This window comes from Nitrospirota bacterium, from assembly GCA_016180645.1.
Lineage (GTDB): Bacteria > JACPQY01 > JACPQY01 > JACPQY01 > JACPQY01 > JACPAV01.
In genome coordinates, this window is sequence record JACPAV010000007.1 from 1 (window position 1) to 204,950 (window position 204,950).

A 204,950-nucleotide genomic window follows, 5' to 3' on the forward strand; every position below is an offset into this window, starting at 1 on the left:
ACACCTTGCGCCTCTGGTTCCCTCGGGCAATCACGTGATACAGGAGTCCCGGCGCAAGCGGACGGAGTTGGCGAGCCACGGCAGCCACCCTGCATGTTCATCCCCACATTGTCAAGATACAAATGTCTGACCCTATTTCCCATCCCTATTTCCTACCGGCGGGGACTACTTGGTGGAGGTCGAGGGAGAGGGTTTGCTGAGGACGCGGACGAGGACGTCTTTGAAGAAATTCTTCCAAGCTTCCCATGATGCCTCCGCAGGCACCTCCTCAAGCAGGAGCCCAAGCAGCGGCTTGGCGCCGAAGAAAATGACCATGAGACCGAGAGCGGAGGCGATCACTTTCTCCGGATCGGTTTTCTGAAGCATCTCGGCCTTCATCGCGCCGCGGAGGAGCTCGATGGTGCGTCGAACTTGGAAGGTGAAAATCTCCGGATGGCGTCGTTTGATCTCCTCGAAATACTCGCCGCCGTTGGCCGACTCGCGGAGGATGATGCGCATCACCTTTTCGCTCGACTTGTAGAGCTCGAAATTCCGATCGAAAATTTCGAGGGCGAGCGTCATCGGTTCGGTGATATTTGAAAGGGCCTTTTCCGTTTCGGAGGCAATCCGCAGGATGAGTGACTCCAGCACGGCGATGTAGAGTCCTTCCTTGCTGCCGAAATGATAATAGATCATCGCCTTGTTCACGTCGGCGTTCCTGGCGATGACGTCGATTCGAGAACCTTCGAGACCGACTTCCGAGAACACATCGGCCGCCGCGCTGAGAATGCGTTCCCGCGTGCCGACCGGCTCGGCGGGGTGTGGGGCGGGGGAGATCGTCACGCGGAGGAAAAAGCGAGATCAAATCTCGATGAGAACGGCATCCCCTTCCTGCTTCACGGGGTACATTTTCGCCTCGATTATCTCGTTCATCGTGCACTTCCCGGCATCGGCCAGATCGAACTCCCATCCATGCCAGGGACAGGTGACGACCGAGCCCTGGATTTCGCCCTCACCGAGGGGACCGCCCTTGTGCGGGCAGATGTTCCGAAGGGCGTAGATGCACGCCCCCACTTTGTAGAGGGCCACTTCGGTGCCGTTCACGCTGACCAGCTTTCCCTGGTTTTCTTGGATCTCAGCCAGAATTGCCACTTTGACGAAATCTGCCATGTTGCACCTCCCAGATTCCGAGTACATCCTACAGATTGCGTAGGGGAGGGTCTTTAGACCCTCCGCGCAAGAGGGAGCATCTGAAGATGCTCCCCTACTCGAACACAGTCGAAAATCGGCGGGGACGGGCGTCCGCCTGTCCCCCCAACTTCTGACTATCTCGACTTACGCCTGCTTCTCGAAAAATTCCATCGGCTTTTTCGTGTCGATCGCCTTCGCGCCCTTGTGCCAATTGGCCGGGCAGACCTCGCCGTGCTCCTTGTTGTATTGGAGAGCATCCAGCACGCGCAGAACCTCGGAGGGGTTCCGCCCGATGGCCAACTGCTGGACCACCTGGTACTGGAGCACGCCGTCCGGATCGATGAGGAAGAGGCCTCGGAAAGCCGCCCCCAGATCTTCCTTCAGGACGCCGAAGGCCCGGCTCACCTCTTTGGTGAAATCGGCGAGGATCGGGATCTCCACGCCTTTGATGCCGCCCTTTTTCGTGTCCACTTCCATCCAAGCCTTGTGGCTGAACTTGCTGTCTGTGGAGCAGGCCACGACTTCACAATTCCGCTTCTTGAACTCCGCGCTCTCGCCCGAGAACGCCAATAGTTCCGTAGGTCACACGAAGGTGAAATCGAGCGGATAGAACCAAAGGCAAAGCCACTTGCCCTTGAAATCGCTCGATGAATAGCTCTTGAACTCGCCCTTCACGACTCCATCGAGCTTGAAGTCCGGGGCTTTCTGTCCCACTTGAATCATGAACGTAACCTCCTTAACGATGGACCAACGCGTATTTTTTCAGGATGCTTGATCCCTGCCAACCAATTACCAGAGGGTGCCCCGCAGGTCAAGCTTGTGGACCCCGGCCGGAACAGTTCGGATCGGTTCGCTCAGCTCGGGGCCCTCGATCCCGACGTTGATTTCCCCAGGCACTTGGATGAAAGTGGGATCGGTGTGAGAGCTTATCGTCTGAAACGGCTCATGTTCGTGGCTCTTTTCCTTTCGCTCACTGCGGTGGGTCTCGTCTGCACCAAAGAGGAGTCTCCCAAGATCGTGACGGTATTCGGTGAGGGAGACTACTCGACCGGTAAGAAATCGGCCTCGGCCTTTGAGGATTTCATTCGATCTTTCGTGGCGGCTTTGTCGTCGGTCTGTGGCGGACCGGATTCGGTGGGCCTGTGTCTGCTGGCCGAGTTCTGCGAGACGGTGAATCGTGTGCCTCTCGACCATTTGATCACGGGTCCGGAAATCCAGTCGATTTCCGGGTCGATCCGGATCGGGCGGTCGGCCTTCCATGAGGCGAACGCGAAGCGATACGCGGATGCCTTTGACAACCTCCAAATGGCGCTGTCCTCCGGCCATGTCGAGGCGTTGGCCGATTCGACGTGGAACGATGTTTTCGCGCTTCCCCTCCTGACCGGGGTCCAGAAAGACGGCGATCCATGTTTCTCTGTCGATGAGTGCGAGCGGGGTCTGGTCTGCAATCTGGTCGGCTGTCCCGGCCGATGTCAGCGGCTACCCGGCGCCGGGGAACCCTGTCTGCCTGAATTTCTTGCCGAGGAGCAAGAGTCGATCCTTTCCTTTGCAAGCTCCGGAACCGTCGAAGTGGAGCAGTGCGATGCATCGTCCACATGCGATGAAAAGACGAGCACCTGCGTGGCGCGCAGGGTTCAAGGAGATCCATGCCTCGATTCGGGCGGGTGCGTGAAGTCACTCTACTGCCGTTCGGGCCGATGCGTTTCGTTCAAGGAAGCCGGCGGGTCCTGTGTGAATCGGGTGGATCGTTGCGCCCTGGGATTGACGTGTCGAGAAGGGGCCTGCAAGCCGCCGGCGAAAGAGGGCGAGCCGTGTTCCGGGAGTCCTTCCGCGTGCACGGCGGGTCTCATCTGTCGTGCCGGCGGTTGCCGCTTGCCGGGGGTTGAGGGCGAGCCGTGCGCCCGTCTCAACGAAGATCTCGATTTTGCCCAATGCCAAACTGGGCTGACCTGTTCTGCGGAAGGAAAGTGTTCCGCAAAACTTGGCGCCGGAACGGAATGCAACCGGATCGATGTGTGCAAGGGATATTGCGACGGTCTGTTCGCCTCCGGCAAAGGGACCTGCCGCGATGCCTTTCCTTCCGCGGGGGAAGCCTGCGGCGCCGAGGGCGAGTGCGAGTTTTGTGCCCAGTGCGATGGAAAAACGAAGATCTGCTTGGCCGTGGGGATCGGCGCCGCGTGCATGAAGGATTCCGACTGCGCCGGGGATGAACTCGCCTGCGATGCGGCGTCCTCCCGATGCGCGATCAAGCCGGTGCTCGGCGAGGCCTGTGATCCAAACGTGGGATGCTCATCCGACTTCTACTGCGGGCCGGACGGGGCCTGTCGGGCGGGAGACCGGTTCCGGTACGAATCCTGTGCCTATGATAGCCAGTGTGTGAGCGACCATTGCGAAGGGAGATCGTGCGCGGGGGGGGCGTGCCGTCCCCCGGAAATCCCGGCGGCCGCGAAGATCCCCGCCCGATAGATCCGTTGCTTGACAGCGATGAGGTCTCTTTTATAAGATAGCCGAACCAAGACGGGCAAAGCGAGGGCCGCGTCGGGGCCAAGGGGGCGACCGGGCGGAAACAAGGGGAGACGGAAAGGAAATGCGGGATCGGGAGCCTGCCCAATGCATCTCATGTGGGGAAACCACCGAACATTCATCCTTGCCCTATTTCTTGCCGCGTGTGAGTCGCGGGAGGAGGCCGGCTTGGGGGTCAAGATTTCGGGTCCCTCGCAGGCGCGCAATGGAGATCGAGTGACATTGCGGACGGAGGTGGGCCTCTCCGGAGTCGATGTCGCCGCGGATTTTTCTTCTCTCGACACCAAGTTTGATGCCTCCAACGTCTCGACCCAGGATGTGGGGAACGGGATCTACGAGATCGGCTATGTTATTTCGACGTCCAACGCCCGTCCCGACGGCACCTACCTGATTTCCATCGGGTTGAAGATCGGGGGGGGGGATGGAATCGTAGTTCGCGGGACTCACGCCATCGCCTTGTCCAATGCCATTCCCCGCGCCGGAACCGTTCAGGCCGATGCGCGGTCCGCACGCATCGCGGCTTTTGCCTCGAAGGATACTGTTTTCGGTTTCGAGGTGGACGTGACCACCGCGCTGCTCTTCGGGGGAATGGACATCGTGGCCCCGAAGGCCGATCCGACCTCGATGGCCGCCATTTCCAATGCCTACTTGTATCAAGATGCGGACCTGGACGGAAAGGTGAGCGCGGCCGACAAGCTCCTGGCGCAAGCGAGCCCCCGAACTTCGGGTGCCGAGGACTTTGTCGTTGAACTTCGCGCCGATCCCAAGCTTTCTCTTACCACGGGACGATCGGCATTCGTGGTCGCGGTCGATGCCGCATGCTCATCCACCGCTCTTTTGGGAAAGACCCTCAAACTTACGGTACCCAAGGATCGCCTCTACCTCACGGGTCCCAACAATGAGGCGGCCGACATTGGCGGCGTTTTGCCGATCGAAGTGGACGTCACCGGCTCATCGCCCTTCGAAAAACTCTGGTCCACGACGCTCGGCATCCTTCCGGCGACGATCGACTTTGGCGCGAGCACCGACATCAACGGCGATTCCACCCAGGAGTTGATGCTGCTGTCCGCAAAATCCCGCTATCTATGGATTCTTCGCAGTCCGTCCTTGACGTCCTTCGAAAGCGTTGAACGCTACGATCTGGGAGTGACCGGGCTGGTAGATGTATCGTTTGTGGATATCGACCAGGATGAGATCCTGGACGTGGCGGCGAGTTCGAACGTGACCCGGGGCCTCACGATTCTCCTCTCGAAGGAAAACTTCAAGCCGCGTTCCTTCAACCTGCGGCCGAAGAACACGGCTCTCCTGATCGCCAAAGGGTTCACGGACGCGAACGGTGATGGCGTATGGGATGCCGTGACGCTCGATCAAAAGCGCTCGACGCTCGTCATCGCCACCGGCAAGTTCGATTCTACGACCGGCTTCTCCCTATCCCCGCTCGCCGAAACGGCGACAGGCCTGACCGGAGTCACGGCGTTCGGTTCGGCGGACGTGACAGGCGACGGCGCCTCCGACGTCGTCCTCGCGACGACGGGGCTTCTGGAAGGGGCCCTCCATATCTACACGGCCCCCAAGAAGGACGGGCAGTACGAGCTTCTGAACAAGATCGGCGGCCTTCCCCGGATCGATCTCCTACGTTTAGCGGACCTCCAGGGGGACGGATTTGTGGAGGCCGTGGTGGTGAATCGCCAGGGCGCGCTCCGGATCGTGGAGATCACCCCCGAGGGACTCTCGAACACGGTCCTCTCCCGAAACGACCTCGTCGATCCCACGCGGTTGGAACTCGTCCAGCTCGATCAGGAGATCATGGACCTCGTCACCCTGGAGAAATCCGGCAGTCTTGTGCGCACGATGTTCTTGAACGCTTCCGGCAGGGTGGCGAAGGAGACGTCGGTCGACCTGTCGAGTGCATCGAGTGCGCAGATTTCATCCGCCGGGGGATTCATGTTCGCGGACTTGGATGGGAACCAGGCGCCCGATCTGGTGCTGAGTGAATCGAACCGCCTGTCGGTCTTCAAAGGCATCGGAACGGCGTGGTCTTTCCGGTTCAGGACATCCGCGGATCCCTCGCCCTCGGGCGTGGGACTCCTCTCCACCGCGGGAAAAGTGGAAAGGGTTGTGGTTCCAGACAAGACGAACAGCAAAGTTTACGTGTACGAAGTCGGAAGCTCCGGAGGCTTGGGAGCCATTCTCAAGACGCTGGACACGGCGGCAGGCGGGCTGAGTCTGAAGACGGGCGTTTTTGCGGGTGGAGTTTCGGAAGACCTCGCTTTGCTTCAGTCGGGTGGATCCATTGCCATTTTGAAAGGAGCTGATTTTTCGACGTCCGGAACGCTGACTGCCGGTTCCTCCTCAAAAGGATTGCGACTCGGCGACGTGAACAAAGACGGCCGCATGGATCTGATTTCGGCGGATCCAGATGGGTCGTCGGCTTCCTATTTTATCAGCGGCGGAGCGGGAAGTTTCGCTAAGTTCACGGTCAGTCTCCTCTCGGGACCTGAGGACGTGCTGATGAGCGTGGACATCGATGGAAACGGGATGTTGGACCTTGTGAGCGCCCATCCGACGGCGCGGTTGATTGGATTTGTGACGGGGGACCCGTCAACCGGCAGCTATGGGGCGCCTCGCTCGATTCCGGTGAAGGGAGTGCCGGTCCGGCTGGGCGCCGGGGACGTGGACGGCGATGGGAAAACGGACGTGATCGTCGGCCGGAAGGACGGCGTTTTGGACGTCTATTCTGTCGGGGGAGCCGAAGGGCTTTCCCTGGCGCGTTCGATCGATCTTGGCGGAGAGGCGACCCAACTCTACGTGGACGATTTCGATTTGGACGGGCGGGCGGACATCCTCGCGCTGCTCCAGGCGGGGTCCCGTGAGCCGCTGTCCTCGATCCTGCTCCTGAAGAGCCGTGGAGCGGGGGAGTTTTGCGCGCCCGCGGTTTTTCCAGCCCCTTCGGATCCGAGTGACTTCGCGCTGGGCGACTTGGACTTGGACGGAGCGACGGACCTCGTCATTCTCGGGAATGCGGACAAAGACGTGGAAGGCTACCGGAATACCTTCCTGGACTAGGCGGAGATGGTGCGTGAGGGCTTGATAATGGATATTACGACTGAGACATGAAACTTGAAGGGCTTTTGATCTTCTCTTCCCTCCTACTTGCGCTTTGCGCCTTGCGTCCTGCGTCCGGCCACGCGTTCACGCCGTTCAGCCCGTCCAATCTGCTGAGGGACGGTGAGGGACTGGTCGGCCTCGATGGAGGACTGGTCAACGAAACGCTCAACGTGACGGGAAGTTTCGGCACGGGGGCGGCCAGGACCCGTTACGAACTCAGGGGCGTGGCGTTGGGTGGCGTGGGGGGTTACGGTTTTACGGACCGGATGGACGGATACCTCCGGTTCGGAGCGATGGTGTCGCCTTCATGGGGCGACAAGGAAAAATCGAACGCTCTCGTGGGCGGGGTCGGATGCCGGTACATGATCGCCGGGAGCCGGGCGGCGGAACTCGGCCTGTTCGGGGATGTGGAGTTCATCTCGGCTGCTGAAAACGACACGAACCTGACGATCGGAAACGTGAACGCGCCGGGCCGTGTGGAGCTGAGGAATCTCATCAACGTGACTCTCGGGATCGGCCCTCAGTGGTGGTGGAGGGTCGGGGCGCAGAAGTACATCATGCCCTCCCTCTACGCCTTCTTCAGTCCCCGATTCGTCGGGAGCGGCCTCTATCGTCAGGCCGGGGCGTCCGCGGACACGCCGGCGAAAGAGCTGGACGACATCGAGGCGAGCGCCAAACAACTGGCGGGCTTCGGCGGCTCGGTCGGTTTGGATCTCCGAACGGTGATCTTTCGATCGAACGTCCGCTGGCTCGGCGCGCTCGGCGGCGCCCTCAGCGTGGAAGTGCCGTTCTGAAATCGTGAAGAGTGATGGGTGAACAGTGAAGTGAAGGAAGAAGGAGGAACAATGAACAGGAAAGAAATCGTTGATCGGTCGATCGCCGGGGCTTGCCGCGCCGCGCACGCGGCCGGACTACTCGTTGCTTTTCTCATCACCCTTCACTCATCACTCGTCACGCGCCTCGCCTTCGCGGGCGAGGCGGCGGCGGGCCGCAAAGCCCCCCAGATGGAGCTGAAATGCGACCAAGTGGGAGAGACCTTGCGATGTGAATCGGAAGGAATGAAATTCGAAATGGTGCCGCCCCGGGATGCCGATCTCCCCAAAGCTTCCGGCCGCGACTTGAAAGAGGCCTACGTGAAAGGATACAAGCGCGGCCTGCAAGAAGCGGCCACACTCCGCGAAGAACTGACCCAGGCGGAGCACTACGTTTGGAAACGACCGATCGTCCAAAAAGTGTGGATGCCCCCGATGATCGTGTCCGGCGTCTTCCTGCCGGGGCACCACGAATTCGTCCTGCTCAAACCTGGCGAATGGAACCTGGCTCAAGACACAGCGAAGGAGGAAAAATGATCAAGAAATTTACAGCGCTTAGCTTTTGGCAATCAGGCGCAAGGGTTTACCATCAAGCGCCTGACGTGTGGCCCGCAGCCTTCAGCCTGTTGCTGGCCGCATCCGGCCTTCTGCTCGCATGCGCCGCCTGGGCGGCGGGGCCAGAAGACGCCGGCTTGGCCGCGACCCAGCAGGTGACCGGTGTCGCCTGCGGAGTCATCGGCCTTGTACAGGGCGTCGTCGGTAAGATGCTTGCATTCATTTTCCTGGCAGCAGGAGCGGTTGCGGCTTTCGCGGGCAAGTGGGCCTACGTGGCGGGCGGAATCGGCGGCGGACTTCTCTTGATCGTTGGGCCAAAGATCCTCGCGACCGCCTTTGAGACTGCCCAAAACTGCCCCCCCTGACACGAGGTGGGGGGCAGTCCTCGTGGCCCGTTGAACCACCCGCGAACTATGAAAATGCTGCGCAAATTATCCAGCGATTGAAGCATGAGCAAGCATTCTCGAAGCAGCATGAATGGACTTGGGTCCTCCCAGCACTCTGGGTTCCTAGAGCGAAGCGTCAGGCCATACCTTGCTCTGTCCGTATTGGTATTGGCGTGCGACAGCAAAGAAACACCTACAAGTGCTGAATCACTCGCGCTGGAGCCTACTGAAGTTGCCCCCGACCAGTCCACCGTCCAAACAGGTAAGGAGACAATTGCTGAAGTAACGTTGACCGATTTCCCACAAGACCCGAGTGCTGACACTTCAGCCTCTTTCGCGTTCCAAAGTTCAGGTGGCGGAAAGTTCGAGTGCCGGTTGGACGGTGCGCAGTGGGAACCGTGCGCTTCTCCAAACAAATACGAAGAACTGGCAGAGGGGGAACACGTGTTCGAGGTAAGGGCGGCGTCAAGCGATGGAGTGACTGGTTCATCACCGGCCAAGTACGTGTGGCTGGTCGATTCTGCTTTGCCTCGGGTATTGGTCGAAACCAAACCCAACAAGATTTCTGACGCCAATTCCGCCTCATTTGTCTTTTCCTGCACCAAGGCAGAGTGTTCGTTCAAATGCTCTATTGACGGGGGTGAATTGCTGCCTTGCGCATCCCCTTGGAACGTTGCAGAGCTTTCCGAAGGTAAGCATCAGGCAACAATCGAAGTTTACGTCCAGGAAGGGCAGAGGAAAGGTGAATCTTTTTCCTACGAATGGCTCGTCGATCTGTCCGCTCCCAATTTCTTGACATTCAGCGTTGTGAGCGAAGGAGAAAGCGGCTACGGCGCTTCTCCCACACGTGGTGAGTTTGCCTCAATAGCCGTGGGATCGGACGGCGTTGCTCATCTGGCCTACTACGACTCCGATGCAGATGATCTGAGATACGCTACGAACCCTGGAGGAGTATGGAGAACTGAAATTCTCTCCGCCAAAGGTAATGTGGGCACGGCAACTTCGCTGGTCCTTGATGCCGACTCCAAAGTCCATATCTTCTTCCGAGATGAGACCAATAAGGACCTGAAGCACATTTCGAACAAGGCGGGCGCTTGGGCCGAGGAGGTGATTGACGCTATGGATGACACCGGCTATTGCCCATCTGCCAGGCTTGCCCCGGATGGGAAACCGGCCGTGGCTTTTGTGAGGCATGTTACTTCCGAGTATGAGCCTTCCTACCAGTTGAGATTCGCCAGCGGCGTTTTGGGGCCGTGGGTTTCCGAGTTGGTGGATATGACCTCCGGTGGGCTGCTGTGCGGGGCCAGCTTGGCTTTCGATACCGGGGGTCTTCCTCATGTCGTCTACGGTGGCGGTGTATCCTTTCAGTTGAAGCACGCGATGAAAAGCCTGGGCAATTGGGCGGCTACTCCCATTCCGAACTCACTGGGGGCCAGTGGAAATGCATCTGCGGCGTTCGACAAACAGGGGAACCTTCACGTGTCCCACTACGGTGCTGGAGTCTCCTACTCGATCCGGAGCGCCTTCGACGGCTCCTGGACCACCGGCCAAGTTATAGGTGGCTATTGGGGCCGGGACGGAAGCGGATTGGCTACCGCGCCCGACGGTTCGGTAGACATGGCCTACTCTGGGAATCTTCAAGAGTTCAAGGTCTACTATCGAACGAACGCGAGCGGTGCATGGCTGACCGATACGCTCGATGACAAGGATGGTGGAAGACTTTCATTGGCGGTTGACAAGAATGTGAAGGCCCACATAGCCTACTATCGGCAGAAGCAGCACCATCTGGCATACGTAACGAACCTCACGGGTCCTTGGCTCACAACGGTTGTGGACGGGGCCGGCATGGTGGGGGAGTTCGTGCGGGTAGCCCGGGACAAGGATGGGTACCTGCATTTCATTTACTACGGTCGCAGCGCAGGGCAAATCAGAGATATTTACTCTTCGGGCAGCCAAACTTACTTGTTTTGGCCCGCAGGCTCGAACGGGGTGGTGGATGTCGTTGGCTCCACGGGCGAAGGACTGTCCGTGGTAGGTGAAAAGACCGGCGTTCTCCATGCTGCCTACTTCGACTCGAAGTCCGGAGATCTCAGGTATGCGAGCAACGCCTCCGGGAAGTGGCAGCCGGTGACGGTAGACTCCGATGGCGACGTGGGTAGGAACCCCGCACTGGATGTGGAAGTGGATGGTTCCGTTTTCATCAGCTACTACGATGCCTCGAAGGGCGACCTCAAGATTGCGGAACGCCAGACAGGCTCTGAGGCGTGGAGTGTAGGCGTAATCGACGCAGACGGGGACGTTGGAAAGTACAGCTCCCTTCGAGTCGGCCAGGATGGGCGGGTTCACATTGCATATTATGATTCCTCAAAGAAGAGGCTTCGGTACGCCGTTCGAGAAAACGGCTCTTGGACTACCAGCGCGTTCGAATCCGAGGCGGGTTCGGACATTGGTATGTGGCCGTCTCTAGACTTGGGACCTGACGGCGTTGTTCATATTACGTATTGCAACGCGACAAAGAAGGACATGCTGTATGCGTATGGCCCAGGCAAAGACTGGAAAATAGAGAGCGTGGATTTTGCCGGTGATGTGGGTTCCCACGGTTTCATGCGCACGGATAACCTTGGGTTTGTTCATGTCACCTACCGCGACGAAACAAATGGGGCGCTGAAGTACGCAACGAATCGTCGGGGGAAATGGGAAATCGTTCAAGTACAATCCAAGGAAAATGCCGGGCTTCAAAGCTCCTTCGTAATCGGTGACGACGGTGTTCTCGACGCTGCATACTACGCGGCTAGTACATCTGCCGTTGTACATACGAGAATCCAGCCATGAGCCGGCCCCCTGAAAACTCCCAATTTGCATCCTACTCTTTGCGCCTCACGCCACACTCCTCACCTCTCACGATTCCATGGCCCTGAAAGTCCATCCCAATATCGACAAACCCATCACGGTGCTGGGTTTGGAGCCTGAAGAATGGGCGGTGCTGCCCGCCACCATGGGGCTGGTGAACCTGCTGACCGGGTCCGCCGTGCTGGCCATCGTCTTGAGCCTGGCCTCGGTGGTGGCCATCAAGAGAATCAAAAAGGGAAAACCGCCCGGCTACCTGGTCCACTTTCTTTATCGCCTCGGCCTGCCGGTGAAGGGTTGGCCCCGCGCCCGGCGCGGTGATTGGAGATACAACTCATGACGCAACCGCGGTTGCCGAAGTTTTGGGAGGTGTGGGGGGAGGCGGAGGCGAGATACAACGTGGTGCGGCTGTATGCGGCGTCCGTCACCGTGCTGGCCGCCTTGCTGGTGGGGGTCGTCGCCTACATGGCGGGGAAGCCGACGCCCGTTCTGATCGTACCGGGTGCGGAAGAGGCGTCCATTCTCAAACCGGGCCGGATGACGGAGACCTACGTCGAGGATACGGCCAAGTCGTTTGTTCTTTCGTTCGCGAATTGGAACTACTCCACGGTGGACCAGTCCTTCCAGTCGGTCCGGGCAATGATGGATCGCGCGATTTTGGCTGAGTTCGATCTCCGCGCCGCGGATCGCATCGAGGAGATCCGCCGGAACCAGATCTCCGAGTCGTTCCACCCGTCGGCTGTCAAGCTCTCCTCCCAAGAAGGAGATCGCTATGTTGTACATCTTGAGGGCATCAAGGAAACCTACGTGGGGACGAAGCCGGTTTGGTCGGGCGGGTACTACTACGACCTGGTGATGAAGAAGAAGGCGCCCACTCTATCCGATCCGCGTGCCCTCGCCGTGGTGAAGTTGAGCCAGGGGGAAATGAAGCCGATGGCTCAGGCGGGAACCGGGTCTTCCACTCCGTAAGGTCATTGCCCCGAAGGATATTGCAGCAGCTGCGGGGCTGAGATACAGTCCGGGACATGCTGAAGACCACGGTCCTCGTCGTGGGGAGCTTCTCCGTTCAGTTCTTGGTTCATCTCCTCGTCTTTCATTTCCGAACGATTCGGAACCGGTTCAAGACCATTTTGGGCATCGCGTGGGGGGGCTTGGCCCTTTATGGCATCCTGTATTTCACGACGCCCAACGAGGGACTCTGGTTTGTAGCGGAGGCGACCGCCGCGCCCGTGTCGAATCCATGGATCCTGGCCGGTCACTTTCTGCTGGGGGTGCTCCTCTACGCCTTCTTCTTCATGGGCTATCTCGAATTCTATTTCACGGCGGACCGGTCCATCAGTTTCCGGATCATGATGATGGCGGAAGATGCTCCGGGGAAAACGATTCGATACGAAGAGCTGGTGAAGACTATAGATCCGAATTCAATCATAGACTGGCGTTTGGACGATCTGGTGTATGGCGGGTATCTCACGCGGCAGGATAAGAGTTATTCGATCACGCGCAAAGGGTATGTTACGCAGAAGTTCTATCGGTTTGCGGTGAAGTTCCTGAATCTGGGTGGGTATCACTAGATCAAGTTTGTAGGGGAGCATCTTCAGATGCTCCCGGTTTGGGAGGGTCTAAAGACCCTCCCCTACGAGGGAGCTCTCTACCTATGCAGGTCGGGTCACTCCGGAGTAGGCTCCAGAAGGGAGCGGCGGATTTCTTCGAAGACTTCCGACGCGTAAAGCAGGCCGAGGTGGCCGAGGTTCTTGAGCTCTACGTTTCGTCCAAGTCCGGGGAGCCGGGCGTTGCGGGGTGGATGGATCGCCCAATCATGGATGGAATAGATCGAAACCATCCGCGTGCCGTTGGTGGATTCCTTGTTGAGGTCTTCCAGAAGAGGATTTCCCGGTGTGAGTTCCTTGGGAATCTGGCCCACGCCGAATGTCGATATTTTCGTGCCTTGATTGGGCGAACCGAGCGTGACGAGTGCATGCACGTGTTTCTTGCCGCCCAGTTTCGTAACGTAGTAGCGCGACACGATCCCCCCCAGGCTGTGCCCGATGAGATCGAAGCTGGTGGTTCGGGTTCGGCGCATCACCTTCTCCGCAAAGTGCTTGAGGCGGACGGCCCGCCCGTGAACCCCGCCAAACACGGGAAGCAGATTGAGAGTGAAGATGTTCTTCCAGCCGGAAGCCCGGAGCCGTCCAATCAACGGATAGAAGGCTGATCGGTTGTGGCCGAAACCGTGAACGAGAATTACGGGACGACGAACCGCCGCATCTGCCGAGACGTTCTTTCGTCCATACACCCAACCGAAGGGATACAGCCACAGGAATGAGCCGAGCATCAGCGCCTCTTTGAAATTGGTCCAGACGAACTCCCGGGCCTTCTCGGGCCTTCCCGACGCCACGTAGTCAAGGAGATTCACGAGATCCTTTTGTACGCGCGTCTTGACCTCGTCGATTCCGTCTTCGATACCCATTTTGGACTCTACTATTCTATAACTTATGACGCAGTGCGTCTAGCACCGAGACTACTACCTGTAGGCTTCCGCCTTGGAAGAGTCAACTTATAGTAGGACTGGAGCCATCCTATAGAGGCTAAGAGCCTCTAACAGAATGCCGATTCGTAGGGGAGCATCTTCAGATGCTCCCTCTTGTCGGGAGGGTCTGAAGACCCTCCCCTACGCATTCTGTTAGCAGAACTGGAGGAGGATGCGCACCCGGTCGGACGCGGCGCGTTCAGCTGTGCCTGTGACGGCACGAACCGGGGGTTCCTCGGCCCTTGCCTTGATCCGCTTGTCCAGGTTCTCGCAGCCAACGGTCCGACCGGTGGAGTCGCAGGTGCTTCTCATTTGCATGATGAGGTAGTTCCGGGCGGTGCCGGCCCGGTTGCGGGCGAGCTTCTCATCCCGCCCGGCTTCCGCCGACGAAAGTGAGGCGCCACCGACCAGCAAGACGGAGACGTGGGGCTGCTTGGTGAGAACGCGGCCAAGGCGCCGAAGCGTCGAGACGGATTCGCCCTTCAAGTCCGCCGAGCCTGCCGGGAAGATCAGGCCGGCTTTGATCTCCAGCGCGAGCGTGTTATCCACCGAAACCCAAGCCACTTCACCGAAGGATTGTTGGAGCTCGCGGAGCAGCGGGCTTTCATCGATGGCGAGCGAGACCAGCGCGGTGACCCAGAGGATTGGATTCAACATGCCCTAGGCCTCTTCCCAGCAGATTTGGAGATCGAAACCGGCCTTCACCCACTCCCGCAGAACGCCCATGCTGTAATCCCGGCCGATTTCCGCATTGCCGGTATGATATTTCCCCACGGCTTTCAGGAAGTCGAGAGGGTGAAAGTCGAGCAGGCGTCGAAGAATGCGGGCGCCGGTTTCCACATTGCGGTACGGGTTGAGGAGATCGGCGATGGAGAGCCCGTAGCGCGATTTCCAGATTGTGTAACTTACCTGCATGAGGCCGACATCCACGTTGGACTTGGCCCGGATGGCGGACGTGAGGGCATGGTCGCGGCTGGGGGGGAACACAGCCTGACCGTCCACGTTGAGCGCAAAGGGGCGCAGCCCACTTTCACGACGGGCAATGGCGTAGAGGAGTTTGGGGCTGATGCCGTTGTTCAGGCCTGCTCGGGTGAAGGGGTCGCCGCAGATCTCACCGGCGCGAATCTGCATGGGTGTTCCGTTCGCCGCCCCCGAAGCGGAGCGGATGGGGGCGGCCAGTGGGACCCCGGGGAGACCGGAGACGACGGCAAATAGGAAGAAAGTGAAACAGAAAATGCGCACGAAAGCTCCCAAGTATTGTGGTGAATTATAGACGTTGTGTTGTCTGTGGTCAAACGGACTTGGCGCTTCGGTTTTTGCGACGCCTCCGCATGACGATGAAAACTCCAACAAGGACAACTGCCGGAACGATCCAGGCCCATGGCGGCACGCCGCCGACTCGAAGGGGATACGAAAAGTATTCCGTCGCCCCCAGCGTGGAGAGATTGACACGGAGGATGTAATCACCGGATTTCATGTCTCCCGGGAGCCGGCCCAGAACGGCGTCGAAGGATTTGGTCTCTTCGCCTTTCAGGTCCACCAGCCCGATGCCACGATGCTGAAGCCAGTGGCCTCCCCGGTCCTCCATGGCGGACACCCTGAACCAGCGCGGGAATACGGTGGGATTGCGAACTTCGGCCTGTACGACTAGCGGCTCACCCGGACTGAGACGCTCGGGTCCGCCCAGGTGGTATTCAAGTTGGCCGAGAGTACCGGTTTTCTCGAACACCCTTGCGGGTCAGGCGGCCTTGCGCTCGAGGTTTTCCACGCGCCGCGTCAGATTCTGGATGGCCGCGTCTTGCTCCAGCCGGTCCTTCCCGACAAACTCGGCAATTTGACGCATCGAGGTCTCAATATTGCCCAAGCGCACGGAATGCTCCCGAAGACTCTCACCATGTTCCCGAAGGATCTGACCGTGTTCCCGAAGGATCTGGCGGTGTTCGGAGAGTTCGGACTTGATCGCGCCGAGTTCCGACTTGATGCCATCCAGCTCGCCGAGCTTGCCCTTGATGAGGCCGAGTTCCGACTTGATGCCATCCAACTCGCCGAGCTTGCCCTTGATGTGGCCGAGTTCACCCAGCATGGCTTGGAGGAGTTCGTTCGTTTGGGCGAGGCCGTTTCCCTTGCTCCCCTTGGTCATGTGGAAATCCTAGCGCAACAGGGGACCGAATTCAATACGGGGTCAGTTCCCGGTGCGGGCGGCGTTCTTTTGGAAGGTGGGCCAGGAATGGGAAGCGGTGCCGCTGCCGGCCACGGTGATTTCGAAGACGTAGATCTTGTCGTCCGCGGAACCGACCACGAGCTCGAGGTTGGAATCCGCGTCCAGGTTGGCCAGCGTCGGTGAGGAAAGGGCCGCTGTTCCCGCGACGATCGGCCAGCCGTCCGCTTCGGTATTACCATTGGCGACTTCCCTCGCCGTGATCTGTCCGTTCGGCCGGGCGATGACGACTTCCTGAGTTCCGTCGTTGTCGACATCGGCGAGCATGGGTGAGGCGGTCAAGACCCCGAGACCGGTGACGGGCCAGTTCGAGGCGCCTGAGGCGTTGGAGCCGGTGGAGCCGTCTAGAATATAGACCTCGCCCGCCTGTGTGGCCACGATGATTTCCAGCGGAGGGGAGGCGCCGAGGACGTTGGCTACGGCGACGGAAGCCGTAATGGACGGCGCGCCCGCTATCGTGCGGGTTGTGACCGCGCAGGAGGCGGTATCCAAGATATGAATCTTGCCGTCATTCGAGGCCACGATGATCTCCAGCGCGCCGTCGGCATCCACGTTGGCCACGACCGGTGAATTATTGAGGGCGGCGGACGAGCCGCCGTCCACATCCGCATTGCCTCCACAGACGGACGAATCCAGGCCCGTCGCTCCGGTCAGAATGCGGATTTGGCCGTTGCCCGTTCCCACGATCACTTCGTTTCCGGCCGAACCGCCGACATCCGCGATGGCCGGCGCCGCATTGGTTCCGGAAATTCCCGCAAAGGTCCTGGACCACTGCGTCGCGCCCGTCCCGAATTCCACCGCATAGACGACCATGTCTCCGGCGCTGGTGCCGTGGACGACGACTTCGACGGCGCCGTCGCCGTCGATATTGCCCACCGCGGGAGTGGAGTTCGCTCCCACGCCCGCGAGTGCGATGGTCGGCGTGGCCGACGCGGTGTTGTGCTCGAAGAAGTGGAGGTTTCCGTCGGACGCGGCGATGGCGAACTCTCCCTGAGCGTCGCCGGTGGCCAGATTCCCTCCGGCGGCGGATCCGGCCGTTACGCTGCCGCCGAGCGCGGTGGGCCCGAACACGTCGGTATCCGTATTCGTGAGTGTGTAGAGATTTGTGCCGGCCCCTTCGGCGGAGGCAGCGATGATTTCGCAGATGACGCTCGTGCTGTTGCAGGAATCGGCGCCGGTGTCCAGATTCATGACGAGCGGCGCGTTGGATACGTCCGCCGCCGGAGCGGTCGATCTCGGCCACTGGTTGCCCCCGGGGCACGGGCCCTCCCGGCCGAAGACGATCTCCACGGAAGGCGGGGAGGAGTAGGATGCGCTGTTGCCGGCGGGGTCGCTGGCGGTGATGACGATGGGACGGTTCGGCTGAGTCGTTTCGGTTCCCGCTATGGTGTAGGAGTAGGAAAGATCCATTTCGTTGTTGCCGGCGTCGTCCGAGCAGGCGGCGAGGCAGGAGGCGGCATTTCCGTCCACCGTCACGGACGGACTGGGCGCCCCGCAGGCAAAGGCCGTCTGGGCGCACCGGATCCCTTCGCCTTGGATGGTGAAATCGATCTGGATCACGTCGCACTTGGCGAGGGGGGTCGCGGCAACGGGCGTGTAGACGAGGTTGGCGAAGACGGGCGCCGTCGTATCCACCCGCATGGTGTTGCCCGAGGAGTAGGTGACTTCGTTGTAGACGACATCGCGCACGATGATCTTGTATTGATAGCAACTCCCTCCGGCCACCGCATCCACGAAGGAGCTGCCGCACGTTCCCTGCGTGGAGAGGGGATTGAACGCCCCGGGGGCCGCGCATGTACCGTCCGCCTGGATGGCGGCCACGCTGCGCTGAAGTTCGCAGCTTCCGATCCCGGAGACCGGGGGACCGCCGGCGTCGACTCCGGTGCCCCAGGTGATGGTCGGTCCGGTGGAGCTTGAGTCTCCGTTGGTGTAGCTGATCGATCCGCCGGCGGGTGCCGCGAGGTCCCGAATGACGCTGAAGCTGTTGGTCGACGAGTTTCCGGCTTTGTCATTGCAGGTGACTGTGGAGGCGGCGCTGAACGTGCTGGCCGGGCCGAGTACCGCATCTTCCCAATTGTAGGTTTGCTGGTAGGGCGTGGCTGAATCTACGGCGCCCGCTGAAACCGTGGCCAGAAAGGTTACATTGTCCATTCCGCCCGAATCCGTTGCGCCGACGGTGACGATGAAGCTTCCATCCGTCGAGTTGTTGTTGTACCAGACCGTCGTGGTGGAGACGGCCTGTTGGTTGATATCCGGATTCTCGGCGATGGTGGGTGCCGGGCAGGTGGGGTTGGTGGTGTCGATGACGAGATCGGGCGCCATGGCGGCGGAGTCGGCCGATTCGTTTCCGGCTGTGTCGGCTGAGCGGGCGACGACATTGGCGTAGGACGCCGGGCCGAGGGCCGAGCTGGTGCAGGACCACGCGCCACCTCCGCCGGAGGTGACGGAACAACGCTGAGTTCCGCCGATGTAGAGGCGAATGGTGGTCGTGGCCGGCCCGGTCCCGTTGAAGAGGGGGGTTGTGGCGTTGGTGATATTGTCCGTTGTGGAGGAACCGGAATCGCTTCCGGGGTCCAGGTCCGGTGCGGCGGGAGCGACCGGCGCGGTGGTGTCGATAGTGACGTTTAAGGACGGCGAGTCCGGCCCTTCGTTTCCGGCTGCATCCACGGAGCGGGCGATCACCGTGTGGGTGGCCTCACCGAGGGCGGTGCTCGTGCAATTGGTGTAGTCGCCCAGCCCGGTTGTGTCCACGGTGCAACGGAGGGTATCGGGGCCGGTGGTATAGATTCTGACCTGCCCCGGGGGGGGGGCAGCGCTGGCCGTCAGGTTCTCGAAGGACGGCGTCGTGTCATTTGTGATGTTGTCCGTGGAGGAGCTGCCAGAATCGCTGGCGGCCATGAGGTCCGGCGCCGAAGCCGGGGCGGCCGGCGCCGTGGTGTCGATCACCAGATCGGGCGACAGGGCGGCCGAGGCTGCCGATTCGTTTCCGGCGGCATCCCTGGTGCGGGCGACGACGTCGTTGTACGTGGCCTCGGCAATGGCGACTCCCGGCGTACAGGCCGAATAGGCGCCGAAGCCGTCCGTCGTGTCCGTGCAGCGAACGGATCCGCCGACGTAGACCCGGACGATTGTGTTGATCGGCCCGGTGCCGCCGAAAGTGGGTGTGGTATCCGTGGTGATGTTGTCCGCGCTCGATTTTCCGGAGTCGCTTGCGGCTTGGAGGTCGGGCGTGCCCGGCGCAGCCGGGCCGGTGGTATCGATTTGGATCGGATTGAGGGTGGGCGAATCCGCCGATTCGTTTCCGGCGAGATCGACGGAGCGAGCGGCGGCCGAGTAGCTGTTTTCGGTGAGGGCGCTGCTGGTGCAGGACCAAGCGCCAGCGCCGCCGGCGGTGGTTTCGCACACCTGGGCCGCATTGAGGTAGAGGCGGACTTTCTCGTTAAAGGGGGCGCCCGTGCCGGAGAAACCCGGGGTCGTGATGTTGGTGATGTTGTCTATGCTGGACGTGCCGCTATCGCTTGCCGCGTCGAGATCGGGGGCTCCCGTGGGGACGGCCAGCGCCGTCGTGTCGATCGTCACGCTGAGGGTGGCGGAGTCGGTGCCTTCGTTCCCGGCGAGATCGACCGAGCGTGCCGTGAAGCTATAGGTCGCTTCGCCCAGAACGGAGCTGGTGCATGCGCTGTAGTCTCCGGCGCCGTTCGTATCGACGGTGCAGCGGAGCGTGAGCGGTCCCGCTGTGTAGAGTCGCACCTGTCCGTTCGGCACCGCGCTGCCGGTGAGGTTTTGGAACGTGGGTGTGGTCAAATTGGTGTAGTCGTCCGACGAGGAGGTACCGGAATCGCTTGCCGCGGTCATGTCCGGCGCGGACGCCGGAGCCGCCGGCGCCAAAGTGTCGATCGTAAGGCTCAGACTAAGAACGGAATCCGGAGAGATGTTGCCGGCGAGATCCACGTTGCGCGCGGTGACCGTGTACGCTGCGTCTCCCAGCGCGGGCGCGGCCGTGCATGCCGAGTACAAACCGGTGCCGTCCGTCGTCACGGTGCAGATCGGGCTGCCGGTGGCGTACAGGGTGACGTAGGCGTTGGTGTCCGCCCCGGAGCCCGAGAGTGTGGGCGTGTTGTCGCTGGTGGTGTTATCCGTGGCGGATTTCCCGCTGTCGCTGGCGGCGTCGAGGTCCGGAGCGGCGGTGGGACCGGCGGCGGGCGCGGTGGTATCGATCACGAGATTCGGCGACATGGCGGGCGAGTCGGTCGAGGAGTTTCCCGCGAGGTCGACTGATCGCGCCGTGATGGTATAGGTGCCGTCGGCGAGCGCGGGGGCGAGTGCGCATCCGGAGTAAGTTCCCCCTCCGAGGGCGGTCACGCTGCATTTCTTGACGCCATCGACGAAGACTCCCACGACTTCCAAGGGGGGCGCGCCGGAACCGGAGAACGTGGGCGTGGTGGTCTTGGTTATGTTGTCCGTGCTGGAAGCGCCGGTATCACTGGCGGCGTCGAGGTCCGGCGCGGCGGTGGGGGCCGGCGCGGGGGCGACCGTGTCCAGTGTGATGCTGAGTGCCGGGGAATCGGGAGATTCGTTTCCGGCGGTGTCCACGGAACGGGCGGTGATGGTGTACACCACGGCGGCTCCGCCGGCGAGGGCCGGGCTGATCGTGCAACCGGAGTAGTTTCCGCCTATGTCCGACGTGACTGCACAGTTTCCGTAGGTACCGTTCCAATAGATTCGTACGCTCGTATTGGCGGGGGCTCCGCTTCCGAGGAACGTGGGGGTTGTGATGTTGGTGATATCGTCCGTGTTGAAGGTGCCCGAGTCGCTGGCGGGATCGAGGTCTGGGGCGGAAATGGGCGTTCCCGGCGGAGAGGTATCGTAGACCCAGAGGGTATTGTCGAGGAGGCCGGCGTTTCCGGCGAGATCGGTCATGGCGAGCCGCACGGTGTAGGTTGTTCCGTCGATCAGCGTATCGTTGGGATCGGACGAGACGCCGGTGACGCCGCAAGCAGAGGAGCTGAGGTCCCCGCCGACGAGGTTCGGCGCGCACGATTTGGCGCCCGCGCTTTCGAAGGTTGCGTTGAACGTGATGATGTGAGGGCTGAATATGTCCGCCGGTCCCGCCGTGCGCGTGAAAGTAATTTTGACCGTGCCCGAGATCGCGTTTTCGGGAATGTTGAATGCCGTGGTAATCGTCGCGTTATCCGCTCCGCTCGCGGCCGGCGCGGTGAGAGAGGGGGCGGGAACTTCTGTGTCGAACGTAATTGCGCCGGCGGTTACGGCGGAGGCGTTGACATTACCTGCGCCGTCGCGGGTCCAGACGTACATGGTTACGGAAGCGGGTGGACTCCCCGTTCCGCTCATCGAGACGCTGGTGGGTTCCGGAGTGGTCCATGTGGTGCCGCCGGTGCAGGAGGATGAGGTCGGCTGGGTCGTTTGGGTATCGCTCAGGCACCAACCCGAAATGCCGCTGGTCGCGTCCGACTCTCCGGCGATCGTGGCGTTGATCGGATTGCTGTTGGAATACGTGGCTGCGTTCTGCCCGGCGGCGGGAGAGGGATCGGCGACCGTCAGGGTCATGCCGCTCGTGGGCGCCGTGAGATCCAGCGTGATCGCGTCGGATACTGTTCCCACGTTGACATTCCCCGCGCCGTCGCGAACCCAGACGTAGATCGTCTTGGCGGCGTCGCCACCGCTCAGCGTGAACGTGGTGGGTTCGATGCCGACGAAGCAGGCGTTGGTGGCGGCGGGTTGGGTGGACTGGGTTTCGCTGAGGCACCAGCCGGAGATTCCCGATTCGGCGTCGGTATCTCCCGTGACGGAGGCGGTGACGGGATTCGTGTTGGTGTAGGTATCGACTTGGGCTGCGAATTTGGAGGGGTCGGACGCGTCGAGCGCTGGATTGCCGGGCACCGCTTGATCCAGAGTGATGGCAAAGGACACCGCGGGGAGGGCGTTCACGTTCCCGGCCGCATCTCTCACCCAGAGATAGACCGTCTTGAGGCCGTTGCCCGCGGTGAGGGAGAACGTGGCGGGGGCGGGGGTGGTCCACCCTGTGCCGCCGTTGCAGGTGGCGGCCGTGGGCTGGGCGGCTTGAGTTTCGCTCACGCACCAGCGGTCGACTGCGAGATTGTCCGTTGCCGTAATCGACGTGTTCACAGGGTTTGCGTTTGTGGTTGCACCTTGTCCAGTGAAAGTGGTCGGGTCCGCCAGGCTCAGGATGGGAGTTCCGGGTGCCGTGGCGTCGAGGGTGATCGAAGCGCTTCCGGCGGCGGCGCTGACGTTGCCGGCGGAGTCTTTGAACCAGGCGTAGACCGTCTTGCAGTTTGGTACGGCGCAGTCACCGACCGAGAGCGAGAAGGTCGTCGGTTCCGGAGTCGCCCACGTGCCGCTCGGGCAGGTCGTCTCCGACGCGGCCGCCGCATTTTCCGTCAGGCACCATCGAACGACATCTCCGCTCTCGCCCGTGATCGTGGCGGACACAGGATTGTCGTTGGTGTAGGTGGCGGTGGTGGGAGTCGGATCGGCGAGGGCGAGCGAAGCATTGGGGGGGGCCGTCCGATCGAGCGTGATGGATCCCGAGCTTTGAGTGGTGTTGATTTGGCCGGCGGCATCCTGCACCCAGACGTAGACGGTTCGGGCGCCTTCGGTGCTCGTGGGCAGTGTGTATGTGGTGGGTTTCAGGGCGACCCACGCGCCGGACGGGCAGGTGGCGGCTGTTGCAATCGCAGGATCATCCGTGACGCACCATTTGACGACGTCGGGTGTATCGGTGAATGCCAGGGTGAGCGAAGTGTTGGGGCAGGGGCCCACGGCGCAATTGTTGGTGACGGTGGTGCTGCCACTTTCCGGATCGGTGAAGGTGATGGCAATGGGGTCGTTCGGCGGGCCGGTGTCGAGTGTTATCGTGTCCGTGGCGGCGGCCGTGCTGACGTTTCCCGCGCCGTCGCGCAGCCAGAGGCGGGCCGTCTTGAGGACGTCGCCCGCGGTGAGGACGTTGACCCCGTCGGACTGGGGCGTCGGGGCCGCGAGATTCCAGCCGGTGCCGTCGACCGGGCCGCTGGCGGCGAGACAGGAACCGGCTGTGGGTATTCCGGCATTCTCGGTAAGGCAATAGCCTGAGACTCCACTGGCGGCATCTGCCGCGCCTGCGATGCTGACCGAGACGGACCGTTCGTCACTGAGCACTTGGCTGGACGTTGTCCGATCGGTGATATCCACCGTCAGGCCCGTCCCCCCCCCCGCTGGAGCGGTGGAGTCGAGGGTGATTTGCGCGCAGGTGGCGCCCGGGCAGGCCGTACCCGCGCTGACGTTTCCGGCATTGTCCTTGAGCCAGACGTAAACGGACTTGAGGCCGTCCGCGCCGGTGAGGGTGCAGCCGGAGGCGCCCGGCGGCAGTGCGGAGGTCGTCCAGTTTGAAAACGTCGGGATGCATTGACCCGTGCAGGTTGATTCGGGGGGCGCTCCCGCGGTTTCTCTCAAGCACCATCCTGCGATGCCATTCGCGTCGCTGCCGCCGGTGATGGAGACGTCCACGGTGGCGGTATTCGTGTAGGTGGTGGTGACCTGGCCGGTGAAAGAGGACGCCGGCGGATCGGCCAGGGAAGCGGCGGTGGGATCGGCCGGCGGCGTGTTGTCGATACGGATGCGCTCCGGATCCGTGTCCGCCATCGTGGCGGTGTTTGAGTTTCCTTTGACGCCGGCCTGATTGGTGCAGTCGTTAGCCGCGGCGCCCCGGCCGACGGCGGGGGTGGCTTGGTCGCAGGCGGTGACGGTGAGGAGCTTGTTGCCGTCCGCCGTCATGGCGCCCGCAGCGGGCAGGGTGGTCGAACCTTCGTAGATTGCGGTGTCCAGATCCACGTAGCAGACCCGGTTGAGGACCACGGTGCCGCCGGCGGTGACGATCGGGGAGAGATCGACCGTCACGTAGCCGTCCACCCCCAGCAGCGTCATGTCGTCGGTCACCATCACGGTCAGGGTAAGTTGGTCGCCTGCCTTGTAGTAAAGGCTGGTCTGCGGGAGAACGAGTGCACAGGGAGTCGAAGTGAAGTTGTCGTTGCTCTTGGAATGGACGATGCCGGGCGGTTCGATGACCGGTTTTTTTCCGTCGAAGAAGTATCCCGGCGGAGCGGTGGGCGGTCCACCGCTCGATGGGGGGTAGTATTTGGAGCTGGGACCCGTGGCTCCGACTGATCGCATCGCGACGTAGTAGAGGGAATTGGGGGGCAGAATGGGGGGACCGTCTACGACGGCGCTGATCGCGGTTCCTGAGATTCCGGTCTTCGGACTGGGCGCGACGTTGTAGGGGGGTTCGCCGCCGACAAAGGCCGTCGGCTTGTAGTGGATTTCGTATGTGGCGGGGTTGGTTGCTGTGCCGCCGACGTCCGGGGGAGACCACCGGACGACGATCTGGGTTTCCGTTCCGCCGTTGGCATTGCCGAGGATGGTGGACGTATTCAACACGGTCGGGGCGGGGAAGGGGGTGGTGGCGGATGTGATTACGCTGTAGTCGCCTACGTTGCCGGCGACTCCCGATTGAACGGCTTGGACGGCGAAATAGAACACCTTGTCGATATTCACGCCGCGGATGATGATCGGGAGAGCGCTGGACGGAACGTTCTGGATGGGGGCGTCGCATGTTCCGCTCAGGGCGTCGCAGCCGTCGCCCGTGATGCCGCCGACGGAGTTGGGCGGGACATCCGTGCCATCCATGGGCACCGAGCCGTCGAAGTCATAGTAGAGGGTGTACTGACTTGCGCCGGTCACGGTGCTCCAGTTGACCAGGAAGCAGGCGATGCGTTGCGGAGCGTTGGTGGGGTTGGAGCAGGTTTTTCCGCTCACGACGTCGCCCACCAGCATCGGAGTGATGGTGAGCGTCGGCCGGGCCAGCGGGATGAGGCTTTGGTTGGAGGCGTAGGGGCTCTCGGTGCTTGTGGCGAACGCTTTGACGGAGAAGTGGTACTGCACGCCGGATGTGAGGCCGGTCAGCGTGAGGTCGGTCTTGGTGGACGGGATCGGTCCGAGGCCGCCGGCCGTGCTCGCGCCGGCTGCGCAAGGGTCACCTGCCGCCGCGGCGAGGCTCTCGCAGGTGGCGGAAACAGCTTCGCAGGTGGCGGCCACGCCGCCTTCTCCGGTCGTTTGAACGTACGGTGCGCCGGCGGTGTCCGTGTCATAGAAGACTCTGTAGCAGGTTGCTCCGGTGACTGCATTCCAGTCCACCTTGGTATTCACGACGCCGTCGATGACGCTGGCTCCCGTTTCGCCGGTTACAGCGAAACCGGTTGGCGTATCGAGGCCGGAGGTGGTGGTCTTCTCGGGTGAGAGGGCGCTCTCCCCCTCGCCATTCTCAAGCGCGCAGCCTGAGCCGCCCGTCAAGCAATCGCCGTCGTCCTTCATTGCCGAAATGGCGAGGTAGAACGTGGTCGGGGTGGAGCCGCTGGGGAGGTTGAACGTTTGAGTGGTGGTGGAGCCGGAGGTGATTACGTGGGGCGAGGCGCCTTCCTGGAACTGCGTGCCGGTGTACGGGGTGCCGGAGTTGGTGTCGTAGTAGATGCGGTAGCCCGTGGCGTCTTTGACGCTGCACCATGTCAATTGGACTTGAGTTCCGTTGGCTGTGGCCGAGAAACAGAGGGGGGTGGAAAGGGGGATAGCGTTTACGGTGGGCGGGCTGGAGCCATTGAGGTCGGCAAAATCGCTATGGTTGCCGCCCGCCTCGGCCACCGCGCTGAAGCAGTAGCTTTCACCGACCGCCAATTGATCGCCGTTCTTGAGACAGGTCAGGGTGATGTTGGACGACGCGGTAGTGACGCCGCCGGAGATGCCGTTGCAGGCATCGGCATCCGCATTGTAGTTCGTGGTCCAGGCGCCGGCATTGTCTCGGGTGACGGCGGTACACGCGGCGGCTGTCTCGCGGCGGTAGTAGACGCGGTAGCTCAGCCCTGACAGACCCGTCAGGGCGTTCCACGTGAGGGTGGCCTGGCTGGTGGCGGTGGTGACCTTGAGGTTCGTGGGCGTGGCAATCAGCGTTCGGGCGGAGCCGGAGTTGGTGGCCAGGTCGCTTTCCCCGCTTTCGGCGTCATCGCTCCCGGGCGGTCCTGGAACGATCGCGTAGGAGTCATTGATCGTGTTGGCCGCGGACACGGCATAGTAGTAGGTCTTGTCGGCTTGGAGACCGGAAAGTGTGAACGTGCAAAGCGTGGGTGCGCCGGAGACGCAGCCGGCCGCCACGGGTTCGCGCACAATCGGGGAGGTTCCTTCGGCGGCCCCGATGCCGGTGTAGGGCGCTCCCGCGGAATCCGTATCGTAGTAGATCTTGATTTTGTCGACGCCATTGGAATTCGTGGTGGTCCAGTCCGTGTTGAATTGGAAGGTGAGAGTAGAGGCGGTCAGCTTGGCCGTGCTGCCCGCGCCTGCGCCCACGAAGGTCGGATCGACGACCCCTGTCGGCACGGCGATCGGGATGCCTTCCCGATTGGGAAGAAAGGGGTCGCCGCAGTTGTTGACGGTGGAGTTGGCGCCGGGGTCGGGGGTCAGTTCGCAGGGGTCGTCGGCCCCTGCCGGCGCGGGAGGGGAGGCCGGCAGCGGGGGGGCGCCCTTTACCGCTACGATGCCGAAACAGTATCGAGTGCCGTTCACCAGGTCGATTCCACTGCCATCCTTGGTGGCGGTGTAGGACGTGGAGGTCGAGGTGATCACCTTTTTCGGAACGTCGGGTGGGCAACCGTCTGCATCCTCGGCATCGACAAAAACCTGGTAGCTGTCCGCCCCGGTCACGGGGTCCCACGTCATGACGGCCTTTCCCGTTCCCAGGGTTACGGCGAAGTTGGCGACCCTCGGGAGGAGCGTGGTGAGTCCGATTTCATCCATCGGATCGCTTTCGTCGCCCGCGGTGGTGACCGCAGCGGCGGCCAGATAGTAGGAACTGTTCGAGGGGAGGCCGCTCAGGGCGCATCGCTCGTTGATGCCGTTGTTGATGCAGGACGTGTTGACGAGTGTCGACGCTCCTTCGGTGGCGCCGGTCCCTTTGTAGTCGGAAATCTTGAGCGTTCCGGCGCGAGAGGCGGTGTCGTAACCCACTTTGTACGTGGGACAGGCTTCACCCGACGCACACGATCCGTAGGATGGGCAGATGGCCAGCGGGCACACCCCGCGCTGCCACTCGAAGACGAGCCGGGCGGCCTCGATGTCCTTTTCATGTTTGTCGACATAGGAGGCCATCACCGGTTTGGCCAGCGGCGTGGCGGCATCGTTTGTTTGATTGCTTCTTCCGCTGCCGTTCACGGCGACGGTCGAGAAGTAGGCGGTTTGACCGTTTGAGGGGAACGACGCTCCCACGGGGATGGCCCGCGTTTCGGGACAGACGCCGGCAGCCGTGGTGCCGCAACCTGGGGTGCCTGCGACAGCGCAGAGCGTCATGGAGGCGCAGGAGGTGGTGACGACGTTGGAGACCGGTTTCGCGAGGTGGTCTTCGGCGAGGGACACATTGTTCCAACGGATTTCATAACCGCCGGTGGCGCCCGTGACGGCGTTCCAACTCAACTCGACTCGACCGGTTCGGCCTTTCGCGATGAAATTGGCCGGCTTGTCGATGGGCAGCACGGTGATCTGTGAAGAGAGGCTGCTGTCGGTCCGCGCGTCCGTTCCGCTCCGGAGAGCGGAGACAACCGCATAGTAAGCCGAACTGTTGGCGAGGCTGGGGAGCGTGGCGCATCGGGAGGTTCCCGCAATGGCTGCCGGACAAGTGGCGGTGACCGGTGTGCCACACCCTGCATCGGCCGGGCAGCTTGACGTGGAAGTTTCCATGGCCAGCAGACACGAAGTGTAGACACCGCTCGACGTGCCGTACTGAATCTTGTAGCAATCCGCCTTGTCCACCGCGTCCCACTTCACCGGGCCTTGGCCGGTCAGGTGAGCGGGGCCGAGCGCGTTTGAGAGGGAGAGGAGTCCGAAGCCCGTGGGCGCGGCCAGCGGGGTCACGATAACCTGATCGCTCAGCCGTCCTTCCGTTCCGTCGGAATTCGAAGCGGAAACCCTCAAGTAGTAGGTGGTCGCATTGATCAGTTTCGTGAGTGTGGCCGAGGTGGACGCCGCCGCGATGGGGGACGGGCCTTCACCGGCGCCCGTGCCGGCATATTTGGCCGGATCATTCGTGCCACTGGCCGTGCTGTAGTACACCTTGTACTGGACCGCTCCCGGGATGCTGAGCCATTTGAGGGAGGCTGCGGCCGTGGAGCCGGCGACGGTGAGCGCGGGGCGATCGGGCGGGGAGAGCCGGGTTTTCACCGAGGTGAGATCGCTCTCCGAGCCGGTGTCGATCACGGCTGTCATGGCGATCTTGAGGGTAACGTTGGGTGCGAGCCCGGTGACCGTGACTTTGCACGGCGTGGTCGCGCAGGCGGCGGCGTTGTTTTCGGTTTTCAGCGGAATTCCGAGGACGGACTCCGCCGCGGTTGGGAACGCCGCGAGAGGACCGGTCGGCCCCACGCCCGCGGGAGGCGTTGAAGTCGCAAAGAAACGATAGCCGGTCGCCTTGTCCACTTTATCGAACGTAAAGGTGACGGCGAGGGAATCGCTGGGCAGGTCTACGCCCAGGGTGTCCACGACGTTCGGCGGCACGGCGAGCGGCGTGGAGGAGACTTCCTTGGAATAGGCGCTCTGAGCGAGATTGTTCTGCGCGCGGACACTGAAGAAATATTCTTTGCCGTTGTCGAGTCCCGTCACCACCGCCGTGGTGTCCTTCGTGATGAGCGGACCGGGATCGTCCTTTTCTCCGCAGGAGAGATCGTAGCAACTGTCGTCGGTCTTTCGCGCGGCCGTTCCGTAGAAAACGGCATAGCGAGTTTCATAGGCGGCGGCGAGCGCGCTGCCCGGCTCGACGCCTTCCGGCAGTTCCGGCGTGATCAGCACGGGGTCCCAACTGATTTCGACGCGCCCGGTGCGGCCTTTGGCCTTCACATTTTGGGGGGTGGGATAGGGCACAGCCACCGGCCGTTCATCGCCGTAGTTGCTTTCCGAGTTGGTCGATCGGTTGGACGCTCGAACGGTGACGTAGTATTTCGTGCCCTTCCGAACACCGGCCAGCCGGAGTTCGATTTTGCCCCCGACCGTGGCGGTTGAGGGCGTGAGAGGGGAAATTTTGTCTCCGATCCGTCCGTTGTAAGGCGGTCCCGGCCCGTCCACGTCGAAGTACACTTTGTAATCCGTAGCCCGCTCGACGGGATCGAACGTGAGGATCATGGTGGCGTCTTCGATCTTGGCCTCAGGAAGGGTGGGTTGCCGGATCGTCGTGGCCGAAGAAACATCCGAGTACAGGCTCGCTTCGTTGTCGCTCAGCGCGATGAATTTGAACTGGTACTCGGTGTCGTCCGTCCATTCGAAAGTCGTCGTTCCGGCTTCGCAGTCGTCCCCCCCGGGCGGCAGGGAAACGGCGGTCTTGCGTGTCAAGCAGACGGCCTCAAACGACTCGGAGGACGATTCCTTGGCGCAGACCCAATAACGAGCGGCGGTGGGGATGGTATTCCAGGCCAGCTCCGCGGATTTCGTGCGGCCGGTGACGCAGGCCTTGCTGTCATTTTGTTCGCAGCGGGACCACGTGGGTGTGACGCCCGTCATCGTGGGTTGGAGCTGGACCACGCCGACGTCCGTCACGCCGCCGGCGTTGATGGTGGTTCGTTTTCCTCCAAGGTAGAGGGGCTCATTTCCCGCTCGCGCTCGGATCACGACATCCACTTCGCCGCCCGGCGCCGTGATGACGGCCGAGGCCTTGCGGTCGTCGAAGCGGAACGATTGGCGGAAGATGGCTTTGGCAGCCAGCGGATCATCGGGGGGGGCGTTGCAGTCCACCTTCTGATTTTCCGGTGCTCGCTGCGGACTCGGTTCGAAGATCAGGACATCGAGCGTGTCCGGCTTGGCGGCGGCGGCCTGTTCGCGAATCTCGATCCGGAAGGACAGCTCGGTGTTGCCCCCGTCGGACTTCCCGCCGAAGCAGCTCGCAAACGTGATGAGTGAGGAGTGAAGAGTGATGAGAAGGAGGCGGCGAAGAGGTTCGGCGATCGGCCCTTCTTTCACTTCACTCATTACACTTCACGCATCACGCCCGGTTACCATCGGATCTCCAGCGTCCCTTTCGTGGGGTCCTGCTTGGCTTGGGGGACGGCCCCCGGAGCCTGCGGTGGGTCCACGAGACTGTCGAGCAGGGCCTGGCGCGCAATCGAGGAACCTGTGGCCAGGGGGCTCGGCAAGCTCAGAGGGCTCATCGCCGGAGTGATGTCCGGACTGAACTTCACTTCGGTCTGTTCCCGCATGGTTCCGAGAGTTTGATCGGACGGCACGTGGCCCGGAGCCGGGGGTTGCCCCTCCCGAACCTCCGACTGTTCCATCGTGCCGAGCGTCACCGTTCCCGGAGCGGACGGATCGTTGTTGGTCACCGTCACGCGACCTTCGATGACGAGAACCTGCGTTTCGCCCGTATCCGGATCGACGCTGACGATGAGGTGAGTGCCGCGGACGCCGATGGTGGCCGTGGCGGTTTTCACCTCGAATCGATTTCCATAAGCTTTGAGTTTTGTGATGATCGCCCGGAGCGTGCCGCCGATGAGATTGAGCACCGCCGAACGCGAGCCGCGCGCGGCGTCGTAGTCAAACGCTCCGAAGTCGAGCGTGGCGTTGGAGCCGAGGAGAAGGATCGATTCATCCTTCATCACGATTCTGATTTTTCCGGCGGGACCGGTGCGCACGCGATCGCCTGCGCGAATGATATCGCCCTGCCGGATGGTGCGCGCCTCCCCGCCGCCACCCAGTTCGACTGTGGCTTCGCCCTCGATGGCCACCACGGTTCCGATGGCGCTCGATTGGGCCTGGGCGGCGAGCGGAAATCCCATCGCAATAAGACAGAAAGCGAAGAGACCGGTAACTTTGAGCAGAACTTGACCTTTCATATCTCCTCCCTTACCTTGGCAATTAACGTGCCACGCGATTGCGGATCGCACGTAAACATAAATATATTAAACATATTACAGCAATCGCCATGTGATGCGCGACACGCCGCCGATCCGATTGGGGCCTGCGAAGCTCCGTCACTACATTTTGGGTAACTTTTTTTACACCGGGGCTGAGAAGGCAATTTGGAAGTTGAATCAAGTTGTTAAGATCGTGATGGGAATCACATCCCGCCTGCGGCTTGGACGGGAGGCACCAGGAATAGTTCGGCTCCCGGTTTCAGCCAGTCTTTCTGGTCGAAAGTGACGGAACGATCGACCATCACTTCGCCGTTTGGACCGAGAGTGGTTCGGAAGCGTATGACGGAAGGTCTTCCGGATGCGATGGCCCGACCCTCCGCGTCATAGGTTGCGGAAGGATCGCAGGGACACGCAAGGACTTGATCGGTGGGTTTCCACTCCAACCGGCATGCCGGGGATGTGGCGGGTGCGAATCCGGGGGGGGGGCATGCAGGATCCAAGGAGAAGACCCGCCCCGTTTTTTTCACGACGAGGACCGGATGGTCTTTCGGTCCGCGCAGCACCGGTGTGTTCTCCGCGAAGGAATCCGGGAAGCCTACGACAAATCGGGGAGAGGGCGGGATGAATCGGAGGGACAGGAAGCCGATGGTGAGGATAACGGCGACAGCGACGGCAGACACTACGCTGGCGCGCCCGTTTGTGTTCACGAGATTGATTTTATACAGTCCGAGCGGGTTCGCAACGTGAAGACGAAGACCGTGTTCATCTGCCAGTCGTGCGGGGGCCAGGCTCCGAGGTGGACGGGACAATGTCGCTCTTGCGGCCAGTGGAACACGCTTGTTGAGGAGATAGGCGAGAGGCGGGAGGCGAGAGGCGGAAGGGAGAAGGCGGGTTCGATCCGGCCCGTGCGGCTGGATGAAGTCAAACTCAGCGAGACGCCGCGAATGGCCACGGAGCTGGCCGAATTCGACCGAGTGCTTGGGGGGGGGATGGTGCCGGCTTCGGCGGTTCTCATCGGGGGCGAGCCGGGGATCGGGAAATCCACGCTGCTCCTGCAACTCGTGCACTGCGCCGGAAAAAACGGCAGACCCGCTTTGTACATCACCGGGGAAGAATCTTTGGAACAGATCAAGCTGCGAGGGGATCGCGTCGGAGTGACGGGGTCCACTGCCCTGTTTCTTTCAACCACGGCCGTGGAGGATGTGATCGAGGCCATTGCGCAGACGAAACCGGGCGTGGTGGTGGTGGATTCCATCCAGGTCCTCCGTCACCCCGAGTTGGAATCCGCGGCGGGGACGGTCGGCCAGATTCGGGAAGTTTCCAATCTCCTGATCGAGCAGGCCAAGACGCGGGGGTTTGTTCTTTTTCTGGTGGGCCACGTGACGAAGGAGGGGGCCATCGCTGGGCCGAAGATCCTCGAACACATGGTGGACACCGTGTTATATTTTGAAGGGGAGCGGAACGGTCCGTACAGGCTGCTCCGTTCGGTCAAGAACCGGTTCGGCCCGACGCATGAGATCGCGTTGTTTGAAATGCAGGCGGAAGGTCTGAAGGAGGTGAAGGAGCCATCCGCGTTTTTCCTCTCCCAGCGGTCGGTCGGTTCGCCGGGCAGCGTGGTCACGGTGACGATGAAAGGAACGCGGCCGCTCCTCGTGGAAGTCCAGGCGCTGACGAGTCCGGCGGGATACGGTTTTTCCCAGCGGACGTCGATTGGAGTAGATCGCAATCGGACGTCGCTCCTGATTGCCGTCCTGGAGAAATTGGCTGGAATGTCCCTGGGGTCCAATGACATCTTTGTGAACGTGGCCGGGGGCGTGGAGATCGAGGAGCCGGCCGCCGACCTCGCGGTAGCCGTGGCCATCGGATCGAGTTTCAGGAACAAGGCGCTCGCGGCGGAGACGGCGGTGTGCGGGGAGCTGGGGTTGGCCGGAGAGGTGCGAACCGTGAGCCACTTGGAATCGAGAATCAGGGAGGCGGCCAGGCTCGGTTTCAAGAAGATGTTGGTTCCTCGATCGAAGGCCCTCCCTTCCGTGGCCGGTCTTGAAGTTCTGCCGGTGGCTCACGTGGATGAGGCCCTCGCCGAGGTCCTGGGGTCGTAGTTTCCCGCTTGCGGCGGATCACCTTTTACGGCCTTCTCTTTCTCGTCTCCTACGGGCTGCTTCGAGTCGGTTGCATCGAGGGGGCGGTCAGTCCGGATCGGCTGGCGGTCCTCTATGCCGGAGTGTTGGTCCCTCTGGCTCTGGCGCTGACACTGGTCGTGGCCGTCTTGATTTTCGGGGGACTGGCGCTTGCGCGTCGCGTTTCCTGGCCCCACGTCCGGTGGTATTTCGTGGATGGCTGGCTGGCCTCCGCTCTCGTCCTGGCGCTTGTCCTCGCGCTCCTGACGATTCCCCTCCGGAACACGATGCAGCTCGGGTCTGTAGGGGTGGTGCGGCTCCTCGTGGATCGGGCGATTCCGAAGGGCGTTGCCGCCCCACAGCGAGAAGCGGCTTGGCGGGTTTTCGAGCGGTTCTGGACGGGGAGGTTTCTGCCGGCGGTTGCTTCGAAGAACACGCCGGATTGGGAGCGGGCGATGGAATTGCTGGATGATTTCCTGGTGGCGTTTGGCGACGGCATTCAGCCGGGCGAATTGGAGCGATTGGAGCGGGAGGTGGAAGCGGTCCTCCCTCCGGCCCGTTAAGTCAGCTTCAGGAAATCGGACATTGTGGCGGAGGTGAGGTAAGGGTTTTCGCGTTTCTCATCCGCCAGGGTGGAGGTGGGCTTGTCCGCGTAGTGGTGGCCGGGCAGGAGGACGATTTGATCGGGAAGGTCCCGGAGCTTCTTCATGGTGTGATACATTTCTTCGTCGCTCCCTCCCGGAAGATCGGTCCGACCGCAATTCCGGATGAAGAGCGTATCCCCCGACACCAGCGAATTCCGCACCAGGAAGCACTGTGATCCCTTCGTATGGCCCGGGGTGTGCATGAAGGTGATTTCCAGCCGGCCCAAGGTGAGCGTTTCACCGCCTTCGGTTCGGCGCAGGTCGCCCGTCATGCCCTTTAGGAATCCCGCCTCGCTTTTGTGGACGTGAACGCGAGCGGCGCGGAGTTCGAGGAGCGGTTCCACGCCGTTCACGTGATCGAAATGGGCGTGGGTGACGAGGATGTGCTCGATTCGATACTCGGCCACTTCGGCGGCGCGGATGATTGCCTCGATGTCCCACGCGGGATCGACGATGGCGGCGAGGTGGGTTTCCGGACAACCGATCAGGTAGACGAAATTCTGCATCGGCCCGAGCTCCAATTGCCGGATGAATACTTCGTCAGGCTTCGGCTTCATACGCTCTCCACTGACGTACTCTGAGCCCCAGGGTTGATTCTCCGCGCCACACGCGCTTTTCAAGCGTAAACGCCACGTCTGCGCGACGCGGGAATTCCGGCGGGGCTTCCTCGATGGCCCTCATCGTGCCTTCCATCGTACGCGCGCCGCGCCGCAGGCTCAAGAGGAGCATCCGACTCCGGAGCGTTCGAGAAAGCCTGATCTCAACGTCCGGCGCGAAGAAAACGGGTCGTGGGTTTCCCTCGCCGAACGGTTCGAGCCGTTCGATTTCGTCGACTTTTTCACCGGAGATCTCCTCGAGGGGAAGCCGTTCATCCAGCCAGAAGGGGCCTGGCTCCACATGTTCCAGGGCGGCCCGGACTTCGGCATCGAAAGCGGAACGAAACGCCGGGATCTGGGTGGATGCGACGGTCAGACCGGCGGCCTGTTTGTGGCCGCCGAACTTGACGAGATGCGATCCGCACGCGGCGAGGACACGAACGATATCGAGGCCGGGAACCGAGCGAACGGAAGCTTTTCCCACGCCGTCCCGCACGGCGATGAGCACGGCGGGTCGATGAAAGCGTTCGACCACGCGGGCGGCAACGATCCCGATGACGCCGGGATGCCAGTCCTCTGAGGCCAGAACCAGGCCGGCGGAGTCTTCGGCCACCTGGGCCATCGCGCCGGCGATGTGATCCTCTTCGATCGCCTGGCGCCGCTGATTTTCGCGGTCCAGTTCGCCGGCCAGCGAGTCCGCCTCTTCGGGGTCGAGGGCGGTGAGCAGCCGAAGCGCGCGACCGGCGTCCCCGAGGCGTCCCGCCGCGTTGATGCGGGGAGCGAGGTAGAAGGCCAGGGCATGAGCGCGGAGGTTTGCGGGATCCACACGGGCTTTGCCCATGAGAGCGCGGAGGCCGGGCTTGGAGGTTCCAGCCATCACAGAGAGTCCATGGTGGACGAGGATCCGATTCGCTCCTCGAAGCGGAACGACGTCTGCTACCGTGGCCAGCGCCACCAAGTCGAGATGCTGTCGGAGATTGGGCGGCGCCGAGCTCCCGAATCGGCCGTCTTCCTTGAGACATTGTCGGAGGGCGGAGAGGAAGAGAAATGTCAGCGCGGTGGAGCAAAGACCTTGATCGGGATATCCGGAATCGGGCTTCTTGGGATTAAGGAGCGCGAACGCAGGCGGCGCTTCGGCGCCGACTTCATGGTGGTCGAGGACCACCACGTCCATCCCGAGCGATCGCGCGTGGCGGATTTCCTCGATGTTGGTGGTGCCGCAATCGGCGGTGAGGAGAAGACCCACGCCCCGGGCATGGAGGGCATCGACCGCCGTGCGATTCATTCCATAGCCGTCACGCTCTCGATCGGGAATGTAAGTTTCGATCGGCTCGTTGATGGCTCGAAAAAACCAGACACACAGCGCGGCCGACGAAATTCCGTCCACATCGTAATCTCCGAGAATGCCGATGCGTTCGCCTTTGTGGATGGCCCGCGCCGCCCGTTCGGCGGCTTCCCGCATCCCGTTCAGCAGAGTCGGGTGAGGCAGATCCTCCAGGCGGGGATTGAGGAAGGTGTGGGCTGTTTCTGATTTCGTCATCCCGCGCGCACAAAGAAGGCGCGCCTGGAAGAGTGAGCGATCGAGCTCGGTGGAGAGATGCGCGGCCGCCTGGGGATCGATTTCACGAAAACGCCACGGTCGGGACCGGCGATCCGGCCCCGGTTCAGAGCGGACCGGGGACGGTGAGGCTATCGTCCCGAGATCGCGATCCGTTTCTTCCACACGAGGAGAATCGGACTGGCGATGAAGACCGAGGAGTAGGTGCCCGTGATGACGCCCACGAGCATGGCGAACGAAAAGTCCTTCACGGCCTGGCCGCCGAAAAAGTAGAGCGTGGCCGAGACGAAGAAGACCGTCAGACTGGTAAGGACGGTGCGGGAGAGCGTTTCGTTCACGCTCTTGTTGATGATGGTTTCCATGGGGTCCTTCCGGAGCTTTCGCATATTTTCGCGGATGCGGTCGTACACCACGATGGTGTCGTTCACCGAGAAGCCGATCACCGTCAGGATGGCGGCGATGGTGGTGATATTGGTTTCGAAGCCGCCCAGGAGGAGCGCACCGCCGGTGATCAGGGCGTCATGAATCAGAGCCACCACCGCGCCGAGACCGAAGACCCAGTGGAACCGGAATGCAAGGTAGATCAGGATTCCGACGTTGGCGAAGATGAAGGCGAGGGCGCCCTTCCGGCTCAAATCTCTTCCGACTTTGGGGCCCACGGTTTCCGTCCGACGGACCTCGTAGGGGGCCTCGGGAAAACCGGCCTGGAGCGCGGATTCCACTTTGTCGAGCGACGTCTCGACATCGCCGGCCGCCCCCTTCATCTTGAGCAGGAATTCGGAACCGTGCTCGGAGGCGATGGTCTGAACGCTGAGCTCGGGCAGCCCGGCGACACCCAGTTTCGAGCGAACGTCGCCGATCCCGATCGATTTCTCGAATCGAATCTGGAGCTCGATGCCTCCGGTGAAATCGATTCCGGGATTCAGACCATTTCGCAGGCCGACGCCGCCGAAAGCCGCGGCAATGGCAAGTCCCGAAAAGACAAGACAGATTCGGGTTCTCTTGACGAAATCGATGCTGGTTTTCGGAAAGGAAACCATCAGACGCTTACCTTGCGGATCCCGAATTTATCCATGATGAAATTTTGCAGGGTTCGGCACACGAATACGGCGGTGAACATGTTGGCGAGAAGGCCCACGCTGAGCGTCACGGCGAATCCGCGGATCGGTCCCGTTCCAAACTGGAACAGGATCACCGACGTGATAAGCGTGGTGATGTTGGCGTCCAGAATGGTGAGGAAGGCGCGTTTGTAACCCGCATCCGTCGCGGCCCGCCCCCCCTTGCCCAGGCCGAGCTCCTCCTTGATGCGCTCGAAGATGAGAATGTTGGCATCGACGGACATGCCGATGGTCAGCGCGATCCCGGCGAGGCCCGGCAGGGTCAGCGTGGCCTTGAAGAGCGTGAGGCAGGCCGCGATCAGGGCCAGGGAGAAGCCCACGGCGACGACCGCGATGATTCCCGATAGCCGGTAGTAGAAAAGCATGAAGACGGCCACGAGCGCCGCTCCCACCGCCATGGCGTAGAGGCCGTTGCGGATGGAGTCCTGACCGAGAGAAGGACCGACGATCCGCCGTTCCGCGATCTTGACGGGCGCGGGGAGCGCCCCGGAGCGGAGGACGATCGCGAGGTCGTGCGCCTCATCGGTGCTGAAGCTGCCGGTGATCTGGGCGTGTCCCCCTTCGATCTTTTCGTTGATGCGGGGGGCGGAGTAGACCGTTTCGTCCAGGACGATGGCGAGTTGATCGCCCACGTGCTCGCCCGTGAAGTCCGCGAACAGCTTTCCACCCTTCTTATTAAACGTGAGCGACACGTACGGCACGCTGAACTGATCGAAGTTCACCCGCGCGTCGTCGAGATCCTCCCCGGTCAAGGCCGCCACTTTCCGGACGAGCACGGGAAATCGTGTCACGCGCCCCGTACTCTGATCTTCATCACGCTGGTACAACACTTGGGCATCGTCCGGGATAATTCCCTTGAGCGCCTCATTGAGGAGGTGGATGTCGTCGGTGACTTTCGGATCGGCCTGCGAGGTCTTGGCGATTTCGCTCTGGAGATCCACTTTTCCCATTGCCTCTTGGTCGAGGAGTTTGAAATCGAGTTTCGCCGTTCGGCCGATGATATCTTCCGCGCGGCGGGGATCCTTCAGGCCGGGGAGTTGGATGGCTACCTTGTCGTCGCCCTGCCTCTGGATGGTGGGCTCGGACACGCCGAACGCATCGATTCGGTTCCGCATCATTTCGAGCGATTGATCCATGCTCGACTGCCGGATCCGGAGAGCCTCCGCGCCGGTGAGTTCCAGCTCGAACTCGACTTTGCCTTCCGATGCCGTCAGAGGATTCCGCTTGAAGATCGGATATTCATTTTCGATCAGCGTGCCGAGCATTTTTTCCGAAGCATCGTTGGTGACGATGACGGCGCGCGTGGAGGTCGGTCGCTCCTTGATCTTGAACTCGTAGCTTTTTTCCTGGGCGGCGTTTCCGAGGATTTGCAGGTTACGATCAACGCTGGATGTGAGGGCTTCTTCGAGCTGGACTTCGAGGAGAAGGTACGTGCCGCCCTGGAGATCGAGACCGAGTTTGACTCGGTCCTTGTAAAACTTCCGCTGCCACCAGTCCGGGAGGGGCTGGACCGCGGTCGGGACCAGGAGATACGCGCAGACGAGGACACTGAGAAGAATGAGACCGAAACGGACCGGATAGTTCACGCGGTGAGGAACCTACTTCTTGTCCGCCGGCGCGGCCGTCTTGCCGGAATCCGGCTGTCTCTTCTCTTTGACGACGGAGACTTGGTCGCGATTGACGCGGATGACGACGCGATCGGCGATCTCCAAGTGCAAGATGTCGTCCGTGACCTGCGCGATCCTGGCGTGGATACCCGAGGACGTCACAACATTGTCTCCTTTAGACAGCGATTTGAGCATCTCCTGCTGCTGCTTGGCCTTCTTCTGCTGGGGGCGGATCATGAGGAAGTAGAAGATAACGATGATGAACAGAATGGGCGCCATCGAGATGAGAAGCGCTTCAGGTCCACTCTTCCCCTCGGGAGGAGGGGCCATGCCGGTCAGGAGAGGCAGCGCGGCCAGGGTGACAAGCAAGCGTAATGGGTTCATGTGGGGATCATCCGTAGCACAAACAGGGAGTCAAAACAATCGGAACGTCGGTCGTCTCCGCAGTGGCCCCGAAAGGTCGGCGGGCGTAGAATGCCCGTCCCATGCGCCGCCTTGTCCTTGCGTTGACGGCACTTATCGTGACCTCCCCCTCGGAGGCGCGGGCGGAGGACCTCTTGAAGTACGATGTCCGGATCGACGTGCCCGTGACGCTCCTCGCGACGGGCGGCATCGTCGGCTCGGAGCTATGGAGGAAGTCGCAGGGAGTCAACGAGTGCCGCTGGTGCGGATCGAACGCGCTTGACGAGGCCGTTCGGGAGCGATGGCGATGGTCGGACGACCACGCGGCGAATTGGGCGAGCGATATTGCGGGATTCGGCGCCCTGCCGCTCGCGGCGGCGGGAACGATGGCTTTCGCTGCCCGTCGAGAAGAACGTTTGGGCGAAATGCTTTCAAATGTTCTCATCGTAACGGAATCGACGATGCTGGCGGGCAATCTCAGCCAGACCGTCAAGATCACCGTCCGGCGCGAGCGCCCGTTCGTTCACGCGCTTTCCCAGGAGGACAAGGCGAGAACCGCCAAGCCGCACGACAACAATGCCTCGTTCTATTCGGGGCACGTGAGTTTTGCTTTTGCCCTTGCCGTATCGAGTGGGACTGTGGCCACCTTGCGCGGATACGAAGCGGCGCCCTGGGTGTGGGGAGGAGGCTTGGCCGTGGCGGCCTCCGTACCGTATTTCCGGATGGCGGCGGATCGGCACTATTTCACGGATGGGATGGCGGGGGCCGTCGTGGGCTCCGGCGTCGGATTCGCGGTACCCTATTTCTTCCATCGCCGAAGGGCGGACGAAACCGGACCGAGAATGAGGATTGCGTTCCTGCCGGCGCCGGGCGGCGGGAGAATATCCGCTGGGATGACATGGTAAACATCTTGGAGGACGGCCAAATAAAATCCCCTCCCCCTCGAAGGGGGAGGGTGAGGGTGGGGGTGAAGGTCGGCTTGGTGGGATTCGCCGTCTTGGTGCCACTCACTTGGTCGCCGCCCGCGCGCGCGGAACTTTTCATCGAAGGCTACGGCGGCAAGGCATGGCACTTCCCGGGGCGATTCACCTACGAGACCACCTTTCGAGAAACGAGGGATACCGACGGCGCTCGCGGACAGGTCGATTCCGGTGAAACGGCGAGAGCGAGTGTGGGCGGCGCCGAGTGGGATGACTTCTCGCTCGAACCGCCGATCTACTACGGATACCGCGGGGGATACTTCCTCGCCTCGGCTCCCCGATTCGGTTTGGCTTTCGACCTCATCCACAGCAAAGCGAGGCTGAACCGATTCCCAGCCGCGGATGCTTCATCGTCGGCGGTTCGCCCACCGGCGTTGACGAAATTCGAAATCTCGCACGGACTCAATCTTCTCATGGCCGTGGCGTTCGTCCGCACGGATCCGATGCGGATTCCCAGGAGTCGGTCGATGACTTGGCGAATCTATTCGGGGGTGGGGATTGGCCCGGCGGTCCCGCACCCGGAAGTCGAACTGGCCGGAGTGCTACATCAGGGGTACGAGTTCGATGGGAACGACTGGAGCGGCGAACTGATCGGCGGGCTTCGGCTTCAAATCTGGAAAGGGCTTTCGCTGTATACGGAGTACAAGTTCAGCGGCATTCATCTGGATCTTCGCATCCCCGGCGGCTCGGCCGTCACGAACATCTACTCCCACCACCTCGCCCTCGGCACCGGCTGGTCGTTCTAGTTCCCGCAGGAGGGACGGGTTCACCGCGGGTATCACCATGGGCTACAGATTCTTCCACTTGAGCGCAGATCTTGACAGCGAGTGAGGTCCAGACCGGACCCTATCAGCGCTTGACCTGCACCAATTCCACGGTGACCCCCGCGGCGCGGGCGGCGTCGGCTTGCCATTGGCATCACGTTATCTAGATAACTGGATATACGTCTTGACGGTAGTCTTCCGTTGCGGTAGGCTGCCCGTAGGATGCAGAACAAGGTCGGAACGGTGCTGGAAGCGGGGCTGGTCGCCAAGGCGAAGGAATTGGCCGGACGCAGAGGGTTCACTTTCAGCAAGGTTTTGGAATCGGCGCTTTCCGATTATCTCAGACGGGAGAGAGCGGCGTCGAAAGGTGTGTCTTCCGTTGAGGCCACGTTCGGCGCGATACGCCTGCCTCCCCGCGCGGCCGTCCGGTTGGAAGCGGAGGACCCCTACGGATCTGAGTAGCATTCCTTCCGGGGAAGCCGTCTTCATAGACGCAAACATCTTTCTCTATCACTTTACAGGCGTTTCAAGGGACTGCATGGAGTTTCTGAAGCGATGCGAACAAAAGGAGCTTTCAGGCTGGACGGCGGTCCCGATATTGGCCGAGGTTTGCCACAAATTGATGGCGGCCGAAGCCTTGGCCAAGAAATTCGTGAAGCCGGGCCGGGCCGTCGAGCAACTTCAGCGGAAACCAGGTCTGGTGCGGAAACTATCAGACTACGCCGCGCAAATGGTGGCCCTGCACGGATGGGGCCTCTCGCTGGCGTCTGTGCCGGAGGACCTAATCCTTCGAAGCCAAGTTTTCCGTACTCGGTTCGGCCTTCTGACCAACGACTCCTTTGTTCCCGTCCTGATGCGTGAAGCAGGCGCGAGTTTTCTCGCCACCCGCGACGAGGCTTTCGACAGCTTGCCATCCATCCGATCGGCGCGGCCCACGGACATCGGCTAGCGCCACCCCGGCCGGAGGACTCTAACTCAGCTCGACGCTGACGCCCGCGGCGCGGGCGGCGTCGGCCTGGCGCTGATCGAGAGTCCAGAGGGGAAGATTTCGCACGGAAGCGACGGCGATGAAGCAGGAATCGGTAAAGGAAGTCCCGTGTCGAACCGAGAGATCGAGGGCCGTAGGGAGCCAGGAATCCGTTGGCAACTCCAGGGCGGGAGCAGACCAAACCTCGCGCATCAGCTCAATTTGGACCTCAGCCGGCGTGCTGCGCCGCTTCCGGATGGCATTGCAAACTTCAAAGCGCAACAGCGGGCCTGGAACGACCCATCTGGCCGCGCCGATCTTGGCTGCGATGTTTTCCCACTGCTCCTCGCGGAGCATAAAGGCTGAGACCACGCTACTGTCAGGAACCAACTCAGCCATCGCGGTACTCCCTGATCCATTTTACAACTGTCCCCTTGGGCAGTTCGGGGAGCCCCAGCTCGTCGTTCAAACGATTCACCTCGTCCAACCATCGGCGTTGGTCGGCCAGTTGTTTATCGCGGCGGATTGCGATCTCCGGCAGAAAGCGTGCGGCTTCCTCGAAAGCCTGAGAGAGCGTCTTGTTGTATTGGGCGGCGTATTCCTTCGCGAGTCGAACGGCGTCTTCCGCGACACCGCGTAGGAAGAGATTCCGGGATAGGCGTGGTCCGGGCCACGCCGGTGCGCGTTCGGCCAATTCAGTCCTGGCAGTTTTGGCCTTTCGGTACATGCGCCGTTTTCTCATGGTCAATTCTTGATATCTAGGATATCTCACCTCCAGCAGCGCAGTCAATGGCGACTCAACGAGCAGCTTGACAAACTTGAGCAGGCGGGAAATACTTCCGGGAAGAACGACGCGTCGTTCTAAACAAGATGGCACACAGGGCGATTCAGAAGCACCCCGGGAGACCGGAGACGAGGAAGGAAATCCTCGATGCGGCCCGGTCGGTCTTTTCGGAAAAGGGCTATCACGAGACCCAGATTCGCGACATCATCAAGAAATGCGGATGCGGGATCGGGACGTTCTACCAATACTTCAAAAACAAGGACGAGATCTTTCTCGAGATCGTGGGAAAGGGATCGAAACTGCTACGGGAGGTATTGCACCGCGAAGTGGAAGGGCTGCACGGCGTGGAACCGACGCTCCAACGAGGGCTCAAGGCGTTTCTCGACTTTGTAGAGCGGGAGAGAGCCTATTTTGTGGTGTTGTTCCGGGAGGGATACGTGACGAGTCCCGCTGTTCGCGCGGTAATCAATGAAGCGACGGGCGCCCTTTCGCTTCTCATGCGGGACATGATCCGGCGGGGGATCCAGTCGGGTGAAGTCCGAAAAATGTCGGAGGAGGAAATCGACGTGGTCAGTCAATGCATGATTGGAACGTGCATGTACGCGGCCACGCTCACCGTATCGGGTTACGGTGTGGCAAAGGAAAACATGATCAAGCACATGACGAATACCCTCGTACGGGGGATTCGATCGTGAGGTCCGTGAATCCAGGAACGACGCGTCGTTCGTACGGCGACGCGCCCGTTCCTGAAGGAGGAATCCATGGCGAGTTTTGAGCTGAATGAAATGCAGAAGATGGTGAAGGACGTGATGCACCAGTTCGCGGAACAAGACATCCGTCCCGTTTCCCACGAATACGACGAGAAGGAAGAGATGCCCTGGCCGGTGATGGAGAAAGCCGCGGCCATCGGGCTGGGAACGGCGGAAACCTTCGGCCTCACCAAGAAAAGCAGCAACGGCGGCGGCGATAGCATGGCCGGGGAGGCTCTCAAGGCGGGCGGGCGGTCGTTCCTGGGCGCGATCGTGAGCGAGGAGCTGGCGTGGGGTTGCGCGGGGATCACCAACGCAATCAACGGAAGCGGGCTGGCGGCCGTGCCGGTGGCCGGAATGGGGAACGACGAGCAGAAAGACCTCTTCATTCAATGCATGAGTGGGAAGGATGAGAACGGCCACATGAAAATCGCCGCGATGGCGATGACGGAGCCGAAAGCGGGTTCGGACATCTCATCCATCCAGTGCTCCGCCGTGAAGGACAACGGGAATTACATTCTCAATGGAAGCAAGCAGTTCATCACAAACGGCCACTCGGCGAGTATTTTCGTCGTATGGGCAACCGTCGATCCCAAGGCCGGGCGCGCCGGGCATCGGGCTTTCGTTATTCCGCGAGGTACGAAAGGGCTTGTGCCGGGGCCGAAGGACAAGAAACTCGGAATCCGCGCAAGTGAAACTTCTCCGGTATTTCTGGAGGACTGCAAAGTTCCTGCGGGATGGATGCTGGGCGGAGATCGGGCCGGCTTCGGCGGGGCGAAGAAGATGTTCGATGCGACGCGTCCCATGGTGGCCGCGATGGCGATCGGCATTGCGCGTGCGGCGGTCGAGTACGCCGTGCAGTACGCCACGGAGCGCGAGCAGTTCGGCGCGCCCCTCGCCTCGAAGCAGGCGATCGCGTTCATGCTGGCGGATATGGCGATGTCCGTCGAATCGGCGCGGTTGCTCGTGTGGAAATCCGCGTGGATGGCGGACAAGCAAATCCCGAACGTGAAAGAGGCGTCGATGGGGAAGGCGCTTGCCGCGCAGGTGGCCATGGACGTTACGCTCAAAGCCGTGCAGATCCTCGGGGGCTACGGATTCATTCGCGACTACCCCGTGGAAAAGTGGATGCGCGACGCGAAGATCTTCAACATCTTCGAAGGCACCGGCGAGATCCAGCGCTCGATCGTGGCGAGGGAACTCACCGGAGTGCGCTGCCTGTAGAGCAGACTGGAGCGAGGGATCATGGCTGAAAACGTCATCCGACCCGACTTGACGCCCGAGAAGGTCAAGGAGTGTCTCAAGGCGATTGACTTCCACGACCGGAAAGCCGTGCGCGAAGCGATCTGGGATGCGACTCCAAAACAGGTGTTCGAAATCGTGATCCCCACGGGACACGAGCAACTCAACCGCGGGGGCGCGGAGCCTCTCGAAGAAAACACCGTCGTCCGGTTCGTGGTCGATGGCGACGGCGGCGGCTCGTGGGACATGGAAGTTCGAAAGGGGAAGCTGGTCGTGTCGCCTTCCGGGAACGCTTCCCCGAGGACCACGATCACGATGTCCGCCGAGACCTTCGCCAAGCTCATGCGCGGGCAGACGAGCGGCATGACCGCCTTCATGATGCGGAAACTCAAGGTGGACGGCGATCTCATGCTGGCCACGAAAATCCAGCCGTTGTTGCTGGGCTGAGCCGGCGTCGGCCCAGACGAAAGGAGAAATCAACATGCGAGAGGCAGTCATCGTTTCAACAGCCCGAACGGGCATCGGCAGGGCCTTCCGGGGCAGCCTGAACCTGACGCACGGAGCCACCATGGCGGGGCACGTGATCAAGCACGCGGTGGAGCGCGCGAAGATCGAGCCCCGGGAAGTGGAGGATGTCATTCTCGGATGCGGACTGCCCGAGGGCGGCACAGGGAACAACATCGGCCGCGTGGCGGCGATCCGGGCGGGGCTTCCCGTGGAAACCTGCGGGATGACGCTCAATCGCTACTGCTCGTCCGGTCTTCAGGCCATCGCCATCGCGTCGCAACGCATCATGACCAATGAGGCGGATGTGATTGTGGCCGGCGGAGTGGAATCCATCAGTCTCGTTCAGAACAACCTGAACCTGAGCAATTACGGCGAGCCGTGGGTGGGCGAACACAAATCGGCGATCTACATGCCGATGCTTCAGACGGCGGAAGTGGTGGCCGCGCGGTACAAGGTCTCGCGCGAGGTGCAGGATCAGTACGCGTTTCAGAGTCAGCAGAGAACGGCGGCGGCCCAGGCGGCGGGGAAGTACAAAGACGAAATCGTGCCCTTCACAACGACCATGCTCGTGAAGGACAAGAACACCGGCGCGGAGTCGAATCAGGAGGTGACGCTCTCCAAGGACGAGGGGAATCGGCCCGACACAGTGCTCGAAAAACTGGCGACGCTGCCTCCCGTGGCGGGTGGCACGGTGACCGCCGGAAACGCGAGCCAGCTCTCGGATGGAGCGGCGGCGGTCGTGGTGATGGATTCGAAACTCGCTGAGAAAAAAGGCTTGAATCCGCTCGGTGTCTTCCGCGGGTTCGCGGTCGCCGGCTGCGAGCCGGATGAAATGGGGATCGGTCCTGTGTTCTCCGTTCCCAAGCTGCTCAAGCGCCAGGGACTGAATCTCGACCAGATCGATCTCTGGGAGTTGAATGAGGCCTTCGCGGTGCAGACCGTGTACTGCCGCGACAGGCTGGGCATCAGCAACGAAATCTACAACGTGAACGGCGGTGCGATCTCGATCGGTCATCCGTACGGCATGAGCGGTGCTCGGCAGACGGGACACATCCTTCTGGAAGGGAAACGGCGCAAGGCGAAGCGGGTGGTTGTGACGATGTGCATCGGCGGCGGCATGGGCGCCAGCGGCCTCTTCGAGGTGTTGTAATCGGCTCACCCCAGGCTGAATTCTTCGAACTTCCCGACGTCGGCCTCTCCTACCGCGTCCTGAATCCCGGCGCGACGGGGCTGCCGCTCGTCATGGTCATGGGATGGACGGGGGTGAAGGAGGACTGGGAGTCACTCTCCGATGCCTTGGCCGCCGACCGTCCGGTCCTCATCTTCGACAATCGCGGGATGGGAGAGAGTTCCGTCCCGGATGGCGGCTACACCATGGAGATGCTGGCGGGCGATGCTATGCGGCTCACGGAGCACGTCGGTTGGAAACGGTTTCATCTGCTGGGGATCAGCATGGGAGGCATGATCGCCCAAACGTGCGCGCTCATGAACCCTGATCGGATCGAGAAACTTGTTTTGGCCTGCACTCATTTCGGTGGACGAGGCGTCGTCCAGCCACTGCCCGAAATCCTGGCTGTGTTTCAGGCGGCCTTGGGAGCGAATTCGAAGGTGATCGATGTGCGCGCGTACGTCAAGAATCTGATGCCGGTGAACTACACCGCTGCGTGGGTGAAGGCGAATCCTTCTCGTGTCGAGGAGTTGATCGAGCGGAGCCTTCGGTATCGGCGCTCCAGAAGGGGCATGATGTCCCAGCTCTCGGCGGTGCTGGGTTTCGACGTTTCGGATCGCGTTTCGGCGATTTCACACGAAACCCTTGTCGTTCATGGAACCGGCGACAACCTGATTCCGTATGAGAACGGCGTCCGCCTTTCGAAGAAGATCCCCCGCGCCCGCCTCCATTCCCTCCCGGACGCCGGCCACGTCTTCTGGGACATGGACAACGGCGCCTCCGCCCTCGCCATTCGGGAATTCCTAGGAGCTTGAGCCTGCTCCTTCCTTGAGCCTCTCAGCCAGCCAGAGCTTGATGATCGATTGACGGGTTACCCCGAGCCGGCGGGCTTCCTTGTCGAGGGATTCGACCATCCAAATGGGAAAGTCGACATTCACCCGCTTCTGTTCCCTACCCGGCCTGTGGGCTTTGGACCGGTCAAGAAATCTGGTGACGTCTTCTCCGCGATCGAATCGCTTGTCAAATATCTTCGCTTTCATACAACTCCATTTCCTCCTTTCGGGAGCGCCGCACGCAAATCAACCGGACCTTTTCCCCCCGGTAAGCGATCACGGCCGACCAGACTCTTTCCCCGATTCGGCCGATCACCATCCATCGGGATTCGTCCGACGTCTTCGCCGGGATCTCGATTCGGTCCGGGTCGAGCCACAGCTCTTGGGATTCCACGAAATCGATCCCATGTTTCCTTTCGTTCGATTCGCTCTTCTTCGGATCGAACTCGAACTCCACGGTATAAAATATATACCTTTTCTATTTACCCGTCCATCCCGGTTTTGCGAAGTCGGAATCGGGGGACAGCATTCTCCCTGCTGGGCGCGCTCAAAGGCGGGGTACGCCGAAACTGGTTTCTCGCGTGATTCGCTTCCCGGCCTCCAGGCACGTGTCCAGCACGAACGAGACGACCTTGCGGGTATCCCTGGGATCGATGATGCCGTCGTCCATCAGGCGGGCGCTGCAATACATGGACTCGGAGACGATCTCCAGCCCCTGTTCGATCATGGTTTGACGGGCCTTCAGTTGCTCCCGCGCGGAATCGTCCGGCGTGAAGCCCGTGCGTTTCCATTTCTCCTCCGTGATGATGCCGATCACTTTTGCCGCCTGAGCGCCCCCCATCAGGGCCTGCCGGGCCGTCGGCCACGAAAAAACGAAGTTCGGCTTGAGCGCGCGGCTGGCCATGGCGTAATTGCCGGCCCCGTAGGAATTCCCGAGGAGGACGGTGATCTTCGGCCCCCGAATATTGGCCACCGCCTGAATGAGTTTGGCGCTGTGTTTGACCTGGCCGGACCGCTCCACGTTTTTCCCCACCCAGAAGCCGGTGGTATTTTGCAGAAAGAGCAGGGGCGACCGCGCCTGCTCACAGAGCTGGATGAATTGCGCGGCCTTCAGCGCGCCCTTGGGAGTGATGGGCCCGTTGTTTCCAATGATGCCGCATCGTTTTCCCTCGATTCTGGCGTGTCCGCAGACGGTGTGTTGATCGATGGCCGGATTGAATTCAAACCACTCCGAGCCGTCGACAATCCGGGCGATCACTTCCTGTACTTTGTACATGGTCCGACGGTTGACGGGCGCGAGGCCGATCAGCTCTGAAGGATCGTACTTCGGAGGCTCGATCGCCTCGTCCATGTGGTCAAGCTTGGGGTCCTTTGGGAGTTGAGCGACTATTTCACGCGCGATGCGGATTCCGTCGGCGTCGTCCCCGGCCAGGTATTCACCGGTTCCCGATACGGTGGCGTGCATCTCGGCTCCCCCCAGTTCCTCATGTGTCGTTTCCTCTCCCGTGCCGGCCTTCAGAAGGGGCGGTCCTGCCAGGAAGAGCTGGGTTTTCCCCTTCACAAGAACGATATAGTCCGAAAGCGCGACTTGGTACGCGCCTCCGGCCGTTGCGTTCCCATGGGCGACCGTGATCTGTGGTATGCCCGCTGCGCTCAATTCCGCCTGCTGGCCGTACACCCGCCCCGCGTCCGTGAAATTGGCCGCGGCCCAGGGGTCGCCGGCCGCCGATTCCTGGCCCAAATCCCCGCCGCCGCTCTCATGCAGGGAGACCAAGGGGAGCTTGGCTTGGAAAACGATTTCCTGGATCCGCAGCATCTTCTTGACGTTGACGGAGTTGATCGTTCCTCCCTTGATCGCGAAGTTCCAGACGATGACCATGCATCGCCGGCCCGAGATGCTTCCGATGCCCGTAATGATGTTGCCGCCCGACTTGCTCCCATCGCTGTCGTCGAGCATTCCGTATCCGGCGATCGAGCACAGCTCCAGAAACGGCGCGCCGGGATCCAATAGAAGGGACAGCCTCTCGCGAGGAAGCAACTTCCCCTTTGCGCGCGCCTTCTCCCGGTATCCCGTTTCCGTTTCGAGCTGTTTCTTCTCGACGTCGCGGACTTTTCGGACATAGTCCTCCATGTGCTTCGCATTGGCCGCGAAGGATTCTCCCTTCACATTGATCTTCGATTCGATGACAGGCATGAGTCTTTCTCCTTCCTACCGATTCACCACATTCCGGGCATACGTGCAAATCTTGGACCGACCGCATCTCACGACCTAATCCTAGACGCTCCCGAAATCGGAAATCGGCGAAATCAGGAAATCGGGGGACACCCTACCGATTCTTCCAATCGTGAAATCTGTAGGGTGTCCCCGGATTCACGTAGAGATGGCTGCGACTCTGAAGCCGATCCATCTCCCATGGGGGCTTGAACCCCGCCGTGAGTTAGCATACATTAGTATGGTCATGGGAATGGAGAGATCTACTGTGGCTCCGGGCATTCGGCGGGGTCGGGGGGCGGCGACGAATGAGACGGGCCGGTACGAGGCGGTTCGAGCCGAGGCTTTTGACGATGGGTGGGGTCCGGACGAGCCGGGGCCGCCGCCGCTGAAAACCAGCGTTACTGAAGATCGATCCCGCTCCGTGATCACACGCAATGATTCGCCCGATGTGCCGTTCAAACAGTCCATCAACCCTTACCGGGGATGCGAGCACGGCTGCGCCTACTGCTTCGCCCGGCCCACGCATGCCTACCTCGGATTCTCACCCGGACTCGATTTCGAAAGCCGCTTGTTCGCCAAGGCCGATGCGCCTGAAGTTCTCCGCCGGGAACTCCGGAAACCCGGCTATCGCTGTTCCACCATCGCCATGGGAACGAATACCGATCCGTACCAACCCATCGAGCGGGAGTGGATGATTACCCGAGGCATCTTGGAGGTGCTTTCGGAATGCGGACACCCTGTCAGTATTGTCACGAAGTCGGCATTGGTAGAGCGCGACATGGACATCCTTTCGTCCATGGCCAAGCGGCGATTGGCCGAGGTGACTCTTTCGGTGACGACGCTGAACAAAGATCTCGCTCGCCGACTCGAACCGAGGGCGGCCGCGCCGTGGAGGCGAATTCAGACGCTGCGAGCACTGAAGGAGAACGGCGTTCCATGCGGAGTACTCGTCGCACCCGTCATCCCCGGCCTCACGGATTCAGAAATGGAATCGATTCTCGAGGAGTGTACGAACGCGGGCGCCCGGTGGGCGGGATTCCAGCTCCTTCGTTTGCCCATGGAAGTGAAAGGTATTTTCTCCGAGTGGCTTCAGGCCAACGAGCCGGGGAAGCGGGAACACGTGCTCAACCTCATTCGGGAGACACGCGGCGGCCGACTCACCGATTCAGATTTCGGCGTGCGTCAAACCGGGACCGGGCCCTACGCGGAAATGCTCCGGAAAAGATTCCATCTCGCCTGCACCCGTTTGCACCTGAACGAGGCGGGCGACGAGATCGACATCACCGAATTCCGACCACCCGGCAGGGCGGGTGATCAGATGGGGCTATTCCAGGTCAGTCCTTCTTCGAATACTTGAACGAGACGTTGACGCGCGCGCGGTAGGCGTTGACCTTCCCGTTCGCCATCGTTACGTCCAGCTTGGTGACCTCGCCCACGCGAAGGTCTTTGAGCGACTTACCGGCCATTTCCAGGGCGGTCTTCACCGCATCTTCCCAGGATTTGCTGCTGGTGCCCACGAGTTCGATGATCTTGTACACGCTTGAAGACATGGTTCCTCCTTTTGTTTGCCTACCCATTGTCCATCATTCAGATCAAGACTCAACTGAAAACGCGTGCGGTGGATCGGGCCGTTCCTGTGAAGGGCCGCCTACAGGACCGCTCCGCGATCCGCCGGTAGGACCACGCGGAACGTGGAGCCGACGCCCAGTTGGCTCTCTGCCTCCAGCGTTCCTCCCATGCGTTCCACGATGCGGTAGGAGAGATAGAGGCCCAGCCCCATTCCCTTCCCCGCGGGCTTTGTGGTGAAGAAGGGTTCGAACAAATGCGGCATGTGTTCGGCGGCGATGCCGGCTCCGGTGTCTTCGATCTCGACTCTCACCGTGCCGTTTGATTCCCGGGTTCGGAGCCGAATGGTTCCCTGCGTCGAGATCGCCTGGGCGGCGTTCAACAGAAGATTGAGAAACACTTGAGTGAGACGGCGGGGCGCGCAGGGGATTTTGGAAACGCTACCGTACTCCTTCGCGATTTCGGCTTTGTGTCGAAGTTCATTGGCCATGATTCCCAGGGCGGAGTCGAGTATGGCGTTGATGTCCGTCGGCTCGATTTCGCTTTCATCCACGTGGGCGAACTCGCGGAGGTCCGACACGATCTTCGAGATTCGGTCGGCCCCTTCGTGCGATTCCCGAACGAGGTCCCCCAGATCCCCGGTGATCCGATCCATCTTCTCCGACTCGCGAATTCGGCGGATGTCGGCGAGCGATTCCTGGAGATCGCCCTGGGGTAACCGGCCCGCCCTGTCCTCCAGGGTTCGATACGCCCGCAACACGGTGATCAGGCTGCGAACGTATCGGGCCAGCACGGCGAGGTTGTTCTGGAGAAAGGCCATGGGATTGTTGATCTCGTGCGCGATGCCCGCCGTGAGCGTTCCGAGGGAGACCAATTTCTCCGCTTGAATGAGCTGCGATTCGTGGGAGCTCAGAAGCTCCAGCGCCGCCTGGCGTTCCTCGAGAATCCGGTTCACGGCCCGCGCGAGATCCTGAAGATGAAGCGGCGCGTCCGGGTCCAATGTCAGCCTCGCGGCGGGGCCTTTTCGGGCCAAGGTGTTCAGGGCGTCGATGAGCGACTGGATTTCCTTCGGATGCCGAGGGCCGCGGCGACGATCGGCGGGAGGGATTTCGGATGACGCGGGCGGCTTCCGACCCCGCGCCGATGCGCTCGATTTCCGCATCCCCATGCCCGCAACTATGCCATAACCGCCTGTCATTTTCCTCCCGCCTCGAGTGAAGGCGGCGCGTTTCCATCGGTGTTGCTCCGCCCGCTCGCGGTGTATACTCTGCGCATCGTATGGGAGGAGCGATGGAGACACTCTTGGTGATCGATGATGAGCGAAACATCTGCACCTCCCTCGCCCGTCTCTTCGAGCCGGAAGGTTACCATGTCGCCTGGGTCACCGAGGCCCGGGAAGCCCTCCCGAAGTTCCACGAAGTCCATCCTCACGGTGTGTTATTGGACCTCAAAATGCCGGAACTGGACGGCCTGCAGGTGCTCGAAGCGCTGAAGGCCTCGGACGCCGGCGTTCCCGTGGTGATCATGACCGCCTACGGTACGGTGAAATCGGCGGTGGACGCCATGAAGAAGGGGGCCTACGACTACATTCTCAAACCGTTTTCCGAGGATGAGATCCGGCTGGTGGTGGCCCGGGCGCTCGAGACGCATCGGCTCCGAAGAGAAGTGGGCGAACTGAAGGCGAAGTGGTCGAAGCAGTTCGAGCTTGAGGCGCGGATGGGATCGAGTTCCGCCGTGCAGGCCGTGATCCGTCAGGTGAATGCCGTGGCCGCCACGGACACCACCGTGCTGCTGATGGGGGAGAGCGGCACGGGAAAGGAACTGGTGGCGCAGGCGATCCACGAGCGCTCGGCAAGACGGGAAAAGCCGTTCGTTCCGGTGGACTGCGCGGCGCTCCCGGAAAATCTCGTGGAGGCGGAACTCTTCGGGCACGAAAAGGGCGCGTATACCGGCGCCGTCACCTCCGAAATAGGGAAGGTGGAGATGGCCGATGGCGGGACGTTGTTCTTCGACGAGATCGGGGATCTCACCGCCAAGTTGCAGCCGAAACTGCTGCGATTCCTCGAGACGCGGAGGTTCATGCGACTGGGCGGGCGGAAGCAGGAAACGGCAAACGTTCGTATCGTCGCCGCCACCAACGCGCCGCTGGACAAGCTCGTTCGGGAGAAGACGTTTCGGGCCGATCTTTTCCATCGATTGAATGAGTTCCCCATTCTCCTTCCGCCCCTGCGCCATCGGAAGGAAGATTTGGCCGCCATCGCGCGCGGCTTTCTGCCGGACGTGGCTTCCCAATGCGGGAAGAAACGGCTGGAGATTTCGGCGGACGCGTTGAAGAAGCTGAAGTCGCATGCGTGGCCTGGGAATGCGAGAGAGCTGCGAAACGTCCTCAAACGGGCGGGTGTGACCTCGGCGGAGCGGATCGAGGCGGCGGACATTGTCCTCGACGGAACCGGCGAAATGGCGGAGGAAAGTTCTCGGTCCGTACGAATTCAGATTGAGGCCGGCCGGCCTCTGAAGGAAATCACGGACACGGCACTCCGGGACGTGGAGCGCGAGGCGATCCGGGAGGCAATGGAGCAGTCCGGGGGGCATCGCGGGAAAGCGGCGTTCCTCCTCGGGATCGACGCAAAAACGCTCTACAACAAACTCCGCGGCATCGGCTGAACCGGTCCGGTCGGGCGGCACCTCCCGAATTCAGGTCCGGATTCCCGTGCTTTCGGTCACTCCATCGTCCGTTCGGAGCCGGAGGATTGTTCGGCGGCCCGGCCGAACGGACGGGACGTCCATCCGACAACGGTGAGCACCCGGATTTCTCCGTCTTCTCGGGTGGATTCCAGCGCTCGGAAAAACACACCCCTTGCGCCCATCACTGGCACGGTTTCTGCGTATCCACTCAACATGAGATTCACCATCATGATTCGAAACCTGCTCGGTGCGTCGGAACCTCTCGGGAGCGCAGGGTTTCCCATCCTTCATCATCCGTTACTCTACCGGAGCGAACAGGCGCTGGCGGCCAACGAATACTCCGGCCCCAGACGATCGGGCTGGCGTCGACTGGTCCGTGAGATACGCCGATACCCGCGATTCTATTTCATGTCCGGCGTGCTCACCGGGCTGATCAGCTTCTTCGTGGTGAGCTGGTGGGTGGGCCAGGGACCGGCGGAGATTCGATCGGCGTCCGCTCAGAGTCTGGTGGCGTCTGCCACTGAAGTGGACGTGGATGCGCTCATCCAAGCCCAGCTCGTGATCAATCAGGCGTTGGCTCAGATGTACACGCGGCAGCAGATGGGAACCGGAAGACTCCCCCCGCGTTAGGTCCGATCCGGCCGACGCGGCGGGAACCTACCTCGGACCGGGCGCGACGCGAACCCCGCCTCGAACCCCGCCTCGAACGCCAAGCGAAACCTGGATCGACGATCCGGCGGGCGGAAATGTGGCCCCCTTGGCACTGAAGCTGTGGGTATCTGACGCGGCATTGGGCAACGAGGCATTTGTGACCACCCCGAACGGGCAGGAGGTTGCGCACATCCGGTGTCCCGGGGATTGTCCGGCCTGCTGCTTGTTGTTGCCGGTAAATCGGAGGTCGACCGTGCCGCTGCTCGGAGCCGAGCCGGAGGAGATGGCGAGAAGCTCCGCAACGGAGATGGTTTGAACTTTTCCCTGGGCGTCGGTCCAGCTCACTACGGCGTCCATCTCGGTGCCCTGATCCATCAGGGCACTTCTCCAAGCATCGCCATTCAGATCGGACTCATCATATCCGGGCCGGGCGCCGATCGATTGAACTCCATCGTACATGGCCTGCCAGTCCATGTCGGTGGCGAACAAGGCACTCTTCGCCGCCTCGCCGGAAGCAACGATGAAATGAGGAGACTCCGAAACTTCACCCATCCTCGCTTCAAATTGGAGAGTCTGCGGTTTCTCGTCGTCGCTGCATGTTGAAAGGAGCGGCAGCAGCATCACCGCTGCCGTCATTCGCCAATTTCTCATTCCCATCGTAACCCCCAATCTCAGTTCCACTTGTTCCGCCCGATCCGCCAAGTCACCGTCCTTCCGTCACCCCATGTGGATCTGGGTAGCCCCATCATACCTTGACTACGGCGGTCGTCAAATGCCCGTTTGATTTGCAATGGGGAGTCCGAATAGGCAAACTTCAAACCATGGCAGATCGGTGGATGAAATCCGTATCGTTATACGTGCTCTTGGCCATCTTCGTCTCGTGCGGGGGCGAGGGAGATGCCCCATCGGGAGCCGCGAAGAACACGAGCGAGATTACCTTTCACGCGCCGCTCGACGCCACTCAGGCGTCCGTGGCTTCCCTGGTTGAGAGCAAAGGCCAGAACCTGGCGGCGGATTTTCAAGTCGATGGAAACACCCTCAACAGCGGCGTGCGCGGGGGTGTGCGTGGCGGAGTTCGCGGCGGCATACGGGCGGCCGCTCCGAGGGGCCAGTCCGCCGCGGCGGACTACGCGTGGGAAGTTTCATTTCCTCTTTCACAGCAAGCCACCGTCGAGAAGGGCTCGCATACCGTGGGCATCCTGGTATTTGCGGAAGACAAGCCGCACATCCGGTTGCTCAAGTCGGAGACCACCACGAGTCTGAGCATCCGAAGCGGATCAGCCGAAGTGGAAGAGACCGAGTCGGCAACGGTGGCACTGATCACGGACTCGGGCCGGAAGGTGCCGAACATCATCAACCTGGCCGCCGGAATCGATCCCACGTCTTCCGCGCCGGACGCGACCCAAGCCCAGATCGAAAAAATCCTCGCCGACGGCTCCCTCGTCCTTCCGACCGTTCCCGCCGGAAAGAAACCATAGTCCGATTCCGAACCTGGATCGTGAGGTGGCGGCGGCCGTGCGGTTCGGGTTCAATCACCGCCTCTCTTCCAAATCGGCCGAGGAGTGCTAAGATTTCCCGCGATGTTCAGGCCCAAGAAAGCTGCGTGTGTGATTGCCCTCGTTTTTGCGGACCTCTTCGTCCTCTGGGCCATCTGGTATTTCAACTACTGGGTCCGCAGAGAGATCCTTCCGCAAGCCTTCTTTCGAATCGGCCTGTCGCTGCCGCAAAACACCCCTGAGTGGTCACACTACTGGCGATACTACTACTTCATCTTCCTCTGGCCTCTGATCTTCATGTACCTCGGCATCTACACCAAACGGTACCTCTTCTGGGACGAGGTCAAGCAGGTCCTGAAAGGGACGACCGCGGTTTTCCTCACCCTGATCGCGCTCCTGTTCATGACGAAGCAGTCGAGGGAATACTCCCGATCCATTCTCGTATACTCCTATTTCATGAGCTTGATCGCGCTGCCCGCCGTTCGATTCGGGCTGAAATCGTATTTTGTGAAGATCCGCTGGTGGACCAAGAACGTGGTGATCCTTGGCGCGGCGAAAACCGGCGAACTGGTCGCGCAGGGATTGGCGCGACATGCCTATCTGGGCTACATGCCCGTGGGCTTTTTGGATGACGATCCGGCGAAACAAGGCAAAACGATCGCCGGTCTCACGGTGATCGGCCCGCTGGAACGACTCCCCGCGGTGCTGGAGGAAAGGCGCATCAAGGACATCGTCATCGCCATTCCGACGCTTAATCGAAACCGGCTCACCCAGCTGATCTCGTGGAGCGAGGACCGGCTGGACAGCATCAAGGTTGTCCCGGATTTTTTCGGGCTGGCCACGTCCGGCGCGGAAACGCAGGCGCTCGACAGCGCGCTCATGATCAACATGAAGAACAACTTGAACAAGCGGCTGAATCAGGGATTGAAGCGCGCGTTCGACCTTCTGCTGGGTTATGTGATGCTGCTGGTGTTGATCCCGGTGCTGGCCCTCGTAGCCCTCCTCATCCGCCTCGATTCGCCGGGGCCGATTATTTACGGCCATCGCCGGATGGGTCAAAACGGCCGGAAATTCTGGTGCCTCAAGTTCCGCACGATGGTCGAGCGGGCGGATCAGATGCTGCAGGATCATTTGGCCCAAAATCCCCAGGCCCAACGCGAGTGGGATGCAAACTTCAAACTGCGCGAAGACCCGCGCGTAACGCGTCTCGGCGGTTTTCTCCGGAAGTACAGCATCGATGAGCTGCCGCAACTTCTGAACGTGCTCCGTGGCGACATGAGCCTCATCGGCCCCCGCCCCATCGTGGAAGGGGAGATTCCGAAGTATCAAGCGGACATCGACATGTACTACAAGGTTCGTCCCGGCATCACGGGAATTTGGCAGGTAAGCGGGCGGAACGACGTGGACTACGGGGAGAGGATCAAGCTGGACTCCTGGTATGTGCGAAACTGGAGCCTCTGGCTGGACACGGTCATCCTGCTCCGCACGATCCGGACGGTGCTCGGCCGTGAGGGGGCGTATTGAGAAGAGGCGGTCAGCATTCAGCGGTCAGCTCCCAGCGGGAGTTTCCGAGAATTCTTCTTTTCCGGAAGCTGATGGCTGAACGCTGACTGCTCTCTACCCACACCGATACGGTTTGATCTTTCCCTCTCGGTAGAGGTTTTCGATCCCCTCGATGGTCTGATCGGAGAGGGCCGACTCGGGCCGTTCGGCCACGATCTCACCGCCCTTTCCGGCGTGGGCGTCCTTTTTCTTCATCAAGAGCCAGTTCTTCTCCTGGTTCTTGAGTCTGAAGAGCCCGAACGCGCCCTTGAGCTTCTTGCCGTCCAACTCAAACTCCAATCGTCCCTTCTTCAAATCCGATCTCAAATCTGAAATCTGAGATTTGAAATTGACGATGCCCGTGTCCCACACGATCACCGGCCCGGCGCCGTACTGCCCTTCCTCGATCACGCCCTCGAATGTGGCGTAGTCCAGGTCATGATCGTCCACCTGCACGGCGAGCCGCTTCACGGCAGGATCGATCGAGGGCCCCTTGGGAATCGCCCACGACTTGAGGACGCCGTCGATTTCAAGCCGGAAGTCGTAGTGGAGAGTGGTGGCTTTATGCTTCTGAACGGTGAAGAGGGGCAAGGAAAGGGATCAGGCCTCCGCTCTCCGGGTCCCCCGACCGTTGAGCAGGTGCCGCTTGACCATGGCAACGGCCTCCGCGGGAGACTGCGCCAGATTCACCAGCCGGTAGTCGCCGTCCCGAATGAGGAGTTCTTCGCCGAAGACGGCAAAAACGCGGTTCCAGAAATCGCCGAGGAGGATGATGGGTTTCTTGACGATCCCTGCCTGGCGGAGCGACCAGATGAGTGTCAATTCCGTGAGCGTCCCTACGCCGCCACGAAGCACGACAAAGGCGTCCGCCATCGAAATGAATCGCTTGAGCCTCTTGTAGATCTCGGGATGGTGGAAGACCCTGTCCAGATAGCGGTTGGGCTTGTAGTCCTTGAACTCCTCTGTGGTGAGGCCGGCGGTGGGACCCCCGGCTTCCCTCGCGCCGCGCGAAACGGCTTCCATGCTGCCCTGGTAGCCTCCCGTGATGACTTGGAATCCGGCTTCAGCGAGCATCCGGCCCAGCGAGCGCGCATCGCGGTAGTTGGGATCGCCGTCGGACGTCAGAGAGCCGCAGAAAACAGCCACCGTCTTGATCTGACCTCCACGATGGGGGAAATGTCGCGGGAGGGCAGGAGCCCGGAGCGACCGACCTCCACGATGGGGGAAATGTCGCGGGAGGGCAGGAGCCCGGAGCGACCGACCTCCATTTCGTTTCATGAATGACCTCCTTGGAGATGGGGATGAAGCATGGTCTTTCGGGAGGGGAAAAAGCGACCTTTCAGCCCAAGTACCATTTTCAGAAATTACCCCTTAGAGGATTATTGTAGCCCGGAATGGCGGCAGGGTAAAGCGGCGCGGGTCACCATGAAAGTTCCATTCGCCGTCCTTGGAGCCTTCGCGGAAAGGGCGGCGCGGGCGAGCGATGGATCTATAGCTTGAAAACGTCCCGCGCGGTCTTCCACAAGAGGGCGTCGCATGCCTCCGGCTTGAGATCGAGCTTCTCGACCTGATCGAGGGTCTCCGTGTGGAGGAGAATGGGGTAGTCCGTTCCCCACATTACCTTGCCGATTCCTCGGGAATTCATGAATTGTACAAGCTTGGGGTCCCAATACTTCGGCGCGTGCGCCGCGCAGCCAATGAAGACGTTTTTATGCTTCCAGGAGACGGCCACCAATTCTTCCACCCACGGCCAGCCCGTGTGCGAGGCGACGAATTTCAGTTCAGGGAAGTAGAGGGCGATGTCGTCGATGTAGATTGGCCGCCCCATCTCGGAGGGCATCCGCTCCGCCGAGTGGCCCACCTGCGCCACCACCGGAACGCCCAGTTCTTCGCATTTGGCGTAGAACGGCCACACGTCCCGTCCATTCAGCGGTACGTTGAAACCGAAGGGGTGAAAAAAGACGCCCTTGAAATTGTAATTGCGCACGAGGCTCTCGATTTCCTTCACGCCCCTCATGCGCTGGTACGGGTTCAGGCGGGCGATGCCGTAGAAACGGTCCGGGTACTTCTCCGTGAGCGGAATCACGTCCTCGGGATCCACGGTATGAACCGAACCGGGAAAATCGTACGATCCCAGTGCGGAAATCGGGATCAGCACCTTGTCGATTCCGGCGGCGTCCAGGACATCGATGAACGCCTCGGGAGAATGGCCCTTGATCCGATCCTCGATGTTCCACCATTTGAGTACGGAGCCGACTTCGGGATTGTCGAGGAAGATCTTCTTCAACCCCTGCGGTGTGAAGACGTTGCAGAAGTAATCGATGACTTTCGCGGTCACGATGGGGAAGCTACCACACGGCCGAGCCCGTCGCCAAGGCGCTCGTTCGCCGTCAGGACCTTGCATGGGCGCCGATCCGTTGACATTGCACGTCGGCCGAGCGGTAGGGGCGAGGCATGCCTCGCCCCTACACCTTCACGCCGGGTTATGATAGGGGATTTGGAAGGCGATGGAATCAACATCGGAACGGAAACTGCTTCAGGAATCGCTCGCGCGTTTGCTGAAGGAGCGATGCGGCATCGAGAAGGTGCGGGGGTTCATCAAGAGCGGTGAACCGGACGGCGGCCTCTGGAAGGAGTTGGGTGAAATGGGCTTCCTGGGCCTGCTGGCGCCCTCGGAGTTGGGCGGCATGGCGGGCTCGCCGGCGGACCTTCTCGCCGTACAGTCCGAGATGGGGCGGCGACTCGTTCCACTTCCGTACCTTCAGCACGTTGCTGCGATCTACCTTTTGTCTCAAACCGGCGCGAAGGCGTCCTCGGACATTCTCAGGAAGGCGATTTCCGGCGAGGTGAGACTTTCCCTACCCCTCGGAGCCGATTCGCTCCGATGGTGCGCGAAGGGCACGGGAAAGTCTCCGGAGAAACATCTGCTGCCCTTTGGTCCGGCCGTGGACCACGTCGTCGGGGCTGCGGCCGAACGCGGGAAGGTCGAGGTCCGGTTGATTCCATCGGCCGGCAAGGGGATCGTGCTCAAGAGAGTGGACTCGATCGACCTGACGCATCCCCTTTACACATTCAAGTCGTCGTCGAAAACATCGACGGATCTGCGGTTCCAGGTTCCAAAGGACAGATGGGCAAAGGTCCTGGCCGAAACGGATCTCCTTACGACGGCCGCCGTATGCGCCGAAATCCTGGGGGGCGCGGAGGAAGCGCTTCGACTCACCATCGAGTACACCAAGGCGCGCACGCAGTTCGATCGCCCTATTGGGACATTTCAAGCGGTACAGCACAAAGCCGCCAACGCCGGTGTCCTGCTTGAAGGGATTCGATCCTACGTGGCGCAGGCCTCGGTCTTGGTTTCCTCGAACAGTCCCGGCCGCAAGAGAGCCGTTCAGATGGCCAAGGCGTACGCGTCGGACGCCTATCTCAGGATCGCGGAGACCGGTCTCCAACTCCACGGCGGCATCGGCTATACGTGGGAGCACGACATCCACCTGTACCTCCGCCACGCGAAACGGTGCGGGCAGTCGCACGGCGATCCATCCAGCCTCCGCGAACTCCACGTGCAGGCCATCCGGTAAGTCCACCGGGGCGGATGGTCTCCGACGATCTCCTCGCGCGTGAAGTCGTCAGCGATCCCTACCCCTACTTCGCGTGCCTCCGTTCGGAAGACCCCGTCCATTGGAACGAGCAATGGGGCGGATGGATCCTGACGAAATACGACGACATCTTTTCGATGCTTCAAAGCGCGCCGCTGTCATCCGACCGCTACACGCCGTTCAAGAAACTGAAGGGCTCATCGGCAGACTCGGAGGCCGTCTACAAGGTGCTGGCGCTCTGGCTCGGTTCACAAGACCCGCCTCTCCATTCACGCCTCCGCAACGCCGTTCAGAAGGCTTTTACGCCGATGACCATCGAAGCGCTGGTTCCGGAGATTCAAGCGACGGCCGATCAGCTCCTGCTCGGAATGCGCGGGCGGGACCGGATGGAACTCCTCCAGGATTTCACTTATCCGTTGGCCGCCACGGTGATCGCGCGGATGCTCGGAATGCCGCTCCGCGATCTGAATCTCATCAAATTGTGGGCCGACCGCGTCGCCCCCATCATGTTCATGATGCTGGGCGAGAAAGGGCGATACGGACGGGCGCGGCAGGCCCTCGATGAAATGACAGAGTACTTCAAAGCTCTCGTACACGAACGACAGGCTCATCCTACGAGCGATCTCACCTCCGCGCTCGTGGGCGTGATGGAAAAGGGCGAGCTCGCCGAAGAGGAAGTCATCGCGACGTGCATGGTCGTGGTCTTCGGCGGCCACGAAACGACGATGAACCTGATGGCCAACGGCCTCCTGGCCCTGCTTCGGAATCCGGCCGAAAGCGAGCGGCTGCTGCGGAATCCGGAGATCATCGATACGGCGGTGGAAGAATTCCTCCGGTTCGACGGGCCCGCCAAATCAACCGTCCGCTGGGCCAAAGAAGATTTCAAACTGGACGGAAAAACGATCCAAGAGGGCCAGCGCGTCCTCGTCGTGTGGGCCGCGGCCAACCGGGACCCGGCCCGTTTTTCCGAGCCGGACCGTCTCGATCTCGGCCGGCATCCCAACCCCCATTTCGCCTTCGGTCAGGGCATCCACTACTGCCTCGGCGCCCCCCTGGCGAGGCGGGAGGCGAAGGTCGGATTGACCACACTCGTGCGCCGATTGCAGGAAATTCGACTGGCCGTTCCCGAGACCGATCTCGAGTGGCATCCGACGATCATCATACGGGGATTGAAATCTCTCCCTATCCGATTTACGGCGATTCAGTAGAACGAAGAGAGGGTATCCATGACTACAGGCATCGAAACAGAAAGCGCGGCGAATCTGAGATCCGAGGCGCGGTCTTGGATCCGAAAAAACCTTCCCAAAGAGTGGCGAGCGGCTTCCGCTGAAACCATCGGAGAGGAAAACTACATGGAGATCCGCCGTGCCTGGGCGAAGAAACTCTACGAGGCCGGCTGGGTCGGCCTCTCCTGGGCGAAGGAGTACGGCGGAAAAGGATTGTCGCTCGTGGAGGAGGTCGTTTTCGCCGAGGAGGAAGCGCTGGCGCAGGCGCCGGACTTCATCAGCCGGAACAGCGTGTACTACATTGGTCCGACGATCATTGCGCATGGGAACGAAGAGCAGAAGCGGCGATACCTCCCGAAGATGTTGTCCGCCGAGGAAGTCTGGTGCCAGGGGTATTCGGAGCCGAATGCGGGATCGGACCTGGCCTCCCTGCGGACGGCGGCGATGAAACGGGACGGACGCTGGATCGTGAACGGGCAGAAAACGTGGACCACCATCGGGAACCACGCCACGTGGTGCTATTTCCTGGCACGCACGGATCCGTCGGCGCCGAAACACAAAGGCATCACGGCGTTTGTGGTCGATATGAAAACGAAGGGCATCACCGTTCGTCCGATCACCACGATCACGGGCTCCACCGAATTCTCGGAAATGTTTTTCGACGACGTGGAAGTGCCGGAGGAGAATGTGCTCGGCGCGCTGAATCAGGGATGGAAAGTGACGATGACGACGCTTGGGTTCGAGCGGAGCATGAACAATTTCGCCCGCGCGGTGCTCCTCCGCTCCGAAGTGGAGGAAGTGGCCCGACTGGCCCGGCGAACGAGGCGGCACGGCCGGCCGGCGATCGAAGACGGCTGGATCGCGCAGCGCCTCGCCCAGTGCGCGGAAGAGGCCGAAGCGCTCAGGCTCACGATTCATCGCTACCTGCCCAAATGGGCGGAGACGCATCAGCCGGGGCCGGAATCGTCGGTCATCAAGATCATGTGGTCCGAGGCTCATCAAAGGCTGATGGAATTGGCGCTCGAGGTCCTGGGACCGGGCGCTCAGCTTCGGACGGGTCCCGATGCCGAAGCCAAGGGCCGTTGGCCGATGATGTATTTGTTCACGCGCGCCGAGACCATTTACGCGGGGACGTCCGAGATTCAGCGGAACGTGGTAGCCGAGCGAATGCTGGGGATGCCGAGGGCGAAAGAGTGATTTGACATTTGAGATTTCAGATTTGAGATTCGGGAAATGACGTACGAACGTTTTGAAGACTTGCCCGTGTGGAAGGCGGGGATGGAGCTCGCCGAGAAAGTGTATGCGCTCACGAAATCGCGGGAGTTTCGGCCCCAGCGATCGCTCCGAGACCAGATCGAACGGGCGGCCGTGTCGGTCTCCAACAACATCGCCGAGGGCTTCGAGCGCGGAACAACCAACGAACTGCTCGCATTCCTCTACATTGCTCGCGGCTCAGCCGGCGAAGTCCGCTCCATGCTTCTTCTCCTGGACCGCCTTCCCGATTTCTTCAATTTGAAATCTCAAATCTCAAATCTGAAATCCCTGGCCGAATCCATCTCCTGCCAGCTTCGCGCTTGGGCCGACTCCCTCCAGAATTCCCCCATCCAAGGCCAGCGCCACCTGACGGACAAAGTTCGGAAGCTTGAAGCTGAAAAGAAAGCCCGTAACGAGTTCATCCTCGAAATCCACCGCATTTCCGGAAAGAAAATCCTGCGCGTGGACGAATCATGAAATCTCCAATCTCAAATCTGAAATCGAAGAAGTTAGAAGCAATGAAGGAGGAATTGCGATGGAAGTGAATTCAAAAGTGCGTTTGGACGGAAAGGTGTGCATCGTGACCGGATCGGGGAGGGGGATCGGGTTCGGGATCGCGAGGACGATGGCCGCCATCGGAGCGAGGGTCGTGGTGAACGATATCGACCAGGAGCCGCTGGACGCCGCGGTGAAGGAGATCCAGAGGGCGGGCGGCGAAGCGATCGGCGTGAAAGCTTCCGTCGGCTCCGTGGAAGACGGCCAGAAGCTGACGAAGTCGGCGCTGGACAAGTGGGGAGGTGTGGACGTGTTGGTGAACAATGCCGGGATCACGCGCGACTCGCTCTTCCACAAAATGAGCGAGCAGCAGTGGGACGAAATCATGAACGTTCATGTGAAGGCCCTTTTCTGCTGCACGCAGCCGGTGATCCAGCATCTCGTCGAACGCCAGAAGAGCGGAGGGGCGGGCGGCAGCATCGTCAGCATGTCCTCCACGGCGGGGCTCAAGGGCAATGTGGGGCAGGCGAACTATTCCGCCGCGAAGGCCGGCGTCCTCGGCTTCACCCTCGCGCTTGCCAAGGAAATGGAACGGTTCAAAGTCCGCGTGAATGCCGTGGCGCCCTCGGCATGGACGCGGTTGACCTCGGCCATACCCGAAGAGGTTCTCGTCAAGAGCGTGGGGCAGGAAGGTGTGGATCGCATGAAATCGCGCAGGCCGGAGGATCTTGCGTCGATCATCTGCTTCCTCGCGTCCGATGCCGCCGACGGCGTGACCGGCCAATTCGTCCGTGCCGCGGGCAACATGATCGGCCTTTGGAACCATCCCGATGCGAAGGTGACGATCTACACCGAAGACGGTTGGACTCCCGATACCGTGGCCGCCGCCTTTGAGGACAAGCTCCGCCCCCGGATGGAGAAACTGGTGGGTATTTTCAATCAATAGCTGACGGCTGAACGCTGATTATCGATGGCTAGTATCTTGAAAGGCAAAGTCGCCCTAGTCACCGCTGCCGCCGGCGCGGGGATCGGCCACGCCACCGTGCGCGCTTTTGCGGAATTGGGCGCCGATGTGGTGGTGACCGACATCCACGAGGGGCGAACGAAGCAATTTTGCACCGACTTGGAGAAAGAATTCGGAAGGCCCTTCCTGGGTTTGGCTGTGGACGTGACCAAAGAGGACCAGGTGAATCTTGCCGTTTCCGAAACGCACGAACGGTACGGCCGGATTGACATTCTGGTGAACAATGCCGCAAGAAATGTCCCCAAACCGGTTTGGGAAATGCCCACCGAAACCTGGCGATTCATTCTGGAGGTCTGCCTCACGAGCCAATTCTTCTTCATTCGCGCGGCCCTTCCGAACATGATCGAGCGGAAATCCGGCTGCATCATCAACGTCTCGTCGGGCGCCGCGTGGGTGCCGTTCAAGTGGGGCGATTCGGCGTACTCGGCGGCCAAGGCGGGCGTGCTTGCGCTCACCCGCGCCGTGGCCGCGGAAGTCGGACCCTACAATATCCGCGTGAATGCCATTGCGCCCGATCTCATCTGGAACGATCACCTGGCCAAAATTTACCCGCCCGAATATTTCGACGACCTGAAGAAAATGTCGGTTACCGGCAAGACGGGACGCCCCGAAGACATGGCCCGCATCGCGCTTTTCCTTGCCACGGATACCTATCTTACGGGTCAAGTCATCAACGGCTCCGGCGGTATCTACATGCACCCTTGAAACGCGGACGATTTCACATTTGAAATCTCAAATCTCAAATTGCCGATGAAAACCGTCCGCCTTGGCGCGGGCTCGGCCTTTTGGGGCGATGCGCTCGGCCCGGCCGTCGAACTCGTGAAGAAGGGAAACCTTCAGTACATCGGATTCGATCACTTGGCCGAACTTACGATGGCGATCCTCCAGCGCCAGAAGCGCCGCGATCCGAAGACCGGGTTCATCCCGGATCTCATCCCCTGGATGGAAACGATCGTGCCCCTCGCGGCTCCCAATGGAGTAAAGGTGATCACAAACGGCGGCGGCGCGAATCCCGAACAAGCGGTTGAGCAGATCCTGAAACTGCCCGCCGTGGCGAAATCGGGCTGGAAGGTCGGCATGGTTCTGGGCGACGACGTGACCGATCTCGTCCGCACAATGCACGAGCAGGGTCACTCCTTCCCAAATCTCGAAACCGGCGAGCGTGACATCGATGGGATTCTTCCCCGCATGGTCGCCGCGAACGCCTATCTGGGCTCGGACGGCATCGTTGATCTGCTTGCGCAGGGTGCGGACTTGGTTGTTACGGGACGCAACACGGACAATTCGCTCTTCCTCGCGCCCCTCATGTACGAATTCGGGTGGGGCCACGGCCGCGATACGGACCGGATTGCGGCGGGCATCGTCGTCGGTCACGTCATCGAATGCACCTGTATGTGCATGGGCGGGGCGTCGAATTTCTGGGGCGACGTTCCCCAAGCTTGGAATATCGGATTCCCCATAGCGGAGGTAACAAGCGACGGCGAGGCCGTGATCACGAAACTCCACGATGCCGGAGGAATGGTGAACGAATGGACCGTGAAAGAACACCTCGTCTACGAAATCCACGATCCGCGGGCATATGTCATGGCAGACGGAGTGGCCGATCTGACGACCGTGAGACTGAGCAACGACGGCAAAGATCGCGTGCGTATCAGCCAAGTCAGGGGCAGGCCGCGACCGGAAGCGTACAAAGTGTTGGTTGCGTACGAAGACGGCTTTATGGGTGAAGCGGCCGTTTACTTCCCGTGGCCCGATGCTCTTGCAAAAGCGAAGCGGGCCGAAGAGGTCTTGAGAAAACGATTCGAACCGTGGGCCGACCGCATCCTGGATCTGCGCATCGACCGACTCGGTGTGAACGGCCTCTTGGGGGAAACTTCGCCCGAACCCGTGGATCCCAACGAGATCGGCGTGCGCGTGGCCCTCCGAACGAGGACTCAGCAGGACATTGAGAAAATCAAGCGGGAGATCGTCCACCTCTGGACGGCCGGCGGCGTCGGCGCGGCCATTCAAGCGCCCACCCCGTCGAAACCGGTCGTCTCACTCTGGCCCACGCTCGTCCCAAGGGAAAACGTGCCGGTGAGAACGGTGTTGAAGCGAGCCTCATGAGAAAGGTTCAGCTCCGCGATCTCTGCTATGCCCGCTCCGGCGACAAAGGCGACACGGTTAACGTGGGCCTCCTCGCGAAGGATGCCACGGCGTATGATCTCCTCCGCCGTCATCTCACCCCCGAAAAAATCAAGTCTCACTTCGGAGCGATGGTCCGAGGCCCCGTCGAAATCTACGAAATGCCCAACATCCAAGCCCTCAACGTCGTCCTCCGCCAAGCCCTGGACGGCGGCGCCTCCCGAACTCTGCGCTTGGACCAAACCGGCAAGGCCATGGGCAGCGCCCTGTTGCGGATGGAGATCGAATTGGACTGAGTTCGGAAGGTACGGTCGAGGGCGACTGGATCGCTTTGCTCTGCCTCAGTTCCTTGGTGCCCCATCAGGGGGAACTGGATGCACCTCGTCGAGTCTGGCACCTGAAGATGCGGAAATCTAATCCACCACATTTCGTTTGGCTGAAGAGGAGATGGCCTGGACGGCGGGATGGGAGATTCTCCTCTCGACGGAAACGGCATAGAACCGCTCGCGAACTCCGGGAATTCGGCCCACGGCGATGGCGCCGTGCTGGGCGCGCACGTCCCTCTCGATGATGACCGGCGCCGGGAAAAGGCCATGCCCGGTCTGTCCGAACACCTTCAAGAGGGCGCTGTCTTCAAATTCGCCCACGGTCTTGGGCCGGATTCCCTCTTCGTGGAACCACTGTTCCAGCGAACGTCTCAAGGATGTGTTCTCGGTCGGCAATAGCATGGGAGCGGCTTCGAGCGACTGGGGGAAGCGCCGCCGGTATCGGGCAGCGACAGCGGGTGCGCCGAAGATCGAAACCATGCTCTCTGCCAGGAGGTGGTTGAACGCCCGGACCTTGATCATGGGTGGGACGGGCGCGTCGGTCAGAACCATGTCCAATTCATGAATGGCCAGGTCCGCCAAAAGCCGGTCCGGTTTCCCTTCGCGACACACCAGTTGTACGGCCTCTGGGAGATGTAGGATGGGCGCCAGCAAGCGATAGGCCACCCATTTGGGCACCACATCCGCAATACCCACGACGAAACGTAGCGGTCGGTCCGGTGGCCGTCCCCTGACCGTTTCCATGAACTCCCTCCCCGTCGAAAAAATCGTTTCCGCATAGCGAGACGCAAGTTGCCCGAAATCGGTCAGAATCAGTCCCCGGCCTATCTTCCGGAAGAGTTTTTCTCCCAACGCTTTCTCCAAAGCGCGGATCTGGCCGCTGATCGTGGGTGGAGACAGATGGATCTCTTCGCTCGCGCGGGCAATCGACCCCAGGCGTGCCACCGTCCAGAAATAGAGCAGGTGGTGGTAGTTGAGCCATTCCATCGGTTGATCATACATCGAAATAACCGAATGATTAAGTCATAACTATCTTATTTTCATATCGTTCAGATCGGGCTATCCAGTCAGGCACCATGCGCCTGAAGGTAGTCGGCAAAGGTTTCAAGGTGACGGACAAGCTCCGGTCGCACATCAATCTCCGTCTTCGCTTCGCTCTAGGCCGCTACGGCCCGCAGATCAATACGGTGACGGTCGATGTCTCAAGATCGGTCAAGCCGCGCGAACAGTGCCCGGTCCGATGTCGCATCAGAATCCGGGAGACGCAGGATAGAGTCCTTTTCGCGGAGGGCTCCGAAAAGGATCTTTACACCGCGGTTGCGGTGGCCGCGGAAAAGGCGGCTTGGCAGGTGGAGCAGAGCGCGCTGCGGGAGCGGGAACCCCTTGCGTTGAACGGGCGCGGGCCCCGCGTCGGCTTCAGAAACCGATGAACAGGATGAAAGAAAGGTCCGGTGATCCTATCCCCGTGAGAGGGCGAGACGACGTTCTGACCGATTATCGGGATACACCGGTCGGTGACCTCCTCCGCCATCACAACCTCTGCCTGCATCCGAAATACTCGGACCGTCCGCGGCTTTTCATTGCGGCCTGCATGGACTATCGGATCTCGCTCCGGGTTCCGGATCGCTTCGCTTTTTTCATGCGCGTCCCGGGGGCCAACCTGCGGGGGCATGAGTTCGGTCTCTCCAGTGCCGTGGCCCTGTTCGGAATTCGCGCGGTCTGCCTTATTGGGCACGACGACTGCGCCATGGAGAATGTGTCGGCCTCGCGTGAGGCGTTCGTATCCGGTCTCGTCAAGAACGGGGGCTGGAACGAAGAGGAAGCAGCCCGGCAATTCAACCGGTTCCGCGCCTTGAATCAGACCGGCGGCGTAACGGTGTTTCTCCGAAGCGAAACAGCGCGCCTGCAAGCGCTCTATCCGAAAGTCTTCTTTGCCGCCCTGCTTTATCGGGTGCGTGAGGACCGGCTCTACCAGATTCCTCCCGAGTCCCACAAGGCATCCGCTTGAGCATGGAATCGATTGGAACACCCGTCTTTTGGGTCGGATTCACAATCTCTGTTCTGGTCCTGTTGATTCTGGACCTCGGCGTCTTTCATCGAAAGGCCCACGCGGTCGGTTTTCGCGAGGCCCTGGTGTGGAGCGTCGCCTGGATTTCTCTCGCCCTGCTTTTTAACGGATGGGTCTATCACGGGTTCGGATCGGAGAAGGGGCTGGAGTTTCTCACGGGTTATCTCATCGAACTCTCGCTCTCCGTGGACAATCTTTTCGTTTTTCTCGTGATCTTCTCGTACTTTTCCGTTCCGGTCTCGTTGCAGCACCGGGTCCTCTTCTGGGGCATCCTGGGGGCGGTGGTGACGCGGGCGACGTTTATCTTCGCCGGAACGGCCCTCATCCAGTCCTTCCACGCGGTGATCTACGTGTTCGGGGCCTTGCTTATGTTTACGGGCGTCAAGCTATTGGCACAACAGGAGCACGAGGTTCACCCGGAACGCAATCCGGTCCTGCGCCTTTTTCGCCGATGGGTTCCGTTCGTCGAAAACTACCACGGGGCGAAGTTCGTCGTGTCGGAATCGGGCCGCCGCTTCGCCACCCCTCTCCTGGCGGTCCTCGTCGTCGTGGAGGCGACGGACGTGTTCTTCGCGGTGGACTCGATTCCCGCGATCTTCGCCATCACGACGGACCCGTTCATCGTGTATACGTCCAACATCTTCGCCATCCTCGGCCTTCGGTCCCTCTTTTTCCTCTTGGCGGGCATGATGGGAAAATTCAGATACCTCCGGGTGGGGCTGGCCCTTGTCCTCACGTTTGTCGGATGCAAAATGGTGCTTCAGGAAGTTTACAAACTCCCCATCACGATCTCCCTTGCCGTTGTCGCAACGCTCCTGGCGGGTTCGGTCGCGGCCTCCCTTCTCCGTCCTCCCCCCGTTCCCGTCCGGGAGCCGTTGCGAGACCGTTCTCGCGAAGATTCTCTCTCGGCGTCGCCGGATTCCAAGGAGCGATCGGAGGCGACGCAACAACCCCATGACAAAACCTTTCGTCGTCCCGGTGCCGATCCTCATACCCTCCCGACCACCGTCCCCGGAGGGGGCCGAAGCGGAGCGAAGGGGGCGGCTCCATGAGTTCCCCGCCGTTGCAAAACCGTTCGACGGGGCTTGGGGGCCGGGTTCTGCGTTCGACGGCAGTTGCGGGCGGGTTCATTTTGACCGCTATGGGTTTGGTGTTTCTTTTCCTACCGGGACCCGGTCTGCTGCTCCTGTTCCTCGGACTGACCCTGCTCGGCACGGAGTTTATCTGGGCGAGGCGGATCCTTGAAAAGGTGAAAGGTCAGGGGAAACGCCTGGGTTCTATTTGGGAAAACAGGAGGAGGTAAACCAACCATGAACCAATCACGGGGCAAAAACTGATGAGCCTCTTCAGCACCCACCCGCCGATGGCGGAACGGGTCCGCAGGCTCGAGAACATGAGCGCCGCGAAGGCGGCCGGATAAGGGCGCAACACGACCGAAGATGAACGCTCATTCACTCGCGATAGACCTCCCCGATCCGGCCGGTGCACTCCTCTCAACGGATTTCCAGAACATCAAGCCCCTTCGCCGGGGCAAGGTGAGGGACATCTATGGGGCGGGGAGAAACTTGCTCATCGTGGCAACGGACCGGATCTCGGCCTTCGACGTGGTCCTGCCGACCGGCATTCCCGACAAGGGGGCGATCCTGACTCAAATATCGGCCTTCTGGTTCCGCGAGCTCGCGCGGATCGTGCCGAACCATCTCATCAGCACGGAGGTGGCCGATTTTCCCAGGCCCTTTCATCCGCACGAAGACGCGCTGGGGAAACGCAGCATGCTCGTGCGCCGCGCGAAGCCGCTGCCGATCGAGTGCATCGCTCGGGGGTATCTGTCGGGGTCGGGGTGGACGGAGTACCGGGAGTGTGGCACCGTGTGCGGGATGCGACTTCCGAAGGGCCTACGCGAGTCGGACAGACTTCCCGATCCCATTTTCACGCCGTCGACCAAGGCCGAGAAGGGGCACGACGTGAACATCTCCTTTGAAGAAGCCTGCCGGATCTTGAAGGACAAGGGCGTGGCTCGTCGCGTGCGCCGAATCAGCCTCGACCTGTATGCGGCGGCCTCAGAGCACGCGGCCCGCCGAGGGATCATCATCGCCGATACGAAGTTCGAATTCGGCTGGTGCGGAGATGAATTGACCCTGATCGATGAGGTTCTCACGCCCGACTCCTCCCGTTTCTGGCCGTGGGACGGGTACGAGCCGGGTCAACCCCAGGAAAGCTTCGACAAGCAGTTCGTCCGGGATTACTTGGTCGGTCTCCGGTGGGACAAAACGCATCCCGGCCCGGACCTTACCCAGGAAATCGTTGAAAAGACTCGGCAGAGATATGGGGAGGCTTTGAGGAAACTCACTTCGAAGGGCCGCTAAAGAAGGAGGTAGGTTGTGCCCGTGAAACCCAGCGAAGCGGAAAACGAATACTTCACGCGGATCGAGCTCGAGCGGTTGAGACGCGCGGAAGAGGAAAAGCAGAAGACCCTCTCCGAAGAGGAGCGACACAAACTGAAAGAAATCCACTTCATGTGCTGCCCGAAATGCGGGATGAAATTGGTGGAGATCCGTTACAAGGGTGTCGAGATCGACGAATGCTCGCACTGCGAGGGAGTGTGGCTTGACGCCGGAGAACTGGTGAAAATGTTGGCAGAGGAGAAAAAGCGAAAGATCCCCCTGTTGTCTCTCTTTACGGCGAAAGCCCACCCGCACAAGGAATCAGCCCGGAAGTCGGGATCGAAACACTAAGCTCGACTTTTGCCATTTTTCCATGCTGTGTGAACATCACTTCACGAGGGAAGGCCATTTCCACGCCGTGAATTTTGAGACAGGAGCCGTTTTCCGCAAAAGTCGAGCTAAGGATGGCGCAGCATGGAACTCGGCCTCGGCACGGGGGGGGAGTGAAAAAGGCCATCGCTTCATGCGGAATTTCGTCCGGAGGCCATCAGGCCCCAGGTGGACAGAATCCGGAAAGTCTGCGAAGGTGAAAAACGAATCGGCGATGCCCTCAATCTCGACGATCACAGGGACGACCGCAAAAGCAACGTGAAATAAGCGATCACTAAAGGAGGACGCAATGGACGATAGTGATATCGACGCGGCCAAAGATGCCGTGCGGTCTGCCATGAAGAAAGGCCCTTTGAGGTCGGCTCTGATTGTTGGAGCCATACTGGTGGGTTTCCTGTTTTTTGCGCCATGGGTTCAGGTGGGTCCGGGTGAAAGAGGGATTGTCCTCAATTTTGGCGCCGTTCAGGATACGGTGTTGAGTGAAGGACTCCATTTCAGGGTGCCTGTCATGCAGAGGGTGGCCATGATGGATGTCAAGGTGCAGAAGGCCGTGACGGATTCCGCATCGGCCTCGGCTGATCTTCAGGATGTGACGATGTCGGTTGCGCTCAACTATCATGTCCTGCCTGACAAGGCCAATGTGGTCTACCAAACCATCGGGGTGCAATTCAAGGAGCGTATCATAGACCCTGCCATACAAGAGGTGATGAAAGCCGTGTCGGCCAGATACTCGGCGGAAGAACTTATTGCCAAGAGGCCGGCCGTAAGCGAGGCCATGAGAGGGGCCCTTTCTGAAAGACTCCTGGCGTACAATATAGCCGTGGATGCGTTTTCCATCGTCTCGTTCAGTTTCTCGCGGATATTTACGGAGGCTATTGAGTCCAAGCAGACGGCGGAACAGCTTGCGTTAAAGGCAAAAAGAGACTTGGAAAGGATAAAGATTGAGGCGGAGCAGAAGATTACGGCGGCAAGGGCAGAGGCGGAGTCGTTGAGATTGCAGAGGGCGAATATTTCGGAAGACCTGATCGAGCTGAGAAAGATTGAGGCCAATCTCAAGGCCATAGAGAAATGGAACGGAATTCTCCCGCAGGTCACAGGCGGCGGCGCGGTGCCGTTTATCGGCGTGGGTGATGTGCCGAAAAGGTAGACTCGGAAACGCTGGCTCCGCCCTTTACAGCTCTTGCGACACCGGCTACAATGCGCGCCCATGTTTAGCAAAGGAGAAACAAGAATGAGCAAACATTTGGCGGCCCTTTTCGCGGCGGCGGCGGTCGTAGCCTGCACGTCCGCCGGGAACAAGGGTCTCGAAGAACGCGTCAAGAAGCTTGAAGACCAGGTCAAAGACCTCCGCGTGGACGTGAACAACGTCAAGACCGCGCGCCCCAGCGGCGGCGGTGAAGAGGAACCGGCCAAGGAGGTCACCGTCAAGATCGGGGAGTACTATCAGGGAGACGAGGATGCCAAAGTCGGCATCGTCGAATTCTCTGACTTCCAATGACCGTTCTGCGGTCGTTGGTACAACGACACATTGAGCAAGCTCAGAGCGGACTACATCAACAAGGGCAAAGTGGTTTTCTCGTATCGTCAATATCCTCTTCCCTTCCATCCCCACGCTCAGAAAGCGGCGGAAGCCAGCGTCTGCGCGGGCGACCAGGGCAAGTTCTGGGAAATGCACGACGCGATCTTCCAGGACATCCAGAAGATTGAAGTGCCCGCCCTGAAGGAAAGGGCCAAGAAGATCGGACTGAAGCAATCCAAGTTCGATTCCTGCGTGGATTCCGGAAAACTCAAGGAGGCGGTGGAGAAGGATGCGAGCGATGGCGCTGCCGTGGGCATCCGTGGTACGCCCGGGTTCGTCGTCGGCAAAGTGGATCACAAGAACAAGACCGTCACCGGGAAGATCATCTCCGGCGCGTATCCCTATCAGACCTTCAAGGACCAGATCGAGGAGAGCCTCAAAGCGATTGACTGATTTCGGGCGGGGCGCACACTGGGTTAGACGCATTCTCACCCTTCGACGGCGCTCAGGGCGAGCGGCATGTGCTGATGGGAGCGAAAGCTCCGTTCGTGGTGAGCCCCTCGATAAACTCGGGACCTTATGGGGTCCTGAGCGAGTCAAAGGGCCTGTCGAACCACGGGCCGATGCCTGCTTCATCTCTCTGGGACTACTTGCCGCTCTCCTTCTTTCCGCCTGCTACACGGACAAACCCCAGTACGTGGGTGGGTTCCGGGTGCAGCAATCGGGAAACCGTTTCACTCTATCCGGACCGGACGGCCGGAAACTCCTGGTGGATGCCTCGGCCCAAGTAGGCCAATTCACCTTCCAACCCTGCTATCCGGACCCTCTCGGCCTGTCGTGCGGGAGTGGACAGGACATTCTCGGATGGGTGAGGATCGCTCGGGACTGGTCCGATTGGGCCGGTGAAGGAAGCGGCGGCGCAAGTTCTGATGACGGTACGGATCGCCGTCCCCGGAGCGGAGCGGAGCGGGGGGCCAAAGTCGATTTCATCGAGGAAGGGAAAGGCGTGATCCGAATCCACATCGAGAGCGCGGACGGGCGGGACAATGGAGGATTTCTCTCGTTCGACTGCGACTCCCGCGATGCCTTTCTGGGCTTGGGCGAACGGTTCGACGGCGTCAACCAACGCGGGCGGATCGTTCCGACCATCGTGGAAGAGGGTGGCGTCATCTACTCCGGAAACGACCGGCCCAAACCGCATCTGGCCACGTACTATCCCGTGCCGTTCTATCTGAGCCCCCGCGGCTATGGGCTTTGGGTGGACGTCTCCGAGCCGACGTACTTCGATCTCTGCTCTTCCGATCCCAAACGCGTCTCCATCGAGGTTCTAAAACAACCTTTCGACGTGTGGATCTTTTCGGACAAAGACCCTCTGAAGATCATTTCCCTCTTCACCGAGCGCACGGGACGCCCAAAACTCTCGCCGCCGTGGGCCTTCGCGCCGTGGAACGATTCCGTGGCGTGCAGTTTCATCTCCTCCGAGACCAACTACGGCGAAACCTGCGATATCGCCAAGGAGCCAGGCCTCGGTGAACGAAAAGTCCGCGCGTTGGCAAAAGAGCTCAAGGAGAAAGAGGTCCCCACGTCCGTCATCTTCTCCGAAGATTGGATCGGCGCCGAGCCGGCAAGCCCCTTCGGCTACACGATTGTCGCCGACGCCACGATCGATCGCGGGCTCTACCCGAACATCGAGTCGCTGGCCCAAGATCTCCACGCGCAGGGGATACGGTTCCTAGTGTACTACTTCCCCTACCTGATCGAAGAATTGGACGAGAACGGCGAACCCCGCAAGGGCAGCGACTACGCCGAGGCACTCTCGAAGGGATACGCCCTCAAGGATGCCGCTGGGAAGCCCTACAATTTTCTCATGATCACGCGCCGTGTCGCTCAGGTCGATTTCACGAATCCGGCCGCACGGAAGTGGTACAAGGGCATCCTGCGCCGCGCGATCGACCTCGGCGCGGACGGCTGGATGGCCGATTTCGGTGAATACACGCCGCTGGACGCGGTGGCGTACGACGGCACCAGCGGCCTCGCCCTCCGAAACGCGTTCCCCGTCCAGTGGCACAAGATCAATCGCGAAGTGTGGGACGAAGCGAGACCCAACGGCGACTACGTCTTCTTCACCCGCTCCGGATACACCGGCACCCAGCAGTACTCGCCCGTTTCCTGGCCGGGAGACCAGAACACCGATTGGAGCCTGCTGGACGGCCTTCCCTCCATTCTTCCCTCCGCGCTCGCCCTGGGCATTTCGGGTCAACCCATTTTTGGGCACGACATCGCGGGCTACACCACCATTCCCGGCGCGAAGAACACCGACAAGGAATTGTTCATGCGGTGGACGGAACTGGGCGCCTTCTCGCCCATCATGAAAACCCACCACGGAAACGAGGCCGGCCAGAATTGGACGTTCGATCGGGACGACGAAACGCTGGCCCATTTCAAGCTCCATGCCGAGGTCCACACCGCGCTCTTCCCGTATCTCTACGGCCTGGCCCAGGAGGCATCGGACACGGGCCATCCCCTCATGCGTCATCTCTACCTCCAATACCCGGAGGATGCCGAAGCGTCCTCCATCGAAGATGAGTATCTCCTGGGCCCGGATCTCCTGGTCGCGCCGGTAGTGACACCAAGTACGTCATCACGCACAGTCTACTTTCCGAAAGGGCGATGGATCGATTTCTGGAGACTCTACTTTGGCAATCCGGAGCCGGAGGCGTACGGGGGTCCCGGCCGCCATGATGTTCGCGCATCGCGTATCCCGGTCTTCGTGCGCGCCGGGGCCTCGATCCCTGTGCTCGACCCGGTGCCCCTGACTCTCGACGGCATAGATCTGGACAATCTCAGCTTGAGAACCATCGAGGCCCAGTAGGCCCTCGCCTTGCGTCAATTTGACGTGCCGATTTTCCAGTTCTCGCCGCGGGCGCATGAGAAATGACCTCCTATCAATACAATCTTGAATTTCCCATGGCATCGGAATTGCCCATCTATACCCGACATCGAATGAAGGAGGTTTGAAATGGCGCAGGCACAAGCGAAAATTATCGGCATCGATTTGGGCACCACCAACAGCGTGGTGGCCATCATGGAGGGCGGCGAACCCCTGGTGATTGCCAACGAAGAGGGAAGCCGGCTGACTCCCTCCGTTGTCGGATTCGGCAAAGACGGAGAAGTCATGGTGGGCCAGATCGCCAAGCGCCAGTCCGTGACCAATCCCGAGAATACCGTCTACTCGATCAAACGCTTCATGGGTCGGCGATACGAGGAAGTCAATGAAGAGATGAAGATGGTTCCGTATCGCGTGCTCAAGGAAGGGGACATCGTGAAAGTGGACGTCAGCGGCAAGAAATACTCGCCGCCGGAAATCTCGGCGCACGTTCTGATGAAGCTCAAGCGGGCGGCGGAGAACCATCTCGGCCATCCGGTGACCGATGCCGTTGTCACCGTCCCCGCTTATTTCAACGATGCGCAGCGAAAGGCGACGCAGGACGCGGGCAAGATCGCGGGACTGAATGTGCGCCGGATCATCAACGAGCCGACGGCCGCTGCGCTGGCCTATGGCCTGGACAAGAAGAAGGATCAACTCATTGCGGTGTACGATTTCGGCGGCGGCACGTTCGACATCTCGATCCTCGAAGTGGGCGACAACGTGGTGGAAGTGAAGGCCACCAACGGCGATACCCACCTGGGTGGCGACAACATCGACCAGCGGATCATTGAGTGGCAAATCGCGGAGTTCAAGAAAGAATCCGGGATCGACCTTTCAAAGGATCGCATGGCGCTCCAGCGGCTGCGCGAAGCCGCCGAGAAGGCCAAGATCGAGCTCTCCAGCGTCAAGGAAACGGAAATCAATCTCCCCTTCGTCACGGCGGACGCGAACGGGCCGAAACATCTCTTCTTGAAACTGACGAGGGCCAAGCTTGAAAGCCTCGTCGGCGACCTCGTCGAGCGAAGCCTCGGCCCCCTCAAGCAGGCGCTCAAGGATGCCGGCGTGAAACCGTCCGACGTTCACGAGGTCGTCATGGTGGGCGGCCAGACCCGCATGCCGAAAATCCAGGAGGTGGTGAAGGAGTTCTTCGGGCGCGAACCTCACAAGGGCGTGAACCCGGATGAAGTCGTGGCCGTGGGCGCGGCGGTTCAGGGCGGCGTTCTCCGCGGCGAGGTGAAGGATATCCTCCTGCTGGACGTGACTCCGCTCTCGCTCGGTGTCGAAACGCTCGGCGGCGTGATGACCACGCTGATCCAACGGAACACGACCATCCCGACGCGAAAGAGCGAAGTCTTCACCACGGCGGCCGACAGCCAGACGTCCGTTGAGGTCCACGTCCTCCAGGGCGAACGCCCGATGGCGAAGGACAACCGGACGCTCGGCCGGTTCCATCTCGTGGGCCTGCCTCCCGCACCCCGCGGCGTTCCGCAAGTGGAGGTGACGTTCGACATCGATGCCAATGGCGTCATCAACGCCTCCGCCATCGACAAGGCCACGGGCAAGGAGCAAAAAATCACCATCACGTCATCGAGCGGTCTCAGCGAAAAGGATGTGGAGAAGATGGTGAAGGAGGCGGAATCGTTCCGCGAAGAGGACGCCCAGCGGCGCGAGGTGGTGGATGCGCGGAATCAGCTCGATTCCCTCGTCTACTCCACCGAGAAGCTCCTGAACGACAACAAGGACAAGATTCCCGAAAAGGAAGCCAAGGCTATCGAGGAGGCCCTCAAGGAAGCAAGGGAAGCGTCGACCGGCGAAGACTTGAAAGCGGTCAAGAAGGCCACGGAGCAACTGACTCAGGCCACACACAAGCTCTCCGAAGTCCTGTACAAGCAGGCGTCCGGCCCCACCGGCGCGCCGGAGGCGGAAAAAGGCAACGGCGCCGGCAAGGCCGAGGAGGCGGAGGTCGTGGACGCGGAAGTCGAGGATTCGAAGTAGGGGCGAGGCATGCCTCGCCCGAGCCAAGGCGGCGGCTAGTGCGGTCGTCTTTACACGGGCCGCCTCCGTCTCTACATTAGGAGCATGGGCAAGGACTACTACAAGACCCTGGGCGTCTCGCACAACGCGTCGACGGACGATCTGAAGAAAGCCTACAAGCGGCTGGCGAAGAAGTATCACCCCGACTTGAATCCGGGCGATAGATCGGCCGAATCGAAGTTCAAGGACATCAGTGAGGCGTACGCCGTTCTGGGGAACGCGGAGAAACGCCGCCAGTACGATCACGTCGGCCCGTCCGGCTTTCATTTCGATCCGCGCGAGTACCGGACAACGGGGGGCGGCGTTCAATTCGATCTCGGCGGGTTCGATCTCGGCGACTTGTTCGACGGTATCTTCGGCGGGCGCGGCGGGCGGGGTCGCGGCGGCAGCGCGGATCCCCGTGACGGATCCTTCCGCCGTCCGCGGAGCGGAGCGGAGTGGGGCGGGTTTGGTCAGCAACAGATGCCGCACGGCGGCGATCTGGAATATACGCTGGAGCTTGAATTCGATCAGGCCATCGAAGGCTACACCGCGGGCATCAACGTGAACGGTGAGATCATCAAGGTCAAGATCCCTGCAGGAGTGGACAACGGGTCCAGGGTCCGGGTTCGTCAAAAGGGAGCCGTCAGCCCGTTCGGCGGGCCTCGGGGCGATCTCTATATCCGGGTGCTGGTCCGCCCTCACCCCCTGTTCGAGCGAAAAGGAAAAGATTTGCACGTGGAATTGCCCGTGACGTTTCCGGAGGCTGCCCTGGGCGCCACGGTGGAGGTGCCTTCATTGCACGACCGGACGAAAATCAAGATTCCGCCCGGCACGTCGAGCGGCAAGGTCTTCCGGATCTCCGGGAAGGGCGTGCGGGTGACCAATGGTGACGGTCCGGGCGACCTGTATGTCAAAGTGAAAATCGTGGTTCCGAAGGATCTGAAAGGCCGGGCGAAAGACCTCGTGGAGCAGCTCGGAGAGGAGCTTTCCGAAAATCCCAGATCGAGTTTCTAAGTGCGTCTAACAGAATGCGTAGGGGAGGGTCTTCAGACCCTCCCGACAAGAGGGAGCATCTGAAGATGCTCCCCTACGAATCGGCATTCTGTTAGAGGTCTGTTAGAGGCTCTAAGAATGATAATCTGGTGCAGAGCCTTCAGGCTCTGCCAGTAAAGTGCGCAAGGACTCTTGCGAGCATAGTTGGATGGAGGTGATGACATGAACAATCTTCGAACCGTTTTCCTGCTCGGAACACTCACCGCGCTCCTGCTCTTCGCGGGCGGCATGATGGGTGGTCAGCAAGGACTCACCATGGCCCTCTTCATGGCGGGCCTAATGAACTTCATCGCGTACTTCTGGTCTCACAAGATCGTCCTGGCCATGTATGGGGCAAAGGAAGTGTCGGAAGCCGAAGCGCCCGATCTGCACCGAATCGTCAACGAGCTCGCGATGCGCGCGGGAATTCCGAAACCGCGCGTGTTCATCATGCCGTCCGAGGCCCCCAACGCGTTCGCCACGGGACGCAATCCTCAGCACGGCGTCGTCGCGGTCACCCAAGGCACCCTCAAGCTCCTCAGCCGGAACGAACTCGAAGGGGTTCTGGCCCATGAAATGGGACACATCAAGAACCGCGACATCCTTATTGCGACGATGGCGGCCACGATTGCGGGCGCTATCGGTTACCTCGCGCACATGGCGCAGTTCGCGGCCATCTTCGGCGGCGGGCGGAGCGACGACGACGATCGAGGCGGAGCCGGTTCACTGATCTTCATGGCCATTCTCATTCCAATCATCGCGATGCTGATTCAGATGGCCGTTTCGCGCTCGCGCGAATACGTGGCGGACGAAACGGGAGCGCGCCTGGCCGGAAATCCCTTCGGATTGGCCGATGCCCTTCAGAAATTGCAGGCCTACTCTCAGAGAATCCCGATGGGCGCGAATCCCGGCACGGCGCACCTGTTCATTGTGAGCCCCCTGAGCGGCCGGGGCGTCATCCAACTCCTCAGCACCCACCCGCCCATCGAAGAACGCATCGCCCGCCTCCGCTCGATGACGTTCTGAAAGTACCGAATTGTCACACAGAGGCTAAACCTCGACAGTTACTATCGAGGTTTAGTGCGTCTAACAGAATGCGTAAGGGAGGGTCTTCAGACCCTCCCGACTAGAGGGAGCATCTGAAGATGCTCCCCTACGAATCGGCATTCTGTAATGGGCCCTTAGCCTCGAAGTCTTGGAGGTGAAGATGCTGCGGCTTGGAGTCACTTCGCTGAGTGTCCTGCTTCTGTTCTCCTGCGATCAATCCAAACCGAAGCAGTCGTACCCCACTCCCATCGAGCACGTTATTTTCATCAGCAAGGAGAATCGGACGTTCGACACATATTTCGGGGCCTATTCGTCTCCCTCCGGTGATCACGTGGAAGGAACCACAAAAGGAAAGCTGGGATCCACCGTAATCGACCTTCCGAGAGGGCAGGACGTCGGGCCCTACGTCATGCACGAGCACTCGAACGCCCTTCTTTCATGGAACGGCGGCGCGATGGATGGGTTCTACCTGACTCCCCGTTTGTACGGACCCCCCACCCAAGAGGAGAAATTGGAATCCTACGTGCAGTACCTGAGGGACGATATCCCGAACTATTGGGCGCTCGCCGACCGCTTCGCGCTGGCCGATCATTACTTTACGTCCGTCATGACCTCGACCTTCCCGAATCGGCTCCATTCCGTGGCCGCGCAGGCGGCCGGGATGTATCAACTGCCGATCTCCAAGCCGTGGAGTTGCCAAATCAAATACGCCGCCGCGCCGGTCTTTAAGGAAGACTGCTCCACAGACATGGTTGTCCCCTGTTTCGACATCCCGACCATTTTCGACCTCGTGGAGGCGAAGGGGCTGACCTGGAAGATGTACATTTCGCCCAGGGATGGAGGCGGCAATTTCAATGCGCTCTACTCCATCCGCCGCTACTATGAAAAAGTTCAATCGGACCCCGCCTATGCCGACAAGTTCTTTCCACCTGTCAGCCAATTGGCGGAAGACGCGAGGCGGGACCGGCTGCCCAACGTGGCCTTCGTGATCTACCCGATGGAACTCAGCGAGCACGCTCCGGAAGGACCGGTCTGTTGCGGCGAAGAGGCCACCACAAGAGACATCTGGGCCCTCATGGAGAGCCCGGCGTGGAAACGGAGCCTCATCATCCTGACGTGGAACGACTACGGCGGCTACCACGACCACGTGCCGCCGCCCGAGCCGCACGCGTGCCCTTCGGGCGAGGGGCACTACGAGCCCGGCTTCAGAGTGCCCGCAATCTTTGTTTCCCCATACGTCAGGCGAGGGTCGGTCGTTTCAACGGTGCTTCAACACGGATCGGTCCTGCGTGGAATCGAGGACATCTTCTCGCTCGGAATGACGCTCCACGACCTGGACCCGCGGGCCAACGATCACACGATGAATTCCATCGCCGAAGTTCTGAATTTCGCCTCCCCCGATTTCACCGTCCCCCCTCGCACCGCCCGCTCCTGCCCAAACGCCTGCCTCGCAGATTAGGGATTGCGAGAAAACAAAGTTCACATGTTGGGCCGGCATCCGGCCTTCCCAGCCGCCTGGGCGGAGCGGGCAGCCGCCCCCTACGAAGGATCTCCTATCTTGGTAGGGGAGCAGCTTTAGCTGCTCCCTTTTCTCTTGGGAGGACCCAAAGGTCCTCCCCTACGCGATCGGCCTTGGCCGCGCTCTTCGCGCGATTGAGCAGCTAGTTTCCTCGCAATCCCCTAGCTGCATTTGGCCACGCCCCGCCTGCGCCGGACGACCTACACCGATCCGCATTGACCCTTCCCGGCAGTGGGTGATAAAGTGGGGGCTGTGGGAAAGTCGCTTTCGGCCGGGCGTGATGCCGGCCGCACTCTCGGCCTTCCTGGCGGACAGGATGTCAGCGATGGTGGGGAGAGTGCGTTATCGAATCGATATCTAAAGCACGCGGAGCAACTGCATGCGAACTTCTATGAAGATTTCTTGAAAGTCCGGGAGCTCCGGCTACAGGCCGAAGACCTCAAGACGCTCGTACTGAAACTCCGATCCCTTTTGAATCAGAACGGCGCCCGTTAGCTCCCTTCAACGAAAAACATCCGAACCGATAGGACCCTGAAATGTCGGCAACGACGCATCAGAGGCCAACGCGACGGAAGCCAATTGACACGGAATCAGCCACCGGTAGAATTCGACGCATGGCTCCCATGACGATTCATTTCGCGGCGCAAAGGCCGAACCACTGTTCTACTCGCCGTCCCCGAAGCCTGGCGAAGGGGGTCGCCCCCGGAGCGAAGCGAATGGGGTCGTTTGTCAGGCATGGACACCGCAACGGGGGCAAAACGGGGAATCAAATCGAAAATATCGGCTGAGATCGCTGACATGATAGTAGGCATCCGGCCTGCCCGCGCCCTTGGCAGGCGGGCAAAACCGCCCGAACACAATCCCGATACAAGAATATCAGGGCAAAATGCCAAGCTAATCAATGGTTAGGTTGTTCAATGACACCTAGGAAACGTCTTCGTCGAGTGGCAATTCTTTGCTGCCATTGCCTCCGCAATCTGGCGTTTTACAGGGCCGGTTGGAGAGGAAGGACGCCTATCTTTGGGGGGCAGTTCTGGAGAAGTGTGAACGGAAACTTCCTAGACGTTTGTGTGTTGGAGTGGTGCAAGCTGTTTGGAGATGAACGCGGGAAACACTATTGGAGGAAAGTCATTTCCCACCCAGACGCATTCTTCCAAGAGTTGTTAGGCGAAATCGGCGTAGCCGAGTCCAAACTCGACGAACACATCAAAGAAATGCGGACATACAGGGATAAATTTGTGGCTCATCTCGACGATGAAGAGGTAATGCAGATTCCAACTCTCACAATCACATTGAAGAGTGTGTCATGCCTTTATGACTATCTGCTCGCCAATGAAGGTGAGCCGGAGTTTTTTTCTGACGCCATAAAATATGCATCAACCTTCTATAGACGATTTCTTGTAGAAGGCGAAAAGGCATACAAAGCATGAAAGAGCAACATGACCACGCGTTCAACTCGACCTCGGCGACGCTGCGCACCCCCTCGGCTGGCTAGCTCGAAGGTGAGGCGCCCGAGGAGGGTGACCGTGACACGGGAATACCCAGCGCTCATGAACGACTGGATCTCATGAAGATTCGACGGATCAACGCTGACAAGCCGCACCTCTGGAAGGCCGACATCGCGGCCTCCGTTGACCAATTCAACCAGTGGTTCATGCGCTTCGCGCCCGAGGCGTTCCGATCCACGCGGGTGGAGACGACCGAGCACGTCAAAGCGGCGCTTGTGGCAACCCAGAACCTGCGCGCCCTGAACGCTGCCACGTTGAAGGCCAACCCGGGCGCACTCCCGACTCTCCGCATGTGCACCGCCCCGCCGCTCGCCGTGGACCGCCTGATCGGCTTGGCCGACGCGAGCAAGAATCTCGTCGGCCGGATGGAGAAGGGTAAGCTGCCGACCAAGATTCAGGCTGCGGACCTTGACGCGGAGTTGACCAAGCTCTGCCGCATTCTGTCGCGGCTCTTGGACCGGGACATATTTCCCTGGCTCGACAACCGGACGGCCCCGACCGACCATGAGCGCGACCGGGCCTCAACGATCGTTGCCGATCGGCTGTGCAGCGCGGTGGCGAACCCGATCGTCCGCAACGCTCAGGAGCAACGACAACTCGCATTGATCGGCGACCATCTCGACGGCCGGGGCTATCGCAAGCAAGCCCACCCGCCGGGCAAGCCGCTCACGCAGATGGAACCCGGCACGTATGCCTTCCGCATGAATCTGGCCGTCGGAAAGGCTCTCAAAGTCAACATCCCGGTCGACGTCGTGATCTAGCCCAAGAGTCTCCGCAAAGACCGGCTGCCAATTCTGATCGAAGCCAAATCCGCGGGTGATTTCACGAACACCAACAAGCGCCGCAAGGAGGAGGCAACCAAGATCCACCAGTTGCAGGCAGCCTACGGCGCGACCGTGGTGTTCGTGCTCTTCCTCTGTGGATACTTTGGCAGCGACTATCTGGGCTACGAAGCTGCCGAGGGGATCGACTGGGTGTGGGAGCACCGAATCGAGGACCTCGCGAAGCTGGGGCTGTAACACCAATGATCACGCCACGCGAGAACCCGATTGAAGCTCGACGACAGGCCATTCAGGCGGCGCTCGACGCAAGGAAGTCGGCCGCCGAGAGGAACCGCCTCGGTCAATTCGCGACTCCCAACGCCCTCGCGATCGAGATTGCCCGCTACGTTCGGTCCATTGCGGGCCGCCGTCTCCACGCGGTCCATTTCGCCGACCCCTCCGTCGGCACGGGCAGCTTCTACAGCGCCGTGCTCGCCGTTTTCGGCTCCGAGCAAATCGAGAACGCCGTCGGCGTCGAACTCGACCCCGGCTTCTGCGATGCCGCCCGCGACCTGTGGGCGGAAGCGGGCCTTGATGTGATGCAGGGCGACTTTACCCGCATTGTCGCAAGTGCCGGTTGCCCGGTCGCACCTAACCTGATCCTCGCCAACCCGCCCTACGTCCGGCATCATCACTTGGAGCGCAAGGACAAGGAACGCCTGCAAGCCCTCACGCACCGGATGGCGGGTGTCGAGGTCAATGGCCTCGCGGGTCTATACGTTTACTTCCTTCTTCTCGCCACGGCGTGGATGGAGGAAGGCGGCTATGCCGCGTGGCTTATCCCCTCCGAGTTCATGGACGTCAACTACGGCGCGGTGGTCAAGCGCTTCCTGACGGACCGCGTGGAGCTTCTCCGCGTTCATCGTTTTGACGCCGAAGATGTGCAGTTCGGCGACGCCTTGGTCTCATCCGTCGTCTTGGTGTTCCACAAGGCGCCACCGCCACGCGATCATGCCGTGGAGTTTACCTTCGGTGGCACGATCGCTGAGCCGCATGCCCGCGAATCCGTCACGCTGGACCGGCTGCGCGACTCACGCAAGTGGACCGCGTACCCCGAGCACGATCGGAATGACCGTCGCTCGTCCACGAACGGCGAAGGGCCAACGCTTGGTGACTTGTTTCGAATCCAGCGCGGTATCGCCACCGGTAACAACAAGTTCTTCGTCCTTGACCGGTCCGACGCGGCCAAACGCGGCCTACCGAAGAAGTTTCTACGCCCGATCCTCCCCAGCCCGCGCCACCTCAAGGCGACGATCATCGATGCCGGCGAAGATGGCTACCCGCTGATTGACCCACAGTTCTGCGTTGTCGACTGCGAGCTGCCGGAGCATGTTGTTGCGGCCAAGTACCCGGCCCTTTGGGCATACCTGCAAACCGCCGAGGCGCTGGGGATCAAAGATGGCTATCTCGTCGGTAAGCGTTCGCCGTGGTACAGGCAGGAGCAACGGTTGCCTGCACCCTTCCTTTGCACCTACATGGGTCGGGGCGCCGAAGAAAAGCAACCATTTCGCTTCATCTGGAACCGCTCGGCTGCCATCGGGACAAACCTCTACCTCATGCTGTATCCACAGCGCACCCTCGCTGCGAAACTGCGGGCACAACCAGAGTGCGGCGCAGCGATCCACGATCTCTTGCGATGTGTCACCGGGCACGAGCTGCGCGGAGAGGGACGTGTCTACGGCGGTGGGCTCAACAAGATAGAGCCGAGTGAGTTGGGCCGCATTTCGGCGGCACCGTTCATCGCGCGTTGGCCAGAGCTGAAGTCCGCTGTGCAGCGCCAGGTAGGGCTCTTCGGGTGACTCGCAGCAGAATCGGAGTGGGCACCCCCGGGGTGCCTAGCAACCGGTTGCGCGGATGGTCCGCTGCGCGGCCCGCCGGGTAGAGGAACCTCAGAGAGTCAATTGACACGGAATCAGCCTCCGGTAGAATCCGACGCATGGCTCCCATGACGATTCATTTCGTCGTCCCCGGAGCGAAGCGAATGGGGCGCTTGTCAGGCATGGACACCGCAACGGGGGCAATACGGGAATCAAATCGAAAATATCGGTCGAGATCGCTGACATGATAATAGGCATCCGGCCTGCCCGCGCCCTTGGCAGGCGGGCAAAACTGCCCGAAAGCAGTCCCGATATCGCCTTGTCAGGGCAAAATGGCAAGTTAATCAATGGTTAGGGGGCGAGACATACTCTATGGATTACGTTGCCTTCCATAACAAGCAAGGCCGGCCTGTCGCATGGATTGGCGATAACCAGGACTACCCGTCAATCTTTCTGTTCAACGGTAAGCCTGTTGCGTGGATAGCCGATGACTGCGTCTATAGCTATTCCGGAAAGTACTTGGGTTGGCTCCAGGACGGATGGATACGGGACAGAAACGGTCACGCCGTGTTCTACACCGGCGAGGCTTCTGACGGTCCTGCCAAACCTGCTAGACAGGCTCGACCTGCTCGCGGGGCTCGTGGTGCGCGACCCGCGCGTGGCGCGCCCGAGGCTCGACCAGCAAGACCTGCGCGCTCAACATCTTGGTCACCACTCAGCGATGAGTCGTTCTTTGAGCAATAGCGGCGCGCCCCCTAACAATTCATTCAAGCCGACGCCGCTTCGTGCCGCGGCTGATGCCGGACCTTTCCCCTGAAAGACGCAAAGCGCCATGTCGTTCTATAAGGCCAGCGACACGAGCAATTTCGTAATCTCCTTTACACGTGACCCGAAAGGAGATTTCAGCGCGTTCGCGAAGGGCTACACACGCGCGGCAAATCGTTTGGCGGCGGCACTGCTCGGGGGTCCGAGGTTCCCTGACTATGAAGCGTACCCCGTTGTTTTCTTGTATAGGCACGCGCTCGAACTGTCGCTAAAGCACATTATCTACGGTGGAGCCGAACTCGCAGCGTACCGGTGCATGGATGAAATAAACGAACAGTTGCAGATCAACCATAACCTTGCTGAGCTTTCGCGGGTAGCCGGCAAGGTGCTTTCGCTCCTCTTTCCGAATGACGAGATGCTCAACCGTGTCAATGCAACTGTGGCAGCGATTTGCGCCGACTGGTCCAAGATAGACCCCGGCTCCTTTGCGTACCGATATCCCATAGTCACGAAGGGCCTACCCACTACAGAACGAAATCAAACTGTGAGCCTGCGCGCGCTCTCAACCCATATGGCAGCTGTCCTGGAAGATCTCGACACTGTTCAGTTTGGTCTTGATATGGAAACTTACAAGGCGCAGGAACTGTACGGAATTCTTGAGCAGTTCGTTCCATCCGGCCGTGCACATTGACAGCTTGTAGGCCAACAACGCACTTCAGCCGACGTCGCGCTCGCTGCGCTCGCGCACCGCGGCTGAGCGCGGGCATTGGGCGGACATGAACAACACCAACTGGGATTGAGGCGGCTGTGATCCAACTCTACCAAGCCGGCGGCGCGGGCGACTTCGCCATCCTCCAAGATGCCTGGACTCATGAACAGTGTCGACTTCTCTTCGAGAACGCGGGGCGTCTTCTTAATGAACGCGTGCACTCGCGAGCCGCCGAGCTCCTACGAGCCGTACCGTTTCGAGTCGCTGATGCAACGAACCATTTCAATGATGAGTTCTCGCTACTGCACGCTGTCGTACCGCTTGCGGAATATGAGCAGCTTCGCCGTGGGCAGGACGACCCGGTTAATCGGCAGGCGGTACGACAGATCGCCGCCGTATTGTCCGAACTCGGAACGCCGATCCGGTTCATAGCAATCGAACTAGCCTTGGAAGCGCCAGTGCATCCGGCCACGCGGGCCGGTGGCGGTCTGAAGCAATCGGAGGTCAACAAGCTCGTATCGAGGTACATCGGCGTCTCGGGGGGCTACCTGGGTGATTTCTCGTATCGAAGCCACCATGAGTTCTACATCGAGCTGGATCTCGATATTGACCCCTACAACTACGATGGGACCACCCGCGAACGATTCACCAGGTTCTGAGCGAGAGCTCGCCCGTGGTACAGGCCAAGATCCTCGAAGGCGTCTTGGCTCGCTTCCCAGTTAGCAGCTCCGAATTTCGTACATCGGACAGGGCTGCGGAGATTCGACGCTGGATCGCGCGTCTCCGCTCTGGCCCCGAGGTCGAACAGCCGACCCTGCGGATCACCAGCGAGGTGGTGGAACGCGCTTTGTTGGATGCCCAACAGCTCGTTCGCGCCACCGGAGCTACTAGTGGGGTGGATAGGCTCCACACCGCGCTTCACGGCTATCTCCGCGTAGTCTGCGGTGACGCGAATATCAAGGTCGACGGTGATGCGTCGCTGACCGACCTCTTCAAGCAGCTACGGGAGAGACATCCAGCCTTTCGCGATCTTGGCCCCCGGAGCGGCGACATCCTTCGAGTTCTCAGGGCGCTGGGGAGCATTCTTGACACACTGAATCCCTTACGAAACAAGGCCAGCCTCGCGCACCCAAATCCAGTGCTCCTTCCCGGGCCCGAGGCGATGCTGGCCATCAACGCGGCCCTCTCAATCCTGCACTACGTTGATGAAAAGGTGCACCGTAATGCAACTGGAAGCAGCTAGCTCTTGGTGCCACGGTCTTGGTGCCTGGCATGACTTATTGACTTATTTGAACGCGTGAGACCGTCCCTCGTGCTGGTGGGCAGATTAAAGCCAAGCATCAATGCAGTCTTGACCATGTAGTCCGGCTACGGCCGGAGTTGACCTGGTTTCGGGGACGCTGCTCTACACCATGTGGCAGGCGGCCCAGTGGCTCGGGCGGACCTCGCGCCAGGCGGGCATCTCGCGGGAACATATCTCCTTCTTGATCGGACAACGCGGTTCAAAGGGGCAGCCCTTCGGTAGGTTGTAGGGACTGGGCACGTCGCCCTTGATCGGCTCCGCGCCGTCGTGAAGACTCAGCGTCAGCCCCGGAACGGAATTGAGAAGCGCCTGCGTGTAGGGATGCTGGGGATTGTTGTAGAGCTCCATTGAGGGCGCCAGCTCGATCATGAAACCGAGATACATCACGGCCACGCGATGGCTGACGTACGTGACCACGCGCAAATCGTGTGAGATGAAGAGGTACGAAAGTTTCAGCTTCTCTTGGAGCTCGATGAACAGGTTGATGATCTGGGCTTGAATGGAAAGATCGAGTGCCGAGACCGGTTCGTCCGCGATGACGAGCCGGGGCGACACCGAGAGCGCCCTCGCGATGCACACGCGCTGCCGTTGACCGCCGCTCATCTCGTGCGGGTAGGCCCTGAGCAGGGCCTCCGAGAGGCCCGCCATTCGCATGAGCTCGACCGTCCGCTCCCGGACCTCTTTCCCCTTGGCGAGATGGTGAACCTTTATTCCTTCCGAAATGGTCCCCTCAACATTGATACGGGGGTTGAGCGATGCGAAGGGATCCTGGAAGATGACCTGCACGCTCCGGCGGTAGGCCTTGAGGTCATGGGCCGACATGTGGATGCTCACCGGCTTGCCGTCGAATCGAATGGTTCCGCCATCGTGGGCGAGTAGAAGAAGAACGGTGCGGGCGAGGGTTGTCTTCCCGCAACCGCTTTCGCCGACGAGTCCGAGTGTCTCGCCGGGGAAGATTTCAAAGGTGACTCCGTTCAAGGCAAAAACCTTGCGCTTGGAGACGCTAAAGAACCCCTTCCTGGACTCGTACCCCTTGCGGAGTTCATCAATTTTCAGGAGGGCGGAATCACTCATAGAGGTAACACTTTACAACGCGTCCGTCGGCCTGCCGGACATCGTGCGGCTCCGATTGGCGGCAGATATCCATGACGCGTGAGCACCGGTCGGCGAATCGGCAGCGGTTCCCGCCTTCCCAACGCAACGGGACCGATCCGGGAATCGGATTGAGCTTCTTCTTGTGCCCGTCCTTGAAAATCTGCGGTTCTGAGGCCAGGAGTCCCATGGTGTAGGGGTGAAGGGGATTCGAAAAGATCTCCTGGACGTTGCCTTGCTCCACGATTTGTCCGAGGTACATCACGGCAAGCCGATCGCAGGTTTCCTCGACTATGCCCATGTTGTGCGTGATGAGCAGCATGGCCATGCCCGTCTCTTTCTGGAGCCGGTTCAGGAGCTGGAGAATCTGCGCCTGTATTGTCACATCGAGCGCCGTGGTAGGTTCGTCGGCGATCAGGAGCTTGGGATTGAGGGCGAGCGCCATTGCAATCATGGCCCTTTGTCGCATTCCCCCGGATAGCTGGTGCGGATATTCGTCGAATCGATCATCCGGTGCCGGGATGCCGACTTTCTTGAGAAGCTCGATGCCCATCTTCCGCGCTTCGCGCTTGGAAATCGATTGATGGGCCAGGATGCCTTCGGCGATCTGGTAGCCGATGGTGAGGACGGGGTTCAGGGCGGTCATCGGCTCCTGGAAAATCATGGCGATTTCTTTGCCCCGAATGGTTCGAATCTCTCTCCGGCCGAACGACAGGAGGTCGCGCCCTTCAAAGTAGATCCCTTTCGCGCGCACTTCGGCGGGCGGTTCCTGAAGGAGGCGCAACGTCGAAAGGGCCGTAACCGTCTTGCCGCATCCGCTCTCGCCCACCAGGCCCAGCGTCTCGCCTTTGCGGAGGGTGAGGTTCAGATTGAAGACGGCGTTGTGGACGCCCCCGCCGGGCGATCGGAAGGAAATATGGAGGCCTCGGATTTCGAGAAGATCACCGGAAGCGCCCGGTGATGGGGTGGGGTGTTGGCTCGGATCAGGAGCGATCGCCAATGGCATCGGATTTCGAATGTCTTGCGCCAATAGAGGCCGAGCTTCGATAGCCGCTATCGAGGTTCGGCCTCGGAGACCAAGCAGGAGATGAGAACATTTGTGTCGATTGCCCTAGTCATAGGATACGACGGGCGGCTCATCCTTGTACAGCCACGAATAGACTTGGTAAGAGGAGAGCACTTTCTTCACGTAGTCGTGCGTCTCCCGATAGGGAATGAACTCTGCAAATTCGGCGTCGTCCCGGTAGGTCCGTTCGGCCATCCATCGTTTGACGTTGCCCGGACCCGCATTGTACGCGGCCAGCGCCAGAATCACGCTCCCGTCGTATTGATCGAGCAAATCCTTGAAGTGCGTCACCCCGAGCTTCACGTTGAAGTACGGATCGAACAGGTCCTCCTTGTTCATGAACGTCATTCCGGTTTGATTCTGAACGATCCGGGCGGTGGAGGGAATGAGCTGCATGAGTCCGCGTGCGTTGGCGGAGGAGGTGATTTTCGGGTTGAACGTGCTCTCCTGGCGGATGAGGGCATAGAGCAGGTTGGGATCGACCTTCTCCTTTTCGGCCATGTAGGAGACGAACTGCCGGTACCCCCGCGGATACAGGAGCGGCCAAATTTCATCGCAGGGGAGCATGCTGGGCTGGAGCGGGACAGAGAATCGCCGCCGTCCGTCGCTGATCACTGTCGCGTACTGCTTGATGCCCACGAGTTCCTGATAGGCAAGGTAGACGGCGCTGGGATCGTTCTTGCTCTCTAAGAGGCCTTGAAGCTCCATGCGGGCCAGCTCTTCGAGGCCGATTCGGGCCATGCGGCTGGCGCGATCCAAATAGCGCGTAGCGGCGGGCGACTTGTTCAGGTAGCAGGAGTCCTCGGCGGAGGCGCCGCGCATCGCCGATCGGGCGAAGGAAGGTCGTTCCGGGCCCGACACCTTGGCGATCCGGGAGTCGCCCACGACCTGCTCGATGAGATACGCGTAGTAGCTGAGGGGATAGTTTTGCAGGACTTCCTGGTAAAAGTAGTGAGCCATGTTGCGGTCGCCCATCCATTCGGACAAGCGCCCGAGCCAGTAGACCGCCGCCGGGGCCTGCCACCAATTCTCTCCCGGCGTCTTGATTTGAAGCAGCAGCTCCCTCGCCGGGTAGTACTCGCCGCCGTTCAGTTGTTCGAGAGCGGCGCGCCAGCGGTATTCGGTTCTCCGGTTGCTCACGTCCGGATCCTGCGCCAGGCGGAGATACATCGGCCCAAGTTCATCCGAAGCATCGGGCCGCTTCTTGAGGCTCTGGACGAGCGCTTCCGCCGCGCGGGCCTTCAACTCGCCGGTGGCCGGATGCTCCAAGAGTTCGCGCAGAAGGCCGTGTGCCCGTTCATACCATTTTTTCTGGATGTAGGCGCGGGCCAGACCGAGTTGAGCCTCCGCTTCGAGGAAGTCGACCGAGACCAGCCTCTGGAACGCCTGAATCGCCGCGTCGGATTTTTCCTGGGCGAGATAGATCTGGCCGAGTTTCAGATCGAGGTACTTTTTCTGGCTGGGGTCCAGCCCGCCCCGCTGGTTGAGCGTGCGGATCTCAGAGAGGGCTTTCGAGTACTGTTCCTCCCGAACGAGCACGTCCACACGGGCGATCGAATCGCGAAGCGTCCACCGGGAACGGAATTCCTTGAGCAGCGGCTTGTTGCGCTGAACTTCCGACCACGCTTGGTCGGCCTCGGAGCGATGGGGGAATCCCCGATACAGGTCGAGAAAAATCGGCAGGGCGCTTTCATGGCCCGCGGAAAGGTGGATGCGAAAGAGCCGATAGAAATAGAGAGGCTTCTGCTCGTTGTCGTCCCCGAGGAGGCTGTGGTAGATCGGATCGGCTTGCTTGTAGTTTCCCGACTGATAATACGCGTTGGCCATGGCCGCGCGATGGGCGCGGGCCAGGGGAAAATCCGGGTATTCGTCCAGGAGTTCCTTGTAGGTTTCCACGGCCTCCTGCCATTGGCCGAGCCGTTCCCGCGAGCGCGCCGCGAGGTGGAGCGTGTAGTCCCGGAGCCAGTAGGACCGGTCTTCAAGCAGAAATTGAAGCGAGCGGAGGGTCTCCGAATAGCGGCCCCGTTTGTACGCCTGGTAGGCACGGACAAAAGTGAGGTCTTGATCGGGGAGCGTTCGCTCCCATCCGGGAATAGACCGGCTAGAGGAGTAGGCTGCTGCTCCAGTCCGTTGGAGCGGCGAGGCCAGAATCAGAACACCGGCCAGAACGGCCTCGATAGTCATCCACATCCGTAGTCAAGATAGTCTAGCAGGATGAGCCGGGTTTTTCAACTGGAAATGGGGGGGGGGCTTACTCGATGAGGGCGACGACCTGGCCCTCGATCACGTTCTGGGTTTCCTTGACCTTGATTTCCTTCAGCGTGCCGGAGGCGGGCGCCTCGATGGGAATTTCCATCTTCATGGATTCCAAAATGATGAGCACGTCGCCTTCAGAGACGGCGTCCCCGGTCTTCTTCTCGATCTTCCAGACGTTGCCCGTGATGTGGGCGGTGACTTCAGTTGCCATGATTGAGGGGCTAGTTAGCACACGGCCGGTGGGGGGTCAAACAGATTCTCTCATCAGGAACTTGTGCGAGGCCATGATGCAGGTGTCCATCACCACGATCAGACCGGCCTTCTCGGCCTTGGCCGCATCATGACGGATGCCGAGCTGCATCCAGACGATCTTGGCGCGTTTGGCGATCGCGTCGTCCACGGCCGATTCGACGGCTTCAGGCCGAAGAAACAGGTCTGCAATATCGACGGGCTCCGGGATGTCACGCAAACTGGCATAGCTGTCCGGCCAGACCGACCGGAGCTTCGGATTCGGACTTACGCCGAAGACCCGATACCCTTTCGATTTCAGATACTCGGCCGCCCTGAAGCTGTCCTTCGTCTTGTCCGTGGAAAGACCGACAATCGCAATCGTGCGGGCCTCCCTCAGTATTTTGATCAACTTCTCCGCCGGTTCGGGCATCGGCGAAGGATAGTCGCCCGGCAGCCTCTTGGCAAATATTGCAAGACTTGACGGCTCGGCCCTCCTGCTCCATAGTGACCCCGGGAAAAGGGACCTTCTCTACAGATGGTAGGCAACGAGTCCCGGGAACTCAGAAAAGGGGGAACGAATGGAAAAAGAGGATCGGAAGAGGGCTTTGGATCTCGCTCTGTCGCAGATCGAGAAAAACTTCGGCAAGGGCGCCGTCATGAAGCTCGGCACGGACGCCGGCAATCGAGACGTTTCCGTCGTTTCTTCGGGCGCGATTGGGCTCGATATCGCGCTGGGCGTGGGCGGCTATCCCCGCGGCCGCGTGGTCGAGATCTACGGGCCTGAATCATCCGGCAAGACCACCCTGGCTCTCCAAGCCATCGCGGAAACGCAGAAAGCCGGCGGCGTCGCGGCGTTTATCGACGCAGAGCACGCACTGGATGTCAACTACGCCAAGAAACTCAACGTCAGCACCGACGAACTTCTCCTGTCCCAGCCGGACAACGGCGAGCAGGCCCTTGAGATTGCCGACACGCTGATCCGGAGCGGCGCGGTGGAGATGGTTGTGATCGATTCGGTTGCGGCCCTCGTTCCCCGCAGCGAACTGGAAGGCGACATGGGCGACCCCCAGATGGGCGTGCAGGCCCGATTGATGTCGCAGGCGCTCCGGAAACTCACCGCCACCATTTCGCGCTCCAATTCGATCATCATTTTCATCAATCAGATCCGCATGAAGATCGGCGTCATGTTCGGGAATCCCGAAACGACCACCGGCGGCAACGCGCTCAAGTTCTACGCGTCGGTGCGTTTGGAAATCCGGCGCATTCAGTCGCTGAAAGACGGCGAGAATGTGATCGGAAACCGCGTGAAAGTGCGCGTCGTGAAGAACAAGATGGCCCCGCCGTTCCGCGAGGCGGAATTTGACATGATCTACGGCTTGGGGATTTCGCGCGAATCCGACGTTCTGGATCTGGCCACCAACTACAAGATCCTGGAGAAGACCGGGACGTGGTTCACCTACGGCAAGGAAAAGCTGGGCCAGGGACGGGAGAATGCCCGCGCCTATCTGGCCGAGCATCCGGAGATCGCCAAGGAATTGGAGAAGAAAATTCTCGCCCAGGCCGGCGTGAAGCGCGGCAACGGCGCGGAAACCCCGAAGACTGATCCCGTTGTGGTGGCTGCGGCCCAAGGCCCCCATGCCGGCGGGAAAGACGGACAGGCTGACAGACCTGCCGCCATTCCCCACCCCGCTCGTACCGACCGGGACTCGGTTCACGCGAAACACAAGTAGCCGCCATTCCCGCCGGGAAATGAGTGAATGAGCGTGTCCACGGGCGCTCAGCCGTACCGGATTAGAGCAAATGGCCGGCATCTCGGCCAGGCCATGGTGTCGGAAAACGTTTTCAACAACCGGCGCCTTGTGCCCCGCGCCAAGGAGCGGCGTGAAAAGATGATCGCCTTCGGCTACTACGGCGGCAAGTTTTCACACTTGGATTTCCTTCTCCCCCTCTTGCCCACCCATCTTACGCACTTCTGCGAACCCTTCGGAGGTTCAGCCGCCATCATCATCAATCGCCCTCCAGCACCGGTGGAAACGTACAACGACTTGGACTCAGAAGTGGTGAATTTTTTTCGCTGTCTTCGCGATCACGGCGCAGAACTTGTGAAGCTGATCGGCTTGACGCCGTTTTCTCGTGAGGAGCTTGTGAAGGCATGCACCCCGCAGCCTGGACTCGCTCCTCTGGAACGAGCACGGCGATTCTTCGTTCGCGCCCGACAGACCCGAACCGGCTTGGCCCAAACAAGCTCGGAAGGCAGATGGGCACATTGTGTACTGACCTCGCGGGCGGCGATGGCCGGCGCCGTCTCCCGCTGGCTGGGAAGCGTTGAGGGCCTCCCGGAAATAGTCCAGCGTTTCCAGCGGGTCCAAATCGAAAACGCGCCGGCGGTTGAAGTCATTCGACGCTTCGATTCTCCTGACACCCTGTTCTACTGCGATCCGCCATATCCGCACGAAGCAAGGGGCGATAGCAAGGCATACGGATTCGAAATGACGGACCGGGAGCACGCTGACCTTGCCGAGGCGTTGCGTTCATGCCGCGGGGCAGTGGCCGTGTCGGGATACGATTGTCCTTTGATGGAACGCCTCTATCGAGGATGGCGCCGAGTGGACGCGGATCTTCGTCTCTGCAATTCCTCAAAGGGTCAACGCAGGGAATCTGTGTGGATGAACTATGATCCGGCTCATTTCGCGGCACGGAGTGATGGAGGGCGTGTCGAGGAGACTTTGACCCTGCTTGAGCGATCCCGACCCTATGGAAGAAAGAGGCGTGGCAAAAAGAGCTAAACCGCCATTCACGCTCGATCACTCCAAGGCGCAATTGATCCTTGAAGACCATTGGAAGACAATCGGGCAGGAGGCAGCGGCGAACCCAAATCTCGCTTATCTGAGCGACCCCGCGCTCTTGGAGGCAATTCGATCTTCTCTGAATCACAAGCAGGTTGCGTACAGATTCTGCCTTCCCATCCAATTGCTCGGTAAGCTCGCGGATCCGGCTATCGACTGTCTTCGACTTCAGAGGAAGAAAGGGAGCAAACGCGATGTAGGAGGATGGGATGCGCGCAGTCTCGGAAGCAAGGTCGTCGCGCCCTTCAATCAACGACAAGAAGGCGTGTTGGGATCCTCCGCCGACCCCTATGTCGGCAACCCCATGCGAATTCCACGAATGCGCAGAGACGACCCGAGCAAGAAAGACATAGCCGGTTGGAACGTACTCGTTGGTGTCCTTGAAGAGGTAGAATCGAAAAATGATCCGGAGCTTACGGTCAAGGTCTTTCGGCAGGTTCTGCTGGAAGTGTTCAGATGCCAGCAGGCTTTGCGATTCGCTTTTCCCCTGCCTCCCCGAATCAGTCTCGAGGATACTCTGGTACTTGCGGATCAATTCCTTCGCGAGAAATCCGGTGGAGACCGGGCGTTGGCTCTTTGCGGCGCCCTTTTCGATACAATCGGACTTCATTTCGGCCTGTTCAAGTCCGTGAATCGTGCCCGCATCAACGCGAGCGATGAGGCCATCGGACAGGCTGCCGACTTGGAATGTATGGACGAGAACGGGAATGTTGCCTTGGCGGTCGAAGTCAAGGACAGGTTTCTTTCTTTGACGGATGTGGAAGGTACAATCCGAAAGTCTCGCCGCCGCGAGATAAGAGAGGTGTTTTTCGCCACCCCGTCCGTTTTACTTGCGGACCAGGACGCCGTGAAAGAACGGGTCCAAAAAACATTCGCGGCCGGTCAGAACCTCTACGTTTTCGACTTTTTCCAGCTCGCAAGGAGTGTGCTGGCTTTGGGCGGAGAAGCTGCCAGGATAACATTCATCAAGTGCGTCGGTGAGCACTTGAATCGCTGGAATACCCAGCCGGCGCACCGGCAGTCTTGGAAGAAGCTCTTGGATTCGGTGTAGCAACGGAGAATTTGGCCCGCCACCTCCTGCATGTTGGCAACAATCTTCATCAGGTCAGGCCTTTGCACGCCCTGATCGCGCGTGTACTCACACCTTTCCGCAGTGTAGAATGACGCCGTGATATTAGAGCCCTATCTCCGATTTGCGATTCAGGTGGGGGCTTCGGACCTCCACATCAAGGTCGGCAGCCAGCCCATTCTGCGCATCAACGGCAAGCTCGTGCCGGTGAAGAACGGCAAGCGGATGAACAACGAAGAATTGACCCGCGCTGCGTACGAGGTTCTCAATGATGAACAGAAGGTTCGGCTGGAGCGGCTGCATGAGGTCGATCTTGCGCTCAGCGTAGCCGGGCTGGGGCGGTTCCGGGCCAACGTCTTCCACCAGCGTGGCTCCATCGAGATGGCCCTCCGCGTGGTGCCGTTTGGCGTCGGCACGATCGAATCGCTGAACCTGCCCAAGGTCATCGAGAAACTGGCTGATGCCCAGCGGGGAATGATTCTCGTGACCGGAACGACGGGGAGCGGGAAATCCACCACGCTTGCCACGATGGTCGAACGGATCAATACGCGGCGAACCTGCCACATCGTCACCATCGAGGATCCCATCGAATTTCTGCTCAAGGACAACAAAAGCATCGTGACGCAACGGGAGATCGGACAGGACACCACCTCATTCGCGTCCGGACTCCGAAGCGCGCTTCGGCAGGATCCGGACGTCATCATGGTGGGCGAAATGCGCGATGTGGAAACGGTGGAGGTCGCCTTGCAGGCGGCCGAAACGGGACACTTGGTGTTGTCTACCGTCCACACGCTTGATGCGACCGAAACGATCAACCGCGTCATCTCCTTTTTTCCGTTGCACCAACATCAGCAGGTCAGATTTCAGTTGGCCGCCGTACTGAGGGGGATCGTTTCCCAGCGTCTCCTGCCGAAGACCGATGGGAAAGGGCGAATTCCGGCGGCAGAGGTGCTGGTGGTCAACGGCGCCGTGCGGGAATGCATCCTCAACCAGGATCGCACGAAGGAAATCCCACAGTTCCTGGCGAAGGGCTACTCGACCTATGGGATGCAGACCTTCGATCAATCCCTGATGCAGTTGTACTCCAAACAGCTCATCACCTATGAGGAAGCCCTGAGAAGCTGCACGAATCCCGACGACTTTGCCCTCCGCGTCAAAGGCGTCCACGTCACCGGCGAAGACCTCCAGTGGAAGGACTTCGAGCAGAAACAGGAAAAGGACTCCGAACCCGAATTCAACATCGATATCTGATCCATCCTGCCGGCGCTTGCCGGTTTTGGGCATACCGATACAATAGACTCCATGGCTCAACATTCGGCGCAGTCCGCCGAGAAAGTGCGGCAGGAGTTCATCGACTTCTTCACGAAGGACAAGGGGCACACGTATGCCCACAGCATCCCGCTCGTGCCGGCGGGCGATCCGACGCTCCTCTTCACCAACTCGGGCATGGTCCAGTTCAAGGGGATCTTCCTCGGAATGGAGCAGCGACCCTACACGCGCGCCGCCAACTCCCAACGCTGCCTCCGCGTGAGCGGGAAGCACAACGATCTGGAGGACGTCGGGAAGGACACCTACCACCACACTTTTTTCGAGATGCTCGGCAACTGGTCCTTCGGCGATTACTACAAGCCCGAGGCCATCGAATGGGCGTGGGAACTTCTGACGAAACGCTACGGAATCGATGGGTCCCGGCTCTGGGCGTCGGTGTACAAGAACGACCCGGAATCGAAAGGTCTCTGGCCGAGAATCGTGGGGATGCCTTCCGAACGGGTCTGGGAATTCGGCGAGAAGCATAATTTCTGGGAGATGGGGGAGACCGGCCCATGCGGTCCCTGCTCGGAAATCCACTATGACCGGGGCGAGAAGTATGGCTGTAGCAAGCCCTCATGCGGGCCGAACTGCGATTGCGGCCGATACATCGAACTGTGGAACCTTGTCTTCATCCAGTACAACCGGGAGGCGGATGGGAAACTGACGAACCTGCCCAAGACGCACGTGGACACAGGGATGGGGTTTGAACGGCTCGTGGCCGTACTTCAGGGGAAGGATTCCAACTACGACACGGATCTTTTCGCCCCGCTCCTCAGCGCCGTGGCGGATCGCACGGGATTGGAATACGGGCAGGATGGGCGGAACGACATGTCCTTCCGGGTGCTGGCCGACCACATCCGGGGCGTCACTTTCTTGATTGCGGACGGTGTCGTCCCCACCAACGAAGGTCGGGGGTATGTGCTCCGCCGAATCATGCGTCGCGCGATTCGTCACGGAAAGAAACTGGGACTGCACGAACCCTTCCTGTTCGAACTGTCCGGACGCGTCATCGATGCGATGCGACAGGTGTTCCCCGAAATTGTTCCTCAAGCGAGGCTGATCGCGGATGTCATCAAGAACGAAGAAGAACGGTTCATGGAGACGCTCGACATGGGACTCCAACTGGTGGGCGAGGAGGTTGAGCACCTCAAGTCGGCGGGTAAGACGATCCTTCCGGGAGACGTGGTCTTCAAGCTCTACGATACCTACGGATTTCCGGCGGATCTCACGCGGACGATCGCGGACGAAGAAGGACTCCACGTGGATGAGGACGGTTTCCACGCCGCCATGGAGAAGCAGCGCGAAATGGGCCAGAACGCCCGCAAGTCGAAGGAAGCGGGGGTGATTGCACCCGAGATTCTCGATCGAGTGAAGGCCCTCAAATCCACATTTTCCGGTTATGAACGGTTGGAGGACGATGGGCGCATCACGGCGCTTTTCAGCGGCTCGCGGGAAGTCCGCGAAGCGAGAGAAGGTGAGACGGTGGATCTCGTCGCCGATGCCACGCCCCTCTACCCCATGGGGGGGGGGCAGATCGGCGACCGAGGAAGAGTGTCGTGCGCCGCCGGAGAGGGCGAAGTCGTCGATACCGTGCCCATCGGAACGGGAGACAGCAGGGTAATTCTCCACAAAGTCAAAGTGCTCCGGGGTCGGCTGGCGGTGGGGGAGGACGTGAAGTTGAAAGTGGATGCAAGGCGGCGCGAGGCGACACGCCTAAACCACAGCGCCACACATCTTATGCACGCGGCGCTTCGCGAAGTGCTGGGGAAACACGTCCGGCAGTACGGCTCGCTCGTAGAACCGGAGAGACTCCGGTTCGACTTCACGCACTTCGCCCCGTTGACGCCCGTCGAGATCAAGAAGATCAACGGCCGCGTTCAGGAAGCCATTCGCGCGAACCTCAAGATCGAAACGCTGATCGCCGGAATGGACGAGGCCAAGAAAATGGGCGCGCTCATGTTCTTTGGGGACAAATACGGCGATTCGGTCCGAGTGCTCCGGATGGGGAATTTCAGCATCGAACTGTGCGGCGGTACGCATGTGTCGACCACCGGAGAAATCGGGATCTTCAAGCTCATCCAAGCCGGCGGCGTGGGGGCGGGAATCCGGAGAGTCCAGGCCGTCACGGGCGAAGGCGCGGTGCAAGAGTTGGATCGCATGGTGGAGTGGCTTGAACGGTCCGCGGGAACACTCCAGCTCCAGGATGCGTCACAACTTCCGCGAAGGATCGAGGAGCTTATTGAGGAAAATCGTAAGCTGAAATCGGAGTTGGAATCCGCCCGCAAGCGCGCCATGGCCGGCGAGGCCGAGGAGGTTGCCGGAAAGGCCGAAGTCGTCGCAGGCGTCAAGGCCGTCTACTATTGGTGCCCGGAAGAAAAGAGTGCGGGGGAGCTTCGCGTGATTACCGACCGAATCCGGAGCAACATCAAGTCCGGCGTGGTGTTCGCGGGAAGCATCACCGCAGGGACTGTCGCACCCATTGTCGTTGGAATCACGCCGGACCTCACCGGCCGATACCACGCTGGAACGATTCTGAAGCAGGTGGCTCCTGCCCTCGAGGGAAAAGGCGGAGGGAAGGCGGACTTCGCTCAAGGTATAGGCAGGCCAGAGTTAAGGGAAAAGGGAAGGGAAAGGTTCATATTCACGCTCAAGTCTTCGGAGGCCAAGTGAACCCACTCTCCCCTGAAGTTGAACGCCAATACCGTGCAGCCCGCTCCAATGCCGTGGTCTTCGAGTGGCCGCAGGCCGGGGTACTTCGCGTGACCGGACTCGACGCCCGCGATTTCCTGCACAACATCGTGACCAACGATGTGAAGTCGGTCCGCCCCGGCTCGGGCTGCTACTCGGCTTTTCTGACCAGCAAAGGCAAGGTCATTGGGGATTTCCTCCTGCTGGCGAAGGAGGAGGAGTTTATGATCGTCAGTTACTTCGCGCCGGCGGAAGCGCTGGCCGAGGCGATCGGGCGTTTTGTCATCTCAGAAGATGTGACGATTGAGAACGAAAGCCGCCAATATTCGATCATCTCCGCGCAGGGGCCGGAGGCCGAGCGATACCGGAGCGGCAAGGGCGATGGGGCGCCGGGCGCATTTCAGCACGCCAGTGAAAATATCGACGGCCTCGAAGTCTTGGCCTGCCACGTGGATCATTTCGGCGACGGGGGAGTGGATTTTCTGGTGAATCGGGAGGCGGCCCGGGGTCTCACGGAGAGTTTGAGAGCGAAGCTCACCGGTTCCGAGTCACTGGACGAGGATGCCCGTGAAGTCCTCCGGGTGGAGGCAGGATGGCCCCGGTACGGATTGGACATGGACGAGAGCAGTTTGCTTGTGGAGACCGGCCTTGAACAGTTTGCCGTCAGCTTCACGAAGGGTTGTTACGTGGGCCAGGAGTTCGTCACGCGAATCACGCAGCGCGGTCAGGCCGCGCGGCACCTTCGGGGCCTTGTCATTCAGAATCCCGATCTTCCCGATCGAGGAAGTTCAATTCTGCTGGCGCCGTCCGATCCCAAACCGATCGGTGAAGTGCGGAGCGTCGCTTTTTCACCGGCCATTAACAAACCGGCCGCGCTGGCCTACATCTCGACCCGACCCGAGGGCCTCAAGCACGTCTTCGTTCAGACCTCCGCGGGCACCGCGCCCGCCGAAATCATCGACCTCCCCTTCTACCACCCCGTCCACCGCCTGAACTCCTGAAGCCGGCTTCAGCTTGCCTCTTCCTGCCAGAGCGGGGATTGTAACTTCCCTCTTCTTGAAACGGAGAAGACCGGGAGTCCTGCGAGACAGCCGGGAGATTGGAAGGGAAGGGGGGGGTGGAGTCTCAGCCGCGCAGAAGTGCGGCAACGGACAGATCCTCGTCCAACGCCTCCCAGTGGATGCCCACACCGTTGCCGATCAGCCTCCACTCCTTCCGTTGGGAGGGAGTCGCGTCACGGAGTTTCGGAAACCATTCGAGTGGGACACTCACCTGACGGCCATCCAGCAGTCGGATGTGAATGAAGTCGGGATCGAAGGACACTCCCGAAGCCAGCGCCGTCGATGTATCAGATCTTAGAGTGCTCATTCCATTTATCCTTGAAGAGCTGTGCGTTCCCCGAAACCACCGTTCTCAAGCGGCCGATCTCGTAAGCCGGAAATCCGACCGACCGGGCAAGCGCCACGGGCTCCAGCCAAAACTTGGCATATTTCTCCCCTGCTTCCACGTGCACGTGAGGAGGCTCATGCCCTTCATTGCTGAAGAAAAAGAACCTGACCCCCTCGATCCTCGCAACCGTTGGCACCTCGGCATCGAAGCACGATTCTTCGCCATCTGCATTTGGATATTGTACTACGAACCACAGCCCGGAGGCAGCGGGCCCTTCGTTGGCGCCCATTAGTTCCTGATCTCCCGCCTGAATTCCAGGAGGGCGCGGATCGTAGGGGAGCCCTTTATCGGCTCCCGATCACGGGCCATGTTCTTAGCGGCCCATCTTGGGCCGCAACCTTGCATGGCCCCGTGCCGTCCTGGGCACGGGGAGGGGATGAACCCCTCCCCTACGGGCGAACCCCAATCAGGGAAACAGGGCGGGAAACAGGAAACAGGCTCAACTCTAGACACTGGACAAACTGGCTGCGTCGGAAAAACCTCCCGGCATGGAGGCGGATGGCCGCCCGCGGGCTCTCGATCCCGTCGAGTAGCGTTCCGCCTCGGCCTCTTCTACCGATTCGGCGGGAGAGGGAATCAGGGCTGAAGGCCCGGCGGTCGGGAATTAGTGCTTGCGCCCGCGGCGGGTGCGGGCGCCGTTTCCGCCGAACCGGCCATTCGAAACAATCCGGCGGAGGAGACGATTGCTTTCCTCTTGAAGCCACACCCGCCTTCGCAGCAGGGCCACGATCAAATTGCCCTTCCGATTGATGGATTTCGCCATTCCGCGCAACACTCTCTGGTCCTTGTCAATTATTCCACGACCCGTGGGACTCATTCAACGAGCCTGTCTCCACCGCCTGGAGCCGATCCTTCTCCGCTTGGATCCGAAACGCACGGCCTTCCTGGACGAATGTTGCCGTCGTTGCCTCTATACTGCGGAGGATGTCTCGGATGGAATCCTGCTGACCCCGCTCCTCACCATTCATGTCATCAAGCTACCCCTCCAAGTCCCGTGGTGTCAATAATCAGCGGTGGGAGGTGGAGAGGGGAAGAACCAGCCGGCTACAACCGGATGGTGGTCGAGACGGCGAGGAGGAAGATGCCGTGTTCGTATCGGCCGTTGCCGACGGGTTTGGGCTTCAGCCTGAAAAGGTCTTTCACCGTGGAGTCGCCGATGAGGGTCGTTTCCAGACCGTTGATTTCGAGGACCTGGCTGTCCATGACCTCCCGGTCCTCGTAGAACAGGTAGCCTGAAGCCAGATCAAACGAAACACGATTCCAAGTGAAGGTCGCCCCGCCGGCGAGCGCCTTCTTGGTCGCGTCTTGGAGCGAGGGGGTCTGCGTCTGCGGCGGAATGGCCGCGGATTCGTAGAGGCCGCCGGTACGAAGCGTCAGGAAGGGCGTCGCTTCCCATTCGATGCCGAGTCGCAGATCGTAGGAGTCCTTGAATTCCAGCGGAACGACCACGTCGCTGATTTCGATGGCTTCGATCGGGGGGTCGCCAAGACTCGTGATGGGCTGGGACAGGTTGAAGGTGTTGCTGTCGAGATCGCCGACCAACTGTTTCAAAGTTCCCCACTGGGTGTAGGTGAAACCTGCCTCGGCGTAGATGCTTCGCAGAATGTCGTATCCGACCCCGACCCGGTACTGGGAGGGAAGCTTGAGGGGGACGGTGATTCCCTTTGAATCATGGATCTGGACGGGAATGCCGGGTGTCTCTTCCGGATTGTTCGGATCACGGCCGAACTGGATGTCCTGCTCGACCGCCACGTTCCCTTTGAGGTCGAGCGACATGGCCGGCTGAAACGATAAACCGGCATGGAGCGGGCCACGGGCGTACCGCACACCGGCGATGAGGGAAGGACTGTTGATGGCGTCCGCCTTCATGCTGAAAAATCCATCGTTCTCGGGATGGTCCTTGGCGTCCAGTGCCAGCGTATAGGCCTGTTCAAATTCGGTGTAGACATACGTGAGGAGCGCGTCCAGTCCGAAGCTGAGGCCTTTGATCGGCTCGTAGGCGGCCCCGAGACCGTAGAAGACCTCGCCGATCTCTGAGTCGATCACCGCATATCTCTGCGGCCCGATTTTGTCGAACTTGTATCCTCCGGAGAGCGGCGTGATGAGACCGCCGGCAAGTTTGAATTGTTCGATGCCGAAATCATGGGCAATGACCGCCGAAGGGACGTAGAAAAAGAAGGGTGACTGGTTGTGTACGGGATCGAACGTGACCTTTCCGCCCTCCTCCGGGGCCCTCTGAAAATCGGCCTTCGTGTTGAGCATCGAGAGGCCGAGGAACACCTCGTTGCCCAACGAGGTCAGCGCGGCGGGGTTGTAGTAGAAGGCCGTGAGATCGGTGGGCTTGGCGACAAAGGCCCCCCCCCGGCCGAAGGCGCGGGTGCCAGTGTCGGGAACGGTGTAGCCTGCGGACTTCGCGTCTGAGGAGGATAGAAGCGTCAAAACAAGGGCAAGAACGGCAGGACGGACTCTGAAGAACCCGCTCATGGACGGCAGTTTAGCCCCCGCCCTTGCAAAAGCACAGCAAAATGTCTACATTTTTCGACCATGGGGAGAGACAGCGAAGATTCGGGAGGGGATCGAAGAGGTCTCCTGAAGAAAGCCATCTCGGCGGGCTTGGGCACTCTGTCTGTCACGGAGGGCGCCGTGCGAGGGATGTTGAAGGAGGGGAAGATGCCCAGGCAGATCATCGGCGCCGCCGTGGGAACCGTGGAGAGGGCGCAGAAAGAGTTTGTGACCCTCCTGGCGAAGGAAATCGGCGAGTACTTCAAACATCTCAACGTGGCGGAGGAAACGAAGAAGGTCTTGGATGGCATGGAGATCACCGTGACCCTCCGTTTCAACCGCAAGAAGGGAAAGTAAACCGGGCATCGAAATTTCATGCTGAACAGCGCCGTTCTCGTCCTGAACCGGTCCTACATGGCCATCGACATCACGACGGCCAAGAAGGCCTTTGTCCTTCTCTACAAAGGCATCGCGGCGGCGGTGGACGACGACCTGCGGACGTTTGATTTCGATTCATGGCGAGATGTGGCGGAGTCCGACTTGGCGAACGGTCTGGGTACCGTTTCCGGCGTGATCGCCATTCCGAAAGTGATCCTTCTCCAAACCTACAGCAAGATTCCCCGTCGCGAAGTTCGGTTCAACCGATTCAACCTCTACATGCGGGACGAAAACTCCTGCCAGTACTGCGGCGAGAAACTCCCTAAGAGCGAGCTTACGCTGGACCACATCGTGCCGCGTTCGAAGGGCGGGCGGACGACCTGGGAGAATGTGGTGTGCTGCTGCATTCCGTGCAATCTAAGGAAGGGCGGGCGGACCCCTCAGGGCGCGCACATGAGACTTATGCGAAAGCCGATCAAGCCCGCCTGGTGGCCGACCTCCAAGTTCAACGCCAATCATTTCCTCCGGAAGGAATGGCTGCCCTTCCTCAGCATGGTGGATGCGGCGTACTGGAATACGAAGCTGCAAGAGGACTAGCGGTCAGCCCTCAGCTTTCAGCGGTCAGCTTCAAGGGAAACGGGAAAGACATTTTCAGGCTGAAAGCCGAATGCTGAGCGCTGAGAGCTTTCTGCAATGAAGATCGGACTGGCTTTGGGCGGCGGAGCGGCGCGCGGCCTCGCCCACCTCGGCATCATCAAAGTCCTCAAAGAAGAAGACATCAAGATCGACGTCGTCGTGGGGACGAGCATGGGCGCGATCATCGGCGCGCTCTACGTCACCCAAACCGACATGAGCGACATCATCGAGAAGGTCAAAACGTTCCTCACCGGTCCGCTCTTCCACAAGATCCGGCTGGACTTCTTCAAGCAGCAGATCAGCGATCAAAAGGGCGGTTTTCTCAAAGGCATTACAGCGGCCCTCAAAAAGGGGGTGGTCTACACCGCTTCCATGAGTCGGCAATCGTACGTGCGGAACGACTTGTATATGGACGTCATGTCCAGTGTGTTGCCTGACGTCCTCATTCAAGACATGCGCACGCCGTTCGCAGCGGTGGCGACCGATTTGGTGTCGGGCGAGGAGGTGATCCTCAAATCCGGCTCTCTCCGGCCCGCGATCGCCGCCAGCTCGGCCATTCCGGGTCTCATGCCTCCGATCACGATCGACGGAAAAATGCTGGTGGATGGCGGATGGATCGATCAAGTGCCCGTTCGCCCGACGTACAAAATGGGCGCTGATTTTGTCATGGCCGTAGACGTGGGGGAAGAGTTGGATCGCGTTCCGGAGCTGGATCGAAGCTTGGATATCGTTACGCGGGCGAACTTCGTGGCTCGGAAACGACTCATGCGGCTCCTTTCGGAGGAGGCGGATCTCCTACTACGCCCCGAAATGAAGGAAATTCACTGGGCTGATTTTTCCCAGTTGGAGAACGCGATCAAAATGGGCGAGCAGGCGGCCCGAGAGAAAATCGATGCCCTCAAGGAACTCATCGGACGAACGAAAGTGAAGAAATTCTTCCAAACCTTCAATCCTTGGAAAGATTGACGGTTGCTCGCCGCGTTGAAGCTGCCCCGTCCCCCTCGATTCGAATTGATCAGTGGCTGCTCGTTGAGCTGAAGCTGGCCTCGCGGTCCGCCGCCCAGAAACTTCTTCGAGAGGGCGCCGTGCAGGTCAATGGACGGTCGGTGAAGGCGAGCCACCTCATGAGACTGGGAGACCAGGTGAAAGTGGTTCTTCCAGAAGCCGGGCACGTCGGCGTGGAGCCGGAATCGGTGCCGTTGGAGGTCATCTACACAGATGACGATCTCGTCGTGGTGAACAAGCAGCCTGGCGTGGTGGTCCATCCGGGGGCCGGCTCGAATAAAGGAACATTGGTGGCGGGTCTCCTCCATCGGTTCGGCTCCCTGGCCTCCCCTGGTGGCCCGTTACGGCCCGGCATCGTTCACCGTTTGGATCGGGGGACCTCCGGAGTAATGGTGGTAGCCCGGAGCGAGCGCGCCTACTACGATCTCATCCGTCAATTCCGGGACAGAGAAATTCAGAAAGAATACTGGGCGCTGGTGTGGGGAACGATGAGGGGGCGCGGGGCGTTGGACGCTCCCATTGGACGCCACCCCACGCGACGGACCGTCATGAGCGTAAGCGCTGCCGGGCATGGAAGGCCGGCACAGACCGAATGGGGGGTAATCGATTCCAGTGACTCATTTTCCCTCGTTCGCCTCAAGCCGAGAACGGGCCGGACCCATCAGATCCGGGTCCATCTCAGCTACTTGAAGCATCCCATCGTGGGTGATCCCGTGTATGGAACCCGGGTGGCAGGGGGACTTTCTCGGAAGTTGGAGGCCGGCCATCCGGTACTCAGAGTGGATCGTCCACTTCTCCACGCACGTCGACTCTCGTTCCGGCATCCGGCGAGCGCTGAAGGGCTGACTTTCGAAGCCCCGGTGCCGGAGGATTTCAGTCGGGTGGTTGAAGCAGTCGGATTGAAGTCTTTGTAGGCGCCGTCACGGAGAGACGAAACTGAGGCTGGGCCCGAGCTCGACATTCAATTTGGTCCCGGCCGTGAGCATCTCGCCGTCCAGAATAAGGGGCTGCTCCTGCGGAGTTTCGATCTCCACCTTCTGCGTGATGTGTTCCCAGAATCGATCATCGGGAATAGGCATTCCGCGGTGGAGACGATAGAGGAAGCGAAAGTAATACGGCAGGGGGAAGCTGGCCAGGCGTAGATGAAAATGATGCGGTTTCTCGAGGGCGCGGGGCACGAGGAGAAAGCCGAGCGGGTAACGCGTGATCGTGCCGGCCAGGAGGGCGGTGAAGTGTTTCTCCGCGACGGGTCGTCCATCGACCTGAACCGCGGCTTCGAACGGCTCCGCGATCCAGCGGGCAAACTCCGATCCGGTGGCCACGGAGAGGGCCCCGCGGCCGATGATGCTCATGACCGTTCTGGCCGCCCCCCCACCTTTGTAGTACACGCTCATCAGCTTCGTTGCGAACCCGAGGCCGAACATGAAGGCAAAGTGCTCGTTCACTTTCAGCATCGGCCTTTCCACCGAATCGATCGGTTCATCGTGCCGGAGCTTGTGGACGAGGGCGCGAAGATAGGAACGTCCCATCCCGCGGAGTCCGAGGGCTGTAATGATCGTATTCATCGTGCCGCCCTTCACCAGGGCGAACAGGGGAAGAGGCCGCCCCTTCCATTCGTGAATGACGGTGGTGATCGTTTTCTGAATGGAGCCGTCTCCGCCGCAGATGCCGACGATCTCGCACTCGCGTCGCCGAAGGTCGGCGATGACTTCTTCAAGATGGGTGAGGTTCTCGCTGACGATGAAATCGCCGACGGGTTTCACGATCGACCGGTACCGGTACATCCTCCATGGGAATTTCCGGTTGCGCTTGGCCTTCGGATTGTAGATGAGGGCGAACCGTCTCACGGATCGTTCTTAGCAAGGGGTGTGCGGCTTGACAAGCGGTTAGTTGTAGAACGAGTGGCGGTAACCGGCTCGCTGCTCCATCCGATGCGGTTCGGCTCAGGTTCGGACCTCGATTTGATCGTGTGGGGGTTGCCCAAGGGGAAATACCTGGAGGCCCTCGACCTTGTCTGGATGGAGCTGACCCCGCTTCTTGGGAAGGTCGGTCCGCTCGCCAGGCAAGCGGAGGCCGAGGTGACCTCCTTCCGGACATTCGTCCGCGCGCTGGCTTCCGACTGAGCGCGCCCCCGGGGGGCAACCGTTTTCGTCGCCTAATGGCGCCTGCGCATGTTCAGAATGTTCCGCAGGATTTCCGAAATGGCAAGGGAATCGTCCGGAGAACAATGCTGGAGCATATCGTACACCTGCACGGAGGGATCCCGTTGAACTTTGGCTTCCACGGGCCAGGGGAAATTGAAGAGTTCTTTGGGAGAACTGCCCAGCGCGTTGGACAGAGCTTCCAGCGCTTCCAATGAAGCCGATTTCCGCCCGCCCTCGATCGCGTTCACGTGGCTCCAAGAAAGACCGGCCTTCTCGGCCAGGCCTTCCTGAGTCATCCCCTTCAGCTTCCGCAGGCGCTGTATTCTTTTGCCGAGCGCCCTCCTGATCTTTCCCATCGGACCTCCATGTACCCTCCTGTAGACTGAATAGCCGACGAACCGGCGCGAGAACATATCCCAATAGGATGTACAATACACTTGACACATTCCCACGGGGTGTGTTACGAGGTCGTAAAACGCGAAGTAACCGCCTTGCAGGGAGGGAAACGTAGACCAAGGGAGAAATGGAATGCGGTTGGATTTACGCAAGCAAAGGAGGACACGAATGAACAAATTCAGCGAAGGCGCGGGTCTCCGGTTCTGGATGCGGGCCGCAGGGGTGGCTGTTTTGTGGATGGGCTTTGCCGGTTGCGCGGCGACCCTGAAGGTGGCTCGCATGAAACCCGCGGAGATCAATCTCGCGGCATTCAAAAAAATCGCCGTGGCGGACATCACGGGTGAAGGCGGACAAGAAATTGCGGATACGATGAACCAGGCGCTGTTCGATTCCCAAAGATTCGAGGTCTTGGACCGGCAAAATCTTACCAAGATCATGAAGGAGCAGAATCTGGTGATCGGCGAAGCCTTCGATCCTTCCCAGTCGGTCCAGATCGGAAAGCTTTTGGGCAGTGCCGCGATGATCTTCGGCGGCGTGACGACGCGGAAGTACGACGAGAAGAAGACGTATGAGGACAAACAGTGCACCCAGGTGGTGGGCGGACAGACGGTTACGCGCCCGTGCCGCGTGTACACCGTCACGGGAACGTGGAACGTCAACATGGGGCTCAAAGTCGTCGATACGGCCACCGGCAAGATGGTGGCCACCAAGGCGTTCAAGGAACAAGACTCCAAGAAGGTGAGCGCCACGGACGCCGTCCCGGCGATTGACTGGGACAAGGACGCCGTTTTCAGCGACATCCAGGGGAAAATTGTGGTCCAGTTCATGAAAGTGATCGCCCCCTACACGGAGATGGTGGACGTGGAGCTCTTCAAGAGCGGCGATCTGCCTGAGATGGAGAAAGGGATCAACTTCGGCAAGCGGGGTGAATGGGCGGATGCCATCGAGCAGTTCAGGACGGCCGTGGGCAAGGCCGACAACGATCCGAAGATCAAGAACAGCCTTCGGGCCAAGGCTCACTACGATCTTGGAGTTGCCCTCGGATACAGCGGCCAGTATGACGAAGGGTTGAAGGAACTCAAGAAGGCCAATGATCTCGAAGCCAGCGGGACTTTCGACAAGGAAATCGGACGGATCAAACAGTATAAGAAGGATGCGGAGAAGCTCAAGCAGCAGGGGGTGGGCGCCGAGTCCAGTTCCGTGCCTCCGCGCCCGAGATTCGTGGTGGCGGGGTGATCCGGTGACAACGTTGGGAAAGATCGGATTGACAGGCTGGATCTCGGTGATGGGATTGTTTCTTGCGGCGTGCTCCGAGGATCCGTGCGACAAGGGCGCCTACAAGTGCGACGGAACGGTTCTCATGTACTGCGGCTCGGACGAGTCGTGGTCGATCTCCAAGGACTGCGGTTCCGTCGGAAAGGGCTGCGCCTCCAAGTGCGCCTCAGGAGCGGCTTGCTGCATAGACTAGCCCGGCGTACGCGGCCAAAATCACCTCCGCGGTATGGCGCCTGACACAGTGTGTCACGCAATACCCTCCTTCAATCCCTATTAGGGGCTGCGGTCGGGCTGGCAACAGCTTGTGCCGCAGCCCAACCTGTGTGGGTCTCCACCAATATCCACCCGGTATTTTCCACGCGGGAATACGTAATCGGGGTGGGCGCGGCTCCGCACACGCGAAGCGAGGAAAATGATCTGGCCCAGGCCGACTCCAACGCCCGCACGGAGATCGCCAAGCAAGTCCAAATCCGCGTTGAAGAGGTCATGTCCACGCGCCAACACGAGGCAGCCAGGGGAGAGGTGCGGACCGGCTCCTACGAAGTTTCCGTCCGGTCTCAGGAAAGCGTGGGTCTCACGTTGGAAGGCGTGAAAATCGTTGAGCGGTCCTTCGACAAGAAAGCCGGGCAGCACTACGCGCTGGCGGTCTTGCCGCGGGTCAGCACCTCTATCCGTCTGGCCGATCAGGCCGCTCAGGGTTTCCGTCAAGCCAAGGCAGCTTTGCGCGAGTCCGCGTTGCTCATCGACTCCGGCGACGTCGTGGGCGCCGCGCGAAGGCTGATCCTCGCGTCCGATGTTTACGAGAAGGCGGTTGGCCACGAATTGGTTTCTTCCGTCCTCGGACAAACAGGTTCGTCGCCCGATCGGGGCCCACCTCCCTTTCCCACTCTCATGGACTTGGTGGACAAGACGAAACTGGAGGTCGGGGCGGGTGACGGACAGGCGGGTGTGGCCGGAAGCCCGCTCCCTCGACCCATCCGTGTGCGCGCGGTCTACGCGGGAGCGGTTCCAGTGGCGCGGTTGCCCCTTGCCGTGGAGGCGCCCTCCGACGCGGCAAGCATAGAGCCGGGGATCCGAACCAACGCGAACGGCGAGGCGGAAATTCGGGTCCTCAACGTCAGGAAAACGGGTAGAAGCGTAAACTCCGTCCCCGTTCGGGTGGCTTGGGACGATCTGGTGCAGGAGAGTCTGGGAGGCCGGCCGCCGTCCTGGATGGGGCGGCTCGGAGGCGGAACGGTCGCCTTCAGGTATCGGCTGCGAACCAAATCGGAAACGAGAGTCTTGGTTCAGACCTGCGTCTCGCGGGAGGATCGCGTCGTGTCGGATACCGTTCTGTTGCCGCGGCTGATGGGTGAATTCAAGAAGGCTGGGTTCCAGGTCCTGGAAGCACCCGCTTCGTTGGGAGCATGGGGCGCATGCCCGAAACCGGATGATTTGAGTGCGCTCCGCGAGAGTTTCCGCGACAGGACCGATTTACTTGTTCTTGCCGTTGCCGCAACGTCCTTCGCGGGCGTGAGAGAGGCCGTGACCGTCCATCGCGCACACCTGTTCGCGGCGGCGTATGACCTGACCCGAGATGAAACCGTCGCCTCTCTCGAAGGAGAAGCCGCGGGAGGCGGGAACACACCCGAGCGGGCTGCCGACCGCAGCGTGAGGCAGGTGGCCGAAGACTTGGCGCCTGAACTGGTTCGGAAAGCCGTTGAAGGTCTGCGGTAGCAACCGGCATCGTCCTTCTTCCGCCGGGAGCTACTTTACCTCAAGGGCGTCGTTTGATATAAGGCGGATGGAGGTTACGGTGGGGAAAATAAACCGCTTGATCGTCCTCGCTCTCATCGCACTGTTCTGCGTTTCGTGGCCCGGCGCTGCCTTATCGGAGGAATCACCCAAGAAGTCGAAATCCGTTCTTGATGAAGCGCTTTCCAAGTGCCAGCTCATTCTCGACGGTCTGGAGAAGGGCGGAAAGGAAGAGCATCGTCGGACGTCGGTGATCGGCGTGCGCGCTGGAAAGCCGGCGGGCGCACAGGAACTCTCGGACGATCCCGAGATCTCCGCGCTCCAAAAACAACTCAAGTCGGCAGGTGAGGCCGCCGCCCGGTTGCGGGGCGCCGTGGAAGCGAGTTCCGATCCGAAGTTCCGCGCCGATGCCTACAAGGCCCTCAGTGATCTCTATGGCTCGATGGCTGAGGCGGAGAAGCAGATCGCCGAGAAAACGGGCGCCAAGAAACAACCCGCCGATGGAGAAAGTGGAAAGCCGTAACCGTTTCCTGCGTTCCTTCCTTCTGCTGGGATTCATTCTTCTTCCCGGGAGCGCTTTTTCGCTCTCCCCCAAGGAGATTTACAAGAAGTCGGCGCCGTCCGTGGTGGCGATCCTGTGCTATGACCTCAAGGGGAGCGGCACCGCCGGCTCGGGGTTTCTGATCGATGAGAAGAGCCGCGTCCTTACGAATGCGCATGTGGTGATCGGCGGAAAAGGCGCTCCCTACGAGAAGATCTGGGTGTACTTCAAGCCGGAATCGATCACGGGCAATCCCGACAAGGACCTTCGCAATCCGGTGAAGGCGAAGGTTGAACGTTTCGACGACAAGTTGGACCTGGCCCTGCTGTCGCTCGAAAGTCCCCCCGCGGGAAGTTCTCCCTTGGCCCTGGCCGATCCCTCCTCCGTGGAGATCGGCGACTACGTGGCCGCCATCGGCCACCCGGAGCAGGGCGGACTATGGACGCTGACCACGGGGACGGTGAGCACGGTGGTGGCGGACATGGAAGGGGTTCCCGGCAAGGACGCATTTCAGACGGAGGCCAGCATCAATCGCGGCAATTCGGGTGGGCCTCTCTTGGACGAGAACGGGAACGTCATCGGGATTAACTCGCTGATCGTAAGGCAGGCCGCCGACGGGCTGGCCATCACGGATGTCAATTTCGCGATCAAGTCCGGCGTGGCCCAGAAATGGCTCAACCAGGGCGGCCTGAACGTGGCCCTCACCCCAAAATCGCCTACGTCGGGAGAAGACCCGGCCTTCGTGAGGGCGGCGGCGTCCAAGGAGAAGATCACCACATCGAAGCAGCCGTTCCGCATCGAAACGGTGGTCGAGGCGCAACGAAAGAAAATCGAGAAAGAGATGTCCGACATGATGGACGAAATGCATCGAAGGGTCATCGAAGAGTAAAGGAGGAATTCGAATGAAGAGGAAACTATGGACCGGTGTGCTGGCTTGCGGCCTGGCCGGTCTGATCTTGTCCGGCTGCGCCGAACCCAAGCCAAAGCCTGATACGCGCGAGAAGGCCAAACGCTCCCACGATGAACTCGAGCAGGAAGAAGAGCAGATGAAGGAACGGAAAAAAGAAGGCTCGCGCGATCATTCGAGGCTGGAGGAAGCGGCCCCCCCCCGTGGGGAGGTTGCTTCCCTGGTCCCGGCCCGCCCGCAGGATGCGGAAGCGGTGCCGGAAGCGGCCAGGAAGGCCGACCCGGCCGCTCCCGCGGCCCCGAAACCAACGATGGCCGAGCCGTGCCGTTGGGTCGAGGCGGAGGGAGTCGTCGGGATGAGCGACCAGGACACACTCTACCAGGCGAAGGGCCGCGCGATTGCGGCGGCGCGGCAGGAGGCCATCAAGAACGTGCTCGGTTACGAAATCCGATCCCGCGATGCGGTTTTCCAACAAGAGTCGCTCCGGGGCGAGCAGACTTTGGTGGAAAGCCTCATCGTCAGCACGCAATACGGACTCATCCTCGATGAAGAGATTCTGGCGGCGGGACCCCTCCGGGATGGGGCGAAGTATCGCGCGAGAGTTCGAACGTGCATCGCTCGACAACCGGAGAGAATGGACAAGGGATTTCGCGTGACGTTGGGCCTCAATCGGCAGACGTTCGTGGAAGGGGACGAGGCGGTGGTGGATATGACGGTCACGCGGGATTCCTGTGTGTATCTGCTGAACGTGGACACGATGGGGAACATGAGCCTGGTGTTTCCCAACTCCGTGGCATCCGGGAACTGCGCGGTGGCCGGCAAGTTCATCCAATACCCCGATGCCTCGCTTCAACGGAAGGGTGTTCACCTGACAGCGGTCTTGCCTCAGGGGACGAGGACCTCAACCGAAACGTTGAAGATTATTGCCTTCAAGACGAAAATGGATCACTTGTTCTCCGATTCCCCCCCGGCCGTTGCATCGACAATCAACGTGAGTTTCGAGCGGCGAGAGCAACACAACACCGGGGCCTACGGCGACTTGGTTCGGAAGCTTGTCCTCGATGACGTCGAGTGGGTCGAAGATTCCGCCGCTTTTGTCATCCACGCGAAGTGACGTTGCGGGTGTGGGAGGCCGGTGCTAATCTTTGGGTGTGGGAAAGATCGTCAGGAACCTGACCCTTACAAGGGACAAGGGGAGCGCCAAATTTGAATGTCTGCTGGACTCAGGGGCCGGCGTCTAAGGTACTACCATGAGGAAGCGGCGGGCGCCCTACAAAGCCGATCGGGTGAAAGCGCAGATCACCGAAATCCGCGAGCGGGTTGCGTACCTGACCGACGGATGGGGGCGATTCGTGGAAGGATTGGTCCAGCCGTGCGTGCCGGAGTTGTTCAAGACATTGGGGATTGAGCTTTCCGAGACGGCCGAAAGCCGGAAGAAGCACAAAGACGACGACACCCTTGAGGTGGACGTATTGGCCGTGGGAGACGAGCACGTGGTGGCCGTGAGCGTTAAGACAACCCTATCGAGGAAAGATGATGTGGACGACCTTGAAAGGGACCTTGGACGTTTTTTTGACTTCTTTCCCGAGTACCGGGGCAGGAGACTACTCGGCGCCATGGCGGGAATCACTGTAAGAGGCGGGGTGGACCGCTACGCCGAAAGCAAGGGATTTTATGTCCTCACTCCCGCTGGCCATGCGATGAAACTCGCCAACTCCAAAGGCTTCAAGCCCAGGGTCTGGAATGCGTAGTATGGCGATCTTCCTCGCGCGTTCCCCGGCCGGTAGCCGCACCCTTTATGGGTGCGTCTTCAGGCGCGCTGGGCGCAGGCATAAAGCCTGCGGCTACCTCGCGCTCTTAATGTCGGCGGCCGTGGCCACAGGCTGTGCGCATCCCAAACCCATCCTGGACGACACCCGCCAGAGGACACGCGATGAACCCGGACGCTACCGACTACACTTCTCGGCGCCATGGCCGGGATTACAGTGAAGGGCGGTGTGGACCGGTACGCAGAGAAGAAAGGGTTTTACGTGCTGACCCCCGCCGGAAATGCCATGAGAATCGCGAACTCCAAGGGCTTCAAGCCGAGAATATGGGCCGGGTAACTTCCGGACCGGTCGGCGTGGACCCCGAGGTGATTGAAATCGCGTGAGGGCCATGAAACTCTCAACTCCCATGGAGTCTGACCCGATGCCCACAATGTACATGAGCAATGGAGGATTTCGAGTGGGTCGCTTGACGGCGAGGTTGCTGAAACGAGGGAAACTTCTTCAATTCCTCTTGGTGGTAACGATGTTCGGTAGGGTGGAGTACGTTCTCAGCGATGACAGCGGCAAGCCCTCGTGGGTGGAACGCGGCAGCGGGGCGTTCGTTGTTGCCGGTCAGAAGATATTCTACGGCGTAGGCGTAGTAGAGGGCATCAAGAACGCGAATATGGCACAAAAAACGGCTGAGAACAGGGCTCGTGCTGAACTCGCGAAAGTGAGCGAGAGCTATTCGGCATACCTCATGAGGAGGTGGGATCAAGTCTTGTCGGAGTACGGACAGTTCTCTCTCAGAAGAGGTCTTGAGGAAGCAATTCAGACCGCGTTCACTCAAGCGATTGCCGATGCGAAAATCGTGGATCGGTGGCAGGCAAATGAAGATGACGGTTCCGTGTGGGGTACGATAAAGAAGTCTCCCGTGTACGTGTTAACGGGTTTCAGTTTGGACGACGTACAGCGGTATGCGGCCAAGGAGTTCAATCGGTTGCTACTGTTTTCCAGCGAAAACCGAGAGGGTGCCAAGGGCCTTGGGAAGCAGTGGGACAAAGCTTTCTCCGAGCTTCTCAAGGTGGATGCTGCACACAGGTTGACCGGGGAGTCTCATGTCGGTGAAGGCGAGTTCACCACTCCTGCGTCCCCGCAGTCATCCTCAGCACTGCGTGCACAAACGAGCGCGATCACCCCGGTCGGATCTGAAGTCGACTCCCCACCTGGAGTTCGCGTGAAGGCGGCTGGCTCGTTCTGGGCGCTTATTGTGGGGATCGAACACTATCCGAGTCTGCCTGCGGTCGATTTTGCACAACAGGATGTGACCGCCATCAAGCAGTACCTGACGACCACCATGGGATTCCCGGAGGAAAACGTTGTTATGCTCACTGACTCCAATGCGACGAAATCCGGAATCCAGAAGTACTTGAACGAGTGGCTGCCGCGCAATACGAACGCGAAGTCGCGCATCCTGATCTTCTTTGCCGGTCATGGCGCGCCGGAAACCGAAACAGGAGACGCGTATCTTGTCCCGTATGACGGCGATCCCAATTTCCTCAAGACCACGGGAATCCTTCTCAAGGACTTCTACACGGCCATCGAGGCTCTTCCGGCCAAAGATGTCATCGTATTGACTGATGCCTGCTTCTCAGGCGCGGGCGGCCGTTCGGTGCTGGCCAAGGGTGCGCGACCACTCGTGACGAAGGTTGACACCGCCCTGCCCCCGAGCTCCAAGATTCTCTCCATCGCCGCCGCTTCCGGCTCCGAGATCACCGCCTCTTACGAAGAAAAGGGGCACGGACTCTTCACGTATTTTCTTCTCAAGGGTTTGCGAGGCGATGCGGACAAAGATCAGGACGGGTGGGTGACGGTGGCCGAGGCTTACGACTACCTCAAGCCGAACGTCCAGAAGATGGCCCGGCGGCAAAACCGCGAGCAGACGCCACAACTGCTCCCCGGCCTCGATGCGCTTGGGGTGAAAGCCAAACTGAAACTGGCCAAGGTGAAGTAGGGTCGTGACGTGATGGCCCGCCATGCAACGAGTAGCCTACCAGGAGTTTGAGGCGAGCGAGATCTACTGCCCGAAGTGCGGGCGGGCGATGCCGGTCAGGAAGAGGCTACTGCTCGCGCTCCCGGAAGGGGACAAGTTCGACCCATGGAGGGGTCTGTACTTGCGCGCGCGCGGGCCAGGACGGCACGCTTCGATCGATCGCGCAAGTGCGATTATGTCTGCTCGCAGTGCGGCTCGCCGGTGGGGTCCAAGTTGGACAAGTCCGCCGGGCCGGTGAGATTCACCCGGCGGTAGCCGGCCCCCCCCCCCCCCATCCCAACCTTCCCCCTCCAGGGGGGAAGGAGAAGGGGCGAACCTCCAAGTTCGCCCATCACAGGAGGGAGCATCTGAAGATGCTCCCCTACGTCAAGGAGGTCCCGGGATTGGTCCCAAGCGAAGTAAGAAGCCTCTTGGGGCGCTTGGCCCTACTGGGCGTAGATCGTGACCAGAGAGACCGACTGGTCGTATACCCCTACGGTGCTCGTGCCTAGTGCGCTCCCGTCCGATCCGGTTGCCGTGATCGTCGCTTTCCCCACCGGCAGACCGAAGAAAATGAATCGACCCGAAGCGTCGGACGATTTGGCCTGCAAGTCGGGAACCAATCCCGCGAAGTAGATAGGGGAAAGGCCGGAGTCAACGGCGGCCTTGGCGCCGAAAATGCCTTTTTCCTCGCCATCGACGACCCGCACGACGGACCCGGCCAGCACACCAACGCCTGCGGGTACTCCGGAGGCGCCCAGCAGGGTCAGCATGGTGGTGGCCAGTGAGGTGTTCACCAAGTAGAACGTTCTCCCGGTCAGGTCGCTTTGGATGGGGGAGCCGCCGACGTGGAAGGTGAAGGTCGGCTTCCCAAGATAGCTATCGGAGGCCAATACGGCCAGGGTCACATCCGTTCCTTGGGGAACGCCCTCAATCTTGATGGCTCCTCCGGCCCCCGATGTGGCTGTGATCCCCATCGGCTGGTCGAAATTGAGGAGATCCACCGTGGCGCCTTGCACCGCGGTTCCGATCGAGAACACCTCGACCTTTCCTTCGATCGATTGGGTGGCCGCTTTGTCATCGCCACATCCGGCCAAGAGACCTGCAAAGAGCGCCGCAATCCAAACATGTTTGTTCATAATCCACCTCCGCCTTTTTATTTTCCGTAATTCAGAAAATTGCTGGATGAAAAGAGCGACGGCTCGATGGCGATGCTGAACACCGTCGGGTTGATTTTCGCCTCGACCCGGCTCGACACCGATGCCCGGTTTCTTTTCTCATCCACCACAAATGAAATTTCAGCCGCCGCAGCGGAAATCTTTCCGTCCGGCGATTGGTAGTAACTCTGGTTCAGCACCTGGGTCCGCCAGAAATCCCCGCCCCGGTCCCATCCGAGCTTCATGTGAACTCGGTTCGTCTCCCGGTCGATGACGAGCAGTTGACGGCCGATGCTGTAGTATGGATCCTTCGATGTCCCCTCGACGATGTAGACCGGCCGTTTCACGAATACCCAGTTGAGGGGCCACCATGCGGCCAGACCGGATTTGGGATCGTCATAGCCCCAGCGAACGGCGTAGCGCGGTTGCTCGAAGGCGCGTGCTCCGTACTTCCCGGCTGCCTTTCCCTTCCGGGGAAAAGTGACTGTCTGTCCTTGTGCCTCGGCCGCTCCGGGCTCCTTCCCTCGCGCGGCACTTCCCCCGTCCTGGGGGTCGTCCGGCAGGTACGCCAGCAGCATGTCCTTCTGCTCGATGAGCTTCCACTTCATGAACTCGATCTTGCCCGAATATCCGTTGAGGTCGTCGAGAATAAAATCCGTCGGGCCGATGGGGTCGGATCGGTTGGCGGAACTCGTCCGGCGAACGCGGCGAATCGAGGGTGAGTAGGCCCACGTCGTGTCCCACTTCCCTGCCTCCTGCCACCGCCAGGTGAGCGTGACCGTCCCGAAGAGGTCGGCCGGTGCGAGATACAACGCGTTCTCCATATAGGAGAGGCCCTTCGCGGCGCCCTTCACCTCGTGCGAGGCAAAATCCACGTTCATGCGCGCGACCTTTCCGATCACCTCCACCTCCACCGCGGTTCCCTTCAGGGTACGCAGAACAAACATGGCTTCTTGCGAATCGTTCTGGAATTCCGTGGCATAGAAGTTCCAAAGGATCTTTGTTCCGGCGTCCGGATCGGAAGGGTCGAGGTCGGGGAAGGGGAGCCCGTAGGGTAGATTTTCACGCTTCCCCGAATCGGCGGAGATGAGCCCTCCCTCCTTGTCCAGCTTGAATTTTCCCTTGTTGGCCTGAGAAGCATCGTAGAATCCCTTGGCGTAAACGGTTCCCAGAGAGCCGGATTTCATTTCTCCGATCGTGAGGGCGTAGCTCCCCGCGGCCACCCGCTTGGCGACCGACTCGGGAACATGATCGGCGTAGGCCGATACATTGGACTTGTCGATTTTCGAGCCGGGCGAAAGTTCAGCGGCGAATGCGGATCCGCCCATCGCATATCCTGAGAGCAGTGCCATCGCCATGGCCCAAGACAGGCCTCTTTCTTGAAATGTCATGCTACTTGCCTCCTGCGGGTTCAAGAACGAGAAGCTCGGCGGCGGCCGCGCGAACCTCCTCGCGGGTGAAGGGGAATTTCTTGTATTCGTTGGCCCACCAGAGCTCCCTGAGCTGATTGCTGTAGAATCGGCTTCGTGGGTGGGCGACGTTGCCCCCGGGAAGCGCGGTGTAGGCTTCGGGTCCATCCGGTTTCATTTCCACCACGATCCGATAGGACGGCCCGCTGCCGTAGGAGAACTTGGACTGCTGCTTCGAGGACATGAGGTCGAGACCGGGGTCGGAAGCATCCACCACAAACTGGCCACCAGGGCGGGGAAAACCTTTTAGGCCGAGCTTTGCGAAGATCGGATCCGTGGGAGACGGAATGCTGAACATCTCGGCGCTGTCGCCCTCCACGCTCTCACTGTCGGCGAGGTGACGCACGGTGAGGGTGTGAATTTTCCCCCAGAGCCACTGGCTGACCACCGAAGTTCCGAATTTTGCGGTCAGACCCTCAATCGCCTCCTTATAGGCGCGTAGCGCGATGTCGCTACGGGTTTCGACGTCCGGTGTGCCCCAATCGTCCCAGAAGACGCTGGATCCCGTGCTTCCATCCCCTGTGTTCTGGCATGCGGTTCCGGCGTCCGCGTCAACCGCATCACATTTCTTACGGAAGGTGATGTTGTAAAGCGCCCGCGCGTACTGTTGGCTGCCGAACGACTCGCCGCCGAGCTGGTCGTCAAACGTGAAATGCGCCAAGTTGGAAATCCACGCGTGGAAGATGGACGTGGCCACGGAGCTGGAAATGACCTGGGAATCCTGAGCCAGTTGGAGATCTCCCGTATCGGAGTCATACTTGTAGCCGGATGGGCTTGAGCATTTCCATCCGTCCACGTAGCTATATGCCGCCAGTCCCGTCTCGCCGAGCTGTGCCTTCTTCGGCCCAACGGAATCGGTCAGGACTTTGAGGAAATCGTCGCAGAGGAGCAGATACGTATCACCCTGAATCTCCTTCATCTCCTTTATGGAAACCTTTCCGGTATTGCGGAGAACCTCGTCGATTCGCCCGGTGATTCGAGCTGCCCGGTAGCCCGCGTCATAGAACGAGCCGTGGTAGTAGTCTTTGGTTGAAGTGGGCTGGTTGTTGGCCGTGGCGATGTAGCCCGTGTCGGGGTTTCTAAGCTTGGGGAGCCTGGCTTCATCGATGAATCCCTTCCAATCGCAGCTCCCGTCGCCGGGTAAGGGGAGGTAGAACGGAGAGGCGCACTTGGCGGAATCCCGATCGGGAACGAGGGCATTGGGGAACCAGCCGATGTTGTCATTTGAATCGATCACCACCTGGTTCTGCGCGCCCACTTTGAAGTTCTTCACGGCCGCCTCGAAATCGTCGATGCCCTTTGCCGTGAGGTATCCCTTGAAGGCGCGAAGTTCAAAAGTCGGGTCAAACCCGGTCCAGCGGACGGTCACGAGCGAGGTCGCCACTCCCTGTGCATCCCTCACGACCCGAACGACGGGGCCATGTCCCTCCACCTCATACGTGAAGAAGTTGGACATGACGCATCGGCTCAGTGCTTCTTCATAGGTCGGGGGACTGTACGTGACCAGCATGTCGTCCAATCGGCTCTTGACCGACTTGGGGAGCGCGCATTTGCCTTCCGGACTTGATCCCGGCGCGAAAATGAGCGTGTCCTGATTCGCTTTCAACGGCCGATCGGCTCCCTGGAATTTCACGGTCCACTTGTCGGGTGAACCGTCCGCCTTGGTGAGCGTCTCGACATAGAAATCGGTCACATCGTAACCCACCACCGTTTCCCCCCACGCGATTTTCTGGTTGAAACCGATGGCGATCCCGGGCGCGAGCGGGAACATGACGCCGGCCACGTTGAGGTCGCCGCCCTGCGTCTCCGTGTTGAGGTGGGCTTCGTGGAAGACGGAAGGTTGCTGAAGGGAGAGGTGGGGATCGTTAGCCAGCATCGGATACCCCGATTCGGTCTTGAGTCCGCGCACGACCCAATTGTTCGACGTCGGATTGAGCCCGGTGAGTTTCCGGAGGTTGTTGATGTACGAATCGAGGCCGTCAAACCCGGCGGTCGGCAGGGGGCCCGGCGCGGGACCATCCACGCCCTTCGCGTCGCGCCTTGCGGCCGACGATCGGGCAGGGGTCTTCTCAAACTTCCCGAACGACCCGGGCTTGGCCACGATGGCATTTCTGAGCGGCGTGGTGACGAAGAGGTCCTGCATGTAGCCCAGCGCGGTCTTGCTCGCAGCGGTCGCGTCGGCCTCGACCTTACGATTGACCAGCTCCTTGACGAGGAAGGTATTGATGCTCTCATACCTGGTCCCTTCGCCCCCCTCGTTGTCGAAGCTCAAGAGGAAAGTCATCAGGCGCGCGAAAGCAAGGGAGTCGAGCGGCGACCAACCGGGATCCCCGTCTCGGGCGTTCAGAAGGCTGCCGTACAAGAGCTTCGGATCGCTGATGCCTTGGGCAAGAAATTCGAGAGGCATCTCTTCGGGGTTCATGGACTTGAGGTAGGCATTCACGCCGTCCGCGTACCGCTGCAAGAATCGGTTTTCCTCTGGGGTCATGTCACCGCTTCGAAAGAGCGCCTCGGCCACCTTGTAGTATCGGAACATCCGCGCCTGGATGTCGTCGGCGACCATGCTGCCCCCGAGGAGAATCGCCAGTTCCCCGGTGGCGGCCGCCCTCTGGATGATCATCTGGAACAGCCGATCCTTGGCATGGATGTAACCCTGCGCGAAGGCGACGTCGCCCTCGGATTTTCCGTAGATATGGGGAACGCCGTAGACATCCCGAACGACTTCGACGCGTGCGTCCAGCCCCTTGGCGGAGACTCTTTCATTCACGGCCATGTCGAACAGGGCGCCTTCCCCGAGCGTCTTCTGGCTGCATGCGGAGAGGATCAGGCCGGCCGCCAAGACAGTAGCGCGACGTCTCATGACGGATCCCTCTTCTTGCTCCCCCTCCGCTTTGCTTCGGGGACGACGATAGGATTCCTCATGGGGTCTTCTCGCGTCGCCAATACTCTGCGATCTGATCGATGAACAAATCCATCCGGATCATGAAGTTGTCGCGGTCCCGCAGGAACCCGATGCCGGAGTAGGCTCCCGCGATCCGGTCATACTCAAACCGGAACTTGAAAGGCGCGATGAGGTATTCGACGGCCGGCTGGAGGAGATACGAGAGCGAATCGAACTCCCCGTATTCGGCGATCGTGGCGAACGAGGGGGCCAGATAGCCTCGACCCAGCGTGTATCCGGTCTGGATCAGGAAGGTGGATTTGTAGCCATTCACCTTCATTCGAACGAATCGCGGCTGCGAGAGGGTCTGGTCTCCCTTTCCCGGAACGGTCAGTCTGGCGACGAAGGCGTCCTCCTGCACGCTGAACGAAGCGCCCTTCTGGAGATCGGCCCAATGTTCCCCAATGACCTGGGCGGAGATGAAAAATGTCTGGCGGGGATTGAGCGCCCGAATCCACTGGTTGTGATCCGCGCCCAGCGCCCACTTCACCACATCGGAGCGCGGGAGCGTCCCTTCGCGCCCGGATTCCAGGACGGCCTTCTGCCGGGCGAGGACATCGGTGAGGGCAACCGGATCGACTCGCCGGGTTTCGTCCAGCTCGAAGGTGGGCGCGAGAAGCGGGATGTTGGTTTCGGGGAGAAAGTAGGGGTGATCGTAGAGAAGCGCCGTCTCTCCGCGCAGGATCGTGTAGGGAGAGAAAGGGACCGGGCCCGAAACCGTGGCGCCGGTAATCATGATTTTCGGGTAGGCCAGTTCGAGAAACGGGGTGCCCTTGGGATATTCCTTGTCGATGATGGGGGCCGTGGACGAAATCGCCGTCTTGATCTGCTTCGTGAGCGACGTATCGAAGGCGAGTCGTGGTGTGGGCGATTCGGGATAGGTCCAGTAGTGGGCCGTGGTGTAGCTCATGTCGCCGGCGTTGAAGAGCAGACGGCCGCCTGTGCGCGCATCGTCCCATCGGTTCTTGGAGAGGAGCCGGAGCGAGAGGGGGGATGGGGGACCGGTAATGACCGACCACGGGCCTTCCTGTGGAACGGTGGGACCGGGCGTCAGGGCCGGGAGAGGCTCGTAGAACCCTTCCAGGGCGACGTTGTAAACCGGACCGGCCGAGCCGACATCGTACGATCCCTTGAGCATGACGGATGGCACGCGCCGCTCGTCCAGCGGGGTGAGGAATCCTCCGAAGGTCTGGTCGAGCGGATTGATAATGTCCAGAATGCGGAAGACGTCGGCCTCGCCCCAGGAGAGGTTTTGTTTTCCGATTCGGACGTTGAGATGGCGGAACGCGCGGAAGTCGCCGTAGACTTCATGGATTCGCGATTTCTGCCGGAGATTGTTGCGGACCGGCTCTGGGATGGTGTCCGTGAAGAGCTTCGGGCCGTAATCGTAAATGCCGTCGTACTCCACTCGCACGCCGAAGAAGAACTTGACCTGATCGATGGCGAGCCGCTCGTCCAGCATCTGGAGCGAGGGCGTGACGCTTCCCCGCTTGGACATGTCGATGTTGAGCTGGGGTTCCAGATAGTAGCGGTTCTGGAGAAGCGAGTAGGCCTCCATATCGAACGTCGGCACGAAGGTCTGTTGGGGCGATTGCGGATCGCGCAGATCCAGCAGGGTGTACCCTTTTCGGAATCCTTCCGGCTCCTGCGCGAGGAACCGCGCCTGTGTGTAGGTTTTGAGGGTGACCTGCACGGCCCGATCTTCATCGAGGAAAACGACGGCTCCTGCGGTAGTGGAGTGAGCCGCCAAGACCAACAGCGCCATAGCGAACGTTCTCTTCATTTAGTCTGGGACCTCCCTGGAAGGATCATTTTGGCCAAGACCGGTACAAAGATCAATGCTCCAATGTAGTTCAAAATCATGAGGAGGGCCAGCAAAAGCGCCATTTCGGATGTGAACTTGAGCGGGGTGAATACCCAAAAGATGACCCCGGCCACGAGCGTGGTGGCGGTGAAGAGGACCGCCTTGCCCGTGGTCTGGATGGTGGTACGGTAGGCATCGAGGAAGTGGGCCCCCTTCCCCAACTCCTCTTGAAGGCGTTCGTAGACGTAGATGCCGTAGTCGATGCCCACCCCAATCCCCACGGCGGCCACGGGGAGCGAGTTGATGTTCATGTCGATCCCGCCGAGGTACATGAACGCCTCGGACAGAAATTGGGATAGGAGAAGAGGGGGGACGAGGATGAAGGCGGCGCGCAATGACCGATAAAAGAACAGGACCAGGAGGAATGTCGTGCTGAGAACAACGCCGAGGATGAGCCAATACGACCGTTCGACCTCTTCATTGACCGCGGCCAGGACGCCGAGGAGGCCGCCGGCCAGTCTGAACTTGATCTCGGCGGTGCTCATCTCCTTTGCGAGGCGCTGTGCTTCGGCCACGATCTTCTCGATGATTCCCGCCGAAAAGTCGGTGTAGAAAAGCGTGACCGTGGCGTCCTTGAAATCGGTGCTGAACAGGCTTTGGAGTTCCCGGCCCTGCGAGAGGGGGAACGCGATGGCGCCGACGTCGCTCTCGCGGTACGGGAGGATCTCCCAGTTGGGATCGCCCTCCCGGAAGAACATGTAGACGCGACTGACCACTTGCGTCAGCGTGATCGAGCCGGAGGCGTTCGTCGCCTCCTTCAGGCGCTCGGCGAAGCGATCGATCGTCCGGAGATTCTCGATCTTTTTCACGGCTCCCGCCTGATCGCCCTCGACGATGACGACGAACCGGTTGGAGCCGGCGAAATTCTTGTTTACGTGCTCGGTGGCGACGTTGTAGGGGTGGTCAGCGGGCAGGATGGCCGCGCCCGGCATGAGGTTGCCCACGCGGAGCCGGGTGCCCACAATTCCCCCGCCCACGATGAGGACGATGAACAGAACGAACATGGCCTTGATTCGCCGTTCCCCGGCCAGAATGCGGATCTCGATGCGGGCCAGGAGGTCGTAGAACTTGCGCGAGGAAAAATAGGGCTTTGATCCCGGAGGGGGGAAGAGAGAAAGCAGCACCGGCGACACCGTCAGCACCCCGATGAGAATGCTGCCGATCCAGAAGCTGGAATAGACGGCGAGTTTCCACATCAGAGGAATGCCGGAGACGGCGATCGTCAGAATGCCGAGTCCATCGGTGATGATCGACAGGAGGGCCGGGCGCATGAGGGGTTTGAATGAACCTTGGACGGCCGCCACCTTGTTCGGATACTTCCCGAAGTCGGTGTAGTAACGCTCCATGATTTGCACCGAGTGGCTGAGGGCCCTCGCGGAGAGGAGGAGCGGGACGACGAGGAGGAGCGGATCGATGGCGAGTCCGACCAGGCCCGCCATGCCGAGGCCCCACTCGGCGGACACCAGCGCGGCCACGAATGGAATGACCACCCCTTTCCCGTCGCCGAAGAAAAAGAACAGCATGAGGAGCAGTGCGGCGGCCGTAATCGCGAAGACCATGTGGATTCGCGGCATGTAGTGGTGAATCCACGAGTACAGGGCGGGAAAGCCCGTGATGTGAATTTCGGTGGAAGGGGAGGTGAACTTGGACTGGAATTCCTGGAGTCGGTCCCCGAGGTAATGGAAGTCGAGTTCCTCTTCCCAGAGACCCACGACCAACAAGGTTGATCGCCCATCTTCCGAAACGATGAACCCCTTGACCCCTTGATTGCGTTCGATGTTGAGCCGGATTTCATTGGAATCTTTTTCGTCCTTGGGGAGCGATTCGACGATCGGGGCCGAAGCGACGGAGAACCCCCGCACTCGGAAACCGCGGACGGAGGGGTGTGTCAGCGAAATCACCTGGAAGGGGTTGACCCCCTTCGTATCCATGAGGAACCGCGTGGCTTCATCGAGCTTCCGCATGAACGGCGGGTCGACCACGTGGCCTTCCTTGTTTTCCATCACGACGAGCAGGAGATTGGCCGTGCCGAAGAGCTTCCGGAACTCCCGGTAGACCTTGATGAAGGGATGGCGGGGCGGATACAGCTCGAAAAAATTCGTGTGAATGCGAACGCGGCTCAGTTCGTAGCCGAAGAAGATCGTGCCGAGGATGGCGAAAGCGAGGGCGGCCACCCGGTGGCGGAGAACGAAAGCGAGGTAGCGCGCCGTCATGGGGAGACCTTCACGACGGTTCCTTTTTGGCCGGCGAACAAGCACGAGCCATCCGGGAGGACCAGCGCCTTGCGGAACCACAGGGCATCGTAGTCCGGATTTCGAACGCGGTCCCACGCACGGCCCTCATCGAAGCTGAAAGCCATGAGACCATCGGAACCGGTGAGGCAGATCGTGCGCCCTTTCGCGTCGCCATCGAATATGGCGTTGTCACCGATGGGCAGTTCGATTTTCTCAACGCGGGGGAACGTTCGGGGCTTGCCGAAGTGAAGCTTGAAGAGGGTTCCGAGGGAGCCGCCGGTCCATAACACTTTTCCGTCTCCGGTGACGAAGAACAGCGTCGGACCTTCCTCGGCTTCGGCGTCCTCCGGTGACGCGGAAGAAGATTTCTGGAGGGCCATGTCGTGGAACGTCTTTCCGCCGTCCTTTGATTCGAAGAGTTTTCCTCTCTCCGCAGCCACGTACAGCGTTCCATCATCCAACGCCAGGATGTCGTTCAGGATGACGTCGTTCCTTACGAAGAAATCGTGACCCGAGTCGGAGAGGGTGGCTGCCGCCTGGGGCGGTATCTCGCTGCCCTTGCCGTACGACTCCCCCGAACCGGGATCGGCAACATCGCGCGTGAGCACGGGAACGCCCATGAAATCGGGGCCGAATTTCACTTCGAGCGGCTGCTCGACCCAGGATTTCCCGGAATCCTCCGAACGGAGAAGGGTGCCCCAATCTCCGACGGCGATCAGGCGGGTATCAGAGACAACGCCGATGCTCAGCAGATGATAGGAAGATGGGGTCTGGTTGCGGGACCACGTTCGCCCGCGATCGCGACTCAGGAACATGGAGCCGCCTTCACCGGCAACGGCCATGAGATCACCGTGCCTATCGATGGCCGTGATCAATCCGTCCCCGAAGTAGTTGCAGGACTCCTGCTTCGGTTCGAGTTGGATCCGGCAGACGGCGCCGCGCTTGCCCGTTGCCCAGAAGTCGTTCCCGCCGGCCGGGGAAAGCGAATGGATGTCCCTGGGGAATTGGAAGCTGGTTGTTGAGAACTGCAATAGGGCGAGGACTCCCAGCCAGACGTGCATGAGTGATTCATAGGCCGGGTGGCCGCAAAGTTCAAGGGATTAATCCCATGGAAGTGCGTATTGCACTTTGGCCTCCCCGCCTGTATAAAAAACGGGCTTTTGGGGCCGTTAGCTCAGCTGGTAGAGCAGCTGACTCTTAATCAGCGGGTCGCAGGTTCGAATCCTGCACGGCCCATGGAAGGGCACGTACTCACGCGCCCGCGAGCCAGGATGGTGAGCGCCGGGCCAATCGCGCAAGTGCGGCCCAGGACGGGCACGTACTTGCGCACACGCGAGCCACGATGGTGAGCCACAGGCCAATCGCGTGTGTGCGGTCCATGCCACAAGACGGTCTCCAACCGACCCGCGTTGCCAACTCCATGGATTTGAGCTACATACCGCAGGGTAAGCTGAAGCATGAAACGACAACGGCCAAAGGGGGGAGCGGAATCCCGGTCAATCCAGCATGTCAGTCTCCTGGGTCGGGCGGCGGCAGCCATCCATGAATAACTTTGGCGAGAAGGTCAATTTCATCTGGTCGGTGGCCGACCTGCTGCGCGGGCCGTACAGGCCGAACCAGTACAAGGACGTGATGCTGCCCCTGACCGTTCTCCGGCGGCTGGATTGCGTCCTGGAACCTACAAAGGCGAAAGTCCTAGAGAAGCTGAAGAGTCTCCAGGGCGGCAAAGTGAAAAACGTCGAGCCGATTCTGTGCCGCGTCGCCGGCGTGCCGTTCTACAACACCAGCCGGTTCTCGTTCGAGAAGCTGAAGGGCGATCCGAACAATGTCGCCGCCAATCTCACCCACTACATCAAGGGATTCTCCAGCCGCGCCCGGGAAATCATCGAGCATTTCGGGTTCGAGGAGCACATCGCCAAGCTCGACAAGGCGGATCGCCTTTTCCTCGTCGTCTCGAAGTTCTGCGAGATCGATCTCCACCCGGACAAGGTGCCGAACATCGAAATGGGCACGATCTTCGAGGAGCTGATCCGAAAGTTCAACGAGGCGTCGAACGAGGAAGCAGGCGACCACTTCACGCCCCGCGAGGTCATCCGACTCATGGTGAACCTGCTCTTCCTGCCGGACAACGACGTGTTGACCACCAAGGGCATCGTCAAAACCCTTTATGATCCGGCGGCTGGAACGGGTGGAATGCTCTCCGTGGCCGAGGAGTATGTGCGTGAACTGAATCCGGACGCCCGACTGGAGGTCTTCGGTCAGGACTTCAACCCGCAAGCCTACGCTATTTGCGGGTCGGACATGATGATCAAGGGGCAGAGCCTCGACAACATCCGATTCGGCGACAGCTTTACCCAGGACCATCATGCGGGCAGAAACTTCGACTACATGCTCGCGAATCCACCTTTTGGCGTGGAATGGAAACCGCAGGAGAAGGTCATCCGCAAGGAGCACGAGGAACAGGGATTCGGCGGACGCTTTGGAGCGGGACTGCCGCGCATCAACGATGGATCGTTCCTGTTCCTCCAGCACATGATCGGCAAGATGAAGGAGGCGAAGGAGGGCGGTACGCGGTTGGGGATCGTCTTCAACGGCTCGCCCCTTTTCACAGGGTCGGCGGGATCGGGCGAGAGCGAGATCAGAAAATGGATCATCGAGAACGACTGGCTGGAAGGCATAGTCGCCCTCCCGGACCAGCTTTTCTACAACACCGGCATCTACACATACCTGTGGATTGTCACGAACCGGAAGGAGAAGAGTCGGCGCGGGAAGATCCAGCTTGTGAATGGGACGACATTTTTCTCGAAGATGCGCAAGAGCCTCGGACAGAAACGGCATGAGATCGGCGAGTCCCATCGCAACGAGATCACGCGCCTCTATGGTGAATTCAAGGAGGGGGAATTCGTCCGCATTTTCGACAATCCGGATTTCGGATACCGCCGGATCACCGTGGATCGCCCGCTCCGGCTTAATTTCGCGGTTACTGAAGAACGAGTGGCCCGTCTGCGGGAAGCCTCGGCCTTCATGAGCCTTGCGGCGAGCCAGAAAAAGGACAAGAAGCTCAGGCTGGCGAAGGAGGGGGCGGGGCAGGAAGAGCAGAAGCTCATTCTGGCAATTCTCAAGAACAAGATGGACACCTCCACCTTCAAGAATCGCGAGGAATTTCTCGGAAGACTCAAGCAGGCGTTCACAGACGGCCACTGGACGGTCGGCGGCCCGCTGATCAAAGCCGTCCTGGAATCCCTTTCCGAGCGGGACGAAAGCGCCGAAATTTGCCAGGACTTCAAGGGGAATCCCGAACCCGATCCGGAACTGCGCGACTACGAGAATGTTCCCCTCAAGGAAGACGTGACGGAGTACATGAAGCGCGAAGTCCTCCCTCACGTTGCTGATTGCTGGGTTGACGAGTCGAAAACCAAGATCGGCTACGAGATCAACTTCAACCGGTATTTCTACAAGTATGCACCTCCGCGTCCGCTCGCGGAAATCGAGGCGGACCTGAAGAAAATCGAGGGCGAGATTGCGGCAATGCTGGGGGAGACGTCCGAATGAAATACGGCCGCCGGTCCGTCCGCTTGCAGGGCTACGACTACGCCCAATCCGGCGCGTATTTCGTGACGATGTGCGCGCAGGGGAGGGAATGCCTTTTCGGTGACGTGGTAGACGGCGACATCGTGTTGAATGACGCGGGACGAATCACGGAACGATGTTGGTTGGCAATTCCGGCCCATTTCCCCCATGTTCAATTGGACGTATTCGTCGTTATGCCCAACCATCTTCATGGGGTCTTGTTGATCTACGACATCCCCGCCGCATCGGCCGTATCCGTAGGGGCGAAAAATATTTCGCCCCTACAATCCGACAAATCCGCCGGCCAACGGCCACGTGGGACATCGAAAACCATCGGTTCGGTCATTCGTGGATTCAAAATCGGCGTGACCAAATGGTTCCGGCAAAACACCTCGATCCACATGGTGTGGCAACGCAATTACTACGAACACGTCGTTCGCAACGACGACGAATTGAACCGCATCCGGGAATACATCGTCAATAACCCGGCGCAATGGGAAATGGATCTGGAGAATCCAGCTGCGGGAGCGATCCGGCGGGTTGTCCCAACGGAAAGGCCGTGCGAAGACGCACAATGACACATTGTGCGTATGCGAAGTACACCCCGCCCATTCACACCAATATTAGTGTTGACACATCGTGGAGTTCAGCGTAGAGTTCTACGAGTCGCCCGCGGGCCGATGTCCGGTTCGGGAGTTCCTTGAGGAATTGAGAACGGACGACCCGGATGACTTTGCAGCGGTAATGGCGGGACTCGTGAAGCTCCGGCAAAGGCGGAATCACCGGCCGCCGATTTCGAAGCCGGTGGGCGGGGGATTATTCGAACTGCGGCATGTGGGCAAGTTGAATTCGAGAGTGATGTACTTCTTTGTGAGGGGACGGCGGATTGTGACTGTACACGGGATACGCAACAAGGCGCGAGACATCTCCCCTCGTGATCGGGTGGCGGCATTGGAGCGGATGAGAGACTGGCGGGCGAGGAACGAAGCATGAAAAAGACGAATTTCGACATCTATTTGGAAGAACAGATGAGAGACAAGGCTTTTGCGGCGCGGTTCCGTCGGGCGGGTGAGGCGTGGGACGTGGCCCTCCAGATTGCGGCGCTTCGGAAAGAGGCGGGTCTTTCGCAGAAGGAACTTGCCAAACGACTCCGCACGACCCAGCAACAGGTCAGTCGCTTGGAGTCGACGTCCTACGAGGGTCATTCGCTCAGCATGCTCCGCCGGGTTGCGGCGGCGCTGGACGCCCGCGTCCGGGTGGTCCTCGAGCCGGCCCGCTCCCGCGGGCACACCATCCTTGCAGAGCGGCAGGCCAAATATGGAATCCGGTGAGACCGAGGGTTGAGGGGGCGGTGTGATGAGAAAGAGAAGGCAAGGCCTATGACGGAACCGACGGTCATATGTCCAAAGTGCAAGCACGAGTTCAAACTCACGGAATCGCTGGCCGCGCCGCTGCTCGCGTCCCTCCGGCAAGACTACGAGAAACGACTGGCACAGAAAGATGAGGACTTTACCAAACGAGAGGGCGATCTGCGGCAGCGGGAAGAAGCGCTGGAGAAGGCCAAGCATGGGGTGGATGAACAGGTCTCCCAGAAACTGCGGCAGGAACGCGCCAAGATTGCCGCCGAGGAGGCCAAAAAGGCCAAGCTGGCGCTGGGTTCCGACTTGGAACAGAAGACGAAGGAGGTAGAGGACCTTCAGGGAGTTCTCAGGAGCAAGGACGAGAAGCTGGCCGAGGCTCAGAAGGCACAGGCTGACTTGATTCGTCTGAAGCGCGAGGTAGATGAAGCCAGGCGGGAAGCAGAACTGAAGGTGCAGGAGGGGATTCAGGCGGGCCTTGCTGGCGAGCGCGAAAAGGCGCGGAAGGAGGCCGAGGGACGGTTGAATATCAAGATGGCGGAGAAGGACGAAGCCGTCGCTTCTCTGCGGAAAGAAATCGAGGATGCCCAGTCAAAACTTTCCGAGGCGCAAATGGCCCAAGCTGAATTCGTCCGAAAACAGCGGGAGCTTGATGACGAGAAACGCAAGCTGGACCTGACGGTTGAGGAGCGATTGCGGGACGGCGCGGCGGGAATTCGCGAGCAGGGCCGCAAGGAAGCTGAAGACCAACTCAAGCTCAAGGTTGCCGAGAAAGAGCAGACCATTACCTCCATGCAGAAACAGATCGAGGACCTCAAGCGTCGGGCCGAACAGGGATCGCAGCAACTCCAGGGGGAAGTCCAAGAGATCGAACTTGAGCAACTTCTGCGTGCCAAATTCCCGCAGGACGATATCGAGCCTGTAGGCAAGGGCGAGCGGGGTGGCGACATCATGCAGAGGGTTGTCGGCCCACTCGGCCAGCCGTGCGGTTCGATCCTATGGGAGTCGAAACGGACCAAGAACTGGAGCGATGGCTGGCTCGCGAAGCTCCGGGAGGACCAGAGATCCGCCAAGGCGGAAATTGCGGTGATTGTCAGCCAAGTTCTTCCGAAAGGTATCGATTCCTTCGATTTGATCGATGGCGTTTGGGTTGTCCATCCTCGCGCGGCGCTTCCGGTTGCCATGGCATTGCGCCAGACCTTGATCGAAGTCGGGCTGGCCCGCCAGGCTTCCGAGGGGCAGCAGACGAAAATGGGAATGGTCTACGAGTACCTGACCGGCCCGCGATTCCGCCAGCGCGTTCAAGCCATCGTCGAGGCGTTTTCCAACATGAAAGAAGATTTGGACAAGGAGAAAAAGGCCATCACGAAACAGTGGGCCAAACGCGAAGAGCAAATCGACCGCGTCATGCAGGGCACCGTCGGCCTGTACGGCGACCTCCAAGGCATTGCGGGGAAAACCTTGCAGGAAATTGAAGGGCTTGATCTCCCAGTCCTTAATGCACTGACTCCAGATCCGGGAGAATAATATGATGGCCTTGCTTATTGACATTCTCGCCTGGGGCACGGCCATCCTCACCGATTGGCAGCGAGATGCAATGCGTCGCCTGTTCCAGAAACAAGATCTCGATGCGCAAGATTCCGATGACTTGTTTGCCATGCTGAAGTCTGCACGTGGGACACCCGATCCTCAGAACCGCCACTCCATGTTTCTTTAGAGAGGTGGAAATCTGGTCACGATTCAAGACCGGAAAATGTTGTTTCTCCGGAATTGTGATATACATTACACTGGTGGTGTCGTAGTGAACCACATTGCGGCTCGATCTTGCCAGCCAACTCCGCGAATGCACGGAAATGGTGGGCACATCTTAGATCAGGGGTTGTTGGAAGCGGGGTCACTCTCTCCCCACATTGCGCCGTCGCGCCCGTTTCTTCGTTGGGCCGGATCGAAGCGGTGGCTCTTGAGGCAGATTGTTCATATCCTGCCACGCCAGTTCGGTAGATACCACGAGCCATTTCTCGGGTCCGGCGCGCTCTTCTTCTTTCTCGGACCCCAGCGAGCGTTGCTGACTGATAAGTGTAGCGAATTGATTGATGTCTACACGATGATCAGGCATGAGGTGTCCACCATCATTCGATACTTGAGACCGATGAAGCCGAACCGCGACCTGTTCTACGCCATTCGCAACCAGCCGAGCCGGGGCAGGCTGAAGCGAGCAGCCGAGTTCCTGTATCTCAACAAAACCTGCTGGAATGGGCTGTACCGCGTCAACTCGGAGGGACGGTTCAACGTTCCGTACGGGATGCCCAGAACGGACTTCATCGCGGACTTCGAAAATCTCCGTGCATGCTCCCAGGTCCTTGAGAGGCCCGGAGTGAAGCTCCGGTCCTGTGATTTCGAGGCCGCCTTGGTGAACGTGAAGGCCGGCGATCTGGTTTACCTTGATCCGCCATACGTTACGCGGCACAACAACAACGGCTTCGTCGATTACAACGAAACTCTCTTCTCCTGGGAGGATCAGAGACGCCTAGCCACGCGCGCGCGGCAGATCGCAAATGCTGGGGCCTATGTAATCGTGACCAACGCCAACCATCGAGAGGTTGTGGAGCTTTACCAAGGCTTCAAGAGCCGTACTCTGACACGGTCTTCGACTCTGGCCTCTGACTTCAAGTGCCGGGGTCGAGTGAAAGAAGCCCTCCTGTACTCTCCGAATTGCGGGGAGGGACGTAGATCACCGTGCCGAAGGGTTCTTGGAGGCAGCGATGACTAGACGGACCAAGGCCCTTGTTCCCGAGCCGGTCGGTGTCAAGACCCTCCGGACGAACCAGCTCCAGCCGAATCCGCACAATCCTAGGATGCTCTTCGACAAAGCGCCGATGAAGACGCTCCAAGATTCAATTGGTCAGGTCGGAATCCTGGTGCCGCTCACTGTCTACCAGCGCAGGTCGGACCGGCAATTCATCATCTTGGACGGCCAGCGGCGGTGGATCTGCGCACAGAAGGTCGGGCTGCCGACGGTGCCTGTAAATCAGGTCGCCGAGCCAAACCTGGTTCAAAACATAGTGACGATGTTTCAGATCCACAAGCTGCGCAAAGATTGGGAGCTCATGCCGACGGCGCTCAAACTTGAAGTCCTCATAACGAAGCTGCAGGAGAAATCAGATCGCAAGCTGGCGGAACTGACGGGTCTGGATATCGCCGTCGTAACCCGTTGTAAGAAGCTGCTTTCGTACTCAAAGGAGTTCCAGGATCTGATGCTCGACCCAGACCCGGAAAAGCGCGTCAAGGCAGATTTCTTCATCGAGCTGTTTCCAGTCCTCCACGACAGGGTGGTCAAGAAGATGTCACAACGCTCCCAAGGCCCCCTCGTTCGCAAGATGCTCGCGAAGCATCAAAGCACCGAGGGGGGTATCAGGGCAGTCACAGATTTCCGCAAGGTCAAGCAGCATTTGGCAAACGCACGGAAGGCAGGCAAGGTCTCGGTAATCGCTCGCAGGTTTAAAGAGTTCGCCGAGAAGGTGGAGCTGAGTCCTGACCACCTGGTGATTCCGGCGGCTAACGTGTCAGCCCAGGCAAGATCACTTCACGGCAAGGTCGAAAAACTCCAGGAAGCACTTGCAGGCCTTGACGTCGAGGCATACGTCGGCGAGGAAGCACTATGGGGCGCAATCGAGTCGCTACTTCGCACGGTTCGCAAATGCCTAGCGGTTGCAGGACGAAGGACCAATGAATGAGAACACCCAAAGATCGCGGGAAACCAGTCGACGCTGGCCGTATGAGATCTTGGCTGGACCGGTTCGACGGCTATCGAATTGCGGTGACAGATCAGCGAATCAGCGCTTGGCTCCAGCGCTTTAGACGAGATGATACTGATCTCGGAGCAAGGCTCCTCGACGCGGTCATGTTCCTCAGGTCCGAGGACATGGAGGAGGCACTGCGCAAGCTGGTGGACCATCTACCGGGTTGGGATAAAAGTCACGCGCGCCGGGAGGGGAAGTGGCGTTTCCTAGCCTTCTCAATCAGCGCTGGCGAGAGTGGAGATACGATGCTCCACAAGTCACGAACCGCCCTCGGACTGACTGGCGGTCGATACGATCAACTATTCATCCACAAGGCCGATCTGCTCAAAGAGGAGCTTGGCTGCGACGACAGCGTAGTTTTCTTTGATGACTTTGCCGGGACGGGTCGGCAAGCTTGTCGTGCGTGGCATGAAACCCTTGCGGAGTTACTTCCCGGAAGCCCAAGGGCGTATTTGGTCCTTGTTGCAGCTGGGGAGCGGGCCGTTGATCGCATTGCTCAGGAGACAGGATTGAAGGTCGTGACAAAACATGTACTCGGCGTTGGTGATGACATTTTCTCAGGGGAATGCGAGCATTTCAGCCGAACGGAGAAAGAACGCCTGGTTGAGTATGGAAAGATAGCGGCTCGAAAGATGCCACGAGGCTACGGGGACTGTGGCTTCGTGATCGTGTTGGCTCACAAGACTCCGAACAATTCGATCCCAATCCTTCATGCCAATCACGGTCACTGGAGAGGATTATTCCCGAGGCACGGATAACCGACAACTCGCCACCGGCAGCGCTTCAAGTGCTCAATCCTCATCCGCTGGGAGTCAGACATATTGCTTGCCGATCTGATGATGCCATGAACTGGCGAGCGTATCCTGAAACCAAGCCGTCCGGCTTGGAGTGGCTGGGGGAGATTCCATCAGGCTGGCGGACCATGCGGCTCAAGTACTGCGCTTCCCTCGTCAACGAGAAAACAGATGGATTCGCCTCGGAATTGCCATACACCGGGCTTGAACACATCGAGTCCTGGACCGGAAAACGGGTTCAGACGGGTGAAAAACCGGAAGCTGAAGGGCAGGCAAGCAAGTTCTGCGGGGGAGACCTCCTCTTTGGGAAATTACGACCGTATCTGGCCAAGGTTTTCCGTTCCGACGAAAGCGGCATCTGCACCGGAGAGCTGTTGGTCTTGCGGACGAAGAACGTCAGCCGTGACTACCTTTTCTACTATGTACTGGCACGGGATTTCATTTCAATCGTTGACTCCTCCACCTATGGGGCGAAGATGCCCAGGGCAAGCTGGGAATTCATCGGAAATCTTCCAGCACTTGTTCCTTCTGACAATGAGCAACGCGCGATCGCGGCGTTTTTGGATCGGGAGACGGGGCGGATTGATGGGCTGATTGAGAAGAAAGAGCGGCAGATCGAACTCCTACAGGAAAAACGCGCGGCTGTAATCACCCATGCCGTGACGAAGGGCCTCGATCCGAAGGCCCCCATGAAAGATTCCGGCATCGAGTGGCTGGGAGAGATTCCGGCGCATTGGACTATTCGTCAACTTAAGTACGTGGCCACGTTTCAGAGAGGACATGATCTTCCAGATTCAGTGCGAGCGGAGGGGGCAGTCCCCGTCGTTACGTCTGGGGGCATTTCCGGGAGTCATGATGAATACCGCGCAAAGGGACCCGGAATCGTAACGGGTCGGTACGGGACGATTGGCACGATTTACTATGTCGAGGATGACTTTTGGCCGCACAATACGACGCTATATTGTAGCAATTCGCGAGGCAACAATATGAGGTTTCTCTGGTACCTGCTTCAGAATATCTCCGGCTTTTTTCTTCTCAACGCAGGAAAATCAGCGGTTCCGGGCGTAGACCGCAACGACCTGCATCCCATACCCGTAGCAATTCCTGTGGATGTTGACGAACAGAAGGAGATTGCAGGATTTCTCGACAGGGAGACGGTCAAGGGTGACGCCCTTTGTAAACGGATCGATGAATCCATTGCTGTTCTCCGCGAATACCGGACGGCGCTCATCTCGGCCGCCGTGACCGGCAAGATCGATGTGCGGCCAGCGGACGGGGCACTCAGGAATCTGAACCAAGCCGATGAAGATGGACAAGACGTAACCGTGGTGGGAGAATAAAGATCATGGCGATCAGAGTGATAGACGTAGAGAGAGCCAAGGCTCAAAAGCTTCTTGCCAAGGCTCATCTCCTGCGCCAATGGCAAGAACGTAGGCCACGGGCGGGCATTCGGATGAGTTTGGATAAGACCTTCGTCCTCCCTAGAGGACATCAGAGAATTCAGTTCCGGCCTGACGTGGTGGTGCAGGACCAGAAGGGAGCCATACACGCCTTTTATGAGATTAAAACGGCGATACCCCATTCCACCGATCTCCGCCTGGCGGCCAGGCAGCTACAGTCTTATTCGCAAATGGCGCCGCACGCCATATGTGGAGTAGTGTTGCCCTCAGAGGCTCTTCAGGATTCGTCCATTCAGCAAGTGATCGCCGAAATCAGGGAGCGTTCCCCAGGATTCGAGATTTGGTCCATCTAGCTGATTGAATCCACTCCTTCAGGAATTCACGTCCAACCTGACGAAGCAAGTCAGTCTGTACCAAAATATCCTGAATATGACGGGAGACAGGGCCAGTCCGGCCGTGAGGGCGTTCATTGCCGCGTCGCATTTGGTATTCATCTTTGGAATCTACGACGCATTCCTGCACCAATTGGTCTGGCGAAGGCGAGCGCGAAAGCCCATTGTGGCCGGAAAACTCAGCCAATCGCCGGAATTGTTTGCCAAGACTACGCTTTTCAATCCAAGGCGGATCCCCAAGGTGCTGAAGCCCTACTATCCTCCACCACCGCTCAAATGGAGCCACACCCTTGCCGACCTGATTTCACTTCGCGGTGTAGTGGCCCACGCCGGAGGAAACCCTGCACTCTTGTCGGATGATGGCAGGAAGCTGTACAAGGAGACATTCGGGGGAACCATCCATGCAGGAGACGTTCTATTGACTCGCATACCTCATTCCGTGCAGGGGACAAGGAGAACTGTTGTTCCGCCACTCGGCACGACGCGTATTGACCTTGCCGAACGATGTCTCTTGGTTTTGGCGGAGTTTTACGACAATAAGCTCCTTCGCTGATTGCTCTTGGACCAGATCGACGTGCGCGGGGCAGTCGGGTGAAGCGGAGGAGAAGGCCCGTCGTCGTTGTCCTCGCCGGGCCAAACGGCGCGGGAAAATCGACCGTCGGGCCGAGGTTGTTGAAAGAAACGCTCCGGGTGGTGGAGTTCATTAACACCGATACCATCGCCTTGGGACTTTCCGCTTTCCGGCCCGAAGGGGCGGCCATCGAGGCAGGGAGGGTGATGTTACGCAGATTCGAGGAGCTTGCCCATAAACGGGAAAACTTTGCCGTCGAATCGACGCTCGCGGGGCGCACGCTCGCCCCTCGTCTGGCCGGGTTGAAGAAAAGGGGCTACAAGATTCACATCATTTTCATCCGGCTCGCGAGCGATGCACTCGCCATTGAAAGAGTCGCTGACCGTGTGAGGTCCGGGGGGCACAATATCCCCATAGACGTCATCCGACGACGGTACCGCCGAGGTCTCCGGAACTTCTTCCATTTCTACATGCCCCTTGCCGATGACTGGCGGCTATACGATAATTCTGGTCCAGTGGGTCCAAGGCTTGTGGCATTCGGAAGGAAGAAACTCAAGATCCACGTGATGGAGCCGGCTGTTTGGAGAATAGTGGAGGAAGGCGCGTCTTGAGCAGGAACAACGTTGATATTGACCGAATCTTTTCTGAGGGGAAGCTGATTGATAGGGCACTCCGGGATGGCGTGCGGGCCGCCATGATCCGGCACAAGCAATTGGGGCTGCCTGTCGTGGACTTTCAGGACGGGAAGATTGTGCTGGTCCCCCCGCAGAAGATCGACACCCTGCTTAGGGCGTCCAACGGCAGGAAGGTCAAACGCGCAACCCGCCACCGTCGCCGCAAGGCTCAGCCCGCGCCTCGCCGGTCGGCCAAACGGCGGTAATCCGCGAGGGGAGGCCCCGTGCCGGGGCAACACACCGAGAAAGCGTTCGAAACCGCCATCGAAGACTTCCTCGTCTCCGGGGGCGGGTACAGTAAGGGCGACAAGTCGGCGTACGATCCTGCGCGGAGCTTGTTCCCCCAAGAGGTCTTGGGATTCATCCGCGAGACTCAGCCCAAGGAATGGGAGTACCTCAAGAATCTCCAAAAAGAGAAAGCCGAAGAGATTCTTTTTGATGACCTCTGCCGCGCGCTCGACTCAAATCAGGAAGGCTGCCTCTCCGTGCTCCGGCACGGGTTCAAGTGCTTCGGAAAGCTGTTCCGCGTGGCGTATTTCTCTCCGGCCAGCGGTCTGAATCCGGAAATCCAGAAGCTCTACGATGCGAACCGGCTGACGATCACCCGTCAGGTCGTCTATTCAAGCCGGCACGGGAATTCAATTGATGTCGCGTTGGCGCTGAATGGGATTCCCGTCGCCACCGCCGAACTTAAGAATCCCATGACCGGCCAGAACTGGCGTCACGCCATCCACCAGTACAAGAGCGACCGAGATCCTGCCGATCTGATCCTTCAATTCAAGAAGCGGGCGCTGGTCCACTTTGCGGCGGACCCGGACGAGGTCTACATGACCACCCGCCTCGCGGGCGGCAATACCCACTTCCTGCCCCTCAACCGGGGCCATAACAACGGCGCGGGGAACCCGGAAAATCCCACGGGGTGGAAAACGGCCTACCTCTGGGAGGAAATCCTGGAGCGGCACAGCTTTCTGGATATTCTCGCGCGATTCGTCCATCTCCAGGTCGAAGAGAAGAAGCTGGGCGGGAAGACCGTCAAACGAGAGAGCATGATTTTCCCACGCTACCACCAGCTTGATTCGGTCCGGCGGCTGGTTGCGGACGTGCGCCGGGAGGGGGCGGGGACGAACTATCTTGTCCAGCATTCCGCGGGGAGCGGGAAGAGCAACTCCATTGCGTGGCTCGCCCATCGGCTGTCGAGCCTCTACAACGAGAAGGACGAGAAGGTGTTTGACTCGGTGGTGGTGGTGACGGATCGGGTTGTTCTGGACCAGCAGCTTCAGAACACGATCTATCAATTCGAGCACAAGCAGGGCGTCGTCCAGAAGATCGACGTCGATTCCGAACAGTTGGCGAAGGCGCTCTCCGCCGGAGTCCCCATCGTGATTACGACGCTTCAGAAGTTTCCTTTCGTGACCGAGAAGATCGGCGATCTCCCCAAACGGAAGTACGCCGTCATCATCGACGAAGCGCACAGCTCGCAGGGCGGGGAGACGGCGGCTGATCTGAAGGGTGTTCTCGGCGGCGCGGCCATCAGGGAGGAAGCGCAGAAGAAGAAGGAAGAAGAGGGGCTGACGGACTACGAGGAGGAGGTCTTGCGGACGATGGCCAAACGTGGTCGCCAGCCGAACATCAGCTTCTTCGCCTTCACGGCCACGCCCAAATACAAGACGCTCGAAGTCTTCGGTCGTCCAGGAGCGTACGGAAAGCCTCAGCCATTCCATCTCTACAGCATGCGCCAGGCCATCGAGGAACGCTTCATCCTGGACGTTCTCAAGCACTACACGACTTACCAGACCTACTACCGCCTTGTGAAATCCATCGAGGACGATCCCAAGGTGGACAAGCGCAAGGCAGCCCGCGCGCTTGCACGGTTTATGAGCCTGCACCCGCACAACATCGCCCAGAAGACGGAGGTTATGGTCGAGCATTTCCGCCATTTCACGATGCACAAGATCGGAGGCCGCGCGAAGGCCATGGTGGTCACGTCCAGCCGCCTCCATGCCGTGCGGTACAAATTGGAATTCGACAAGTACATCAAGGAAAAGGGCTACAGGGGCATCAAGACGCTCGTCGCTTTCTCCGGAAGGGTGATCGATCCGGATGTACGGGGGATGGAGTTCACCGAGGAGGGCATGAACATCGATGCCAAGGGGAATCGAATCCGTGAGAAGGAACTCCCGGAGCGGTTCGGGACGGATGAATATCAAGTGCTTCTCGTGGCGGAGAAGTTCCAGACCGGGTTCGACCAGCCGTTGCTGCACACCATGTACGTGGACAAGCGACTTGCGGGAATCCAGGCCGTTCAGACCCTATCGAGGCTGAATCGGACATGCCCCGGCAAGGAGGACACCTTCGTGCTGGACTTTGTGAACGACCCGAAGGAGATCCAGGATGCGTTTCAACCGTATTACGAGCAGACGCTTGTGGGGGAGCGCGCCGAGGCGAAGCAACTCTACGAACTTCAGGCCAAGCTGAACGCGCATCAAATCTATCACGCGGAGGAAGTCGAGGAGTTTTGCAAGGCGTTCTATCGTCCCGCGCGGGAGCAAACCCCCGCCGATCATGCCCGCATGAACGCGTGTCTCGATCCCGCCGTGGGACGATTCAAGGAACTCGAGGAGGACAAGCGGGAGGAGTTCCGGAAAACCTTGATCGCGTATCGGAACCTGTACGCGTTTCTGTCGCAGGTGATCCCGTTCCAGGATTCGGACTTGGAGAAGCTCTACACGTACATCCGATTCCTTCTGGCGAAGCTTCCGAGGGAGGATCGGGGTCCCGTCTACGACTTCGAGGATGAGGTGGCGCTCAAGTACTACCGGGTCCAGAAGATCGGCGAGGGTTCGATCAAGCTGGATGCGGGGAAGCAAGCGCCCATCTCCGGGCCGACGGAAGTCGGAACGGGAGTGGTCCGGGGAGTCCAGATCGAGCTGTCGAAATTGATCGACATCTTGAACGAGCGATTCGGGACGGAGTTTAAGCCGGGCGATCAACTATTCCTGGACTCGATCAAGGAGGACGCAGTGGGCAACTCCAATTTGAGGCAGGCGGCATTGGCTAACACGATGGAGAACTTCGGATACGTCTTCCTGAAGGCGCTCGAAGGATTGTTCATCGACCGGATGGAACAAAATGAGGAGATGACGGCGCGGTTCATGAACGACGGGGAGTTCAAGGAGGTGATCGGGAAACACCTCTTGAAGGAAGTCTACCAGCACATCCGGTCACAGGGATCGAAAGGGCAAGCGGAGGTCCTGCCATTCCGGCGCGTGACGCCCTCGGAGAAGGACAAGTACCGGACTTGCCTGCCGTTGGTGCCGCTTCAGGCCGCCGCGGGCGCATTCAGTGGATCGCAGGCGGTTTCGCCGCAGGATGGCGAGTGGGTGGAAATTGATTCGGGGCACAAGTTGAGGCTGGGCATGTTCGTGGCGCAGGTGAAAGGTCGTTCCATGGAGCCGCGCATCCCGGATGGCGCATACTGCCTGTTTCGCGCTCCTGTGGAGGGCTCCCGGCAGGGTCGGACTGTGCTGGCGCAGCATCGCGACATCCACGACCCCGATTCCGGCGGGCAGTACACCGTCAAACGGTATACCAGTCGCAAGGTGGCGGATGGCGCGGGTGGCTGGCGGCACGTCGAGATCGCCCTCCAGCCTGAGAACAAAGATTACGCCCCCATCATGCTGAAAGCCGACGACGAAGGTTCCATCTCCGTCATCGCCGAACTTTTGGAAGTGCTCAAGTAGGTTGGGCCGCTTTGAATTCGTCCAGTGGCGGCTCGTATTACGGAGAACCCGCGAGGCTCAGTTGTCCATGGATGGGGACCTGCGGGCCTTCCCCGTCAGACAAGGAGGTTCAAGCGGCCGTTCGAATCGAAGTCGGAGCGGAGTTTTTCAAAATCTTCCCGTGCGAGGGGATGGTACGTTGCGTCGTTGCGGCGGCGGAAATAGATGACCTCGGCGCGTTCAGGATGAAAATAGCCCGCCTTCAGCTCGCGCACGATGATCTTGTGGGTTTCGGTCAGAGGGAAAGTGTTCACAATTCGAATGAAGTCGGGGAACCATTTCCGATCCCGACCGTTGCGGCTGACTTCGCGTTCGCAATAGTCGAAAAAGGCCTGGGGATCGAAGGCCCGGCCGTCCTTGAGCTGAATCGCGGCCATGACCCATTCATCACTCACCGGATTGGGGACACCATAGGCGGCGGCTAGATACACGTCCGGGAAACCGCTCACGAGATCCACGACACAATCGGCGCTGAAGTTCTCGCCGTCTTTTCGAATCCAATCATCGGTCCGCCCGACAAAGTAGAGATAGCGATGGCCGTTGATCAGCCGGATCATTCCCAAGTCGCCGGATCGGTAGAGGCCATCGGAGAATTTCTTCTGCGTGGCGGCCTCATCCCCGTGATAGCCTTGGAAGAGTCCGGTAGGTGTACCCCCTCGCACGATCTCTCCCACCGCTTCCGCGTAGTTGAGTATATTTGCGCTCCCATCGAATTCAGCGGGGGGGCACGTTGCACCGCTCCCGTTTCGGATGAAGACGTTTTCGTCGGTAACCTCACCTACGCTGTCGATGGGGTCTCCTGGTCGGCAACACGTGGCGATTTCCGCCTCGGTGCTTCCGTACATCTCGTAGAAGTGTTCGAGTCCGAGCCATCGGATGAACTTGATGCGCTGCTTGCCGCTGGCGCCGGTTCCGAGGGCGAGGCGGAGCTTCCGGCGGGGATGGTCCCGCACCTCGCGGAGGATGCGGGATTCGTCGTCTCCGTATTTCTTTGCGATGGCTTCCAGGATGTATTGGACCGGCTGGCCGACGTAGTTCCAGTAGGTGGCGCCATGGTTGAATATGTCGTCCAGGTAGGCTGAAGCGGAGAACTTTTCCCGGAGAATGATCTTCGCCCCGACCGCATAGGCGGGCATCCAGTTCAGGTAATGCGCGTTGGAGTGGAAGAGCGGCATGCAGATGTAGCCGACGTCGTCAGGTTTGAGTCCGATCAGGTTGGCCGTGTAGGCCCCGATGGCGCGTAGCTTTCCGTGGCTGTTGAGGATCCCTTTGGGGAGGCCGGTTGTGCCGGAAGTATAGATCACCATCCAGGGAGTAGAAGCGTCGACTGGAACATCCGGCGGTTCTTCCGCCGCCGATCGGAGGCTGGATCGAAGGGAGGAAAACCTTGACTCAATCGTTCCGCCGGGGCCCGCGAGCAGGAGAGACTTGGCGGCGAGATCTGGGCTATTTGCTCTTGCCTTCTCAAGGACCGGCCGGTGAGTGTCGTCGGCCACGAGGATATCGGCGCCGCTTTTCTCGATGACGCGTGCGAGTGTATCGCCTCCGAGACCGGTGTTGATGGCGAAGAGTGTGCCACCCGAGAAAGCGGCTCCGCCGAAGAGATACAGGTAGTCGAGGCTATTGCGCATCAGCGCAGCCACCTGCGGTGGCTTCGAGGAGTCCCGCCGTGCGGCGAGGAGCATGTGGGCCCACAGGCAGGAGGTCCGGAGGTAGTCCGCGTAGGTTACGGTCTGATCTCCAATTTGCACCATGACGCGCCCCGCGGATTCGGGATCGGTCCCGCGCTGAATGACCAACTCATTAAAGGTGAAAGGAGAGACCTGCATGATCCACGATCGTACCATCCCTGTGGGGGAGAACCCAATCAAACCTTGCCAAAAGGCTTGTCACGAGGATGCCTTGGAGTACACTCCGTGCGAGGCAAGAAATGGCGCGAGCATTCGACGCGATCGTGATCGGGACCGGCATTGGCGGCCTCACGGCGGGTCTGTCCCTCCAACGCGCCGGACGAAGCGTCCTACTTCTCGAAGCCGGAAAGCAGTTCGGTGGGATGCTCAATCCGTTCGCGCGGAAGCACTATCATTTCGACGTGGGCATCCACTATGTGGGCGAGGCGGGTCCCGGCCAGACGATGCGCGGGGTACTCGATTCGCTCGGCCTTGAGGAGATTCGATTTCGTGAGATCAATCCCGACTGCATAGACCGGTATGTGTTCGATGGCTACGAGGCAAAGCTTGTGAAAGGCATCGACCGCTGGGGCGACCTCCTTGTGAAGGATTTCCCAAAGGAAGAAGTCGCGATCCGCCGGTTTCTGGATCTCATGAGGGGCTGCGAGACACTCTCGAAGGCCGCCATGAAACGGCCCACGCTGGCGGAGGCGGTCCGCGTGCTCAAGATGTCCGGAGACTTGATTCCCTTGTTCACTCGTCCGTACTCGGATCTTCTCGCCCGCTATTTCAAGGATCCGGTTCTGCGAAACGTGTTCGCGGGCCCGGGCGGCGACATCGGCGTGCCGCCCAGCCGCGCGAGCGCCATCACCTCCATTGTTCTCCTGACGCACTATCTGGGCGGCGCGTACTATCCCGTCGGCGGGAGCGGCGCCATGCGCGACGCCTATGTGACCGCACTGGAGAAACACGGAGCGGAGTTGAAGCGAAACGCGTTGGTTCGTCGGATCGAGGTCCTCGGCAAACACAAGTTCGCGGTCGAAACGGAGAAGGGAGAACGCTTCGAAGCGCGTTCGGTGATTTCGAACGTGGACGTGAAAAACACCGTCGAAATGATCCATGGGAAGAAACCGAGCTACCGAACGCGACGGAAAGCCAAGAGCATCCGCCCCAGCCTGGGATCGTTCTGCGTGTATGTGGCGACCGATCTCGATGTTTCGAAGTCCGGCGTCACCGACGCCAACATTTGGCACTACGGAACGAATGACATCGAGGCGCTCTATCAAACGGTCTATGACAATCGGATTCCGGAAAAGCCATTTTTTTTCCTCACCTCGCCCACGTTGAAGGACCCGGAGTCCGAGCGCGCGCCCGCGGGTCACCAGATCGTGGAGTTCATCACCTTTGCGCCCACGGAACCGTTCAAGCCGTGGTTCGAGAAGCCGGCCATGAAGCGGGGTCCGGCGTATGGCGCGATCAAGGAGGAGATCGCTGAGAAGGTCCTGGAGAGTGCCGAGCGGTATGTGCCGGGACTGCGTGATCACATCGTATTGAAGGAGAGCGCGACCCCGGCCACGGTCTGGCATTTTGTGCGCGGACGCGAAGGGGGCATCTACGGTCCCGAGCACAGTCCCGATCAGACGACGTTCCGCAGATTCACTACTCAAATAGGGATACCGGGGCTTTACCTCGCCGGCGCCAGCGTGCTCGGGGCGGGGATCATGCCGTGCCTGATCAGCGGGATGATGGCCTCGAAGGCTTGCATGAAGCATCTGGGGCGCCAAAAGGCCGGTGCATAACGTGAAAGACCGAAAGACGTCGCCGGAGGACTCGCGATCCACGATTGTCTCGCGCATCGCTCACGAGGCCTACCAGCATGCGCCACGGATTCTGCCCAAGGGCCCGTGGTGGAGATACCTCGAAAGCAACTTCAGCGAACGGCCGGAAGGGTTTGAGCTGAAATTCCGCGACCTGTGGCGTGTGGAAGCCACGGCCGCATCCGACGTCTTCATCCGTACTGCCGGCGCCTCGCTGATTGGAGCACTGGCCCTTCCCATCGGCTACCACCCCTTCAAGATCCGAGAGATGTTTCGAGATCGGGACTTTTATGAGTTGATGGCGGATAGCGGCGACCCGCAACAATTCTTTCACGAGCCTCCAAAGGACCACCCGATTCGGAGGGAAACGCCGCGGTGGCCGTACTTCCGTCCGGAAGGGGGGGTGTGCGAGGACCTCAGCTTTGAGAGTCCTTTCGAACCGGTGAATCCGCACCTTCGGAAGAGCTACCTCAGCATTGGGGAGAACCGGATCGCCCGCGCGAGGTATTGGAGACACAACGAAGGGCCGAGGCCGACGATCATCGCGGTGCACGGGTTTTTTGCCGACCCCTACTGGTTGAACGAGTGGTTCTTCGCCTTGCCGTGGTTCTATCGCAAAGGGTGCGACGTGCTGCTGTACACGCTGCCCTTCCACGGTCGAAGACAGTCAAAGTTTTCTCCTTTCAGCGGGCACGGTTTTTTTGCCTACGGGCTTTCCCATATGAACGAGGCTTTCGCGCATGCCGTGTACGATTTCCGGATCCTGATGAATTTTCTTGAGCGCGAGATGGGTGCGAAGAAGATCGGCGTGACAGGGGTGAGCCTGGGGGGATACACGTCGGCCATCCTGGCCTGTGCCGAACCGCGCCTCCAGTTCTCCGTTCCCAACGTGCCGGTGGTGAGCATTGCGGACCTCGTGTTGGAATGGGAACCGGTGGGGAAGGCCGTGCGGCTGATGCTCTTCGCGCTTCGGAGGTCGGTGAAGGACATCCGCCACATGCTGGCCGTGCACTGCCCTCTGACCTACCGCCCGGTGCTCCCCAAGAACCGGTTGATGATCATCGGCGGCGTGGGCGACCGGTTGGCCCCTCCCAAGCATTCGCGTCTCCTTTGGGACCATTGGGGCCGCTGCCGCATCCACTGGTACCCCGGCAGCCATCTGCTTCATCTCGACAAAGGCGACTACCTCCGCCAGATGGCGAAGTTCCTCACCGAGATCCGATTCTTGGAGCCTAGCCACCGTTGATGTGTGGGGAGCTCCTGAGCCGGAAGCCGGAGTTCCTTGACTGAAAGCCGTGGGGTAAGAACCTATCAGGGTTATTGAAGACTACCGCGGGGCGAGTGTCCGACTTACCGATGAACGCCTCAAACACATCCTCGGTCATCCCGAAATGGCCGGCATGGAGGGCGAAATTGGAGAAGTTCTCAAGGCACCGGAAAAGGTCCTTCAGTCAGCGACGGATGAGCACGCCCACTTGTTCTACCGGCATCTTGAACGGACGAACCTGGGCGGAAAGTGGCTATGCGTTGTGGTAAAGTATTCCGGTGATGACGCCTTCGTCTTGACGAGTTACTTGACCGACAAGCCGAAGAAAGGAGAGCAACTATGGCCCAAAAAGTGAAAATCTGGTTCGATCCGGAGGGGGATTACCTTGAGGTGCTTTTTTCGGACCGGCCGGGATTCATGCGTGCGACGCAGAACGACGCGGTCATGGAGAGGGTGGACAAGCAGGGCAACATTCTCGGTTTCTCGATCATGAAAGTCAGCCGCTTGAAAGGCGAAGCTCCCCTCGTTGCGAATCTCTCCGGCGGTCCGATGCACGATTCAAGACCTGTCCCTTAAGTTGTAACCATGCAAGGCTGGAGTTGAGACCTACTCGCCGATGATTTTGACGAGGACGCGTTTCTTGCGGCGGCCGTCGAACTCGGCATAGAAAATCTGCTCCCACGGGCCGCGGAGGCTGCTTCTGTAGAGCGAGGGATGCGGCTGTGGTAGGGTCGAGACGTGGATTTCGGCGTCCCGGATCAGCTGAAGGACATTCGCGCAGCCGTGCGGGATCTGTGCAAACAGTTCCCGGGGGAGTACTGGCGCGGTCTGGAACCGGACCGATACCCTGAAGCATTCGTTTCCGCTCTCACGAAACATGGCTGGCTCGCGGCCCTAATCCCACAGCCGTACGGCGGCGCCGGTCTGGGACTAACCGCCGCGAGTGTGATTCTCGAAGAGGTGAATGCATCCGGCTGCAACGCGGCGGCATGTCACGCCCAGATGTACATCATGGGCACACTGCTTCGTCACGGGAGCGAAGAACAGAAAAAGAAGTTCCTTCCGAAAATCGCCTCCGGTGAACTGAGACTCCAGGCGTTCGGTGTCACTGAACCCACCGTGGGTTCAGATACCACCAAAATCCAGACGACCGCGGAACGGACGGGCGCCGGCTATGTCATCCGGGGACAGAAGATCTGGACCTCCCGCGCGGAATATTCCGATCTCATGCTGCTCCTGGCACGAACGACGCCGCTCGACAAGGTGAAGAAGAAGACGGAAGGGCTTTCCACGTTTCTCATCGACATGAAAGCCGCGGGGAAGAAGATGACCATCAAGCCGATCAAGACGCTGATGAATCATTCCACTACGGAAATCTTTTTCGACGGAGTGGAAATCCCGGCGGACGCGTTGGTCGGCGAAGAAGGGAAAGGGTTCAAGTACATCCTGGACGGGATGAACGCCGAGCGGGTGCTCATTGCAGCTGAGTGCATCGGCGATGGACGGTGGTTCATCGAGAAGGCGGTCAAATATGCCTCGGAGCGGGTTGTCTTTGGCAAACCGATCGGAGCCAATCAAGGCGTGCAGTTCCCGATAGCGCGCGCGCATGCGGCCATCGAGTCGGCAGACCTCATGCGATACAAGGCGGCGTGGCTGTTCGAGAAGGGGCAACCGTGTGGGGCGGAGGCCAATACGGCGAAGCTTCTGGCATCTGAAGCCTCCTGGCAGGCCGCGAATGTCTGTCTCGATGCGCATGGGGGTTTCGGTTTTGCGCAGGAGTACGACGTGGAGCGGAAGTTCCGCGAGACACGGCTGTATTCGGTCGCGCCTATCTCGAACAATTTGATTCTGGCGTACTTGGGGGAGCATGTGCTCGGGCTTCCGCGTTCGTATTGAGGGATCGGGAGGCCAGGGGTCCATGAGATTGCTTCGCTGCACTCGCAATGACATTGGGGACGCCGGTCACAATCTTACTCGGCAGTCTTTATGAGCCGGCCGCTAGACGGGATTCGCGTCCTGGATCTGACAACCTCCATAGCGGGACCGTATTGCACTTTGATTCTGGGAGCGCTCGGCGCCGACGTGATCAAGATCGAGCACCCTGAGCGAGGCGACGACACGAGAAGTTGGGGACCCCCGTTCTGGAACGGCATCAGCGCGGCGTATCTCTCGATGAATGCGAACAAGAAATCACTGGCGGTGGATCTCAAGAAGCCATCGGGCCGGGACATCGTGCTGCGCCTTGCGGAGAAGGCCGACATCTTCGTACAGAACCTACGTCCCGGTGAAGTGGAGAGGCTTGGACTTGGATTTGATGTGGTGAAGAGTCGAAATAGCCGGGTGATCTACTGCTCGATCGGGGCCTACGGCGATCGCGGCCCGCTGAAAGACCAACCGGGGTACGATCCGCTGATGCAGGCTGCGGCGGGAATCATGAGCGTCACGGGTGAACCGGAGCGCCCACCGTCGCGAGCAGGGGTATCTGTGGTGGATCAAGGGACGGGGATGTGGGCCGTGATCGCCATCCTCTCGGCCCTCCGGGTACGGGACACCGCCGGAGCGCAGCACGTCAAGACTTCGCTTTACGAAGTGGCGGTCAATTGGCTCGCGTTTCAGATTGCGGGCTATTTGGGTACGGGAAACACGCCCAGACCCATGGGCTCGGCGCTGGGCTTGATCGCGCCCTACGAGGCGTTCCAAGCAGGTGATGGATGGCTCATGCTGGCTGCGGGGAACGATCGACAGTTCGCAGCCCTGTGCAGGTTGCTCGGAATGGAATCTTGGGTTTCCGACCCGCGGTTCAAATCGAACCCTGATCGGGTGGCCCATCGGGCCGTTTTGTCGGCATCCATAGCGGACAAGATTCGGGGTGAGGCCGTTCAGGTGTGGCTGGAACGTCTGCGTGGCGCCGGCGTTCCTGCCGCCCCGGTTCAGGACATCGCGCAGGTCGTGTCCCATCCCCAAACCGAAGCGACGGAAATCCTCAAGGCGCTGCCGCATCCCAAGATTCCAGAACAACGACTGGTCCGATTTCCTCTGGATCTGGGCGGGGTCTCCGTCGATCATGTATCTCCGGCGCCCTCGCTGGGAGAGGATTCGGCAGCCATTCTTGCGGCGGCCGGATATTCACCGGCTGAAACCCAACTTTTCATTTTGGAAGGGGTCGTTCGTGGAGATTCTTGAGCTTGACGGCCGCAGTTGGTTGCGCGAGTTCTTTCAGATCCAGTTGGAGGTCTACCGGAACGATGCGAATTTCGTGGCCCCGCTTAGAGTCGAACGAAAACACTTCTTCAACCCTGAGAAGAATCCCTTTTTCAAGCATGCCGAGTGCAGCTACATCGTGGCTCGGGAAGGAAATCGGCCCTTGGGGTGCCTGATCGCCTTCATCGACCGGGCCTTCGCAAACTTTCACAAGGAGGACACGGCCCACTTTGGGTTTTTCGAAACCACGAACGATCCCAAAGTCTCCGGCGCCCTCATAGGGGCAGCTCTCGATTTCGCAAAGAGGAAGGGAATGAAAACACTGAGGGGCCCGTTCAATTTCTCGACCAATCATGAGTGTGGACTCCTCGTTGACGGATTCGGTTCAACGCCCATGATTCTTATGACCTACAATCCCGCCTACTACGTAAAGCTGTTGGAGGCTGAAGGCTTGACCAAGGCGATGGATCTTCTGGCCTACCGGCTGGATGCGAAACCGCTGCCCCCTGCGCTTCGCTCCGGGGACGGCGAGGTGAATCGCCATGGGACCCTCGCGCCGCCCGAACCCTTGAAAGCGGTCGCGCAGAGTGTCGGGCAGAAGCAGGGCGTCCGTGTTCGCAATATGCGAAAACGGGAGTTCGACACCATCGTCGATTTCTTCGGCGAGGTGTACAACGACGCGTGGAGCAAGAACTGGGGATTTGTGCCGATGGACCGTGAAGAGTTCCGATTCGTCGCGTGGGGCCTGAAGTACTTTCTGGATGAGGACCTGTGCTACTGGCTTGAACTGGACGGCAAGCCGATCGGCCTTTCGATTACCATTCCCGATTACAATGTGCCCCTGCGCCCAATGCAGGGGAAGATCCTGCCCTTTGGGCTGCTGAAGTTCCTTGCGGCCCGAAAGCGGATAAATTCAGCCCGTGTGTTCGCCCTTGGTGTGAGGAAGGAGTTCCACGATCAAGCCTTTGCCTCATTGCTGTACCTCAAGACGTGGGAAGAAGTGTTGAAGCGCGGCTACGAATGGGTCGAGATGTCGTGGATTTTGGAATCCAACCCCCGCATGCGCCGCGCCATCGAGATGGCCGGCGGGAAGGTTTACAAGACCTATCGGGTATTCGAGCGAAAGGTCTGATTGCGCTTGGGAGGTCGCCCGGGGATCCCGTTTGTCGGGGTTGACGAATACACATTGAACTGGCATTCTATACACACGGGAAGGAGAGATGGCGATGCGGACGAATATCGTGATCGATGACAACTTGATGGCGCGAGCTCAGCGCGCGGCGGGACTCCCCACGAAGAGGGCTACCGTCGAAGCGGGTTTGCAGCTCCTTCTTCAGATCAAGGCACAAGAAGGCCTACGTCGGTTGAGAGGGAACATCCGCTGGATCGGCGACTTGAATCGGATGCGCAGGTCTCGTTCGGAGCGCTGATCCCGCTGGTTATCGTTGATACGACGGTCTGGATCGACTACTTCCGGGGAACGCCAACTCCTCACACACGGTGGCTTGACCTTGAACTTGGACGTCAGCGACTTGGGATTACCGACCTCATTTTATGTGAGGTGCTCCAAGGCATTCCGGACGATCGGACCTTCGATCGGGTGCGGGGGGAGTTGACTTCGCTCGAAGGGTTCGCGACGGGTGGGATGGATTTCGCGATGGAGGCCGTCAGAAACTACCGTCGGCTCCGTGCCCACGGGAAGACCGTGCGCAAGACGATGGACGTGTGGATTGCCACTTTCTGCATTCGTGAGGGACATTCACTCCTTCACAACGACCGTGATTTCGACGCGTTCGAGCGTTTTCTGGGCCTCTCCGTCATCCATCCCGACTAACGCCTACTGCGCGGCGGAGACCCCGATGGGGGCCGCTCCGGACTCCTGTCCTCACGCGGCACTACCCCATCCTTGGGGGGCGCATGTTACGCCGGTGCCGCCGAGGCCGCAGTAGCCCATGGGGTTCTTGGCGAGGTACTGCTGGTGGTAGTCCTCGGCGTAGTAGAACTGCGGTGCGGACAGAATCTCAGTGGTGATCGCCCCGTATCCGGCGGTCTTGAGCGCGCGCTGGAAATCGTCGCGTGAAGCTTCGGCGGGGCGCTTCTGCTCCGGCGAGTAGGCGTAGATTCCGGATCGGTACTGGGTACCGACATCATTGCCCTGACGCATGCCCTGGGTGGGATCGTGACTTTCCCAGAAGATTTTGAGGAGGTCGGTGTACCGAACCGCGGCGGGATCGAAAACGACTCGCACCACTTCCGCGTGGCCGGTCCGTCCGGAGCAGATTTCCTCGTAGGTGGGATTCGGGGTGTGACCTGCGGCGTATCCGACGGCAGTGGAATAGACGCCAGGAGCCGACCAATACTTTTTCTCGGCGCCCCAGAAACATCCCATGCCGAACATGGCCAACTCCTTGCCGGGAAACGGCGGCGAGAGGGGATTCCCGTTGACATAGTGACGGGAAGGCACGCGCATGGGTTCTGTCCTCCCCGGCAGGGCTTCATCCTTCGACGGCACTCGCAATTTGTTTGACTTGCCAAACATGGTGTTGCCTCCCTCGATGAATGGGTGAAGGTGCAGGGCCGAATGTTACTGGAGAAGTCCACAATGACGGGCGGGAGATTGCCACGTCATCCGCCTTCCGGCGGATTTGACTCGCGATGACCTCCGCCTCGGTCGTGGCTACAATCTTCGCGCGATGTCGCGGAAGTTGGGGAGAGAGTACTGGCCGGGAGCGGTGGGGGAGTCGAGGTAGGCGTAGGCCCAGCGGGAGCCGAAGAGGGGCGCGAGAAGACGCAGAGGCCGGGCGAGGTCGCCCATCGGAATGGCGACGAGGGGTGTCTTTCGGTTTTTCAAGGCGAAATTGAGGAGGCGGAGCGCGTCCTCCAACGAAGCCGCGTGACATGCGATTTTCACAACGTCGGCTTTGGCGGACTTGGCCTTCTTGAGCCACGAGATGAGCACCGAATCCGGGGGCGTCCTCTTGAAATCGTGAACCGAAACCACCAGCGTCTTCTTCCGCTGTGCGCAGAGGGCAGCGACTTTTCCGGCGATCAGAGAAGCCAGTTCAACGTCGATCCCTTCGACTTCCTCCGCCAGGCAGTCGAAGAGAAAATACCGCTGCTTGTCGTCCAGCGATTTCGATAGTGGTCCGCCCCCTTCCTTGTTGGAGCGAACCGTCAGCAGGAAGGGGCACGGAAGAACGGCCTTGAGTGATTGAACCATGCGAAGGTATTCCGGGAGCGGTTTCGGATCGAAATGGTCGAGCCGAACTTCCACGAGGTCCGGCCCCCATGAACGCCACGTGGGAAACATCTTCTCAGTGCCCTTCCCCGTGTACACCCCGGCCACAGGAAACTGGACATTGAACGTGAAGCGCCCTATCGTGGTGGCCATGCGGGAAAGGTTAGCACTACTCCGCCGCTTTTCGTAGGTCCGGTCTCAGGCGAACATGCAGAGCAAAATCAGTTTCAAGAACTCGAAGAACCAGTTGCTTTCGGGCGTGGTTCACGTGGGGAGCGAGGGGAAGAACCGGCCGTGGGTGATCTTGTGTCACGGCATGTTTTCCAGCAAGGAGGGGCGGAAAGCGAGGGCGCTGGCGGAGCGGTGCGAGGGGGCCGGATTGAACGCACTTCGGTTTGACTTCACTTCCTGCGGGGAGTCGGAGGGTGAACCGGGGCTGATCCTTTACGGCCAACAGGTGCGTGATGTTTCCTCCGCGGTCGATTTTCTCGAGGACGGGTATACCCCTTCGAGGTTGAGTTTGGTCGGTTCCAGCATGGGTGCCGCCACGGCGATCCTCCATGCGGCTCGGAGACCCTACAAGCTCGCCTGTGTCGTCCTCATCGCCTCGCCATCCAGCACGTTGCAGTATGTAAACGACTTCATGTCCGAGGATCAGGTTCGGGAATGGAAGAAGACCGGGATGTGGGAGTCCGGCGCGAACCGTGTGCGTTACGAATTCGCGGATGATGCGCGGCCATTCAATATTCTGGAGTCGGCCCGCCTTCTCCATCTCCCCACGCTGGTCCTCCACGGGAGCGGCGACGAGCTTGTTCCGCTGAAGTGCGCCCAGGAGATCTATGCCGCGCTGCCGAAGACGCGCAGTCTGACCATTCTGAACAAGGCGGACCACCAGTTCACGAAGGAGGAAGATCGTGAAAGGGTGGTGAAGCTGACCGTGGAATGGTGCCGGACGTTCGGGGCGTAGTCGGTTGTTCTGCAAATGATTGTAGAGATTGCTTCAGTCCGGGCCAGGATGCCCGTCCTTCGCAATGACGCTTGCTGGGAGTCGTTGCGAGCGAAGCCCCGCTTAGCGGGGCGAAGCGAAGCAACCTCGATCCCTGATACTCCGCCGACTCTTTTTCTTCGGAGCGTTTACTCGATGACGAATTCGGTGAAGTAGACTTTCTTGAGACCGCGGGGCGGGAGCGTGTTCCGGATCGCCTCGAAGATGGCGTAGCGCAAGTCATCGCGGGCGAAGGAGTTGAGGAGGTCGTTGGAAGATCGGTCGGCCAGGATCAGAATGATGTAGTCCTGGTATTCGTGCATGCGCCCCTCGGCTTCCCTCCGGGTTTCCGGGGAATCCAGATCGAGTACAACCACCAGTCTCAGCTTCTGACGGTCCGTCAGCGTGCCGGTGGTCGGAGGCAGGGTGAGGATCGTGGGGGCGTTCGTGGCGGCCGCTTCCGGGGCCTCGATTCCGCTCGGAACGAGGGCGGCCGCCGCTCCAAGCGGCACCTCTGCGGACTTCGTCGAGGCCGCCGATTTTTCAGGCGGTGTTCCCGGTTTCTTGCAGGAAGGTGCAAGGAGGAGCGCGGCAAGCGCGGCCACCGACCAGATTTTCATGAGCGGGCAATCTCCATCAATGAGGAGGGTATGGGGCAACGCTCGCATCCGTCAAGCCCTTTCGAGCAGAAATCTTCGTAGATGCGGTGGAGCCCCTGCTGGAAGCGGGCCGAACGGAGCAAGGGATTTCCTTTGGCTGCCGGAGTCCGGAGGGAACGCCCCCCTCGGGTGAGCGAACTTCCGAACATCCGCCTTACTGCGGCCCTCTCGATGCGGTTCTCCGGAAGGCGCGGTGTGACTTCAAAAAGGGCATGCGCGGCCTTCTCGCGCTCGATCGAATTCTCATGGCGCGCCCAAGCCGAGGCGAACGGGAGCAGAAAATTCAGAAGGAGAATGTCCCGCGTATCGGCTCCGATTCGAGGAGCCGAAATCCCATGGCGACTCACACTCTGAAGGAGGGCGCACTTGGCCGGGCGAGGGATAAGCATCCCGAGTCCTTCCCGAAGGCGCTGAAGGCCCTTCCGAGGCGATTCGGCGGGATCGAGGGCTCGGATCATCTGTTCGAGAACCAGCCAACCCCGATCCAGAAACAGCGTAAGGAGCGTGTGCGTGATGAAGGCCACGCGGCGAGGATGGGAAAGGCTGGGTCGGGCGCTTCGGCGGGGGGATCCATCCAATCCGGAACGAAGGGCTCCCATCAGAAGTCTCTCCGTGCGCTCCTCCGCCGGGAGGGGACCGCCCTCCATAAGGGCGCGGAGACCGACATTTCGACATGCGAGGGCGGCGTGCAGGTAGGTTTCGCGAAAACCGCCGAAGCCCCAGTTCTCCACCCATGAGCAGACGAAGGCTTCGGAGAGGGAAGCCGACTCGCCAATCCAGCGTTGCGCGCGGCGGATTTTCGTCTCGAACCGCGCATCGGCGGCCTTCGAGATCCAATCCATCATCTTTTTCCGGGCAGGGCCCGCGTCGGCGATGTGCGGGTGGCAGAAACCCAAAGCCGAAGGGGAACGCCCCGGATAGTGCTCGGGATCGATTTCTCCCACAAGATCTTCAAGAGGTCGTACCAGACATTCCTCCAGTATGGCTTGCGGGATCGCCTTGTCCGAAAAATTGCGCGGCGGGGAAGAGCCGGATCCCCTCCATAGGGCCGCGTGCAGCACAACGCCGTTGTAGGCCTTGTCGGCCCCGTGACCGTGGGTCTTCCAGTCGCCTGCCCGGAGGTGCAACTCCACATCGCCCGTAACCTGTCGCTCACCGATCCTCAGCCGCGCCTGGGTGAAGTCCGGTCCCGGACCGACGTTCCAGAATCCGGGAAACTCGACCACGATGCGATCACCGCCCTCGGAGGCGAGGAGCCGTGGGATGAAGAGCTGGTCGTACCAGAGGCACCGAAGAAAACTTTCAGAGACGGGGGGCCGCGCTTCTCCGGTCCGTGACGTCTCGCGGAGCTCGGATGGCTGGGGCGCGTAGCGGTGGACCCACTCTTCGTACTCTGCGGCGTAGTTGACCTGGGAGTGGGGGGCCATCAGCGGTCCGTTTTCGACTTACCCCTTCTCTTGCCTTTCCGGGCTTCCAGCTCCTTCAAGATGTCCTCGATGCCGACGTTTTCCGCGGCCATGAGCACAAGGATGTGGAACCAGAGGTCGGCCAATTCGGAAATCAGCCTCCTCCTACGCCGCGTGAGCGAGGCCAGGGCGGTTTCAAAAGCCTCCTCGCCGATTTTCTTGAGAATTTCCACGCGGCCTTTCCTGATGAGCGATGCCACGTAGGACCCTTCAGGCAGGGTGCGCTTACGGGCCTCGATGACGTTCGTCAATTCAATAAGAGTGTCGAACCTACCTCGCTTCATCGAGCCTCCTCATCACGTATCGGGCCGTCATATTTCTGGCGTTCAGCTCCAGTGCGCTCCGTGCCAGTTGCACGGCCTGAGTGGTCTTCCCCGCCTCCAGAAGAGACAGAGACGCCATGGCCAGAAGCTCATCGTTGGATCTCTTCATCCCACCGGCTTCCTGTACGGCGCGGAGAAAATACGTGGCCGCCGCATCGTGCTCGCCGTACCGCCATGCGATTTCCGCCAACCGTCTCCAGTTCGGCAAGCGATCGGTGGCCAGCCGTGGTATGGCGGCTGCCACTTGGTTGAGCGCTTCTACCATCGATCCTCGCTGGGTCCATGATACGGCGTTTTCGGCTTCTTTGAACAGCATCTCAATGAACGTCTGGACCAGCCAGCGGTCTTTCCAGTCTTCGGGGGACGCCTTCAGGTGCTTGCGGAGGATCTCCATTGCCTTCTCCGGACGGTTGATGGCGTTGTAGAAGCCGATGCGGTACCGATCCTGCGCGTAGTTGGGGTGGGGGGAAAGCTCCTCCATGGTCCGCATGAGCACGGAGGCGATCTGCCCGGTTTCCGCGCCTCGTGATAGGTAGTACTGGAGGATCGAGGTCAGGTCGCTTTCCCTCAGTGGATGTTGTTGAGTGTAACGGGCGAGGAAGAGGCCGCTCCGATCGAGTGATCGCATCCGGGCATCATGATTCCGAAGGGCCGTCGAGGTGGCCCCGGAGTAGAAGTTGCGCGCCGCAGCGTAGTCGAGAAGCGGGGCGTCGTCCGTGTGCACCGGCCGGTCGCCCGAAACGAGGAATCGAAACGCTTCTTCCGGAAGGGCTTGGAGGGCGAGGAGCGTTGCCGGTTCGGTCACCTGAATGCGACCGAGGTCTTCGCGAATGGCGGCGTTGTCGAATTGGGCGCGAAGGTGGTCGAAGTCCATCCCGATCGAGCGATTTGATCCGATAAGCAGAAGGTCGGTGGCCAGGGTGTTCCATACCGTTACATGGGGGAACACCGATCCGAAGGTGTTCAGGATGATGGAGAGAGTCGGGTCGTCCATTTCGTACAGGTGGAACCATTGCACCATCAATCCGCCCGACCGCAGATGATCTCGGGCGGACTCGAAGAATTCCTTTGAGAAGAGGCCGGCCACACCCGCCATCCACGGATTGGACGGCTCGCTGATGATGAGGTCGAACCGACCGGGAGAAAGCTTCAGGTATGTCTTGGCGTCCTCGACGTGGACGTGAAACCGGGGATTCGAGTGCACGAATCGGTTGTGCTGTTCGAAGCCGCGGGAAGCCTCCACCACGGCGGGAGAGATCTCAACCTGATGCACCGAGGTTCCCGGATACAGGAGGACCGAGGAGGCGGTGATCCCGCTTCCCATTCCCACGACCAGGACGTCCTCGGTGCGGGGCTTGATGAGCATCGGGATGTGCGCGCTAAGGAGTTCAGTCGGTAGATCGGCATAGGAGGAGGCGTCGGTCTTGGCGCCCACCTTCAGACTGATCTCTCCATTCAAATCCCGGACGAGGGAGACGGAGCCGTTCGAGTCGTCCTTCAAGTACAGGACTTGACCGGCCCGGACGCTTTCTTCCCGCCATTTGTTCACGGGCAGAGGCGGCGGTGCGCCGCGGAACCGGTATGGCCCGGACTGCAAGGCCATGGGACTCCAGTGGACAGCCCTCATTCCCAGAGGGACCACCACGAGAACGACGGCGCCCCCGGCCGCGAACGGGAGCGTAAAACGCGAAATCGCGCTCGCCCAAAGGAGCAGGCCGGCGCCCAAATTGAGGGCAATCACCACTTCAACGGCCGGTTCGATGCCGAGCCACGGGATGAAGAGAAGAGCAGCGACCAATGCCCCGGAGAGATTGCCCGCCGTATTCCAAAACAGGACATTGCCGACCCGCCTGCCGAGCGATTCGGGCGCGCGGGCGGTTGCCGAGGCGGCCAGGGGGAACGTCATCCCAATCAGTACGGTGGGCACGAACATCACAGCGACCAGTCCGATGAAGGTCAAACCGTTGTACAACCAGAAACTGGGGGCGCCCGGCTGAAGCAGCATACGGAGCTTGGCAAAATAGAACGGGAGATCTTGAAACAAAGGGTAGAGGAGGAGCAGGCTGGCGCCGATTCCGAATTCAGCGATCATGAAAACACGCAGAGGATCCATCTTTCGCAGTGCCGGAGCCCCGACCGCCAGGCTGCCCAGCGCGATGCCGAGGATGAACGTGGCCAGCATGATCGAAAACGCGTAGACGGAAGACCCGAGCGAAAGCCCGATGATTCTGGCCCAGAGCACTTCGAGCGCGAAGGACGCGAAGCCCGAGATGAAGATGCCCGCCAGTGCGACGGCCTGCCGGCCCGTGCCGTAGTCGGGTTCGCTGGACGGTTCCGGGGGGGGGGGAGGTGTTCTGCGGACCGCTCCCACAATCGTCCTCCTGAAGCCCATGACGAGGAGGCCGACCGCGATATTGGCAAAGGAGCCGACATGCATCGAAAGGCTCAAGCCGATCGTTTCAATGAGTACGAATCCGGCCAGGAGGGTTCCGGCCACGGCTCCAATCGTATTGGCCGCGTTCAACCAACCGGCGGTCTTTCCCACCGCTGTGCCGGCCGGCCGGCACAGGCGGACAAGCACCGGGATCGTTCCGCCCATGAGGAACGTCGGGATCAGCATGGTGAGGATTGAGAACGCCGCCTTGAGAAGCGTCACGGCGCCCGGCCATTCTTCGTACCATCGTTCTCCGATGATCGTGTAGGCGGTGCCTAGTCGTGTGAATATTTCAGGATAGAGACCGCAGTAGAAGCCGATGAGGATCTCGATCCACGCGTAGACCGTCAGGAGGTCGTACGTATTGGCCGGTGCGGCCTTGGACCCCAGCCGATCCGCCCATCGCCCGAGCGTGGCACTGCCCAGCGCGATGCCGCCCATGAACACGGAGAGCACGATGGCCTGTGCATGACTGGTGTGGCCGAGATACAGATACAGAAATCGCGCCCACAGAGTTTCGTAGAGCAAGCCGGCGAATCCCGAGAGCAAAAGGCAGAAGCAGAGGAGGGGAAAAACGAAGTAAGGCATGGGGCGATTGTAGGCACGGCAGGCATGCAGTGCAACCGGATGGAATGGATGAGAGATGTGGACTGCGCGAGTCCTTCAATTTTACTTTACTGGAGGGGGGCGCTATCGTGAATTCGGTATGACCGCACCGGCCAATCGCCTGATTCATGAATCGAGTCCCTACCTCCTCCAGCACGCCCACAACCCGGTGGATTGGTACCCGTGGGGCGACGAAGCCTTCCGCACTGCACGCGAACAGAACAAGCCGATCTTTCTCTCGATCGGCTACAGCGCATGCCATTGGTGCCACGTCATGGAGCACGAATCGTTTGAGAGCGAGGACGTCGCCCGTGTGATGAACGAACTCTTCGTGAACATCAAAGTGGACCGCGAGGAGCGGCCCGATGTGGACGAGGTGTACATGAACGCCGTTCAGCTCATGACGGGGCATGGGGGCTGGCCGATGAGCCTGTTTCTTACGCCGGAACTGGAGCCCTTTTTTGGCGGCACCTATTTCCCCCCGGAGGATCGCCATCCGATGCCGGGATTCAAACGCGTGCTAGTGGCGGCCGCGCATGCGTATCGCGACAACCCATCGGGCGTGAAGGAAACGATCCGCCAATTGCGTGAGCAACTCACCTCCATGGGGCAGGCCCAGGATAAGAACGCCGTGGTCGGCGAGCCGGCGTTGTACGAGGCGGGCCGCCAGATCCTGGCGCAGCACGACGACCGGTACGGCGGCTTCGGGCGAGCGCCCAAATTTCCGCATCCCGATGCCCTGACGTTCCTGCTTCGACTGTTCCATGCGACCGGTGAAAAGCGGTTCCTCGATTCCACCCTCCACACCCTCAAGATGATGGCCTCGGGGGGGATCTACGACCAGTTGGGGGGCGGGTTCCATCGGTACTCCACCGACGAACACTGGCTGGTGCCGCACTTCGAGAAGATGTTGTACGACAACGCGCTTCTTCCAAGAGTCTACCTCGCCGCCTGGCAGATAACGGGCGAAGGCACTTTCCGTCGAGTCGCGGAAGAGACACTCGAATACCTCTTGCGGGAGATGAGGCATCCCGAGGGAGGATTTTTCTCGACGCAGGATGCGGACAGCGAAGGGGAAGAGGGAAAATACTTTGTTTGGAGCGTTGCCGAGATTCAACGGCTCATGGGGCCCGAGAAGTCCGCCCTATTCTGCCGTTTCTACGGAGCCACGGACGTGGGAAATTTCGAAGGGGGGAATATCCTCCACAGGTTACTGACGGAGGAACAGCTTGCCAAGCTTCACGGGGCTTCCGAGGATGTGGTGAGGGAGGTTTTGATGGAGGGACGCCGGGTCCTTCTCCAAGAGCGGACCCATCGAGTCCCGCCTGGACGCGACGAGAAAATAATTCTCTCATGGAACGGCCTCATGCTTTCGCTTCTGGCCGACGGGGCGCGGGTCCTTGGTGATCCCCGGTGGCGGGAGGCCGCGAAGGCGCTCGTGCGATTCGTTCATGAGCGCCTGCGATCGGGAGGCGACTACTTCCACACGACCAAGGATGGCGAAGCGAAGCTACCCGCCTTCTTGGATGATCATGCAACCTGGGCGGAGGGGCTGATCGATCTGTACGAAGCGACTCTCGACTCCTCGTACCTGGAAGAAGCCCAGGAGGTGGCCGAATCGGTGCTCATTCGGTTTCTTGATCGCCAAGACGGAGGTTTTTTCACCAGTGCGGTGGAGCACGCCACACCCCTCCTGCGAACGAAGCCGATGTACGATGGAGCCGTCCCTTCCGGGAATGCTGTTATGGCGGGCGTGTTGCTTCGTCTTCATCACTATTTCGGGAATCCCGCCTATCTTTCCGAGGCCGAACGGACATTGAGCCTCCTCGCGCCGGGCGCCCACCGATATCCGCTCGGGCACGGTCGATCGCTTTGCAGCATGGATTTCCACATTCGGAAGCCCTGCGAGATCCATCTGGTGGCGGACGGAAAGGATGCCGGCCTTGCGCCCCTTCTCAGGGTGATCCGCCAGGGATTCCTCCCCAACCTGACGCTTCGGGTGGTGACGGGCTCAGTCGGGTCGGACGCTCCGGAGGCCATACGGGGCAAGAAGGCCATCGACGGGAAGGCCACGGCGTATGTCTGCCACGGATTCACCTGCTCCCCGCCCGCTACCTCTCCGGAGCAGCTCGCGGACCTGCTGGCGCCGTCATACTTGCGTTCGACCGGAGCCGATGCGAATATGACGCGATGAGTCAACTCAGGGCTTGGCACCGTGCGCCGGGTGCAGAGCCGCGCACCGCTCCATTTTTCAAGAAACTCAACGCCTTCATCCTTCGCGACGGAGAATTCAGCCTCTCCACCTTCGTGGATCTCGTGGCGGACGTGTATGGGGAGCGGACGGTCCTATTTCTGGAAGGACCATCGGCCTGTTTTTCGGCCAAGACGCTGTCCTACAACGAGGCGCGGAGATTCGTGGAGCGCGCAGCGGGGGCCTTGGCCGGGCGCGGCGTGAAGAAAGGCGACCGTGTGGTCCTCTTCATGGGCAACTCCGTCGAACTGGGGCTCCTGGCCTTCGCCGTCATGCGCCTGGGCGCTGTGGTCATCCCCGTCAACGCTCAGTATCGAAGCGCTGAAGTGGATTACATCATCACACACAGTCGGGCCGGCACCGTGATTACGGATGCGACCACCCGCTCAAGCGTCTCGCCCGGTGCGCCCGGTTTGACCGCCGTCCGGAATTGGCTGGACCTTGATCCGAAGGCGCCTTCGCCGTTCGAATCTCTCTCCTCACTCCTGGCCGCGGCCGCTCCGGCGCCCCCCGCACCCCTCGCGGACGATGATCCCGTGGGCATTTTCTACACATCCGGCACGACGGGGCATCCCAAAGGGGCGGTGCTGACCAACAAGGGCTTCATGTTCCACATCCGCCGGAGCCTCCGGATGGGTACGCTGATTCCGAAGCGCAACATCCATGCGATCCTCCATGCCCTTCCGCTCACCCACATCATGGGATTCTTGGTCTTCATGGCCTTTTTCTGCTCGGGCAGTCCGATAGTGTTCCTGGGTGGATTTGAAGCCGGAAAGGCGATCGAGGCGATCGAGCGATACGGGATCACCCTGTTCGTCGGCGTCCCCGCGATGTACGGGATGATCCTTCAGGAAAAAATCCCCAACGGCGCTCTCCAAACCATGCGGGTCATGGTCTCGGCGGCGGATGTTCTCCCACCGGAGTGGGCCGAGCGGATTCGCCAACTGGCCTCCCGACCTTTCCTCGGACTGTTCCGCAAGAGGCCGATCTTCGCCGAGTTCTACGGTCAGGTGGAGACGACCGGTGTCACGTGCGCCAAGTTGAGCCTTCCGTTCGTAAAGTACGATGCGGGATGCGTCGGCCGGCGGATGCCGGGGGTCGAGGTCAAGATCATCGGGGCGGACGGGAAGGAAGTGAGGAAAGGCGAAGTGGGAGAGGTCGTCGTGAAGGGCGACAATGTGCTCCAAGGCTATTGGGGCTCGGCGGAGCAAAAAGATGTGTTCACGGCGGACGGATGGTTCCGAACGGGCGATCTGGCGAAGAAGGGAAGTCTTGGGTTTTTCTATTTTGTGGATCGGGAAAAAGACATGATCAAGAGCGGAGGCTATTCGATCTTCACGCGCGAGGTGGAGGAGTTGCTCATGAGTCACCCTCAGATCCTGGAGGCGAGCGTTTTCGGGATTCCCCATGCGGTTAAGAAAGAAATCCCGGTGGCTGCCGTGAGGCTCAAGCCCGGCGAATCCGTCGCGGGAGAAGAGATTGTCGAATGGGCGAAGCAGCATATCGCGCCGTACAAGTCTCCGCGGAAGGTGGTTGTCGTCGATGATTTTCCCAGGGGATCGACGCAGAAAATTCTGAAGAAGGAACTGAAACGTCTGTATGCGCACCTGGGTGAGGCGCTGCGGGAAGAGGCGGCGGCAAAGGCGTCGTGACGGACAGCTATCTCGCCACCCATCCGCGCCTTCGCCTCCTGACCGTGGCCGGCGTCCTCGTCCGGATGTATGCCCGGACGTGGGGAATCCGGCCGCTCAAGCCCGCTCTCGGGCGCGACCGCTATTGGGAGGTCAAGAAAGGCGTGGCGCGGCGCAACGGACGGATGCTGTACAAAAACATCCTTCGACTCAAGGGACTGTTCATCAAGGTGGGACAGTTTTTATCGGTGAGAGTCGATCTGCTGCCCAAGGCCTATACACGCGAACTGACCAAGTTGCAGGATCAAGTGCCGGCGGCGGACTACGCGCAGATCCGCCGACGCGTTGAGGCCGAATTGAAGCAGCCCATCGAGAAGGCCTTCAGGGAGTTCCGGCCCGTTCCCATCGCCGCCGCCTCGCTGGGGCAGGTGCATGAAGCCTGGCTGCACGATGGGACGCGCGTGGCCGTCAAGGTGCAGTACCCGGGCATCGAGGATGTGGTGAACTGCGACCTCGAAATCCTCCGACTGATCATGAAATGGTACGCCATGTTCCGGAGGGAATTTCAGAGTACATTCCTCCTCGAGGAATTTCGTCAGCATGTTTCGCGGGAACTGGACTATGTACAGGAGGGGAAGAGCGCGGAGCGCGTGGCGCGGAATTTCGGAGACGACTCGCGCGTGGTGGTGCCCAAGGTCATCTGGTCCCACACGACCCTGAAGGTTCTCACGCTGGAGTTCATCGAGGGGATCAAGATTACGGACAGGGATCGGATCCTGGCGGCCGGATACGAAATGGCCGATATTTCAAAGCTCCTGATGGACTGCTACTTCCGCCAGATCTTCCGCGATGGATTCTTTCACGCCGACGCCCATCCCGGCAACCTTTTCATCGTGCCGGGGCCGAAACTCGCACTTCTGGATTTCGGCCTCTCGAAAGAAATGGACCCCAAGTTCCTGCCGAATTTCATCGGGTTGGCCGCCGCCATCTACGGGAAGGATCCGAAACAGGCGTCGGAATGCTTCCGTGAACTGGGGCTGCGGGTCCTGAATCAGAAAGAAGATACCTTTCTGGAATTCTCGGAGTTCATCATCAAGAACATGGATGACGTGATTTACAAGAACCCCAAAAAAATCGACTACCAGAGCATCATGGATCAGGTGCTGGAGATGGTTCGGACGCATCCCGTAGTGAACATCCCGAGTGATTTCGTACTTCTCGGACGACTCCTGGGCCAGCTCTCCGGCATCGGGCGCCAGCTTGGGGTGAGCGTGAACATGCAGGAAGTCCTCCTCCCTCATCTGGCCGGCGCGCGGTAACCGCAGTACCATGTTGCTGAAGTCTTTGAGCAGATATGGAATCCGTTTCCAGTGTTGGCAACATGGTACATACGCCCCGCCGCCATGCAGAGTGTCGAAATGAGAGCGGGGCTACCGTACCGCGCGCCAGCGTGTAATTGCTCAATCAACTCCTCAACGCGGTACTAGACTTGGCAACCCTGATCGGCGTCGGCTCCAACGTAATCTTCACCGGTTTCATGGGGGCCGGGAAGACCACTGTGGGAGGCATCGTGGCCGCGCGGTTGGGGCGGGCTTTCCACGACGTTGACGTCCTCATCGAAAAGGATTCCGGGATGAGTATCAACGACATTTTCGACCGACGGGGCGAGGCTTTTTTCCGGGACGAGGAAACCCGCATGCTCACCCGGTTGGAATCAGCGGAGCAGGCCGTGATGGCCACGGGAGGCGGGATCGTCCTGCGCGAGGAAAACTGGGCGATCATGAGGCGGATGGGAAAAGTGGTGTCCTTGCTCGCGTCGGCCGACGTGCTCTATGAGCGCGTGAAAGACCTTGCCCATCGGCCCCTCTTGAAAGTGGTCCACCCCAAGGATGAATTGGTCCGGTTGCTCGGCCTCCGGGCGCCGCTCTATCGGAAGGCGGATCTGTTGATCGATACGGATCGGCGCACCCCCGAGGATGTGGCCGCCACCGTGCTGCGCGAACTGGGTCTTCTGCCGAAATCCTGAAAACGAAATCTTTATTTAGGCGTGCGGGAGATCGAACCCCTCATGACGATGGGACGTCTTCTTCAATCGCTCGGAACTGCCCCAATGCGGATTCGAGGTCATCGGCGATCTCGGCAGCGATGACGCCCGGGGAGGGAAGATTCGCCCACTCTTCGAGAGATTCGTCCTTCAGCCAGAAGATGTCGAGGTTGGCCTTGTCCCGCTTGATGAGTTCGTCGTAGGAGAAGGACTTGAACCGTTCGCTCTCCTTGCGTTGGTGACGGTTCTTCGGGTTGAAGCAGCGAACGAAATCGTTCAAGTCCTCGCGTTTGAGCGGGTTCTCCTTGAGCGTGAAGTGCATGTTCGTCCGGAGATCGTGGATCCAGAGCTTTTGCGTCCAGGGCTTTTCGCCGGCAGGTTTTCGGTCGAAGAACAGGACGTTCGCCTTCACGCCTTGCGCGTAGAAAACCCCGGTGGGCAGACGCAGCAGGGTGTGAACGTCCGCCTGATGAAGGAGCTTCCGGCGAATCGTTTCCCCGGCGCCGCCTTCGAAGAGGACGTTGTCGGGGACAACAATCGCCGCCCTGCCGTGCTGTTGGAGCAAGGTGAACACGTGCTGGAGGAAATTGAGCTGTTTGTTGCTCGTTGTCGCCCAGAAATCGTCCCGATGGATGGTCAGGCTTTCGCGCTCGGCGCGCCCCTCGTCGTTCACAATGGTTACGCTGCTCTTTTTCCCGAAGGGCGGATTCGTTAGGACCATTTCGTAGTGGCGTCCGCCCTGGTCCGCCAGGGCATCCCGGACATCGATGGGAACCTTGTCCGCGCCATTCCCGCCGATGCCGTGAAGGAGCAGGTTCATGCAACAGAGCCGGGCGACGCCGTCAACCAGTTCAAGGCCGTAAAGCGTCCCGCTCTTGAGGCGTTTCTTCTGTTCGCGGTCCAACGTGTGGTGCTTGGCGATGTAGTCGTGGGCGGCGAGGAGGAACCCGCCCGTTCCGCACGCGGGGTCGCAGACGGTCATGCCCGGTTCAGGCCGCATCACCTCCACGAGGGCGGCGATGAGCGGACGCGGCGTGAAGTACTGGCCGGCGCCGCCTTTCACGTCCTCGGCGTTTTTCTGGAGCAGGCCCTCGTAGGCGTCGCCCTTCACGTCGGCGGATAGGGACGACCAATTTTCCTTGTCAATCAGGTCCACGATGAGTCGCCTGAGTTTTGCGGGGTCCTGAATCTTGTTCTGGGCCTTTCGGAAAACGAGTCCGAGCATGCCCTTTTCTTTTCCGAGCGATTCCAAGACGCGCCGGTAATGCGTTTCGAGTTCTTCGCCGTCGCGGGCCAATAGACTCGGCCAGTCGGAACCTTTCGGAACGGGTGAGGGCTTGTTGAGCGGAGGTCGCGTCTGCTCGTCCGCCATCTTGAGGAAGAGAAGGAACGTCAGTTGCTCGACGTAATCGCCGTACGACAGCCCATCATCCCGAAGGATGTTGCAATAGTTCCAGAGCTTCTGGACGAGTTGTTGGGAATGTTCGGCCATATCTACAGTGGTCCCAGACATCTGTTCGGATTCATGCCAGCGTGTATCGTCCGGATTTTCTTGTTCCGCTGCGTTCTACCAGCTTCGCATCAATAAGCGGCGTAAGCAGATCCAGTGCCCCTTGTTTCGAGATCTTCAAGGCTTTCCAGATTTCAGCGGGCCTCATACCGCCACGGTCGCGAAGCAATTCGAGCAACTGTTCCTGTTTCGGTCTGAGCAGGAGCTTCTCTCCATGACATCCGGTAGACCATTCCCGGATTCGGCCCCAAACGTTTTCCAAGGTCACATGGACACCCTCGGCGGTATATTCGAGCCAGCTCGTCAGATTGCCGTCTGCCCGCTTGGGCTCGTCCAGGGCTTCGTAATATCGGTGCCGGTCGTTCCAATAGAACTCATCAACCGAGAAAATATGCTGCGTGTCGAAGCCTCGTCGGTACAGTTCCCACAAAGCCAGAATTCGGCCGGTCCGTCCGTTTCCATCGGCGAACGGGTGTATGTCCTCGAATCGGTGATGGACGACGGCCGATGTGATGACCGGCGACCACCGGAGCGAACGATCGTTCCACCACGCCAATAGTTCAGACATCAGGCCGGAGACTTGCAAGGGAGGCGGGGGCATGTGCTTCCCCACCCTGACTTGAATGTCCCGATACCGGCCTGCTTCCCCTTGTTGCATGACCCCCGTTGAGATAAGGCGGTGGATTTCCAGAACATGCCCGTGAGTCACCACCTTCACGGAAGAATTCTTTTCAACGTATCGTAGGGCCGCCAGATGGTTCAAAACCTCGCGTTTTGACCGGGGCGTGGCGTCCGGCAGCGATTTGCCTTCAGCCAGTGCGCGCACTTTCTCCAACGTCAGTGGGTTTCCTTCGATTGCCGTGGACGAGTGGGCCGTTCGGGTTCGGCTGTCCCTTTGAAGTTTCGGGACCCATGGCGCCTGGAGGGTGGACATGAGGATTTTCTCGCGCAGGGCCGCGATCTTCTCGATCCACTCGACGAGGAGGCCGGTTACCTGAAAGAGGGGTTCGTATGCCACCCCGTCACACTACAGATAAGTCCAGTATTAGTCAAGTATGAGTCAACCGTCAAGGGTCCGGGTGTGTCCAGACCCGGCACCTGCCCGAGGATGCGGCGTGCAAGTTGGACTGGCGGAGGCGGGAGGCGCGAGAGAGGTCGGAGGCGACGAGTTTTTCGATCTCCTCGACCGCGCTCAGGCGGCGCATTGAGAAGTGGGCCCCGTCCTCAGACTCTCCAGCATCTTCCTGATCTCGCGATAGCATTTGTCGAAGGAATCGGAATTGCGGGCCGTGGCCATGTCGAACACGGCGGCTAATGCCGGCTGATCATCCGTTTCAGAATAGCTCTCGCCGCTCGACATATGCGCACTTAACCAACCCTTTGCATCGCGGATGCCCTCCGGATCTGGAGGAGTCGTGATCCTTGTTGCCAGGTTACGCTTGCCGCACAATGATCCCACCGCCGCAATGAACCACGCTTCGAATTCCCTTTTTGCCAGGATTACGGAAATGAGTGTGTCGCCCCGGGCGCGCCGCGCGCGTTCCAGAAGAATCGGCCCTTCCCTCGCTGGGCAGCAACCATTCCAATCACAGTCAAGAATTACGAGGATTCCACCTCGCCCCCGGAGCTTCCTGGCGGCAAGCTCGACCGAGCGCTCGACTTCTCCAGCCTTGATGAGGCGTGAGGCGGGCACCCGAAGGGGAGGCAGGACATGAGGGACGAAGCCGGCATCTATCTCCTGCGCGATTCGGCGCACAAGAATCGGAACGGCCTCGATTTCCCCGTGGCCCTCCACAATTGCCGCAATTCTCACTTCCATCATGCTTTCAGATCGGCAAAGAGATCCAATTGCGAAGGGACGATCTTGTCTAGAGCTTCCTCATCCGGTTCCAATTGGTTGAGTCGCATGAGTTCGCCGGCGCTGTACAGACGATCTCTGATGGCTGACCTACCGGCGTCGTCGAGCGGTCCGATCTTGGTTTCTCCATTCCGATTGATTACAGCCAGGATGTTATGGTCCGCGATTTCCTTATCGTCCAACAGATCGGGGCTGTGACTGGTTACCGCCGTCTGAGTGGTTCTCGATGCAGCGCGCAATCCATCCCGCAATACGCCGGCCGCGCCGGGGTGCACCGCAGCTTCCGGCTCTTCGATGCCCACGAACAGAACTTTCTTTCGGCCGCCATCGGATGACTGAAATAGTGCGGTCAAGACGCCAAGAGCGCGCAGGGTGCCGTCGGACATGTTCTCAGCCATGAACCGCCAAGGATCCCGGCTGGTTCCCACGAGCTGGCGAAATTCCAGCGTTTCCTTCTTGCCGATATGTTTGACGTCTATGCCTTGGATGCCCGGTACCACCTTGGAGAGCAAACCTACGATGCGAGCATGCAGATCCTTGTTTTCCCTTTCCAGTACCCCTAACACGCTCGCCAGATTACTCCCGTCACGCTTGAGGACGCTTCCGGGATCGGGGGGCTGTAAGTCGCGGATTTCGTCTGGGTTCAGATTATAGAATCCCATGTGGGACAGCGCATCATAGATTGGCCTGAAGGATGGCAAACCCGCCGCTGCCACCAGGTACAAACGATCACATGCCGCGGGGGGTGTTACGTCCATGCTGGACTGCTTCACACTACCGTCGATCACTTTGTAAAAGTTCGCGGGCAGGCGGCCCTTGTCACGAACATGGCATTCTTCCTGCTGGACCTCGAATCCCCCCTTTTTCTGAGCACCGACACGAAAGGCATAGAATCCCTCGCTTTGATCCGGCAACCGCCAATCCACGCGGATGCCGAAATGGGTTGGATGCCCCGATGACCGCCGCCGAACCTCATTGATCCCGCCACGGTCTCGCAGGGCGTGCTCCAGAGATGAATTGATGGAATCGGAAACCAGCCGTAGAGCGTCGAGAAAGTTGCTCTTGCCTGCGCCGTTTTGTCCGACGAGGAAGGTCAACGGACCCAATGCGACAGAGCACTCCTTGATGCTCTTATAATTGTTCAGTACCACCCTGTTCAGAAAAATAGAATCAGGCACCATCACCTCCCGGTTCGCCAGAGTACCGAAATTCGTTTCATAGTGTATAGACGCTTATACTGCACTCGGTGATTCTTTCAAACGTCGGGTGCCCATCACCGGGGATTTCGGATACCAAAGCATTCGTGGCGGGTAGGGATCTCACCGGTTCCTACCACAGATCGCCGGAGAAGGCGGCGTGCAGGATGGACTGGCGGAGGCGGGAGGCGCGGGAGAGATTGGCGGCGACGAGCTTCTCCAATTTTCCGACTGCGCTCAGCCGGCGCTCAGCCTCGGCGACGATGCGGTCGTATTCATCCGATGATGATGGTAGGCCCCTCATCCCGCAAGATATTGCAATAATTGCCAGAGCTTCTGGACGAGTTGTTGCGGACTGTTCACGTCCCACCAATCAACGAGACGCCCCCCTTTCTCAAGAAGAAAGGTGGCCTAGCGCTTGGTCTTTCTGGGACCAATAGAGTGGTTGAACTTCGTAATTTCGCAGGACGTTCAAATACTCTTCATTCGGAGGGTTCACCGGATCGTTGATTATGGTAAACGCCTGCAAAGGTTCTGGCCTGATAAGTTTAACATCGGCGACCGCGAACGCGAACAAGGTCGATTGTTCCCTCGTGAGGTTGTTAATGGCTTGGAGGACTCTCTCCGGACACTTGCTCGATTTTGGAAGGGCGAAATCGAACTTGTGATCAATGCCACCTTTTCCGGCCAGCTTGAAGTCTCTGAAGACGGATACCCCCCGCTCGCTGAGGAAATGCGCCACGTCTTCCTTGAAAAAAGACACGACGTGTTCTTGGCCCATGACGAATAGGTCGCCGATGGCCAGGATTGCTTGAATCAGATTGTGCTTCTTCTGCGGAAAATCGTGTTCACCACTCGTGACAACGATATCATCGTTCTCCCGGCGAACGCCAAATCCGTTCAGAATTGCCGTAAGATGAGCGTTCCGTTTTTCGGTGGAAAACTCAAGCCCCGATGCTCTGAGATCGCCTAAAGTCTCCCCGTCGTCGGTGAGAAGAAGCATTCCGTTCCTCTTTTCTACAAATATCTCAATGGCATCATTGAATCTGTCGAGAAACGGCGTGGTGATACGGCAAGCCTCCCCCACCTTGGTGGCAGAAAACTCCTCTCTCAGCCATCGAAGGTATCGCTCAATCAGCACTTGGCAGTCATTCTTTGTCATGGCTGGAAGGTGGTTTGAAACTCGGGCCGGTTCAGAATTGCACAGAACGCAAGGAATTTATCGAACATCGCGAAGTCCGATCCGTCACCTCCAGATGGCCAAGACGGCAAGTCATGGAGTTCGTACGCCACGGCTACATCAAAGCCCTCACGATAGATGTGCAGATGGGTTCGATCTATCCTGATACCGGGTTTGTAAGGCGCATTGGGAGGGTTCTTGTGCGGTCTTGCCTTGAGGCAAAGCCGGGCCAGAACAATGACAACTCGTCCCCGCGTTTGATAGTGCACCTTGAACTGATCGCGCTTGCTGCGGTCATAATTCAAGATGAACACCTCTCTCTGATCCGTGGAACGCAGAGACCTCTCGTATTTCATCGGCGTGCTGGGGGAGAACTCTATGAGAGTCCTTTCCAGGAACTCCTTGGGAAGAGCCAGCAAGAAATCAGCTTCAGACTGAGTCAGCGGCATTCGTGCCTGATCATTTCTGCATCCTTAACAAAGACGCTCATCACGACGTCTCTGCCGGAGGGGATGCCCATTTGTTTCAGAGTATACTTTCTCCGGCTGATTAGACAACTTCCCCATCGACCTCACGCGGAAGCAGATTTCCGGAAAATGCCGCGTGGAGAATGGACTGGCGGAGGCGGGAGGCGCGGAGGAGGTTGGCGGCGACGGTCTTTTCAAGTTCTTCAACCGCGCTCAAGCGACGTTCGACCTCGACGATGATGCGATCAATCAAGTCCAGATGAGAATATGTTTCTTGCCCCGAGCAGGTACTCTCTGCCGTTCCCGCAGTCCCTCGATGTTCAGGTGCCCTGCTTTCTGCCATTCCTCAAGCCACATTTTCAGATCGGACCCCCATGTCATCGGTTCGGACAACGCGAGCAGCCATGCCTCGTCGTAGGGCAAACGGCGCCGTTTCTCCAGGACCCCTAACAAGAGGCGACGCGACTTCTCCAGGTACCGCTCCCTCAATCGGTTGTAGTAGCTGGGGTCGTGCATCTCCTTGCTGTTGAATAGTTCGGATTGACCTGCCTTCGATATGCGCCGCCGTTGCTGAGCATCGGCGCGGGCCTTCTCCTGGACCTGCATGGCTTTCTTCTCGACATCCTTGAACACCTCGACGCCCTTCACATTCCGGGTTGCATAGATGAGGTGATAGTGGGTTTGGTCCTTTTGCGGATCAAGTACGATTGCCGTACAGGTGTGGTTGAACCCGCCCGTCCGCTTTACATTGAGAGCGTATTCGCCCACCGCCGCATCGTCTCGATCCTGTCCGGACAATGTTGCAATTGTCTCGCGGAAATCTTCCGAGCCGAACATCTTCCTGAAGCTTTCTTTTGTCTCGTACTGTGGCGAATCAATGAATCGCCTTATGGCGCTGGTCATGAAATTGATCAGTACTTCCCCCGGCCGACATTGAAGGAGGGGGGCAATCGTATCGAGCTCGAACCCCGCCCAGCCGGACGGGTCAATCAGAATGAACGGAAAAGAGTTTTGGCCGCCACGCCGGACGAAATCGAGAATTTCTGGGATGGATTGTTCCAGGGCGGCATTTCGGGTCTCGATCGTCGCATAGTCGATGGTTCTTGCGAATTCGTCGAGCCTCGAATACGCCGTTGGGTCCGCTTCCAAGAAGAAACAGCGGATCGAGACATCCTTCCCACGTTGGGTGTGCGCGTCGCGAGCCTTTCGTAATTCATTCAATGCAGTCGCAAAAGAGCTGTCCGCAAACTTGTTCGAGCGGACGTTCCAAGGACCGGAAAAACAATCCACATAAGTGATCGTGTTGCACCAGGAACCGATGATGTGCGCGAAACGCTCCAGGTATTTCTGGAGAACAAAATGTTTTACGAATGTTTGTTCGCGCCCAGCATACAATTCATCATTGCTCATCCACTTGCCCACCTTCGAGCTTCAGCTTCAATCTCCCGCATGGCCTGAAGTCGTTCTTCTTCCACCGGCGATCGCACCGGCGGACGTGTGGGGAATTCGTCATAGGTTTTCCCATCCAGTCTGCGACCGGCCTCGCTCTTGCGCACGCCGCCCCATTGCTTGAAAAAGAGGGGGATTCCCGCCGCTCGACACTGGCGTCGAATCTTCCGCACCCACTCTGCTTTCATCGGCCTGGCGCCCGAACCGCTTTCACCGCCGACAATCACCCAGCCAATACCGCGCAGATTGATTCTTCCCAGATCTTCCAAGAGGGGCTCGATTGAAAGGAATCGCATTTGAGCGGGCGCGGTTCGCAGGTGGTCTACGCGTGGCAGTCCACGTTTTCGGTTTTCGACGCTCGCGCCCCACCAGATATGCTCTTGCCGACCCGCTCCGCGCAACTTTGAGCGCAGCATCGTCACCATTCGTGCAGTGCGCTTGGTAAGAACCTGAAATGTGTGCCAATTGGCCCGAACCATGACTTGTGCGACGGCGGCAATGTAATCGTCCGGGATGTCCTCGTGGAAGAGGTCGCTCATCGAATTGACGAAAATCATCCGGGGGGTGCTCCAGCGTAGTGGATCGAAAAGCTTCTCAGGGACCAGGCGAAGCTCGAACCCATCCTCAAAGGGATGGCCGGGTACGCCGCGAAACCGCTCGGCGAAGGTCTCGGCATAGCAATGGGCGCAACCCGGACTGATCTTGGTGCACCCGCGAACCGGATTCCATGTTGCATCTGTCCACTCAATCTTGGAGTGATCAGCCACGAGAAAGCCCTCCTGAAAACGCTTGGTGAAGGATCGACTGGCGGAGGCGGGAGGCGCGGGAGAGATTGGCGGCGACGAGGTTCTCCAGTTCTTCGACCGCGCTCAACCGGCGCTCGACCTCGGCGACGATGCGGTGTTGCTCGGGGAGGGGCGGAATGGGAACACAGTCAACTCGTAAATCCTCCAGATGTATATGCTGGAGTCCCGAACCTTTCGGAACCATTTGTGCTTGGACTTGCGGTGAGGACAGAGAAATGCCCAGGAAGTCGTTCATTTCGTAAAGGACAGGCTTAACCAACGCGACTGAAACGAAAATGCTGAATTCAGTGTCAGTCTTCACCACCCTGACCACACCGAGCGTGCCGTCTTTAGAAATCAGGATGTCTCCCTGCTCAGGGTTCGCTCGTTTGATGAACTCCTCATGATCTTTTTGCGTCACATGATTCAGCTTTTTGAAGTCGACACCGGGGCCTGCTGTCAGATTACGTACAGTAACGAACGGCACACCGCTTGAAACGTAATTGGGCTTCTTGTGAACGCCATCGACAACTTTTGTTGATAACGAGTCAACCGAAGCCCATGTCCAGCCCTTGGGAAGCGGCGGGAGGTTGGAGGTGTCGGGGGGCTTGGGTTCCGTGTAAGCTTTCAGCGGTCGGCCGTCAGCTCTCAGCTTTTTTCCCGACGCTTCACGGCGGGCGGTGAGGATGCGTTCGAGGAGTTGGGCGCCGGATTCGAAGGGGCGGCCTTCCTTCCGGGCGAGTTCGGCCTCCGTTGGGACGAGTTTCCCTTCGCAGGCGGCTTTGAGCACGGCGGCTCGGTAACGCTTCAGATTCTCCTGCACGCGCTTGAGCGCGGCCACCCCCGCGTCCAGCCGCGTGAACTGCTTCTCGATCTCCGCGACGATTTGAACCTGTTCATTCGCGGGAGCAAGTGGGAAAGTGATTTTGCCAAGCGTTTGCCCGTTGACGTTTGGCTGTCCGATCCCGCGTTTGCCCGTTTCAATTTGCGTCCAGTAGTCTGGACTTTGAAAGTAAGCATAGAGATAACGAGGTGAGACTTCAGGTGATAGGCGGACACGGATCAGATACGAGGCAAATACAGAAGGAGGACATTCTCCAATAAGGTAACTTTTCCCGGTCGTCGCGCCGGTCCGCGCAAATACTATGTCACCGGGCAAGAGTCGGTATTTCTGAAAATCTGTTTTCGAGATGCTGCAAGATGGAACTGAAGACCAGATTACTTTTCCATCTTGAATATCGGTGATGCGAAGAAAACGCGGCCCGTCCCTTCCCTGGATTGCTGATGCAGTGTACCCATATTGAACGAGGGGAGCCACATCCTTGACACGAACACGTTTCCACAAACGTGAGGTGACTCGGGAACGATCAGATCTCATTCCGCCAACGCCTCGTTGAAATCGAGCGTAGAGGTCATACCCTCACTATTACCCTTATTTGAGGGCATTACCCTTTTTCGCAGACACACGCCTGCCTGAACCGGCTGTTCGCGGCCCAAACTGAATAGGATCACGAATACGGGCCGTGATCCTATTAATCGCTCCCGGATCAGATTCGTTCCCATTTGGCATCCCGTCCTTTTCCCAGGCACCGAATCCTTCTTGCGCGCCGCGCCTCAGCCAAGTCTCGTTACCTCTTCACGCGGCGAGCGCCTCGTTGAGTTCATCCAGCAGCTTCGGAAAAGACTCGCCGAAGGACGGGCGGGTCTTTCCGAAGCATTCCACGATATTACCCTTATTATTACCCTCTTTTAAGGGTAATACCTCTTCTCGTCCAACGGGTGCCGGGACCCCGACCAAGGCACGCCACCCCGCCGCTCTTCTGAAGGGCGCGAAGCACGTGCCGAATCATGTCCCGGCTCACGCCCGGGCAGGCCCGCTCAAGATCGGTGAGGCTGAAATCCGTGTCGAATCCCCGAATGGCGTCCTCGATAAGGGCCGTCTTTGCTCCCCGAGGCGCCTTGATGTTCCCCACGCGTTCCTCGAATTCTTTGTAGGCGGTCTTGAGGGTGTAGAGGAGATAATTTGCGAACGGCCAGGGGTCGTGCTTGCCCTCATGCCAACCATGCGAACTTTGTTCAAGGGTCTCGTAGTAGCGGTCCTTGTTCTGCTCGATGAGGCGCTCCAGGCTGATGTAACGACCCACCTCGTAGCCCAGATGGTAGCACTGAAGCAGGAGGAGAAGTCTTGAAACGCGGCCGTTGCCATCGCGGAAGGGATGAATGCAGAGAAAATCGAGATTGAAGGCGGCCAGGACGATCAGGGGATGAACCGCACGGTCTCGCATGGCCGAGCCCCAAGCGTTCACAAGGTCGCGTGTGGAGGCCGGAGTCTTGCCGGCGGGAACCGTCTTGAATCGGACGCGGATACGCCCGCCCGGGTACTTTTCGATGATGTCGCTGTCCTTTTCCTTGTATTTTCCGGCGTCCCATATTCTTCCCCTGGCCAAACGGTGAAGCTCCCGCACGGCCTTCTCCGTCACCGGCAGCCTCGATCCCTTCTCATGGATGAGTTTGAGCGCCTCCCGGTAGCCGTGGACTTCCTCCTCGTTGCGATCCCGGAGGACGGGCCTGCCGAGCACCAAAGTGCGGATTCGCTTCTGATCGACGACAACGCCCTCGATCCGGTTCGAGGAGATCGCGCTTTCGATCAAGGCGTGTTCGCGCAGTACCTTGAGACGCTGAGGAGACTGGCGGGTGAAGAGCTCCTGCCTTCCGCGCGATTCGCCGAGTTCGGCGAGGTACCATGCCGTGGCCGTCGGAACGGAATCCATGCCTTTGGCCAGCAGGCGAAACGTCATCATGCCGCCAACGCCTCGTTGAGTTCATCCAGCAGCTTTGGAAACAACTCGCCGAAAAGCTGATGGGCCTTACCCAAGCCTCCGCGCTGACTGAAGGGAGAGTAGTCGAAGTCTTGTGCCTCGATGCTGAGGCTCGTGGAGATATGATCTCTGATGAATTCGAGCCACGCAAGCTGCTCGGCGTTGAACAACGTCCCCTTCGACGATTTTGACTCCAGCCACGTCTTGAATCGGGTGTGGACGCTCTCGGCAAACGGTTGAAGGATAGGTTGGTGGGCCAAAGAGAAATGAACCAATGATACAAGGTCGGCGAACCGGCCCGTTTGCGAACGTCCCCGCACTTTCGTCGGCTCGACGGAAGCAAACGCATCCCATAGACGATCCTCCGTCCACGCCGCGTGATTTTCCCGGAGTTTCCGTTCCAAATCCTTCAACATGGCCTCCGTCAACCGGTGGCGATAGGGCCGCGAATAGAGGATCTGAAGCGCCTCGATCTCGGACTTGTGCTGCTCGATGTATTCGCGAAATGACGCTGTGGTCTTCCGAGCGTTAAGATCAGACTGGGGCGTGCCGCCCGCAAAGAGTACGCGGTCCCGTGAAATCACGTCGATCACTTGGTCCGCCGTCCGATGCACTTTGATCAAGAGTTGCCGCAGATCCGGATTCCCCGCGAGCGGCGCGGCAGCCGCCTGCGCAAGGCCGTCGGCGGCAGTTTTCAGGGCGGCGGCCGTCGGCTCCTTGTAGCCCGGCGTACTTCCAGCCGCAGCCTCTGCGATTTTGTCCGGATTCACGGCATCCAGGAGCCTGCCGGCGATCTCGGACAGGGTCTTCCCTTTCGCGGTCGCCGTCACTTCATCGGCGAGGTGTTCATCAAGCCGCTTTTCCAGTCGGATGAGACGGCCGGCCAGACTTTCGAGAGAGTCCGCATCCCGTGCCCCGAGGGCAACGGCATCCAGGAGCTTCTCGAATAAAACATTCGGCTTTTTCTCGAATGGACGAGAATCGGTCTTGTCGCGTTCACAGACCCCGACGGCGTCCACGATCACGAACCGCGATTTTCTCTTGATTCCGGGGTTGACCTGTTCCATTTCGGTCTGGGAAATGACGCGCACGCCCCGGCCCTTCATCTGCTCGAAAAAACTGCGGGATTTCACGGAGCGCATGAAAAAGACGATTTCCAACGGCTTGATGTCGGTTCCCGTCGCGATCATATCGACGGTGACGGCAATGCGAGGAAAGTAGCTGTTCCGGAACGTCTTGATGAGGGTTTTCGGGCTTACGCCGGTGGTGCGATAGGTGATCTTCTGGCAAAAGTCATTCCCCTTGTCAAAGACTTCGCGGCAGATGCGGACGATGTCCTCCGCGTGGGAGTCGTCCTTCGCGTAGATCAACGTCTTGGGCACATCCTCCCGGCCCCGAAAGATGTCCGTGAACAACTTTTCCTTGAAGGTTTTCAGCACCGTGCGGATTTGGTCCTCGGCGACCACGTCCCGGTCGAGTTGTCCGGCCTCGTAGCTCAGATCTTCATCGAGCAGCTCCCACCGTTTCTTTCGCGTCAGTCGGTCGCGCTTGTCGACGTAGAATCCGGCGTCGATTTTCGATCCCGCGTCCGTGATGTGCGTCCGGATTTGGTAGACGTCGTAGGGCACGTTTACGCCATCCGTTACCGCCTGCTCATGACCGTATTCCATCACAAGATTTTGTTTGAAGAATCCGAATGTCTGTTTCGAGGGCGTGGCCGTAAGTCCGATGATCTTGGCGTCGAAATACTCCAAGACCTGCCGCCAAAGGTGGTAAATCGAGCGATGGCATTCGTCCGTGATGATGAAATCGAACGTCTCGATGGGGAATTTCGGGTTGTATTCGACGGGGACGGGCTCCTTGAATACGGATTCCGCCGACTCGATGCCAAGTTCATCCAGATCGGGCGGCGGTTCCGACTCGCCCTTCAACATCGAATAGACCCGCTGGATGGTGCCGATGACCACGCGGGCCGGGGAGTCGAGGGTGTTGGAGGTCAAATGTTGAACGTTGTACTCCTCTGGGAACTTGTAATTGTTGACCGGGGAAACGAATTGCTGAAATTCTTTCAGGGTTTGTTCGCCCAGATTGCCCCGATCCACGAGGAAGAGAATGCGGCGCGCGCCGGCATACTTGATCAGGCGATAAACGAAATTGACCGCGGTGAAAGTCTTGCCTGAGCCGGTGGCCATTTGGATGAGAGCGCGGGGGCGGTTGGCGGCAAAGGATTCTTCCAGTTTCTTGATGGCGCGTATTTGGGCGGACCAAAGGCCCTTCTCGATCAGTTCGGGCATTTCGCGAAGGCGCTGGTTGAGCTGATTTCCTGCGTTCACCCATTCGAGCAGGGTCTCCGGTCGATGGAATGCAAACACAAGGCGGCTGCGCGGCTCCGGATCGAGTCCGTTGGTGAAGTAGGTTTCCGTCCCGGTGCTCTCGTAGGCGAATGGAAGCGGATCCCGCCACGCCTGCATGCCGGAGGGGACTCCCCTGATGTACTTCCCGGACTGTTCTTCGACCCCGCTGAGGGTGTGCCCTTCTTTCTTGGCCTCGACCGTTCCGATGGCCTTGCCGTCTACGAACAGGGTGTAGTCGGGCTCTCCCGTCTTCATGGAGAGGTTGCATAGCGCGACGCCCCTGGATGCGGCCAGGTTGGCGGCCGCTTTTTCCTGTACGACCCACCCACATTGATCCAATAAGCTATCGATGGTGGTTCGAGCTTTGTCTTCAGGAGTTCTCATCGTGGCCGGTATCCTCGCTGCCGAAGGTCATGTTTTTCCGTCAATGCGGATTCTATGGGAATCTTGGCAGGGGGACAAGTTGGCGCCCCGCTTGGGGAAGGAGGGGGAATCAGAGGAACGGGCAGGGTGAAGAGGAACTAGAAGGTTTTCAGGACGCGGTGGGTCTGCTTGCAGTGGGGCCCATATTTCATAAGCTGGTCAAACCACGTCAGATAGTCGAAGCCGATCGCAAAGTTCATGGAGCATCCGGTGTGGCCGTCCGGGTGGTCGTAGTGGAAAATCAGGTGGCCCAATTCGTGGGTCTGATACCACGCGGTCATCTCGAGGGCGCGTGGGTCATTCCCGGAGAATTTCCGTTCACGGAGGAAGTACTTCAGGTCTGAGAGCAGGGGAAAGCTGGACATGATGACCATGCCATCCAATTCCGTCTTGCTCCGGTATGTGACCCCCGTGGAAACCCCGCCGCGGAGGGAGGAGTGGAGCGCCGGGCTGTAGGTCTCGATGCTGGCGACGAGCTGGTTGGTCACGACGATATCGTATTCCTTCTGATTTCTCGCGAGCCATTCCCAATTCAGGAACTGTTCGTACGGGGCGCCGGTGAGCAAGGGCTTCCCATTGTCGAGCTTGACCTCCCGGAGCTCGCGGTACTTCGAAACGTGACAGCGGGCGAGTTGATCCGCCAGCTCCTCCTTCGTCGGTGCCGATTGGAGCGGCCCGCAGCCGGTGTAGGATCCAATGGAGCGTTTGATTTCCTCGATCGGCTCATCCTTCCAGATCTCCACGAAAGCTTTCCCCAAATCGGCGGGATCATCCTCCTCGGCGTTGAAGTAGTTGGACTTGTAAGGGTTCTGTTCCGCCACCGGATCGTAGTAGGTGTGGAAATAGGCGTCGATCGGAAGGCGGCCGCGATCGACGAAACGGATGTGGTAGTCCCACTCCTTCTTGAATGCCTCCTCCATGATCACCAGCATCTTGCGGTAGTCCGAAATGGAGATGCCGGGGATTTCGGGATTCGTCACGAAGACCGTTTGCAACACGGTGACCTTCGGCTCCTGCTTCATCGATGAAATCCAATTGCAGGAAGGCGCGAACAGGGCCATGAGCAGGCAAGCCCCTGCGACACGGGTCGCCCAGGGACGTTTCAACGACACGGACATCGGGAGCGGATGGCTTTCAGAATCGCTTGGGGATCGCATTCTTGGAATCCGGTTTGATCTTCTGGAGGAACATCTCGACCTGCCGACGGCCGTAGAGGGGGATAACGTACCGATCGTGCTTGGCGAAAACCTTTCCCGCCCGAAGTTGGAGTTTTCGAAGCAGGGCGCGAACGCCCTCGGCTTCCCGCCTTGAGGGCAGGGAGAGTCGGATTTCCCAGCCCGTGCGTTTACCGCCGAGTCGTTTGTCGACTTTTACGCGGATGTAGCCGTGGCGTTCGTAGATGCCACGAAGAGCCCGTCCGGAATCGGCCTTCTCCGTTGTTTCCTCCCTAGTTCCTAATACCTTTTACGGTCGCCAGCCAGATTATCTTGAACCTTGCGCATCTGTCAACGAGATTCGTGCGGAGTCCGGCATTGCGACCTGTCGGACGGGGGGGGGGTGGTCCCTGGGCGGTCGGGGGGGGGGAGGCGTCCTATTCCCTGAAGATTTCACGCATTTCGCGCTTGATCCGTTTGCCGTCCGGGCTGTCCTCGCCGAAGAACGAAATGGATTTCTTGAAGTGGACCAGCGCCTTCTCCGGGTCGTCGTTCGCGAGAAACGACAGGGCCAGATAGTAGTGGGCAGGGCCGAGCGATTCACGTTTTCCGTACAGGACGCCGAGCTGGTAGTTGGCCTCCGCGGAGCTCCGGCGTTGCTCCACCGCCCGTCGATAGAGGGCGATGGCCTCGTCGGCCTGTCCCTTCGTTTCAAGCGCCTTGGCGAGGGACAACGCGCTCAAGTAGTCGCTGGGGTAGGCTGCGGCCGATGCGCGGAATCTCTCGATCGCGGCGTCGGTTTGACCCATTTCGAAGTAGACGCGGCCGAGATCCCGCTCCACGTAGGGTTTGTTCCGGAACTCCGCCCCGAGCTGTTTGAACTGTTCGATGGCGTTCGCCGGGCGGCCGGCGGCAAAATAGGCCAGGGCGAGAAGGTATCGCGAGGTGTCATCCTTCTTCGTTTCGGCATCCTTCTCGTATGATGGGATCAGAGAGGCTCCGCCCGGGGAATACCGCACGCGGAGGAGGGTGCGGAATTTTTCGAAGGCGAGGTCGAAGGGCCGGGCCGGAGCCTCGCCCTCTTCAGGAGGGGCGGCGGCGGAGCGGATGCGTTCTTCTTCAAGGGGGTGGGTCAGGAGATAAGGGGGAAGTCCCGTGGGGCTGAGACGTGTAGCCAGCTTCATTTTCTCGAAGAGCGACTGCATCCCGCGCGTATCGCGCCCGCCTTTCCGCATGTATCGCATCCCCTCCGCGTCGGCCTCCCGCTCCTGCTGACGGCTGAAAGCGTACTTGGCTTGAGCATTGGCGCCGACGGCGCCGGCCATGATGCCCATGGCCGCTTTCGGATTGTCCGGCGCCAGGAACATGCTTCCAAGAATGGCCGCCATCATGCCGATATCAAGAAGGTTGTTCTTGGAGAAACTCTGGGACGCGTGGTGCTTGTTCACATGGGCGATTTCGTGTGAGAGGACGGAGGCCAGTTCGTCCGGCGTGTCGATAATGGTGAGCAGCCCGGTATTGACGTAGACGTACCCGCCGGGAACGGCGTAGGCGTTGATGTCGTCATCTTCCACGGCGGTGAACCGGTAGTGGAAGGGCTGAGGTTCGATCGGTTTGAGGAGGGACCCCCCGAATCCGTCGAGGTAATCCTGCACGTCCGGATCGCGCACGAGCTTGAGGTAGTCCCGGACTTGGCCGTTGAAGCGACGGCCGATCTCTTCCTCCTGCGAATTGGTGAGAGAGGAGGAGCGGCCACCGCCGGTTGCCCAGGCGTGGGCGATGGGAAGGCCCGAACAAGCGGACACGGAGCCCTGCAATACGAGGAGAAGCCATGCGATTCGAATCACGAAACCCCTGAAAACCATCGTACTCCCATCGGCAGAATGTGTCACTTGGGGCGCCTTGCCCAGAGACAAACGCGGGATTTCAATCGGCTTGCGAAAGGTCGAAGGGTCCCCCGCGAGGCAAAAGGGGCTGGAGGGGACAGGCTTCGCAGCGGGGTTTCTTCCGACAGAAGTGCTTCCCGATCATGACGACGAGGGCGTGATACTCGTTGAAAAACGCCGGATCGGATTCGATTCCGCTTGTGATCAGGGTCTGGACGGCATGGTAGTCCGCGTCTTTCTCCGCCCAACCGTGGCGATGGAAAATTCGCAGGGTGTAGGCGTCCACGACGAAAATGGGATGGCCCAAGGCATAGAGGAGGATACTGTCCGCTGTTTCCGGCCCGACCCCATGGACGCCGAGAAGTTCTTCGCGCAGTTCTGCCGTGGGCCGGCGCGCCATTTTCTTCCAATCGCCGCCGTATCGTTCGACGAAATAGCGCACGTAGCTGCGGAGTCTCCGGGCCTTCACACGGAAGTATCCCGCCGGACGAATCAAGGCTGCGAGCTTCGGGAGCGAAAGAGCCGCAATCCGCTCCGGTTTCAGCATGCGGGCTTCCTGAAGTCGGGCGATGGCTTTCTCCACGTTCCCCCAGTTCGTGTTCTGCGTGAGGACGGCCCCCACCATCACCTCGAACGGCGAGTTGGCGGGCCACCAGTGTTGCGGGCCGAGCCGTGAGAACATGAGACGAAAGATCCTACGTACCGGTACGGACATCCGTGAACGGTAGGACACGTGAACGCGGATCTCAAGTCTGCCCCGGACCTTCCCCCCTTTGCGCGGGAAGGTTACGATGAGACCATGTCTTGGATCGACGAATTCGACTACCACCTTCCTCGGGAACGGATCGCTCAGATTCCGGCGGAGAAGAGGGATCAGTCCCGGCTGCTGGTGCTCGATCCATCTGCCGGGTCCATCGACCACGATACGTTCGAGCGCCTGGATCGATATTTTTCCAATGGGGATCTGATGGTGATCAACGACTCCAAGGTCGCTCCCCTGAGGCTGCGGGGAAGGAAGCCCAGCGGGGGAGCGGTGGAATTGCTTCTCATCCGACCGGAGATATCGGACCGGCGCTGGTACGCCCTTGCGAAGCCTCTCGGACGCCTGCCGTTGGGTTCGCCCATCGTCCTCGATGGAGGGGGGTCTGCCGTTATTCGGGCGAGAGGGAGAAGACAGATCCTGATTGAGTTCGAGATCGACGGGTTGACCGTGGGTGAGTATCTTTCGCGCCATGGTGAAATGCCCGTTCCTCCCTATATTCGGAGAAAGGCGGGTGACCCCAGGCTGGCGGTGGATCGGGACCGATACCAGACGGTCTACGCGAAGGAGGAGGGATCCGTGGCGGCGCCGACGGCGGGGCTCCATCTCACGCCGGAGCTTCTGGATCGATTGCGGGCCGTCGGGGTGACTCTGGCGAGAGTGACTCTAAGTGTGGGCCCGGCCACCTTCATGTCCCTGGATGATCTGGAGGAAGATTCGGCCACCCTGCCGCCCGAAAACTATTCTATTTCTCCCGAGACCGCGGATCTGCTTTGTCGGGCCCGTCGGGACCGAAGAAGGGTGGTCGCCGTAGGGACCACGGTGACTCGCACGTTGGAGGACTGTTTTGGAAGAGAGGGTGAGATCCGATCCGGCCGATTCGCCGCCTCACTTTTTGTGAGACCGGGGCATCGATTTCGGATTGTCGACGGCCTGATCACGAACTTCCATCAACCGCGCACGGGGGTTCTGGCTTTGGCGTGCGCATTTGCGGGGACGGAATTTCTAAGAAAGGCATACGCGGAGGCGATTCGATTGAAGTACCGCTTTCTCTCGTATGGGGATTCGACTTTCATCCTCAGAGCCGCGGGTCGTACCGGTTAAGAATACGTCCAGGAATGTCCAGAAATGCCAAATGAGCCGGTTCGTAGCCTGGGAGCAAGCAGCGAGTAGGGGAGCAGCTTTAGCTGCTCCCAAGCAGGGAGGACCCCGTGCCACGGAGGGTACGGGGCCATGCAATGTCGCCGCGCCAGGGATGGCGCGGCATGGAACATGGCCTGAAGGTCCTCCCCTACGGCAGGTGAGTTTTCGGACGCACTCTCATACCCAAAACAAAACCGCCCCTGCCGTGAGGCAGAGGCGGTCGAGTTGTTTCTTGTTTGGAAAAATCAGGCCGTTCCGAGAATGGCTCCAAGTCGCATGGCCAAGCTCATGTCGCCTTGGATTCTCAGTTTGCCCTGCATGAACGCGGCCTGCGGGTTGAGCGTACCGGTGTTCATCGCCTTCCAGTCGTCAACCTTCAGCGTGATCGTGCACTGGGCGGGATCGGGGGTGCCGCTGGCCACAGCCAAGGCCCCATCGGCGACCTTGATCTGCCACTGGCCCCCGCCGTCGCCTTCCAGATTGAATTGATAGACGGCCTTCACGCCCTTTAACCGTTCGGCACCCTGAGGGTTCTTGGTGGCGCCGTAGGGCATGATGATCTCGAATACCTGTTTCGGAGTAGCATTCTTGAGGACCTGTTGACGCAGGGCGTTCCGATCGGCGCCCACGCTGTCAATGATCTTCTTGATTTCCTCCGGACTTGATTGCGGAGTGACTTCGTCTGCCATAAATCCTCCTTTTCCTGGCTGATTTAGCATTGGGTCCCTTTTTTGTCAAGAGAAGCTGGAGTAGAATGCCGCTTTGGCGTGAAAATTCTTTATCTGGACTGCTTTTCCGGCCTGAGCGGAGACATGTTCCTCTCGGGTCTGGTGGATCTTGGCCTGCCGGTTCGAACCCTGGCGGAGGAACTCGCCAAGCTTCACGTGGGGAGGATCGGACTTCGATTCGGTCACGTTCGGCAGAAAGCGATCCGGGCCCGGCGGCTGACTCTTTCACTCCCCGGTTCACCCCATGCGCATGCGGGCCATCCCCACCCCCAGTCGCATCCGCACGCGCACCGCAGTTTTGGCGACATCGAGCGGCTGATCCGAAAGAGTTCGATTCGACCGGAGGTTCAAAAGAAGGCCATCTCCATCTTCCGCATCGTGGCGGAGGCGGAGGGAAAAGTACACGGAGTGCCGTCGTCGAAGGTTCATTTTCATGAAGTGGGAGCGCTGGACTCGATCATCGACATTGTGGGCGCCGCCATCGGACTGGAGTATTTCCAATTCAATAAAGTCTACTGTTCGCCCCTCCCCCTGGGTCGTGGTTTCGTGAATACGCTTCACGGCCGTTACCCCGTGCCCGCCCCGGCCACGCTTGAGATCCTCAAGGGATTTCCTCTGGCCCAGCATCCGGACGCGGGCGAGTGGACCACACCCACCGGCGCGGCCATCGCGAAGGCCGTTGCGGAGCCGGTGGAAGGGATGCCCAGGATGAAGGTCACCCGGATCGGATACGGCTCGGGATCACGGATGGGCGAGACTCTGCCCAATGTTGTGCGAATGGTGGCCGGGAGCCGGGAAGATCGTCCCGAAGGGCTCCAGGGCGTGGAGCGCGACGAGGTCTGTGTGATGGAAACGGATATCGACGACATGACGCCTGAGATGTGTGCTCCGCTCATGGATCGGCTTCTCGCGAGGGGTGCGCTTGACGTGCAGTGGATCCCGACCCACATGAAGCGGGGACGTCCCGGATTCAGATTGGAGATCCTGGCCACCGACGAAACGCAAGAGGCCCTGGCGCAGACCCTGTTTGAGGAAAGCAGCACCATCGGGCTCCGCTTCCACAGGGCGGAACGAATGAAGCTTCCCCGGAGAATCATCAATCTCCGCACGGCCTACGGGATGATCCGGGCCAAGGTTTCCTCTCTCAACGGGCGGGTGGTTGCGGCGAAGCCGGAAATTCTTGACGTCGTGCGTGCCGCGCGGGAGCACGATGAGCCGCTGCCGCGCGTCCTCCGGGTCGTCCAGCAAACGTTGGACCGGCATGTCCGACCCCGGTAGCCCCCTCCTCTCCCGGCCTACCGCTCCGCTGTTCCAGCGGGAGCGGCTCCAGAACATGTTCTTCGCGGTCAGCGTTCGTGTCGTCATCGCCGCCGTATTTCTCGGCTCGTATGTGCTGGCGGCCTACTTCGGTCTCGGCAAGCCGCCTTGGTGGGCGCGCCTGGTCCCGTATCTCTATGCCGGCTACGCGGCCGGACTGACCTATGCCCTGCACCTGCTTCGAAAAGGGAGATCTCCCGCCCCCGGTTTCCACGCGTTTTGCTATGTGGTGGACGCCTTCGCCATCACCGTCTTCGTGTTCTACACGGGGGGAATGTACAGCCCCTTTCTCCTGATCTATCTCCTGGCGTTTCTGGTGGCCTCCATGCTGGAGCGCGCGCGACTCGCGGTGCTCGTGGGCGTTTCGCAGGGCGTGCTGTTTTTCGGGATGGCCCTCGGCCAGGTCCTGGGGTGGGTACCCATCCACAGTGAGGCGATTCTCCGGGCCGATGCGCGGGTGGGCGTGTTTCTGCTGATCACGTGCTTCCTCGGGGTGGTCGATTTCCTGGTGATTTATCTTTTCCGCCGCATCAAGATCTCGGAGGAAGAGGGAAACAAGCAGTACCAGAAACTCGGCACGCTCTACTCCTTGACACAATCTCTTCTGGGGCGGCTCTCCCTCGACGAGCAAATGGAACGGGTCTGCGAGACGGTGGTGCATGCGTTGAAATTCGAATTCACCGCGATCTTTCTCTACGAGGAGGAGCGAGATGCCCTGGTGCTGAGCATGTCCGCCCCGAAGGGTTACCGGGAATGGCTTGAAGCAGCGGTGGGCGGCCCCCTCCGTCGGTTCTCCTATCCCCTCCAGCAGCCGGACCGGCCATTCATCGAGGCCATCCGAAAGAAACAGTTCTACGTGTCCAGGGATCTCCGCGAAATGATGGAAGCGATCGATCCGAAAATCCCCGAGGGCACGTTCGAAGCGGTGGCGCAGGGGATTGGCGCCCGGTTCATCTATCAGGTTCCGCTGGTGCACCAGGACAAGCTGATCGGGCTGCTGAGTTCGATCGGGGGAGAAGTGGCCCTTTCCACGGAGGACCGGGATACACTCCTGAGCTATGCCGACGCGGCGTCCCTCGCGGTTGCAGACGCGAAGATGTGGTCGGACCTTCAGAGCAGCCGGAACGACTTGGAGCGGAGCCTGGAGGAATTGTGGATTGCGAATGACAAACTAAAGGCTTCCTACGAGCAGATTCGTGAACAGGCTTCGGACCTGGAGCGCTCCCGGCGGGAGGTGGAGGCCTCGGAAAAGGAGATCGAGTCGTCGCATTTGCGCCTGGAGCGGAAGCACCGATATCTTCAAAGCGCGGTGGACATCTCACAGAATCTCCACTCGTTGACCGATCCGGGCCGGTTGGCCCATGATTTCGCCAAGCTCCTCAAGAAGAGTTTTCCGGTCACCCAGGCGGCGATCTATATTCGGTCCGAAGAAACCATTGAGCCGAGGGCCGCCGCGGGTTTTCCCGAGGGCTCGCTGCGTCCCCTCACCACGGCTGAACTCCGTAAAGAGATCGTCTGGAAGGCGATCCAGGACCGCACGCTGATCCAGGCCTCGGTTCCCGCCTGGAAGCGAGCCTTCCCGGTGCTCGACAAGACCGTCGCCTTCGCAGCCGTTCCACTTCTCAGCGGAGCCGAATGGCTCGGATTCTTCTATTTTGAGAGCGGTGTGTCCAAGCCTTTTGATGAGGACGATACTTCGATGCAGGTGCTCCTAGCGAATCAGTTTACCCTGGCGTTGAAGAATTCGCTTCATTTTGAAGAAGCCATGTTCTACCGGAACTACCTGGAAAATCTGATCGAGCATGCGGGGGCGATTTTTCTGGTTCTGGATCGCCGGAGCCGGATCCAGCTCTTCAACCGCTACGCGGAGGTAAAATCCGGGTATCGGCGCGAGGAGGTCATCGGGCGCCTCGCCGCGCGGCTCTTCGTCTCCGCCGACAAGCGGGAAGACTATTTTCGCCGGATGTCCGAACTCGTCCGCAGCCGTGTCCTGACCAGTTTCCAGGGTGAATTTCGAACCAAATCCGGACGGGTCCGGAAAACCCAGTTCACCTTGATCCCCGTCGTGAATGCCAAGGGAGAGGTCGAGCAGTCCATCCTGATGGGTGAGGACATCACGGACCTCAAGAATCTGGAGCGTCAGTTGGTGGAGACCGGGCGCATGGCGGCTCTGGGACAGTTGGCGGCGGCGGTGGCGCACGATCTGAACAACCCACTCTCTGTCATGAGCGCTCAGATGCAGCTTCTGGCTCGGGAGCTTTCGGCCGATGAGGGGAAAATGGCCCAACGCGTGCGGAAGGCGCAAACCGCCACGGAACACATCCGGATGCTCATCGACAACCTCATGGGGTACGCCAAGCCGGGTCGGGAGCGGAGAATCCGTCTCAGCCTCAACGATGTGATCCGCGAGGCCCTGTCCTTCTCGGAATATGAAATCCGCCGGGGGGGGGTGAAGGTGGTCTGTCAACTCGATGAGGAGCTTCCGAGGATCGCCGCCGTCAAGGGCGAGATTCAGCAAATTGTTCTCAACTTGTTGGTCAATGCAAACCGGGCCATTCGGGAAGTGTCTTTCCGGGAGGGGCGGAACAATCACCGAGGGGAGATCCGGATTGAGACCCGGCTCCTGGAGGACGGACAGGTCGCGCTCGTCGTATCGGACAACGGGATCGGGATTCCGGCACAGATGCAGGAGAAGATCTTCGAGCCGTTTTTCACCACGTGGTCCAACAAGGAAGGAACGGGGCTGGGACTGGCGGCCGTGCGGAGGATTGTGGAGCGCCACTCCGGTCGAATCTCCGTTCGGGGCGCGGACCCCAAAGGGGCGGAATTCGAGATCCTTCTTCCGGTGAATCCGCCTGAGGAGCGGGTCTAGTCACGGGACGCGCGCCGATGACGGCAACATCCGGCCGATCGAAATTCCTCCCCGCCTTGCTTCCCTTCATCGAGGAAGACGACATACGTGCCGTCAATGAGGTCCTCCGTTCGGGTTGGCTGACGGTGGGAAAGCGGTGCCTGGATTTTGAGTCGGCCTTGGCGAAATTCATGGGGGCTCGACATGTCCATGCGGTCAGCTCCTGCACGGCGGCCCTGCATCTGGCCTTGACCGCTCTGGGATTGAAGAAAGGGGACGTCGTCGTCACATCCCCGATCACGTTTACAGCCACGGTCGCGGCCATTGTGCACACAGGCGCGACTCCCTTGCTGGCGGACGTGGACAGGGACACGGGCAATCTGGATCCCGCGCAGGTGGAAAAGCTGGCGCGGACGAATCGGCGCATCCGCGCGATCATTCCGGTCCATTTTGCCGGCCACCCGTGCGAGATGGATGCTCTGCTGTCTCTGGCCCGGAAGCATCGTTGGCTGGTGGTGGAGGATGCCGCGCATGCACTTGCCGCGGAGTACAAGGGCACACCGATCGGAGCTCTCCCTTCGACGGCGACCTGCTTCAGCTTCTACGCCTGCAAGAACTTGTGCGCGATCGAGGGTGGGGCGATCGCGACGGATTCGGCCACCCTCGACAGGAGAGTCCGCCTCTGGAGTCTGCACGGGATCAGTCGAGATGCATGGAAACGATACGGGGAGGGGGGCTCCTGGCGGTATGACGTTGTCGAACCGGGATTCAAGAACAACTTTACCGATGTGCAGGCGGCTCTGGCCCTGTCGCAACTGGGCAAGCTGGATCGGCTCCAGCGCCGCCGGGAAAAGATTGCGCTGCGGTATGGTGAAGTCTTTCAGCCGCTGGAGGCGCTGGAGGTCCCCGTCGTCCGATCCGACGTCAAAATGGCCTGGCACATCTACGTCCTCCGCCTCAGGAAGAGACGTCTCAAGATCGGCCGCGACGGCTTCATCGAGGAACTTCGGCGACGCAACATTGGAACCAGCGTTCACTTTGTTCCGATCCATCTTCACTCGGCGTATAAGAAAATCCTGAAGAAATCTGCGAAGGACTATCCTGTGGCGATGGACTTTTACTCACGGGCACTCACGTTGCCCCTTCATCCGGGAATGACCGACGAGGATGTGCAGGACGTGATTGAATCCGTACTGGACATCTGCCGACGGAACCGTGCGTAGGGCGACCCGTAGCGCCCGGTTCGAGGCCGCAAGGACTGAATCGATCTTCTCGGCCTCGCCGGGCGATCACCGTCCGGCATAAAGCCGGACGCGACGAAGACCCCGCCCCTACGAAAGACCGCCGTCCAGGATCAAGTTTTGATCCTCCCGTCCGATAGGCTTAATTGAGCCGTCAGGGAAGACGGCTCGTTAGTTGATCCCTATGTGAACAAGGAGGTTCGTGCATGGGAACGCGGATCAATACCAACCTGGCGGCCCTCAATGCCGCGATGAATCTGAACAACACCCAGAGCCGTGTGGCCAAGAGCGTCGAGAGGCTCTCCTCGGGCCTCCGGATCAATAAGTCCTCGGATGATGCGGCGGGGATGCTTCTGTCGCAGACCTTGAGGGCGGATCTTCGATCCCTCGAGCAGGCCATCCGGAACGCCAACGACGGCTTCAACGTGCTCGGCATCATCGACGGCGCCTCCGGCGAAATCCACGACATCCTGATCCGGATGAGGCAATTGGCTCAGCAGAGCGCGAACGGAGTCCTGGGTACGGACTCCCGACTGACGGTCCAGGCGGAATTTTCGCTGCTCCAGAGCGAAATCACGCGCATCGCTTCTACGATCACCTTCAACGGCCTTCGTCTGGGTGTTGGGGGTACAACCACTTCTGCCGGGGTGTACATGGCGTCGAGCGCGCTGACCGTGAGCACGGCGGCAACGAGCATGAATCTGCAGGTCGGCATCCGAAATGACGTCGCCGACCGGATCGGGGTCGATATCAGTCTTGGAAACATTACCAGCGCCGGCAATGATCCGGGCGGATCACGGCGACTGGGGCTCACCGCCGTTGGACTTCGGATCTACCATGTGGGGGAGGGGGGCGGAACTTTCAACGGCGTAACCTATGGCAACGGGGTGGCCACGTTTACGAACAACCCGGCGTCTGGGAATTTTATCGGGGGAATGAATGGGGCCACGCTCAACGCGGCGGGTGTCGCCGTTTCCTCCGTGTCGGCCGCTCGAAGTTCCTTGACCGCCATCGACTACGCGATCCGGAGCCTTTCGCTCTATCGCGCCAGAATCGGCTCCTCGGCCAACCGGCTCGAGCGGACGATCTCAAACTCCGAAGTGACCGTGAGAAATGTTTCGGCGAGCGAGAGCTTCATCCGGGATACCGACTTCGCCCACGAAACGGCGAACCTGGTCCGATCGCAGGTTCTCGCCCAAGCGGGCGCGGCGGCCCTCGCGCAGGCGAACTTGATTCCTCAATCCGTTCTCACACTTCTAGGCTAAAAGTCAGCCCATGGTGTTACCTCCTCCCCCCGCCCCGTCCAAGATCTGAGATCTTAGATTTCAAATCTCAAATCGTAGGAAGGGGTGGGGGGTGCCTTTTTTTCCCCCGAGAGACCACCCACCTGCACTCAGCCTCCCCAGCACTGGACCCAGTGGTCTCCTACAGGACAGCGCCTTGCCGCCGATAGCTGAAAACGCTCCGAGTTGGTATAGTCGCCGCCGATTGAGATGAGTACAGAATCCCGACTGCGATCCCACTATTGCGGCGACCTTCGGAGCGAACATCTTGGACAAGATGTCACTCTCATGGGATGGGTCCACTCCGTCCGCGATCACGGCGGGATCCTTTTCATCGATCTCCGCGACATCCACGGGGTGGTCCAACTCGTCTTCAGTCCGGAGGGCGATCCGGCCGTATATCAGGTCGCACAAAGGCTGCGGAGTGAATTTGTCATCTGTGTACTGGGCTCGGTCGCGAAGAGACCCGCGGGCACTGAAAACGCGGGACTGCCCACGGGTCAGGTCGAAGTCCACGTGAGCCGGGCGGAGGTCCTGAACGAATCCAAACCTCTGCCGTTCACCGTGGACGACGACGTGAATGTCTCCGAGAACACCCGCCTCCAGTACCGCTATCTCGATTTGCGGCGCCCCCGGATGCAACGCATCCTGATGGCCCGACACCGCATGGCTCAGGCCATCCGTGAATACCTCAGCGCGCAGGATTTCCTGGAAATTGAAACGCCCATGCTGTCCAAAAGCACACCCGAGGGCGCAAGGGATTTCCTTGTCCCGAGCCGCCTCTCTCCCGGCGCTTTCTACGCGCTGCCTCAATCCCCACAGCTGTACAAACAAATCCTGATGATGAGCGGCCTCAATCGCTACTTCCAGATCGTCCGCTGTTTCCGCGACGAAGATCTCCGAGCCGACCGGCAACCCGAGTTCACCCAGCTGGACATCGAACTTTCCTTCACCGAGCCGGAGGAGATCTATCGGATCATCGAGGGCTTGATGCAAGCGGTTCTGGAGCGGGTTTTCGGGCGAATGGTGTCCATACCCTTTCCCCGGTTGAGCTATCAGGAAGCCATCGACCGGTATGGCAAGGATGCTCCCGATCTCCGATACGGACTCCAGTTGCAGATTCTCGGCTCGGTCTTCGCCAAGACAGGATTCAAGATTTTCAAGGAGACGCTCGCGAAAGGGGGCTCCGTACGGGGCTTCTGCGCGCCGGCGAAAAAGGCCTGGAGCCGCGCTGATTTCGACCGCAAAACGGAGTGGGTGAAGGAGTTCGGCGCGAAAGGGCTCGTCTGGCTCACCCATGAGAAAGGCGGATGGGCCGGCCCCGTCGCCAAGTTCCTCAGCGCCGAAGAATCGGCGGCCCTGAAAGGTATCTTCCGTCCCGGTGAGGGAGATACGGTGTTCGTGGTCGCCGATCGCGCTCCACTGGCGGCCAATGTGCTCGGCCGGCTTCGGGAGGAAATCGCGAAGGAATTGGACCTCGTTCCAAAGAACGATCTCCAGCTCGCGTGGATCACGGACTTTCCGATGTTTGAATTCAGCGAAGAGGACAAGCGTTGGGTGGCGATGCATCATCCGTTCACCGCGCCAAAGTGGGAGGATCTGGATCGGATGGAAAAAGACCCCGGTTCGGTGAAGGCTCAGGCCTACGACCTCGTTCTGAATGGAACGGAAATCGGCGGGGGGAGCATCCGAAACCATCGGAGCGACGTCCAATCCCGGGTATTTGACACGTTGGGGCTGAAGCCGGATGAGGCTCGGGCGAAATTCGGCTTCCTCCTGGAGGCGCTCCAGTACGGGGCGCCGCCGCATGGCGGCATTGCGTTCGGTCTGGACCGAATCACCATGCTTCTCACCGGTTGCGAGTCGATCCGAGATACCATTGCGTTTCCCAAGACTCAGAAAGGGACCTGTCTTCTGACCGACGCGCCCAGCCCCGTGGACGAAAAACAACTTCGGGAGATCCACATTCGAACCCTGCTTTGAAATGAGCTCCATCGCCGTACTGGGCGCCGGGAGCTTCGGCACGGCTCTCGCCTATCTGCTCGGCTCCAAGGGCTTGGAGGTCAGGCTTTGGTGTCGTCGGAAAGACCAGGCGGAATCCATCCGGCAATCGCGCCGAAACCCCGACTACCTGGCCGATACGATTCTGCCGGCGAGTGTGGCGTCGACTTCGGACTTGGCCGCCGCCGTTCGGGGTGTCGAAACGGTCGTGCTGGTCACGCCCACGCACTCGCTACGGGAGACGATACGAACCGGGGGCGGATCGCTGGATGGGGCGAAGACGATTGTGTGCGCTTCGAAAGGAATCGAAAACGAAACCTTCCTGACGCCCACGCAAATCGTTCGATCGCTCCTTCCCGGATCGGATCGGCGCGTCGCCGCGCTTTCAGGCCCCAGCTTTGCCAAGGAAATCGTGCGCGGCGTTCCGACGGCCGTGACCATTGCCTCTCTGGCGCCGGAGACGGCGAAAGAGATGCAGGCCCTGTTCCGGACGCCCACGTTCCGGACCTACACTTCGGGAGATCTGGTGGGGGTCGAACTGGGGGGCGCCATGAAGAACGTGATCGCCATCGCGGCGGGGATTTGCGACGGCCTTCAATTCGGTCACAACGCGCGCGCCGCGCTCATTACGCGGGGCTTGGCGGAAATTACCCGAATGGCCGTGCGTCTCGGCGCCGAACCGCTTACGCTGGCAGGGCTCTCCGGACTGGGCGATCTCGTGCTGACCTGCACGGGCGATCTGAGTCGAAATCGCACGGTGGGCCTCCGGTTGGGTCAGGGGGAATCGTTGGACGCGATCGTCAAAGGCATGCACATGGTCCCACCACCCGCAACAGGCCGCGGGGCGGCCTCCCGGCCACTCGGTTCGCCTGGCGAAACGGTTGCAGGTGGTGCGATGGTGGCGGAGGGCATACACACCGCCCGTTCGGCCCGCCACTTCAGCCGGAAGCAGGGGGTGGAGCTTCCGATCACGGAGAAAGTTTACGAAGTGCTGTACGAGGGACTCCCGCCGCGCCGGGCCGTCGAAGAGCTCATGGGGCGGGAACTGAGGGCGGAAAGTACCGGCTGACGATTTCTGCGAAGCGGTCGGCGAACGCCGATTTCGGGAGGACCTCGCCACAACCCTGTTCTTTGGCCTTTTTCTTCTGCTCCGTCTGGACGTGCGAAAAAAAGGCGACCACGGGAAGATCCGGTCGCCCCGAAGACGCTCTCAGACGGGTGACCGGATCCGAATCGTTCGAGGTGAAACAGCCCAGGTCGAGTACGGCGAGTTGCGGCGGCGGACCTTTGGGCAGGGCTGAGAGGCTCGGTACACGCACGATCGCCATTCCCTGCTTCTCCGCGACGCTCCTGAGCTTCGAGTAGTAGAACAAATCCTGCGTCAGAACCCAGATCATTTCTCTTCTCCGCTTGCTTCACGGTAGGCCGGTTGGGGCTCGAGAGCAAGCCAGGCCTTTGAGCCGAACTTCATCCGAAGTGTCAACTTTACTTGCAAAACTTAAAGTAAAATGCTAACATTCCAACATGGCGCAGAGGGTGGAAGGATTCCTGAACCAGCTTTCCAACGCTCAGCCGCTCATCCAAAGGCCCCGCGAGGAAACGCTCCCCACCGATCTCAATCGACCCACCGCGGGCCCGGCTGTTCGGAAACGACCTGCCGGCGCCGAGGGCGAGCCTGCGCCGAAGCCTCAGAAGGGGGTATCCCCCGAACTCATCGTTTCGCTGCGGCCGCGGCAGGCGGAAGCCCCTGCGGAAGGAGGCGAGCTCGGTCTGGCCCGCGCGCGAGCGGCCTTGGTGGCCTTGGTCGAGCGCCCGGCTCCTTTTGAGAGAATCTCCGAGGTTGAATTCGACGCGGCCAGGGTAAGAGATATCCTCATCCATGTTCGGGAACCGGTTTCCGAGTCGGAGTCAAAGGCAGTGATCGAGAAGCTGTCCCGGATCGAGGGGAGGGAGGCGCCCACACCGGAGGCGCCGAGAAGCCGTGAGGCTGAAGCCGGTGCAGCGCGGGTTGGGGCGAGAACCAGAGAGGCCGTACCTCAACCTGAGCGCAATCCTTTTGTTCGAGGGCCGGTGGCCGAGCGATTGGGCGTGGTTGAGAAGCCACCCGAAGCCGTAAATCGGCCTATCGAAGTTGAAGAAGCCCCTCAGCGGCCGGCTGCACCCCGTCGTTTGCCGGTGAACGCGGAGGCCGAGCGACCCGCTCCACCCGTGCCCGAGCGGGCTCCCGCGGTTGTGGAGGAGCGCCCACGTCGCGAGCCGGAAACTCCGGCGCCGGGACCCCGGCTCCAGGAGGCTCTGCAGCAGTCCGTGGCTTCCGCCAGCGTCCGCGAAAACGTTTCCGGCCTGGGCGATATCCGGCCGACAGCCGGACGTTAGGCCACTTCCGCCCGTCTGCCTTAATCCACTATCGGCCCGGTCTCAGGTTGCCGATCAGATCGACGAGGAGCGCCGTCATTTCCGGCAGATTTCCCGAAAGGTCGGTATCGGAAGCGCCGATCAGTTTTCGAAAGGAGCGATACAGGTCTGAAAGCTCGGTGAACGGTGTGCCGGGGCGGCTCTCGACGGCCCGCACGAGTTCATCCAGGATCGCTTCGATTTTCTCGCGAAGATCGGAATGAACCCCGGGGGAGGCATTAAGCACGGTCTGGAGTTGGAGCAGCAAGCGGGCCAGCTCCTCGTTCAGGATACCGAAAACGTATTCAGGGGGGGCCGAGCGGAGTTGAGTGTCGAGGTAGCGCAGCGATTCGCGCCGGTGGGCGGCAGGAGGCCGGGGGGGGGACGGTTCGTTCCCTATGTTTCGAGGATTTCTTTTTCTTTGCTCTTGAGCGTTTCGTCAACTTTGTGGATCTCGTCGTCCGTCAACTTTTGAAGCTCGTTGAGAAAGCGTCGCAGGTCGTCCTCGGGGAGTTTGCCGTCCTTCTTGCGCTTCTCCAGGGCCTCCTTGGCGTCCCTCCGCGCGTTTCGCATGGAAACCCGGCATTCTTCCGCGTGCTTGTGCGCGAGCTTTACGAAATCCTGGCGCCGTTCCTGAGTCAGCGGAGGGATGGACACGCGCATGATTTGACCGTCGGTCGTGGGCACGAGTCCGAGATTGGAATTGATGATGGCTTTCTCGATGAAGGGAACCGCCTTCTTGTCCCAGGCCTGAATGGTAATCATGCGCGCCTCGGGTACGGCGAGTGTGGCCACCTGGTTCAGCGGGAGGTGGCTGCCGTAGTATTCCACGCGGATATTGTCGAGAAGAGCGAGGGAGGCGCGTCCGGTGCGGAGGCCGGCTAGTTCCTTCCTGAGTGCTTCGGCCGCCTTGTCCATCTTGTCGCGGGCGACCTTGTTTTCATCCGCCGTCGCTTGTGTGGGACTGGCCATCGAAGATTATTGTACTACGAAACCGGGCCTTTGGAAGTCATTTCCGGATTCACGCGGCTTCGGAAACCCGCGTGGTGTTCTACCCGTTGTAGACGAGCGTGCCGATCGGCTCCCGATGCACCACGCGCTTGAGGTTCCCCTTTTTCCGGATGTTGAACACAATGATCGGGATCGAATTTCCCATGCAGAGAGATACGGCAGTGGCGTCCATCACCTGGAGACCCTTCTTGAGCACGTCCATGTAAGTCAGTTTCGTATACTTCTTCGCGTTCTTGTTCTTGAACGGATCGCTGTCGTACACGCCTTCCACCTTGGTCGCTTTGAGAATAATTTCGGCGTGGATTTCCTGGGCCCGGAGGCTGGCCGCGGTGTCCGTGGTGAAGAAGGGATTGCCCGTTCCCGCGGCGAAGATGACCACACGGTTCTTTTCCAGATGTCGGATGGCGCGGCGGCGGATGTACGGCTCGGCCACGCGGTCCATGTGAAGGGCGGTCTGTACGCGCGTATACACGCCCTTCTTCTCCAGCAGGTCCTGGAGGGCGAGACTGTTGATGACCGTGGCCAGCATGCCCATGTAGTCCGCGGTGGCCCGCTCAATCCCCCCGGCCTTGTCGGATGTTCCTCGAAAAATGTTGCCGCCTCCGAGGACGATGGCCGTCTGAATGCCTTCGGAGTAGACGCCCTTGATTTCATCGGAGATGGATTCCATCGCCCGGTGGCTGATGCCGTAGCCTCCCTCTTCCGCAAGGGACTCCCCGGTGAGCTTGAGGAGGACCCTCTTGTAAGGTGGGGAGCTACCCACGCGTGGATTCGCCGAGCTCGAAACGAACGAAGCGGCGGACGACGATGTTCTCGCCGAGTTGAGCGATGCTCTGCTTGATGTAGTCGGTGACGGAAATGTTGGGGTCCTTGATGTAGGGCTGATCCAAAAGGCAGACATCCTGAAAGAACTTGACGAGCTTGCCCTCGATGATCTTTTCTACGACCTGGGGCGGCTTCCCCGAGGCGGCGGCCTCTTTCCGCAGGATGGCCTTCTGATCTTCCAGAGCGGGGGCGGGAACGTCCGTGCGGGAAACGTAGAGGGGGTTGGACGCGGCCACCTGCATCGCGATGTCTTTGGCCACGGCCTGGAAGTTCGGGGTGCGCGCCACGAAGTCGGTTTCGCAGTTCACTTCCACCAGGACGCCGATCTTGCCGCCGGCGTGAACATAGTTGCCGACCAAGCCCTCCGACGCCACACGCTGAACTTTTCGCTCGGCGCGGGCAAGGCCCTTTTCGCGGAGATAGCGGGTGGCTTTGTCGACGTCCCCCTGCATTTCGGCCAGCGCCTTTTTGCAGTCCATGATGCCGGCGCCGGTCTTCTCGCGCAGTTCCCTGATCCGATCGACTTCAGACGCAGCCATGGGAGGAATGAGGGGGCTAGGACTTACGCGGCTCTTGCTTCTCGTCGTACGCGGCGATCAGCTCCTCGATCGTACGGCGCATCCGCACCTTGCCGCGCTCCACTTTGACGCCGGCGATGGTCGTCTGAGCGACCTGGACCTCGGGCTCGGCGGTCTGCCGCTGCTCGTGCATGCTCTTCTCCAGCGCCAGCCGTCCGTCGGAAATGGCTTCGCCGATGCGGGTGAGGAAAAGCCGGATGGATCGGACCGAATCATCATTGGCAGGGATGGGATAGGCCATTTCGTCGGGGTCGCTGTTCGTGTCGGCCAACGCCACCACCGGGATGGAGAGGCGGTGGGCCTCCTGAATGGCAATGTGTTCCTTCTCGCTGTCGACTACCACGAGCGCTCCGGGCAGCTTGTCCATGTTGAGAATGCCCTCCAAGGCGCTCTGCATCTTGTCCCGCTTGAGGATCATGCGGCGGACTTCCTTCTTCGTGAACGCGGGACTGAACCCTTCTTTTTCCATTCGCTCAAGCGCCTTGATCTGTTCGACGCATTTCTTGATCGTGTTGAAATTCGTTAGCGTGCCTCCGACCCACCGGAGATTGACGTACGGCATGTCGTGGGCTTTCGCGATCTCGCCGACGATCATCTGCGCCTGGGGCTTTGTTCCGATGAGGAGGACCTTCTCGCCCCGGGCTACAATATGACCGACGAAATTGCAGGCTTCCTTGCAAAGGTCGATGGTCTTATTGACGTTCAGGATGTGGATGCCCCGCTTGGCGCCGTAGATGTAAGGGGCCATCTTGGGGTTCCACTTTTGGGTCGGGTGACCCAGGTGGACGCCCGCTTCAATGAGCTCAGTGACCGTCAATTCCGCCATAAGCGCGCCCCTGTATAGCACACCCCGAAACGGAGTGCAAAACCCGGTAAGTTATGGAACGAGGGGGTCGGTCCGCCCCCAGGAGGAGGGGGAAGACCCCATGGTCAGGAGGAGCGAGCCGCCGGAGGCGAGGTCCGCGTGGCGAAACCACGGCTCGCGAAGCGGCCTGCCATTGAGCGAAGCGGACCGAATGTAAAGATTTTCCGGAGAAGCGTTCCTAGCCTCGATGACAAAGTTCCCGTCGGGGAGGTGCAGGACGCTTCGGCCGAACACCGGACTGCCGATGAGGTAGACGTCGGTCCCGGCGAGCGGATAGATGCCCATTGCGCTGAAGACGTACCACGCAGAGAGAGTGCCCGCGTCATCGTTCCCGGGAAGGCCGTCCGGCCCGTCGGTGTACTTGGTGTCCATGATCCACCGAATCCATCTCGGGGCGAGATCCGGGCGGCCGGCGAGCGTGTACATGTAGGCGGCGTGGATGTCGGGTTCGTTGCCGTGCCAGTAGTAGGGATCGGGCATGGGGTAGGGGGTTCCGCCGAGGGGGATGACCGCCGCGGGATTTTCCACGGAGGATTGGAAAAAGGTGTCGAGCTTCCGGAGCATCGCGTCGCGGCTGCCGAAGAGTTGGATGAATCCGGACACGTCGTAGGGAACGAGCCAAAGATATTGCCAGGCATTGCCTTCGACGTAGTGGTCTTGGAGGATTCCCGCCGGATTGAATTTGTCCGGGTCGGCCCATGAACCGGATGTCGTTTTGGGCCGGAAGAACTGGGTGTCATCGTCCCACTGGTTTCGATAGGTTTGTGATCGTTCGAGATAGGTGGCGTGGTCGGATTCCAGACCCAAGGCCCTGGCCATTCGAGCAATCGCGTAATCGGCATAGGCGTATTCGAGAGTGAGTGAGACCGACCCGCCCATTTTGTCGGCTGGACAGAAACCGGCCGCGAGGCAGTCCTTGATTCCGCCACGCGGGCCATCCGTTCCCGCCGATTTTTTCATGCCTTCGTAGGCCAGGGCCGAGTCGAATTCGCGAATGCCCTTCAGGTAGCTTTCGGCGATCACGATATCGGCCGGGGTGCCCACCATCGTGCCCGCTTCGCTCGATGCGAGCGGCCACCGAGGGAAGTTGCCGTGCTGCTCGTACATCTTGACCAGCGTTACCACCATCTCACGTTGCCGATCGGGGGCGAGCAGGGTCAGGAGCGAGTGGAGCGTGTGGTACGTATCCCACAGCGAGAAATCGGTGTAGTAGCGGAAACCGTCCGCCTGATGGATTTGCTTGTCGAGGCCGACGTACCGCCCGTCCACGTCGGTAAAGAGCGTGGGCATGAGATTCGAGTGGTAGAGGGCGGTGTAGAAAATCGTGCGTTCGCGCTCGGAACCGCCGGTGGCTTCAATTCCACCCATGATCTTGCTCCACGCGTTTTCGGCGGCTGCGCGTATTTCTTCAAACGATTTCCCGGCGATCTCCCGCTCGCGGTTGAGCCGCGCCTGTTCCACGCTGACGTAGGAAAGTCCAACCTGTGCCTCGACGGTCGTGGCCCCGGTCACTTCGAATCCCAGGTAGGCGCCGGCATCGCTGCCGTTCTCGAGGACTTCGAAGCCGGATTGACCGGGCAGGAGTTCGCCCTTGTTCCACAGGCTGTATTCTATAATGGGCCGGTTGAACTGGGCCGAAAAATACACGTGGAAGATGGGCCCAAAGTCCCCCTTGTTGATCATCCAGCCGGAGATGTCACGATCACCAGGAGAGATGTCGATGCGAGCGCCCCGGCACTCACCGGTTCCCAACGTGTGGCAGACATCGATCAGGACCACCGGCGGCGCTCCGGCCGGAAAAGTGTATCGATGGGCCGCGCTTCTTTCCGAGGCGGTGAGTTCGACCCGGATCCCGCTGTCCTCCAGAGTCACGGCGTAGTATCCCGGACGCGCGGCTTCGGTGCTGTGGGAGAATCGGCTCTGGTAGCCGATTTCGTTTGTCTTGGAGACGTCCATTCCCACCGTGGGCATGAACAAGATGTTCCCGTAGTCCGCAACTCCCGTGCCCTCCATGTGCGTGTGGCTGAATCCCTGGATGAAGGTATCGGGGTACCAGTATCCGGCGGCATGGGCGAAACCGATCGCCGCGAGATCGCCCGACGTGTCGGGTCCCACTTTGACCATTCCGAACGGCATTGTTGCCCCGGGAAATGCATTTCCTTGGGCGAATCCGGCCCCGCCGCTCCCGATGAGCGGATTTACATATTCGATGGCCGGCTTGGCAAGTGGCTGAGCAATTGGTGCTTGGACGGCTTCAGAGTTGCAGGCCGCGCAAAAGATGACCACCTCAGCCAAGTGGACTCGACGCGTCCCCATCTCTTACGTGTACCACAATCAGGCGCATCCTCCGAGAGCGATAAGTGCCCATCCCAAAACGTATCGCGGACCCTGAAGGGCCCGCTACGGAGAAGCTGTTTTTCGCCTGTAGCGGAGCCTTTAGGCTCCGCGAATCCCGCTCCGGTTCTGTCGGGTTTTGGGATAGGTTCTGAGCTCGACTTTTGCCATTTTTCCATGCTGTGTGAACATCGCTTAGAATCTCGCTCGGATGGGAAGGTATCTTCAGACACCGCTCAAGAATGGCAAAAGTCGAGCTTAGAGCCTCTGACAGAATGCCGCTTCGTAGGGGAGCATCTTCAGATGCTCCCAATACGGGCGGATCTAAAGATCCGCCCCTACGAATTGCTCCCTCTTTCGGGAGGGCCTGAAGGCCCTCCCCTTTCTCTGAAAGCGGCTGCCTTGTCAACCTATACGTTTCTCCTTTTTCTTCTTCCTCCCGGTCGTTTGAATCAGGGTCTCATCTATCTCTTCGCCGTCAAA

At 59.9% G+C, this 204,950-nt stretch carries 187 protein-coding genes, 1 tRNA gene and 2 pseudogenes; 112 read left to right on the forward strand and 78 right to left on the reverse strand.

From position 1 onward, the window contains the following. Positions 1–165: 165 nt before the first annotated feature. The 3 genes from HYT87_05720 to HYT87_05730 all read right to left on the reverse strand — a co-directional run bounded on the left by HYT87_05720 (position 166) and on the right by HYT87_05730 (position 1,893). A complete protein-coding gene (locus tag HYT87_05720; protein MBI2059253.1) occupies positions 166–816 on the reverse strand; it encodes a TetR/AcrR family transcriptional regulator in 651 nt (216 codons plus the stop codon). A gap of 24 nt (positions 817–840) precedes the next feature. Further along, complete coding sequence (locus HYT87_05725) at positions 841–1,149, reverse strand: Rieske 2Fe-2S domain-containing protein (protein ID MBI2059254.1); 309 nt, start codon at positions 1,147–1,149, stop codon at positions 841–843. Positions 1,150–1,314: 165 nt separating this feature from the next. Further along, entirely contained in the window at positions 1,315–1,893 is a 579-nt protein-coding gene (locus HYT87_05730) for a peroxiredoxin (GenBank protein MBI2059255.1), read from the reverse strand. 195 nt (positions 1,894–2,088) lie between these two features. Here HYT87_05730 and HYT87_05735 point away from each other — a divergent pair, with 195 nt between their 5' ends. The 9 genes from HYT87_05735 to HYT87_05775 all read left to right on the forward strand — a co-directional run bounded on the left by HYT87_05735 (position 2,089) and on the right by HYT87_05775 (position 12,972). Next, positions 2,089–3,636, forward strand: a complete 1,548-nt coding sequence (locus HYT87_05735) for a hypothetical protein (protein ID MBI2059256.1) — start codon at positions 2,089–2,091, stop codon at positions 3,634–3,636. Between the two features lie 225 nt (positions 3,637–3,861). Beyond that, positions 3,862–6,759: a VCBS repeat-containing protein gene (locus HYT87_05740; protein MBI2059257.1), complete on the forward strand. Its 2,898-nt coding sequence runs from the start codon at positions 3,862–3,864 to the stop codon at positions 6,757–6,759. Positions 6,760–6,806: 47 nt separating this feature from the next. Beyond that, positions 6,807–7,595, forward strand: a complete 789-nt coding sequence (locus HYT87_05745) for a hypothetical protein (GenBank protein MBI2059258.1) — start codon at positions 6,807–6,809, stop codon at positions 7,593–7,595. A 51-nt stretch (positions 7,596–7,646) separates the two neighbouring features. Beyond that, the gene (locus HYT87_05750) at positions 7,647–8,150 is read left to right on the forward strand and encodes a hypothetical protein (GenBank protein MBI2059259.1); all 504 of its coding nucleotides are present in this window, start codon (positions 7,647–7,649) and stop codon (positions 8,148–8,150) included. 65 nt (positions 8,151–8,215) lie between these two features. Next, entirely contained in the window at positions 8,216–8,533 is a 318-nt protein-coding gene (locus HYT87_05755) for a hypothetical protein (protein ID MBI2059260.1), read from the forward strand. Between the two features lie 396 nt (positions 8,534–8,929). Continuing rightward, complete coding sequence (locus HYT87_05760) at positions 8,930–11,386, forward strand: hypothetical protein (protein ID MBI2059261.1); 2,457 nt, start codon at positions 8,930–8,932, stop codon at positions 11,384–11,386. 76 nt (positions 11,387–11,462) lie between these two features. Then, positions 11,463–11,741 carry a type IV conjugative transfer system protein TraL gene (gene traL / locus HYT87_05765; GenBank protein ID MBI2059262.1) on the forward strand — a complete coding sequence of 93 codons (279 nt, stop codon included), beginning with the start codon at positions 11,463–11,465 and terminating at the stop codon, positions 11,739–11,741. After that, positions 11,738–12,370, forward strand: a complete 633-nt coding sequence (locus HYT87_05770) for a hypothetical protein (GenBank protein ID MBI2059263.1) — start codon at positions 11,738–11,740, stop codon at positions 12,368–12,370. Before traL ends, HYT87_05770 begins: the two co-directional genes overlap by 4 nt. Before the next feature lie 56 nt (positions 12,371–12,426). Further along, complete coding sequence (locus tag HYT87_05775; GenBank protein ID MBI2059264.1) at positions 12,427–12,972, forward strand: hypothetical protein; 546 nt, start codon at positions 12,427–12,429, stop codon at positions 12,970–12,972. 95 nt (positions 12,973–13,067) lie between these two features. On the opposite strand, the gene HYT87_05780 is transcribed toward HYT87_05775, so the two are convergent. From HYT87_05780 to HYT87_05815, 8 genes are all read right to left on the reverse strand, one after another. Next, complete coding sequence (locus HYT87_05780; protein ID MBI2059265.1) at positions 13,068–13,868, reverse strand: alpha/beta fold hydrolase; 801 nt, start codon at positions 13,866–13,868, stop codon at positions 13,068–13,070. Between the two features lie 213 nt (positions 13,869–14,081). After that, positions 14,082–14,585 (reverse strand): hypothetical protein, encoded by a 504-nt coding sequence (locus tag HYT87_05785; protein MBI2059266.1) that lies wholly within the window; start codon positions 14,583–14,585, stop codon positions 14,082–14,084. A 3-nt stretch (positions 14,586–14,588) separates the two neighbouring features. Next, positions 14,589–15,170, reverse strand: coding sequence for a lytic transglycosylase domain-containing protein (locus tag HYT87_05790; GenBank protein MBI2059267.1), 582 nt, complete (start codon positions 15,168–15,170; stop codon positions 14,589–14,591). A 49-nt stretch (positions 15,171–15,219) separates the two neighbouring features. Continuing rightward, positions 15,220–15,657: a hypothetical protein gene (locus tag HYT87_05795; GenBank protein MBI2059268.1), complete on the reverse strand. Its 438-nt coding sequence runs from the start codon at positions 15,655–15,657 to the stop codon at positions 15,220–15,222. A gap of 9 nt (positions 15,658–15,666) precedes the next feature. After that, positions 15,667–16,068, reverse strand: a complete 402-nt coding sequence (locus tag HYT87_05800; protein MBI2059269.1) for a hypothetical protein — start codon at positions 16,066–16,068, stop codon at positions 15,667–15,669. Between the two features lie 42 nt (positions 16,069–16,110). Next, complete coding sequence (locus HYT87_05805; GenBank protein MBI2059270.1) at positions 16,111–30,210, reverse strand: VCBS repeat-containing protein; 14,100 nt, start codon at positions 30,208–30,210, stop codon at positions 16,111–16,113. Positions 30,211–30,233: 23 nt separating this feature from the next. Further along, positions 30,234–31,070 (reverse strand): FecR domain-containing protein, encoded by an 837-nt coding sequence (locus HYT87_05810; GenBank protein ID MBI2059271.1) that lies wholly within the window; start codon positions 31,068–31,070, stop codon positions 30,234–30,236. 224 nt (positions 31,071–31,294) lie between these two features. Next, positions 31,295–31,654 (reverse strand): hypothetical protein, encoded by a 360-nt coding sequence (locus HYT87_05815; protein ID MBI2059272.1) that lies wholly within the window; start codon positions 31,652–31,654, stop codon positions 31,295–31,297. On the opposite strand from HYT87_05815, the gene radA reads away from it, so the two are divergent. Beyond that, positions 31,631–33,190 carry a DNA repair protein RadA gene (gene radA, locus HYT87_05820; protein MBI2059273.1) on the forward strand — a complete coding sequence of 520 codons (1,560 nt, stop codon included), beginning with the start codon at positions 31,631–31,633 and terminating at the stop codon, positions 33,188–33,190. The genes HYT87_05815 and radA overlap by 24 nt on opposite strands. Positions 33,191–33,198: 8 nt before the next feature. Continuing rightward, positions 33,199–33,771 (forward strand): hypothetical protein, encoded by a 573-nt coding sequence (locus tag HYT87_05825; protein ID MBI2059274.1) that lies wholly within the window; start codon positions 33,199–33,201, stop codon positions 33,769–33,771. On the opposite strand, the gene HYT87_05830 is transcribed toward HYT87_05825, so the two are convergent. The 5 genes from HYT87_05830 to yajC all read right to left on the reverse strand — a co-directional run bounded on the left by HYT87_05830 (position 33,768) and on the right by yajC (position 39,016). After that, positions 33,768–34,409: an MBL fold metallo-hydrolase gene (locus HYT87_05830; protein ID MBI2059275.1), complete on the reverse strand. Its 642-nt coding sequence runs from the start codon at positions 34,407–34,409 to the stop codon at positions 33,768–33,770. The two genes, HYT87_05825 and HYT87_05830, sit on opposite strands and share 4 nt — an antisense overlap. Then, positions 34,393–35,988 (reverse strand): single-stranded-DNA-specific exonuclease RecJ, encoded by a 1,596-nt coding sequence (recJ, locus tag HYT87_05835; protein MBI2059276.1) that lies wholly within the window; start codon positions 35,986–35,988, stop codon positions 34,393–34,395. Before recJ ends, HYT87_05830 begins: the two co-directional genes overlap by 17 nt. Positions 35,989–36,137: 149 nt before the next feature. Continuing rightward, positions 36,138–37,046 carry a protein translocase subunit SecF gene (secF, locus tag HYT87_05840; protein MBI2059277.1) on the reverse strand — a complete coding sequence of 303 codons (909 nt, stop codon included), beginning with the start codon at positions 37,044–37,046 and terminating at the stop codon, positions 36,138–36,140. Next, the gene (gene secD, locus HYT87_05845) at positions 37,046–38,710 is read right to left on the reverse strand and encodes a protein translocase subunit SecD (protein ID MBI2059278.1); all 1,665 of its coding nucleotides are present in this window, start codon (positions 38,708–38,710) and stop codon (positions 37,046–37,048) included. The genes secF and secD overlap by 1 nt, the downstream gene beginning before the upstream one ends. A gap of 12 nt (positions 38,711–38,722) precedes the next feature. Beyond that, the gene (gene yajC, locus HYT87_05850; protein MBI2059279.1) at positions 38,723–39,016 is read right to left on the reverse strand and encodes a preprotein translocase subunit YajC; all 294 of its coding nucleotides are present in this window, start codon (positions 39,014–39,016) and stop codon (positions 38,723–38,725) included. 200 nt (positions 39,017–39,216) lie between these two features. Between yajC and HYT87_05855 the strand changes: the two genes are divergently transcribed. The 4 genes from HYT87_05855 (at position 39,217) to HYT87_05870 (ending at position 41,826) form a co-directional block, all read left to right on the forward strand. Next, positions 39,217–40,038: a phosphatase PAP2 family protein gene (locus tag HYT87_05855; GenBank protein ID MBI2059280.1), complete on the forward strand. Its 822-nt coding sequence runs from the start codon at positions 39,217–39,219 to the stop codon at positions 40,036–40,038. Between the two features lie 56 nt (positions 40,039–40,094). Further along, positions 40,095–40,859 (forward strand): hypothetical protein, encoded by a 765-nt coding sequence (locus tag HYT87_05860; GenBank protein ID MBI2059281.1) that lies wholly within the window; start codon positions 40,095–40,097, stop codon positions 40,857–40,859. Positions 40,860–41,099: 240 nt separating this feature from the next. Further along, positions 41,100–41,339: a hypothetical protein gene (locus HYT87_05865; GenBank protein ID MBI2059282.1), complete on the forward strand. Its 240-nt coding sequence runs from the start codon at positions 41,100–41,102 to the stop codon at positions 41,337–41,339. Beyond that, the gene (locus HYT87_05870; protein ID MBI2059283.1) at positions 41,257–41,826 is read left to right on the forward strand and encodes a type II toxin-antitoxin system VapC family toxin; all 570 of its coding nucleotides are present in this window, start codon (positions 41,257–41,259) and stop codon (positions 41,824–41,826) included. Before HYT87_05865 ends, HYT87_05870 begins: the two co-directional genes overlap by 83 nt. A gap of 21 nt (positions 41,827–41,847) precedes the next feature. Here HYT87_05870 and HYT87_05875 read toward each other — a convergent pair whose 3' ends face one another. Both HYT87_05875 and HYT87_05880 read right to left on the reverse strand, forming a co-directional pair. After that, on the reverse strand, positions 41,848–42,243 hold the full coding sequence (locus tag HYT87_05875; GenBank protein MBI2059284.1) for a type II toxin-antitoxin system VapC family toxin: 396 nt from the start codon (positions 42,241–42,243) through the stop codon (positions 41,848–41,850). Beyond that, complete coding sequence (locus tag HYT87_05880) at positions 42,236–42,586, reverse strand: hypothetical protein (protein MBI2059285.1); 351 nt, start codon at positions 42,584–42,586, stop codon at positions 42,236–42,238. The genes HYT87_05875 and HYT87_05880 overlap by 8 nt, the downstream gene beginning before the upstream one ends. Before the next feature lie 128 nt (positions 42,587–42,714). On the opposite strand from HYT87_05880, the gene HYT87_05885 reads away from it, so the two are divergent. From HYT87_05885 to HYT87_05905, 5 genes are all read left to right on the forward strand, one after another. Then, positions 42,715–43,323: a TetR/AcrR family transcriptional regulator gene (locus HYT87_05885; protein MBI2059286.1), complete on the forward strand. Its 609-nt coding sequence runs from the start codon at positions 42,715–42,717 to the stop codon at positions 43,321–43,323. 66 nt (positions 43,324–43,389) lie between these two features. Beyond that, positions 43,390–44,601 (forward strand): acyl-CoA dehydrogenase family protein, encoded by a 1,212-nt coding sequence (locus HYT87_05890; protein ID MBI2059287.1) that lies wholly within the window; start codon positions 43,390–43,392, stop codon positions 44,599–44,601. Between the two features lie 21 nt (positions 44,602–44,622). Then, the gene (locus HYT87_05895; GenBank protein MBI2059288.1) at positions 44,623–45,066 is read left to right on the forward strand and encodes an SCP2 sterol-binding domain-containing protein; all 444 of its coding nucleotides are present in this window, start codon (positions 44,623–44,625) and stop codon (positions 45,064–45,066) included. A gap of 34 nt (positions 45,067–45,100) precedes the next feature. Beyond that, the gene (locus HYT87_05900) at positions 45,101–46,276 is read left to right on the forward strand and encodes an acetyl-CoA C-acyltransferase (GenBank protein MBI2059289.1); all 1,176 of its coding nucleotides are present in this window, start codon (positions 45,101–45,103) and stop codon (positions 46,274–46,276) included. Further along, the gene (locus tag HYT87_05905) at positions 46,228–47,109 is read left to right on the forward strand and encodes an alpha/beta fold hydrolase (protein MBI2059290.1); all 882 of its coding nucleotides are present in this window, start codon (positions 46,228–46,230) and stop codon (positions 47,107–47,109) included. Before HYT87_05900 ends, HYT87_05905 begins: the two co-directional genes overlap by 49 nt. Here HYT87_05905 and HYT87_05910 read toward each other — a convergent pair. From HYT87_05910 to HYT87_05920, 3 genes are all read right to left on the reverse strand, one after another. Further along, the gene (locus tag HYT87_05910) at positions 47,098–47,334 is read right to left on the reverse strand and encodes a CopG family transcriptional regulator (GenBank protein MBI2059291.1); all 237 of its coding nucleotides are present in this window, start codon (positions 47,332–47,334) and stop codon (positions 47,098–47,100) included. The genes HYT87_05905 and HYT87_05910 overlap by 12 nt on opposite strands. After that, positions 47,315–47,584, reverse strand: a complete 270-nt coding sequence (locus HYT87_05915; GenBank protein ID MBI2059292.1) for a BrnT family toxin — start codon at positions 47,582–47,584, stop codon at positions 47,315–47,317. The genes HYT87_05910 and HYT87_05915 overlap by 20 nt, the downstream gene beginning before the upstream one ends. 90 nt (positions 47,585–47,674) lie before the next feature. Next, the gene (locus HYT87_05920; protein ID MBI2059293.1) at positions 47,675–49,321 is read right to left on the reverse strand and encodes an acyl-CoA carboxylase subunit beta; all 1,647 of its coding nucleotides are present in this window, start codon (positions 49,319–49,321) and stop codon (positions 47,675–47,677) included. 259 nt (positions 49,322–49,580) lie between these two features. Here HYT87_05920 and HYT87_05925 point away from each other — a divergent pair, with 259 nt between their 5' ends. Then, the gene (locus tag HYT87_05925; GenBank protein MBI2059294.1) at positions 49,581–50,699 is read left to right on the forward strand and encodes a PA0069 family radical SAM protein; all 1,119 of its coding nucleotides are present in this window, start codon (positions 49,581–49,583) and stop codon (positions 50,697–50,699) included. Here the strand turns inward: HYT87_05925 and HYT87_05930 are convergent. Both HYT87_05930 and HYT87_05935 read right to left on the reverse strand, forming a co-directional pair. Beyond that, the gene (locus tag HYT87_05930; protein ID MBI2059295.1) at positions 50,677–50,892 is read right to left on the reverse strand and encodes a dodecin domain-containing protein; all 216 of its coding nucleotides are present in this window, start codon (positions 50,890–50,892) and stop codon (positions 50,677–50,679) included. The two genes, HYT87_05925 and HYT87_05930, sit on opposite strands and share 23 nt — an antisense overlap. A gap of 98 nt (positions 50,893–50,990) precedes the next feature. Next, entirely contained in the window at positions 50,991–52,076 is a 1,086-nt protein-coding gene (locus tag HYT87_05935; protein ID MBI2059296.1) for a histidine kinase, read from the reverse strand. A gap of 122 nt (positions 52,077–52,198) precedes the next feature. Here HYT87_05935 and HYT87_05940 point away from each other — a divergent pair, with 122 nt between their 5' ends. Then, the gene (locus tag HYT87_05940) at positions 52,199–53,572 is read left to right on the forward strand and encodes a sigma-54-dependent Fis family transcriptional regulator (GenBank protein MBI2059297.1); all 1,374 of its coding nucleotides are present in this window, start codon (positions 52,199–52,201) and stop codon (positions 53,570–53,572) included. A 56-nt stretch (positions 53,573–53,628) separates the two neighbouring features. Here the strand turns inward: HYT87_05940 and HYT87_05945 are convergent, their stop codons facing one another. Continuing rightward, complete coding sequence (locus tag HYT87_05945; protein MBI2059298.1) at positions 53,629–53,775, reverse strand: hypothetical protein; 147 nt, start codon at positions 53,773–53,775, stop codon at positions 53,629–53,631. Between the two features lie 31 nt (positions 53,776–53,806). Here HYT87_05945 and HYT87_05950 point away from each other — a divergent pair, with 31 nt between their 5' ends. Beyond that, positions 53,807–54,223 (forward strand): hypothetical protein, encoded by a 417-nt coding sequence (locus tag HYT87_05950; protein MBI2059299.1) that lies wholly within the window; start codon positions 53,807–53,809, stop codon positions 54,221–54,223. A 27-nt stretch (positions 54,224–54,250) separates the two neighbouring features. Here HYT87_05950 and HYT87_05955 read toward each other — a convergent pair whose 3' ends face one another. Continuing rightward, positions 54,251–54,895, reverse strand: coding sequence for a hypothetical protein (locus HYT87_05955; GenBank protein ID MBI2059300.1), 645 nt, complete (start codon positions 54,893–54,895; stop codon positions 54,251–54,253). A gap of 170 nt (positions 54,896–55,065) precedes the next feature. Here HYT87_05955 and HYT87_05960 point away from each other — a divergent pair, with 170 nt between their 5' ends. Together HYT87_05960 and wbaP are read left to right on the forward strand one after the other, a co-directional pair. After that, the gene (locus HYT87_05960; protein MBI2059301.1) at positions 55,066–55,722 is read left to right on the forward strand and encodes a hypothetical protein; all 657 of its coding nucleotides are present in this window, start codon (positions 55,066–55,068) and stop codon (positions 55,720–55,722) included. A gap of 129 nt (positions 55,723–55,851) precedes the next feature. Then, complete coding sequence (gene wbaP, locus HYT87_05965) at positions 55,852–57,264, forward strand: undecaprenyl-phosphate galactose phosphotransferase WbaP (GenBank protein ID MBI2059302.1); 1,413 nt, start codon at positions 55,852–55,854, stop codon at positions 57,262–57,264. 93 nt (positions 57,265–57,357) lie between these two features. On the opposite strand, the gene HYT87_05970 is transcribed toward wbaP, so the two are convergent. From HYT87_05970 to HYT87_05980, 3 genes are all read right to left on the reverse strand, one after another. Further along, positions 57,358–57,873, reverse strand: coding sequence for a DNA ligase (locus HYT87_05970; GenBank protein MBI2059303.1), 516 nt, complete (start codon positions 57,871–57,873; stop codon positions 57,358–57,360). 9 nt (positions 57,874–57,882) lie between these two features. Beyond that, on the reverse strand, positions 57,883–58,560 hold the full coding sequence (locus tag HYT87_05975; protein ID MBI2059304.1) for a TIGR00730 family Rossman fold protein: 678 nt from the start codon (positions 58,558–58,560) through the stop codon (positions 57,883–57,885). A 211-nt stretch (positions 58,561–58,771) separates the two neighbouring features. Further along, a complete protein-coding gene (locus HYT87_05980) occupies positions 58,772–59,620 on the reverse strand; it encodes an amidohydrolase (GenBank protein ID MBI2059305.1) in 849 nt (282 codons plus the stop codon). Positions 59,621–59,789: 169 nt separating this feature from the next. Between HYT87_05980 and HYT87_05985 the strand changes: the two genes are divergently transcribed. The 8 genes from HYT87_05985 to HYT87_06020 are packed head-to-tail and all read left to right on the forward strand — an operon-like array spanning position 59,790 to position 67,297. Next, positions 59,790–60,860: an acyl-CoA dehydrogenase family protein gene (locus HYT87_05985; GenBank protein ID MBI2059306.1), complete on the forward strand. Its 1,071-nt coding sequence runs from the start codon at positions 59,790–59,792 to the stop codon at positions 60,858–60,860. Between the two features lie 14 nt (positions 60,861–60,874). Then, positions 60,875–62,086 (forward strand): cytochrome P450, encoded by a 1,212-nt coding sequence (locus tag HYT87_05990; protein MBI2059307.1) that lies wholly within the window; start codon positions 60,875–60,877, stop codon positions 62,084–62,086. An 18-nt stretch (positions 62,087–62,104) separates the two neighbouring features. Then, on the forward strand, positions 62,105–63,301 hold the full coding sequence (locus HYT87_05995; GenBank protein MBI2059308.1) for an acyl-CoA dehydrogenase family protein: 1,197 nt from the start codon (positions 62,105–62,107) through the stop codon (positions 63,299–63,301). Between the two features lie 36 nt (positions 63,302–63,337). Beyond that, on the forward strand, positions 63,338–63,835 hold the full coding sequence (locus HYT87_06000; protein MBI2059309.1) for a four helix bundle protein: 498 nt from the start codon (positions 63,338–63,340) through the stop codon (positions 63,833–63,835). Positions 63,836–63,893: 58 nt separating this feature from the next. Further along, complete coding sequence (locus tag HYT87_06005) at positions 63,894–64,799, forward strand: SDR family NAD(P)-dependent oxidoreductase (protein ID MBI2059310.1); 906 nt, start codon at positions 63,894–63,896, stop codon at positions 64,797–64,799. A gap of 24 nt (positions 64,800–64,823) precedes the next feature. Beyond that, entirely contained in the window at positions 64,824–65,582 is a 759-nt protein-coding gene (locus tag HYT87_06010; protein MBI2059311.1) for an SDR family oxidoreductase, read from the forward strand. Between the two features lie 45 nt (positions 65,583–65,627). Beyond that, positions 65,628–66,983 (forward strand): DUF1446 domain-containing protein, encoded by a 1,356-nt coding sequence (locus tag HYT87_06015; protein MBI2059312.1) that lies wholly within the window; start codon positions 65,628–65,630, stop codon positions 66,981–66,983. Beyond that, positions 66,980–67,297, forward strand: a complete 318-nt coding sequence (locus HYT87_06020; protein MBI2059313.1) for a hypothetical protein — start codon at positions 66,980–66,982, stop codon at positions 67,295–67,297. The genes HYT87_06015 and HYT87_06020 overlap by 4 nt, the downstream gene beginning before the upstream one ends. 117 nt (positions 67,298–67,414) lie before the next feature. Here HYT87_06020 and nhaR read toward each other — a convergent pair whose 3' ends face one another. Then, a complete protein-coding gene (gene nhaR, locus HYT87_06025; protein ID MBI2059314.1) occupies positions 67,415–68,314 on the reverse strand; it encodes a transcriptional activator NhaR in 900 nt (299 codons plus the stop codon). 89 nt (positions 68,315–68,403) lie between these two features. Between nhaR and HYT87_06030 the strand changes: the two genes are divergently transcribed. From HYT87_06030 to HYT87_06130, 21 genes and pseudogenes are all read left to right on the forward strand, one after another. Beyond that, positions 68,404–68,757, forward strand: coding sequence for an HPF/RaiA family ribosome-associated protein (locus tag HYT87_06030; GenBank protein MBI2059315.1), 354 nt, complete (start codon positions 68,404–68,406; stop codon positions 68,755–68,757). A gap of 5 nt (positions 68,758–68,762) precedes the next feature. Beyond that, complete coding sequence (locus tag HYT87_06035) at positions 68,763–69,335, forward strand: carbonic anhydrase (protein MBI2059316.1); 573 nt, start codon at positions 68,763–68,765, stop codon at positions 69,333–69,335. 2 nt (positions 69,336–69,337) lie between these two features. Further along, positions 69,338–70,447, forward strand: a complete 1,110-nt coding sequence (locus tag HYT87_06040) for a TerC family protein (protein MBI2059317.1) — start codon at positions 69,338–69,340, stop codon at positions 70,445–70,447. Next, entirely contained in the window at positions 70,444–70,698 is a 255-nt protein-coding gene (locus tag HYT87_06045; protein ID MBI2059318.1) for a hypothetical protein, read from the forward strand. The genes HYT87_06040 and HYT87_06045 overlap by 4 nt, the downstream gene beginning before the upstream one ends. 136 nt (positions 70,699–70,834) lie before the next feature. Then, a complete protein-coding gene (locus tag HYT87_06050; GenBank protein MBI2059319.1) occupies positions 70,835–71,761 on the forward strand; it encodes a phosphoribosylaminoimidazolesuccinocarboxamide synthase in 927 nt (308 codons plus the stop codon). A gap of 21 nt (positions 71,762–71,782) precedes the next feature. Next, positions 71,783–72,130: a zf-TFIIB domain-containing protein gene (locus tag HYT87_06055; protein MBI2059320.1), complete on the forward strand. Its 348-nt coding sequence runs from the start codon at positions 71,783–71,785 to the stop codon at positions 72,128–72,130. 328 nt (positions 72,131–72,458) lie between these two features. Further along, the gene (locus HYT87_06060) at positions 72,459–73,316 is read left to right on the forward strand and encodes a prohibitin family protein (GenBank protein ID MBI2059321.1); all 858 of its coding nucleotides are present in this window, start codon (positions 72,459–72,461) and stop codon (positions 73,314–73,316) included. A gap of 84 nt (positions 73,317–73,400) precedes the next feature. Further along, a complete protein-coding gene (locus HYT87_06065) occupies positions 73,401–73,667 on the forward strand; it encodes a hypothetical protein (GenBank protein MBI2059322.1) in 267 nt (88 codons plus the stop codon). A 30-nt stretch (positions 73,668–73,697) separates the two neighbouring features. Continuing rightward, complete coding sequence (locus HYT87_06070; protein MBI2059323.1) at positions 73,698–74,141, forward strand: thioredoxin domain-containing protein; 444 nt, start codon at positions 73,698–73,700, stop codon at positions 74,139–74,141. Between the two features lie 259 nt (positions 74,142–74,400). Beyond that, the gene (locus HYT87_06075) at positions 74,401–76,560 is read left to right on the forward strand and encodes a hypothetical protein (protein MBI2059324.1); all 2,160 of its coding nucleotides are present in this window, start codon (positions 74,401–74,403) and stop codon (positions 76,558–76,560) included. Positions 76,561–76,707: 147 nt separating this feature from the next. Continuing rightward, the gene (dnaK, locus tag HYT87_06080) at positions 76,708–78,612 is read left to right on the forward strand and encodes a molecular chaperone DnaK (protein MBI2059325.1); all 1,905 of its coding nucleotides are present in this window, start codon (positions 76,708–76,710) and stop codon (positions 78,610–78,612) included. A gap of 84 nt (positions 78,613–78,696) precedes the next feature. Further along, on the forward strand, positions 78,697–79,647 hold the full coding sequence (locus tag HYT87_06085; GenBank protein MBI2059326.1) for a J domain-containing protein: 951 nt from the start codon (positions 78,697–78,699) through the stop codon (positions 79,645–79,647). Between the two features lie 201 nt (positions 79,648–79,848). Then, on the forward strand, positions 79,849–80,691 hold the full coding sequence (locus tag HYT87_06090) for a zinc metalloprotease HtpX (protein ID MBI2059327.1): 843 nt from the start codon (positions 79,849–79,851) through the stop codon (positions 80,689–80,691). Positions 80,692–80,872: 181 nt separating this feature from the next. Beyond that, positions 80,873–82,171: a hypothetical protein gene (locus tag HYT87_06095; protein ID MBI2059328.1), complete on the forward strand. Its 1,299-nt coding sequence runs from the start codon at positions 80,873–80,875 to the stop codon at positions 82,169–82,171. 312 nt (positions 82,172–82,483) lie between these two features. Then, the gene (locus HYT87_06100) at positions 82,484–82,726 is read left to right on the forward strand and encodes a hypothetical protein (protein MBI2059329.1); all 243 of its coding nucleotides are present in this window, start codon (positions 82,484–82,486) and stop codon (positions 82,724–82,726) included. A gap of 449 nt (positions 82,727–83,175) precedes the next feature. Continuing rightward, positions 83,176–83,661: a hypothetical protein gene (locus HYT87_06105; protein ID MBI2059330.1), complete on the forward strand. Its 486-nt coding sequence runs from the start codon at positions 83,176–83,178 to the stop codon at positions 83,659–83,661. Positions 83,662–83,798: 137 nt separating this feature from the next. Continuing rightward, positions 83,799–84,758: pseudogene (locus tag HYT87_06110) on the forward strand (XamI family restriction endonuclease). A 5-nt stretch (positions 84,759–84,763) separates the two neighbouring features. After that, the gene (locus tag HYT87_06115) at positions 84,764–86,359 is read left to right on the forward strand and encodes an SAM-dependent DNA methyltransferase (GenBank protein ID MBI2059331.1); all 1,596 of its coding nucleotides are present in this window, start codon (positions 84,764–84,766) and stop codon (positions 86,357–86,359) included. A gap of 850 nt (positions 86,360–87,209) precedes the next feature. Next, entirely contained in the window at positions 87,210–87,833 is a 624-nt protein-coding gene (locus HYT87_06120) for a hypothetical protein (protein ID MBI2059332.1), read from the forward strand. A 116-nt stretch (positions 87,834–87,949) separates the two neighbouring features. Then, on the forward strand, positions 87,950–88,510 hold the full coding sequence (locus HYT87_06125; GenBank protein MBI2059333.1) for a hypothetical protein: 561 nt from the start codon (positions 87,950–87,952) through the stop codon (positions 88,508–88,510). 236 nt (positions 88,511–88,746) lie between these two features. Continuing rightward, complete coding sequence (locus tag HYT87_06130; protein ID MBI2059334.1) at positions 88,747–89,094, forward strand: abortive infection family protein; 348 nt, start codon at positions 88,747–88,749, stop codon at positions 89,092–89,094. Positions 89,095–89,256: 162 nt separating this feature from the next. Here HYT87_06130 and HYT87_06135 read toward each other — a convergent pair whose 3' ends face one another. From HYT87_06135 to HYT87_06155, 5 genes are all read right to left on the reverse strand, one after another. After that, complete coding sequence (locus HYT87_06135; GenBank protein ID MBI2059335.1) at positions 89,257–90,228, reverse strand: ABC transporter ATP-binding protein; 972 nt, start codon at positions 90,226–90,228, stop codon at positions 89,257–89,259. Next, positions 90,221–91,252 (reverse strand): ABC transporter ATP-binding protein, encoded by a 1,032-nt coding sequence (locus tag HYT87_06140; protein ID MBI2059336.1) that lies wholly within the window; start codon positions 91,250–91,252, stop codon positions 90,221–90,223. Before HYT87_06140 ends, HYT87_06135 begins: the two co-directional genes overlap by 8 nt. Positions 91,253–91,357: 105 nt before the next feature. Continuing rightward, positions 91,358–93,496 (reverse strand): transglycosylase SLT domain-containing protein, encoded by a 2,139-nt coding sequence (locus HYT87_06145; GenBank protein MBI2059337.1) that lies wholly within the window; start codon positions 93,494–93,496, stop codon positions 91,358–91,360. A 67-nt stretch (positions 93,497–93,563) separates the two neighbouring features. Continuing rightward, the gene (locus HYT87_06150; GenBank protein MBI2059338.1) at positions 93,564–93,779 is read right to left on the reverse strand and encodes a biotin/lipoyl-binding carrier protein; all 216 of its coding nucleotides are present in this window, start codon (positions 93,777–93,779) and stop codon (positions 93,564–93,566) included. Between the two features lie 36 nt (positions 93,780–93,815). Beyond that, on the reverse strand, positions 93,816–94,229 hold the full coding sequence (locus HYT87_06155) for a CoA-binding protein (GenBank protein ID MBI2059339.1): 414 nt from the start codon (positions 94,227–94,229) through the stop codon (positions 93,816–93,818). Positions 94,230–94,377: 148 nt separating this feature from the next. Between HYT87_06155 and recA the strand changes: the two genes are divergently transcribed. The 6 genes from recA to HYT87_06185 all read left to right on the forward strand — a co-directional run bounded on the left by recA (position 94,378) and on the right by HYT87_06185 (position 102,714). After that, a complete protein-coding gene (recA, locus tag HYT87_06160) occupies positions 94,378–95,529 on the forward strand; it encodes a recombinase RecA (protein MBI2059340.1) in 1,152 nt (383 codons plus the stop codon). Between the two features lie 93 nt (positions 95,530–95,622). Then, positions 95,623–96,585, forward strand: coding sequence for a DNA adenine methylase (locus HYT87_06165; GenBank protein ID MBI2059341.1), 963 nt, complete (start codon positions 95,623–95,625; stop codon positions 96,583–96,585). Continuing rightward, on the forward strand, positions 96,569–97,696 hold the full coding sequence (locus tag HYT87_06170) for a restriction endonuclease, SacI family (GenBank protein MBI2059342.1): 1,128 nt from the start codon (positions 96,569–96,571) through the stop codon (positions 97,694–97,696). Before HYT87_06165 ends, HYT87_06170 begins: the two co-directional genes overlap by 17 nt. Before the next feature lie 117 nt (positions 97,697–97,813). Next, complete coding sequence (locus HYT87_06175) at positions 97,814–98,965, forward strand: type IV pilus twitching motility protein PilT (GenBank protein ID MBI2059343.1); 1,152 nt, start codon at positions 97,814–97,816, stop codon at positions 98,963–98,965. Positions 98,966–99,016: 51 nt separating this feature from the next. Next, positions 99,017–101,695 carry an alanine--tRNA ligase gene (gene alaS, locus HYT87_06180; GenBank protein ID MBI2059344.1) on the forward strand — a complete coding sequence of 893 codons (2,679 nt, stop codon included), beginning with the start codon at positions 99,017–99,019 and terminating at the stop codon, positions 101,693–101,695. Next, entirely contained in the window at positions 101,692–102,714 is a 1,023-nt protein-coding gene (locus tag HYT87_06185) for an aminomethyl transferase family protein (protein MBI2059345.1), read from the forward strand. The genes alaS and HYT87_06185 overlap by 4 nt, the downstream gene beginning before the upstream one ends. Positions 102,715–102,838: 124 nt before the next feature. Here HYT87_06185 and HYT87_06190 read toward each other — a convergent pair whose 3' ends face one another. The 3 genes from HYT87_06190 to HYT87_06200 all read right to left on the reverse strand — a co-directional run bounded on the left by HYT87_06190 (position 102,839) and on the right by HYT87_06200 (position 103,925). Further along, positions 102,839–103,081: a DUF2442 domain-containing protein gene (locus tag HYT87_06190; GenBank protein ID MBI2059346.1), complete on the reverse strand. Its 243-nt coding sequence runs from the start codon at positions 103,079–103,081 to the stop codon at positions 102,839–102,841. Further along, the gene (locus tag HYT87_06195) at positions 103,062–103,298 is read right to left on the reverse strand and encodes a DUF4160 domain-containing protein (GenBank protein MBI2059347.1); all 237 of its coding nucleotides are present in this window, start codon (positions 103,296–103,298) and stop codon (positions 103,062–103,064) included. Before HYT87_06195 ends, HYT87_06190 begins: the two co-directional genes overlap by 20 nt. A gap of 468 nt (positions 103,299–103,766) precedes the next feature. After that, on the reverse strand, positions 103,767–103,925 hold the full coding sequence (locus tag HYT87_06200; protein ID MBI2059348.1) for a hypothetical protein: 159 nt from the start codon (positions 103,923–103,925) through the stop codon (positions 103,767–103,769). A gap of 43 nt (positions 103,926–103,968) precedes the next feature. Between HYT87_06200 and HYT87_06205 the strand changes: the two genes are divergently transcribed. Next, on the forward strand, positions 103,969–104,169 hold the full coding sequence (locus HYT87_06205) for a hypothetical protein (GenBank protein MBI2059349.1): 201 nt from the start codon (positions 103,969–103,971) through the stop codon (positions 104,167–104,169). Positions 104,170–104,206: 37 nt separating this feature from the next. Here HYT87_06205 and HYT87_06210 read toward each other — a convergent pair whose 3' ends face one another. Then, entirely contained in the window at positions 104,207–105,646 is a 1,440-nt protein-coding gene (locus HYT87_06210) for an outer membrane protein transport protein (GenBank protein MBI2059350.1), read from the reverse strand. Positions 105,647–105,706: 60 nt separating this feature from the next. Here HYT87_06210 and HYT87_06215 point away from each other — a divergent pair, with 60 nt between their 5' ends. The 4 genes from HYT87_06215 to HYT87_06230 all read left to right on the forward strand — a co-directional run bounded on the left by HYT87_06215 (position 105,707) and on the right by HYT87_06230 (position 108,597). After that, entirely contained in the window at positions 105,707–106,021 is a 315-nt protein-coding gene (locus HYT87_06215) for a hypothetical protein (protein MBI2059351.1), read from the forward strand. 18 nt (positions 106,022–106,039) lie between these two features. After that, positions 106,040–106,639 carry an HNH endonuclease gene (locus tag HYT87_06220; protein MBI2059352.1) on the forward strand — a complete coding sequence of 200 codons (600 nt, stop codon included), beginning with the start codon at positions 106,040–106,042 and terminating at the stop codon, positions 106,637–106,639. Between the two features lie 96 nt (positions 106,640–106,735). Continuing rightward, positions 106,736–107,644 (forward strand): patatin-like phospholipase family protein, encoded by a 909-nt coding sequence (locus HYT87_06225; protein MBI2059353.1) that lies wholly within the window; start codon positions 106,736–106,738, stop codon positions 107,642–107,644. Beyond that, a complete protein-coding gene (locus HYT87_06230) occupies positions 107,632–108,597 on the forward strand; it encodes an RluA family pseudouridine synthase (protein MBI2059354.1) in 966 nt (321 codons plus the stop codon). Before HYT87_06225 ends, HYT87_06230 begins: the two co-directional genes overlap by 13 nt. 6 nt (positions 108,598–108,603) lie before the next feature. Here HYT87_06230 and HYT87_06235 read toward each other — a convergent pair whose 3' ends face one another. Continuing rightward, a complete protein-coding gene (locus HYT87_06235; GenBank protein ID MBI2059355.1) occupies positions 108,604–109,530 on the reverse strand; it encodes a hypothetical protein in 927 nt (308 codons plus the stop codon). 54 nt (positions 109,531–109,584) lie between these two features. On the opposite strand from HYT87_06235, the gene HYT87_06240 reads away from it, so the two are divergent. Then, the gene (locus HYT87_06240) at positions 109,585–109,806 is read left to right on the forward strand and encodes a hypothetical protein (GenBank protein MBI2059356.1); all 222 of its coding nucleotides are present in this window, start codon (positions 109,585–109,587) and stop codon (positions 109,804–109,806) included. Between the two features lie 32 nt (positions 109,807–109,838). Here HYT87_06240 and HYT87_06245 read toward each other — a convergent pair whose 3' ends face one another. Continuing rightward, on the reverse strand, positions 109,839–110,183 hold the full coding sequence (locus HYT87_06245; protein MBI2059357.1) for a helix-turn-helix transcriptional regulator: 345 nt from the start codon (positions 110,181–110,183) through the stop codon (positions 109,839–109,841). Positions 110,184–110,391: 208 nt separating this feature from the next. Here HYT87_06245 and HYT87_06250 point away from each other — a divergent pair, with 208 nt between their 5' ends. The 8 genes from HYT87_06250 (at position 110,392) to HYT87_06285 (ending at position 118,442) form a co-directional block, all read left to right on the forward strand. Then, entirely contained in the window at positions 110,392–111,459 is a 1,068-nt protein-coding gene (locus HYT87_06250) for a hypothetical protein (protein ID MBI2059358.1), read from the forward strand. A gap of 4 nt (positions 111,460–111,463) precedes the next feature. Continuing rightward, positions 111,464–111,691, forward strand: coding sequence for a hypothetical protein (locus HYT87_06255; protein MBI2059359.1), 228 nt, complete (start codon positions 111,464–111,466; stop codon positions 111,689–111,691). Positions 111,692–111,819: 128 nt separating this feature from the next. Next, the gene (locus tag HYT87_06260; GenBank protein MBI2059360.1) at positions 111,820–113,214 is read left to right on the forward strand and encodes an LPP20 family lipoprotein; all 1,395 of its coding nucleotides are present in this window, start codon (positions 111,820–111,822) and stop codon (positions 113,212–113,214) included. A 79-nt stretch (positions 113,215–113,293) separates the two neighbouring features. Then, positions 113,294–113,755, forward strand: coding sequence for a hypothetical protein (locus tag HYT87_06265; GenBank protein MBI2059361.1), 462 nt, complete (start codon positions 113,294–113,296; stop codon positions 113,753–113,755). Then, positions 113,733–114,662 carry a trypsin-like peptidase domain-containing protein gene (locus HYT87_06270; GenBank protein ID MBI2059362.1) on the forward strand — a complete coding sequence of 310 codons (930 nt, stop codon included), beginning with the start codon at positions 113,733–113,735 and terminating at the stop codon, positions 114,660–114,662. Before HYT87_06265 ends, HYT87_06270 begins: the two co-directional genes overlap by 23 nt. Positions 114,663–114,675: 13 nt before the next feature. Beyond that, positions 114,676–115,794, forward strand: coding sequence for a DUF4384 domain-containing protein (locus HYT87_06275; GenBank protein ID MBI2059363.1), 1,119 nt, complete (start codon positions 114,676–114,678; stop codon positions 115,792–115,794). A gap of 136 nt (positions 115,795–115,930) precedes the next feature. Further along, positions 115,931–116,431 carry a DUF3782 domain-containing protein gene (locus tag HYT87_06280; protein MBI2059364.1) on the forward strand — a complete coding sequence of 167 codons (501 nt, stop codon included), beginning with the start codon at positions 115,931–115,933 and terminating at the stop codon, positions 116,429–116,431. A gap of 475 nt (positions 116,432–116,906) precedes the next feature. Then, positions 116,907–118,442, forward strand: a complete 1,536-nt coding sequence (locus HYT87_06285) for a caspase family protein (protein MBI2059365.1) — start codon at positions 116,907–116,909, stop codon at positions 118,440–118,442. A 464-nt stretch (positions 118,443–118,906) separates the two neighbouring features. Here the strand turns inward: HYT87_06285 and HYT87_06290 are convergent, their stop codons facing one another. Genes HYT87_06290 through HYT87_06315 form a run of 6 tightly spaced genes read right to left on the reverse strand, consistent with a single transcriptional unit; the run spans position 118,907 to position 129,186 of the window. Next, positions 118,907–119,599 (reverse strand): hypothetical protein, encoded by a 693-nt coding sequence (locus tag HYT87_06290; GenBank protein ID MBI2059366.1) that lies wholly within the window; start codon positions 119,597–119,599, stop codon positions 118,907–118,909. A gap of 17 nt (positions 119,600–119,616) precedes the next feature. Next, positions 119,617–120,975, reverse strand: coding sequence for a DUF1329 domain-containing protein (locus HYT87_06295; protein ID MBI2059367.1), 1,359 nt, complete (start codon positions 120,973–120,975; stop codon positions 119,617–119,619). A 34-nt stretch (positions 120,976–121,009) separates the two neighbouring features. After that, positions 121,010–123,946: a penicillin acylase family protein gene (locus HYT87_06300; protein ID MBI2059368.1), complete on the reverse strand. Its 2,937-nt coding sequence runs from the start codon at positions 123,944–123,946 to the stop codon at positions 121,010–121,012. A gap of 58 nt (positions 123,947–124,004) precedes the next feature. Continuing rightward, positions 124,005–125,810, reverse strand: a complete 1,806-nt coding sequence (locus tag HYT87_06305) for a hypothetical protein (GenBank protein ID MBI2059369.1) — start codon at positions 125,808–125,810, stop codon at positions 124,005–124,007. Continuing rightward, a complete protein-coding gene (locus HYT87_06310; GenBank protein ID MBI2059370.1) occupies positions 125,807–128,104 on the reverse strand; it encodes an MMPL family transporter in 2,298 nt (765 codons plus the stop codon). The genes HYT87_06305 and HYT87_06310 overlap by 4 nt, the downstream gene beginning before the upstream one ends. After that, on the reverse strand, positions 128,101–129,186 hold the full coding sequence (locus HYT87_06315; protein MBI2059371.1) for a hypothetical protein: 1,086 nt from the start codon (positions 129,184–129,186) through the stop codon (positions 128,101–128,103). Before HYT87_06315 ends, HYT87_06310 begins: the two co-directional genes overlap by 4 nt. 102 nt (positions 129,187–129,288) lie before the next feature. Between HYT87_06315 and HYT87_06320 the strand changes: the two genes are divergently transcribed. The 15 genes from HYT87_06320 to HYT87_06390 all read left to right on the forward strand — a co-directional run bounded on the left by HYT87_06320 (position 129,289) and on the right by HYT87_06390 (position 144,424). Continuing rightward, positions 129,289–129,361, forward strand: a tRNA-Lys gene (locus HYT87_06320). A gap of 306 nt (positions 129,362–129,667) precedes the next feature. Next, positions 129,668–131,677, forward strand: coding sequence for an SAM-dependent DNA methyltransferase (locus tag HYT87_06325; GenBank protein MBI2059372.1), 2,010 nt, complete (start codon positions 129,668–129,670; stop codon positions 131,675–131,677). Continuing rightward, positions 131,674–132,273, forward strand: a complete 600-nt coding sequence (locus HYT87_06330; protein MBI2059373.1) for a transposase — start codon at positions 131,674–131,676, stop codon at positions 132,271–132,273. The genes HYT87_06325 and HYT87_06330 overlap by 4 nt, the downstream gene beginning before the upstream one ends. Before the next feature lie 61 nt (positions 132,274–132,334). Continuing rightward, entirely contained in the window at positions 132,335–132,688 is a 354-nt protein-coding gene (locus HYT87_06335) for a type II toxin-antitoxin system RelE/ParE family toxin (GenBank protein ID MBI2059374.1), read from the forward strand. Then, positions 132,685–133,026 (forward strand): helix-turn-helix transcriptional regulator, encoded by a 342-nt coding sequence (locus HYT87_06340; GenBank protein ID MBI2059375.1) that lies wholly within the window; start codon positions 132,685–132,687, stop codon positions 133,024–133,026. The genes HYT87_06335 and HYT87_06340 overlap by 4 nt, the downstream gene beginning before the upstream one ends. A 48-nt stretch (positions 133,027–133,074) precedes the next feature. Next, positions 133,075–134,580 carry a DUF2130 domain-containing protein gene (locus tag HYT87_06345; GenBank protein ID MBI2059376.1) on the forward strand — a complete coding sequence of 502 codons (1,506 nt, stop codon included), beginning with the start codon at positions 133,075–133,077 and terminating at the stop codon, positions 134,578–134,580. Positions 134,581–134,584: 4 nt separating this feature from the next. Next, a complete protein-coding gene (locus HYT87_06350) occupies positions 134,585–134,770 on the forward strand; it encodes a hypothetical protein (GenBank protein ID MBI2059377.1) in 186 nt (61 codons plus the stop codon). A 243-nt stretch (positions 134,771–135,013) separates the two neighbouring features. Continuing rightward, a complete protein-coding gene (locus tag HYT87_06355; protein ID MBI2059378.1) occupies positions 135,014–135,823 on the forward strand; it encodes a Dam family site-specific DNA-(adenine-N6)-methyltransferase in 810 nt (269 codons plus the stop codon). Further along, positions 135,816–136,787 carry a ParB N-terminal domain-containing protein gene (locus HYT87_06360; GenBank protein ID MBI2059379.1) on the forward strand — a complete coding sequence of 324 codons (972 nt, stop codon included), beginning with the start codon at positions 135,816–135,818 and terminating at the stop codon, positions 136,785–136,787. The genes HYT87_06355 and HYT87_06360 overlap by 8 nt, the downstream gene beginning before the upstream one ends. Further along, complete coding sequence (locus tag HYT87_06365) at positions 136,784–137,611, forward strand: hypothetical protein (protein ID MBI2059380.1); 828 nt, start codon at positions 136,784–136,786, stop codon at positions 137,609–137,611. Before HYT87_06360 ends, HYT87_06365 begins: the two co-directional genes overlap by 4 nt. Positions 137,612–137,697: 86 nt before the next feature. Continuing rightward, a complete protein-coding gene (locus HYT87_06370; protein MBI2059381.1) occupies positions 137,698–138,987 on the forward strand; it encodes a restriction endonuclease subunit S in 1,290 nt (429 codons plus the stop codon). A gap of 417 nt (positions 138,988–139,404) precedes the next feature. Continuing rightward, positions 139,405–139,992 carry a hypothetical protein gene (locus HYT87_06375; GenBank protein MBI2059382.1) on the forward strand — a complete coding sequence of 196 codons (588 nt, stop codon included), beginning with the start codon at positions 139,405–139,407 and terminating at the stop codon, positions 139,990–139,992. Positions 139,993–140,030: 38 nt separating this feature from the next. Next, positions 140,031–140,621 carry a zeta toxin family protein gene (locus HYT87_06380; protein ID MBI2059383.1) on the forward strand — a complete coding sequence of 197 codons (591 nt, stop codon included), beginning with the start codon at positions 140,031–140,033 and terminating at the stop codon, positions 140,619–140,621. Beyond that, positions 140,618–140,890, forward strand: a complete 273-nt coding sequence (locus tag HYT87_06385) for a hypothetical protein (protein MBI2059384.1) — start codon at positions 140,618–140,620, stop codon at positions 140,888–140,890. Before HYT87_06380 ends, HYT87_06385 begins: the two co-directional genes overlap by 4 nt. Before the next feature lie 18 nt (positions 140,891–140,908). Further along, entirely contained in the window at positions 140,909–144,424 is a 3,516-nt protein-coding gene (locus tag HYT87_06390) for a DEAD/DEAH box helicase family protein (protein MBI2059385.1), read from the forward strand. Positions 144,425–144,519: 95 nt separating this feature from the next. On the opposite strand, the gene HYT87_06395 is transcribed toward HYT87_06390, so the two are convergent. Continuing rightward, entirely contained in the window at positions 144,520–146,292 is a 1,773-nt protein-coding gene (locus HYT87_06395; GenBank protein ID MBI2059386.1) for an AMP-binding protein, read from the reverse strand. 101 nt (positions 146,293–146,393) lie between these two features. Here HYT87_06395 and HYT87_06400 point away from each other — a divergent pair, with 101 nt between their 5' ends. From HYT87_06400 to HYT87_06415, 4 genes are all read left to right on the forward strand, one after another. After that, entirely contained in the window at positions 146,394–147,932 is a 1,539-nt protein-coding gene (locus HYT87_06400; GenBank protein MBI2059387.1) for an NAD(P)/FAD-dependent oxidoreductase, read from the forward strand. A gap of 91 nt (positions 147,933–148,023) precedes the next feature. Then, entirely contained in the window at positions 148,024–149,196 is a 1,173-nt protein-coding gene (locus HYT87_06405) for an alpha/beta hydrolase family protein (protein MBI2059388.1), read from the forward strand. A 64-nt stretch (positions 149,197–149,260) separates the two neighbouring features. Beyond that, positions 149,261–149,572 carry a hypothetical protein gene (locus HYT87_06410; protein MBI2059389.1) on the forward strand — a complete coding sequence of 104 codons (312 nt, stop codon included), beginning with the start codon at positions 149,261–149,263 and terminating at the stop codon, positions 149,570–149,572. Next, positions 149,557–149,793, forward strand: a complete 237-nt coding sequence (locus HYT87_06415; GenBank protein MBI2059390.1) for a DUF2283 domain-containing protein — start codon at positions 149,557–149,559, stop codon at positions 149,791–149,793. Before HYT87_06410 ends, HYT87_06415 begins: the two co-directional genes overlap by 16 nt. A gap of 30 nt (positions 149,794–149,823) precedes the next feature. Here HYT87_06415 and HYT87_06420 read toward each other — a convergent pair. Beyond that, positions 149,824–149,904 (reverse strand): annotated as a pseudogene (locus HYT87_06420) (YjbQ family protein). 51 nt (positions 149,905–149,955) lie between these two features. Between HYT87_06420 and HYT87_06425 the strand changes: the two are divergent. The 5 genes from HYT87_06425 (at position 149,956) to HYT87_06445 (ending at position 154,252) form a co-directional block, all read left to right on the forward strand. Next, a complete protein-coding gene (locus HYT87_06425; GenBank protein MBI2059391.1) occupies positions 149,956–151,113 on the forward strand; it encodes an acyl-CoA/acyl-ACP dehydrogenase in 1,158 nt (385 codons plus the stop codon). A 90-nt stretch (positions 151,114–151,203) separates the two neighbouring features. After that, positions 151,204–152,400 carry a CoA transferase gene (locus HYT87_06430; GenBank protein ID MBI2059392.1) on the forward strand — a complete coding sequence of 399 codons (1,197 nt, stop codon included), beginning with the start codon at positions 151,204–151,206 and terminating at the stop codon, positions 152,398–152,400. Then, positions 152,387–153,550, forward strand: a complete 1,164-nt coding sequence (locus HYT87_06435; protein ID MBI2059393.1) for a hypothetical protein — start codon at positions 152,387–152,389, stop codon at positions 153,548–153,550. The genes HYT87_06430 and HYT87_06435 overlap by 14 nt, the downstream gene beginning before the upstream one ends. A 94-nt stretch (positions 153,551–153,644) precedes the next feature. After that, positions 153,645–153,848 carry a type II toxin-antitoxin system VapB family antitoxin gene (locus HYT87_06440; protein MBI2059394.1) on the forward strand — a complete coding sequence of 68 codons (204 nt, stop codon included), beginning with the start codon at positions 153,645–153,647 and terminating at the stop codon, positions 153,846–153,848. Between the two features lie 5 nt (positions 153,849–153,853). Further along, positions 153,854–154,252: a PIN domain nuclease gene (locus HYT87_06445; GenBank protein ID MBI2059395.1), complete on the forward strand. Its 399-nt coding sequence runs from the start codon at positions 153,854–153,856 to the stop codon at positions 154,250–154,252. A gap of 51 nt (positions 154,253–154,303) precedes the next feature. On the opposite strand, the gene msrA is transcribed toward HYT87_06445, so the two are convergent. Then, entirely contained in the window at positions 154,304–154,957 is a 654-nt protein-coding gene (gene msrA / locus HYT87_06450; protein MBI2059396.1) for a peptide-methionine (S)-S-oxide reductase MsrA, read from the reverse strand. 138 nt (positions 154,958–155,095) lie between these two features. Further along, complete coding sequence (locus HYT87_06455; protein MBI2059397.1) at positions 155,096–155,809, reverse strand: type I 3-dehydroquinate dehydratase; 714 nt, start codon at positions 155,807–155,809, stop codon at positions 155,096–155,098. A gap of 55 nt (positions 155,810–155,864) precedes the next feature. Here HYT87_06455 and HYT87_06460 point away from each other — a divergent pair, with 55 nt between their 5' ends. Next, entirely contained in the window at positions 155,865–156,623 is a 759-nt protein-coding gene (locus HYT87_06460) for an alpha/beta fold hydrolase (GenBank protein ID MBI2059398.1), read from the forward strand. Between the two features lie 167 nt (positions 156,624–156,790). On the opposite strand, the gene HYT87_06465 is transcribed toward HYT87_06460, so the two are convergent. From HYT87_06465 to HYT87_06480, 4 genes are read right to left on the reverse strand one after another with little or no spacing between them, the layout of a single operon-like run. Beyond that, positions 156,791–157,261, reverse strand: a complete 471-nt coding sequence (locus HYT87_06465; GenBank protein ID MBI2059399.1) for a flagellar basal body-associated FliL family protein — start codon at positions 157,259–157,261, stop codon at positions 156,791–156,793. Further along, positions 157,258–158,727: a DUF2851 family protein gene (locus tag HYT87_06470; protein MBI2059400.1), complete on the reverse strand. Its 1,470-nt coding sequence runs from the start codon at positions 158,725–158,727 to the stop codon at positions 157,258–157,260. The genes HYT87_06465 and HYT87_06470 overlap by 4 nt, the downstream gene beginning before the upstream one ends. Continuing rightward, positions 158,727–159,050 carry a phosphoribosyl-ATP diphosphatase gene (locus tag HYT87_06475; GenBank protein ID MBI2059401.1) on the reverse strand — a complete coding sequence of 108 codons (324 nt, stop codon included), beginning with the start codon at positions 159,048–159,050 and terminating at the stop codon, positions 158,727–158,729. Before HYT87_06475 ends, HYT87_06470 begins: the two co-directional genes overlap by 1 nt. Next, on the reverse strand, positions 159,037–162,111 hold the full coding sequence (locus HYT87_06480; protein MBI2059402.1) for a methyltransferase: 3,075 nt from the start codon (positions 162,109–162,111) through the stop codon (positions 159,037–159,039). Before HYT87_06480 ends, HYT87_06475 begins: the two co-directional genes overlap by 14 nt. 118 nt (positions 162,112–162,229) lie before the next feature. On the opposite strand from HYT87_06480, the gene HYT87_06485 reads away from it, so the two are divergent. The 4 genes from HYT87_06485 (at position 162,230) to HYT87_06500 (ending at position 168,037) form a co-directional block, all read left to right on the forward strand. Next, positions 162,230–164,323 carry a thioredoxin domain-containing protein gene (locus HYT87_06485; protein ID MBI2059403.1) on the forward strand — a complete coding sequence of 698 codons (2,094 nt, stop codon included), beginning with the start codon at positions 162,230–162,232 and terminating at the stop codon, positions 164,321–164,323. Next, positions 164,320–166,032: an acyl--CoA ligase gene (locus HYT87_06490; GenBank protein MBI2059404.1), complete on the forward strand. Its 1,713-nt coding sequence runs from the start codon at positions 164,320–164,322 to the stop codon at positions 166,030–166,032. The genes HYT87_06485 and HYT87_06490 overlap by 4 nt, the downstream gene beginning before the upstream one ends. Then, positions 166,029–167,330, forward strand: coding sequence for an AarF/ABC1/UbiB kinase family protein (locus HYT87_06495; protein MBI2059405.1), 1,302 nt, complete (start codon positions 166,029–166,031; stop codon positions 167,328–167,330). The genes HYT87_06490 and HYT87_06495 overlap by 4 nt, the downstream gene beginning before the upstream one ends. A gap of 170 nt (positions 167,331–167,500) precedes the next feature. Continuing rightward, positions 167,501–168,037 (forward strand): shikimate kinase, encoded by a 537-nt coding sequence (locus HYT87_06500; protein MBI2059406.1) that lies wholly within the window; start codon positions 167,501–167,503, stop codon positions 168,035–168,037. 40 nt (positions 168,038–168,077) lie between these two features. On the opposite strand, the gene HYT87_06505 is transcribed toward HYT87_06500, so the two are convergent. The 14 genes from HYT87_06505 to HYT87_06570 all read right to left on the reverse strand — a co-directional run bounded on the left by HYT87_06505 (position 168,078) and on the right by HYT87_06570 (position 183,118). Next, on the reverse strand, positions 168,078–169,547 hold the full coding sequence (locus tag HYT87_06505) for an SAM-dependent DNA methyltransferase (protein ID MBI2059407.1): 1,470 nt from the start codon (positions 169,545–169,547) through the stop codon (positions 168,078–168,080). A 31-nt stretch (positions 169,548–169,578) separates the two neighbouring features. Next, complete coding sequence (locus HYT87_06510; protein ID MBI2059408.1) at positions 169,579–170,583, reverse strand: Fic family protein; 1,005 nt, start codon at positions 170,581–170,583, stop codon at positions 169,579–169,581. A 174-nt stretch (positions 170,584–170,757) separates the two neighbouring features. Beyond that, positions 170,758–171,378: a DUF4276 family protein gene (locus tag HYT87_06515; protein ID MBI2059409.1), complete on the reverse strand. Its 621-nt coding sequence runs from the start codon at positions 171,376–171,378 to the stop codon at positions 170,758–170,760. A gap of 5 nt (positions 171,379–171,383) precedes the next feature. Continuing rightward, complete coding sequence (locus HYT87_06520) at positions 171,384–172,604, reverse strand: AAA family ATPase (protein ID MBI2059410.1); 1,221 nt, start codon at positions 172,602–172,604, stop codon at positions 171,384–171,386. 148 nt (positions 172,605–172,752) lie between these two features. Then, positions 172,753–172,923, reverse strand: a complete 171-nt coding sequence (locus HYT87_06525) for a hypothetical protein (GenBank protein MBI2059411.1) — start codon at positions 172,921–172,923, stop codon at positions 172,753–172,755. Positions 172,924–173,013: 90 nt separating this feature from the next. After that, positions 173,014–173,760, reverse strand: a complete 747-nt coding sequence (locus tag HYT87_06530) for a DUF1828 domain-containing protein (protein MBI2059412.1) — start codon at positions 173,758–173,760, stop codon at positions 173,014–173,016. A gap of 17 nt (positions 173,761–173,777) precedes the next feature. Then, complete coding sequence (locus HYT87_06535; protein MBI2059413.1) at positions 173,778–174,248, reverse strand: hypothetical protein; 471 nt, start codon at positions 174,246–174,248, stop codon at positions 173,778–173,780. Positions 174,249–174,348: 100 nt separating this feature from the next. Further along, positions 174,349–174,519, reverse strand: coding sequence for a hypothetical protein (locus HYT87_06540; GenBank protein ID MBI2059414.1), 171 nt, complete (start codon positions 174,517–174,519; stop codon positions 174,349–174,351). After that, positions 174,516–175,676: a three-Cys-motif partner protein TcmP gene (tcmP, locus tag HYT87_06545; GenBank protein MBI2059415.1), complete on the reverse strand. Its 1,161-nt coding sequence runs from the start codon at positions 175,674–175,676 to the stop codon at positions 174,516–174,518. The genes HYT87_06540 and tcmP overlap by 4 nt, the downstream gene beginning before the upstream one ends. Next, entirely contained in the window at positions 175,673–176,482 is an 810-nt protein-coding gene (locus HYT87_06550; GenBank protein MBI2059416.1) for a phage Gp37/Gp68 family protein, read from the reverse strand. The genes tcmP and HYT87_06550 overlap by 4 nt, the downstream gene beginning before the upstream one ends. Beyond that, positions 176,475–177,878 (reverse strand): restriction endonuclease subunit S, encoded by a 1,404-nt coding sequence (locus tag HYT87_06555; protein MBI2059417.1) that lies wholly within the window; start codon positions 177,876–177,878, stop codon positions 176,475–176,477. The genes HYT87_06550 and HYT87_06555 overlap by 8 nt, the downstream gene beginning before the upstream one ends. 361 nt (positions 177,879–178,239) lie before the next feature. Beyond that, complete coding sequence (locus tag HYT87_06560; protein ID MBI2059418.1) at positions 178,240–179,301, reverse strand: Fic family protein; 1,062 nt, start codon at positions 179,299–179,301, stop codon at positions 178,240–178,242. Continuing rightward, positions 179,298–182,057, reverse strand: coding sequence for a DEAD/DEAH box helicase family protein (locus HYT87_06565; GenBank protein MBI2059419.1), 2,760 nt, complete (start codon positions 182,055–182,057; stop codon positions 179,298–179,300). Before HYT87_06565 ends, HYT87_06560 begins: the two co-directional genes overlap by 4 nt. Before the next feature lie 137 nt (positions 182,058–182,194). Beyond that, positions 182,195–183,118, reverse strand: coding sequence for a hypothetical protein (locus HYT87_06570; GenBank protein ID MBI2059420.1), 924 nt, complete (start codon positions 183,116–183,118; stop codon positions 182,195–182,197). Positions 183,119–183,155: 37 nt separating this feature from the next. On the opposite strand from HYT87_06570, the gene HYT87_06575 reads away from it, so the two are divergent. Next, positions 183,156–183,407: a hypothetical protein gene (locus tag HYT87_06575; protein MBI2059421.1), complete on the forward strand. Its 252-nt coding sequence runs from the start codon at positions 183,156–183,158 to the stop codon at positions 183,405–183,407. 280 nt (positions 183,408–183,687) lie between these two features. Here the strand turns inward: HYT87_06575 and HYT87_06580 are convergent, their stop codons facing one another. Both HYT87_06580 and HYT87_06585 read right to left on the reverse strand, forming a co-directional pair. Then, the gene (locus HYT87_06580; protein ID MBI2059422.1) at positions 183,688–185,097 is read right to left on the reverse strand and encodes a M48 family metalloprotease; all 1,410 of its coding nucleotides are present in this window, start codon (positions 185,095–185,097) and stop codon (positions 183,688–183,690) included. A gap of 79 nt (positions 185,098–185,176) precedes the next feature. Then, on the reverse strand, positions 185,177–185,851 hold the full coding sequence (locus HYT87_06585; protein MBI2059423.1) for an endonuclease III domain-containing protein: 675 nt from the start codon (positions 185,849–185,851) through the stop codon (positions 185,177–185,179). An 18-nt stretch (positions 185,852–185,869) separates the two neighbouring features. Between HYT87_06585 and queA the strand changes: the two genes are divergently transcribed. Beyond that, positions 185,870–187,000 (forward strand): tRNA preQ1(34) S-adenosylmethionine ribosyltransferase-isomerase QueA, encoded by a 1,131-nt coding sequence (gene queA, locus HYT87_06590; protein ID MBI2059424.1) that lies wholly within the window; start codon positions 185,870–185,872, stop codon positions 186,998–187,000. 284 nt (positions 187,001–187,284) lie between these two features. Here queA and HYT87_06595 read toward each other — a convergent pair whose 3' ends face one another. After that, complete coding sequence (locus tag HYT87_06595) at positions 187,285–187,728, reverse strand: SCP2 sterol-binding domain-containing protein (protein ID MBI2059425.1); 444 nt, start codon at positions 187,726–187,728, stop codon at positions 187,285–187,287. Positions 187,729–187,806: 78 nt separating this feature from the next. Here HYT87_06595 and larC point away from each other — a divergent pair, with 78 nt between their 5' ends. The 6 genes from larC to HYT87_06625 all read left to right on the forward strand — a co-directional run bounded on the left by larC (position 187,807) and on the right by HYT87_06625 (position 197,529). Next, entirely contained in the window at positions 187,807–189,045 is a 1,239-nt protein-coding gene (gene larC / locus HYT87_06600; protein ID MBI2059426.1) for a nickel pincer cofactor biosynthesis protein LarC, read from the forward strand. Then, positions 189,029–191,956, forward strand: a complete 2,928-nt coding sequence (locus HYT87_06605; protein ID MBI2059427.1) for a PAS domain S-box protein — start codon at positions 189,029–189,031, stop codon at positions 191,954–191,956. Before larC ends, HYT87_06605 begins: the two co-directional genes overlap by 17 nt. Before the next feature lie 17 nt (positions 191,957–191,973). Next, positions 191,974–193,158, forward strand: coding sequence for a DegT/DnrJ/EryC1/StrS aminotransferase family protein (locus tag HYT87_06610; GenBank protein ID MBI2059428.1), 1,185 nt, complete (start codon positions 191,974–191,976; stop codon positions 193,156–193,158). 224 nt (positions 193,159–193,382) lie between these two features. Then, complete coding sequence (locus HYT87_06615) at positions 193,383–194,441, forward strand: hypothetical protein (GenBank protein MBI2059429.1); 1,059 nt, start codon at positions 193,383–193,385, stop codon at positions 194,439–194,441. 228 nt (positions 194,442–194,669) lie between these two features. After that, the gene (gene aspS, locus HYT87_06620) at positions 194,670–196,442 is read left to right on the forward strand and encodes an aspartate--tRNA ligase (GenBank protein ID MBI2059430.1); all 1,773 of its coding nucleotides are present in this window, start codon (positions 194,670–194,672) and stop codon (positions 196,440–196,442) included. A 1-nt stretch (position 196,443) separates the two neighbouring features. Further along, a complete protein-coding gene (locus HYT87_06625; GenBank protein MBI2059431.1) occupies positions 196,444–197,529 on the forward strand; it encodes an NAD(P)-dependent glycerol-3-phosphate dehydrogenase in 1,086 nt (361 codons plus the stop codon). Here HYT87_06625 and HYT87_06630 read toward each other — a convergent pair. Then, positions 197,492–197,857, reverse strand: a complete 366-nt coding sequence (locus HYT87_06630; protein ID MBI2059432.1) for a response regulator — start codon at positions 197,855–197,857, stop codon at positions 197,492–197,494. The two genes, HYT87_06625 and HYT87_06630, sit on opposite strands and share 38 nt — an antisense overlap. 127 nt (positions 197,858–197,984) lie before the next feature. On the opposite strand from HYT87_06630, the gene HYT87_06635 reads away from it, so the two are divergent. After that, positions 197,985–198,836: a hypothetical protein gene (locus tag HYT87_06635; GenBank protein ID MBI2059433.1), complete on the forward strand. Its 852-nt coding sequence runs from the start codon at positions 197,985–197,987 to the stop codon at positions 198,834–198,836. Between the two features lie 28 nt (positions 198,837–198,864). Here the strand turns inward: HYT87_06635 and HYT87_06640 are convergent, their stop codons facing one another. From HYT87_06640 to HYT87_06665, 6 genes are all read right to left on the reverse strand, one after another. Next, complete coding sequence (locus tag HYT87_06640; protein ID MBI2059434.1) at positions 198,865–199,122, reverse strand: hypothetical protein; 258 nt, start codon at positions 199,120–199,122, stop codon at positions 198,865–198,867. A 128-nt stretch (positions 199,123–199,250) separates the two neighbouring features. Continuing rightward, positions 199,251–199,826 (reverse strand): ribosome recycling factor, encoded by a 576-nt coding sequence (gene frr, locus HYT87_06645; GenBank protein ID MBI2059435.1) that lies wholly within the window; start codon positions 199,824–199,826, stop codon positions 199,251–199,253. Positions 199,827–199,905: 79 nt separating this feature from the next. Continuing rightward, on the reverse strand, positions 199,906–200,628 hold the full coding sequence (locus tag HYT87_06650) for a UMP kinase (GenBank protein MBI2059436.1): 723 nt from the start codon (positions 200,626–200,628) through the stop codon (positions 199,906–199,908). Next, positions 200,621–201,229, reverse strand: a complete 609-nt coding sequence (gene tsf, locus HYT87_06655) for a translation elongation factor Ts (GenBank protein ID MBI2059437.1) — start codon at positions 201,227–201,229, stop codon at positions 200,621–200,623. The genes HYT87_06650 and tsf overlap by 8 nt, the downstream gene beginning before the upstream one ends. A gap of 16 nt (positions 201,230–201,245) precedes the next feature. Beyond that, positions 201,246–202,094, reverse strand: coding sequence for a 30S ribosomal protein S2 (gene rpsB / locus HYT87_06660; protein MBI2059438.1), 849 nt, complete (start codon positions 202,092–202,094; stop codon positions 201,246–201,248). A gap of 51 nt (positions 202,095–202,145) precedes the next feature. Next, positions 202,146–204,449: a glycoside hydrolase family 92 protein gene (locus HYT87_06665; GenBank protein ID MBI2059439.1), complete on the reverse strand. Its 2,304-nt coding sequence runs from the start codon at positions 204,447–204,449 to the stop codon at positions 202,146–202,148. Positions 204,450–204,950: the final 501 nt, after the last annotated feature.

Coding starts and splice junctions, on each gene's coding strand:
- HYT87_05725 (MBI2059254.1), bottom strand. CDS start 1,149: ATGGCAGATTTCGTCAAAGTGGCAATTCTGGCTGAGATCCAAGAAAAC.
- HYT87_05745 (MBI2059258.1), top strand. CDS start 6,807: ATGAAACTTGAAGGGCTTTTGATCTTCTCTTCCCTCCTACTTGCGCTT.
- HYT87_05750 (MBI2059259.1), top strand. CDS start 7,647: ATGAACAGGAAAGAAATCGTTGATCGGTCGATCGCCGGGGCTTGCCGC.
- traL (MBI2059262.1), top strand. CDS start 11,463: ATGGCCCTGAAAGTCCATCCCAATATCGACAAACCCATCACGGTGCTG.
- HYT87_05770 (MBI2059263.1), top strand. CDS start 11,738: ATGACGCAACCGCGGTTGCCGAAGTTTTGGGAGGTGTGGGGGGAGGCG.
- HYT87_05775 (MBI2059264.1), top strand. CDS start 12,427: ATGCTGAAGACCACGGTCCTCGTCGTGGGGAGCTTCTCCGTTCAGTTC.
- HYT87_05780 (MBI2059265.1), bottom strand. CDS start 13,868: ATGGGTATCGAAGACGGAATCGACGAGGTCAAGACGCGCGTACAAAAG.
- HYT87_05785 (MBI2059266.1), bottom strand. CDS start 14,585: ATGTTGAATCCAATCCTCTGGGTCACCGCGCTGGTCTCGCTCGCCATC.
- HYT87_05800 (MBI2059269.1), bottom strand. CDS start 16,068: ATGACCAAGGGGAGCAAGGGAAACGGCCTCGCCCAAACGAACGAACTC.
- HYT87_05805 (MBI2059270.1), bottom strand. CDS start 30,210: ATGAGTGAAGTGAAAGAAGGGCCGATCGCCGAACCTCTTCGCCGCCTC.
- HYT87_05810 (MBI2059271.1), bottom strand. CDS start 31,070: ATGAAAGGTCAAGTTCTGCTCAAAGTTACCGGTCTCTTCGCTTTCTGT.
- radA (MBI2059273.1), top strand. CDS start 31,631: ATGGTCTTTCGGTCCGCGCAGCACCGGTGTGTTCTCCGCGAAGGAATC.
- HYT87_05830 (MBI2059275.1), bottom strand. CDS start 34,409: ATGAAGCCGAAGCCTGACGAAGTATTCATCCGGCAATTGGAGCTCGGG.
- recJ (MBI2059276.1), bottom strand. CDS start 35,988: ATGACGAAATCAGAAACAGCCCACACCTTCCTCAATCCCCGCCTGGAG.
- secF (MBI2059277.1), bottom strand. CDS start 37,046: ATGGTTTCCTTTCCGAAAACCAGCATCGATTTCGTCAAGAGAACCCGA.
- HYT87_05855 (MBI2059280.1), top strand. CDS start 39,217: ATGCGCCGCCTTGTCCTTGCGTTGACGGCACTTATCGTGACCTCCCCC.
- HYT87_05865 (MBI2059282.1), top strand. CDS start 41,100: ATGCAGAACAAGGTCGGAACGGTGCTGGAAGCGGGGCTGGTCGCCAAG.
- HYT87_05875 (MBI2059284.1), bottom strand. CDS start 42,243: ATGGCTGAGTTGGTTCCTGACAGTAGCGTGGTCTCAGCCTTTATGCTC.
- HYT87_05880 (MBI2059285.1), bottom strand. CDS start 42,586: ATGAGAAAACGGCGCATGTACCGAAAGGCCAAAACTGCCAGGACTGAA.
- HYT87_05885 (MBI2059286.1), top strand. CDS start 42,715: ATGGCACACAGGGCGATTCAGAAGCACCCCGGGAGACCGGAGACGAGG.
- HYT87_05890 (MBI2059287.1), top strand. CDS start 43,390: ATGGCGAGTTTTGAGCTGAATGAAATGCAGAAGATGGTGAAGGACGTG.
- HYT87_05895 (MBI2059288.1), top strand. CDS start 44,623: ATGGCTGAAAACGTCATCCGACCCGACTTGACGCCCGAGAAGGTCAAG.
- HYT87_05900 (MBI2059289.1), top strand. CDS start 45,101: ATGCGAGAGGCAGTCATCGTTTCAACAGCCCGAACGGGCATCGGCAGG.
- HYT87_05910 (MBI2059291.1), bottom strand. CDS start 47,334: ATGAAAGCGAAGATATTTGACAAGCGATTCGATCGCGGAGAAGACGTC.
- HYT87_05920 (MBI2059293.1), bottom strand. CDS start 49,321: ATGCCTGTCATCGAATCGAAGATCAATGTGAAGGGAGAATCCTTCGCG.
- HYT87_05925 (MBI2059294.1), top strand. CDS start 49,581: ATGGTCATGGGAATGGAGAGATCTACTGTGGCTCCGGGCATTCGGCGG.
- HYT87_05930 (MBI2059295.1), bottom strand. CDS start 50,892: ATGTCTTCAAGCGTGTACAAGATCATCGAACTCGTGGGCACCAGCAGC.
- HYT87_05935 (MBI2059296.1), bottom strand. CDS start 52,076: ATGGGGATGCGGAAATCGAGCGCATCGGCGCGGGGTCGGAAGCCGCCC.
- HYT87_05940 (MBI2059297.1), top strand. CDS start 52,199: ATGGAGACACTCTTGGTGATCGATGATGAGCGAAACATCTGCACCTCC.
- HYT87_05945 (MBI2059298.1), bottom strand. CDS start 53,775: ATGGGCGCAAGGGGTGTGTTTTTCCGAGCGCTGGAATCCACCCGAGAA.
- HYT87_05950 (MBI2059299.1), top strand. CDS start 53,807: ATGAGATTCACCATCATGATTCGAAACCTGCTCGGTGCGTCGGAACCT.
- HYT87_05955 (MBI2059300.1), bottom strand. CDS start 54,895: ATGAGAAATTGGCGAATGACGGCAGCGGTGATGCTGCTGCCGCTCCTT.
- HYT87_05960 (MBI2059301.1), top strand. CDS start 55,066: ATGGCAGATCGGTGGATGAAATCCGTATCGTTATACGTGCTCTTGGCC.
- HYT87_05975 (MBI2059304.1), bottom strand. CDS start 58,560: ATGAAACGAAATGGAGGTCGGTCGCTCCGGGCTCCTGCCCTCCCGCGA.
- HYT87_05985 (MBI2059306.1), top strand. CDS start 59,790: ATGGAATCAACATCGGAACGGAAACTGCTTCAGGAATCGCTCGCGCGT.
- HYT87_05990 (MBI2059307.1), top strand. CDS start 60,875: ATGGTCTCCGACGATCTCCTCGCGCGTGAAGTCGTCAGCGATCCCTAC.
- HYT87_05995 (MBI2059308.1), top strand. CDS start 62,105: ATGACTACAGGCATCGAAACAGAAAGCGCGGCGAATCTGAGATCCGAG.
- HYT87_06000 (MBI2059309.1), top strand. CDS start 63,338: ATGACGTACGAACGTTTTGAAGACTTGCCCGTGTGGAAGGCGGGGATG.
- HYT87_06005 (MBI2059310.1), top strand. CDS start 63,894: ATGGAAGTGAATTCAAAAGTGCGTTTGGACGGAAAGGTGTGCATCGTG.
- HYT87_06010 (MBI2059311.1), top strand. CDS start 64,824: ATGGCTAGTATCTTGAAAGGCAAAGTCGCCCTAGTCACCGCTGCCGCC.
- HYT87_06015 (MBI2059312.1), top strand. CDS start 65,628: ATGAAAACCGTCCGCCTTGGCGCGGGCTCGGCCTTTTGGGGCGATGCG.
- HYT87_06020 (MBI2059313.1), top strand. CDS start 66,980: ATGAGAAAGGTTCAGCTCCGCGATCTCTGCTATGCCCGCTCCGGCGAC.
- nhaR (MBI2059314.1), bottom strand. CDS start 68,314: ATGGAATGGCTCAACTACCACCACCTGCTCTATTTCTGGACGGTGGCA.
- HYT87_06030 (MBI2059315.1), top strand. CDS start 68,404: ATGCGCCTGAAGGTAGTCGGCAAAGGTTTCAAGGTGACGGACAAGCTC.
- HYT87_06035 (MBI2059316.1), top strand. CDS start 68,763: ATGAAAGAAAGGTCCGGTGATCCTATCCCCGTGAGAGGGCGAGACGAC.
- HYT87_06040 (MBI2059317.1), top strand. CDS start 69,338: ATGGAATCGATTGGAACACCCGTCTTTTGGGTCGGATTCACAATCTCT.
- HYT87_06045 (MBI2059318.1), top strand. CDS start 70,444: ATGAGTTCCCCGCCGTTGCAAAACCGTTCGACGGGGCTTGGGGGCCGG.
- HYT87_06050 (MBI2059319.1), top strand. CDS start 70,835: ATGAACGCTCATTCACTCGCGATAGACCTCCCCGATCCGGCCGGTGCA.
- HYT87_06060 (MBI2059321.1), top strand. CDS start 72,459: ATGGACGATAGTGATATCGACGCGGCCAAAGATGCCGTGCGGTCTGCC.
- HYT87_06065 (MBI2059322.1), top strand. CDS start 73,401: ATGAGCAAACATTTGGCGGCCCTTTTCGCGGCGGCGGCGGTCGTAGCC.
- dnaK (MBI2059325.1), top strand. CDS start 76,708: ATGGCGCAGGCACAAGCGAAAATTATCGGCATCGATTTGGGCACCACC.
- HYT87_06085 (MBI2059326.1), top strand. CDS start 78,697: ATGGGCAAGGACTACTACAAGACCCTGGGCGTCTCGCACAACGCGTCG.
- HYT87_06090 (MBI2059327.1), top strand. CDS start 79,849: ATGAACAATCTTCGAACCGTTTTCCTGCTCGGAACACTCACCGCGCTC.
- HYT87_06095 (MBI2059328.1), top strand. CDS start 80,873: ATGCTGCGGCTTGGAGTCACTTCGCTGAGTGTCCTGCTTCTGTTCTCC.
- HYT87_06115 (MBI2059331.1), top strand. CDS start 84,764: ATGATCACGCCACGCGAGAACCCGATTGAAGCTCGACGACAGGCCATT.
- HYT87_06120 (MBI2059332.1), top strand. CDS start 87,210: ATGTCGTTCTATAAGGCCAGCGACACGAGCAATTTCGTAATCTCCTTT.
- HYT87_06135 (MBI2059335.1), bottom strand. CDS start 90,228: ATGAGTGATTCCGCCCTCCTGAAAATTGATGAACTCCGCAAGGGGTAC.
- HYT87_06140 (MBI2059336.1), bottom strand. CDS start 91,252: ATGCCATTGGCGATCGCTCCTGATCCGAGCCAACACCCCACCCCATCA.
- HYT87_06145 (MBI2059337.1), bottom strand. CDS start 93,496: ATGACTATCGAGGCCGTTCTGGCCGGTGTTCTGATTCTGGCCTCGCCG.
- HYT87_06150 (MBI2059338.1), bottom strand. CDS start 93,779: ATGGCAACTGAAGTCACCGCCCACATCACGGGCAACGTCTGGAAGATC.
- HYT87_06155 (MBI2059339.1), bottom strand. CDS start 94,229: ATGCCCGAACCGGCGGAGAAGTTGATCAAAATACTGAGGGAGGCCCGC.
- recA (MBI2059340.1), top strand. CDS start 94,378: ATGGAAAAAGAGGATCGGAAGAGGGCTTTGGATCTCGCTCTGTCGCAG.
- HYT87_06165 (MBI2059341.1), top strand. CDS start 95,623: ATGGTGTCGGAAAACGTTTTCAACAACCGGCGCCTTGTGCCCCGCGCC.
- alaS (MBI2059344.1), top strand. CDS start 99,017: ATGGCTCAACATTCGGCGCAGTCCGCCGAGAAAGTGCGGCAGGAGTTC.
- HYT87_06190 (MBI2059346.1), bottom strand. CDS start 103,081: ATGAGCACTCTAAGATCTGATACATCGACGGCGCTGGCTTCGGGAGTG.
- HYT87_06200 (MBI2059348.1), bottom strand. CDS start 103,925: ATGGCGAAATCCATCAATCGGAAGGGCAATTTGATCGTGGCCCTGCTG.
- HYT87_06210 (MBI2059350.1), bottom strand. CDS start 105,646: ATGAGCGGGTTCTTCAGAGTCCGTCCTGCCGTTCTTGCCCTTGTTTTG.
- HYT87_06215 (MBI2059351.1), top strand. CDS start 105,707: ATGGGGAGAGACAGCGAAGATTCGGGAGGGGATCGAAGAGGTCTCCTG.
- HYT87_06220 (MBI2059352.1), top strand. CDS start 106,040: ATGCTGAACAGCGCCGTTCTCGTCCTGAACCGGTCCTACATGGCCATC.
- HYT87_06225 (MBI2059353.1), top strand. CDS start 106,736: ATGAAGATCGGACTGGCTTTGGGCGGCGGAGCGGCGCGCGGCCTCGCC.
- HYT87_06245 (MBI2059357.1), bottom strand. CDS start 110,183: ATGGGAAAGATCAGGAGGGCGCTCGGCAAAAGAATACAGCGCCTGCGG.
- HYT87_06250 (MBI2059358.1), top strand. CDS start 110,392: ATGAACAAATTCAGCGAAGGCGCGGGTCTCCGGTTCTGGATGCGGGCC.
- HYT87_06270 (MBI2059362.1), top strand. CDS start 113,733: ATGGAGAAAGTGGAAAGCCGTAACCGTTTCCTGCGTTCCTTCCTTCTG.
- HYT87_06275 (MBI2059363.1), top strand. CDS start 114,676: ATGAAGAGGAAACTATGGACCGGTGTGCTGGCTTGCGGCCTGGCCGGT.
- HYT87_06280 (MBI2059364.1), top strand. CDS start 115,931: ATGAGGAAGCGGCGGGCGCCCTACAAAGCCGATCGGGTGAAAGCGCAG.
- HYT87_06290 (MBI2059366.1), bottom strand. CDS start 119,599: ATGAACAAACATGTTTGGATTGCGGCGCTCTTTGCAGGTCTCTTGGCC.
- HYT87_06295 (MBI2059367.1), bottom strand. CDS start 120,975: ATGGCGATGGCACTGCTCTCAGGATATGCGATGGGCGGATCCGCATTC.
- HYT87_06300 (MBI2059368.1), bottom strand. CDS start 123,946: ATGAGACGTCGCGCTACTGTCTTGGCGGCCGGCCTGATCCTCTCCGCA.
- HYT87_06305 (MBI2059369.1), bottom strand. CDS start 125,810: ATGAAGAGAACGTTCGCTATGGCGCTGTTGGTCTTGGCGGCTCACTCC.
- HYT87_06310 (MBI2059370.1), bottom strand. CDS start 128,104: ATGACGGCGCGCTACCTCGCTTTCGTTCTCCGCCACCGGGTGGCCGCC.
- HYT87_06315 (MBI2059371.1), bottom strand. CDS start 129,186: ATGCACGTCTGGCTGGGAGTCCTCGCCCTATTGCAGTTCTCAACAACC.
- HYT87_06325 (MBI2059372.1), top strand. CDS start 129,668: ATGAATAACTTTGGCGAGAAGGTCAATTTCATCTGGTCGGTGGCCGAC.
- HYT87_06330 (MBI2059373.1), top strand. CDS start 131,674: ATGAAATACGGCCGCCGGTCCGTCCGCTTGCAGGGCTACGACTACGCC.
- HYT87_06340 (MBI2059375.1), top strand. CDS start 132,685: ATGAAAAAGACGAATTTCGACATCTATTTGGAAGAACAGATGAGAGAC.
- HYT87_06345 (MBI2059376.1), top strand. CDS start 133,075: ATGACGGAACCGACGGTCATATGTCCAAAGTGCAAGCACGAGTTCAAA.
- HYT87_06350 (MBI2059377.1), top strand. CDS start 134,585: ATGGCCTTGCTTATTGACATTCTCGCCTGGGGCACGGCCATCCTCACC.
- HYT87_06360 (MBI2059379.1), top strand. CDS start 135,816: ATGACTAGACGGACCAAGGCCCTTGTTCCCGAGCCGGTCGGTGTCAAG.
- HYT87_06365 (MBI2059380.1), top strand. CDS start 136,784: ATGAGAACACCCAAAGATCGCGGGAAACCAGTCGACGCTGGCCGTATG.
- HYT87_06370 (MBI2059381.1), top strand. CDS start 137,698: ATGAACTGGCGAGCGTATCCTGAAACCAAGCCGTCCGGCTTGGAGTGG.
- HYT87_06395 (MBI2059386.1), bottom strand. CDS start 146,292: ATGCAGGTCTCTCCTTTCACCTTTAATGAGTTGGTCATTCAGCGCGGG.
- HYT87_06400 (MBI2059387.1), top strand. CDS start 146,394: ATGGCGCGAGCATTCGACGCGATCGTGATCGGGACCGGCATTGGCGGC.
- HYT87_06415 (MBI2059390.1), top strand. CDS start 149,557: ATGGCCCAAAAAGTGAAAATCTGGTTCGATCCGGAGGGGGATTACCTT.
- HYT87_06430 (MBI2059392.1), top strand. CDS start 151,204: ATGAGCCGGCCGCTAGACGGGATTCGCGTCCTGGATCTGACAACCTCC.
- HYT87_06440 (MBI2059394.1), top strand. CDS start 153,645: ATGCGGACGAATATCGTGATCGATGACAACTTGATGGCGCGAGCTCAG.
- msrA (MBI2059396.1), bottom strand. CDS start 154,957: ATGTTTGGCAAGTCAAACAAATTGCGAGTGCCGTCGAAGGATGAAGCC.
- HYT87_06455 (MBI2059397.1), bottom strand. CDS start 155,809: ATGGCCACCACGATAGGGCGCTTCACGTTCAATGTCCAGTTTCCTGTG.
- HYT87_06460 (MBI2059398.1), top strand. CDS start 155,865: ATGCAGAGCAAAATCAGTTTCAAGAACTCGAAGAACCAGTTGCTTTCG.
- HYT87_06465 (MBI2059399.1), bottom strand. CDS start 157,261: ATGAAAATCTGGTCGGTGGCCGCGCTTGCCGCGCTCCTCCTTGCACCT.
- HYT87_06470 (MBI2059400.1), bottom strand. CDS start 158,727: ATGGCCCCCCACTCCCAGGTCAACTACGCCGCAGAGTACGAAGAGTGG.
- HYT87_06475 (MBI2059401.1), bottom strand. CDS start 159,050: ATGAAGCGAGGTAGGTTCGACACTCTTATTGAATTGACGAACGTCATC.
- HYT87_06480 (MBI2059402.1), bottom strand. CDS start 162,111: ATGCCTTACTTCGTTTTTCCCCTCCTCTGCTTCTGCCTTTTGCTCTCG.
- HYT87_06485 (MBI2059403.1), top strand. CDS start 162,230: ATGACCGCACCGGCCAATCGCCTGATTCATGAATCGAGTCCCTACCTC.
- HYT87_06490 (MBI2059404.1), top strand. CDS start 164,320: ATGAGTCAACTCAGGGCTTGGCACCGTGCGCCGGGTGCAGAGCCGCGC.
- HYT87_06505 (MBI2059407.1), bottom strand. CDS start 169,547: ATGGCCGAACATTCCCAACAACTCGTCCAGAAGCTCTGGAACTATTGC.
- HYT87_06520 (MBI2059410.1), bottom strand. CDS start 172,604: ATGGTGCCTGATTCTATTTTTCTGAACAGGGTGGTACTGAACAATTAT.
- HYT87_06525 (MBI2059411.1), bottom strand. CDS start 172,923: ATGAGGGGCCTACCATCATCATCGGATGAATACGACCGCATCGTCGCC.
- HYT87_06535 (MBI2059413.1), bottom strand. CDS start 174,248: ATGCCGCTGACTCAGTCTGAAGCTGATTTCTTGCTGGCTCTTCCCAAG.
- tcmP (MBI2059415.1), bottom strand. CDS start 175,676: ATGAGCAATGATGAATTGTATGCTGGGCGCGAACAAACATTCGTAAAA.
- HYT87_06555 (MBI2059417.1), bottom strand. CDS start 177,878: ATGAGATCTGATCGTTCCCGAGTCACCTCACGTTTGTGGAAACGTGTT.
- HYT87_06560 (MBI2059418.1), bottom strand. CDS start 179,301: ATGATGACGTTTCGCCTGCTGGCCAAAGGCATGGATTCCGTTCCGACG.
- HYT87_06565 (MBI2059419.1), bottom strand. CDS start 182,057: ATGAGAACTCCTGAAGACAAAGCTCGAACCACCATCGATAGCTTATTG.
- HYT87_06570 (MBI2059420.1), bottom strand. CDS start 183,118: ATGAAGCAGGAGCCGAAGGTCACCGTGTTGCAAACGGTCTTCGTGACG.
- HYT87_06575 (MBI2059421.1), top strand. CDS start 183,156: ATGAGCAGGCAAGCCCCTGCGACACGGGTCGCCCAGGGACGTTTCAAC.
- HYT87_06585 (MBI2059423.1), bottom strand. CDS start 185,851: ATGTCCGTACCGGTACGTAGGATCTTTCGTCTCATGTTCTCACGGCTC.
- HYT87_06595 (MBI2059425.1), bottom strand. CDS start 187,728: ATGGCAGACGAAGTCACTCCGCAATCAAGTCCGGAGGAAATCAAGAAG.
- HYT87_06605 (MBI2059427.1), top strand. CDS start 189,029: ATGTCCGACCCCGGTAGCCCCCTCCTCTCCCGGCCTACCGCTCCGCTG.
- HYT87_06610 (MBI2059428.1), top strand. CDS start 191,974: ATGACGGCAACATCCGGCCGATCGAAATTCCTCCCCGCCTTGCTTCCC.
- HYT87_06615 (MBI2059429.1), top strand. CDS start 193,383: ATGGGAACGCGGATCAATACCAACCTGGCGGCCCTCAATGCCGCGATG.
- aspS (MBI2059430.1), top strand. CDS start 194,670: ATGAGTACAGAATCCCGACTGCGATCCCACTATTGCGGCGACCTTCGG.
- HYT87_06625 (MBI2059431.1), top strand. CDS start 196,444: ATGAGCTCCATCGCCGTACTGGGCGCCGGGAGCTTCGGCACGGCTCTC.
- HYT87_06630 (MBI2059432.1), bottom strand. CDS start 197,857: ATGATCTGGGTTCTGACGCAGGATTTGTTCTACTACTCGAAGCTCAGG.
- HYT87_06635 (MBI2059433.1), top strand. CDS start 197,985: ATGGCGCAGAGGGTGGAAGGATTCCTGAACCAGCTTTCCAACGCTCAG.
- frr (MBI2059435.1), bottom strand. CDS start 199,826: ATGGCCAGTCCCACACAAGCGACGGCGGATGAAAACAAGGTCGCCCGC.
- tsf (MBI2059437.1), bottom strand. CDS start 201,229: ATGGCTGCGTCTGAAGTCGATCGGATCAGGGAACTGCGCGAGAAGACC.
- rpsB (MBI2059438.1), bottom strand. CDS start 202,094: ATGGCGGAATTGACGGTCACTGAGCTCATTGAAGCGGGCGTCCACCTG.
- HYT87_06665 (MBI2059439.1), bottom strand. CDS start 204,449: ATGGGGACGCGTCGAGTCCACTTGGCTGAGGTGGTCATCTTTTGCGCG.